General features: G+C 68.7%; 181 protein-coding genes, 2 tRNA genes and 3 pseudogenes (2 of these 186 running past the window's edge). 100 read left to right on the top strand and 86 right to left on the bottom strand.

The features are described 5' to 3' along the window. The 3 genes from ACZ5MC_RS07555 to ACZ5MC_RS07545 form a co-directional block, all read left to right on the top strand. A protein-coding gene (locus tag ACZ5MC_RS07555) for a DHH family phosphoesterase (protein ID WP_306599706.1) crosses the window boundary here: on the top strand, positions 1-720 show its 3' portion. The gene continues 276 nt to the left of window position 1, outside the view; the window shows 720 of its 996 coding nt (coding positions 277-996); its start codon lies off the left edge, out of view; the stop codon is at positions 718-720. A 93-nt stretch (positions 721-813) separates the two neighbouring features. After that, positions 814-1500 (top strand): GTP cyclohydrolase II, encoded by a 687-nt coding sequence (gene ribA / locus ACZ5MC_RS07550; protein ID WP_306599704.1) that lies wholly within the window; start codon positions 814-816, stop codon positions 1498-1500. A gap of 12 nt (positions 1501-1512) precedes the next feature. Then, positions 1513-2553, top strand: coding sequence for a threonine aldolase family protein (locus ACZ5MC_RS07545; RefSeq protein ID WP_306599703.1), 1041 nt, complete (start codon positions 1513-1515; stop codon positions 2551-2553). Between the two features lie 294 nt (positions 2554-2847). On the opposite strand, the gene ACZ5MC_RS07540 is transcribed toward ACZ5MC_RS07545, so the two are convergent. The 4 genes from ACZ5MC_RS07540 to ACZ5MC_RS07525 are packed head-to-tail and all read right to left on the bottom strand — an operon-like array spanning position 2848 to position 7281. Beyond that, positions 2848-3417 carry a hypothetical protein gene (locus ACZ5MC_RS07540; RefSeq protein ID WP_306599702.1) on the bottom strand — a complete coding sequence of 190 codons (570 nt, stop codon included), beginning with the start codon at positions 3415-3417 and terminating at the stop codon, positions 2848-2850. Positions 3418-3420: 3 nt separating this feature from the next. Continuing rightward, positions 3421-4215 (bottom strand): SirB1 family protein, encoded by a 795-nt coding sequence (locus ACZ5MC_RS07535; protein WP_306599701.1) that lies wholly within the window; start codon positions 4213-4215, stop codon positions 3421-3423. Between the two features lies 1 nt (position 4216). Next, positions 4217-4735, bottom strand: coding sequence for a hypothetical protein (locus ACZ5MC_RS07530; RefSeq protein WP_306599700.1), 519 nt, complete (start codon positions 4733-4735; stop codon positions 4217-4219). Continuing rightward, positions 4732-7281, bottom strand: coding sequence for a SpoIIE family protein phosphatase (locus ACZ5MC_RS07525; RefSeq protein WP_306599699.1), 2550 nt, complete (start codon positions 7279-7281; stop codon positions 4732-4734). The genes ACZ5MC_RS07530 and ACZ5MC_RS07525 overlap by 4 nt, the downstream gene beginning before the upstream one ends. A 14-nt stretch (positions 7282-7295) precedes the next feature. Here ACZ5MC_RS07525 and ACZ5MC_RS07520 point away from each other — a divergent pair, with 14 nt between their 5' ends. From ACZ5MC_RS07520 to ACZ5MC_RS07510, 3 genes are read left to right on the top strand one after another with little or no spacing between them, the layout of a single operon-like run. Then, positions 7296-8027 carry an SDR family oxidoreductase gene (locus ACZ5MC_RS07520; protein ID WP_306599698.1) on the top strand — a complete coding sequence of 244 codons (732 nt, stop codon included), beginning with the start codon at positions 7296-7298 and terminating at the stop codon, positions 8025-8027. 17 nt (positions 8028-8044) lie between these two features. After that, positions 8045-8713, top strand: coding sequence for a radical SAM protein (locus ACZ5MC_RS07515; RefSeq protein WP_306599697.1), 669 nt, complete (start codon positions 8045-8047; stop codon positions 8711-8713). A gap of 24 nt (positions 8714-8737) precedes the next feature. Continuing rightward, entirely contained in the window at positions 8738-9919 is a 1182-nt protein-coding gene (locus tag ACZ5MC_RS07510; protein WP_464517420.1) for a C45 family peptidase, read from the top strand. A gap of 1 nt (position 9920) precedes the next feature. Here ACZ5MC_RS07510 and ACZ5MC_RS07505 read toward each other — a convergent pair whose 3' ends face one another. After that, positions 9921-10445, bottom strand: a complete 525-nt coding sequence (locus ACZ5MC_RS07505; protein WP_464517419.1) for a hypothetical protein — start codon at positions 10443-10445, stop codon at positions 9921-9923. A gap of 73 nt (positions 10446-10518) precedes the next feature. Here ACZ5MC_RS07505 and ACZ5MC_RS07500 point away from each other — a divergent pair, with 73 nt between their 5' ends. After that, positions 10519-10962 carry a hypothetical protein gene (locus tag ACZ5MC_RS07500; RefSeq protein ID WP_306599694.1) on the top strand — a complete coding sequence of 148 codons (444 nt, stop codon included), beginning with the start codon at positions 10519-10521 and terminating at the stop codon, positions 10960-10962. On the opposite strand, the gene ACZ5MC_RS07495 is transcribed toward ACZ5MC_RS07500, so the two are convergent. After that, a complete protein-coding gene (locus tag ACZ5MC_RS07495; protein WP_464517418.1) occupies positions 10963-11817 on the bottom strand; it encodes a DUF2911 domain-containing protein in 855 nt (284 codons plus the stop codon). A gap of 64 nt (positions 11818-11881) precedes the next feature. On the opposite strand from ACZ5MC_RS07495, the gene ACZ5MC_RS07490 reads away from it, so the two are divergent. From ACZ5MC_RS07490 to ACZ5MC_RS07475, 4 genes and pseudogenes are all read left to right on the top strand, one after another. Further along, complete coding sequence (locus ACZ5MC_RS07490; RefSeq protein WP_306599692.1) at positions 11882-12478, top strand: protein-L-isoaspartate(D-aspartate) O-methyltransferase; 597 nt, start codon at positions 11882-11884, stop codon at positions 12476-12478. Positions 12479-12643: 165 nt separating this feature from the next. Next, the gene (locus ACZ5MC_RS07485) at positions 12644-15700 is read left to right on the top strand and encodes a DUF3857 domain-containing protein (RefSeq protein WP_464517417.1); all 3057 of its coding nucleotides are present in this window, start codon (positions 12644-12646) and stop codon (positions 15698-15700) included. A 102-nt stretch (positions 15701-15802) separates the two neighbouring features. Continuing rightward, positions 15803-16620, top strand: a pseudogene (locus tag ACZ5MC_RS07480) (helix-turn-helix domain-containing protein). A gap of 184 nt (positions 16621-16804) precedes the next feature. Next, entirely contained in the window at positions 16805-17260 is a 456-nt protein-coding gene (locus tag ACZ5MC_RS07475; RefSeq protein ID WP_464517416.1) for a GxxExxY protein, read from the top strand. A 58-nt stretch (positions 17261-17318) separates the two neighbouring features. Here the strand turns inward: ACZ5MC_RS07475 and ACZ5MC_RS07470 are convergent, their stop codons facing one another. Further along, positions 17319-18257, bottom strand: a complete 939-nt coding sequence (locus ACZ5MC_RS07470) for a D-2-hydroxyacid dehydrogenase (protein WP_306599689.1) — start codon at positions 18255-18257, stop codon at positions 17319-17321. Between the two features lie 2 nt (positions 18258-18259). Beyond that, positions 18260-19144 carry a lipoyl synthase gene (gene lipA, locus ACZ5MC_RS07465; protein ID WP_306599688.1) on the bottom strand — a complete coding sequence of 295 codons (885 nt, stop codon included), beginning with the start codon at positions 19142-19144 and terminating at the stop codon, positions 18260-18262. Positions 19145-19183: 39 nt separating this feature from the next. On the opposite strand from lipA, the gene ACZ5MC_RS07460 reads away from it, so the two are divergent. From ACZ5MC_RS07460 to ACZ5MC_RS07380, 17 genes are all read left to right on the top strand, one after another. Continuing rightward, positions 19184-19948 (top strand): segregation and condensation protein A, encoded by a 765-nt coding sequence (locus ACZ5MC_RS07460; protein WP_306599687.1) that lies wholly within the window; start codon positions 19184-19186, stop codon positions 19946-19948. 4 nt (positions 19949-19952) lie between these two features. After that, entirely contained in the window at positions 19953-20417 is a 465-nt protein-coding gene (locus ACZ5MC_RS07455; RefSeq protein WP_464517415.1) for a hypothetical protein, read from the top strand. Beyond that, positions 20414-20953, top strand: a complete 540-nt coding sequence (locus ACZ5MC_RS07450; RefSeq protein WP_306599685.1) for a hypothetical protein — start codon at positions 20414-20416, stop codon at positions 20951-20953. The genes ACZ5MC_RS07455 and ACZ5MC_RS07450 overlap by 4 nt, the downstream gene beginning before the upstream one ends. After that, positions 20950-22446: a PAS domain-containing sensor histidine kinase gene (locus ACZ5MC_RS07445; protein ID WP_306599684.1), complete on the top strand. Its 1497-nt coding sequence runs from the start codon at positions 20950-20952 to the stop codon at positions 22444-22446. Before ACZ5MC_RS07450 ends, ACZ5MC_RS07445 begins: the two co-directional genes overlap by 4 nt. After that, positions 22439-23788, top strand: a complete 1350-nt coding sequence (locus ACZ5MC_RS07440) for a sigma-54-dependent transcriptional regulator (RefSeq protein ID WP_464517414.1) — start codon at positions 22439-22441, stop codon at positions 23786-23788. Before ACZ5MC_RS07445 ends, ACZ5MC_RS07440 begins: the two co-directional genes overlap by 8 nt. Positions 23789-23963: 175 nt before the next feature. Next, positions 23964-24923, top strand: coding sequence for a hypothetical protein (locus ACZ5MC_RS07435; protein ID WP_306599682.1), 960 nt, complete (start codon positions 23964-23966; stop codon positions 24921-24923). A 29-nt stretch (positions 24924-24952) separates the two neighbouring features. Next, positions 24953-25729, top strand: a complete 777-nt coding sequence (locus ACZ5MC_RS07430) for a hypothetical protein (protein WP_306599681.1) — start codon at positions 24953-24955, stop codon at positions 25727-25729. Positions 25730-25771: 42 nt separating this feature from the next. Beyond that, on the top strand, positions 25772-26548 hold the full coding sequence (locus ACZ5MC_RS07425) for an inorganic diphosphatase (RefSeq protein ID WP_464517413.1): 777 nt from the start codon (positions 25772-25774) through the stop codon (positions 26546-26548). Between the two features lie 58 nt (positions 26549-26606). Further along, on the top strand, positions 26607-27260 hold the full coding sequence (locus ACZ5MC_RS07420) for an adenylate kinase (RefSeq protein WP_464517412.1): 654 nt from the start codon (positions 26607-26609) through the stop codon (positions 27258-27260). A gap of 225 nt (positions 27261-27485) precedes the next feature. Further along, a complete protein-coding gene (locus ACZ5MC_RS07415; protein ID WP_464517411.1) occupies positions 27486-28811 on the top strand; it encodes an OprO/OprP family phosphate-selective porin in 1326 nt (441 codons plus the stop codon). A 99-nt stretch (positions 28812-28910) separates the two neighbouring features. Then, positions 28911-29384: a CYTH domain-containing protein gene (locus ACZ5MC_RS07410; protein ID WP_306599677.1), complete on the top strand. Its 474-nt coding sequence runs from the start codon at positions 28911-28913 to the stop codon at positions 29382-29384. Between the two features lie 50 nt (positions 29385-29434). Continuing rightward, complete coding sequence (locus ACZ5MC_RS07405; protein ID WP_306599676.1) at positions 29435-31000, top strand: SLC13 family permease; 1566 nt, start codon at positions 29435-29437, stop codon at positions 30998-31000. After that, on the top strand, positions 30997-31692 hold the full coding sequence (locus ACZ5MC_RS07400; RefSeq protein ID WP_464517410.1) for a hypothetical protein: 696 nt from the start codon (positions 30997-30999) through the stop codon (positions 31690-31692). The genes ACZ5MC_RS07405 and ACZ5MC_RS07400 overlap by 4 nt, the downstream gene beginning before the upstream one ends. Positions 31693-31727: 35 nt before the next feature. Beyond that, complete coding sequence (locus ACZ5MC_RS07395) at positions 31728-33008, top strand: MgtC/SapB family protein (RefSeq protein ID WP_464517409.1); 1281 nt, start codon at positions 31728-31730, stop codon at positions 33006-33008. A gap of 42 nt (positions 33009-33050) precedes the next feature. After that, positions 33051-33689 carry a hypothetical protein gene (locus tag ACZ5MC_RS07390; protein WP_464517408.1) on the top strand — a complete coding sequence of 213 codons (639 nt, stop codon included), beginning with the start codon at positions 33051-33053 and terminating at the stop codon, positions 33687-33689. A 64-nt stretch (positions 33690-33753) separates the two neighbouring features. Next, complete coding sequence (locus ACZ5MC_RS07385) at positions 33754-35073, top strand: MgtC/SapB family protein (RefSeq protein ID WP_306599672.1); 1320 nt, start codon at positions 33754-33756, stop codon at positions 35071-35073. Positions 35074-35085: 12 nt separating this feature from the next. After that, complete coding sequence (locus tag ACZ5MC_RS07380; protein ID WP_306599671.1) at positions 35086-36672, top strand: methyl-accepting chemotaxis protein; 1587 nt, start codon at positions 35086-35088, stop codon at positions 36670-36672. A 270-nt stretch (positions 36673-36942) separates the two neighbouring features. Here ACZ5MC_RS07380 and uvrC read toward each other — a convergent pair whose 3' ends face one another. Then, complete coding sequence (gene uvrC, locus ACZ5MC_RS07375; RefSeq protein ID WP_306599670.1) at positions 36943-38766, bottom strand: excinuclease ABC subunit UvrC; 1824 nt, start codon at positions 38764-38766, stop codon at positions 36943-36945. Between the two features lie 48 nt (positions 38767-38814). Between uvrC and ACZ5MC_RS07370 the strand changes: the two genes are divergently transcribed. The 4 genes from ACZ5MC_RS07370 (at position 38815) to gatC (ending at position 41422) form a co-directional block, all read left to right on the top strand. Continuing rightward, positions 38815-39174 (top strand): YraN family protein, encoded by a 360-nt coding sequence (locus tag ACZ5MC_RS07370; RefSeq protein WP_306599669.1) that lies wholly within the window; start codon positions 38815-38817, stop codon positions 39172-39174. Positions 39175-39254: 80 nt separating this feature from the next. Beyond that, positions 39255-40085, top strand: a complete 831-nt coding sequence (locus ACZ5MC_RS07365; RefSeq protein WP_464517407.1) for a hypothetical protein — start codon at positions 39255-39257, stop codon at positions 40083-40085. Between the two features lie 33 nt (positions 40086-40118). Continuing rightward, positions 40119-41141 (top strand): tRNA (adenosine(37)-N6)-threonylcarbamoyltransferase complex transferase subunit TsaD, encoded by a 1023-nt coding sequence (gene tsaD, locus ACZ5MC_RS07360; RefSeq protein ID WP_306599667.1) that lies wholly within the window; start codon positions 40119-40121, stop codon positions 41139-41141. A gap of 2 nt (positions 41142-41143) precedes the next feature. Continuing rightward, positions 41144-41422 (top strand): Asp-tRNA(Asn)/Glu-tRNA(Gln) amidotransferase subunit GatC, encoded by a 279-nt coding sequence (gatC, locus tag ACZ5MC_RS07355; RefSeq protein ID WP_306599666.1) that lies wholly within the window; start codon positions 41144-41146, stop codon positions 41420-41422. Between the two features lie 3 nt (positions 41423-41425). Here the strand turns inward: gatC and ACZ5MC_RS07350 are convergent, their stop codons facing one another. Together ACZ5MC_RS07350 and ACZ5MC_RS07345 are read right to left on the bottom strand one after the other, a co-directional pair. Then, positions 41426-45307 (bottom strand): PAS domain S-box protein, encoded by a 3882-nt coding sequence (locus tag ACZ5MC_RS07350; protein ID WP_464517406.1) that lies wholly within the window; start codon positions 45305-45307, stop codon positions 41426-41428. Positions 45308-45430: 123 nt separating this feature from the next. Then, positions 45431-46108, bottom strand: a complete 678-nt coding sequence (locus ACZ5MC_RS07345; RefSeq protein ID WP_464517405.1) for a hypothetical protein — start codon at positions 46106-46108, stop codon at positions 45431-45433. A gap of 50 nt (positions 46109-46158) precedes the next feature. Between ACZ5MC_RS07345 and ACZ5MC_RS07340 the strand changes: the two genes are divergently transcribed. The 3 genes from ACZ5MC_RS07340 to ACZ5MC_RS07330 are packed head-to-tail and all read left to right on the top strand — an operon-like array spanning position 46159 to position 50972. Further along, on the top strand, positions 46159-47286 hold the full coding sequence (locus ACZ5MC_RS07340) for an anhydro-N-acetylmuramic acid kinase (protein WP_306599663.1): 1128 nt from the start codon (positions 46159-46161) through the stop codon (positions 47284-47286). Further along, positions 47283-49259, top strand: a complete 1977-nt coding sequence (locus ACZ5MC_RS07335; RefSeq protein ID WP_306599662.1) for a transglutaminase TgpA family protein — start codon at positions 47283-47285, stop codon at positions 49257-49259. Before ACZ5MC_RS07340 ends, ACZ5MC_RS07335 begins: the two co-directional genes overlap by 4 nt. 30 nt (positions 49260-49289) lie before the next feature. After that, entirely contained in the window at positions 49290-50972 is a 1683-nt protein-coding gene (locus ACZ5MC_RS07330) for a formate--tetrahydrofolate ligase (RefSeq protein WP_306599661.1), read from the top strand. A gap of 519 nt (positions 50973-51491) precedes the next feature. Here ACZ5MC_RS07330 and ACZ5MC_RS07325 read toward each other — a convergent pair. The 7 genes from ACZ5MC_RS07325 to ACZ5MC_RS07295 form a co-directional block, all read right to left on the bottom strand. Further along, the gene (locus tag ACZ5MC_RS07325) at positions 51492-52226 is read right to left on the bottom strand and encodes a zinc ribbon domain-containing protein (protein WP_464517404.1); all 735 of its coding nucleotides are present in this window, start codon (positions 52224-52226) and stop codon (positions 51492-51494) included. A gap of 684 nt (positions 52227-52910) precedes the next feature. Beyond that, complete coding sequence (locus ACZ5MC_RS07320) at positions 52911-54140, bottom strand: EAL domain-containing response regulator (RefSeq protein ID WP_306599660.1); 1230 nt, start codon at positions 54138-54140, stop codon at positions 52911-52913. Positions 54141-54183: 43 nt separating this feature from the next. Further along, positions 54184-54696, bottom strand: coding sequence for a histidine phosphatase family protein (locus tag ACZ5MC_RS07315; protein ID WP_306599659.1), 513 nt, complete (start codon positions 54694-54696; stop codon positions 54184-54186). Next, a complete protein-coding gene (locus ACZ5MC_RS07310; RefSeq protein ID WP_306599658.1) occupies positions 54697-56976 on the bottom strand; it encodes an ATP-dependent helicase in 2280 nt (759 codons plus the stop codon). Positions 56977-57003: 27 nt separating this feature from the next. Then, on the bottom strand, positions 57004-57831 hold the full coding sequence (locus ACZ5MC_RS07305) for a transporter family protein (protein ID WP_464517403.1): 828 nt from the start codon (positions 57829-57831) through the stop codon (positions 57004-57006). A gap of 38 nt (positions 57832-57869) precedes the next feature. Next, positions 57870-62819, bottom strand: a complete 4950-nt coding sequence (locus ACZ5MC_RS07300) for a beta strand repeat-containing protein (RefSeq protein ID WP_464517402.1) — start codon at positions 62817-62819, stop codon at positions 57870-57872. 141 nt (positions 62820-62960) lie between these two features. Further along, positions 62961-63046: transfer RNA gene (locus tag ACZ5MC_RS07295), tRNA-Leu, on the bottom strand. A 170-nt stretch (positions 63047-63216) separates the two neighbouring features. Here ACZ5MC_RS07295 and ACZ5MC_RS07290 point away from each other — a divergent pair. Beyond that, the gene (locus tag ACZ5MC_RS07290; protein ID WP_306599655.1) at positions 63217-65052 is read left to right on the top strand and encodes a DUF4382 domain-containing protein; all 1836 of its coding nucleotides are present in this window, start codon (positions 63217-63219) and stop codon (positions 65050-65052) included. A 12-nt stretch (positions 65053-65064) separates the two neighbouring features. Here ACZ5MC_RS07290 and ACZ5MC_RS07285 read toward each other — a convergent pair whose 3' ends face one another. The 3 genes from ACZ5MC_RS07285 to ACZ5MC_RS07275 all read right to left on the bottom strand — a co-directional run bounded on the left by ACZ5MC_RS07285 (position 65065) and on the right by ACZ5MC_RS07275 (position 73152). Next, complete coding sequence (locus tag ACZ5MC_RS07285) at positions 65065-66282, bottom strand: hypothetical protein (RefSeq protein WP_464517401.1); 1218 nt, start codon at positions 66280-66282, stop codon at positions 65065-65067. Positions 66283-66401: 119 nt separating this feature from the next. Beyond that, positions 66402-67775: an NADP-specific glutamate dehydrogenase gene (gene gdhA / locus ACZ5MC_RS07280; protein WP_306599653.1), complete on the bottom strand. Its 1374-nt coding sequence runs from the start codon at positions 67773-67775 to the stop codon at positions 66402-66404. Between the two features lie 598 nt (positions 67776-68373). Continuing rightward, positions 68374-73152 carry a nucleotidyl transferase family protein gene (locus tag ACZ5MC_RS07275; protein WP_306599652.1) on the bottom strand — a complete coding sequence of 1593 codons (4779 nt, stop codon included), beginning with the start codon at positions 73150-73152 and terminating at the stop codon, positions 68374-68376. A gap of 139 nt (positions 73153-73291) precedes the next feature. On the opposite strand from ACZ5MC_RS07275, the gene ACZ5MC_RS07270 reads away from it, so the two are divergent. Together ACZ5MC_RS07270 and ACZ5MC_RS07265 are read left to right on the top strand one after the other, a co-directional pair. Next, positions 73292-74911, top strand: a complete 1620-nt coding sequence (locus tag ACZ5MC_RS07270; protein ID WP_464517400.1) for a methyl-accepting chemotaxis protein — start codon at positions 73292-73294, stop codon at positions 74909-74911. 54 nt (positions 74912-74965) lie between these two features. Further along, on the top strand, positions 74966-75475 hold the full coding sequence (locus ACZ5MC_RS07265; protein WP_306599650.1) for a nitroreductase family protein: 510 nt from the start codon (positions 74966-74968) through the stop codon (positions 75473-75475). 59 nt (positions 75476-75534) lie between these two features. Here the strand turns inward: ACZ5MC_RS07265 and ACZ5MC_RS07260 are convergent, their stop codons facing one another. Both ACZ5MC_RS07260 and nifJ read right to left on the bottom strand, forming a co-directional pair. Then, entirely contained in the window at positions 75535-76527 is a 993-nt protein-coding gene (locus ACZ5MC_RS07260) for a dihydroorotate dehydrogenase-like protein (protein ID WP_306599649.1), read from the bottom strand. A 104-nt stretch (positions 76528-76631) separates the two neighbouring features. After that, positions 76632-80204: a pyruvate:ferredoxin (flavodoxin) oxidoreductase gene (gene nifJ, locus ACZ5MC_RS07255; RefSeq protein WP_464517399.1), complete on the bottom strand. Its 3573-nt coding sequence runs from the start codon at positions 80202-80204 to the stop codon at positions 76632-76634. Positions 80205-80497: 293 nt separating this feature from the next. Here nifJ and rbr point away from each other — a divergent pair, with 293 nt between their 5' ends. The 3 genes from rbr to ACZ5MC_RS07240 all read left to right on the top strand — a co-directional run bounded on the left by rbr (position 80498) and on the right by ACZ5MC_RS07240 (position 84445). Beyond that, positions 80498-81076, top strand: coding sequence for a rubrerythrin (rbr, locus tag ACZ5MC_RS07250; RefSeq protein WP_306599648.1), 579 nt, complete (start codon positions 80498-80500; stop codon positions 81074-81076). A 273-nt stretch (positions 81077-81349) separates the two neighbouring features. Continuing rightward, positions 81350-82810, top strand: a complete 1461-nt coding sequence (guaB, locus tag ACZ5MC_RS07245) for an IMP dehydrogenase (RefSeq protein ID WP_306599647.1) — start codon at positions 81350-81352, stop codon at positions 82808-82810. A 459-nt stretch (positions 82811-83269) separates the two neighbouring features. Further along, entirely contained in the window at positions 83270-84445 is a 1176-nt protein-coding gene (locus tag ACZ5MC_RS07240; RefSeq protein WP_306599646.1) for an alpha/beta hydrolase-fold protein, read from the top strand. Here the strand turns inward: ACZ5MC_RS07240 and uvrB are convergent. The 4 genes from uvrB to acpP all read right to left on the bottom strand — a co-directional run bounded on the left by uvrB (position 84438) and on the right by acpP (position 88724). Next, positions 84438-86444 carry an excinuclease ABC subunit UvrB gene (gene uvrB / locus ACZ5MC_RS07235; RefSeq protein WP_306599645.1) on the bottom strand — a complete coding sequence of 669 codons (2007 nt, stop codon included), beginning with the start codon at positions 86442-86444 and terminating at the stop codon, positions 84438-84440. The genes ACZ5MC_RS07240 and uvrB overlap by 8 nt on opposite strands. Positions 86445-86479: 35 nt before the next feature. Continuing rightward, positions 86480-87013, bottom strand: a complete 534-nt coding sequence (locus tag ACZ5MC_RS07230) for a hypothetical protein (RefSeq protein ID WP_464517398.1) — start codon at positions 87011-87013, stop codon at positions 86480-86482. Positions 87014-87081: 68 nt separating this feature from the next. Further along, positions 87082-88317: a beta-ketoacyl-ACP synthase II gene (gene fabF, locus ACZ5MC_RS07225; protein WP_373432588.1), complete on the bottom strand. Its 1236-nt coding sequence runs from the start codon at positions 88315-88317 to the stop codon at positions 87082-87084. A 167-nt stretch (positions 88318-88484) separates the two neighbouring features. Next, the gene (acpP, locus tag ACZ5MC_RS07220; RefSeq protein ID WP_243334161.1) at positions 88485-88724 is read right to left on the bottom strand and encodes an acyl carrier protein; all 240 of its coding nucleotides are present in this window, start codon (positions 88722-88724) and stop codon (positions 88485-88487) included. A 69-nt stretch (positions 88725-88793) separates the two neighbouring features. On the opposite strand from acpP, the gene ACZ5MC_RS07215 reads away from it, so the two are divergent. From ACZ5MC_RS07215 to ACZ5MC_RS07205, 3 genes are all read left to right on the top strand, one after another. Continuing rightward, positions 88794-89723, top strand: coding sequence for a tyrosine recombinase (locus ACZ5MC_RS07215; RefSeq protein WP_464517397.1), 930 nt, complete (start codon positions 88794-88796; stop codon positions 89721-89723). Between the two features lie 252 nt (positions 89724-89975). Further along, positions 89976-90413: an arginine repressor gene (locus tag ACZ5MC_RS07210; protein ID WP_306599641.1), complete on the top strand. Its 438-nt coding sequence runs from the start codon at positions 89976-89978 to the stop codon at positions 90411-90413. A gap of 113 nt (positions 90414-90526) precedes the next feature. Beyond that, positions 90527-91606 (top strand): helix-turn-helix transcriptional regulator, encoded by a 1080-nt coding sequence (locus tag ACZ5MC_RS07205; protein ID WP_464517396.1) that lies wholly within the window; start codon positions 90527-90529, stop codon positions 91604-91606. Positions 91607-91762: 156 nt separating this feature from the next. Here ACZ5MC_RS07205 and ACZ5MC_RS07200 read toward each other — a convergent pair whose 3' ends face one another. The 3 genes from ACZ5MC_RS07200 to ACZ5MC_RS07190 are packed head-to-tail and all read right to left on the bottom strand — an operon-like array spanning position 91763 to position 93401. After that, on the bottom strand, positions 91763-92296 hold the full coding sequence (locus ACZ5MC_RS07200; RefSeq protein WP_464517395.1) for a hypothetical protein: 534 nt from the start codon (positions 92294-92296) through the stop codon (positions 91763-91765). Further along, positions 92293-92652: a YbjQ family protein gene (locus tag ACZ5MC_RS07195; RefSeq protein ID WP_306599638.1), complete on the bottom strand. Its 360-nt coding sequence runs from the start codon at positions 92650-92652 to the stop codon at positions 92293-92295. Before ACZ5MC_RS07195 ends, ACZ5MC_RS07200 begins: the two co-directional genes overlap by 4 nt. Before the next feature lie 2 nt (positions 92653-92654). Beyond that, on the bottom strand, positions 92655-93401 hold the full coding sequence (locus ACZ5MC_RS07190; protein ID WP_464517394.1) for a YIP1 family protein: 747 nt from the start codon (positions 93399-93401) through the stop codon (positions 92655-92657). A gap of 132 nt (positions 93402-93533) precedes the next feature. Between ACZ5MC_RS07190 and rocD the strand changes: the two genes are divergently transcribed. After that, positions 93534-94742, top strand: a complete 1209-nt coding sequence (rocD, locus tag ACZ5MC_RS07185) for an ornithine--oxo-acid transaminase (RefSeq protein WP_306599636.1) — start codon at positions 93534-93536, stop codon at positions 94740-94742. Between the two features lie 45 nt (positions 94743-94787). Here the strand turns inward: rocD and ACZ5MC_RS07180 are convergent, their stop codons facing one another. The 6 genes from ACZ5MC_RS07180 to ACZ5MC_RS07155 all read right to left on the bottom strand — a co-directional run bounded on the left by ACZ5MC_RS07180 (position 94788) and on the right by ACZ5MC_RS07155 (position 103569). Further along, positions 94788-95447: a hypothetical protein gene (locus ACZ5MC_RS07180; RefSeq protein ID WP_306599635.1), complete on the bottom strand. Its 660-nt coding sequence runs from the start codon at positions 95445-95447 to the stop codon at positions 94788-94790. An 83-nt stretch (positions 95448-95530) separates the two neighbouring features. Next, positions 95531-100258, bottom strand: coding sequence for a PKD domain-containing protein (locus ACZ5MC_RS07175; RefSeq protein ID WP_464517393.1), 4728 nt, complete (start codon positions 100256-100258; stop codon positions 95531-95533). A 334-nt stretch (positions 100259-100592) separates the two neighbouring features. Next, positions 100593-101360 carry a PKD domain-containing protein gene (locus ACZ5MC_RS07170; RefSeq protein ID WP_306599633.1) on the bottom strand — a complete coding sequence of 256 codons (768 nt, stop codon included), beginning with the start codon at positions 101358-101360 and terminating at the stop codon, positions 100593-100595. Positions 101361-101453: 93 nt separating this feature from the next. Continuing rightward, on the bottom strand, positions 101454-102251 hold the full coding sequence (locus tag ACZ5MC_RS07165; RefSeq protein WP_464517392.1) for an MqnA/MqnD/SBP family protein: 798 nt from the start codon (positions 102249-102251) through the stop codon (positions 101454-101456). Further along, the gene (locus ACZ5MC_RS07160; protein ID WP_306599631.1) at positions 102251-102766 is read right to left on the bottom strand and encodes a tetratricopeptide repeat protein; all 516 of its coding nucleotides are present in this window, start codon (positions 102764-102766) and stop codon (positions 102251-102253) included. The genes ACZ5MC_RS07165 and ACZ5MC_RS07160 overlap by 1 nt, the downstream gene beginning before the upstream one ends. A 50-nt stretch (positions 102767-102816) precedes the next feature. Then, a complete protein-coding gene (locus tag ACZ5MC_RS07155; protein ID WP_306599630.1) occupies positions 102817-103569 on the bottom strand; it encodes a sulfite exporter TauE/SafE family protein in 753 nt (250 codons plus the stop codon). Positions 103570-103631: 62 nt separating this feature from the next. On the opposite strand from ACZ5MC_RS07155, the gene ACZ5MC_RS07150 reads away from it, so the two are divergent. The 8 genes from ACZ5MC_RS07150 to ACZ5MC_RS07115 all read left to right on the top strand — a co-directional run bounded on the left by ACZ5MC_RS07150 (position 103632) and on the right by ACZ5MC_RS07115 (position 111953). Next, positions 103632-105485, top strand: coding sequence for a tetratricopeptide repeat protein (locus tag ACZ5MC_RS07150; RefSeq protein WP_306599629.1), 1854 nt, complete (start codon positions 103632-103634; stop codon positions 105483-105485). Positions 105486-105555: 70 nt separating this feature from the next. Beyond that, positions 105556-106995, top strand: coding sequence for a Fe-S cluster assembly protein SufB (sufB, locus tag ACZ5MC_RS07145; RefSeq protein ID WP_306599628.1), 1440 nt, complete (start codon positions 105556-105558; stop codon positions 106993-106995). A gap of 23 nt (positions 106996-107018) precedes the next feature. Beyond that, a complete protein-coding gene (sufC, locus tag ACZ5MC_RS07140) occupies positions 107019-107780 on the top strand; it encodes a Fe-S cluster assembly ATPase SufC (RefSeq protein ID WP_464517391.1) in 762 nt (253 codons plus the stop codon). Beyond that, on the top strand, positions 107780-109057 hold the full coding sequence (gene sufD / locus ACZ5MC_RS07135; RefSeq protein ID WP_464517390.1) for a Fe-S cluster assembly protein SufD: 1278 nt from the start codon (positions 107780-107782) through the stop codon (positions 109055-109057). Before sufC ends, sufD begins: the two co-directional genes overlap by 1 nt. Next, on the top strand, positions 109054-110289 hold the full coding sequence (locus ACZ5MC_RS07130; protein WP_306599625.1) for a cysteine desulfurase: 1236 nt from the start codon (positions 109054-109056) through the stop codon (positions 110287-110289). Before sufD ends, ACZ5MC_RS07130 begins: the two co-directional genes overlap by 4 nt. Then, a complete protein-coding gene (sufU, locus tag ACZ5MC_RS07125; protein ID WP_306599624.1) occupies positions 110286-110735 on the top strand; it encodes a Fe-S cluster assembly sulfur transfer protein SufU in 450 nt (149 codons plus the stop codon). Before ACZ5MC_RS07130 ends, sufU begins: the two co-directional genes overlap by 4 nt. A gap of 8 nt (positions 110736-110743) precedes the next feature. After that, on the top strand, positions 110744-111295 hold the full coding sequence (locus tag ACZ5MC_RS07120; protein ID WP_306599623.1) for a NifU family protein: 552 nt from the start codon (positions 110744-110746) through the stop codon (positions 111293-111295). 187 nt (positions 111296-111482) lie between these two features. Further along, on the top strand, positions 111483-111953 hold the full coding sequence (locus tag ACZ5MC_RS07115) for an acyl-CoA-like ligand-binding transcription factor (RefSeq protein ID WP_306599622.1): 471 nt from the start codon (positions 111483-111485) through the stop codon (positions 111951-111953). Here the strand turns inward: ACZ5MC_RS07115 and ACZ5MC_RS07110 are convergent. Both ACZ5MC_RS07110 and ACZ5MC_RS07105 read right to left on the bottom strand, forming a co-directional pair. Beyond that, positions 111950-112237 carry a transcriptional regulator gene (locus ACZ5MC_RS07110; protein ID WP_306599621.1) on the bottom strand — a complete coding sequence of 96 codons (288 nt, stop codon included), beginning with the start codon at positions 112235-112237 and terminating at the stop codon, positions 111950-111952. The genes ACZ5MC_RS07115 and ACZ5MC_RS07110 overlap by 4 nt on opposite strands. A gap of 3 nt (positions 112238-112240) precedes the next feature. Continuing rightward, positions 112241-112825, bottom strand: a complete 585-nt coding sequence (locus ACZ5MC_RS07105; RefSeq protein ID WP_306599620.1) for a hypothetical protein — start codon at positions 112823-112825, stop codon at positions 112241-112243. Positions 112826-113169: 344 nt separating this feature from the next. Here ACZ5MC_RS07105 and ACZ5MC_RS07100 point away from each other — a divergent pair, with 344 nt between their 5' ends. Beyond that, positions 113170-114315, top strand: a complete 1146-nt coding sequence (locus ACZ5MC_RS07100) for a hybrid sensor histidine kinase/response regulator (protein WP_306599619.1) — start codon at positions 113170-113172, stop codon at positions 114313-114315. Positions 114316-114339: 24 nt separating this feature from the next. On the opposite strand, the gene ACZ5MC_RS07095 is transcribed toward ACZ5MC_RS07100, so the two are convergent. Then, positions 114340-114900, bottom strand: a complete 561-nt coding sequence (locus tag ACZ5MC_RS07095) for an LOG family protein (protein ID WP_306599618.1) — start codon at positions 114898-114900, stop codon at positions 114340-114342. A 360-nt stretch (positions 114901-115260) separates the two neighbouring features. On the opposite strand from ACZ5MC_RS07095, the gene carA reads away from it, so the two are divergent. The 3 genes from carA to ACZ5MC_RS07080 all read left to right on the top strand — a co-directional run bounded on the left by carA (position 115261) and on the right by ACZ5MC_RS07080 (position 124422). After that, positions 115261-116343 (top strand): glutamine-hydrolyzing carbamoyl-phosphate synthase small subunit, encoded by a 1083-nt coding sequence (carA, locus tag ACZ5MC_RS07090; RefSeq protein WP_464517389.1) that lies wholly within the window; start codon positions 115261-115263, stop codon positions 116341-116343. After that, positions 116336-119554, top strand: coding sequence for a carbamoyl-phosphate synthase large subunit (gene carB, locus ACZ5MC_RS07085; RefSeq protein WP_306599616.1), 3219 nt, complete (start codon positions 116336-116338; stop codon positions 119552-119554). The genes carA and carB overlap by 8 nt, the downstream gene beginning before the upstream one ends. Positions 119555-120543: 989 nt before the next feature. Then, on the top strand, positions 120544-124422 hold the full coding sequence (locus ACZ5MC_RS07080; protein WP_464517388.1) for a hypothetical protein: 3879 nt from the start codon (positions 120544-120546) through the stop codon (positions 124420-124422). A 94-nt stretch (positions 124423-124516) separates the two neighbouring features. On the opposite strand, the gene ACZ5MC_RS07075 is transcribed toward ACZ5MC_RS07080, so the two are convergent. Next, positions 124517-125506 carry a hypothetical protein gene (locus ACZ5MC_RS07075; protein WP_464517387.1) on the bottom strand — a complete coding sequence of 330 codons (990 nt, stop codon included), beginning with the start codon at positions 125504-125506 and terminating at the stop codon, positions 124517-124519. 333 nt (positions 125507-125839) lie between these two features. Between ACZ5MC_RS07075 and dacB the strand changes: the two genes are divergently transcribed. The 3 genes from dacB (at position 125840) to ACZ5MC_RS07060 (ending at position 129812) form a co-directional block, all read left to right on the top strand. Further along, complete coding sequence (gene dacB, locus ACZ5MC_RS07070; RefSeq protein WP_464517386.1) at positions 125840-127237, top strand: D-alanyl-D-alanine carboxypeptidase/D-alanyl-D-alanine endopeptidase; 1398 nt, start codon at positions 125840-125842, stop codon at positions 127235-127237. 42 nt (positions 127238-127279) lie between these two features. Beyond that, a complete protein-coding gene (locus ACZ5MC_RS07065; RefSeq protein WP_306599612.1) occupies positions 127280-127948 on the top strand; it encodes a phosphoribosylanthranilate isomerase in 669 nt (222 codons plus the stop codon). A 106-nt stretch (positions 127949-128054) separates the two neighbouring features. Continuing rightward, complete coding sequence (locus tag ACZ5MC_RS07060; protein ID WP_306599611.1) at positions 128055-129812, top strand: 30S ribosomal protein S1; 1758 nt, start codon at positions 128055-128057, stop codon at positions 129810-129812. 154 nt (positions 129813-129966) lie between these two features. Here ACZ5MC_RS07060 and ACZ5MC_RS07055 read toward each other — a convergent pair whose 3' ends face one another. Next, positions 129967-131319, bottom strand: coding sequence for an OmpA family protein (locus tag ACZ5MC_RS07055; protein ID WP_464517385.1), 1353 nt, complete (start codon positions 131317-131319; stop codon positions 129967-129969). A gap of 189 nt (positions 131320-131508) precedes the next feature. On the opposite strand from ACZ5MC_RS07055, the gene trhA reads away from it, so the two are divergent. The 4 genes and pseudogenes from trhA to ACZ5MC_RS07035 form a co-directional block, all read left to right on the top strand. Beyond that, positions 131509-132159 (top strand): PAQR family membrane homeostasis protein TrhA, encoded by a 651-nt coding sequence (trhA, locus tag ACZ5MC_RS07050; protein ID WP_306599609.1) that lies wholly within the window; start codon positions 131509-131511, stop codon positions 132157-132159. A 3-nt stretch (positions 132160-132162) separates the two neighbouring features. Continuing rightward, positions 132163-132900, top strand: coding sequence for a helix-turn-helix domain-containing protein (locus tag ACZ5MC_RS07045; RefSeq protein WP_306599608.1), 738 nt, complete (start codon positions 132163-132165; stop codon positions 132898-132900). Positions 132901-132923: 23 nt separating this feature from the next. After that, entirely contained in the window at positions 132924-134435 is a 1512-nt protein-coding gene (locus ACZ5MC_RS07040) for a sigma-54-dependent transcriptional regulator (RefSeq protein WP_306599607.1), read from the top strand. A 129-nt stretch (positions 134436-134564) separates the two neighbouring features. After that, positions 134565-135509, top strand: a pseudogene (locus ACZ5MC_RS07035) (IS91 family transposase); the annotation flags it as partial. Between the two features lie 1335 nt (positions 135510-136844). On the opposite strand, the gene ACZ5MC_RS07030 reads toward ACZ5MC_RS07035, so the two are convergent. Next, positions 136845-137561, bottom strand: a complete 717-nt coding sequence (locus tag ACZ5MC_RS07030) for a hypothetical protein (protein ID WP_464517384.1) — start codon at positions 137559-137561, stop codon at positions 136845-136847. Between the two features lie 120 nt (positions 137562-137681). Between ACZ5MC_RS07030 and ACZ5MC_RS07025 the strand changes: the two genes are divergently transcribed. Beyond that, positions 137682-138284, top strand: a complete 603-nt coding sequence (locus ACZ5MC_RS07025) for a hypothetical protein (RefSeq protein ID WP_464517383.1) — start codon at positions 137682-137684, stop codon at positions 138282-138284. Here the strand turns inward: ACZ5MC_RS07025 and ACZ5MC_RS07020 are convergent. The 4 genes from ACZ5MC_RS07020 to ffh form a co-directional block, all read right to left on the bottom strand. Further along, the gene (locus ACZ5MC_RS07020) at positions 138199-138747 is read right to left on the bottom strand and encodes a ribosome maturation factor RimM (protein WP_306599603.1); all 549 of its coding nucleotides are present in this window, start codon (positions 138745-138747) and stop codon (positions 138199-138201) included. The genes ACZ5MC_RS07025 and ACZ5MC_RS07020 overlap by 86 nt on opposite strands. Further along, entirely contained in the window at positions 138747-139034 is a 288-nt protein-coding gene (locus ACZ5MC_RS07015; protein WP_306599602.1) for a KH domain-containing protein, read from the bottom strand. Before ACZ5MC_RS07015 ends, ACZ5MC_RS07020 begins: the two co-directional genes overlap by 1 nt. A gap of 81 nt (positions 139035-139115) precedes the next feature. Then, on the bottom strand, positions 139116-139358 hold the full coding sequence (gene rpsP / locus ACZ5MC_RS07010) for a 30S ribosomal protein S16 (RefSeq protein ID WP_306599601.1): 243 nt from the start codon (positions 139356-139358) through the stop codon (positions 139116-139118). Positions 139359-139392: 34 nt separating this feature from the next. Next, positions 139393-140748 carry a signal recognition particle protein gene (gene ffh / locus ACZ5MC_RS07005; protein WP_306599600.1) on the bottom strand — a complete coding sequence of 452 codons (1356 nt, stop codon included), beginning with the start codon at positions 140746-140748 and terminating at the stop codon, positions 139393-139395. Positions 140749-140879: 131 nt separating this feature from the next. On the opposite strand from ffh, the gene ACZ5MC_RS07000 reads away from it, so the two are divergent. The 8 genes from ACZ5MC_RS07000 (at position 140880) to ACZ5MC_RS06965 (ending at position 149879) form a co-directional block, all read left to right on the top strand. Continuing rightward, positions 140880-142856 (top strand): thioredoxin domain-containing protein, encoded by a 1977-nt coding sequence (locus ACZ5MC_RS07000; protein ID WP_306599599.1) that lies wholly within the window; start codon positions 140880-140882, stop codon positions 142854-142856. A gap of 77 nt (positions 142857-142933) precedes the next feature. Further along, positions 142934-144982: a protein kinase domain-containing protein gene (locus tag ACZ5MC_RS06995; protein WP_464517382.1), complete on the top strand. Its 2049-nt coding sequence runs from the start codon at positions 142934-142936 to the stop codon at positions 144980-144982. A gap of 567 nt (positions 144983-145549) precedes the next feature. Next, positions 145550-145789, top strand: coding sequence for a transposase family protein (locus ACZ5MC_RS06990; RefSeq protein ID WP_464517381.1), 240 nt, complete (start codon positions 145550-145552; stop codon positions 145787-145789). After that, complete coding sequence (locus tag ACZ5MC_RS06985) at positions 145790-146467, top strand: ISL3 family transposase (RefSeq protein WP_464517780.1); 678 nt, start codon at positions 145790-145792, stop codon at positions 146465-146467. 113 nt (positions 146468-146580) lie between these two features. Then, positions 146581-147423 carry a tyrosine-type recombinase/integrase gene (locus ACZ5MC_RS06980; protein WP_306598614.1) on the top strand — a complete coding sequence of 281 codons (843 nt, stop codon included), beginning with the start codon at positions 146581-146583 and terminating at the stop codon, positions 147421-147423. 3 nt (positions 147424-147426) lie between these two features. Then, complete coding sequence (locus ACZ5MC_RS06975) at positions 147427-148551, top strand: IS91 family transposase (protein WP_464516209.1); 1125 nt, start codon at positions 147427-147429, stop codon at positions 148549-148551. 299 nt (positions 148552-148850) lie between these two features. Then, the gene (locus ACZ5MC_RS06970) at positions 148851-149141 is read left to right on the top strand and encodes a transposase (RefSeq protein WP_464517779.1); all 291 of its coding nucleotides are present in this window, start codon (positions 148851-148853) and stop codon (positions 149139-149141) included. 315 nt (positions 149142-149456) lie between these two features. Continuing rightward, complete coding sequence (locus ACZ5MC_RS06965) at positions 149457-149879, top strand: cupin domain-containing protein (RefSeq protein WP_306599597.1); 423 nt, start codon at positions 149457-149459, stop codon at positions 149877-149879. A gap of 562 nt (positions 149880-150441) precedes the next feature. On the opposite strand, the pseudogene ACZ5MC_RS06960 reads toward ACZ5MC_RS06965, so the two are convergent. The 3 genes and pseudogenes from ACZ5MC_RS06960 to ACZ5MC_RS06950 all read right to left on the bottom strand — a co-directional run. After that, positions 150442-151521 (bottom strand): annotated as a pseudogene (locus tag ACZ5MC_RS06960) (IS110 family RNA-guided transposase); the annotation flags it as partial. 349 nt (positions 151522-151870) lie between these two features. Beyond that, positions 151871-153103, bottom strand: a complete 1233-nt coding sequence (locus tag ACZ5MC_RS06955) for a trans-sulfuration enzyme family protein (RefSeq protein ID WP_464517380.1) — start codon at positions 153101-153103, stop codon at positions 151871-151873. 111 nt (positions 153104-153214) lie between these two features. After that, positions 153215-154498, bottom strand: a complete 1284-nt coding sequence (locus tag ACZ5MC_RS06950; protein WP_306599595.1) for an arginine deiminase — start codon at positions 154496-154498, stop codon at positions 153215-153217. Positions 154499-154654: 156 nt separating this feature from the next. On the opposite strand from ACZ5MC_RS06950, the gene ACZ5MC_RS06945 reads away from it, so the two are divergent. Continuing rightward, positions 154655-155236, top strand: coding sequence for a peroxiredoxin (locus tag ACZ5MC_RS06945; protein ID WP_464517379.1), 582 nt, complete (start codon positions 154655-154657; stop codon positions 155234-155236). Positions 155237-155283: 47 nt separating this feature from the next. Here ACZ5MC_RS06945 and ACZ5MC_RS06940 read toward each other — a convergent pair whose 3' ends face one another. Both ACZ5MC_RS06940 and ACZ5MC_RS06935 read right to left on the bottom strand, forming a co-directional pair. Further along, positions 155284-155841, bottom strand: a complete 558-nt coding sequence (locus ACZ5MC_RS06940) for a hypothetical protein (protein WP_306599593.1) — start codon at positions 155839-155841, stop codon at positions 155284-155286. Positions 155842-155857: 16 nt separating this feature from the next. After that, complete coding sequence (locus tag ACZ5MC_RS06935; protein ID WP_464517378.1) at positions 155858-158620, bottom strand: DUF748 domain-containing protein; 2763 nt, start codon at positions 158618-158620, stop codon at positions 155858-155860. Positions 158621-158820: 200 nt separating this feature from the next. Between ACZ5MC_RS06935 and ACZ5MC_RS06930 the strand changes: the two genes are divergently transcribed. Then, complete coding sequence (locus tag ACZ5MC_RS06930; RefSeq protein WP_306599591.1) at positions 158821-160158, top strand: cyclic 2,3-diphosphoglycerate synthase; 1338 nt, start codon at positions 158821-158823, stop codon at positions 160156-160158. Positions 160159-160354: 196 nt separating this feature from the next. Next, positions 160355-160822 (top strand): nuclear transport factor 2 family protein, encoded by a 468-nt coding sequence (locus ACZ5MC_RS06925; RefSeq protein ID WP_464517377.1) that lies wholly within the window; start codon positions 160355-160357, stop codon positions 160820-160822. On the opposite strand, the gene ACZ5MC_RS06920 is transcribed toward ACZ5MC_RS06925, so the two are convergent. Continuing rightward, a complete protein-coding gene (locus ACZ5MC_RS06920; protein ID WP_464517376.1) occupies positions 160812-162056 on the bottom strand; it encodes a porin in 1245 nt (414 codons plus the stop codon). The two genes, ACZ5MC_RS06925 and ACZ5MC_RS06920, sit on opposite strands and share 11 nt — an antisense overlap. Before the next feature lie 191 nt (positions 162057-162247). Between ACZ5MC_RS06920 and ACZ5MC_RS06915 the strand changes: the two genes are divergently transcribed. From ACZ5MC_RS06915 to ACZ5MC_RS06900, 4 genes are all read left to right on the top strand, one after another. Beyond that, on the top strand, positions 162248-163132 hold the full coding sequence (locus ACZ5MC_RS06915) for a LysR family transcriptional regulator (RefSeq protein WP_464517375.1): 885 nt from the start codon (positions 162248-162250) through the stop codon (positions 163130-163132). Positions 163133-163227: 95 nt separating this feature from the next. Continuing rightward, a complete protein-coding gene (locus ACZ5MC_RS06910) occupies positions 163228-164703 on the top strand; it encodes a UbiD family decarboxylase (protein ID WP_306599587.1) in 1476 nt (491 codons plus the stop codon). A 34-nt stretch (positions 164704-164737) separates the two neighbouring features. Continuing rightward, the gene (locus ACZ5MC_RS06905) at positions 164738-165454 is read left to right on the top strand and encodes a DUF554 domain-containing protein (protein ID WP_306599586.1); all 717 of its coding nucleotides are present in this window, start codon (positions 164738-164740) and stop codon (positions 165452-165454) included. A gap of 1 nt (position 165455) precedes the next feature. Further along, a complete protein-coding gene (locus tag ACZ5MC_RS06900; RefSeq protein WP_306599585.1) occupies positions 165456-166025 on the top strand; it encodes a UbiX family flavin prenyltransferase in 570 nt (189 codons plus the stop codon). Positions 166026-166125: 100 nt separating this feature from the next. Here the strand turns inward: ACZ5MC_RS06900 and ACZ5MC_RS06895 are convergent, their stop codons facing one another. From ACZ5MC_RS06895 to ACZ5MC_RS06885, 3 genes are read right to left on the bottom strand one after another with little or no spacing between them, the layout of a single operon-like run. Further along, positions 166126-166602 (bottom strand): N-acetyltransferase family protein, encoded by a 477-nt coding sequence (locus ACZ5MC_RS06895; RefSeq protein ID WP_464517374.1) that lies wholly within the window; start codon positions 166600-166602, stop codon positions 166126-166128. After that, positions 166602-167138 carry a thioredoxin family protein gene (locus ACZ5MC_RS06890; protein ID WP_306602315.1) on the bottom strand — a complete coding sequence of 179 codons (537 nt, stop codon included), beginning with the start codon at positions 167136-167138 and terminating at the stop codon, positions 166602-166604. The genes ACZ5MC_RS06895 and ACZ5MC_RS06890 overlap by 1 nt, the downstream gene beginning before the upstream one ends. Before the next feature lie 42 nt (positions 167139-167180). Then, positions 167181-168899, bottom strand: a complete 1719-nt coding sequence (locus ACZ5MC_RS06885; RefSeq protein WP_464517373.1) for an ATP-binding protein — start codon at positions 168897-168899, stop codon at positions 167181-167183. A gap of 287 nt (positions 168900-169186) precedes the next feature. Between ACZ5MC_RS06885 and ACZ5MC_RS06880 the strand changes: the two genes are divergently transcribed. The 4 genes from ACZ5MC_RS06880 to ACZ5MC_RS06865 are packed head-to-tail and all read left to right on the top strand — an operon-like array spanning position 169187 to position 173170. Next, positions 169187-170308 (top strand): hydrogenase small subunit, encoded by a 1122-nt coding sequence (locus ACZ5MC_RS06880; protein ID WP_464517372.1) that lies wholly within the window; start codon positions 169187-169189, stop codon positions 170306-170308. Further along, positions 170308-172026 carry a nickel-dependent hydrogenase large subunit gene (locus tag ACZ5MC_RS06875; RefSeq protein ID WP_464517371.1) on the top strand — a complete coding sequence of 573 codons (1719 nt, stop codon included), beginning with the start codon at positions 170308-170310 and terminating at the stop codon, positions 172024-172026. The genes ACZ5MC_RS06880 and ACZ5MC_RS06875 overlap by 1 nt, the downstream gene beginning before the upstream one ends. A 12-nt stretch (positions 172027-172038) precedes the next feature. Then, positions 172039-172722 carry a Ni/Fe-hydrogenase, b-type cytochrome subunit gene (cybH, locus tag ACZ5MC_RS06870; RefSeq protein WP_306599580.1) on the top strand — a complete coding sequence of 228 codons (684 nt, stop codon included), beginning with the start codon at positions 172039-172041 and terminating at the stop codon, positions 172720-172722. After that, the gene (locus ACZ5MC_RS06865; RefSeq protein ID WP_464517370.1) at positions 172712-173170 is read left to right on the top strand and encodes a hydrogenase maturation protease; all 459 of its coding nucleotides are present in this window, start codon (positions 172712-172714) and stop codon (positions 173168-173170) included. Before cybH ends, ACZ5MC_RS06865 begins: the two co-directional genes overlap by 11 nt. Here the strand turns inward: ACZ5MC_RS06865 and ACZ5MC_RS06860 are convergent. Then, complete coding sequence (locus ACZ5MC_RS06860) at positions 173163-173981, bottom strand: hypothetical protein (RefSeq protein ID WP_306599578.1); 819 nt, start codon at positions 173979-173981, stop codon at positions 173163-173165. The two genes, ACZ5MC_RS06865 and ACZ5MC_RS06860, sit on opposite strands and share 8 nt — an antisense overlap. Positions 173982-174188: 207 nt before the next feature. Between ACZ5MC_RS06860 and ACZ5MC_RS06855 the strand changes: the two genes are divergently transcribed. Further along, positions 174189-174980 (top strand): sulfite exporter TauE/SafE family protein, encoded by a 792-nt coding sequence (locus ACZ5MC_RS06855; protein ID WP_306599577.1) that lies wholly within the window; start codon positions 174189-174191, stop codon positions 174978-174980. 100 nt (positions 174981-175080) lie between these two features. Here the strand turns inward: ACZ5MC_RS06855 and ACZ5MC_RS06850 are convergent, their stop codons facing one another. Then, complete coding sequence (locus ACZ5MC_RS06850) at positions 175081-176934, bottom strand: hypothetical protein (protein ID WP_306599576.1); 1854 nt, start codon at positions 176932-176934, stop codon at positions 175081-175083. Positions 176935-177003: 69 nt separating this feature from the next. Here ACZ5MC_RS06850 and ACZ5MC_RS06845 point away from each other — a divergent pair, with 69 nt between their 5' ends. Next, entirely contained in the window at positions 177004-178158 is a 1155-nt protein-coding gene (locus ACZ5MC_RS06845) for a hybrid sensor histidine kinase/response regulator (protein ID WP_464517369.1), read from the top strand. Here ACZ5MC_RS06845 and ACZ5MC_RS06840 read toward each other — a convergent pair. Continuing rightward, complete coding sequence (locus ACZ5MC_RS06840; protein WP_464517368.1) at positions 178130-179326, bottom strand: HDOD domain-containing protein; 1197 nt, start codon at positions 179324-179326, stop codon at positions 178130-178132. The two genes, ACZ5MC_RS06845 and ACZ5MC_RS06840, sit on opposite strands and share 29 nt — an antisense overlap. Before the next feature lie 103 nt (positions 179327-179429). Here ACZ5MC_RS06840 and ACZ5MC_RS06835 point away from each other — a divergent pair, with 103 nt between their 5' ends. From ACZ5MC_RS06835 to ACZ5MC_RS06825, 3 genes are read left to right on the top strand one after another with little or no spacing between them, the layout of a single operon-like run. Then, the gene (locus ACZ5MC_RS06835; RefSeq protein ID WP_464517367.1) at positions 179430-181448 is read left to right on the top strand and encodes a PAS domain S-box protein; all 2019 of its coding nucleotides are present in this window, start codon (positions 179430-179432) and stop codon (positions 181446-181448) included. After that, positions 181441-182544, top strand: coding sequence for a response regulator (locus tag ACZ5MC_RS06830; protein WP_464517366.1), 1104 nt, complete (start codon positions 181441-181443; stop codon positions 182542-182544). Before ACZ5MC_RS06835 ends, ACZ5MC_RS06830 begins: the two co-directional genes overlap by 8 nt. Beyond that, positions 182541-183692, top strand: a complete 1152-nt coding sequence (locus ACZ5MC_RS06825) for an HD domain-containing phosphohydrolase (RefSeq protein WP_464517365.1) — start codon at positions 182541-182543, stop codon at positions 183690-183692. The genes ACZ5MC_RS06830 and ACZ5MC_RS06825 overlap by 4 nt, the downstream gene beginning before the upstream one ends. Here ACZ5MC_RS06825 and ACZ5MC_RS06820 read toward each other — a convergent pair. The 11 genes from ACZ5MC_RS06820 to ACZ5MC_RS06770 all read right to left on the bottom strand — a co-directional run bounded on the left by ACZ5MC_RS06820 (position 183678) and on the right by ACZ5MC_RS06770 (position 193443). Continuing rightward, positions 183678-185315, bottom strand: a complete 1638-nt coding sequence (locus ACZ5MC_RS06820) for a PAS domain-containing sensor histidine kinase (RefSeq protein WP_306599570.1) — start codon at positions 185313-185315, stop codon at positions 183678-183680. The two genes, ACZ5MC_RS06825 and ACZ5MC_RS06820, sit on opposite strands and share 15 nt — an antisense overlap. A gap of 209 nt (positions 185316-185524) precedes the next feature. Next, positions 185525-185689, bottom strand: coding sequence for a twin-arginine translocase TatA/TatE family subunit (gene tatA / locus ACZ5MC_RS06815; protein ID WP_306599569.1), 165 nt, complete (start codon positions 185687-185689; stop codon positions 185525-185527). A 105-nt stretch (positions 185690-185794) separates the two neighbouring features. Beyond that, entirely contained in the window at positions 185795-186172 is a 378-nt protein-coding gene (locus tag ACZ5MC_RS06810; RefSeq protein WP_306599568.1) for a cytochrome c3 family protein, read from the bottom strand. A 36-nt stretch (positions 186173-186208) separates the two neighbouring features. Further along, a complete protein-coding gene (locus ACZ5MC_RS06805) occupies positions 186209-187912 on the bottom strand; it encodes an FAD-dependent oxidoreductase (RefSeq protein ID WP_306599567.1) in 1704 nt (567 codons plus the stop codon). A gap of 79 nt (positions 187913-187991) precedes the next feature. After that, positions 187992-188177, bottom strand: coding sequence for a twin-arginine translocase TatA/TatE family subunit (gene tatA / locus ACZ5MC_RS06800; protein ID WP_306599566.1), 186 nt, complete (start codon positions 188175-188177; stop codon positions 187992-187994). Between the two features lie 24 nt (positions 188178-188201). Further along, on the bottom strand, positions 188202-189461 hold the full coding sequence (locus ACZ5MC_RS06795; protein ID WP_464517364.1) for a porin: 1260 nt from the start codon (positions 189459-189461) through the stop codon (positions 188202-188204). A 199-nt stretch (positions 189462-189660) separates the two neighbouring features. Further along, positions 189661-190503 carry a helix-turn-helix transcriptional regulator gene (locus ACZ5MC_RS06790; protein ID WP_306599564.1) on the bottom strand — a complete coding sequence of 281 codons (843 nt, stop codon included), beginning with the start codon at positions 190501-190503 and terminating at the stop codon, positions 189661-189663. 535 nt (positions 190504-191038) lie between these two features. Further along, positions 191039-191115, bottom strand: a tRNA-Pro gene (locus ACZ5MC_RS06785). Positions 191116-191156: 41 nt separating this feature from the next. Beyond that, entirely contained in the window at positions 191157-191552 is a 396-nt protein-coding gene (locus ACZ5MC_RS06780; protein WP_306599563.1) for a DciA family protein, read from the bottom strand. After that, positions 191549-192664, bottom strand: a complete 1116-nt coding sequence (locus ACZ5MC_RS06775; protein WP_306599562.1) for a CaiB/BaiF CoA transferase family protein — start codon at positions 192662-192664, stop codon at positions 191549-191551. Before ACZ5MC_RS06775 ends, ACZ5MC_RS06780 begins: the two co-directional genes overlap by 4 nt. A gap of 5 nt (positions 192665-192669) precedes the next feature. Next, positions 192670-193443: a TIGR00282 family metallophosphoesterase gene (locus tag ACZ5MC_RS06770; protein ID WP_306599561.1), complete on the bottom strand. Its 774-nt coding sequence runs from the start codon at positions 193441-193443 to the stop codon at positions 192670-192672. 176 nt (positions 193444-193619) lie between these two features. On the opposite strand from ACZ5MC_RS06770, the gene ACZ5MC_RS06765 reads away from it, so the two are divergent. Together ACZ5MC_RS06765 and ACZ5MC_RS06760 are read left to right on the top strand one after the other, a co-directional pair. Continuing rightward, positions 193620-195371 (top strand): hypothetical protein, encoded by a 1752-nt coding sequence (locus tag ACZ5MC_RS06765; RefSeq protein WP_306599560.1) that lies wholly within the window; start codon positions 193620-193622, stop codon positions 195369-195371. A gap of 18 nt (positions 195372-195389) precedes the next feature. Next, positions 195390-197510, top strand: coding sequence for a hypothetical protein (locus ACZ5MC_RS06760; RefSeq protein ID WP_306599559.1), 2121 nt, complete (start codon positions 195390-195392; stop codon positions 197508-197510). A 58-nt stretch (positions 197511-197568) separates the two neighbouring features. Here the strand turns inward: ACZ5MC_RS06760 and ACZ5MC_RS06755 are convergent, their stop codons facing one another. Beyond that, on the bottom strand, positions 197569-198105 hold the full coding sequence (locus tag ACZ5MC_RS06755; protein ID WP_306599558.1) for a HutD/Ves family protein: 537 nt from the start codon (positions 198103-198105) through the stop codon (positions 197569-197571). After that, positions 198105-199886 (bottom strand): signal peptide peptidase SppA, encoded by a 1782-nt coding sequence (gene sppA / locus ACZ5MC_RS06750; RefSeq protein WP_306599557.1) that lies wholly within the window; start codon positions 199884-199886, stop codon positions 198105-198107. Before sppA ends, ACZ5MC_RS06755 begins: the two co-directional genes overlap by 1 nt. 131 nt (positions 199887-200017) lie before the next feature. Here sppA and ACZ5MC_RS06745 point away from each other — a divergent pair, with 131 nt between their 5' ends. From ACZ5MC_RS06745 to ACZ5MC_RS06735, 3 genes are read left to right on the top strand one after another with little or no spacing between them, the layout of a single operon-like run. Continuing rightward, on the top strand, positions 200018-200407 hold the full coding sequence (locus tag ACZ5MC_RS06745) for a BrxA/BrxB family bacilliredoxin (protein ID WP_373432587.1): 390 nt from the start codon (positions 200018-200020) through the stop codon (positions 200405-200407). A gap of 34 nt (positions 200408-200441) precedes the next feature. Then, positions 200442-201791, top strand: coding sequence for a DUF4403 family protein (locus ACZ5MC_RS06740; protein ID WP_306599555.1), 1350 nt, complete (start codon positions 200442-200444; stop codon positions 201789-201791). Next, complete coding sequence (locus ACZ5MC_RS06735) at positions 201781-202326, top strand: hypothetical protein (protein WP_306599554.1); 546 nt, start codon at positions 201781-201783, stop codon at positions 202324-202326. Before ACZ5MC_RS06740 ends, ACZ5MC_RS06735 begins: the two co-directional genes overlap by 11 nt. A 219-nt stretch (positions 202327-202545) precedes the next feature. Here the strand turns inward: ACZ5MC_RS06735 and ACZ5MC_RS06730 are convergent, their stop codons facing one another. Further along, positions 202546-204603 (bottom strand): alpha-ketoacid dehydrogenase subunit alpha/beta, encoded by a 2058-nt coding sequence (locus ACZ5MC_RS06730; RefSeq protein ID WP_464517363.1) that lies wholly within the window; start codon positions 204601-204603, stop codon positions 202546-202548. A 50-nt stretch (positions 204604-204653) separates the two neighbouring features. Then, positions 204654-205196, bottom strand: coding sequence for a NifU family protein (locus ACZ5MC_RS06725; protein WP_306599552.1), 543 nt, complete (start codon positions 205194-205196; stop codon positions 204654-204656). Between the two features lie 114 nt (positions 205197-205310). On the opposite strand from ACZ5MC_RS06725, the gene ACZ5MC_RS06720 reads away from it, so the two are divergent. Next, on the top strand, positions 205311-206090 hold the full coding sequence (locus ACZ5MC_RS06720; RefSeq protein WP_306599551.1) for an inositol monophosphatase family protein: 780 nt from the start codon (positions 205311-205313) through the stop codon (positions 206088-206090). Here the strand turns inward: ACZ5MC_RS06720 and ACZ5MC_RS06715 are convergent. From ACZ5MC_RS06715 to ACZ5MC_RS06705, 3 genes are all read right to left on the bottom strand, one after another. Beyond that, entirely contained in the window at positions 206084-207745 is a 1662-nt protein-coding gene (locus ACZ5MC_RS06715) for a glycoside hydrolase family 13 protein (protein WP_306599550.1), read from the bottom strand. The genes ACZ5MC_RS06720 and ACZ5MC_RS06715 overlap by 7 nt on opposite strands. 513 nt (positions 207746-208258) lie before the next feature. Then, positions 208259-210286, bottom strand: a complete 2028-nt coding sequence (locus ACZ5MC_RS06710) for an OPT family oligopeptide transporter (protein ID WP_306599549.1) — start codon at positions 210284-210286, stop codon at positions 208259-208261. 17 nt (positions 210287-210303) lie between these two features. After that, positions 210304-212079 carry a M1 family metallopeptidase gene (locus ACZ5MC_RS06705; protein WP_306599548.1) on the bottom strand — a complete coding sequence of 592 codons (1776 nt, stop codon included), beginning with the start codon at positions 212077-212079 and terminating at the stop codon, positions 210304-210306. A gap of 246 nt (positions 212080-212325) precedes the next feature. Here ACZ5MC_RS06705 and ACZ5MC_RS06700 point away from each other — a divergent pair, with 246 nt between their 5' ends. Beyond that, positions 212326-212805 carry a nuclear transport factor 2 family protein gene (locus ACZ5MC_RS06700; RefSeq protein WP_306599547.1) on the top strand — a complete coding sequence of 160 codons (480 nt, stop codon included), beginning with the start codon at positions 212326-212328 and terminating at the stop codon, positions 212803-212805. A gap of 71 nt (positions 212806-212876) precedes the next feature. Here ACZ5MC_RS06700 and ACZ5MC_RS06695 read toward each other — a convergent pair whose 3' ends face one another. Next, the gene (locus ACZ5MC_RS06695) at positions 212877-215129 is read right to left on the bottom strand and encodes a S41 family peptidase (RefSeq protein WP_464517362.1); all 2253 of its coding nucleotides are present in this window, start codon (positions 215127-215129) and stop codon (positions 212877-212879) included. A gap of 91 nt (positions 215130-215220) precedes the next feature. Then, positions 215221-216852, bottom strand: a complete 1632-nt coding sequence (locus ACZ5MC_RS06690; protein WP_464517361.1) for a dipeptidase — start codon at positions 216850-216852, stop codon at positions 215221-215223. A gap of 122 nt (positions 216853-216974) precedes the next feature. Here ACZ5MC_RS06690 and ACZ5MC_RS06685 point away from each other — a divergent pair, with 122 nt between their 5' ends. Next, positions 216975-217910, top strand: coding sequence for a hypothetical protein (locus ACZ5MC_RS06685; protein WP_306599544.1), 936 nt, complete (start codon positions 216975-216977; stop codon positions 217908-217910). On the opposite strand, the gene ACZ5MC_RS06680 is transcribed toward ACZ5MC_RS06685, so the two are convergent. Both ACZ5MC_RS06680 and ACZ5MC_RS06675 read right to left on the bottom strand, forming a co-directional pair. After that, on the bottom strand, positions 217894-218442 hold the full coding sequence (locus ACZ5MC_RS06680; RefSeq protein WP_464517360.1) for a DUF4136 domain-containing protein: 549 nt from the start codon (positions 218440-218442) through the stop codon (positions 217894-217896). The two genes, ACZ5MC_RS06685 and ACZ5MC_RS06680, sit on opposite strands and share 17 nt — an antisense overlap. Before the next feature lie 57 nt (positions 218443-218499). Next, positions 218500-219831, bottom strand: coding sequence for a M28 family peptidase (locus ACZ5MC_RS06675; protein ID WP_464517359.1), 1332 nt, complete (start codon positions 219829-219831; stop codon positions 218500-218502). 91 nt (positions 219832-219922) lie between these two features. Here ACZ5MC_RS06675 and fabG point away from each other — a divergent pair, with 91 nt between their 5' ends. The 3 genes from fabG (at position 219923) to ACZ5MC_RS06660 (ending at position 225195) form a co-directional block, all read left to right on the top strand. Beyond that, positions 219923-220675 carry a 3-oxoacyl-[acyl-carrier-protein] reductase gene (gene fabG / locus ACZ5MC_RS06670; RefSeq protein ID WP_306599541.1) on the top strand — a complete coding sequence of 251 codons (753 nt, stop codon included), beginning with the start codon at positions 219923-219925 and terminating at the stop codon, positions 220673-220675. Positions 220676-220738: 63 nt separating this feature from the next. Further along, positions 220739-224650: a Pls/PosA family non-ribosomal peptide synthetase gene (locus ACZ5MC_RS06665; protein WP_464517358.1), complete on the top strand. Its 3912-nt coding sequence runs from the start codon at positions 220739-220741 to the stop codon at positions 224648-224650. Further along, positions 224647-225195: a 4'-phosphopantetheinyl transferase family protein gene (locus ACZ5MC_RS06660; RefSeq protein ID WP_464517357.1), complete on the top strand. Its 549-nt coding sequence runs from the start codon at positions 224647-224649 to the stop codon at positions 225193-225195. The genes ACZ5MC_RS06665 and ACZ5MC_RS06660 overlap by 4 nt, the downstream gene beginning before the upstream one ends. Positions 225196-225239: 44 nt before the next feature. On the opposite strand, the gene ACZ5MC_RS06655 is transcribed toward ACZ5MC_RS06660, so the two are convergent. From ACZ5MC_RS06655 to xseA, 6 genes are all read right to left on the bottom strand, one after another. Then, entirely contained in the window at positions 225240-226016 is a 777-nt protein-coding gene (locus tag ACZ5MC_RS06655; protein ID WP_464517356.1) for a GDSL-type esterase/lipase family protein, read from the bottom strand. Between the two features lie 78 nt (positions 226017-226094). Then, positions 226095-227207 carry an ABC transporter permease gene (locus tag ACZ5MC_RS06650; protein WP_464517355.1) on the bottom strand — a complete coding sequence of 371 codons (1113 nt, stop codon included), beginning with the start codon at positions 227205-227207 and terminating at the stop codon, positions 226095-226097. Next, positions 227204-228229 (bottom strand): ABC transporter ATP-binding protein, encoded by a 1026-nt coding sequence (locus ACZ5MC_RS06645; protein ID WP_464517354.1) that lies wholly within the window; start codon positions 228227-228229, stop codon positions 227204-227206. The genes ACZ5MC_RS06650 and ACZ5MC_RS06645 overlap by 4 nt, the downstream gene beginning before the upstream one ends. Beyond that, entirely contained in the window at positions 228226-229248 is a 1023-nt protein-coding gene (locus ACZ5MC_RS06640) for an HlyD family secretion protein (protein ID WP_464517353.1), read from the bottom strand. The genes ACZ5MC_RS06645 and ACZ5MC_RS06640 overlap by 4 nt, the downstream gene beginning before the upstream one ends. Then, on the bottom strand, positions 229245-229928 hold the full coding sequence (locus ACZ5MC_RS06635; RefSeq protein ID WP_464517352.1) for a TetR/AcrR family transcriptional regulator: 684 nt from the start codon (positions 229926-229928) through the stop codon (positions 229245-229247). The genes ACZ5MC_RS06640 and ACZ5MC_RS06635 overlap by 4 nt, the downstream gene beginning before the upstream one ends. 49 nt (positions 229929-229977) lie before the next feature. Beyond that, positions 229978-230686, bottom strand: the 3' portion of a protein-coding gene (gene xseA, locus ACZ5MC_RS06630; RefSeq protein ID WP_464517351.1) for an exodeoxyribonuclease VII large subunit. 602 nt of this gene lie beyond the right edge of the window; only the last 709 of its 1311 coding nucleotides appear in the window; its start codon lies beyond the right edge, outside the window; the stop codon is at positions 229978-229980.

Genomic DNA, 230686 nt, shown 5'->3' with positions numbered 1-230686 from the left:
CCCCACCGCCTGGGTCCCCTGCTCCCCGCCTTCCAGGCCACCTCGGCCGTCACCGCCTGCCTGGACCACCACCTGAAGGACGCCCCCGCGGGGTTCGCTCAGGAGTTCACCGATCCCACGGCCTCCGCCAGCGCCGAACTGGTGTACGACCTGGCGGTGGCCCACATGCCACTCCCCCTGCCCGCTCCCATGGCCGACGCCCTGTACGCCGGCGTCGTGGAGGACACCGGCAACTTCCGTTTCTCCAACGCCACCCCCAAGGTGCACCGCATGGCGGCCCAGCTCATCGAGCAGGGCGTGGCGCCGGCCCGCATCTACCAGAACCTCTACCACCAGGGGCGGCTGCAGAAGCTCCGGCTGACCGGCCGGGCCTTCGACAAGCTGGAGCTCCTGGCCGAGGGCCGCTATGCCCGCATCAGCCTCACCCAGGCCGACCTGGACGCCTGCGGCGCGGACCATGACGACATGGAGACCCTCGTGAACCGCCCCCTGGAGCTGCGGGGCGTGGAGGTGTCCTGCCTTCTATACCAGCTGGCCGACGGGCGCATCAAGGCGAGCCTCCGGTCCAGAGAGCGAGCGAATGTGAACCAGGTCTGCCGCCGCTTCGGCGGAGGCGGCCACCGGCTCGCTTCGGGCGCCAAGCTGGACGGCCCCCTGTCCAAGGCCCAGAATGAGATGGACGCCGCCGTGCTCGCCCAGTTGGAGGCCGACCTCGCCTGATCACTCCCCGGATCGTTTGCACACCGCCCCGATCCCATGTTCATGCCTATTCAACAGCCCCTTTCACGAAACGCAGACCGCGGAATGAAACGCATGGCCCCCAAAGACAGCAGCAGCGCCCCCCACCTGGAACTCGGCCCGGAATCCCCCCTGGAAGTGGTGACGCGCTTCGAGACCGAATCGGTCCCTTTCGTGGCCAAGGCCAACGTCCCTTCCATTTTCGGGAAGTACGTCGTCTACGGCTTCCTGGAGAAGATGACGGGCAAGGAGCACCTGGCCATCGTCTCCGGCGACATCGACGCCCGCAAGCGGGTGAACGTGCGCATCCACAGCGAGTGCTGGACGGGCGACGTGCTGGGCAGCCTCAAGTGCGACTGCCGGGCCCAGCTGGAATCCGCCCTTCGCTACGTGGGCGAGCACGGCGGCATCGTGCTCTACCTGCGCCAGGAGGGCCGCGGCATCGGCCTCCTGAACAAGCTCAAGGCCTACGCGCTCCAGGAGCAGGGCTTCGACACGGTGGAGGCCAACCATGAACTGGGCTTCGCGGACGACCTGCGGACCTATGAATCGGCCGTGGAGATGCTGAAGTTCTTCGGGATCCGGAAGGTGCGGCTGCTCACGAACAACCCCAGGAAGATCGACGCCCTCGAAGGGGCCGGGATCCACGTGCAGCGGGAAGCCCACCAGCTGGCGTCGAATCCCTACAACCTCAAGTACCTGAAGACCAAGGCCAACAAGTCGGGGCACATGCTGGACTTCAAGGAAGATCCGAAGCTGTAGCTGGAGCCCGCCTTGCACGCACCCGACGCCTTCCCCCGCGGTTTCGCCAGCGACAACTTCGCGGGGGTCCACCCCCGGATCATGGACGCCATCCAGGCCTGCAACCACGGCCACGCCATGGCCTACGGGGAGGACGCCGTGACCGCCCGGGCCCGGGCCGCCTTCGACGCGCTCTTAGGGCGGGAGGTGGCCACCCACTTCGTCTTCAACGGCACCGGCGCCAACGTGACGGCGCTCATGGCCTTCGCCAGGCCCTACGGGGCCGTGCTCTGCTCGGACGTGGCGCACCTCTGCAACGACGAGAGCACGGCCCCCGAGCGGTTCCTGGGCATGCGGCTCGTCCCCCTGCGCTCCGTGGACGGGAAGATCGACCCCGGGGCCCTGGCGGAGGCCCTGGGCCGCGCCCACGGCGTGCACGGCGCGGTTCCGGTCGCCCTCACCATCACCCAGCCCACGGAGCTGGGGACGGTCTACACCGTGGCCGAGCTCGCCACCCTGGTGGACCTGGCCCACGCCCACGGCCTGGGCGTGCACGTGGACGGGGCGCGCCTGGGCTGCGCCGTGGCCTCCGCGGGGGTGTCCGCCTGCGAGATGCTGGCGGGCGTGGACGCCCTGAGCTTCGGCGGCACCAAGCAGGGCATGCTGGGCGGGGAGGCCGTCGTCTTCCTCAAGCCCGGCCTGGGTCCCGACTATCCCTACCACCAGAAGCACGCCATGCAGCTGGCCTCCAAGATGCGCTTCACCGCCGCGCAGTTCGAGGCCCTCCTGGAGGACGGCCTCTGGATCGAGAACGGCCGCAGGGCCAATGCCGCGGCCACGGCCCTGGAGGCCGCGGTGAAGGACCTCCCCAGCGTCCAGGTGGCCTTCCCGGTGGAGGCCAACGCCGTCTTCGCCAGGATTCCCGTGCCGATGCTGGCGCCCCTGCAGGCCGAGACCTTCTTCTGGCCCTGGGACGAACGCGCGGGCCTGGTGCGCTGGATGTGCGCGTGGGACTCGATGCCGGAGGACGCGGCATCGTTCGTGGCGGCGATAGGGAGACTGGAAAAAGGATAAAGAGTCTTCGGCAGACCCAGGATGACTGATTTCATCTGTTGCCAACCCTTTATCCCTGCGATTCGTCAGGTTCGGGAGAAAGACCTATCGCCGAGGCGCCGAGGAGCCGAGGATCGCCGAGAAATGCAGTTTCCCTTCTCGGCGATCCTCGGCTCCTCGGCGCCTCGGCGACAGGCATTTTCAGGGGCGGTGCCGATCTTCGCGATCCAGGCCGCGAAAAGACAATGCGACGTCATTCGACACCAGACCAGGCCCGGTCAGGGTCTACCCCCGGATCCGAGAGGAACCCAAAAGTCATTCGTCCCGCCGCGGCAGGATGAGGCTCCTCTGGACCCGTTCCAGGTTCCCGTGCAGGCGCACCAGCTTCCACGCCAGGATCATGGCGTAGCCCAGCCACACCCATAGCAGCCGCGGGTCGCAGGGGGTGCGCTTGAGCGGCTCCAGGCCCAGGTCGATGCGCAGGCCGTACAGGAACCACACCACCACGCCGAACGCGATGAGCAGGTGGCCCCAGCGGATCCAGTAGGGGCGCAGGCACTCCTGGGTCTTCCACTTGAGCAGGAGCCAACGCTCCATCACGGGGGTCTTGGCCTCGGCGAAGTTGAGCGCCACGAGCAGGTCCACCAGGGGGGCGTAGTTGTGCACCTTCAGCTCGGCCAGTTCCTCCTCGCCGTTGACCTTGCGCAGGAAGGCGGAGCGGATCTTGCCGACGCACTCCTCCCAGGGGGCCTCCTCGCGGTGCAGGGCCAGGTGCAGGCGCACCAGTCCCACCCACAGGAGGGCCTGCCACAGCAGCACGCCCCACAGCGACAGGCCCTGCCAGCCGTGGTTGCGCGCCAGTTCCAGAAAGCGGCTCAGATCCATCCCCTAGTCCCTCTGCAGTTTTTCCAGCCACTGGACCAGCTCGGGGTCCCCTTCGGGGCTCAGCCGGATGGCCTCCTGGAGATCGAGCATACCCTGGGACGTCTCGCCCCGCTTGAACCGCACGAAGGCGCGGTCCCGGTACGACGTGCTCTCCCCGGGGTTGAGCAGGACCAGGTGCGTGGCGGTCCAGATGGCCTCGTCCCAGTTGCCGGTGCGCACGAAGCGCACGTGCAGGTTGCGCACGAGGCGGCCCAGGATGGACCGGTTGGGCACGGGGGCCAGCATGGAGGGGTGGAAGACCGCCCGGCCCCCCGTGGACTGCTCCACCAGCCAGGCCGCGTCCTCCTCGCCCACGGTGCGGCCGCCGTTGAAGGGATCGAAGTAGAGGGTGCCCATGTCCAGCTGGATCCCGGTGATGAAGTGGCCCGGCAGCCCCACGCCGATGGCCCGGAAGCCCAGGCGCCGCGCCACCTCCATCCAGAGGACGGAGAGCGTGATGGGCATGCCCCGCTTGCGCTCGAGGACCTTGGGGAGCAGGGCGTTGGCCGGATCGTCGTAGGTCTCCCGGTCGCCCTGGAGGCCCACCTGCTGGAACAGGTAGGTGTTGAGGGCGTCGATGCCCCCGTGGATCGTCCAGGGCAGCGGCATGTGCCCGGCCAGGGTGTCGGCCCAGGCCTCGACCGTCCTCACCACCGGGGTGGCATCCTCCTCCCCCAGCATGGGTCCCACGGCCAGGACGGCGCCCTCCAGGAGGTGGGCGCACTCCGGATCGGACTGGAGGAATTCGTGCAGGGACATGCTACCGGTTCCTCAGCCAGGACCGGAGGACCAGGGCCAGGAGCGCCACCACCGCGCCGCCCCACAGGAAGGGCCGCCACTTGTTCTGCTCGGCCTCGATGCGCTTCTTCTCCTCGGCCTTGCGGTAGTTCTCGGCGAGGGAAAGCTTGCTTTGCGCCTCGCGGGCCTTGTCGATGGCCTCGCGCTCGCTCTTGCGCTGATCGGCCATCTCCTTGCGCACGCCCTGGTCCCCTCCCTCCTGGTCCTGGAGCCGCACCCGCTGGAGGCCGCGGCGGGGATGGACCCGGCGGGAGGAGGGCCGCAGGGTGCCATCCTCGGCGCCCTGGTCGAAGTTGCCCTGGAAGTTGTCCAGGCTCTCGGTGAGGTCCTGCATGTCCTGGCGCAGGCCCATGAGGGTCCCGTGCTGGCGCTCCAGCATGCTGCCCTGCATCCACAGGAGGGCCACCTGGAGGAGCAGGAGGGTGACGACGGCGCCGAGAAGCCAGGAGGGCTGGGGCTTGGGGGTGGGTTCGGTGGTCATGCGGGTTCCCTGGAAAGGATGAAGAGGGTCCGGTCGTCCCGGTTCTGGGACTCGAAGGCCGTGACGTCGTGGAAGACCGCCTCGCAGGCGGCCCTGACCGACCCGGTGCCCCAGATGCGCTGCATCTGCTCCTTGAAGCGGCGCAGCCCGTAGAGCTCGCCACGCTTGTTCATGGCCTCGGTGAGTCCGTCGCTGTACATCACCAGCCACTGGCGGTGCGAGAGCTGGCCCTCGATCACGCTCCAGTTGCCCGGAGCGAAGGGCCGCAGGCCGAGGCCCCGGCCGGTGGATTCGATCTCCCGCGCCTCCGCCGGGGACGCCCCCTCGATGAGCAGGATGGGCGGATGCCCGGCCCGGGCGATGCGGTAGCGGCCCTCGGCGTCCCACTCCAGGATGGACAGGGTGAGGAAGTCCCGAGGGCCCATGAGGCTGCGCATGGTGCGGTCCAGGGCGGGAAGGATGGCCTCGAAGCTCATGCCTTCCTGCTGGGCGGCCATCTTCAGGAGGGCCGTGGCCTGGCTCATGTAGAGGGCCGCGGCCAGCCCCTTGCCGCTCACGTCGCCCACCGCCGCCATCCAGCACCCCGAGGGCCGCCGGCCCACCCACAGCAGGTCCCCGCCGGTCTCCAGGGCCGGGGACAGGCGCAGGGCGGCCTGGAACCCCGGCATGCAGGGGGCCTCGGAGGTGATCAGGCTCTCCTGGATGAGGCGCGCGGTGTTGAGCTCCTGCTCGATGCGGCCCTGGTCCAGCATGCGGCGGTGCAGCACCGCGGTCTCCAGCAGCGCGCCCGCGGCCAGCGCCACCTCCCGCAGCAGCTCCCGGTCCTCGCGGCCGTAGTTCAGTTCGGCGTACTTCCCGCCCAGCAGCAGGGCCGCGTGGGGCTCGTCGTTGACCATGATCAGGGTCAGCACCTGCACTTCCAGGCCGTCCACGTGGGCCCGGAGCACGTCGCCCTGCTCCCGGACCCAGTCCGCCTCGTCGCTGCCCAGGCCCAGCACCAGCTCCCGGTTCTCCCGGGCGTGGCGCACCAGCCCCAGGGGCAGCTCCAGGTGGCAGGGCCTGGCCAGCTCCTCCGCGAAGGGCTCGTCGGGATCCGGGTCGGCCACGGCGGGCAGCAGGAGCCGGCGCTTGTCCACGGGCAGCATGAGCAGGACGTGGGGCTGGTAGGCCTCGCGCACCGAGTCCAGGAGGCCCGCCAGGAGCGCCTCCTCGGAGAACCGCTTCTTGGTCTCGCGCAGGTTGCCCAGGATCACCTCCCGGGTCGTGTTGAGGTCGCGCCGGAACCGGCGCCGCAGGGTGAGCAGGAGCCACCGCAGGAGCCACCCGATGGGCAGGGCCGAGATGCCCACCAGCACGCCCACCCAGGCGGAAGGAATCACCTGGACGCCCTGGGCGAAGACCCAGGCCAGGCCCCCCAGGTAGACGGCCAGGGTCAGGCCCAGGACCGTGAAGTACGACACCCACCGGAGGATCGCCCGGCGCACGTCGAAGAACCCGTGGCGGAAGATGGCGTACGCGAACGACAGCGGCAGGAGCGGCAGGGGCAGGAAGAACACCCAGCTTTCCCGGGCGAAGACCAGGCTCTGCCCCGCGGACCGCTGCAGGAGGGCGAACACCAGGAGGTCGGCGATGATGGCCGTCGTGAAGATGAGGGCCGGGAGCAGGGCCCGGCGCTTGCGCCCTGGCATCCGGAAGGTGCCGATCCAGAAGAGCACGAGGCCCGCGACGGCCACGGTGGGGGTGATCCAGGCCACGAGCCTGCCGACGATGCTGCCGTCCATGTAGCGGAAGGCCTCCTGGAAGAGCTCGGACTTGTCGAAGGTCCGCAGGAAGACCCGCACCGCGTAGAGGGCCCCGCCGCCCAGGGAGAACCCGTACAGCGCCGCCAGGAAGTGGCGGTTGGTGCGCAGCTTGAACGGATGGGGGAACCGCAGGAAGAAGTGGAGCCAGAGGGGGGGCGCCAGGCCGATGGCGAGCCCCGCCACCAGGATCAGGGGCACCAGGAGGCCGGGAGCCACGCTGTCCACGCCCAGGCCCACGGAGACGGTCAGCAGGAGCGACACCACGCCCATGTAGTAGAAGTGCCGGGCGATCTTCCTGGACGGGGAGGAGACCACCACCAGGAGCCCCACGGCCCACGCCGCGAGCCCCGAGAAGAGCGCGATGAGGCCGGTGCGGTCGAACCCCTTCACGAGCCGCACCGGCAGGCGCAGGATCTTCCCTTCCCTCAGGACCGTGTAGATGAGGATCCGGCCTTCGGGCTGGTCGTTGATGTAGCGCTGGGCGGTGGCCAGGTGCTTGGCGTCCACCTTGCGGCCGTGGATGCTGAGCAGCTCGTCCCCGTCCAGGAGCCCGGCCTCCTCGGCCACGCCGTTGGGGAGGATCTCGACGATGACCACCCGCTTGCCCGTGGCCCGCCACGTGCACTGGTCATCCGAGGAGGCGTAGACCCAGTTGCTGAGGTAGAAGCAACCCAGGGCCATCAGCAGCGCGAAGATGCTGGTGAGGATCAGTTTCCATCGGATGGCTCGGAGGCTGTCGGACAAGGTAACCTTAGGACATGAACAAAACCGCGTGGGAAGACCGGACCTGGTGGCTGCTCGTGGGCGGCCGGAGGAGGCTGGGTCGCGAGCTCGCGCAGGCGCTTGCGAAGGGACACAACCTGATACTGACCACCTCCGTCTCCTGGGATCAGGAGGAGGCCTGGATCGCTGAACTTTCCAAACAGACTCAAGTAAGGTGCTTGCTTTGGGATGCCGCAAGTCCTGATCTTGTCCACACGATGATGGCAGATCTGGAGGCCCTGGGGGCGGAAGGCGTGAAGGTAAATTCCTGTGTCGTGGTGGGGGGGACCTTCCCCGAAAGCCCCCTGGGCACCTGGACCCCGGCCAGCCTGGAGGAGACCTGGCGCCTGAACCTGAGCTTCCCCCTTCTGGCGGCCCAGCAGGTGGCGCCGCACATGGCCGACGGGGGGTGCATCCAGTTCCTGCTGGACACGGCCATCCACAGGCCCTTCCTGAAGCGCCTGCCCTACACCGCCGCCAAGTCCGGCGTGGCGGCCCTGGTGCCCGGCCTGGCCCGGGCCCTGGCCCCCCGGGTGCGGGTGGTGGGCCACGCCCTGGGCACGGTCCTGCCCGATGCCCGCGAGGACACCGCGGCCCTGGCCTCCCGCAGCCTCCTCGGCGCCGTGGGCACCCCGGAGGACCTGGTCCGGGCCCTGCGCTACGCCGCCGGGAGCCCCTACCTCACCGGCGAGATCCTCACCCTGGACGGGGGCACCCGCTGGGTATGATGGAGGCAGGAGTACCGGTGCGCTTCAAGATCAATGAAATATTCACATCGATCCAGGGGGAGGGCTCCAGGGCCGGCCGGCCCTGCCTTTTCATCCGGCTCACGGGATGCCCCCTGCGCTGCGTGTACTGCGACACCACCTACGCCTTCTTCGAGGGCAACTTCATGGAACTGGAGGCGATCCTCGCCCAGGTCCGGGAGACCCTCGGCCCCCCCCGGAAGGGGCCCAACGCCCCTTTCGTGGAACTCACCGGCGGCGAGCCCCTGGCCCACCGGGACGCCCCGGTCCTGCTGGAGGCCCTGCTGGGCCTGGGCTACGAGGTGGCCCTGGAGACCGCCGGCAGCCACGACATCCGCCTCGTGGACGAGCGGGTGGTGAAGATCGTGGACCGCAAGACCCCCGGCAGCGGGGAGGTGGACCGCTGGCTGGACTCCAACCTGGACCACCTGGTGCCCGGCCAGGACGAGCTGAAGTTCGTGCTGTGCGATCCGGAGGACTACGCCTGGGCCAAGGCCTGGTGCGAGGAGAAGGGGGTCCTGGACCGCTTCGACGTGCTCTTCAGCCCCGTGTGGGGAAGCCTGGACCCGGCGTGGCTGGCGGAGCGGATCGTCGAGGACGGCCTCCCCGTGCGGTTCCAGCTCCAGCTTCACAAGCTTGTGTGGGGGGCGGAGAAGCGGGGGGTCTAGAATGGGGGATCCCCCGGAGCCCCCATGAACCTCGCAGCGGTCCTCCTCGCCCTCGCGCTGGCCCCGGCCCTGCTGGCCCAGGGCGCCGAACAGTGCACCTCGGCCGTCATCTCCCGGGGGCAGGAGGGGCGGCCCATGCTGTGGAAGAACCGGGACACCGACACCCTCTCCAACAAGGTGGTCTTCCGCCGGGACCTCCCCCACAGCTACCTGGCCCTGGTGGACGCGGACGACGACTCCGGGCGCCACGCCTGGGCCGGGCTCAACGACGCGGGCTTCGCCATCATGAACACCGTGGCCTACAACCTGCCCGGCAGCGACAAGGAGGCCCGGGACGGCGAGGGGGCCATCATGGGCGACGCCCTGCGGCTGTGCCGCACCGTGGCCGATTTCGAGGCCTGGCTGGTGGCCAACAAGGGCCGCGGCCTGGGCAGCCAGGCCAACTTCGGGGTGCTCGACGCCGAGGGGCGGGCCTTCCTGTTCGAGGTGCACAACCACGGCTTCACGAAGATCGACGCCGCCCTGTGCCCGGACCGGCTCCAGGTGAACACCAACTTCGCGCGCTCGGGAAAGCCCGGCAAGGGCGCCGGGTACCTGCGCTTCGACCGGGCCTCCGCCCTCGTCCAGGCCCTGGGGCCGGTGACCGCCCAGGGCATCTTCGCCAAGGTGGCCCGGGACACCGGCAATCCCCTGACGAAACAGCCCTCCGCCGTGGACCTGGCCCCCCTGCCCCGGGCCGGCCAGGGCCTGTGGGTGTCCACCCGGGACTCCATCAACAAGAGCTACACCAGCGCCTCGGTGATCATCGTGGGGCGGCGCCCCGGGGACCCGGGATCGCGGGCCACCTTCTGGATCCTGCCCGGGGAGCCCGTCACGGGCCTGGCCATGCCCCTGTGGGTCGAGGCGGGCAGGTCCCCCGAGCCCCTCTGGAAGGGGGCCGAGGCCCCGCTGTGGGCCGAGACCCGGCGCATCAAGGAGATCGGGCGGCCCTTCCCGGAGGCCGAACGCAAGGAGTACCTCGACCTCGCCAGGCTCCTCAACGCCGAGGGCACCGGGTACCTCCCGCGCCTTCTGGCCGTGGAGGAGGAGATCTTCAAGGCCGCCGCCGCCTTCGAGGCCCGGCCCCGCACGCCGGAGGAACTGGCCGCCTTCCAGGACGCCATGGCGGCCAAGGCGCTTGGGACCCTCAAGCAGGTAGGGCTCTAGCCTACTCCCTCACCCTGCGCCCCATCTGGGTCGCCGCCACCCAGAAGATCGCGGCCGCGGCCGCGGAGAGCCAGAACACCGTGAACGCCAGGGTCGTGCCCTGCCAGAGCGCCGCGAACCCGTGCCGCACCTGGCTGGCCAGGAGGTTGGCCTTGCCGCCCATCATCTCCAGCTGGCGCAGGTAGCTCTTGGAGTCCTCGTCCTCCAGGGCGAAGGGCGCGACGGTGGTGGAAGCGAAGCGGTAGATGACCAGGGCGCTCACGGTGCCCGCGGCCAGGACCGATCCCGCGATGAGGCGGATCCGGTCCATCCTGGGCCCCCGTTCGTCCCGCAGGAAGCCGGGCCGGGGCGGCTCCGTCTCCAGGGCCGCGTCCAGGAACCCCTCCGGCACCTCCCGGCCCCGGGACCGCAGCTCGGCCACGGCCGCCTCCAGGGCCCCGCGCTTGTATTTCCTGTGATGCGCGAGGAGATCCTGGAGCTGGGCGTCGGAGAGGGCGGGGATCCTGGTGAGGAACGAGTCGGACATGGCTTCCATGGTATTTGGCCGGACGCGGATCCGGGGAGTATATTCAGGTGTTCCCCATCCAGGAGGTACCGAAATGCTCGCCTTCGCCCTGGCCGCATCCCTATTCCTCACCGGCGGGGAGGAGCCGGCCAACCCCGTCGCCCCGGTCCCCGCCGCCGCGCTGAGATCCACCTCCGCCATCAAGGGCAAGCTCACGACCTCCTCGGATTTCATGAGCGGCGGCAAGCAGGTCACCCGCGGCCAGAACATCTACGGGGTCAAGCTCCGCCCCCACCAGAGCCTCATGGCCGAGGTGCGAGGCGAACGCGCCAGCCTGTTCCTGATCACGCTCACCGACAAGGTGCAGAAGCCCATCGACCGCCAGGTCACGCGGGTCGGCGGCAAGGTCATCCTCTTCAACCGCAAGAAGGAGAACCTGGACTTCGTGGTGGTGGTCTCCGGCACCGAGTCCATGTCGAACGAGCCCTACGAACTCGTCCTGTACGAACTCGACACCGAAGCGGCCCTGGCGAAATAGCTACTTGGCGGACCACTCCGCCCTGGTCTTGGCCAGGCCGTCCAGGTACTCCTGGGGGGTCTTGGCGGCGGTGGCCAGGTCGATGGCCTTCTGCAGGGTGGCCAGGGCCTCGGCCTTCTTCCCGGCCTTGTGGAGGTACCGGGCCTTGGTGTCCAGGTTGCTGTAGACCTCCTTGGCCTTCAGGGACCGGTCGATCCACTCCATGCCCTTGTCCAGGTGGACGTCGTTGTTCAGGCAGTAGCGGGCCCCCTGCAGGAAGGGGATGTGCTCCTCGGGCCTGGCGCCGGCCAGGGTCTTCTCCAGGTAGGCCCAGTAGAGGCCCGGGGTGTCCAGGGTCACGTCGAAGCCCACGGACAGCTTCTCCCACGCCAGCTCCACACGCAGCGCCTCCAGAGATTTCATATGGATCGAATACTGGAGGTACTCTTCCGGAGCGGCCAGGGACCCGGGCGTCGCCTCCACCCGGAGGGCGTCCTCCGTGGCCTTGTAGTCGTAGGCGCCCCACTGCTTGACGTTCCTGTTGAAGATGAGGGTCCAGGCCTTGGGGCCCGGGATGGCGAAGAAGGCGTAGGAACCCGCCGCCAGGTCCTTCCCTTCGATCTTCACCGGGTCGCTGAAGGTGATGACCGTAGCGTTGTTGGCGCCCGTGCGCCACACCTCGCCGAAGGGCACCAGGCCGCCCCAGATCTTCCGCCCCTTGACGCCGGGACGGGAGTAGTCGATCTTCACGGTGCTGTTTCCCATCGTCTGGGTGACGCTGGCGCCGGGGCTGGGCTGGTAGGGTTTCACCATCGTCTGCTGGGCCGGAAGGCTCAGGACGGCCGCGAAGGCGGCGGAAAGGATGACGGTTCTCATGAGGGCTCCCGAGGAAAAGGCTCCGTCATCATACGCCCAGGATCCCGACCTGGCGCGTCAGGCAATGGTGAAAAACCAGATCGAGGCCCGGGGCGTGGACGACCCCCGGGTGCTGGAGGCCATGGCCACCCTGCCCCGCCACCGCTTCGTGGACGCTTCCCAGGAGGCCGCGGCCTACGAGGACCACCCCCTCCCCATCGGGCGGGGCCAGACCATCTCCCAGCCCTACATCGTGGCCTTCATGGCCGAGGCCCTGGCGCTCTCGGGCACCGAGAAGGTGCTGGAAGTGGGCTGCGGCTGCGGCTACATGGCCGCGGTGCTGGCCAGGCTCTGCCGGAAGGTGTTCGGCATCGAGCTGGAGGCGGACCTTTTGCGCAGGGCCGCCGCGAACCTGGAGGACCTGGGGGTCGCCAACGCCACCGTGCGCTGCGGCGACGGCAAGCTGGGATGGCGGTCGGAGGCGCCCTTCGACGCGATCGTCGTCAGCTGCGCGGCGGACGTCATCCCGCCGGACCTGTGGGAGCAGCTCGCGGAGGGGGGGCGGATGCTGCTGCCGCTGGCGGTGCATCCCACGCACCAGGACCTGGTGCTGGTGCACAAGACCGCCGCGGGGGCGGTCACGAGGAACCTGCTGCCGGTGGTGTTCGTTCCGCTGCGGTGACCGGTCGGACCGGACCGTGCGACAATCGACCTGATTCCCCTTCTCCCATCCCGGCATCGCCAGGTTTTCGGCCCTCGAACCCGTGCCATCCCGCCCGGAGGCCCCATCGGCAGGGAGGGGCTTCCCGCAGCAGGTCCAGGGTCCCCAGCCAGGCGAGGTCAAGCGATGCCCATCAAGTTCCTCCTGTGCGCCGCAGCCTTGGCGTTCCTGTGCCCCTCCCTGCGGGCGCAGACGGAAGGGAGGCCCCAGGCGGAGGCGGCCGTCTTCGACCACAAGAAGACCCGGGTGACCTTCGAACCGGACGGGACCTCCGTCCAGGAGATCTCGGCCGAGGCCCGGGTGCTGAACGAGGGCGGGGTCAAGGCGCTCGCCATCCTCAAGCTCCCCTACCTCACCGGCTCCCAGGCCCTCGACGTGGACGCGGTCCGGGTTCGCAAGGCGGACGGCACGGTGGTCACGACCCCCGATCAGAACATCCAGGACCTGCCCGCCGAGATCTCCCGCACGGCGCCGATGTACAGCGACCTCCACGAGAAGCACGTCCTGGTCAAGGGGCTGGGCGTCGGAGACGTCCTGGAGTTGGCCTACCGCCTGAGGACCATCAGGCCCGAGTTCCCCGGACACTTCTGGTTCCAGTACAGCCCATCCGAGACCGACGCCACCCGGGAGGAGACCCTCGAAGTCCGCGTGCCCCCCGCCGTCGGGCTCAAGGTGAACAGCCCGGCCTGGAATCCGGTGGTGGCGACCCTGGGCGGCTACCGGGTCTACACCTGGACCCGCGTCACGGCTGCGCCGGCGGCCAAGGCGCCGGTCCGCAGGATGGAAGCGCCCCTTCCCGCCGTGCAGCTTTCCAATTTCCAGTCCTGGGAGGAGGTGGGCCGGTGGTTCTGGGACCTCCAGCGTCCGCGCATCGCCCCGACGCCCCGGCTCCAGGCGAAAGCCGCCGAACTCACGCGGGGATTGGCGAGGGACGAGGACAGGATCCGGGCCCTCTACGATTTCGTGGCCCTGAAGTTCCACTACATCTCCATCTCCTTCGGCCTCGGACGGTACCAGCCCCACAGCGCGGACGAGGTGCTCGAAAACGGCTACGGCGACTGCAAGGACAAGCACTGCCTGCTGACGGCCCTGCTCAAGGCCGCGGGCTTCGAGGCCTGGCCGGTGCTCATGGGCGCCGGCGGCCGCCTGGACCCCGGCATGCCTTCGCCGGGCGCCTTCAACCATGTCTTCACCGTCGTCCCCCTGGGGAAGCGCCTCCTCTGGATGGACTCGACCCAGGAGGCGGCCCCGATGGGCTTCCTGAACTTCTTCGAGCGGGACCGGCAGGGGCTGGTGGCGCCCCCGGAAGGGCCGGCCTCGCTGCGCCTCGTCCCGGCCGACGACGCCTTCAGGACCGGCGTCGGGATCCTGACCCGGGGAGCCTACCAGGCCGATGGCACCTTCAAAGGCCATACGGAACAGACCTGCACCGGCGACTTCGACCTGACCATGAGAACCTTCTTCCGGTCCTGCCCACCCGCCCAGTGGAAGGAGATTCTCAAGGCGAACACCGCCATGCCCGGCACCTCCTGGGAGATGGAGAACCTGGTGCCGTCGCCGATCGAGGCCACCGGAGAACCTTTCCATTTCGGCTTCGACCTCACGGTCCGGAGCACCCTCGGGGACAATCCCGACCGCATCATCGTTCCGCCCCTGGGCCGGCTCGAGTCCTTCCAGCTTCCGCCGAGCGACGCGAAGATCCCGCTGGTCCTGGGCTTCCCCGGGGAATACCGCATGAGGGCGGAAATGACCCTTCCCAAGGGCTGGCAGCCCGCCCTGCCCGCGCCCGTTTCGTTGACCTGCCCCGTCGCGGACTTCACCGCCACGGCCACGATGAAGGACGGAACCCTCACCGTGGAGAAGGTGCTGGTGTCGAGGGTGGCCGAAGTCCCGGCCCGGGACATGGACACCTTCCGGGAATTCCTGGCGGGGGTCCGCAGGGAAGGGATGGCCTTCCAGGCGCTCAACGGCAACGGCGCCGCCAGGCCCGCCGGCGCCCGGGCGGAAAACCGGTCGCCGCACGAGATCCAGGGCAGCGTGTTCCTCGACCAGGGCAAGCCGGCGCAGGCCATCGGGGAATTCCAGCAGGCGCTGGCCGCCGACCCGGACAGCGTCATGGGGCACTTCGGCCTGGCCGCCGCCTACGCCCTGAAGCACCAGGGCGCCGAGGCCGTGGCGGAAGGGATGAAGATGCTCCGCCTGGCCCCCCGGGCCATCCAGCCGGCCGAATTCCTGGGGCGGACCTTCTACGCCCAGCTCCTGCCCGGGGAGACGCGGGAATACCTGACCGAGGCCGTGCGGACCATGCCGGAGGCGGTCAAGCTCCGTTTGTTCCTGGGCTGCACGCTCGTCAAGACGGACCGCCGGGTGGAGGGCCTGGAGACCCTCAAGGCCCTCCTGGCCGGGGACCACCCGGACAAGGAAGACCTGAACGAAGCGGCCTACGCCTTGGCCGAGGCGGACCTGGACCTGGACCAGGCCCTGGCGTGGTCCCGGAAGGCCGTCCAGCTCATCGAAGGGGAGTGCGCCGGCCTGACGGTCCTGGACCGGGCCTCCCGGAACAAGCTGCAGACCCTGGCCAATTTCTGGGACACCCTGGGCTGGATCCATTTCCGGCGCGGAGAGCTGACCCCGGCGATCCGGTTCCTGGAGGCCGCCTGGGCCCTCGGCCAGCATTGGGTCCCGGGCGACCACCTCGCCCAGGCGTTCCAGAAGCAGGGCCGGAAGGCGGAGGCGGAGGACCTGTTCCTGATGGCCTCCGTCTGTCCAGGGGCGGAACTGGGGATCATCGGTCCGCACTACCAGGCCCTCACGGGGAGACCCTTGCCGGAGCGGAGGCCGGATGCCGAGCTGAAACGAGTGAAGGCCCGGACCTACCTCCTGCCTTCCAGGGCGAAGGCGGACGGCTACGCGCAGTTCGACCTGAAGCTTTCCGGGAAGGGCTTCGAAGGCGCGAGCTTCGTATACGGGTACGCGGCCCTCAAGGCCGACGCGGACAAACTCGGGCAGCTCGACTTCCGGAAACTGTTCCCGGACGAAGGCCCGCAAAGGATCCTTCTGCGGGGCATCCTCACCACCGGCGGCAAGGCGTCAAGTTTCATCGTCACCCCCCTGGAGGAGGCGCTGCAGACGGCGCGGATCCCAGGCAAGGAGGCAGCCGCCAAAAGGCCGTCCAAGCGGTGAGCCGGGCCCAGGGGCCTGCGTTCGCGAACCCCCTGGTGCAGGCCGCCAGAAATACGTGTAAGGCCAATTCATCTCGTCGCATCCAAGTGGCAGGTGAGAGATTTGGTGCAAGTGGGGCGAGTTGAATTAACTGGGGAGCAATTCAGACGGCTTGAGGAAATGGCGCGGAGCCGGACGTTGTCTGCACGCAGGGTGCTGCGGGCCAAGATCGTTCTTCATCGAGCTTCCGGCGAGTCCTTTCGCGACATCGGCCAGGCTTTGGGCTGCGATCATCGGACCGCTTGGCAATGCCTCAAGCGATGGGAGGAAGCGGGCTTCGAGGGTCTCGAGAGGGAACGCCCAGGTCGAGGCCGGAAGTCTTGGGTGATCGCCTTGAAAGGGCAAGAGGTGCTCCAGAAGACAACGCAGGAACAGCCCGTCAATGCCACGCACTGGAGTCGGGCCTCCATGGCGCAGGCCACCGGGGTGAGCGTAGACGAGAAGAGCCAGATCCAGGCCCTGGACCGGACTCAGCCTGGCCTACCGATGAAGAAAGGTCGCTGCGGCACCATGACGCACGACTGCAAGCGCAATGGCACGACCACCCTCTTTGCGGCCATGACCACGCTGGAGGGTACGATCCGGCGGTCAAAAGCTGGTTGAAAGACCATCCGAGGGTCCACGTTCACGTCACCCCCACCCGTTCATCGTGGTTGAACAGGGTGGAGCGATTTTTTCGGGACATCACGGAGAACCGCATCCGCAGGGGCATAATTAGGTCCGTCCCGGAACTCGAAGCACCGATCCACACCAATATCGCGAGACACAATGCCAATCCGAAACCATTTGTTTGGACAGCGTCCGCGAGTGATATCCTCGCCAAGGTGACCCGAGCGCGGCAGGCCCTGGCGGCCATTCGGACGGCCTCTGCCAAGGGTTGACGGCGAACCTGCCTTTATCTTTCCCTCGGTATCCTCGGCCTCCTCGGCGCCTCGGCGATGGGCTTTTCGAACGGTGCTTCGGCGCAAGTAATCTTTGCGCCGACAGATGCTTGAGAAAGCCATCGCCGAGGCGCCGAGGAGGCCGAGGATACCGAGGAAGGAATTCTGGCCTGAACGTCCCGCCATGGTTGAGCGCACGCCTGACCCGAAGGGGGAGGTCATGGGTCGGCATTGGGGTGAAGATTGGGGCGACAACCATCCCCATCGGGATATCACCGAAGCCATCATTCTCGCTGCCATCAGGGTGCAGATCGTTCTGGGGCCTGGACTCCTGGAATATGCCTGCAAGGCTTGCCTCGCCCATGAACTCAGGTTGGCCGGACACCAGGCCCTTCGCGAGGTTCACCTCGATATCACCTACAAGGGCTTGTGCGTCGAGAATGCCTACATCATGGATCTCGTCGCGGACCACAAAGGGGTCATCGAGGCAAAGGCCATCGCCACGTTTTCGGACGCGGACTTCGCCCAATTGAACAGTTGCCTCCACTTCGCCAACTCCAAAGCGGGCCTGCTGATCCATTTCCATAACTGGCCCCTCAAAGACGGGGGCATCAAGCGACTCGTCAACACCAAGCCCTGACCTGGAACTGGGGTGAAGGTGCTGGACAAGGTGTTACCTGTTCTTCTGGCGGCCTACACTAGTACCCCAGCTTCCGGTCCACCGCGCCTTCGATCGCCAGTCCTTCCGCGAACCTCCGCAGGTTCGGAAGCAGGTCAGGAACCATGGCCCGGGGCGTGGACGGTCCCGAGTGGTGGGGCGTGACCGTCACCTTCGGGTGGCCCCAGAGGGGCGAATCCGCTTCCAGGGGTTCGGAAGGGAAGACATCCAGGACGGCCCGGCCCAGCCGCCCCGCGTCCAGGGCCTCGATCAGGTCGGGGACCACCACCTGCTCGCCCCGGCCCACGTTCACCAGGGTGAGCCCGCCGTGGCCGTGGGCAAGCAGGCGGGCGTCCACGAGGCCCCGGGTTTCCGGGGTCAGGGGGGCGCAGAGGACCAGCAGGCGAGCTGCCGGTAGCAGGTTCGGCAGGTCGGCGGTGCCGTGGAGCGGGAATTCCAGGTCCTCCCGGGGGGTCCGCACGAAGCCCCGCACGTCCAGGCCCAGTTCCCTAAGCGAACGGCCTATCTGGCGGCCGATGCGGCCGAAGCCCACCACCAGGGCGGTGCGGCCGGTGAGGTCCTCGGGGATGAGCCGGGGGTTCCAGGCGCGCGCCGTCTGGGCCTCCCGGCATTCGTCGGGGCGCTGGGCGCCGGCCAGGAGGTGGAAGGCCACGTAGCGGGCCATCCAGAGGCCGAACTGGCCGTCGGCCCGGGTGATGGGTACGCCGGGGGGGATGGAGGGGTCGGCCACCAGATGGTCCACCCCGGCCCCGCTGTTCTGCACCCAGGCCAGCCGGGGCATACGGGCGGCCAGGCCCTCGGGAAGCTTCCACGCGAAGAGGCCCTCGGCCTCCGCCAGCCATTCGGCCTCGCCCGCCTCCCGGGGGTGCCAGCCGCGGATGTCCAGGCGGGGTTCGGCCTCCCGCAGGGCGGGGACCCAGTCCATGTGGCGGTGGTGGATGACGGCCAGTCGTCGCATGCTCATCCCTGGTAGCTGTCCTGCGCGTGGTAGCTGCTGCGCACCAGGGGGCCCGATTCCACCCGCTGGAAGCCCATCTCGAGGCCCTTGCGCCTATACATGTCGAACTCGGCGGGTTCGACGTACCGCGCCAGGGGCAGATGCAGGGGGGAGGGGGGCAGGTACTGGCCCAGGGTGGCGATATCCACGGAGGAGTCCCGCCAGTGGCCCATGAGGTCCAGCACCTCCTCGGGGGTCTCGCCCAGGCCCACCATGATGCCGCTCTTGACGCGCAGGGCGGGGGCGGCGGCGTCCCGGTGGCGGGCGGCGCCGGCCAGGACCCGCAGGCTCTGGGCGTAGTCCGCGTCGGGGCGCACCCGCTTGTACAGGCGCTCCACGGTCTCGACGTTGTGGTTGAGGACCTGGGGGGCGGCCTCCAGCACCGTCGCCAGGCAGGCCTCGCTCCCGCTGAAGTCGGGGATCAGCACCTCCACCCCGCAGCCCGGCACCAGGGTGCGGATCCAGCGGATGGTGGCGGCGAAGTGGGCGGCGCCCCCGTCGGGAAGGTCGTCCCGGTTCACGCTCGTGACCACCGCGAAAGCCAACCCCAATGACGCCACCGCTTCGGCCACGCGCTGGGGCTCGCCGGGGTCCACCTCGCCCGGGCGGCCCTTGCCCACGTTGCAGAAGCCGCAGTGCCGGGTGCACACGTCGCCCAGCAGCATGAAGGTGGCGGTGCGATGGATTCCCCAGCATTCGTGGAGGTTGGGGCACCGGGCCTCCTCGCAGACGGTGACCAGGCGGTTCGACCGCACCAGGGCCTCCACCTCGGCCACCACCTCGGGAGCCGGGACCTTGATCTTCAACCAGTCGGGACGGGGGCCGGGGAGAACGGGGGGACGCGCCATAGGAGTCAATCCTACCGCACTGGGCTACAATGGACTGCCATGACCGACACCCCCCGAGAGCATCCCGCCTTCGAGCCCCCGAAGGGCTTCGAGACGAAGTTCCGCGACCTGGAGCTGCATCTGGCCTCCTTCGACGGCCCCCTGGACCTGCTCCTGCACCTGATCCGGGAGCAGAAGCTGGACATCCTGGACCTGCCCATGGCCTCGGTGACCCGCCAGTACATGGACTACCTGCTCCTCATGGAGGAGCTGAACCTGGAGATCGCCGCGGAGTTCGTGGCCATGGCCGCCCACCTCCTGCAGATCAAGAGCCGCATGATGCTCCCCCGGCCCCCCGCGGACGAGGGCCTGGAGGATCCCCGCGAGGACCTGGTGCAGCGCCTCCTGGACTACCAGCAGGTGAAGGAGGCCGCCAAGGAGCTCTCCAGCCGCGAGACCGAGTGGCAGAAGGTGGTCTTCGCGCCGGGGCTGGACATCCGGGACCACGCACGGGTGGAGGAGGAGCCCATCAAGGCCAACCTCTTCGACCTGCTCGCGGCGTACCGGGACGCCCTCAAGCGGCTCCTGCCGCCCCCGCCGGTGCAGGTGCGCACTCCCCCCAAGACCCTGGACCAGCGCATCGCCGAGGTCACCGCCTTCCTCCTGGACGGGCGGTGGGAGGCCTTCGGCGGGCTCCTGGCCACCGCCGGCTCCCGGGAGGAGCTGGTGCTCACCTTCCTCGCCCTCCTGGAGATGGTCCGCACCGGACGGATCCTCCTGGTGCAGTCGGAAGCCTTCGGCGAAATCCGGGTTCGCGCGGCCTAGCATCGTGACCCGCGAACCCAGCCCCTCCCTCGCAAAGGCCTTCCGCATCGCCTACATCATCGGCCTGTTCATCTGCGTGGCCTGGCCCCTGCTCCTGCAGCTCATGCTGGGCACGGCCATCCGGCCCGGGGCGGCGCCCCCGGACGGCGTGGTGCAGCAGCTGGGCTACACCTTCACGGGGCTGACCTTCGCGTCGGCGTTCTTCGTGACCTGGCGCTGGAGCAAGGTCCGGCGGACCTTCGGGAGCCTGGAGGAGGCCCGGCGCCCCGGAACCGTGATCCGTGAGACCATCCTCTACGCCGCCCTGTTCGAGCTCAGTTCCCTCTACGGAATCGTCTACTACGCCCTTGGGGGGCCGCCGGCCGAGCGCTACGCCCGGTCCTTCATCGCCCTGACCACCGTCATGTTCTTCGTCTTCGTCCCCCGATTCCAGGCCTGGCGGGAAGCCGCCCAGGAGGAGCGCCCATGAGCGAGAATTCCGCCCACGACAAGACCGATCCCGGCATCCCCACGGATCCCGACGCCACGCAGGTCCTGAAGACCGGGGCGCCCAGGCTCCAGGACACCCAGCCCATGCGGATCATCCCGCCCCCCCCGAGGCAGGAGGCCGTCACGACCCAGTCCCTCCCCGTCGTCGCGCCCCTGCCCGAGGCGCGCCAGGCGCCGGCGCGGGCCTCCCGGCCCCTGCTCTGGATCTTCGGCATCCTGGCCGTGGCGATCCTGGGCGGCACCGTGGCCTACTACTTCCTCTATCCGGGCGGGGAGGCCCCGGCCCCGGCGCAGGCCCGGGAGGAGATCCCCGCGGTCCTCGTCCCGTACCTGGACAAGGCCGCCCAGGGCGACTCCGGCGCCATGCGCATGCTGGGGACGATGTACTACAACGGCCTGAACGTCCCCATGGACCGCAAGGAAGGCGTCAAGTGGTACCGGAAGGCCGCGGCCGCCGGGAGCGTGGCGGCCCGCAAGGACCTGGAGCAGCTGGGTCTGGCGGTGGACGAGAAGTGAGCCCCTCCGAGACCCCCCTTGCCAAGCTCCTCGCGGACCAGGCCTACGACGGCCTCTTCCCCAACCTCTACGACTGGATCTACGTGGTGGGGGTCTCCGAGGCCGGGGAGCTCACCTTCGAGACGGTGAACCCGCCCCTGGGCGGGGGCTCGGGGTTCCTGCTCCCGGAGTTCACGGGCAAGACGCCCGCGCAGTGCCTCCCCCCCGAGAGCGCCGAGCTCCTGGTGAACCACTTCAGCCGGGTGCTGGCCGAGGAGCGGCCCCTCCTGTACGAGGAGGAGCACGTGGTGGAGGGCCGGGCCCGGAGCTTCCAGACCACTCTCACCCCGGTGCGGAACAAGTGGTCGCGCATCCACCGCATCGCCGCCGTATCCCGGGACATCACGGCCCTCAAGGAGGCCGAGGCGGCCCTCCACGCCTCCGAGGAGCGGCTCAACCTGGCCCTGGAGGGCACCCAGCAGGGCCTCTGGGACTGGAACCTCGCCAAGGGCGAGGTGTACCGCAGCCCCCGCTGGTTCTCCATGCTGGGGCTCACCCCCGCGGGCGTGCCGCCCACGCTGGAGGGCGGACTCGCCCGGATCCACCCCGAGGACCGCCTCCAGGTGGAAGGGGCCATGAACGCCCATCTGGAGGGGCGGCAGGCCACCTTCCAGGTGGAGTACCGCATCCTGGGCGGGACCACGGACTGGATCTGGGTCTTCGACGCGGGCAAGGTGGTGGCCTGGGACGACCAGGGCCGCCCGGCCCGCATGACGGGCATGTGCACCGACATCACCGAGCGCAGGCGCGCCGAGGAGTCCCTGCGGGCCCTGGTGGGCGGCGTCGTGCACGAGATCCGCAACCCCGTCTACGGCATCTCCATAAACCTGGACGCCATGGAGGCCACCTTCGGGGAGGAGCCGCGCTACATGCCCTTCGTGGCCGCCCTGCGGGAGAGCGCCGAGCGCATCTCCAGCCTCATGAACGACCTCAAGGACTACGGCGAGCCCCGCACGCTCAACCCCGAGCCCTGCCTCCTGAAGGCCCTGCTGGAGGAGGCCGCGCGCAGCTGCGAGTCCCAGGCGGCGCGCCAGCAGGTTGACCTGGGCATCCACCTGGAGAACCCCCACCTGGTGCTGCCGCTGAACGGGCGCCGCATGCACCAGGTCTTCCGGAACCTCATGGAGAACGCCCTCCACCACTCCCCCCCGGGCGGGAAGGTGGCGGTGCGGTGCCGGAGGGACCGCAGGGAGGACCACGAGTGGTGGATCTTCACCGTGGAGGACCAGGGGCCCGGCTTCGCCCCCGACACGCAGGCCCGGGCCTTCGAGCCCTTCTTCACCCGGCGCAAGGGGGGGACGGGCCTGGGCCTTTCCATCGTCAAGCGGGTGGTGGAGGAGCACGGCGGGTCCGTGGAACTGGGCAACCGCACCGGAGGCGGAGCCATCGTGACCGTCAAGCTTCCGGCCCCCCGCAGGGTCGCCACCCTCATGCAGGACCCCGACCATGACTGACCCCAGGATCCTCCTGATCGAGGACGACCCCTCCGTGCGCCACGGCATGGCCGCCTTCCTCCGCGCCAACGACCTCGACGTGCAGGAGGCCGAGAACTGCAAGCAGGCCATGGAGCTCTACCGCAGCGGCAACCCCGACGTGGTCGTGGCCGACTACAGCCTGCCCGACGGCACCTCCCTGGACATCCTCGCCCAGGTCAAGCGCCTGAACGAGAGCACCCCCTTCATCATCCTCACCGCCCACGGCTCCATCGACCTGGCCGTGAGGGCCATCAAGGAGGGGGCGGAGCAGTTCCTCACCAAGCCCGTGGAATCCAAGGCCCTCCTCGTCATCGTGCGCCGCCTGCTCCAGCAGCAGCGCCTGCGCCACCGCCAGGAGGCCGCCAACCGCGACCGGGCCGGGATCATGAATCCCTTCCAGGGGGAGAGCCCGGCCATCCGCAGGCTGGAGGAGCAGGCCCGGCGGATGCTGGAGTGGGACAGCCCCATCCTCATTCTCGGGGAGACCGGCGCCGGCAAGGGCGTCCTGGCGCGGTGGATCCACTTCAACAGCCCGCGCGCCGAAGAGGCCTTCGTGAACCTCAACTGCGCCGGCCTCACCCGGGAGCTGCTGGAGAGCGAGCTCTTCGGGCACGAGCGGGGCGCCTTCACGGGGGCGGTCGCCGCCAAGCAGGGCCTGCTGGAAGTGGGCCACCGGGGCATCGTGTTCCTGGACGAGATCGGCGACATGGACCCCGCCATCCAGCCCAAGCTCCTCAAGGCGCTCGAGGAGAAGACCTTCCGGCGCCTGGGCGACGTGCGGGACCGGGTCGTGGACATCCGCCTCATCGCCAGCACGAACCTCGCCCTGGAGGACATGGTCCGCGCCAAGACCTTCCGGGACGATCTGTACTACCGCATCAGCACCCTCACCCTGCGCATCCCCCCCCTGCGGGAGCGCCCCCAGGACGTCCCCATCCTGGCCGCCACCATCCTGCAGTCCGTCGCCTCGCGCATGGGCCGGATGCCCGTGACCCTGAGCCCCCGGGCGGAAGCCGCCCTGCTGGCCTACCCCTGGCCGGGCAACATCCGGGAGCTGTCCAACGTCCTGGAGCGGGCCATGATCCTCCAGCGGGGGGACCAGATCGAGGCCGCGGACCTGGGCATGGAGGACCGGCTCTCGCCGCCCTCGGACGCCCCCGGGGAGCTGTCCACCCTCAAGGAGATGGAGCGCGCCCACATCGAGCGGGTCCTGCTGCGCACGGCGGGCAACGTCGCCGAAGCCGCCCAGATCCTCGGGCTGGCCAGGCGCACCCTCTACGACCGCCTGAAGATCCTGGGTCTCAGCCTCAACCGCTACTGAGCGGGTCTTCGCACCCCGCCTTGCGGAATTTCGCACACCGGCGCCCTCCTGCGGGGTGGAGCCGCGGTGTGATCTCATCCAGAATCAACAAATAATAACACCGCGGAAACTGGCGCGGGGTTTGCTCCAATAGGGGCATCCCAACGCGTACTCACTCATCCAAGGAGAGACGAACATGATCAGGAACATCGTGGCAGTTCTGCTGGTCGCGGGCACCGTGGCCACCGGAGGCTGGGCGGCCGCACCCGGACAGGCCAAGGCTCTCCATCTGCGCACCATCGAGAAGTATCCCGCACCCAGGCTGGAAAACGTGAACGGGCGGGAGGTGAAGTTCCTCCTCGACCCCGCCAAGCTCAAGGGCTCCCCTGCCGAAGTCTTCGCGACGGTCTGGAACCGGGTCAAGGCCGCAGGCGCCAAGCACGGCTTCAAGGTCACCGAGAAGGGCGACAATCCCCTCAAGATCGAGAACGCCTACAAGGAGTACTTCGACACGCCCGGCCAGGACCTCTGGAAGAAGGGCTACCTGGTGCGCATCACCCAGAAGTTCAAGAAGGGCGTCGCGGAATTCCAGGTGGGTCTCACCATCAAGGCCGTCAATCCCGATGCCAACCTCGCCCTGGCGACGCCCCTGAAGGTCGTGGGCGTGGACAAGGTGAAGGTCGAGGCCGAGGAGAACGCCGGCCCCGGCGCCGGCGGAATGCTGGACGGCTACGTCGAGAAGGGCGCCTCCTTCAGCGTCACCCTGGACAGCCTGGGCAAGCTCACCCTTGGCGATTTCGCCAAGTACATGCCCGAACTGGCCACCCTCGGCATCCCGGCGGACACGAAACTCGTGGGCAACCGGGCCTACTCCGTGCGCGTGAAGCCGGGCTCGGTGGAACTGGCCGGCACCGACGACTGCGGCTTCTCCTTCGAGGGGTGGTCCACGAAGCCCGGCGAGGCCCCCTACCTCTACGACGTCTCCCTCGGCTACGGCGACATCGACTACTACGACAGCCCCGCGCTCCACGAGGCCAGCGAGCAGTTCTACCAGAAGGTCATCCTCGGCGAGCTGGGCGACCTGGCCATGCCCCAGGCCGAGAAATGGGGCGGTTCCAAGGTGCGCAAGCTCATGAACAGGCCCCTCACCCACTGAAGTCCATTCCCACCCCTTTCCGGAGATCCATGACGATGCGAAACCTCTCCCGCAGTTTCACGCTGGGCGCCCTCGCGGCCTGCCTCGCCCTTCCCGGCTTCGCCCAGGCCGGGCCCGACAAGCTCGACGCGCTGTACGGCTACCTGTCCCAGCCCGCCTACATCAAGCACTACGAGGCCGACAAGAACGGCAAGGTGCTCATAAACCCCTACCTCCAGGTGGCCACCAAGGACTACCCCGCCATCCTGGACGCCAAGAACGCCCCGTACAACTGGGTGATCGACGCCGAAGGCCGCGTGGGCATCATCCAGGAAGCCGCCCATCCCCTGGGCCGCACCTACGCCAAGGGCTTCTTCCGCCCCGAGGACCAGTCCAAGCGCAAGCCCGGCACCACCGAGAACTACGGCCACGTCTCCGCCATCGCGGGCGGCCCCAGCCGCATCAGCGGCGAGATCAACTACGACAAGGCCACCAAGAGCTTCACCATCAACAACAAGTCCGGCCGCTACTCCAAGCACAACCCGGACCGCACCCCGGAGCAGATGGCCAACGCGGCCCGGCTGATCCAGGAAGTCGTGGACCCCGGCAAGACCCCCTGGGGCCCCACCTACTACCTGCTCGAATACGCCCCCGAAACCGTCCGCGAGGAGCTCATGAAGAGCCCCAAGCTGGCCTATGACGACCCCGCCAAGAAGAGCCGCCCCCACATCATCCTGGCCGTCGCCGCGGCGTCCGCCCCCGAGGCCGAGAAGCCCAAGACCAAGGCCAAGAAGGCCAAGGCCGCCCACAACGACGATCCGTCATAAGTCTCGCGCCCCATTGGCCCATCGAATAGGAGCTTGGAACACATGAAGACCCTTTTCTCCCCCCGCATCCTCCTCCCCGGGATCCTGCTCTGCCTGGCGGCCTCGGCCACGCCCCTGCCGGCGCTGCAGCCCGCCGACGTCACGGCCCAGGCCCACGTCCTCAAGGGCCGGAAGAACTTCCTCACCGGCTACGACCCCATCAACGTCGACGGCACCATCAACTGCATCGTCGAGATCCCCGCCGGCACCACGGCCAAGTTCGAGACCGACATCAAGACCGGCCTCATCGCCATCGAACAGAAGAACGGGGCCCCCCGGTACGTGCAGTACCTGGGCTACCCCTGCAACTACGGGGCGGTGCCCCGCTCCCTCCTCCTCAAGAGCAAGGGCGGCGACGGGGATCCCATCGACGTGCTGATCCTGGGCCAGTCGGTCCCCACCGGCTCCGTGGTCAAGGCCCGCACCCTGGGCATCCTGGTCCTCACCGACACCGGCGAAGTGGACAACAAGCTGGTGGTGGCCATGGAGGGCTCGCCCTTCTGGAGCTGCAAGAGCATCGCCGACCTGGACGCCAAGTTCCCCGGCGTGACCACCATCCTCCAGACCTGGTTCACGTCCTACAAGGGCAGGGACAAGGAAGGCAAGCTGATGATGGCCTCCACGGGCTTCAAGGAGCGGGCCGAGGCGATCCGCTTCCTGGGCGACGCGATCCTGGACTACGAGAACTCCGTGACCACGGACGCCGACCGGCGCCCCCTGGACAAGGACGGCAATCCCAGCCTGTACCGCTGGCCCGGCGCGAAGAACCTGGGCGAATGACACGACCGGGGGGGGCGCCGCCCCCCCCTTTTTCTCGAACATCAAGGAGGCACAAACCATGCGCATCGTATTGCTGGGTGCGCCCGGCGCCGGCAAGGGCACCGTGGCCAAGCAGCTCACGGCCTACGACGGCTCCGTGCAGATATCGACCGGAGATCTCCTCAGGGCGGCCGTGAAGGCCGGAACCCCCCTCGGCCTTCAGGCCCAGGGCTTCATGCAGCGGGGCGACCTCGTCCCCGACCGCCTCATCATGGGCATGGTCGAGCAGCGCTTCCAGGAACGGCCCGGAGAGGGCTTCATCATGGACGGCTTCCCCCGCACCATCCCCCAGGCCGTGTCGCTGGGCCTGCTCCTCAAGGGCCTGGACCTGCCCCTGCACATGGTGGTGAACCTGGTGGTCCCCGAGGAGGTGATCCTGGATCGCCTCTGCACCCGCCGCACCTGCTCGAACCCGGACTGCAACGCGATCTACAACCTGAAATCGAACCCGCCCGCCCCGGACGGCACCTGCCGCGCGTGCGGATGCAAGGTCATCCAGCGCGAGGACGAGACCCCCGAGGCCATCACCCACCGCCTGGAGGTCTACCGGCAGCAGACCAACCCCCTCGTGGGCCATTACGACCGCACCGGCCTGCTGGTCACGGTGCGGGAGCTGGACACGGCCGCCATCGTGAAGACCATCGTCGGCGCCCTGACCGCGCAGGTGGGCTGAGCCGCCCCGTGCGCATTCCCGCAGGGGTTCTGCGCGGATTTCCGCACGGACGTCCCGGACGGATCCCCCCTCCTCAATACTCAATGCCTGTAAATATTTGGCTTAGCATCAATTTCAAACTTGGCACGCATCTTCCAATTCAGGTCCATTCCCTCTGGGAAACCCTCGTCTTCAACAAAGCCGGCGCGCCCGCGCCCCCCCCATGACCTACCGCTGGAGGTTCACATGAAGTTCTTCGTCACGCCCTTGGCCCTCGCCATCCTGGCGGGCCCCCTCGCCGCCCAGGCTCCCACCGACGCCGACAAGCGCATCGCCGATCTCGAGAAGAAGGTCGAGAAGCTCACCAAACTCGAGGCCAAGAAGTCCGACGAGTCCAAGGATGGCGGCTTCTACGTCAAGTTCGGCGGCCGCTTCCACCTGGACTCGGTCTTCTTCGACGGCAACAAGAACCGCCTGGCCAACGGCACCCAGCTGCGCCGCGGCCGCATCAGCTTCAAGGCCGGCTTCGGCAAGGACTGGGTCGCCGAAGGCGACTACGATTTCGCCGAAGGCGGATCCTCCGTCAAGGACATGTGGATCGGCTACCAGGGCTTCAAGGACACCCTGATCCAGGTGGGCCAGTTCAAGGCGCCCTTCGGCTTCGACACCCTCTCCTCCTCCAACGCCATCTGGTTCACCGAGCGCTCCTACAGCGACATCTGGACCCCCGACCGGCACGTGGGCGTCGCGGTCGCCAAGTGGGGCGAGCGCTGGCAGGCCAAGGCCAACTTCTTCGGCCAGGCCATCGACGACACCAACACCGCCGACACCAACGGCTCCGACCACGGCTGGGGCTATGCCGGCCGGGTCAGCGTGGCCCCCATCCTCGTCAACGAGTCCAAGGCCATCCACTTCGGGGTGGCCATGAACACCCGCACCCCCATCGCCGACTACAGCACCACCACCCTGGTGCCCGTGGCGGGCGAGGCCTATGCCATCGACTTCTCCGGCAGGCCCGAGGCCGGCAAGATCAGCAAGGCCAAGTTCCTGAACGCCAAGATCGCCAACGTCAAGAACTACACCCAGACCGGCGCCGAGTTCGCGGGCGTGTGGAACGCCTTCTCCTGGCAGAGCGAGTACCAGCAGACCAAGGTCAAGCGCCGGGACGCCTTCGGCACCACCGCCGCCGCCCTCGCCGCCAGCGTCGTCGACCACACCTTCTCCACCTACTACGGCCAGGTGTCCTACATCTTCGGCGGCCGGCGCTCCTACAGCGCCCAGGACGGCCTGTTCGGCAAGGTCACCCCCAGCAGCAAGATGGGTGCCCTCGAAGTGGTGGCCCGCTACAGCAAGATGAACCAGGACGACCTCACCGCCATCGACGCCGTCAAGGGCGGCCAGGCCAAGAACATGTCCCTGGGCCTGACCTGGTACACCAACAAGAACATCCGCTGGATGGCCGACTACACCAAGGTCGACAACAACGAGAACGCCAAGCCCAAGGGCGTCTACGGCGGCATCGTCAACGACGACTTCTCCATCACGACCATCCGGCTCCAGGTCAATTTCTAGACCACCGCGCCCTTCCGGATAGGGCCCGCACCCAGGGCCCTTCCGGAAGGACTGTCCGCCGTGAAACACTCCAACCCGCAATTTGAATCAGGAGGCCCCGTGGCCAAGGAAATCGAACGCAAGTACCAGGTGAAGCTCGACGCGTGGGTCCCCCAGGGCGAAGGCATCCACTTCAAGCAGGGCTACCTCAATTCGCAGAAGGAGCGGGTGGTGCGCGTGCGCATCGAAGGCACCCGCGCCAAGCTCACCATCAAGGGCATCACCACCGGCGTGACCCGCTCGGAATTCGAGTATTCCATCCCGGTCGAGGACGCCGCCCTGCTGCTGGACAACCTCTGCGAGCAGCCCCTGATCGACAAGCACCGCCACAAGGAGGTGCACTTCGGCAAGACCTGGGAGATCGACGTCTTCCACGGCCTCAACGAGGGCCTGGTGGTGGCCGAGATCGAGCTGGCCTCCGAGGACGAGGCCATCACCCTCCCCGCCTGGGTGGGCCCCGAAGTCTCCAGCGACCCCCGCTATTTCAACTCCAACCTGCTTAAGAACCCTTACAATACCTGGAACAAGGCGTAATCAACCGCGGGCCGCCCCCAGGGGGGCGGCTCGCCTTTTCAGGCAGAGCGATGGCAGCTGAAGCACCCGCGGCGACTCCCGCCCACTCCCTCCAGGCCCTCCTGGACATGGAGAAGATGGTCCTCTCCTCCAAGACGAGAGAGGCCCAGAGCCCCACCGAGAAATGGATGCGCTACCTGGGATTCCCGGGGGGCATCCTGCTCTTCCTCCTCGTGTACTACCTCCCCGCGGGCGCCGGCCTGAGCGGCGCGGCCCAGACGGGCACGGCCTGCTTCGCGCTGGCCCTGGTGTGGTGGGTGACCGAGCCCTTTCCCACCTACGTCACGTCCCTGATCCTCATGTTCCTGCTCCTGGTCACGCGCACCTCCCCGGCCAAGCCGATCATGGACGTGCTGGGCATGGAAGTGATCTGGCTCAACCTGCTGGCCTTCATCCTCAGCTCCATGCTGGTGAAGACCCGCCTGGCCAAGCGCATGGCGCTGTGGCTCATCGTCAAGTTCGGCCGGAAGGCCTCCTGGGCCCTGCTGGCCTTCGTCATCCTGCAGCTGGCCCTGTCCCCCCTGATCCCGGCCACGGCGGCGCGCTGCGTCATGACCCTGCCCCTGATCATCGTGGTGGGCACCATCTACGGCTCCACCGAGCAGACCCCCAACAACTTCGGCAAGAACCTGCTCCTGCTCAACCTGGCGGGCATCTCGGTGCTCACCTCCGTCACCATGACCGGCTCCTCGGCCAACCTGGTGGCGGTGGCCTTCATCCAGAGCATGACCGGCCACCGGGTCTACTACATGGACTGGATGATCGCCGGGGCTCCCATCGCCATCCTCACCATGCTTATCATGTGGTTCGTGGGGCAGAGGTTCATCTTCCCCATCGCGGCCGGGGACCAGACCCCCAAGGTCGAGGGCGGCCTGGCCCTGGTGGAGGAGCAGCACCGCTCCATGGGCGCGTTCAGCTTCCAGGAGAAGAAGGCCATGGTCATCTTCGGCGTGGTGCTCTTCCTCTGGATGACCGACATCTTCCACATGCGCTGGTTCGGCGTGGAGATCAGCGCGCCCTTCGCGGCCCTGATCGGCGCGGTGCTCGTGCTCTTCCCCCGCTACGGGGTGCTCCAGTGGAGCGAGGCGGACATCCCCTGGCACCTCCTCATCTTCTCCGCGGGCGCCTATGCCGGCGGCCTCGCCCTGGAGGACACCGGGGCGGCGGAATGGGGCGTCAGGACGCTGTTCGGAGGCATGAACCTGAAGTCCATCCCCTTCGGCGCGGCCTTCACCCTCATCACCGGCGTGATGATGTACAGCCACCTGCTCACCACCTCCAAGACGGTGCGCACCATCATCCTCATCCCGATCATCATCACGATGTCCAAGGCCCTGGGCTGGGATCCCGTGTCCATGGCCCTGCCCGCCGCGCTCTGCATCGACTGGGTGGTGGGCCTGCCCATCAGCGGCAAGCCCAACGTGATCCTCTTCTCCACGAACCAGTACACCGTGATGGACAACTTCAAGTTCGGCATGATCACGTGCACGGTGGGCATGGTGCTGCTGGTCATCTCGGCGGCCACCTGGTTCCACTGGCTCGGCATCACGCCTTCCTTCTGGGCGATGCCTAAATGAGCCGGCTCCTGCTTCCCCTCCTCCTCCTGGGCGCCGCCCTTTCAGCGGCCGAGATCCAGTCCTACGCCACCCGGGTGGAACTCTCCCCGGACGGCGCGGGCCGGGCCACCACCACGCTGGTGATCGCCGGCGCGGCGAACGAGACCGTTGAGATCCCCGTGGGCCTCAAGGCCTCCGGGTTCCTCCTCGCGAGCGGCCCGAAGGCACTCGGCCTGGAATCCCGCGGTGCGCTCGTGAAGGTCGTCCTGCCGCCGGAACCTGGCGTCTGGACCTGCTCCTTCACCTACACGGCCACCGGCCTGTTCTCGCCCGAAGCCGTCGCCGAGGGCGAAAAGGCCAAGATGCCCGGCTCCAGCCGGGTCGTGCGCGCCGCCTTCGTCAATACCTACGATGATCCCATCGCCGCCTTCAGCCTCGAGGTGGTCCTGCCCGCCGGCTACCGGTTCCAGGCCATCAAGGAGGCCCTGCCCAAGCCCACCAAGAAGGAAGCGGAACCCCGCGTCCGCCTGGGAAGGGCCGACGGCCGCCAGACGGCGCTCCTGCGGGCCGCCGCCCTCAAGCAGGGCGATTCCACCTCCATGGTCCTGGAGGCGGTGCCTTCCAGCCGGTCCCTCCTGTGGCTCGTCGCGGGTCTGGGGATCGCCCTTCTCTATCTCTACATGTTCAGGGACACGGTCCAGTCCAGGCACTGAGGCCGGCCCTGCCGCCCTTACTTCAAGAGGTCCCATTGCTGCCACCCCAGATCATCCCCTTCCTCCTCACCCTTGCCATGAGCACCCTGATCGGCATCGGCCTGCGGGAGTACTACGAAGGGGAGGGCAAGTACGACACCTTCGGCACCGTCCGCACCTTCATCTTCATCGGCATGCTGGGCTTCGTGGTCTACCGCATCCCGGCCCTGGGACCCTTCGCCTTCCTCATGGGGATGGCGGTCCTGGGTGCCTTCCTGGTGGTCTACTACCGGAACAAGGTCACCCAGCACGGCAGCCCCGGCCTCATCGGGGTGCTCATCGCCATGCTCACCTACAGCATCGGCCCGGTGGCCATCCATGAGCCGCACTGGTTCCTGGCGGCCCTGGGCGTGACGATCCTCCTGGTGCTCCACTCCAAGGGGCGCATCCGCAAGTTCACGGACCGCCTGGAGACGGGCGAGGTGGTCACGGCGTGCAAGTTCCTGGCCATCACCGGGGTCATCCTGCCGCTCATCCCAGCCACGATCCCCGTGGAAGGCTGGGCCGCCAGGGTCTTCACCATCCTGCCGGTCACGCCCAGGCAGATCTGGATGGCCGTGGTGGTCACCACCGCCATCTCCTATGCCGGCTACGTCCTCCAGACCTACCTCTACCCCAAGAAGGGCATGCTGCTCACCGGGATCATCGGTGGGCTCTACTCCAGCACCATGACCACGCTCGTGCTCTCCAAGCGGACCCGGAACCTGCCCGGGGAGGCCCGGGAGACCGCCGCGGCCATCCTCCTCTCCACCCCCACCATGTATCTCCGGATCCTCATCCTGGTGGCGGCCTTCATGCCCGCGGGCGCCCTGCGCCTGACGGTGCCCTTCCTGGCGCTCTCGATCCTTGTGGCCGCCTACGCCTGGTGGGTCCGGGGCGGGCCCGCGCCCGAGGACATCCCGGAGGCCGAGGTCGAGCTCAAGGAACGCAACCCGCTGGAGATCAACGCCGCCCTCCTCTTCGCCCTCATGTTCGTGGTCGTCACCGTGGTCACGAAGTTCGTCCTCATCTACTTCAAGGACCTGGGGCTGCGCATGCTCAGCTTCCTGGTGGGCGCCTCGGACATCGTGCCCTTCATCGTCTCCATCCTCCAGGGCAACCTGGGCATCTCCCAGCCGCAGGTCCTCCAGGCGATCCTGGTGGCCACGGCCAGCAACAACCTCATGAAGGCCGTCTACGCCTACCTCTTCGGCAACCGCCGCGCCGCCACCCTGGTGGCCGCGGGCATGGGCGGCGCCGCCGTCCTCTCCTTCCTCTACGTCGCCGTGGCGTTCTAGCCTCCGGCCCTCCCTTCCGACCTTTCCCAAAGGAGCCACACCATGGCCGATCCCTTCGCCAAGAACACCGCCACCTCCACCGAGGACGCCGCCAAGATCATCCCCCGCGCCGAGTTCCGCGTCTTCGGGCACGGGGTCATCGACCTGGTCAAGGGCAACATCTGGAACGGCAAGACCGTCCTGTTCCAGGCCCGCAAGATGCCCGCGGAGACCTACTTCCTCTCCACCCTCACCAACGAGGCCAACGTCAAGGTGCGCGACGGGCTCCTGGACATCAAGACCAAGGTCGGCGAGACCCCCGAGGGCTACGAGATCTTCCAGCCCCGCGGCAAGTTCCAGTTCCCCGTCAAGCGCGAGGACCTGGCCACCATCCTCTCCCACCTGAAGGTCGACACCGCCCTCGAACAGGAGACCTACACCCTGGACGAGTTCGTCGCCTTCGCCCGCAGGCACCCCGCCCTTTGCCCCGTGAGCGTCGAGAAGATGCGCTACGGCTTCACCATCGAGGGGATCATCTGCGAGTACGCCCAGGTCTGGTTCAACGGCGCCCTGGTGGAATCCGCCTGCGCCGAGAGCGAGAACTACGAGGGCATGAAGAAGGTCGTCGAGGGCATGGGCATCGCCGCCATGGCCAACACCAACTACCTGAAGGCCGCCAAGAAGGTCGTCGGGATGGAGTAGGCTCCGCGGGGCGCGGGGGGGAGACCCTCCGCGCCCCGTCACGTACCGCCGCAAGGAGTCGCCCATGATCCCCCCCCTCGTAGCCTCGTTCCTGCTCACCCTCGCCGCCAGCTTCCTCATCGGGATCGGGCTGCGGGACTACTACGAGGGCGAGAACAAGTTCGACACCTTCGGCACCGTGCGCACCTTCGTGTTCTTCGGCATGCTGGGCTTCCTCCTCTACCAGATGCCCACCGTCGGCCCCTACGTCTTCATCATGGGCCTGGCCGCCATCGTTCCGTTCCTCCTGGTCTACTACAACAACAAGGTCCGCCAGAAGAAGAGCCCCGGCCTGATCGGGGTGCTCATCGCCCTGCTCACCTACACCCTGGGTCCCATCACGCTCCTCCAGCCCCACTGGTACGTGGTGCTGATCGCCGTGTCCATCCTGTTCGTGCTTCACTCCAAGGGCCGGATCCGGAAGTTCACGGACCGCCTGGAGACCGGAGAAGTGGTCACGGCCTGCAAGTTCCTGGCCATCGCCGGCGTCGTGCTGCCGCTGATCCCCGCCGTGGTGCCCCCCACGGGCTACCTGGGCCGGCTCTTCGCGGTGCTGCCGCTCACGCCCCGGCAGGTGTGGATGGCCGTGGTGGTCACCACCACCATCTCCTACCTGGGCTACGTGCTGCAGACCTACCTCTATCCCCGCAGGGGGCTGCTCCTCACGGGCCTGCTGGGCGGCGTGTATTCCAGCACCGTGGCCGTCCTGGTGCTCGCCAAGCGCTCCAGGCAGCACCCGGGCCGGGACCATCAGGCCGCCGCGGCGATCCTCGTGGCGGTGGCGATGATGTACCTGCGGGTCCTGGTCCTGGTGGCCATCTTCCGCACACGGGACGCCATCCGCGTGGCCCCGGCCCTGTTGATCCTGGCCCTGCTGTCGGCCGGGTACGGCCTCTGGCTCAACCGGGACGTGCGCCCGGAGGCCCCGCCCAAGGCCGCCGAGGACGGCACGGAGGCCGCCCCCGCCGTGGAATCCGGCGAGGAGGCTCTCCACCGGAATCCCCTGGAGATCAATTCCGCGCTCTTTTTCGCCTTCATGTTCGTGACGGTCTCCTTCGCCACCAAGTACGCCCTGATCCTTTTCAAGGAGATGGGCCTTCGCGCCATGTCCTTCATCGTGGGCTGCTCGGACATCACGCCCTTCGTGGTCACCGTCCTGCAGGGCAACCTGGGCATCGGCAGCGGGCAGATCCTCCAGGCCATCATCATCGCCACCGCCAGCAACAACCTGTTGAAGGTCTTCTACACGTATCTCTTCGGCACCCGGCGCACCGCCAACCTCGCGGCCTCGGGCATGGCGGGGCTCATCGTCCTCTCCCTTGCCTATGCGCTCCTAGGTCTTTGATCCGGAGGCACCATGGCATTCCTGCGATCCCTCAACCTCCGCGGCCAGTTCCTGTTCCTGCTGGGCACCCAGCTGGCGCTCCTGGCCCTGGTGGCCGTGCTGGGCGCCGCCAGCCTCGAGCGGCTGCGCACGGACCAGGTGGCCCTGGGATCCGGGCTCCCCAAGAGTTCCGTGGCCGCGCGGGTCCTCCACGACTCAGACGTGCTCAGGGTGATCCACGTCTCCCTGGTCGGCGCGGCCCGGAACGCGGACTATCTGGAGAACCGGGTCAAGCGCCTCAAGGAGGTGGAGGCCGATCTCGCCAGGTCCCTGGCCGAGATGGACGCCCTCCCATGGACGGGCCAGGACCGGGAGGACGCCGCCAGGATCACCGCCGGCATGCGGAAGTACATGGAGTCGTTTCCCCCGGTGCTGGAAAGGGCCCGCAAGGCCACCCTCGACGAGCTCCCCACCCTCATCGAGGCCAACACCACCTACCGGAGGGAGGGCTACAACCTCCTCCTCAAGCTCATCGCTCGCCTCCAGACCGACGGCGAGGACCTGGTGCGCAGGGACCTCGCGGGGAGCCGGACCGGTCAGTACCTGATCCTGGCCGGCCTCACCGCCGCCCTCGCCCTGGGCCTCACCTTCACCCGGGTGCTCGGGAACGCCGTTCGCAGGCAGGCCGCGGGCCTGCTCACCGCCATGGAGGCCCTGAGGACCGGGAACCTCGCCACCCGCTGCCCGGAGCCCGGAGGGGGCGAACTGGGGGATACCGGCCGCGCGCTGAACGCCGTCATCGACGACCTCGGGGAGCACATCCGCACGATCTCCGAAGTGAGCCACCGCGTGGCCTCCTCCGCCATGGAGCTGAGCGCCACCGTTTCCGAGGTCAAGGGCGCCACGGACGAGATCGGCGTCTCGTCCAACGAACAGAGGTCGATCATGGAGGCGGGCACCGGCCTGGTCCAGGACATGCGGGCCCTCACCGGCGCCGTCCAGACCGGCACCGCCCGGCTCCAGAACCTGGCCTCGGCCTCGGAGACCGCCGCCGACACGGCCCGAGGCAGCGCCGCGGATTCGGACCGCGCCATGGGGGGCATCCTCGAAAGTTCCCGCAACGTGGGCCGGATCACCACGGTCATCGCCGACATCGCCCGCCAGACCAACCTCCTGAGCCTCAACGCCGCCATCGAGGCCGCCAAGGCCGGCGCCCAGGGCAAGGGCTTCGCCGTCGTCGCCGAGGAGGTGCGCAAGCTCGCCGAGCGCAGCGCCGTGGCCGCCAAGGAGATCACCGCCCTGGTGGCCGAGAGCTCCCAGCGCGTGGACGAGGGCATCCAGGCCGTGGGCCAGGTCAACGAGGGCCTCGGCCGCATCCAGGGCCACATCCAGGAGAACGGCGGCCAGGTGCGGGACATCGCCGCCGCCATGGACCGCCAGGCCACCTCCTCCGAGCGCCTCCTGGACCACCTGGGCTCCATCGGCGCCCTCACCGAGCGCCACGGCTCCGCCACGACGCAGCTGGTGGCCACCATGGGCGAGACCGCGAAGACCGTGGAGGAGCTGGCGGCGCTGGCCTCGGAGCTGCGGCGGCTGACGGAACGGTTCCAGCTGGCGTGATCCTCGTTTGACCGGGTGGGCCGGGCCTTCGGATGATTGCCTCTACCCACCACGCATTGAACCTAGGCTGTGAATTCCATTGAAAAAAATCATCGCCGAGGACGCCGGGGAGCCGAGGTACGCCGAGAGGAAGGTCCATTTCCCTCGGCGAACCTCGGCACCCCGGCGTCCTCGGCGATGGGCATTTTCTTGCCCGACCACAGGTTCTTGCCATTGCGTGATGGGTCGGCGCATTCATCCGAAGGGCCGGCCCACCCACTCACACTAGACCTACGGTTCCTTTGCCGGCACCGCCCGCCACGCCATCACCTTGTTTGCCGCCGCCCGCCCCGCCTTCTCCACCAGGGCCGCCTCCTCCGCCTCGCGAACCGCGGTCACGCTCCCGAAGGCCTGCAGCAGCTTCTTCGCGGTGGCGGCGCCCACGCCGGGGATGGTGGTCAGTTCCGTCTGGATCGTGCGCTTGGCGCGCAGGGCGCGGTGGTAGGTGATGGCGAAGCGGTGGGCCTCGTCGCGGATGCGCTGGAGGAGCTGGAGGACGGGGCTGGTCCTGGGGATGCGCAGGGGCTCGGAGCTGCCGGGGCGGTACACCAGCTCCTCCTTCTTGGCCAGGGAGGCGCGCTCCAGCTGGTCCAGGCCCAGGGCCGAAAGGGCGCTCTCGGCGGCGTGGAGCTGGCCCAGGCCGCCGTCGATGAGGACGAGGTCGGGGAGGTCCTTTCCTTCGGCCTTCAGGCGCTGGTAGCGGCGGCCCACCACCTCGGCCATGTTGGCGAAGTCGTCGTTCTGCTCATTGCTGACCTTGAAGCGGCGGTAGTTCTTGCGGTCGGGCACGCCGTCGGTGAAGACGACGCAGGACGCCACCACTTCGCGGCCCTGCCCGTGGCTGATGTCGAAGCACTCCATGCGCCTGGGCAGGTGGGCCAGGCCCAGGAAGGCCTGCAGGCCCTCCAGCACGGCCTGGTTGAGCCGCGCGGGCTCGAACTTGCGCTCCAGGGCCAGGCGGGCGTTTTCCTGGGCCATGGTCAGGAGGTCCACCTTCTCGCCCCGCTGGGGGACGGCCAGGTGCGGCTTGGCGCCGCGCATGGTGCCCAGCCATTCGCGCAGCAGCTCGGCGTCCTCGGGCTCCACTTCCACCAGGATCCGCGCGGGCACCGGCTCCTCGGTGTAGATGCGCTTGAGCACCTCGGCCAGGACCTGGCCGTCGAAGGCCTCCACGTCCTCCAGCACGTACTCCCGGCGGCCCACCATGCGCCCCTCCCGCATCTCCAGGCGGTGCACGCAGGCCCTGCCGTCCAGCACGGCGCTGCCGAAGTAGTCGGTGTCCTCCTGGTCCACGGTGGCCGCCTTCTGGCGGTTGAACCAGGCGTCCACCTGGTTCAGCGTGTCCCGGTAGTTCGCGGCCTGCTCGAAGGCGCTGTGCTCCGCAGCCCGCCACATGGCCGCCTCCAGGCGGCCCTTGAGCTCGTCCCGCTTGCCCTCCAGGAACAGGCGCGCCTCCTTGGCCTGCTCGCGGTAGGCCTCCTGGGTCACGGCGGCGATGCAGGGGGCGGTGCAGCGGTGCAGCTGGTACTTCATGCAGGCCCGGCCCCGCTTGCCGTCGATGTCGATGTCGCAGTCCCGGATCTGGAAGAAGCGGTAGGCCAGCTCCGCGGTGCGGTAGGCGGTGGACGCCGGGAAGAAGGGGCCGAAGTAGAGCGAGCCGTCCTTCTTCACCTTCCGCGTGACGAACACCTGGGGGAAGGGGTCCTTCCAGGTGAGCTTCACGTAGGGGTAGCTCTTGTCGTCCCGGAGCATGATGTTGTAGGGCGGGCGGTGCTCCCGGATGAGGTTGTTCTCCAGGACCAGGGCCTCCAGCTCCGTCTCGCAGACGATGAACTCCAGGTCCCAGATGCGGCTCACCAGGCGCCGGGTCTTGGCGTCCAGGTGCTTGGCCTGGAAGTAGCTCTTCACGCGGTTGCGGAGGACCTTGGCCTTGCCCACGTAGAGGAGGTTGGCCTCCTTGTCCCGGTAGAGGTAGACGCCGGGGCGCGTGGGCAGGTCCGCCAGCTTGCGCTGGAGAAAGGGGCTGCGGTCGGCGTTCGAGCGGGTGCTGGCCATGGGGAATTCTAGCGGGAACCCCGGCGCCGCGCGGAGCACAGCTCCCCCATGGACGCTTCCCGGGGCCGCGCCGCCCAGCGGTACGGGCGCTGGTGCGAACGCGGCACCCTCTGGCTCCTGTGGCTTCGGGGCTGGGACCCCGTGGCCCGGAACCTGAAGGCCGGCAGGTTCGAGATGGACCTCCTGGTGGCCCGGGCCGACGAATTGCGCCTGGTGGAAGTGAAGGCCCGCGCCCCGGGGGCCTGGGTGGGGGGGGACGCGGCCCTCACCTTCGCCCAGCGCCTCCGCCTCCAGAAGGCCCTCCGGGGCTTCCTGGAGCAGGTGCCCTGGCCCTTCCGGGTGACGTTCCAGCGGGTGAGCTGGTCGGGGTGGCGGTGGCGCTTCCACCCGCCGGAGCGGTGGCGATAAGAAACCTTCATAATCATCCCCGCACCTGAGGATGCACGCGACATTCCGTCATGTGCTTGAAAAACATAGGATTTGAACAAATGACAGGCCGTTCGTTCCTCACGTACCGCAACCTGGGGTTCATCTCCCTGGTCCTGGGCGCCCTCAGCCACGCCCAGGCCCAGGACTCCACCTTCGCCGCCCTGATCAACCAGACCGACCGGAACTTCCACGTCGAACTTGCCGGGTTCGGGCACTTCCAGCATGATCCCTCCACCCAGCAACCGGTCAAGGCCATCCGGAGGGACAGCGCCGAAATGATCGGCCGCAAGGCCAGGACCCCGGCTCCGGTCCTGTACCTGGGCGCAGGGGTTCCAAACGTCAAGAGCACGGTCCTGGGCCCCGGCGAGGCCATCGAATTCACGGGCCGGGCCGGGTTCGACACCATGCAGACGGTGGGCCTGGCCGTCACGGAGGCGTCCGCGGGATCCACCGCGGGGCCGGGAGCCGTGGGGACGTTCGTCTACTGGACCTGGGAAACCGAGGTCCTGCCGCACGGCATGGTGGCCTCCGGCGGCGCCAGGGGAACCAACCCCGGGGGACCGGCGACCTTCTCCTTCGTGAACTACAGCGACGGCCGGATGGTCGGCATCGTATCGGGGCCCCCCAAGCCGGCGGGGCACGGGGTCGGGGTGCCCGAAACCAAGGACCTCCTGCCCGAACCCCAGGGCCTCCTGCCCGAGCCCCAGGGCCACGCGGAACGCAACCTCCCCTTGGGGATGGTGATGGTCCTCCATGGGAAGAACGGGGACCCCGGTTCCTCCACCTCCTCGACCTCGACCTCGACTTCGACCACGACCTCCTCTTCCTCCTCCAGTTCCACCTCCTCGACATCCCAGCCCAACCCTGGCGCCCCCCCGGGCGGGTTTTGAGGATCCCGGGTCCGATTCCGGTACAATCTCGGGATGCTGGTACTCGGACTCGAATCCTCCTGTGACGACTGCTCCGCGGCCGTGGTGCGAGAAACGCCGGAGGGCCCCGTCCTCCTGGCCATGACCCGCAAGAGCCAGGACGAGCTCCACGGCCCCTACGGGGGCGTGGTGCCCGAACTGGCGGCGCGGGAGCACCTCCTGCAGCTGCGGGGGGTGATCGCGGGGTGCCTGGACAAGGCGGGTCTGCCGCTTTCGGCCATGGACCGTATCGCGGTGACCCAGGGGCCGGGTCTCGTGGGGTCCCTGCTCACCACCTTCTCGGCCAGCAAGGCCATGGCCTGGCGGGAGGGCATCCCCTGGGTGGGGGTGCACCACCTCCTGGGCCACCTGAACGCGGCGCGCTTCGCCGTGCCGGACCTGCCCTTCCCCGCCCTGGCGCTCCTGGTGTCCGGCGGGCACACCCACCTCTACCTCGCCCGGGACTGGTCCCACCTGGAGCTCCTCCAGAAGACCCGCGACGACGCGGCGGGGGAGGCCTTCGACAAGACCGCGCGCATGCTGAACCTGGGCTACCCGGGCGGGCCCATCGTGGACACCTGCGCGAAGACCGCCGACCGCGCCGCGGCCCCCTTCACTCCGCCCAAGTTCCGGGACGGCAAGGCCGGCTGGAGCTTCTCCGGCCTCAAGACCGCCGTGAAGATCCGCATCCACGGCGAAGCGGGCCTGGACGCCGCGGGCGTGGACGACCCCCGGGTGCGGGCCCTGTGCCGCACCCTCCAGGAGACCGTGGCGGCCTGGCTCCTGAAGCCCATCCCCGCCTTCCGGGACGAGACCGGGGCCCGCGCCCTCATCGTCTCCGGAGGCGTGGCCTGCAATTCGGAACTCCGGTCCCAGGCCAAGGTCCTGGCGGAAAGGCTGGGCCTGGTGCTGGCCATTCCGGAACCGAGGTTCTGCACGGACAACGGCGCCATGATCGCCGCGGCCGGCGCGATCCTGGAGCCCGCGGCGGACCCCTGGCCCTTCAACGCCGACCCCAACCTGCCGCTGGGGGCCTAGCCATGGAGGTCACCCGCGAGGACGTGCTCCGCTGCGCCGCCCTGACCCGCCTCAGCCTCCGGGAGGAGGAGATCGAGCCGCTGCGCAGGGACATGGCCCAGTTGCTGAGCCACGCCCAGAGCCTGGACGCCCTGGACCTGGACGGGGTGGAGCCCGCCAGCCTGGACCGGCCCCTGCCCCGCCGGGAGGACGTCCCCAGGGAGGGCTTCACCCAGGCCGAGGCGCTGGCCAACGCGCCGGAGTCCTACCGCGGGCTGTTCGTGGTGCCGCGGGTCCTCTGACGGTCACCAGGCGTCGAGGAGGGCCTTGAACTCCGAGAGGCTGAAAGGCTTGCGCAGGCTGCGCACCCCGGGGCGGCCCTCGGCGAGCCGGGCCACGTCCTGGTCGCTGTAGCCGCTGGCCATGACCACCCGCTGGCCGGGGCGCAGCGCCAGGATCCTGGGCAGGGTCTCGGCGCCGGTGAGGCCGGGCATGTTCATGTCCAGGATCACCAGGTCCACCTCCAGGCCCTGTTCCAGCAGGGTCAGCGCCTCCTGGCCGCCGGGGGCCAGGCGCACCTGGTGCCCGAGCACTTCCAGCATGGGTCCCACGGCCTCCCGGATCAGCTCGTCGTCGTCCACCAGGAGGATGGACAGGGGCCGGCCCCCCTTCGGCGCGGCGGCGGCCTGGACCGATTCCGGAAGCGCCTCCAGGATCCTGGAGGCCGGGAACCGGAGCGTGGCCACCGTCCCCAGCCCGGGGCCGCTCCTCAGCTCCAGGGCGCCTCCATGGGCCTTCATGGTGCCGAAGACCATGCTGAGCCCCAGGCCGGTGCCCTTGCCCAGGGGCTTGGTGGTGAAGAAGGGCTCCATGGCTTTCTGAAGGACCTCGGGGGCCATGCCCTCGCCGGTGTCCTCCACGGCGAGGCTCACGCCGCCGCCCGGCTCCCGCCGCGTGCGCAGGGTGAGCGTCCCGCCGCGCTCCATGGCGTCCACGGCGTTGACGCAGAGGTTCATGACGGCGTGGCTGAGGGCGCCGGCGTCCCCCATCACGGCCGGCAGGCCCTCCTCCAGGGCCATGACCGGCTTGACCCGCTTGAGCGTCGTGTGGGCCAGCAGCTGGGTGAGATCGGCCACCAGGGCGTTGAGGTCCAGGGGGCGCTCCTCCTCCAGGCCCTTGCGGGCGAAATAGAGGAGGCTCTTGATGACCCCCCGCCCCCGCAGGCAGGCGGTGACGATGGTGGTCAGGGCGCGGGCCAGGGCCGGGGGCAGCCCGCCGTCCTCGCGGTGGGCCGAGGCCAGGCTGAGGATGGCCCCCAGCACGTTGTTGAGGTCGTGGGCGACGCCGCCGGCAAGGCTCCCCAGGCTTTCCATCTTCTGGCTCTGCTGCAGCTGGGCCTCAAGGCGCTTCTGTTCCTCCGCGGCCAGGCGCTGCTGGGTGATCTCCACGCCGAAGGAGATGGTTCCCGTGATGCGTCCGCCCCTGCGCACCTCGCTGTTCTGCCAGCTGATGACCTTCTCCGTGCCGTCCTTGGCGAGGATGGTGTTCTCGAAGTGCCGGGGTACGCCCCCCCCGGCCAGGAGGTCCCTGAAGACGTCCCACACCTCGGGATACCGCTCCCTGGGCACGAGAACCTCGAACCAGTTGCGGCCCAGCAGCTCCTCCCGGGTGTACCCGGTGATGGCGGTGGCGGCCTCGTTGAGCACCACGACGCGGCCCGTCTCGTCCAGGCACACGACGATGGCGCTGGCGGTCTGGATGAGGTTCTCCGCGAATTCCTCCGCGGTGCGCAGCTGCTCCTCGGCCCGTGCGCGGCGGGCCTCCTCGTCCAGCTTGTCCAGGGCGAAGGCCAGGTCCAGGGCCGTCTCCTCGAGCAGTTCCACCTCCCCGGCCCCGAAGAAGCCCCGGTCCGTGGCCACGACGCCCAGGATGTGGGTGACCACGCCGGCCTGGGCGATGGGGAAGGCCGCGGCGGAGTCCGCCTCGTCCTCCAGGATGCTGGGCCGGCCCTCCCGGACCACCTCGGCCAGGGCGTCCCGCCCTCCTTCCCGCCTGAACCGGCCCAGGCCGGTCTCCCTTCCGCTCCGGCCCGCCACCGTCACTTCGCCCGTGGCGCGGTCCACGACGCCGATCCAGGCGGTGCCCATGCGGCCGAATTCCACCAGGACCGAGCACACGCGCTGGAACAGCCCGGCCCGGTCCCGGGTCCACACCACGGCCTGGCCCACCTGGCCCAGGGCGGCGTACAGCTGGGTGAGGTGGCGGATCTCCCGGGCCTGGGCGTGGCGCTCGGAGATGTCCCGGAGGAAGGAGAGCACGTAGGTTCCGCCGCCCTGGGAGACGACGCGGCTGCTGATCTCCACGGGAAACACCGTGCCGTCCTTGCGCCGGTGCCAGGTCTCCCAGACGCCGGAGCCTTCGGCCTTCAGCCACTCCCACTTGGACTGGAAACCCGCCGCGGCCTCCGGGGCCCTCAGGTCCGCGGCGTTCCGGCCCAGCAGCTCCTCCGCCGTGCAGCCGTAGCTGGCCTGGGCGCGCTCGTTGGCCTCCAGGATCCGCCCATCCGGGTCCAGCAGCAGGATGAGGTCGTTGGCCTCGCGCATCAGGACCTTGGATCGCTCGGCCAGGGCCTTGCGCTCCCGCTCCATGGCCAGCTGCTCCCGGATGCGGATGCCCCCCTGGCGCCGCACCAGGAAGCCCGTGGCCATGGCCAGCAGCAGGACGCTGCCCAGCGTCCCCATGGCCGTGCCCCAGAACCGGGGCCGCAGCTGCTCGACGAGGTCGGCCTCCCGGATCCGCACGGCCAGGGACCAGGGCGCCCGGCGCAGGGGCCTGACCGCGCCGAAGGCCCGGTTGCGCAGGCTCCCGGCGCCGACCGGGAAGTCCTGCCTGCTTCCCCTGGAGGCCGCCTCCAGGAACACGCCCAGCGCGTCGGCGGGAACCGAACCCAGGAGCCCCCTGCCGGGTTCCACCAGGAACGCCTCGCCCCGGGGCCCCATGACCGGCCACTGCGCCAGGAACGGCCCGAAGAATTGCCCGGCGCCCATGGCCAGGTTCACGGCCCCGGCCGGGGTGCCGCCGGCGTCCAGCACCGGGATCCAGAGGCCGAAGCGCCACTCGCCGCCGCCTTCGTCCTGGTGCAGGTCCTCCAGGCACACTTCGCCGGTGTCCAGGGCCTTCTGCAGCGTGCCGGGCGCCGGCCGGAACGGACCGTCCCCGGTCACCACGCGCCCCGCGGGATCGCACAGCGCCACGCAGCGGTAGCCGCACTGCGCGCGCAGGGTGGCCATCCAGGTCCGGATGGCGCCGTCCCCGGGCCCGGGGCCCCGCTGGAGCCTCTGGGCCAGGCTCTCCTGGAGGATGCCGCCCTTCCGGATCACCTCCGCGTCCGCGAGGCGCTCCTCCATCCAGCGGTCCAGGGCCGCGGCCTTCAGGTCCGCCGCCGCCGCCAGCTGGTCCTTGGCGGAGCGCCGGTGGGCCGTCACCTGCCCCCGCATCCACAGGGCCCCCCCCGCCCCGCCCAGGCTGGCCAGGACCATGAAGCTCAGCACGGGCAGGCGCTTCAGCCAGAGGCTGGTGGAGGCGGCCAGTTCCACCCGGTCCAGGTGGAAGAGGGTCATGGGGAAGGTGTCGTTCCCGGCCAGGGCCAGGAGGGCGTGGCCGAGGAAGAAGAGCGTGAGCGCCGCGGGCAGGGAGGTGGCCGAAGCCTCCGTCTCGAACAGCAGCGGCATCCCCGCGGCATAGCCGAACAGGAGCAGGGACCCCGCCACCAGGGGCACCAGGGCCGCCAGGGCCGCTGCCTGCCGGTGCCTCCAGCGCGCGGACCGGTGGCCTGCGGCCGCCGCCAGCGAGAAGCACGCGGCAAGGTACCCGATCCGGGCCAGGAGGGTGTTGCCGGGCGCGCGAAGGACGAGGACGCCGTAGAGGAGCGGCGCCCCCACCGCCAGGCCCGCCGCGATCATGAGCCCGCGCAGGATCAGCCGGCGGCGCCCGCTGCCGGCAAGGAACACGCCGCCGCCAAGGAGCGCCGCGAGCCACCCGGCGGCGGGGGCCATCGGACGCAGGTCCCGGCCGAAGCCGGCCAGGGCGGGAAGCCCGGCATAGTGCCCCGCCAGGGACGCCAGCGCGGTGAGGAGGCAGAGGGAGGCCCAGAACCCGACCTTGTACCTTGAAAGGATTCCGAACACCGCAACTCCATTAAATCCACATAATACATTTTACAGGCAGAGCTGCGGGGTTGTTGAGATTTCGTACAAACCGGGGACGAGCGCCTTCGCAGACGCCTGCCCGTACGAACCCTTGCTATGGGTTCAGAAGTCGCTCCCGCCGGAGTCCCCGCCGCCCGAATCGCCCCAGTCGCCGCCGGAATCCGAGGAGCCGCCCGAGTCGCCCCAGTCGCCCCCCGAGGAGGAGGAACCCCCCGAATCGCCCCAGTCGCCGCCCGAGGAGGAGCCGCCGTCCCCGCTCCAGCCGTCCCGGTCGCGGTCGTGGTGGCCGCCGCCCATCATGCTGCCGATCATCATCCCGGTGAGCAGGCCGCCCATGCCGCCGCCGCCCTGGTTGGGGTAGTAGCCCGGCTGGCCCGGCGCCAGGCCCTGGGGCGCGTCCAGGCCCAGCCGCTGGCGGGCGCCGGGGGGCAGCTCCTCGTCCTTGAGCTCCTGCACGCCGGCGGTGCCTCCGCAGTAGCCGCAGGTCCAGGTCACCTTGCGCAGGCCGTCGTACTGCTGCTTCATCTTGTCGCCCGCGGCGCCGCAGGTGGGGCACTTGGGGTAGGGATTGGCGAAGGTGAAGCCCTCCACGGGCCCGGAGCCCATGGGGCGGTGCGCCGCGCCCAGCTGCTCCTGGCGGTCGCGCCGGCCGCGCATCACGAGCCACACGACGATGCCGATGACCAGGAGCATGACGAAACAGCCCATCCCCCCCCCGCCGGACGATTCGTCCCTCCTGCGAAGGAAGGCGGCCTGTTCCGTGAGCATGAGCGTCTGCATGGCGTACCTCTCGCCCTACAGCTTAACTCCACTGGCATACTGTCCGGGAGATGATCAGCGCCTCCTCCCTCCCGCCGGGCCCCTGGATGGTCCTCGGCCTCATGTCCGGCACCAGCGCGGACGGCGTGGACGCGGTGGTGGCGCGGGTGGACCCGGCCGGATTCAAGGACGGCAGCCCCTTCCTCGACCTCGTGGGGCACCTGCACGAGCCCTACCCGCCCGCCCTGCGGGAGACCGTCATGGCCGCCGCCAACGACAATCTCAGGCCGGGCGCGCTCTGCATCCTCCAGCGGGACCTGGGCGACCATCACGCGCGCGCGGCCTTCCAGCTGTCCCGGTCCCTGGGCGTGAAGCCCCACCTGGCCTCGCTCCACGGCCAGACGGTGCAGCACCACCCGGTGCGCGGGGCGACCCTCCAGCTGGCGGATCCCTACGTGCTGGCGGAGAAGCTCCAGTGTCCGGTCGTCTGGGACCTGCGCCGGCGGGACATGGCCCTGGGCGGCCAGGGAGCGCCCCTGGTGCCCCTCACCGAGCTCTGGCTCCACGGGCGCAGGGAACCCTGGATCGCGCTCAACCTGGGCGGCATCGCCAACGCCACGGTGTGGGACGGCGCGAAGGTGCGGGCCTGGGACCTGGGGCCCGCCATGACGCTCCTGGACCTGGCGGCCACGCTCTGGCTCGGGAAGCCCTACGACCCCGCCGGGGCCTCGGCCTCGGGCTTCGTGGAGGACTCGCTCCTGGAAGCCTGGCTGGCCCATCCCCACTTCCGCATCCCCCCGCCCAAGTCCACGGGGCGCGAGGTCTTCGGCGCGGCCTGGCTGGACTCGGAGCGGCGCTCCCTGGAGCACCTCCCCCTCCCTTCCCGCATGGGCACCCTGGCGGCCTTCACCGCCGAGGCCTGCGCCCGGGAGTTGCGGGCCTGGGCGCCCCCCATGCCCGCGGGCACCCCGATCCTGCTGTCCGGGGGCGGCGCCCTCCACGGCCGCGTGCGCCGGGAACTCGCCGGACGGCTTCCGGGCTTCCGCATCCAGGACGACCTGCAGTTCCCCTCCGGCGCCAGGGAGGCGGTGAGCTGGGCCCTGCTGGGCGCCGCCAGCGCCGCGGGCGTCCCGGGGAACCTCGCCGAGGTCACGGGGGCCTCCCGGCCCGCGATCCTGGGCAGCTGGGTGCCCGGGTGAAGACGGGGAGCTGGCTGGACCACCTCCCCCCATGGATGGCCTGGGGGGCCGTCGCCAGCACCGGCGCCTACAGCCCCGCGGAGATCACCGCCATGGCCGTGCCCCTGGCGGGAGCGGCCCTCGTGGAATGGCGCGGCGGCTCCCTGTACCGCTTCCGGCGCCTGCTGGAGATCGCGGCCCTGGCCGTGTTCCTCGTCCACGTGGCGGCGCGCACCGGGGTGCTGCCCACCGTCGTGAACACCCTCTTCGCCCTCTGCGGCGTACGGCTGTGCCTGCCCCGGGAGGATGCGCAGCGGCGCCAGCTCCTGCTCATGGGCTTCCTCGTGTTCCTCACCACCGCCGTCTCCACCTCCGAGCTGGATTTCCTGGTGTGGGCCCTGGTGTGGGTCTCGGGCAGCGCGCTGTTCCTCATGCAGCTCAACTGGGAGAAGTCCGCCCTCCTGCGCCACGGACCCGTCCACCCGGCGCCCTTCCGAAAGGCTCCTGCCTGGCTGGCGGCGGTCGTCGTCATGGCGGCCGGGTTCTTCGTGGTGCTGCCGCGGCTGCGCATGGGCGTGCGGGGCCTGCCCCTGGGCGTCCATGGGCTCGCGGGGGGACGCGCCGGGCTCAGCGACGTCCTGGACCTCGCGGGCGGGGGGCCCATCCAGGGCGGGGGCGAGGTGGCCCTGCGAATCGTCCCCGGTCCGGGGCAGCCCGGCTTCGAACGGGCCTTCGCGCTCCTGCGGGCCGTGGTCCTGGAGGAGCTGGACGGGCAGCGGTGGGAGGTCTCCGAGGCCACGCCCCGCAATCCCTCGGCCCTGTGGAACGAGGCCGGGCATGGCGGGGCGGCCCTCTCCGCCGAGGCGTTCATCAGCCCCAGCCCGCTGCCCGTCATCCCCCTCCCCTACGGCCGCACCATCCTGTTCCCGCCCGAAGGGGAGCGCCTCCGGGCCGGGCCGGGCGCCTCGGTGCGGTGGTGGTTCCCCATGCGCCGCATCCTGCCCCTCAAGCTCTCGGTCGTGCCCCAGGAAGGCGAGCCGGAGCGGCTCCCCGGCGGGGCCCGGCGCGACTTCCTCACCCGCGCGGGCGGGGACACCGGGAGCGCCCTGCGGTGGAGCCTGGCCACGGCCCCGGGAGACCTCCCCCCGCGCGAGCTGGCGGCGCGGCTCTCCAGCGCCCTGCGCACCTTCCGCTACACCCTGGACAACCCCTCGGGCGGGGCCGCCAACCCCCTGGCGGACTTCCTGGAGCGCACCCGGGCCGGGCACTGCGAGTACTTCGCCTCCGCGCTGGCCGTGATGCTCCGCCGCCGCGGGGTCCCGGCGCGGGTGGTCAACGGCTACCGGCTGGGGACCTGGATCGGGGGGGGCGGCTACTACCTCGTGACCCGGAACGAGGCCCACAGCTGGGTGGAGTACTACGATCCGGACCTGCGGGCCTGGAGGACCGAGGATCCCACCCCGGCCGCGCCGCCTTCGGCCCTGGGCTCGGGTTCGTTCATGTCGGCCATGGCGCGCCTGGCGGACTCCGCGCGTTTCGCCTGGGACCGCAACGTGGTGCGGTTCTCGGACGAGGATCAGGTGGCCGGCCTCGAATGGCTCCAGGCCAAGGTGGGCGGCATGGCACCGGACAGGCTGCGGGAACCCCTGCGCGCCGGGCTCGCCTTCACCGCCGCGGTGGCCGCCCTGGCGGCCCTGGCCTGGGCGGCGCGGGCCCTGCTGCCCCGGGCCCCGGGCGGACCCGGAAGCCCCGGCCGGCTCCCCCAGCTTGGGCCCCTGCTGCGCGCGGCGGGCCGGGAACGGCTCCCGGCCCCGGGCGAGACGGCCCGGGTCTGGCTCTCGCGCCTGGGAGCGCAGCGCCCCGATCGCTCGGCCCACCTGGAGGCCCTGGCGCGGGAGGCCGACGCCGTGGCCTACGGCGGCGGAGAGGCCGGCGCCCTGGCCCGCCTCGCCAGGGAGGAGGCCAAGGCCTGGAGACGGAAGGCGCGGGCATGATAAAATTTTTTCAATCGAGGTAATTTTTTTATGCACAGCCCCGTCCCCGCCGACATCGACATCGCCCGCCACGCCGCCATGCTGCCCATCGGGGAGATCGCCGCGAAGCTCGGCATTCCCGAACCCGACCTGGAGCCCCACGGCCGCACCAAGGCGAAGATCTCCCTGGACCTCTACCGGCGCCTCCGGGGCGGCCCCCAGGGCAGGCTGGTCCTGGTCACCGCCATCACCCCCACCCCCGCGGGCGAGGGGAAGACCACCACCACCATCGGCCTCACCGACGCCCTGGCCCGCCTGGGGAAGAAGGCGATGCTCTGCATCCGCGAGCCCTCCCTGGGCCCCTGCTTCGGCATCAAGGGCGGCGCCGCCGGGGGCGGCTACGCTCAGGTGGTGCCCATGGAGGACATCAACCTGCACTTCACGGGGGACTTCCACGCCATCGGCGTGGCCCACAACCTGCTCTCGGCCGTCATCGACAACCACCTCGTCTCCGGCAACGCCCTGGACATCGACCCCGGGCGGGTCGTGTGGCGGCGGGTGGTGGACATGAACGACCGGGCCCTCCGCCAGATCGTGGTGGGCCTCGGGGGCACGGCCAACGGCGCCCCGCGGGAGACCGGCTACGACATCACCGTGGCCTCCGAGGTCATGGCGGTGTTCTGCCTCTCCGAGTCCCTTCACGAGGTCAAGGAGCGCCTGGGCCGCATGATCGTGGCCTACACCCGGGACCGCAAGCCCGTGCTGGCCTCCCAGCTGAAGGTCCACGGCGCCATGGCCGCCCTCCTCAAGGACGCCGTCAAGCCCAACCTCGTCCAGACCCTGGAGAACAACCCCGCCCTGGTGCACGGAGGCCCCTTCGCCAACATCGCCCACGGCTGCAACAGCCTCATCGCCACCCGGATGGCCATGGGCCTGGCGGATTTCGTCGTCACCGAGGCGGGCTTCGGCGCGGACCTGGGCGCCGAGAAGTTCCTGGACATCATGTGCCGGCAGTCGGGCCTGGTGCCCGACGTCGTGGTGCTGGTGGCCACGGTGCGCGCCCTCAAGATGCACGGCGGCGTGGCCAAGGCCGACCTGGCGCGCCCCGACGCGGGGGCCGTGCGCCGGGGTCTGCCCAACCTCGTCAAGCACCTCGAGAACATCCAGGCCTGGGGCCTGCCCGTGGTGGTGGCCATCAACCACTTCACCGCCGACACCCCCGAGGAGACCGGGGCCATCGAGGAGGCCTGCGCCGCACTGGGCGTGAAGGCCGTGCGCGCCGACCACTGGGCCCGGGGCGGCGAAGGCGCGGTGGACCTGGCCGGGGAGGTCCTGGCCCTCACCCGAGGGCCCCGCCCCGCCCTGGCCTTCACCTACCCCGCGGAGCTCCCCCTCTGGGAGAAGGTCCGCGCCGTGGCCCGCCGGATCTACGGCGCCAAGGACATCAAGGGCGACGCCAAGGTCCAGAAGGCCTTCGCCGACCTGGAGGCCGCGGGTTTCGGCCACCTCCCGGTGTGCCTGGCCAAGACCCAGTACTCCTTCTCCACGGACCCTCTGCTCCGGGGCCGGCCCGAGGGCTTCACCCTCGCCGTGCGGGACGTGCGGGTGTCGGCGGGCGCGGGCTTCGTGGTGGTCCTGACCGGGGACATCATGACGATGCCCGGCCTCCCCAAGGTCCCCGCGGCCGAACTCATCGACATCGACGAGGACGGGAACATCACGGGGCTTTCCTAGGGAGTAGACCCAGCCAAAAAGGGGGGAGGGGCAACGTTCAAGATCAATTCGGCACCTTCTCCAGCTTGGGAGCATGGGAATCAGCGTTGCGCTGCTCGTCCTGCCTGAACTCGGCCTGCAGCCCAATCGTCGTGCAATACCCAGTTCGCCTCACAGGGCGGCCCAAACATTCAAAAGGAGGGGTATCCCCTCGGCCACCCCCATCCATCCGAAAGTGCTGATCTGCAAAAGCCTTTTGGGCTTTTCCTCGGCGATCCTCGGTCCCCTCGGCGCCTTGGCGTTAGGCTTGTTGCCGGGTGCCTCGGCGAGAGTAATCTTTGCGCCGGCATAACTTAGGAAAATTTTAACGCCGAGGCGCCGAGGAAACCGAGGAGCGCCGAGGAAAAGCAAAAATTGCATTAACCCAATTATCATCAGCGTTGGATACCCGGCTGAGGGGATACAGGGAGGGAATGGGCATTCCCTTTTGGGTTATTCCCGATTCAAAGGCAGGCCGGCTTCAAGCTCAGGATCGAATGTTCAAATAACAATGTTTGAAGCAGCTTCCAGCTCGGAGATCGAGGTACCACAACCACCGCAGAAATTGTCGGCAACCACCGTCCCGCACTTAGGGCATTCTTTTACGAGCTTCGTTCCGCAAGAGCTGCAAAACGCAACCCCCGCTGGAGATACCTTGAAACATTTGGGGCAGGTCAGGGCACCGTTAATATCCGCCATGGCCGTCGCAGTTGCCTTTCCTGTCAGGTTTGCCTGGCGAACGCCGTCATCCATAATTCTCAATGCTTCATCAAGGGACATCTTGAACTGAACGGGACTGAACACCCTTTGGATTGCAACAAGACCCGATCCACTACCTTTCACAAGAATTGTTCCAAATCCATGTCCAAACCAACCCAAGACATGGCCCATAAGCGATGATTCCAGTTTGGTACTCTCCACTTGCTTGATACGCATGTCAATATGGCTCGATCTGAGCCAAAACAGCCCTCGCCTCCAGCGTGCGTAAATGCGATGGGACGTTACAATTGCTACCGACATTTTGTATTCGATCAGGGCGCCGAGCATCCATAGAAATCCAGCAAAGCTCAAGTACCCAGGAATTGAGAGTTCACGCGCCTCGGCGGTGGCGGCGAGGATACCTCCCAGACATAGAACACTGGCGGGTGCAAGAAAGATGGCCCAATGAGGCGATGTCTGAAAAATGAGATGCTCACCTTGGCTTAGGGGAATTCGACTCAGGGTGGGTTCCGCCATCGGGTCTACACCTTTCAATTGTGGTTATGCAGGAGGAAGAAAAGAAACAAGAGTCCTTACCCGAACAGGAACCAGGATGCTCCAAAGCGGTCGGTAGATCATGGACCCTGCTCCGACCAAGGAAGGCAGGTTGTTGTCGGGATATGGGGGCCGCCATGTGATCGGATCCGATCCGCCTAACATTGTATTCTGGAAAACAATGGATTCCAGCATTTTTAAAACCAACCCATTCGCTTTGAGTTCCAGATGCCTTCATTTCAGTCAAAGCCAATACACCCTTTATTGCCCAAGATCAATCTGCCCAGCCAATGCGATTGATTATTTGATTTTTGATGAATTTATAATCAACAAACATGCAAATAAGAAGCAATCCTAAATTGCATTCCCGGCGTTTCAAAGGTCGGTGGTCGTCAGTGACTGGAGCAGGTTTCAGTCAGAACCGCGTTATTTCAACCAGGAATGGCCGAATCCGGCAGAGAAGAACCCTTCCTATGACCCCTTCCGCCAAGCAAGGGGTTTGCCAGGCTAGGTTGGCCCCCGCAGTTCCCGTTTTGCCCAGGTCGGCCGGAAGATACCAAGGAGGCCTGCCATATCACCTCCACCTCGGAGCTCCCCCTCTGGGAGGCGGTCCGCACCTTGGCATGCCGGATCTACGGCGCCAGGAACATCACGGGGCTTTACTGACTACTTCAGGTGGGACCTACCCGCCAGGACCCAGTCCTTGAGCTGCGCCCCCGGCATGGGCCGGCCCAGGAAGTAGCCCTGGCCCCGGTCGCAGCCCAGGGCCTTGAGCGCGTCCCACGTCTCCTGGGTCTCGATGCCCTCGGCCACCGAGGTGAGGTGCAGGTCCTTGGCCATCTGGAGCATGTTCCTCGCGAGGATGGTGTGGCGCTCGGAGCCGGGGAGGCCGCGGGTGATGGACTGGTCGATCTTGAGCTCGGTGAAGGGAATCCGCTCGAGCTGCTCGAAGGTGGCGAAGCCGGTGCCGAAGTCGTCGATGCTCAGGCCGAAGCCTCGCATGCGCAGGCGGTTCAGGTTGGCGAGGGTGTGGCCCAGGTTCGAAACCGAGGCCGATTCGGTCATCTCGAAGACCAGGAACCTGGGTGGCATGTCCAGGTCCGAAACCTTCTCCATGAGGCGGTCCGCGAAGGCGGGCTCGCTCAGGGACTGGGCGGAAAGGTTCACGGCGACTTCCAGCTTGAGGCCGCGGGCGTTCCATCCCTGCCATTGCCTCGCCACGAATTCAAGCACGTGGAGGGTGAGCCCGGACATGAGCTCCGTGTCCGTCTCCGCCTGGGTCAGGAAGGCGCCTGGGCCCAGCAGCCCGGACTGCGGGTGGCGCCACCGGAGGAGCGCCTCCACGCCCTTCAGGTGCGCTCCCTGGAAGGTCAGCTGGGGCTGGAAGAAGCAGAGGAATTCGCCGTCCCGGAGTCCCTTGCGGATCTCGTCCAGGCCGATGGCGCCCTGGACGGCCGGCACCGGCGCGGACCGGCCCAGGAAGGGCGGGCCCGAAAGGACCTTCAGCAGGTCCTCGCGGAAGACGGGCTTCTGCACGAAGCCCGCCACCGACAGGCCGAAGGTCACGGCCATGAGGCGGACGGAGCGCAGGATGTTCTGCTCCTGGGAGCTGACGATGACCAGCTCGGGACGGTAGCCCCGGGAGGCCATTTCCCCGATGAAGGCCACGCCGTCCATGACCGGCATCTCCAGGTCGGTGAGGATCAGGTCGATGAGCGGCTCCCGCTCCAGCTGGGCCAGGGCCTCCAGCCCGTTGGCGGCCTCGAGGGGGGCGGCTCCCCCGAGCTCCCGGATCAGGCCGGCCAGGTGGACCCGCTGGGTGGCGCTGTCCTCCACGACCATGACCCGTCGCCCAGCGAAGGGGGAAGACACGGACGCCGGAAGGAGGTCGGGCACGCGAAGGTCCTCTGGAAGTGGACGGGGAAGGGAATCCGTCCAACTATAACCCACGGGACCAGGGCCGTGCGACCGACTTCTGCGTGCGCTCCTCGAGGGTCACCGGACCGGGCCCGCCTGGAACGGTGAGGACCCAGAGGCGGTCATAGGCCCGCACTTCGGGGAAGAAGCCACGGAACCCCAGGGCCCCCGCCAGGGTGGCCAGGGTATCGGAATGGCCGCAGATGACTACGGTCCGGCCCTTCCAGTTCTCCAGGACCTCCTGGCCCACCGCGGCCTCCTCGCCCCGGGCGCGGATCTCCGCCTTGAGCCCGAGCCTGTCGGCAAGGGGCGCCACGGTCTGCTGGGTGCGCCAAACCTCCGTGGCGAAGATCGCCGCGGGCTTGAAGGCGGCGAGTTCGTCCACCAGGTCCCCGGCGCGGCGGAGCCCCCGGGAGGACAGGTGCGCGTTGGAGGACCTGGCGCCCTTTTCGGCATGGTGGATCAGCACCACGACGGTGTCCTGCCCCATGAGGGCGAAGGTCGCCAGGACCGCAAGAATCAGCGGCTTGAACATCTACGGCTCCCTTTCCAGCATCCCGAACCGCGCGACGATGCGCTTCTCGCCCTCCTGGAACCGGATGGTGTAGGTCAGCATGTCGCCGCTGCCCGAGGCTGCGGTGATGACCCCCCGGCCGAACCGGGGGCTCAGCACCCGGGTGCCCTTGGGCCAGCTCCCCGCGGGAGGGTGGGGCGGCTCCTCGGGCGGGGCCCCGTCTTCGGCCTCCGGCGCGGGCGGCTCCGGAAGACGCGCCTGGCTGAAGAAGCTGCGGATGCGCCCCAGCTCCGAGGCCACGCTGCTGCCGCCGCCCGAGGCGGGGCGCTGGGACGGGAAGTTGCCCTGGCCGGACCGGTACAGCTCCGTGCCCCACCGGATGGGCGTCTCCAGGCCCTCCTCGGGCAGTTCGCGCAGGAAGCGGCTGGGCATGCCCAGCATCTCCTGGCCCATGGCCCGGCGCCGGCGCGCGGCGGTGAGGTAGAGCTTGGTCTGGGCGCGGGTGATGGCCACGTAGAAGAGCCGGCGCTCCTCCTCCAGGCCGTCCTCGGCCTCGCGGGCGTTGCGGTTGGGAAAGACGTCCTCCTCGAGGCCCACGAGGAACACGACCGGGAATTCCAGCCCCTTGGCGCAGTGGATGGTCATGAGGGACAGCAGCGAGGCCTCCTCCAGCTCGTCGGAATCCGACGCCAGGGTCACCCGGTCCAGGAACTCCGCCAGGCGCAGCCCCAGGGTCTCGGCCTCGGCCGCGGCGGAGACGAATTCCTCCAGGTTGCGCAGGCGGGTCTCGGCCTCCAGGGTGGCCTCCTCCTCCAGCATCTGCACGTAGCCTGATTCCACCAGGACCCAGCGCACGAGGCCCGAGAGGCTCAGGGAATTCGCCTCGTCCGCGGCCCGCCGGAAGAGGTCCACGTACCGCCCCAGCTCCCGCTGGGCGCGGCCCTTGAGCTCCCCGGAGCGCAGGAGGGCCACGGTGGCCTGGAGCGCGGTGCCGCCGTCGGGAATGGCGGCCTCGATGCGGGCCAGGGTCGTGGCGCCCACGCCCCGGGTGGGGGAATTCACCGAGCGCCGGAAGCTCACGAGGTCGAAGGGATTGCAGACCAGCCGCAGGTAGGCCAGCAGGTCCTTGACCTCCTGGCGCTCGTAGAACTTCACGCCGCCCACGAGCTTGTAAGGCATGTTCTGGGCCCGCAGGGCCTCCTCCAGCTGCCGGGACTGCCAGTTGGCGCGGTAGAGCACCGCCATGCGGGCGTTGGGGAAGCGGTGGCGCTCCTGCCGGATGCGGTCCACCACGTACTCGGCCTCCAGCCGCCCCTCGTCCAGGAGCTTGAAGGTGATGCGCTCCCCCAGGCCCAGGTCCGTCCAGAGGGTCTTGCCCAGGCGCTGGGTGTTGTTGGCGATGACGGTGCTGGCGGCGTCCAGGATCAGCTGGGTGGACCGGTAGTTCTGCTCCAGCTTGATCTGCACGGCGTTGGGGAAGTCGGCCTGGAAATCGAGGATGTTCTTGATGTCGGCCCCGCGCCATTTATAGATGCTCTGGTCTTCGTCCCCGACGACGCAGAGGTTCCGGTGCTGCCTCGCCAGGTGCTGGACCATCAGGTACTGGGCCCTGTTCGTGTCCTGGTACTCGTCCACCAGGATGTAGCGGAACCGCTCGGCATAAATCGTCTGGACGGCCGGGTCCCGCAGGAACCGTTCCGTGTGCAGCAGGAGATCGTCGAAATCGCAGGCCTTGTGGCTCTTCAGGCCGTTCTGGTAGCCCCGGTAGGCCTCCAGCACCTTCCGGGTCCACGGGTCCATCGCCTCGTCCATGGCCTCCTCGGGGAGCAGGCACCGGTTCTTGAAGTCGGAGATCACCTCCAGGACCTTCTTGGGGTGGAACTGCTTCTCGGGGAGCTTCAGGTCCGCCAGCACCTGCTTGACGAGGCTCCGCTGGTCGGAGGGGTCGAAGATCACGAAGTCGCGGCCCACGGGCGTGCGGTCCCCCTCGCGGCGGAGGATGCGGGTGCAGAAGCTGTGGAAGGTGCTCACCCAGAGCTGCTCGGCGGGCACGTGGACCATGCGCTGCACGCGCTCGGCCATCTCGCCCGCGGCCTTGTTGGTGAACGTCATGGCCAGGATGGAGGCGGGGCGCACCCCCACCTCCTCGATGAGCCAGGCGATGCGCCGCGTGATCACGGTGGTCTTCCCCGAACCGGCCCCGGCCAGGATCAGGAGGGGGCCGTCCACGTGGGTGACGGCCTCCTTCTGGGGGTCGTTGAGGTTGCGGAGCAGGGGATGGTCGGGGGGATACTCGGGCATCCCACGAGTCTAGCAACGAATGGGGTCCTACTTGCGGGGGGTCCACATGGGGGCCTCGAAGCTCAGGTAGAAGAACACGGACTTGTCCCCCTTGCTGGGCCCCACGCCGATGGGGAAGGCCAGCCCCGGCACGATCTGGAGGCCGCTCTTGAAATTGAGGGCGAAGCGCACGCCGGGACTGATGAAAAAGGCGTCCGTCCTGCCCTTGAGTCCGGGTCCGGCCACGGTCTCCCCGCTGGAGAACGCGAATTCCAGCATGGCGTTGGCGTTGGGGTGGGCGAGCCAGATGAAGCTCTGGCCCATGGTCCAGGTGGTGATGTCGGCCTTGTCACCCGCGGCGTTCTTCGCGCCGGGAGTCCAGGTGGCGCCCAGGTTCCAGTGGGTGACCAGGGACCTGGCGAGCACCACGCTCACGGGCAGGAGGACCTGGTAGCCGATGGCCCCGTTGCCGCGCAGCTGCCGCTGGTCGCCGGTGGGCAGCACCAGGGAGAAGCGCGGGGCCACGGCCACCGGCGCGTCCCCGTCCCCGAGGAGCTGGTACCGGTAGTTGAGGAGCACGTCCCCCAGGGCGCTGCGCCCGTCGGGGGAGTCCTGGATCCGCTGGTACGGCAGGGTGTAGCTCAGCTGGTGGGTGATCTCCGGGACCGGCCACTCCTGGGTGAAGGTGTAGAGCCAGTCCTTCGTCACCCGGTTCCGGCTGAAGGTGCTGATGTGCTGGACCACGCCGGCTTCCTGGTTGTAGGCCTCCTCCACCAGGAACGAGTTGTCCTGGATGGGTTTTGGAGGCTCCTCCGCACGGGCGCCGACGGCAGCGGCCAGGGAGAGCCCCAGGATCCAGGAAACCGGAAATTTCATTCAAACCCCCAGGCAATCGAAACCCCTAGATTCTATCCCTAGAACTGGGAGGCGGCGAAGCCGATCCAGATCTTGACCGGATCATTAGGGTCCAGGATGTTCACGGTCTCGTCCGCTCCGAAGCGGAGCCGCCAGGTGGCCGAGTCGATCAGCAGGCCGAGGCTGGGCGCGCCCGAGGCCTTCACCACCTGGTTGTAGGGATCGTCCCCGTGGTCCATGTAGAGGTCCTCGCTCATGAAGTACATCAGCTCGTGGCCGGTGACCCAGACGGGCTGGACGGGGATGTTCACCACCCGCAGGGCCGAATGCACGAAGCCCGTGCTGCCGTGGCACCCCGCCGTCCAGTGGCGCAGCCCGTAGCCCGGGTTGTTGAGGTCGGTGGTGCCGTAGACGATGGCGGAGATGGGCGACCAGCCGCGGTACTGCCATACGGCGGCGTCGTTGCCGAACGTGTCCCCGCCGAAGAAGTGGGTCATGTTCTGGCGCATCCAGTCCAGGGTGCCGCCGATGGTGGCGAGCCGCGTGGAGCCCAGGATCCCGGCCTCGCGGAGCCAGCGGAAGGTCCACCTGGGATCCGCGAAGGAGGTGCGGGGGCGGTTGTTGGCCCGGAGGGAGGGCACCCAGGCGCTCTCGTAGGTGCCCATCCAGTAGACGTTCGTGTTGGGCGGCGTGAGCCAGGCCATGGTGGCGCTGTCGAAGATCCAGGCCAGGTTGGGCGCGGGGTAGTCCTTGACGCTCCAGGGGACCTGACGGGAGGTCTCCAGCAGGAGGGAGAAGGCCACGTGGGCCGTGTAGAGCTTCCACATGTAGGCGGGCGAGACCTGCTCGAAGGTGGTGCTGAGGTCGTTGGCCACGGAGGGGTGGAGGTTCACGGGCTGGTCCGTGAGGCCGGGCCCCCCCGGGACCATCGTCACGGCCGGCATGCCCTGGGAGTACCAGGCGGCGGCGTCCAGGTAGGCCTGCTCGAGATCCGCCTTCTGGCCGGGGCTCCAGGCGGCCCAGGCGATCTTGGAGGTGTCGTCGGGGGCGAGGTAGTAGTTGGCCGGATCCGCGCTCTTGAACTGCCACTTGATGGCCGCGGCCACGTCGGGGTTGGCCGTGAGCCAGGCGGTGAGGTCATGGAGCAGCGAGAGCGTGGCGGGGGTGCTTGCTGTGGTGTTGCCGAACGTGTCGCTCACCGAGACGGTGTAGATCGTCCCGTCATCCGCGGCCTGGAAGGCCGGGGGCGCGTAGGTGCCGGCGCCCGCGCCCCCGATGGCGGTGCCGTTGCGGTACCACTGGTAGGAGAGCGGCCCGGTCCCCGAGGCGGTGACGCCCAGGGAGGGGAGATCGCCGGGCGACAGGATCTGCCCGGCGGGCTGGACCGTGATGATGGGCGCGCCCACGGCCACCGACAGGGTGACGGAGGCGCTGCCGGTGCCGCCCGAATTGGCCGCGCTGACGGTGTACGCCTGGGAGGATGCCGTGGCCGTGGGGGTGCCCGAGATCCGGCCGGTGGCGGGGTCGAGGGCCAGGCCGGCAGGGAGCGGCGGGCTGATGCTCCAGGACGTGGAGCTCCCGCCCGTGTTCACGGGGGCCAGGGCGGCGATCGGGGCGTTCAGCTGGAAGTCGTGCGCCCACGCCGGGTAGGAGAAGGCCGGGGCCGCGTCGTTGACCGTGAGGATCAGGGTCGCCTGGCAGGAACCGTAGCTGTTGGTTCCGCGCACGACGTACGAGGTGGCCACGTTGGCGGACTGGGGCGTCCCGCTGATCACGCCCGTGGACGGGTCGAGCGCGAGACCCGCGGGGAGGGCCGGCGCGACGGTGTACGACGTGATCGGCCCGCCCCCGTTGGCGGGACTGTCGGGGGTGATGGCCGCGTTCCGGGTGAAGACCGCCGGATTGACCCCGTAGGCCAGGTTGACCGGGGGACCCGAGCTCACGGTCACGGTGGCGGAGGTGGAGCCGTAGGCGCTGGTCGCCGTGAGCCGGTAGGTGGTGGAGCCCGTGGGCGGCACGACGGACACCGAGGTCCCGGCGACGGCGCCCACGCCGTGATCGATGCTGTAGCTGGCGGCGTCCGTGGCGGCCCAGGAGAGGGTGGTGGCCTGCCCCGGCGCCAGGTCCACGGGGCTGGCGGTGAAGGAGGTGATGGCCGGCGGCGGGATGACCGTGAAGGTCACCGAGGCCGTGGAGGTCCCCACCGCGTTGACGGCGGTGAGCGTGTAGGTGGTGGTGACCATCGGGTACGTCTGGGCCATGCTCGTCGTGATGGCGACCGGGCCCACGCCGTTGTCGATGCTTGCGCTGGTGGTGAAGGCCATGGCGTTCCAGGCCATGTTGGCCTGCTGCCCTCGGCCGATGGTGGACGCGAGCGCATGGAAGTTGTTGATGACCGGGAGGCGCGAGAAGTTCGCCGTGACCGTCATGTTCGCGGTGACGTTGCCGAGGATGAGGGGGTTGGCGGAGGTCGTCGCGAAGCCGCCGGTCCCGGTCCAGTTGAGGAAGGCGTAGCCCGCGGCCGGGACGGCGGTGACGGCGCTGGCGCTCCCCCCCGAGGCGATGGCCTGGCTCGTGGATCCGGTCAGGGACCCGTTGGAGCCCGCGGCGAACTGGACCACGAACAGCGTCGTGAAGTTGGCCGTGATGGCCAGGTCGGACGTCACGTTCGCGACCGTCAGGGGATTGGCCGCGGTGGAGGCGAAGCCGCCCGGGCCCGTCCAGTTCAGGAAGGAGTAGCCCCCGCCCGGGATGGCGGTCACCGCCGTGGCGCTGCCGCCGTAGGCCACGGTCTGGGAGGTGCTGCCGCCCAGGGACCCGCCGGTGCCGGCGGCGAACGTGGCCGTGAAGGTCCGGATGGCGAAGGAGGCGGTGACGGAGAGGTTCCCCGCCACCGCGGCATCGGTGCGCGGGTTGGCCACGGAACCGTCGCTCCACTGCACGAAGGCGTAGCCGGTGGCGGGCACGGCCGTGACGGCGGAGCCGGAGGACCCCTGGTCCACGGTCTGGGACGCGGAGCCCGAGATGGAGCCGTTGGCTCCGGCGGCATAGGCCAGGGTCCAGGTGTCGACGGCGAACCCGGCCGACACGGCGAGGTTGCCGGCCACCGCGGCGTCGGTGCGGGGATTGGCGGCGGAGCCGTCGCTCCACTGGGTGAAGTGGAAGCCCGGGGCCGGCACCGCCGTGACGGCGGAGCCCGAGGCGCCGTGGTTGACGGTCTGGGAGGCGGCGCCGGCGAGCGAGCCGTTGGCCCCCGCCGCGTAGGCCAGCGAATAGGCGTTGATGACGAATGAGGCCGTGACCGAGACGTCACCGGCCACCGCGGAGTCGGTCCGGGGGTTGGCCGCGGACCCGTCGCTCCACTGGGCGAAGTGCCAACCCGTGGCCGGCACCGCCGTCACGGGGGTTCCGCTGGCGCCGTAGGCGACCGTCTGGGCCGGGACGCCGGAGAGGCTCCCGTTGGCGCCGGCCGCATAGGCGAGAGCATAGGCGTTTATGCCGAATCCAGCCGTCACCGTGAGGTTCCCGGCCACGGCCGCATCCGTCCGGGGGTTGGCCGCGGACCCGTCGCTCCACTGGGTGAAGTGCCAGCCCGCGGCCGGCACCGCCGTCACGGCCGAGCAGGTCCCGCCGGGCGCCACCGTCTGGGTCCCGGCGCCGAGGATGGAACCGCCGGCTCCCGCCAGATAGGTGACCTGGCAGTCCACCCCGACGGCCGCCGTGGCCGTGACGGCGTCCCCGGCCGGGTTGGTCACCGTGAGGGTGAAGGTCGTCGCCGCCGCGAGGCCGCCCGTGGGGACCGGCGCGCCGCTGGCGACGGCGCCCACGCCGTGGTCGATGCTGCCCGAGCCGCCGGAGAAGACGGGGGTGAGGGTGGTGGCGGTGCCGGCCACGACGCGCGGGACCGCCGAGGTGAAGGACGCGACCGCCGCGGGGGGGACCACGGTGACCGCCAGGGACCGGGTGACGGGGCCTCCGAGGCCGGTGGCCGACAGGGTGTAGGTGGTGGTGGCCGAAGGGGTCACCGGGTAGCCGGTGCCGCTGGCCACGGCGCCCACGCCCGGGTCGATGGCCGCGGAGGCGGCGTTCACGAAGCCGGGGGTGAGGACGGTTCCGGCGCCTGCGGTGATCGTGGACGGGGAGGCGGCGAAGGAGGTGATCGCCACGCCGGGTCCCACGGCCACCGTGGCCAGGGCCGTGGCGGCGTCGCCGGCCGCGTTGGTGACGGTGAGGCGGAAGTCCGTGGTGGCCGCCAGGGCCCCGGTGGCCAGGGTGCCGCCGCTGGGCAGGGCGCCGAGGCCGTGGTCGACGGTCCCGGTCCCTCCGGCGTAGACCGCCGACAGCTGGCCCGCGCCCCCCGGCAGGACGGCGCCGGGGACCGCCGTGAAGGCGGCGATGGCGGGGGCCGCCACCACCGTGACCGTCACCGCCGAGGTGACCGTGCCGCCCGCGCCCTGCACGGAGAGCGTGTAGGTGGTGGTGGCGGCGGGCGCCACGGTGACGGGCGTGCCCGAGGTCACGGCGCCCACGCCCTGGTCGATGGCGGCTCCGGTGGCCGCCGTGAACACGGGCGTGAGGGTCGTGGCCGCGCCCGCGGTGAGGATGCTCCTGGCCGCCGTGAAACTGGCGATGCCCGCGGGGGGGACCACGGTGACGGTGGCGGCGGCGGTGGATGTGCCGGAGGCGTTGGCGGCCGTGAGGGTGTACACGGTGGTGGAGGCGGGGCTGACGGTTGCGGAGGTGCCCGGGACGGCGCCCACGCCGTGATCGATGATCACCGAGGTGGCCCCGCTCACGGTCCAGGAGAGGGTGGAGGCCTGCCCGGGCACGACCGTCGCCGGGCTGGGAACGAAGGAGCCGATGGCGGGGACCGCGGGCGCCGCCGGAGCGGTCGTTCCTCCGCCACCTCCCCCGCCGCCGCATGCGAGGGCCAGGGCCAGGAGGAGGCAGAGCCCTCCGTTCCGGAAGTATCCAGACAGGTTGCCCCCAGAACCGTGGTGGTTTTCCATTCCGAGTCTCCGGAGCACCGAGCGGGCAAAAGCCCGCTGAGGAACCTATCGGTGGCACGGCCGGAAAAGTTGATCTAATTCTCCTCTTTGCAAGGACTCGTCCGGAGGTCCCTCCCGCGTTGCCGGTTCCAGCCGCGGGCATGGTGCCCCCACCCGGGGTCGAACCGGGATTCCATTGCTGGAGGGCGATTTTAAGTCGCCAGCGTCTGCCATTCCGCCATGGGGGCCCTGCTTGGGTTCCAGTCTACCGGGGCGGGCGGGGTCCGGACCATCCCGCACGCTGCACCCGGGGGAAAAATCCGTTCCGTACCCTTTACCGTGCCTTCTCCAGGAGTCATCCTTTGGCACTGTCCACTCTGGAACATGGATGTTCCCCCTTCTTCCAGTGGAGTATCCGATGAACGTTTCCCGTTCCTTCCGATCCGGGGTCCTCCTGACCGCCCTGGCGGCACTCGGCATCCTGGCCGCGTGCGGCGGCACCGCCAGCGGGACCCGGCCCGCCCACGCCGCGGGCACCGGCAGCCTGAACCTCGCGGTCACCGACGCCCCCTCCGATTCCTGGCAGCAGGTGTCGGTGGTGCTCAAGACCGCGAGCCTGCGCAACCAGGCCGACCAGGCCTGGACCCAGGTGTGGGCCGCGGACCCGGCCAACCCCGCCTCGGGCATGGTGAACCTCGTGGATCTCGCCAGCGTGGCCGAGCTCCTGGGCAAGGTCCCCGTGGCCGCGGGCACCTACGACCGGCTCCAGCTCACCATCGACACCACGCCCGCCTCCATGATCCTCGTGGACGACGGCGGGACCGCCATTCCCGCCGCCGACATCACCGTCATCGACCCCTCCGGCAAGGGCCAGATCAACGTGGTCATCGACCCGTCCCTGACGGTGGCCGCGGGGGCCACGGCCAGCCTGCAGGCCGACTTCGACCTCGCCCATCCCCTCTCCATCGTCCAGGAGACCATCGGCGGCGTGCAGAAGGTCATCCTCAACCTCCAGGTGCGCCACAAGGCCCTGCCCGCGAACATCCAGGACCTGCAGTTCGCCCGCAAGCTGGGGAAGGTGACCGCCGCCACCGCCACCGGGTTCACCCTCACCGACGCCCGGGGCGCCTCCTTCACCTACGGGGTGGACGCCGGCACCATCTACCTGGACGCCGACGCCAAGGCCGCCGGCACCCTGGCGGGCCTCAAGGCCGGCGCCTACGCGCTGGTGGCCTCGAACCTCAACGCCGACGGGAGCCTCTACGCCCGGCGCGTGTGGTACGCCGCCGACGCGGCCACCCTCCCCGCGAGAACCCCCGAGGGCCTCGTGCGCCGCGTCGACCTCGCCGGCAGCTCCTTCACCGTGTTCACGAAGAACGTCGCCGCCAGCACCCTGCGGGAGCGCTGGCTGGGCCAGACCGTGAAGGTGGATGCAGGCACGGTGTGGACCTTCCACAGCACCGTGGCCATGGGCACGGGCACCGCCCCCCTCCGGAACATCTGGCGCGGGGTCCGCGTGGACGTGCAGCTGGACAGCGCCGGCACCACGGCCACGGCGGTCAACGTCAACAACGCCCATGACGAGGGCTTCGTCACCTCCGCCACCGCCACGGGACTCACCTTCGGGTGGCCCGCCCTGACCCACCTGCCCATGGCCGGCGGCATCGTGAACGGCCCGGACGACCCCGGCGCCCGCACCTGGGCCTACGAACAGGGCACCGCCAGCCCCTTCAGCTGGTGGTACTTCGGCCTTCCGTCAGGCGCCAGCAGCGTGGTGCAGGACCTGGTGGACACCCTCGCCGCCGCCAATGCCGCCAGGCTCCCCGCGGCCGGATACGCCAACCTCGCCTGGGACACGGTCTCCGGCTCCTGGCAGGTCCACCAGCTGATCCTGGCGCCCGAACGGCTCCCCGTTGCCGTCATCACCAAGGCCTACTCCGACGGCCCCGCGGCCGGTTCCGGAACCCTGGGCATCAGCTACCAGACGCCCTTCGCCGGGCCCGCCTTCTCCCCCATGACGGTGACCCTGGACTTCACCGGGGATCTCCAGACCGTGGTGGAGTCCGTGACCTGGAACGGCGCCACCCGCCTGTTCACGTTCCAGGCCCCGGTGGACCACGCCCAGTGGGCCACCCTTCTGGCGCCCCCCGCCGCCGGCTCCTACGGAGGCGCCCGCATCTGGGTGCGCCCCGTGAAGAACGGCACCGCCTTCGACTGGCACGCGTACACCGTGGAGGTGTTCACCATCAACTAGCGCCCGGCGGCGCTAGAAGGCGATCCCCAGGCCCGACATCCGGTTCCGCAGCAGCAGGTGGAGGTCCTCCAGCTGCCCGCGGACCTCCGGGGCGATGCGCCTTCGCGTGGGCGAAAGGCCCCATCGGAGCCTGCAGGGCGCGCCGAAGTAGACGCCGTCCACGAAGCTGCTGGCCAGCACCTCCTTGCCCGCGAGGAGCTCGGGGAGCGTGAGCACGATGGAGGAGAGGGCCGGCCCGATGTACGGGAGGAAGCCCAGGTCCCGCACCCGGTAGTTGCCGGTGCGCGCCGTGCGGGTCATGGCCTCGCAGAGGGCCGGGTCCGGTGCGGCGGGGTCGTCGAAGACCAGCACCTCGGCGGAATGGGGTCCGTAGGGCACGCCCGTGCGGGCCACGCGCTCCCGCTGGCCCACGGCCGCGGCCTCGGCCATGGCCCGGCCCCACATCACGCCCAGGGCCAGGCCTCCCAGGCGCTCCGGGGCGAGCCCCGTGCCCAGCCAGGCCCCACCGGGGGCGTTGCTGTCGTGGAACGCGGTCTGGGCCAGGACCTCCACGGGGTCGGAGACCATCAGGAAAAGGCCCGCGTAGCCCTCCGCGTTGGCCGCGTCCAGGGCCCCCTGCAGGCAGGCCCGGTTGGGCTGGAACTGGGGAAGGCGCACGTCCCCCGGGGTGCCCAGAGGGGGCACCGCGCTGGCCGCGGCGAACAGGAACGCGTCGCAGTGCCGCATCATCTCCGGAAGGCCCGCGGCCTCGACCCGGGGCAGCGGGGAGTTCCCCCTCCAGCTGGCCACGGAGCCCAGCTCCTGAACCATGCGCTCGAGGTTGCCGGCATCGCAGTCGTGGAGCAGGAGGGTGCCGATGCGGGTGTGGGCGGTGGCCGCGGCCGAAAGCGCGGAGGCGGCGAGGCCCCCCACCCGGCCCAGCCCCGAGATGCCCACGGTGAAGTCGCGCACCCTGGGCGGCCTGGCCAGGGCCCGCAGGTACCGGTCCACGCCGGGCGCCTCCCGGAGGTAGGTCCAGTCCCGCCCATGCCCTTTCCAGAGGATGCCGGCACCCCCGCCGGGGGGGACCCGCCCCTGGGCGATCCAGGGTTCCCGCCGGGGGTCGCCGGCCACCGGCGCCAGGACGATCTCCGGTGCCGGGGCGGACCGCCTGCGCACGGTCCATCCCAGACGCTCCGCGGTGGCCGGATCATCCGCCAGCGCCACGCGTTCGTTCCCGAAGAGCTTCATGTCCCGCTCCCGCAGCCATGTTTCTGTGATTTTGCCGATGAGCATAGCACAGGCCGGGAAGCGTCAGGATGGCCGGCGGAAACGAGACGTCCCCGCCGGCCAGCTTGTTCGCTAAAAGCCTAGACGAGGCCCTGGTCGATCATGGAGTTGGCCACCTTGATGAAGCCGCCGATATTGGCGCCGAGCACATAGTTGCCGGGGTCGCCGTACTCCCTGGCGGTGTCGACGCAGGTCTTGTGGATGCCCTTCATGATGTTGTGGAGCCTGGCGTCCACCTCCTGGGTGCTCCAGTTGGAGAAGCAGGCGTTCTGCGCCATCTCCAGGCCGGAGGTGGCCACGCCGCCGGCATTGGCGGCCTTGCCGGGCCCGTAGAGGATCTTGTGCTTGAGGAACACCTCGACGGCGTCGGGGGTGCTCGGCATGTTGGCGCCCTCGGAGACCACGAAGCAGCCGTGGTCCACGAGCATCTGGGCCTCTTCCTTGTTCAGCTCGTTCTGGGTGGCGCTGGGGAAGGCCACGTCGCACTTCACGAACCAGGGGCGCATGCCTTCGAAGTACTCGCACTTGAACTTGTCGGCGTACTCCTGGATGCGGCCGCGGCGGTTGTTCTTGAGGTCGAGGACGTAGGCCAGCTTGTCGGCGTCGATGCCGTTCTTGTCCACGATCGTGCCGTTGCTGTCGGAAAGGGTGATGACCTTGCCGCCGAACTGGTTCACCTTCTGGATGGTGTACTGGGCCACGTTGCCCGAGCCCGACACGGCGCAGATCTTGCCCTTCAGGCTGTCGCCGCGGGTATTGAGCATCTCCTCCGCGAAATAGGTGGCGCCGTAGCCGGTGGCTTCCGGCCGGATCAGGGAGCCGCCCCACGCCAGGCCCTTGCCGGTGAGCACGCCCTCCCAGGAGTGGGTGAGCTTCTTGTATTCGCCGAAGAGGTAGCCGATCTCGCGCCCGCCCACGCCGATGTCGCCCGCGGGCACGTCGATGTTGGCGCCGATGTGATGGAAGAGCTCCTTCATGAAGGCCTGGCAGAAGCGCATGACCTCCCAGTCCGACTTGCCCTTGGGATCGAAGTCCGACCCGCCCTTGGCGCCGCCCATGGGCACCGTGGTGAGGCTGTTCTTGAGGATCTGCTCGAAGCCCAGGAACTTCAGGATGCCCAGGTTCACCGACGGATGCAGGCGAAGGCCTCCCTTGTAGGGCCCGATGGCGTTGTTGAACTCCACCCGGTAGGCCTTGTTGACCTGGATCTCGCCCTTGTCGTCCTGCCAGGTGACGCGGAACTGGATGATGCGGTCCGGCTCGGTGATGCGCTCGAGGATCCGGTGGCTGAGGTATTCGGGGTGCCGTTCCAGGCAGGGCACCAGGGTTTCCACGACCTCCTTCACCGCCTGGTGGAACTCGTTCTCTCCAGGGTTCTTGGCGATGAGCCTGTCGAAGAAGATCTGGACGTACTGGCTGACACTGGAGACGGGCAGTGTGAGTGAGAAGGTCATAAATGACTCCTTGGAGTTGCCCCGGGGGGGGTGGTTGGATTACAGGGGGGAAGGTACGGCTCTGCGGGCCCCGGTCCGGGGCTGGACAAACACCTCCCAGGAGGCTGGATCCAATGGAGGCCTGCCTCTGGGAACACTTTGTGAACCTCAGCGTTCTCGGCCCCAATTATCAGAAGGTACCTTTTTGGGTCAATAACTATTTGGGCCCTTCCTAAATCCTGTGACATTCATCACGAAGCCCCCTGAATGCATTAAATGATTCATCCCTATTGGTCCGGGCGGACGGAGGGTCCGATTCATCGATTATTTGCTCGATCGCCTATTTGGTTGACGGACCGTCAAAGTGGCTCCGGATTCCGGGAGGCCGGACACAGGCTTGGCGGGGGAACTGCGGAGGGGGGATTTTCGGCGGTTTTACGAACAGGAAACGATTCACCGGCCCGCCATGCATCGAACGTGCGCGGGACCGGCGTTGGGCAAAAAGAATTCAACGCGGAGGTCGCGCCACCGCCTTCCCTGCCCCACCGGATATGTCGTCCGGGCGACCGTCAGGAGCCTTGAATCCAGGCGCCGCCGCGCGGGACCCTCGCGGGGCCCGTCACCGTCTTCCCCATCCCGCCCGATGGTCCTTGTGGGCGTCCGGAAGGAGCCGCGCCAGGGCCTCGAGGTCCTGGCTGATGAACTCGCTGGGAGCGCAGTCCCGGGGCGGCACGAAGCCCCTCGGGAAGGGCGGGCACCGGGGGTGGCGCACCACGGCGGCCAGGTCGGCCAGGCTCAGGAGGCGGCCTTCGTGGGCGCGGAAGGCGTCCTCCAGGACCTGGAAGAGGAGGGCGGACTGCTCCAGGGCCAGCCGGGAGAAGTCCAGGGCCTCCTCGGAGCTGAGGCCGAGGGGGTGCGGGTTGTGGTAGGGGAGGCAGTCGTTCAGGCTCGGCGTGAGCGACAGGCCCATGGAGCGGCGGTCCCGGATGGTCCAGCCGCCCACGAAGGGGATCACGGCGCTTTCGCGCACGACGCCGCGCCAGTGGGGCACCACCAGGCCGGTGCGGTGGGGCACGCCGGCCATGTGCAGGGCGGCGTTCACGGAGGCGCTGGTGGCGCCCACGAAGACCTCCCGCAGCCGGATCTTCACCTTCCGGCAGGCCTCCTGGATCCGGATCACCTGGTCGGCGCTGTCCAGGAAGGGGACCAGGAGGATGGCGTTGCGGCCCAGTTCCCGCGCGGTGGTCAGCTGGCGCTCCAGGCTGGGGCTTCCGTAGGAGGGGCCCACGCCGGCCTCGTAGCCCTGCCCGGTGAGGTAGCGCTCGATGTCCAGGGAGAGGGTGGGGACGTTGCCGATGGTGTCCCGGGAGAACTGCCGCCCCAGGCCCAGGGCCACCCAGCCGGGGCCCTCCTTGGCGAGCCGCTCCTGGGTCCAGGCCGAAAGCTGGCGCTTGATCTCCTTCTCGTGGATGTGCAGGAGGCCGCTGCCGGGCATGCGCTCGGCGAAGAACCCGGCCAGGGACCTGCGGAGCTTCAGGATGACCTCCTCCACCGGCTCCGCGCCCAGGTAGGGGTGCTGGAGGAGCTGCTCCAGGTCGTGGATCATCACCAGGGGCCGGGTGAGCTCGATGCCGGCCCAGCGCAACCCGCGCGCGCCGCCGGCGTGGTCCCCCAGCCAGCCCGCGCCGTGGTGGCGCAGGAGCTTCCAGAGCCGCTCCCCGCCCTGCTCCGGCACGCCGATGAGGGCGAAGAGGAGGCCCTCGCTGAACCACTGGCCGATGATGCGGGAGAGGAGCTGGTCCAGGTCCACCAGGGAAGTGTCCCCGGGGCTGCAGCCCACGGCTTCCACCAGGGCTCCCGAACCCATCAGCCGGCCTCCCGCCAGCCCCGCCAGGGATTCGTCCTCCAGGGCCACGGGCAGGGCCGCGGCGGTGCCGGCCACCCAGGTGATGGCCGCCAGGTCCTCCCCGGTCTCCCGCGACTGCAGGACGGCGGTGCGGGGCTTGTGGCCCGTCCAGCGCGTCACCGCGCGCACCGTGTCCAGCTGCGCCAGCGGCACCAGGCCCGTGGGCAGCCCCCTTCCCTCCCGGGCGAAGCGCAGCTTCCACTGGGACTCGAAGATCTCCTCCTTGCGGGCGGGGTAGTTGACGTAGAGCCGGCGCTCCAGGAGGGTCCGGGCCACGAGCGGGTCGCAGTACAGGTCCAGCTCCCCGCGCCGGTCGAAGGCCTCGCGCAGGGAGGTGCTGGAGACCGTCTTCATGCGGGCGCCCACCTGGAAGACCTGCACCCCGGCCGTGAACTGCTCCAGCATGCCCTCCCAGCGCCTTGAGTTGGCCTCCTCGCGGGTGATCAGGAGGTGCGGGATGGCCCAGATGGGCGATGCCGGCCTGCGGTAGGCCGAGGCCCCCTCCAGCACGTCGGTGCCCACGATCAGGTGCAGGGGGCGCCGGCCGAGCTTGGCCTGGAGCTCCACCAGGCTCTCCGTGTTGGCGATGTTCACGGGCGGATCGAAGGGGAAGATGTAGGCCCCGGGGATGGTCGACAGGGCCATCCAGGCGAGCTCGTCCCGGACGTACCGGGGCTGGGCGTGCTTGCGCCAGGAGAAGTCGTCCACCTGGACGAACACCTCCTCGCAATGGGCCAGCGCCTTGTGCACCATCTCCCCGTGGGCGGAGGTGAAGGGGTCGAAGGTCCCCGGCAGGAAGCCCACCCGGGGGGCGCGGGGAAAGGCCACGGGACAGGCCGCAAGGGCCTTGTCCAGGCTCGACAGGGCCTCCGCGGCCAGGAAGAACCGGGCCCGCTCCCCCGGGAGGTGCTTGACCAGGGTCAGCACCTTCTTGGTGACGTGGGCGAGGATGGGGGCCAGGCGGGGATCGGGCGCCTCGCGCAGCCAGTCCAGGAGCACCGCCACGTGGGCGTAGCCTTCGTGGGCCACCGAGACCCGGCTGTCGGCCAGGGCCCCCAGGAGGAGCCCCGCCAGGCGGAGGATGCGGCCCATCGCTTCCAGGGGCAGGGCCAGGATGAGCCAGGTCGAGGCCTGGACCAGGAGCTGCTGGAGGCCCTCCGCTCCCCTGCGCGCGTCCAGGGCCATGTCGTCCAGGAGCTCGTCCAGCTCCTGGGCGGGGAGGCTCGCCAGGAGCGGGCCCAGGAACCGGGGGAGGTACCGCGTCACCCCTTCCCCGTCCAGCTGGAGGGAGCGCAGCAGCTCGATGGCGAGGTCGTTGCGCTGGGTGTCGGTGAGCAGCGGGATGAGGCCCACCAGGCAGCGCCCGGCGTGGAAGCGGGTGCCCTCCACGCGGCTCACCTTGAGCAGGTTGGCCAGGTGGAAGCCCACCTCGCCCACGAGCCGGGAGTCGAAGTCCGGGCCCGACACCAGGGAGACCAGGAAGTCGCAGGCGACCTTCTTCTCCACCCAGCCGGTCTGGCCCTTGAGGTTGCGCAGCATCACCTCGCGGATGGGGCTGCGGCCCTTGCCGCGCATCTCCCGGCAGCGGTCGGCCAGGACAGCGCGCCCCGACAGGGCCGCGCAGCGCTCCAGCAGGAAGAGCTCGGCCACGGTGGCCGTGGGTCTCGCGTAGGCGCCCAGGGCGTCCACGCAGTGCCCCACCTCCTCCAGGAGGGCGGGCTCCTGCTGGCCGAAGTTCGCCAGCACGTGGAGCACGCGCCACGCCATGAGGCGCACGTTGGCCACCTCGTGGAAGCCCCAGGTGCGGATGAGCTTGGGGAGCCTCAGGCGGCCCGCGGGGTCCATCTCCCGGGCCAGCAGCTCGAAGGATTCGCAGGTGTACAGCGCCGACAGGGGACGGCGGTCCGCGGCCCGGCCCAGGAGGCGCTCCACCACCTGGGGCAGGGCCTCCGCGGCCAGCTTCGGATTGGCGCGGCTGAAGAACCGGCGAAGGAAGATGGGGACGCCGTAGAGGATCTGCTCCTCGGGGCCCATGTCCTCGGCGGCCTCCTTCGGGGCCAGGTCCAGCAGGTCCAGCACGGCGATCACGTGGGGCATCACCCAGGGGCGCTCCTCCAGGGCGGCGCCCACGGGCAGGTCCTTGCGCCACTCCACCTCCCCGAGGGCGAGGAGGTCGGCCATGCGGCACGCGGCCTGGTAGCGGATGTCGTCGTCGGGGTGGCTGAGCAGCTCCCGGAAGAAGTCCAGGGCCAGGGCCTTCTGCTCCTCGGAGAAGGCCGGGGCGTAGTCGCCCACGATGCCCACGTACGTGCGCAGGTCCCGCCAGCCGTTGAAGCTCCGGGCCTCCTCCAGGAGCCGGCGCAGGGCCGGGAGATCGCGCAGCCGCTCCATCACGCCGATGTTGTGGGCCGTGGCCACGAGCCGCGCGGTGGACGGCACCTGGCCGCCGGCGGCCAGGGCCACGGTGTCGGGGCGCTGATTCCCCGCCATGAGGGCGACGATGTCCAGGCCGGGGGGGAGCCAGGGCCGGCGGCGCCGGGACACCTCGAACCCCGGGGGGTCCAGTTCCACGCCCAGGCTCAGGGCGTAGTCCTCCATGTCGCGGAGCTTGCGGTACACGGCCTGGTAGCGCAGGCGCTTTTCCGCGTCCACGTCCTCGAGCTTGTCCAGGATGGTGTCGAAGGCCTCCTTGAGGGAGATGACCTCCATGCGCCATTTCCCGTCCGGCCCCTTGACGTCCTTGACCCTGAAGTCGCAGTAGATGAGCACCTGGGTCTCGATGGGCAGGCGGATGAGCTCCAGGTCCCAGCAGGAGTGGTTGGTGGCGATGTGGCCCAGGCCGCCCAGGTCCCGGGAGGCGTAGTACTGGTGGGTGTAGTAGTAGTGGAGGCGCGGGATGCGCTTGGCCTCGTCGCCCACGCAGCCGAACTTGCCCACGTCGTGGCCGATGGCGCCGCCGTGCAGGAGGGGCAGGTCCACGGGGATGGACTTCGCCAGCTGCCGCCCGATCCACAGGGCCAGGCCGGTGACGCCCAGCACGTGGTCCTGGATGGAGAAGCCCCGCCAGAACTGGGCCATGGCCATGGCCACCAGGAACCCCTCCTCTTCCAGGTGACCCAGGAGCCGCCGGTACTGCTCCCCGGAAGGCCACGGGGCCTGTTCGGCTTCCGCCAGGGCCTGGAAGGGCAGCCGCGCGGAGAGGCTGGACGGCGCCGGCAGCCGGAGCCGGGCCGCGTCGGCCAGCGGGAAGAACGCGTCCGCCACGCCCAGGATCCGGCCCTCGCCCGTGCCGAAGCGCTGGGGGTAGAGCCTCCGGCGGGCCTCGGCCTGCATGGCCTCGCGCCAGGCGTCCAGGGTCTCGGGCACGTCCTCCCGGGCGATCTCCAGGGCCAGCCTCAGGGCCTCGTCCAGAGGCGCCTCCGCGGCCCCGGCCCGTGCGAGGGACGCGGGGGCCACGGTCCAGCCGTGACGCAAGAGGACAGCATCGAACACCCGACCCCCCCAGGTTTCTGATCAGAGGCTAATTCGAACCTCCGGAGGGGCCCTTGTCAAGCATTCCCGGGCAAGCCGCGGGGGGCGCACCTATACTCTTCAGCGGGATCCGACCCCCAGGGTTCATCCGGGAGGCGACATGGCTTCAGGCGTTCTGCGGAACCTCAAGGTCAAGGCCAAGCTCCAGGTCCTGGTGGCCACCCTCCTCGCCATGGGCATCGGCCTCTGGCTCTCGGGCTTCCTCGCGCTCAACCGCGTCGTGACCCAGTCCGGGAACGCCCTGGCGGCCACCTCCCGCGCCACCCTGGCCGGGGATCTGGCCCGGGACGCCCAGGCGCAGTTCAAGGGCCAGGTCCAGGAGTTCAAGGACATCCTCCTGCGGGGCCACGATCCCGAGCTGCTGGCCCGGTACCGGGGCAACTTCGAGAAACAGGAGGCCGAGGTCCGGGCCAGCCTCACCCGCCTGGAGGGGCTCCTCCCCCCCCTCGGCCTGGACCCCGCCCTGGCCGCGAGGTCCCTGAAGGAGCACGCGCGCCTGGGCGAGGCCTACCGGGCCGGCCTCGCAAGGTTCCAGCCGGCGGTGCCCGGGTCCTACCGCACCGTGGACCAGTCCCTGCGGGGCATCGACCGCCCCATGGGCGCGGCCCTGGGCGAGCTGGCCCGGTCGATCATCGCCGATGGCGAGGAGGTGCGCGCCCGCAGCACCGCGGACATGAAGCGCCTGAGTTCCGCCATCCTCACCGTGCAGGTGGTCCTCCTGATCGCGGGCGTGGCGCTGGCCCTGGGCCTCGTCCGGACCCACGTGCGCCAGATCACCGGCCCCCTGAAGGACGTTTCCGAGGGCATCCGGCGCATGGCCGGCAACGATTTCCGCTCGGGAGTGCTGGTGTCGGGCAGGGACGAGTTCGGGACCATGGCCGCGGACTTCAACGGCCTAGTCCGGCTCTTCCAGCAGCACTTCGGGGGCCTGCGGGAGACCAGCGCCCGGGTCGCCTCGGGCTCCACCGAACTGTCGGCCACGGCGGGGGAGATGGCCCGTGCCTCCGGGGAGATCGCGCAGTTCGCCGAGACCCAGCGCCTCACGGGGGAGCGCACCTCCGCCGCGGTCATGGAGTTCGCCGCCTCCGTCCACCAGGTGGCCCGGAACGTCCAGGTCAACGCCCAGGCCACGGACGCCATGGTGGCGGCCGTGGAGGAGGGGGTGGCCCAGGGCCGGGAGACCGGGGAGGCCATGGCGGCCATCCGCCAGTCGAATCAGCAGATGGTCCAGGCCGTCCGGGTCATCCAGGACCTGGCCCGCCAGACCAACCTCCTGTCCCTGAACGCGGCCATCGAGGCCGCCAAGGCCGGCGCCCACGGCCGGGGGTTCTCCGTGGTGGCCGAGGAGGTGCGCAAGCTCGCCGAGCACAGCGCCAGCGCGGCCCGGGAGATCGCCGGCCTCATCGGGCAGGCCGAGGAGGCCATGGCCCGCGGCGTCAACACGGTGGAGCGCACCGAAGCCACGCTCCGGTCCCTTCGGGAGAGCATCCAGGCCGTCGCCTCCGTGGGCCGGGAGATCGGCATGGCCACCGAGGAGCAGGGGCGGGCCTCCGACGACGTGGCCCGCCAGGTGGAGGAGGCGGCCCGGGCCACGGAGCGCAGCGCCGCCGCGTCCCTCGAGCTGGCCCAGACCGTGGAGGAGGTGAACCGCACCGCGGAATTCCTGGCCAAGGTCGCCGACGAGGTGGCCCAGGCCATCGCGAGCTTCAAGATCGACTGAAAATCCCGGGCCGGAGGCGTATGATGGTCTTCCCTCCCCACCTCTGGAGTTCTGATGGACGCCTTAGAAGCCCTCAACACCCGACGCAGCATCCGCGCCTTCACGCCCCGGCCCGTGAGCCTGGACATCGTGCGGGAACTGATCCGGGCGGCCATGCACGCTCCCAGCGCCGGCAACGAACAGCCCTGGCATTTCCTGATCATCACGGACCGGGAGATCCTGGACAAGATCCCCGACTTCCACCCCTACGCCGGCATGCTCAGCGAGTCCCCCGTCTCGGTGCTGGTCTGCGGCGACCCCCGCCAGGAGAAGCACCCCGGCATGTGGGTCCAGGACTGCGCCGCCGCCACCCAGAACCTGCTCCTGGCCGCCCATGCCAAGGGCCTGGGCGCCGTGTGGGTGGGCGTCCATCCCCGCGAGGACCGCATCGAGCCCCTGCGCAAGCTCATCGACCTGCCCGAGGTGGTGATCCCCTTCGCGCTGATCCCCATCGGCCATCCCGCGGAATCCCCCGAATCGGAGGACAGGTACCGCCCGGAACTGATCCACCTGAACAAGTGGTAGCAATCCAGGCAAAGGAAAAGGGCCGGCGATGCCGGCCCTTTTCCTGTTCCGGGTGAAGGCTAGGCCTTCCAGCCCGCCAGCACGCGCATGTAGTTGGCGCGTTCGAAAGCCTGGGGGTTGGGGCACTTCATGAGGCTCAGCGATCCCCGCATCTGCTCCAGGGACTCGTACTCGTGCTCTTCCATCCACGCGGCGAGGCCGTCGCGGACTTCCGTGATGCGCTCGGGGCCGTGCTTGAGGGTGGCCGAGACCATCTGGATGCCCGTCGCGCCGGCCATGGTGGCCTTCACGGCGTCTTCCGCGGTGTGCACGCCGCCGGTGACGGCCATGGGCATGCTGATGTGGCTGTAGAGCAGGGCCAGCCAGCGCAGGCGCATGCGCAGCGTGGAACTGGAGGAGAGCTGCAGGGCGGGGACGACCTCCAGGTTCTCGATGTCCAGGTCGGGCTGGTAGAAGCGGTTGAAGAGCACCAGGGCGTCGACGCCGGTCCCTTCCAGCACCTTGGCGAAGTGGGCCAGGCTGGAGAAGAAGGGCGAGAGCTTGACGGCCACGGGGATCTTCACGCTGCTCTTGACGGTGCGGACGATCTCGAGCGTGCGCTTCTCGACCATGTCGGCGGTCTCGAAGGGGTTGGTGGCGAGGTAGTAGATGTTGAGCTCGAGGGCGTCGGCGCCGGCCTGCTCCATCTTGCGGGCGTAGTCCAGCCAGCCGGAGTTGGTGATGCCGTTCAGCGAGCCGATGACGGGGACCTTCACGGCCGCCTTGACGCGCCGGAGCTGGTTGAGGTAGCTCTCGGGGCCCAGGGTCATCTCGTCGACGCTGGGGAAGTAGGAGGTGGCCTCCGCGAAGGAGTTCGCGTGGCCGTCCAGGTCGTAGAGGGTGCCGGACTCCTCGCGGGTGATCTGCTCCTCGAACAGCGAGGGCAGCGTGATCGCGGCGGCGCCGGCGTCCTCCAGCCTCCGCACGGCGTCCAGGTCCGCCCCGAGGGGGGACGCGCCGGCCATGATGGGGTGGTCCAGCTGCAAGCCAAGGTAGGTGGTCTTCATGTTCATGCCGAACCTCGAGAAGAAACGTGCTTCAGATTAGATCACCGGCCGTCCAGGGCCGTCACCGGAAATAATCGGTGACGGCCGGGGACGGCCGGTGCAACCAGGTTCTAGTCCACCACCGTCTTGACCGGCATGGTCAGGTTGGCGAGGTTCTCATACGTGGCATAGCGGTTGGTGACTTCGCGCTGGGCCATGGCGAGCAGGTGCTTGAAGTGCTCGGGGTTCTGCTGCTGGACCATGCGGAAGCGGGTCTCGTTCAGGATGTAGGTGGCCAGGTCGATCTTGGGGGCCGGGCTGTCCATCTGGAGCGGGCCCTGGCCCTCGGCGACGCGCCGGGGGTCGAAGCGGAACAGCGGCCAGTGGCCGGAGTCCACGGCCAGCTTCTGCTGCTCGCAGCCCTGGACCAGGTCGAACCCGTGGGCGATGCAGTGGCTGTAGGCGATGATCAGGGACGGACCATCGTAGCTCTCGGCCTCGACGAAGGCCTTGGCGACCTGCATGTCCTTGGCGCCCATGGCCACCTTGGCCACGTAGACGTTGCCGTAGCTCATGGCGATCATGCCCAGGTCCTTCTTGGGGAGGGACTTGCCGGCCATGGCGAACTTCGCGGAAGCGCCGATGGGGGTGGACTTGGAGGCCTGGCCGCCGGTGTTGGAGTACACCTCGGTGTCGAGCACCAGGATGTTGACGTTGCGGCCGGAGGCCAGCACGTGGTCGAGACCGCCGTAGCCGATGTCATACGCCCAGCCGTCGCCGCCGACGATCCAGACCGCCTTCTTGACCAGGTAGTCGGCCAGGATGGCGAGGCGCTTGGCTTCGGGCGTGGCGATGGAGGCCAGCTTGTCCTTGAGGATGGCGACCCGCTCGCGCTGGGCCTTGATGCCGGCCTCGGTGGACATGTCGGCGGCCACGATGCCGGCCACCAGTTCGTCGCCGATGGAGCCGGCGAGGCGGTGGAGCATCTCGAGGGCCTGCTGGTTGTGCTTGTCCAGGGCCAGGCGGTAGCCCAGGCCGAACTCCGCGTTGTCCTCGAACAGGCTGTTGGCCCAGGCGGGACCGCGGCCGTCCTTGTTGACGGTGTAGGGCGTGGTGGGCAGGTTGCCGCCGTAGATGGAGGAGCAGCCCGTGGCGTTGGCGATCATGGCGCGGTCGCCGAACATCTGGGTCATGAGCTTGATGTAGGGCGTCTCGCCGCAGCCGGCGCAGGCGCCGCTGAACTCGAACAGGGGCTCCATGAACTGGCTGCCCTTGACGTCGTACTTCAGGTTGGTGCGGTCGGGCTCGGGCAGGTCAAGGAAGAACTTGAAGTTCGCGGCCTCGGCCTCGCGCAGGGGAACCTGCGGGGTCATGTCGATGGCCTTGTGCTTGGGATTGCTCTTGTCCTTGGCGGGGCAGACCGCGACGCAGATGCCGCAGCCGGTGCAGTCCTCGGGGGCCACCTGGATGGTGTACTTGGAGCCCTTGAAGTCCGCGCCCTTGTAGTCCACCGACTTGAAGGTCTCAGGCGCGCCCGAGAGGCAGCTGGGCTCGTAGACCTTGGGGCGGATGGCGGCGTGGGGGCAGATCAGCGCGCACTTGTTGCACTGGATGCAGATCTTCTCGTCCCACACGGGGATGTCCAGGGCGATGTTGCGCTTTTCCCACTTGGTGGTGCCGGAGGGCCAGGTGCCGTCCACGGGGAAGGCGGAAACCGGGAGCAGGTCGCCGTTGCCCTGCATCATGATGGCCGTGACGCGCTGGACGAAGTCCGGAGCCTCGGCGCTGACGGTGGGGGGCATGACGCGGATGGCGGAGACTTCGGCGGGGACGTTGACCTGGTGCAGGTTGACCAGGGTGGTGTCCACGGCCTCGAAGTTCTTCTTGACCACGGCCTCGCCCTTCTTGCCGTAGGTCTTCTTGATGGCCTTCTTGATCTGGGCGATGGCCTCCTCGCGGGGCAGCACGCCGGAGATGGCGAAGAAGCAGGTCTGCATGATGGTGTTGATGCGCACGCCCATGCCCGTGGCCTTGGCCACCTCGAAGGCGTCGATGACGTAGAACTTCAGCTTCTTGCTGACGATGGCCGTCTGGACTTCCTTGGGCAGGGAGTCCCAGACCTCGTCCTTGCTGAACGGGGTGTTCAGCAGGAAGGTCGCGCCGGGCTCGGCCGCGGTGAGCATGTCGTACTTGTCCAGGAAGGACGTGTTGTGGCAGGCGATGAAGTTGGCCTTGCGGATCAGGTAGGCGCTGCGGATGGGCTTGGGGCCGAAGCGCAGGTGGCTGATGGTGATGGCGCCGGCCTTCTTGGAGTCGTAGACGAAGTAGCCCTGGCCGTAGTTGGGGGTCTCCTCGGCGATGATCTTGATGGAGTTCTTGTTGGCGCCCACGGTGCCGTCGGAACCCAGGCCGTAGAACATGGCGCGCTTGACGCCCTCGGGCTCGATGTCGAAGTCCAGGTCCATGGGCAGGCTGCTCATGGTGACGTCGTCGATGATGCCCACGGTGAAGTGGTTCTTGGGGTTGGCCTTGGCCAGCTCGTCGTAGACGGCCTTGATGCAGGCGGGGTTGAACTCCTTGGAGGAGAGGCCGTAGCGGCCGCCCACGACCTTGGGGGCCGTGGCGAACTGGGTGAGGCCCTCTTCGGCGGCTTCGCGCAGGGCGGTGACCACGTCCAGGTAGAGGGGATCGCCGATGGCGCCGGGTTCCTTGCAGCGGTCCAGGACGGCGATGGTCTTGACGGTCTTGGGCAGCGCGTGGACGAAGTCCTTGATGGAGAAGGGCCTGAACAGGCGGACCTGGAGGACGCCGATCTTCTCGCCCTTGGCCAGCGCCCAGTCCACGTACTCCGTGGCGGTGTCGCCGCCGGAGCCCATGATGATCATGACGCGCTCGGCCTCGGGGTGGCCGTAGTAGTCGAAGAGGTGGTACTTGCGGCCGGTCAGCGCGCCGAAGGCGTCCATCTCCTGCTGCACGATGGCGGGGGTGGCGTTGTAGAAGCCGTTGCAGGCCTCGCGGGCCTGGAAGAAGGTGTCGGGGTTCTGGGCCGTGCCGCGGACCACCGGCTTGTCGGGGGTGAGGCAGCGGCTGCGGTAGTCCTCGACCATGCCGTCGGTGACCATGCTCCGGAGATCGTCGTCGTTCAGCATCTCGATCTTGGAGACTTCGTGGGAGGTGCGGAACCCGTCGAAGAAGTGCACGAAGGGCACGCGGCTCTTCAGGGTGGCGGCCTGGGAGATCAGGGCGAAGTCGTGGGCCTGCTGGACCGAGTCGGAGCTCAGCATGGCGAAGCCGGTCTGCCGGCAGGCCATGACGTCGGCGTGGTCGCCGAAGATGGACAGGGCGTGGGCGGCCAGGGTGCGGGCCGTCACGTGGAGCACGAACGGCGTGAGCTCGCCCGCGATCTTGTACATGTTGGGGATGAAGAGCAGGAGGCCCTGGGAGGCCGTGAAGCTCGTGGTGAGGGCGCCGGCCTGCATGGCGCCGTGCACCGCGCCGGCGGCTCCGCCTTCGGACTGCATCTCGACCACGGCGGGAACCGTGTTCCAGATGTTCTTCCTGCCCGCGGCGCTCCACTCGTCCGACCACTCGCCCATGTTGGAAGAGGGGGTGATGGGGTAGATCGCGATCACTTCATTCAAGCGATGCGCAACGGATGCTGTCGCCTCGTTACCGTCTACGGTAACCATGCGTCGTTCGGCCATGGCCTTCCTCCTACGTGTGTCGTTAAGACTTGTCCGACGTGGATATGGGACTCTTGGAGAAGCAGGGCCTTGTGGGCCAGGACATACCGCTTCGCACAAAGGTGAGTTTATTCTTCAAATTGGCCATAATCAAGAGCGGTGGGTCTTTTTTGGGGCGGGTGTGTCGCAGGTTACACCCCCTGGCCGTTCGCCAAGAGGCTAGACTCGAGGCACCGCCTATCAACCCACAGGCCTCAGGACGGAAAGCAATGGGTCTTTCATTCCTTTTGGGCCGCAACTGACCGAGGGTCACCATGGAATTCAAGGACAGCAGGACCGCCAAAAACCTCCTCAAGGCCTTCGCCGGGGAGAGCCAGGCCCGCAACCGCTATACCTTCGCCGCCCGCATCGCCCGCACCGAGGGCCTGGAGCACGTGGCCGCCGTCTTCGAGGAGACCGCCCGCAACGAACAGGAGCACGCCCGCCTGTTCTACGCCCATCTGGCCAAGCTCGCCCCCTCGGCCCTCGAGATCACCGCGTCCTATCCCGCCGTCGCCGGCGACACCGCTGCCCAGCTCCGGGCCGCCGTCAGCGGCGAGAACGAGGAATGGTCCGCCCTCTACCCCGAGTTCGCCCGCATCGCCAAGGAGGAGGGCTTCAACGACGTGGCCCGCACCTTCGAATGGATCTCCAAGGTGGAGAAGGAGCACGAGGACCGGTTCCAGCGCCTTCTCGACCACGTGGTCAACGGCACAGTCTTCCAGCGCGGCGAGAAGATCTACTGGCGCTGCATGGAATGCGGGCACATCCACGAGGGCCTGGCCGCTCCCAAGGCCTGCCCCGTCTGCATGAAACCCCAGGGCTGGTTCGAACCCGTGGGCGAGAAGTTCTAAGGGACTTCTCTACTCGGCGAACCTCGGCCCCTCGGCTGCCTCGGCGATGCATTTCTTTCTTAAGACCTTGCGGCGCATCGCTTAAATGCGCCGCAAGGTCTTGAAACAGAATGCATCGCCGAGGCAGCCGAGGGGCCGAGGTTCGCCGAGATGAATGAAAGCGATTTTTTTTCAGGGGGTCTCCCGTTTTTTTCTGAGACCACGGTCACGGCCATTCCATGCGATCCTTTCTTGCAAGGTTCCGCTGCCGCGAACTCCAGAAGAGAGGCCCCCATGCTCACCTTGCCCCTTGTCCAGGCGCTGACGTTCGACGATGTGCTCCTGGTTCCCGGACACTCCACCGTCCACCCCAACCAGGTGGACCTCAGCTCCACCCTGGTCGCCGGGGTGAAGCTGGGGATCCCCCTCCTGTCCGCCGCCATGGACACCGTCACCGAGGGGCGGCTGGCCATCTCGCTGGCCCAGCAGGGCGGCATCGGGATCATCCACAAGAACCTCTCCATCGAACGCCAGGCGGAGGAGGTCGACAAGGTCAAGCGCAGTGAGAGCGGCATGATCACCGACCCCATCGTGATCCGCCCCGACGCCCCCATCCGGGAGGCCGAGGCCATGATGGCCAAGTACCGCATCTCAGGCGTGCCCGTGGTGGAGAACGGCAAGCTGGTGGGCATCCTCACCAACCGGGACCTGCGCTTCGAGACCCGCTGGGAGCTCCCGGTGCGCGAGGTCATGACCAAGGACCGCCTGGTGACCGTGCCCGTGGGCACCACGCTCATGGAGGCCCGGGCCATCCTCCAGAAGCACCGCATCGAAAAGCTCCTGGTGGTGGACGATCAGGGAGCCCTGCGCGGGCTCATCACCGTCAAGGACATCCAGAAGTCCACCGAGTACCCCAACTCCTGCAAGGACCCCCAGGGCCGGCTGCGCGTGGGCGCGGCGGTGGGCGTGGGGCCCGACCTGCTGAACCGGGCCAAGGCCCTGGTGGCGGCCCGGGTGGACGTCCTGTGCCTGGACAGCAGCCACGGCCACAGCGAAGGCGTCCTCGCCGCCCTGCGCATGCTGCGCCAGGCCCTGCCCGACACCCCGGTCATCGCCGGCAACGTGGCCACCTACCAGGGCGCCCGGGACCTGTGCGAAGCCGGCGCGTCCGCCGTCAAGGTCGGCATCGGCCCCGGCTCCATCTGCACCACCCGCATCGTCACCGGGGCGGGCATGCCCCAGATCACCGCCATCCTGGAGGCCTCCCGGGCCTGCCGCGAGTTCGGCGTGCCCTGCATCGCCGACGGCGGCATCAAGTTCTCCGGCGACGTGGCCAAGGCCCTGGCCGCCGGCGCCGACAGCGTCATGATCGGCAGCCTCTTCGCGGGCACCGACGAGGCTCCCGGCGAAACGATCTTCTACAGCGGCCGCACCTACAAGTCCTACCGCGGCATGGGCAGCATGGGCGCCATGAAGGCCGGTTCCAAGGACCGCTACTTCCAGGACGGCAAGGACGACGCCAAGCTGGTGCCCGAGGGCATCGAGGGCCAGGTGCCCTACAAGGGCCGCATGAACGACCTGGTGGGCCAGCTCATCGGCGGGCTGCGGGCGGGCATGGGGCTGGTGGGGGCCGGGACCATTCCGGAGTTCCACGACAAGGCCACCTTCGTGCAGATCAGCAGCGCGGGGCTCAGGGAGAGCCACGCGCACGACGTCATGATCACGAAGGAAGCGCCGAACTACCGCATGGACTGAGGTTTGTCTTCAATCCGAGGAAAAGGCCGCAAAGGCCGGGGTCGGCTTGACCGATCCCATCCCCTTCCATCCCCGTGTATCCCCGTGTCTCTCCGGCTGATTCCTGCCGGGGTGGGTCCGGGCGAGTGGCCATGGCCCTGCCCCCAAGTTTCGGCGGCAACCAAACGTTGACTTGGCCGGGGATGCACGGGGATGGAACCGGATGACCGCCCTGACCGGGGTGGCTCCCTTGGGACTTGAACTGGATTCACGCCCTGGACCCCGGTGCTTCGTCTCAGGTGGACGGCCGGCCGGCCACGGGAAAATGCGCCTCCACCCCACGACGGGGCGGATGGCCCCTGATCCCGGTTAGGACCGGCCGGGAGCGCTACCTTTACGGTGATCCCCAAATCCCGTTCCGCATCCAGCCTCACCCACCCATGCCCTGCGTCCTGATCCACGAGGAAGGGAGCTGCCACCATGCGTTTCCAGCGCCTGCTTCACGTCGCGATCGCCGTTCTCCTCCTGGCGGGCACCGGCCCTCTGCGTGCGCAGGAGGACAGCATCACGATCGGGACCCGGGCCAGGATCCATTCCGCCATCCTGAAGGAAGACCGGACCCTCCTGATCTCCCTGCCCCCGGACTACGCCGACCGGCGGATCCGCTGCCCCGTGATCTACCTCCTGGACGGCAGCGCCCTTTTCCTGCAAACGGTGGCGGACGCCAGGTTCCTGGCAAGCCAGGGCATGGCCCCCGCAATGATCGTCGTGGCCATCGAGAACACCGACCGCACCCGCGACCTCACGCCCCCCTCCAGCAAGGAGAAGGAGAAATTCCCCACCAGCGGTGGCGCGGACCGGTTCCGGGAATTCCTGGTCAAGGAACTCCGACCGTACCTGGAGAGCACCTACAGGACGGAGCCCTATTCCATCCTGATCGGATGGTCATTCGGGGGCTTGTTCGCGGTCCACACCCTGATGGAGGAGCCGGAAGCCTTCGGCGCCTACCTGGCCATCAGCCCGAGCCTGTGGTGGGACAGCGAAGCGGAAGGCGCCAAGGCCGAGCGCGGTTTCGCGCCAGGTGCCGGATTCCGGAAGTTCCTCTACCTGACCCATGGCCGGGAGAACAACGGAATCCCCAAGTCCGTCCAGGCCTTCACCACCATCCTGGGCTTGAAGGCCCCCGCCCTTCTTCGATGGAAATTCGACTACATGTCCCGCGACAACCACCAGTCGACGCCCTCCCGGGCCATCTACGACGGGCTCGAGAACCTGTTCGACGGCTGGGCCCTGTCGGAGGATCGCATTCCCGGGGTGGCCGAAATGGAGAGGCAATTCGGCCGTCTGACCGAAGCCTTCGGTTTCCCTTGCCGGCCAAGTGAAGGGAGGCTCAACCGCAGAGCCTACGCTGCCCTCCAGCGGAAGAAAACGGACGAAGCCATCTCCCTCTTTCAGTACATCATCCGGCTGTATCCTGAATCCCCGAACGCCTACGATTCCCTCGCCGAGGCTTACCAGGCCGCGGGGGAACCCGCCTTGGCCCTGGAGAACAGCCAATCGGCATGCCGCCTGGGGGAGAAATACGCCGATCCGAACCTGCCCGTTTTCCTCGGCCGCCTTGAGAGCGTCCGGAAGATGCAGACACCCTCTAACTGACCAGCCGCTCCCTCCTCGCTTTCAGGATCCGGTCCCGCAGCTTGGCCGCCTCCTCGAACTCCATCTTGCCGGCGAAGGCCTTCATCTTCGTCTCCAGCTTGGCCACCTCCCGCTCGAACTCCTTGTCGGTGAGGTAGAGCAGCGGCTCCTCCGCGGCCCGGTCCTCCTTGGGGACGTTGATGAACTCCCGGGCCAGGGCCTCGCCCATGACGTCGTCCAGGAGGCGCTTGGTGGTCTCGGGGGTGATGCCGTGCAGGGCGTTGTGGTCCAGCTGCTTCTGGCGGCGGCGCCCGGTCTCGCCGATGGCCCTCTCCATGGAATCGGTCATGCGGTCGCCGTAGAGGATGGCCTTCCCGCTGACGTTGCGGGCGGCGCGGCCGATGGTCTGGATGAGGCTCCGCGCGCTGCGCAGGTAGCCCTCCTTGTCCGCGTCCAGGATGGCCACGAGGCTCACCTCGGGGAGATCCAGGCCCTCCCGCAGGAGGTTGATGCCGATGAGCACGTCGAACACGCCCCGGCGGAGGTTCTTCAGGAGCTCCACCCGCTCCAGGGTGTCGATCTCGCTGTGGAGGTACTCGGCCTTGATGCCCAGCTCCTGGTAGTAGGACGTGAGCTGCTCCGCCAGCTTCTTGGTGAGCACGGTGACCAGCACCCGCTCGTCCCTGGCCACCACCTTGCGGATCTCCTCCAGGAGGTCGTCCACCTGGGTGCCCACGGGGCGCACCTCCACCAGGGGATCCACCAGGCCCGTGGGACGCACCACCTGCTCCACCACCACGCCGCCCGACTGCGCGAGCTCGTAGTCGCCGGGGGTGGCGCTCACGAAGACCAGCTGCCTGACGCGGGCCTCGAACTCCTCGAAGCGCAGGGGCCGGTTGTCCAGGGCCGCGGGGAGCCGGAAGCCGTAGTCCACCAGGGTGCGCTTGCGGGACTGGTCCCCCAGGAACATGCCGTGGAGCTGGCCGGTGGCGACGTGGCTCTCGTCCATGAACAGGACGAAGTCCTCGGGGAAGTAGTCCAGGAGCGTGTGGGGCGGCTCGCCGGGGCTGCGCCCGTCCAGGAACCGGGAATAGTTCTCGATGCCCGAGCAGTAGCCCATCTCCTTCATCATCTCGATGTCGTAGATGGTGCGCTGGTGCAGGCGCTGGAGCTCCACGATGCGGCCCTCGGACCGGAAGAACGCCTCCCGCTCCTCCAGTTCCGCCTTGATCTCGCGGATGGCCTGGAGCAGCTTGTCCTCGGGCGTGACGTAGTGGCTCTTGGGCCAGATGGTCAGCTCGTCCAGGGTCTCGAGCACCACGCCCCGCAGGGGGTCGATGCGGCTGAGCCGCTCGATCTCGTCGCCGAAGAGCTCGATGCGGTAGGCGGTGTCCTCGTACGCGGGGTACACCTCCACCACGTCCCCCCGCACCCGGAACACGCCCGGCTCGAAGGCCATCTGGTTCCTGGCGTACTGGATGGCCACCAGGTCGCGCAGGAGCATGGCCCGGTCGCGGGTGCCGCCCCGGCGCAGCGTCACCGAGAGGTTCATGTAGCTGCTCGGGTCGCCCAGGCCGTAGATGCAGGACACCGAGGCCACCACGATGGTGTCCCGCCGCTCCAGCAGGTTGCGGGTGGCCGAGAGCCGCAGCTTCTCCAGCTCCTCGTTGATCTTGGCGTCCTTGTCGATGAACAGGTCCCGCTCGGGGACGTAGGCCTCGGGCTGGTAGTAGTCGTAGTAGCTGACGAAGTACTCCACCGCGTTCTCGGGGAAGAACTGCTTGAACTCCGAGAACAGCTGGGCCGCCAGGGTCTTGTTGGGCGCGAAGATCAGCGCCGGCCGCTGCAGCCGGGCGATGGTGGAGGCCATGGTGTAGGTCTTGCCGCTGCCCGTGACGCCCAGGAGGGTGGACCAGCGGTCCCCGGCCTCGATGCCGCGCACGAGCTGCTCGATGGCCTCCGGCTGGTCGCCGGCGGGCTCATAGGGCGCATGGAGCTTGAAGGGTTTCGCGGCGGCCATGCCCCATTCTACACGGGGCGAACAATTGGCGAACGCTACTTGCCCTTTTTCTTCACCGCGGGATCGATGGCGCCGGCCGGGAGGGGGAGCTTCATGCGCTCAGCAGTCTCCTTGCTGACGTATACGGGATCCTTGGCGCCCGGCCCCGCGGTGAGCACCGCGCCCAGCTGCAGCAGGCCCTGGGACAAGCCCACCGTGGGGACGTCCCGGCCCGAGGCGCGGTAGATCATCCGGGCGGTGAGGCGGCCCTTGGCGCCCAGCAGGGGGTCGCCCTCGACGATGAAGATGAACCCGGGGTTCCGGCTCATGGCGCTGGCCAGGGTCTTGTTGTAGTCCTTCTCCTCCCGCAGGTCGACGATCAGCAGGGAGATGTTGCGGGCCTTGGCGGTGTCGGCCAGGTCGATGAGCTCGAACTGGCTGGCGTCCTTGTCGCAGATGGCCATGGCCACCTGGCGCTCGGGCCAGATCTCCTTGACCACGTCGAAGAGGTGGTCGTAGTCGCCCGCCCGGAGGGGGGCGCAGAGGATGGCCGCAGCCGCAAGGAGCCTACCGGTGGACAGGTGGAACATGGGCCCCCCTCAACGTGTGGTTTCACCTTGATGGGATCAAATTCCTTCAAATCGCCGGCATTGGCAAGCTAAATTTTCCGCAGGACGAGGCAGCCGTTGGTGCCGCCGAACCCGAAGTTGTTGTTCAGGACGTATTCGCCGTCGAAGGTGCCGGCGACGTTGGCCGTCACGTCCAGGTCGCAGTCGGGGTCCTGGTCCACCACGTTGATGGTGGGCGGGATCTTCCCGGTGCCGGCCACGAGGGCCGCCACGATGGTCTCCAACCCGCCCGCCGCGCCCAGGAGATGGCCGGTCATGGACTTGGTGGAGCTCACCTTGAGCCTGGCGACGTGGGCTCCGAAGACGCCCTTGAGGGCGGAGCACTCGATGCGGTCGCCGGCGGGGGTCGAGGTGCCGTGGGCATTCGCGTACCCCACCTGCTCCGGGGCGATGCCGGCGTCCTTGATGGCCGCGGCCATGACGCGCCGGGGCCCGTCGCCGTCTTCGCTGGGGCTGGTGATGTGGTGGGCGTCCCCGCTCATGCCGTACCCGCAGACCTCGGCGTAGATCTTCGCGCCCCGGGCCTTGGCCAGCTCGTACTCCTCGAGCACCACCACGCCCGCGCCCTCGGCCATGACGAAGCCGTCCCGGCCCTTGTCGAAGGGACGGCTGGCCTCGGTGGGGGCCTCGTTGCGGGTGGAGAGGGCGCGCATGGCGCCGAAGCCGCCCACGCCCAGCGGGTTGATGACCGAGTCGCTGCCGCCGGCGATCATGCGGTCGGCATAGCCGAACATGATCTGGCGGGCCGCATCGCCGATGGCGTGGGTGCCCGTGGCGCAGGCGGTGGCCATGGCCGCGTTCGGGCCCTGGAGGCCGTACTTGATGCTCACGAAGCCGGAGGCCAGGTTGATGATGAGGCTGGGGATGAAGAAGGGGCTCGTGCGCCGGGGTCCCCGGTAGCCGTTGGCCTCCTCCCAGATGGTGGAGAGGCCTCCGATGCCCGAGCCGATGGAGATGCCGAACAGCTCCCGCTCGGCCTTGCTCAGCTCGCCCAGTCCCGAGTCGTTCATGGCCTCCTGGGAGGCGGCCATGGCGTACTGGATGAACAGATCCATCTTCTTCTGTTCCTTGCGGTCGATGTACAGGTCGGCGTTGAAGTTCTTCACCTCGCCCGCGATCTTGCACGCGTAGTCGGTGACGTCGAACTTCGTGATCGTCCCGATGCCGCTCCGGCCGGCCAGGAGGTTCTCCCAGGTTTCGGCGACGGTGTTGCCGCAGGGGTTGACGGTCCCCATGCCCGTGATGACGACGCGCCTGCGCTGAATGGTGGTCATGGCCTCACCTCAGATGACAAGGATGCCACAGGCATGGGTCCGGCAACCTCTCCGTTTCACTGGAAACGGGAGGGCTCGGACGTCTGCCTGAAATTTTCTAACGGCGAGCGCCGCAGGACTTTTCGTTCTGCGGCGCCGGGATGGTTCCCAAGGAATGTTCAGGCCTTGGCATTCTTCTCGATGTACGAGATGGCATCGCCAACCGTACGGATCTTCTCCTGCTCGCTTTCGGGGATCTCGATCCCGAAGGCTTCTTCGATGGCCATGATGATCTCAACCGTATCCAAGCTGTCGGCGCCGAGATCGTCAACGAAGTGACTGTTCTCGGAAATGGAATCCTCGGGCTTGGCAAGCTGCTCGGCGATGATCGCAATGACCTTTTTGCGGATTTCAGCCATGGTCTCTCCTTAGAACCTGACGAGGCTAGCATGGCTTTTCCGGAATGCCAAGCGGCTAGACTGGATGGCATGCCGCGACCCGTCCAGAATCCCGTCCCCGAAAGGGGCTGGCCCCTAGGGTGGAGCACCTCCCTGCGCGAGTTCGAGGTCTTCCTCGCCGTCGAGCGCGGGCTCTCCCGCCACACGGTTTCGGGCTACCTCTCCGACCTCCAGCACCTGGCCCTGTGGGCCACCGGGGCCGGCCTGCCGCCCTCGGACCTGGACCGGGACCGGGTCACGGCGTTCCTGGTGTCACAGCAGTCCACAGGCAAGGCGGCACGGAGCATCGCGCGCCTCTCCTCGGCGCTCCGCCAGTTCCTGGGTTTCATGCGCATGGAGGGCGAAGGCGCCGCGGGCCCCGAGTCCGTGGTGCGCCCGCCGCGCCCTCCCCGCATCCTGCCCAGGACCCTTTCCGAAACCCAGGTGGAGGCCCTCCTGGGCGCGCCCGACCTGAACGCGCCTCTGGGCGTGCGGGACCGGGCGTGGATCGAGCTGCTCTACGCCTCGGGCCTCCGGGTCTCCGAGCTGGCGGGCCTTTCCGGCCTCACGGTGTTCCTGGACGAGGGCTTCCTCAAGGTGATGGGCAAGGGCCGGAAGGAGCGCCTGATCCCCTTCGGCGAGAGCGCCGAGCACTGGGTGCGCCGGTGGCTGGCCCTGCGCCCCTCCTTCAGGCCCCAGGACGACACCCTGTTCGTGGGAAGGCGGGGGGAACCCCTCACCCGGCAGCAGTTCTGGCGCCTCCTGAAGGCCTACGCGGTCCGGGCGGGCATCCGCCAGGAGGCCGTGAGCCCCCATGTGCTGCGCCACGCCTTCGCCACCCACCTCCTGGACCATGGCGCCGATCTGAGGGCCGTGCAGTCGATGCTCGGCCATGCGGACATCTCCACCACCCAGATCTACACCCACGTGCACCAGACCCGGCTCAGGGCGCTGTACGACCGGATGCACCCAAGATCATAAATGTTAATTAATGCATCGTAAATTTTAATGAATTCGATTAATTCAATATTTTAGTTATATTTGGCCAAACCATACCCATGAGGCGGAATCGGGCATGTCCCCGAAAATGCTGTTGATTCGGTTCGATTTCAATTCCTGCATTTCGGAATGGACCCTTCGTGCATAATGAATCCAAGATCTGTTCATATTTCAGCCCTGAAATGGACGGATTGGGTTGGGGCAAGCCCCATCACTTCCGTTTGAGGACCCGCAGTGATCGAATCCGGAAAACGAATCATTGATCAAGTCATCCTCCGGCTTCTGGCCGAACATGCGGTGCCCGATCAGGCGACCCTTCTGGACCTGCTGGCCAGGGACGGCTACGCCCTCACCCAGGGGACCCTGTCCCGGCGCCTGGCCCGGCTTTCCATCCGCAAGCGGGGAGGCCGCTACCAGCGGGTCCCCAGCGCCGCCCAGCCCCCCCCGCCCTACGCCTTCGTCCCGTCCGCACCCAATCTCCTCGTGCTCCAGACCCACCAGGGTCTCGGCCAGGCCCTCGCCCTGCGGGTGGACCGCACCACCGTCAGGGGCGTGGCGGGCACCGTGGCGGGCGAAGACGCCCTGTTCATCGCCATCCACGGCGATTCCTCCCTGGAGGAAGTGCAGAAGGAGGTCGAGCAGGTGCTCGGCCCACCCCGGGCGCGCATCTAAAGAGAGCCTTCTATTTCCAAAACACCCTCAAGGAGGGCGTCGGCAAAAGGGGAGGTTAGGCAGGTGGACGAAGCCGCGGCTTCCCGCCATGATGGGATCTGGAGAATCCACTGATGGCCCCACGAAAATCCACGAAGGTTGCCGCCGCCCCTGAAGCTGGAACGCCTGAGGCGGCCCCCGAAGCAAAGACGGCCAAGCCCCGGACCCGGAAAGCCGCAGCCCCCGTCGTAGCCGCCCCGCCTGCCGCCCCCGCCCCGAAAGCGGCGCGCAAGCCCAGGGCCGTCGCGCCGACGGCCCCCGCCGCCGTGCCCGAACCCACCCTCGAGGCGTCCGTTCCCGCCGTCGCCGCGCCCGTGCCCGCCGTCCTGCCCGCGGCCCCCGCGGGAGACCCCCTCACCGCCCCGGCCCGGGCCGTGCTGCAGGCCATCCAGGACGGGGCCGCCGTGGAGCTGCTCTTTGTCGACGCCGAGACCAATCCGCCCCGCACCTTCGAACCCCGCCAGCTGATCTTCGACACCTTCGCCAGGGAATGGTACGTCTGGGGCTGGGACCGCCGGTACAACGCCGAGCGCCACCACCGGCTGGACCTCATCGCCCAGGTGGGTCCCGTCGAGGGCATGGGCCGCGCGGCCCAGGGCCCCTACAAGGAAGGCACCGCCGCGAACCTCATCGGCGGCTGGCTTGGCGGCGAGCCCATCCGCGTGAAGGCCGTGCTGCTCAAGCAGTGGATCTTCGCCGTGCGCCAGGCCCCCGCCCCCTTCCCCGAATTCGTCATCGAGGAACTGGAGGAAGGCAAGGCCCAGGTCACCTTCGTCGGCACGGATCTGCGGGCCATCGCCCGCTGGGCCATGCAGTTCGGGGACGGAATCCAGGTGATCGAGCCGCAGCGGCTCCAGGACCGCATCAAGCAGGTGGGCATCGCCTGGGCCGGCAAACCCGCCCCGGCCCCCGCGCCCGCCGCCGACCGCCCCGCCTCCGACCGCCCCCGCCGGGACCACGGCCACAAGGAGCACCGCTCCGAGCACCGGTCCGAACGGGAAAACCGGGAGCCCCGGGAAGCCAGGGAGACGCGCGAACCCCGGGATTCCGCCCCGGAACCCCGCCGCAAGCCCGAGCCCTCCCGCCACGTGCCCGAGGCCCCCAAGCCCACGGTCAAGGCCGGCAAGATCGAGATCCGCATCGACCGTCTCTGATTCTTCTCTCGGCGAACCTCGGCCCCACGGCCGCCTCGGCGATACCTTCTGTTTCTAGACTCGACGGCGCGCTGAAGCGTTGCGCCGCGGGATCCCGGACAAGGAAGGCATCGCCGAGGCAGCCGAGGGGCTGAGGATCGCCGAGAGAAAACGGGTTCAGTACCAGCGGCCAGTCATTCGTCTGAAGGCCTTCTCCCGGCGGGCGATAGGCCGAAAGCCGGAACAGACGGTCGGCCCTGCCAACTCGGGGCAGGCGTTGCATGCCTGCCGATCCGGGCCCCGGTGCCGGTAGTGCCGCCAGAAGGCGAAAAAGCCCGCAAGCACGGCCAGGGCCACCCCCCAGCCGGCCGGCCCGGAACGCAGGCCCCGCACCGCCAGGAAGGTCCCCAGGGCCGCCGGCAGGAAGCGCGACAACCACTTGGAGGGCCGCCCGCGCGTCAGCAGCAGGAGCAGGACGCCCCAGGAAGCCATCAGGGCCCAAAGCGAACCGGAAGGTGCGAGCAGGCCCGCACCGGTCCCCGCCACGAACCCCATTCCCGTCAGAAGGCAGCCCTTGCAGACCCGCATGCGCCCCAACGCCACCACCTCGCCGCGGTAGGCGGCGCACAGGGGGTGGTGGGCGAAGCGGTGGAACCGGTGGGCGCGCCGGCTGAACCGGTCGATGCGGCGGGCCAGGTCCCGGTCGATCACGCGCCGGGCGGCTTGGGACGCAGGACCACGGCGGTGCCGTAGGCCACGATCTCGTTGGTGTTCTGCATGAGGTCCCCGGAATCGAAGCGGAACCCGAGGATGGCGTTGGCGCCCATCTGGCGCGAGTGCAATTCCAGGCGGTTCATGGCCTCGTTGCGCGATTCCCCGGCCAGTTCGGTCAGCATGGTGATCTCGCCGCCGAACACCTGCTGGCATCCCGCGCAGGCCGTCCCCACGATGCTGCGGGAGCGCACGGTGATGCCCCAGCAGGGACCGATGATCCGCTCGATCTCCGTGCCGGGGGGCGGCTCGAAGGTGGTGAGGATGGGCATCTGGTGGATGGAGATGGTGGCCATGGCTAGCGCGCTCCCAGGACAGGCAGGGCGATCATCAGGAGCGCCGCGATGACGGCGCAGATGGCGGCCCCGGACGCCTTCAGGCGCATGGTGTGCCTGGTGGCGATGAAGATGAGGAAGATGGAGGCGAAGGTGAAGAGGTCGAGCGCGTTGAAGAGGGCGTGGAGCTTGACGCTGTCGGGGGCCAGGTAGAAGCCCAGGGACGTGGGGGAGAGGGCGTCGGGCTTGGCGCCGCCGATGGTCTTCAGGGAGCAGATGATCCCCAGAAGGATGGCCTTGGGGGCGCCGACCAGGCCGGCGACGACCGTGGCGGAGAAGGCCTGCCGGTAGCTGGGCTTGCGGCCCTCGTGGCTCCAGGAACCCACGATCCAGTAGACCAGGGCCAGGATGAGGCTGACGACCGCCAGGCCCAGCAGCCCGCCCAGCACGCTGAAGGGAAGGATCATCTTGGTCTGCATGGAGATGATGTTGTCGATGGACTCGGCGGGGATCTTGGGATTGGCCTCGAGCATGGGACGGAGCATGGCGTCCACGTCCACCCGGCGGGCCCACAGGACCGCGACCACGGTGTTGAGGAGCGTCAGGAGGGCCAGCGCGCCTCCCCACACCGGCGTGGCCTCCAGCCGCCTGAACAGGGCCTCGGGCTCGGTGAACACCCCCACGAGCTGCTCCAGGAGGCCCGGGGCCTTCACGGGTTGCGGAGCGGCCTCGCTGCCATAGAGGCTTTCGGACGGATTGGATTCATTCATGGCTGGCCTCGTTCGGGGTTGTTGGTAAATTTTCGCAGCATCGGCGCCGCTTTCAATGTCAAATTCCCGCTCCTCCCCCTCGAGGAACGATGGCCACGCTCGCCGCACACAACTGGGAACGGAGACGAGACCATGAAGGTTGATCCAGGGCTGGGCCGTCATCTACTTGAGCAGGAGGAGCGGTACGGGACCCCCGGACCCCGTTCCCTTGAGCAGGTGTTCCTGCGCGCCGACGGCGCCTACCTGTGGGATCTCCAGGGGAACCGCTTCATGGATTTCCTCGGGGGGGACGGCGCGGTCAGCCAGGGCCACAACCACACCCGCATCGCCGCCGCCATGGTGGAGCAGTGCCTCCGGCTCTCCCTGGTGACCCAGGCGGTGCGCCACGCGCGGCTGGCCCCCTTCCTCGAGAAGCTCTGCACCGTGACGGGGTTCGGGGCCGCCCTGCCCATGAACACCGGCGCCGAGGCCGTGGAGGTGGCCATCAAGGCCGCCCGGCGCTGGGCCTACCGGGTCAAGGGCATTCCGCCGGGCAAGGCCGAGATCCTCGTGTTCACGGGCAACGACCACGGGCAGACCACGACCCTGGCGGGACTGTCCTGCGACCCGGACGCCGCCGGGGACTTCGGCCCCTTCGGCCCGGGGTTCCACATGGTGGCCTACGGCGACCTGAACGCGGCAGGGGCGGCGGTGGGGCCCTGCACCTGCGCCATCCTGGTGGAGCCCATCCAGGGCCGGGCCGGGCTCCGGATCCCCCCCCGGGGCTACCTGCGGGGCCTGCGGGAACTCTGCGATCGCCACGGGCTCCTGCTGCTGCTGGACGAGGTGCGGTCCGGCCTGGGGCGCACCGGCAAACTGTTCGCCTTCGAACACGAGGGCATCCGCCCCGACGGGGCCGTCCTGGGCAAGGCGCTGACCGGAGGCTTCTATCCGGCCAGCGCCTTCCTGGCCTCCAGGGAGGTCATGGACCTGTTCACCCCCGGTTCCCACCGGTCCACCTTCGCAGGCAACCCCTTGGCCTGCGCCGTGGCCTCCGCCGCCCTGGACGTGCTGGCCGAGGAGCGCCTTGCGGACCGGTCCGCCGAGCTGGGTGCCTACTTCCTCGCACGCCTGCGGGCCATGGAGAACCCCCGCGTGCAGGAGGCGCGGGGCCTGGGCCTCTGGGTGGGGCTGGAGCTGCGGGGCCCCGAGGCCGTCCGGATCTGCGAGGCCCTGGCCCACGAGGGGCTCCTGTGCCAGGCGGTGTGTGATACGGTCATCGTCCTCGTACCGCCCCTGGTGATCACCCGCGAGCAGCTGGACTGGGCCCTGGAGAAGCTGGAGCGGGTCCTGGGCAGGTAAAAGGAAAGCGGGCCCGGAGGCCCGCTTCCAGTGCGTACGGACGGACTAGAAGTGCAGGCCCAGGTAGAAGGAGCCCGCGACCTGGGGCGCCATGGCGCGCAGGGTGCGGTTGTCCATGCTGCTGAGGGCCTGGAGCTGGGTCTGGGTGGTCTTCACGGGGGTGCCGGCCACATCGACGCCCACGTAGGGACGGAGGGAGCCCATGCGCCAGGTGCCATCCAGGCTCAGGCGGACCCAGGGGCGCAGGTAGGTGTTCGAGGCATCCACGCGGCCGGTGATGACGCCGTTCTGGAAGATGGCGCCCTGGGCGGAAAGGGCTTCGCCCCTGCCCTCCAGGTGGAAGCCCAGGGAGACGCTGGAGCCCAGGGGCATGAGGTAGCCCGCGCCCAGGGACCAGTAGCTGTGGGTGATCTTGATGTCGGTGAGATCCACGGCGCCGGTGTTGAGCGCCATCTGGGAGGAGGAGTCCAGCTTCCCGCCCACTTCGTAGTACCAGTTGCGGGCGGAGGCGATCTCGCCCATGAAGCGGATCCCCACCCCGATGGAGCGGTCCGCCTGGTCCTTGGTGCCCGCCTGCACGGTGATGGAGGTGGGCCGGATCAGTTCCCCGAAGACCTGGATCCGGGCGTCCAGGGCCTGGACCGGCGTCTGGGCGAAGAGGGATCCTGCGGAAAGTGCTGCGACCAGGACTGTTGTGATCTTCACGAGTCCTCCTTAAGAGTTGGGAACCAGGGGGGGCGAACAAGGGGGAAGCGTCGGGGATCCGACGCTTCCCAAGGGGGATGCAATCAGGGTGCCACGGGGGTGGCGGGGCCATTGGTGACCACGATGTCCCAGTGGTAGTTGAAGGGGATCTTGTAGGCGTAGCTGAGATCCTTGCCATCGCTGGCCTTGATGTGGACGTTGCCGGTTGCCGTCTTGATGGCCTCGATCCACTCCGTCCGGTTGAGGGCGCGGGGAACCAGCTTGCCCCCGGCGTTGTTGGCTGTGATCGCCTTGAGGGCGTATACCCGCAGGGTGGCGGAGCCGGAGGGCCGGAGTTCGAAGGGGACGTCGAACCAGCAGTAGCCTGGGGCGACGGTGGTCATCAACGTCGTCTTGGCCACCGGGTCGGTATAGATCTGGCCGCTGGTCATGGTGACCCGGGCGTCGGTGAGGATGGGGAGCGTGTCCGGGTTGGGGGTGGTGGTGCCGCTGAAGACCGGATAGCCGCTGGACGGATTGCCGGCAACGGTCTGGGCCGGGAAGCTGCCTGGCAACATGAAGTGCTGAGTTGATTGGTCGGTTGCCAGTTCCACGACCCAGAAATCGGGGGCGACCGGGGCGCCGAGGCTGTCCTTGGTGGCATTGAACCAGGTGACCCGGTAGCCGCCGAGGCTGGGCGTATCCGTGACCAGGGGGTTGGGAATCTTGAGGCTGCCGTCGGCGTTCCGGCCGCGCTTGTCGACCATGGTGTCCTGGGGCGGGACGAAGCCGAACCTGGCCGTGGCGTCGCCGGAGGCGACCCCGGTGAGGCCGGTGGGCGGCTGCAGGGTGGTGCCGTCGGCCAGCCAGGTGCGGGCGATGGTGCAGCCCGAGACGCTGTTGTAGTAGGGCGTGAACGCGGTCCAGAAGAAGCGGCCGACGCCGTTGGGACTGGGCACCAGCCCGTTCTCCGCCGCCGGGAAGGAGGCATCGAAGGTGCCCTGGCCCGTGGCGTTGAGGTTGAAGGCGCTGTTCCGGGGGGTGATGCCCGCGTGGCTCGGCCAGGTGGTGGCCGAGGTGTAGCGGAAGCCCGGGAAGACCGCCAGATTCCCGTTCAGGGAGTTCTGCCAGTCCAGGGCGGCGGCGTTCAGGGTGACCGGCCACTGCCAGACCCTGGACCAGAGGTATTCGGAGTAGGAGAAGACGCTCCGGATGGGATTGAGCGGCCGGGTGGAAGGGGTGATCACCTGGCGGTTGACGTCGTTGGCGTCGTAGGGAATGAGGAGGTCGGCCAGACCGCCCGAGAAGGCCGAGGCACCCTGAGAGTCGTACACCGCGGCGTTGAAGAAGGCGGGAACGGCGCCTGCCACGGGCAGCGGGGACAGGCTCACCGTGTCCGAGCTCCAGCCGGCCACATCCAGGTCATAGGGGTCCGTGGACGCGCCGGGGGCGCGGAAGGCCTGGAACTCCGAAGCCTTGTAGGTATTGGGGACGGCCGAGTCACCCTGATAGGTGGGGTAGTCGAGGTTGAAGCCCAGGTTGGCCGAGGTGCCGGCGCTGGTGGTTTCCACCGTGGGGATCGTCTTGAGCATCAGGGGCCATTCCGCGAAGATCTGGAAGGCCTGGATGCCCGAGAAGGTGGCCGCCATGTTGTCTTTCTCTTCCCAGACGGGAGCGGTCCAGGGCACGGAGGGACGGAACAGCCAGCGGTCCGTCGGGATCCCGCCGGGCAGGGCGGTCGTTCCCTGCAGCTTGCGCAGGGAGGCGACGGCCGTCTCGGCCGCGAAGCCCTGGGCGGTCACGATGTTCAGGACCGGGTTCCAGGGGGCGACGGCAGCCGCGGGATTCTCGAAGCCGAAGGAGGAGACCGTGGTGGTGGAATCCAGGGTCGCGCCCAGGGTCGGATCCATGAACGCGCCGCTGGGGGCGTTGGGGATGCGCATGAAGTAGGACCGGCTGTCGGGGATCGCCGGATTCGTCCAGGAGGGGATGTCGATCCAGAAGGGCAGGTCCGAGCGGACCGGCACCGAGATGGTCGCGTTGATGCCCTGGGAATCGGCCACCGCATAGCTGTAGGTGATGCCGTCCTGGAAGATCTGGATGGTGGCGCCCAGGCCGTTGGCGGCGGTGGTGACCTTCGGCAGGGGCGTGACCGCCTGGCCGGTATCGTCCTTGATCTGGCGGTAGAGGAAGTTCAGGGTGAACAGCTGGGTGTTGATGCCGTCCACAACCACCCACTTGCGCGTCTTCTTGGGGACCACCAGGCTGGAGCGGCCGACCTTCGCGCAGCTGTTGGCCGGGTCCTGCACGTCGGTGGTGTCGGTCACCGTGAGGTCCACGCGGTAGGCGATGATCTTGCCGGCCTCGCCGGGGAAGGAGACCTCGCCGGGGCTGGCGACGCCGCTGGCGCTGGGCACGCCGCCCGGGAACGTCCAGGCGTAGGTGAGGGCTCCACCGGAGGTGGGGGCCACGCCGGTGCCGGCGAAGAGGAGCTTGCCGCCGGCGGGGATGTAGACGACGTCGGGATCGGAGTCGCCCGCGGGAATGACGGGGACGCCCTTGCCGCCGTCCAGGATCGTCTTGGGATCCGGGGGCGGGGTCCCCGAGGCCTGGGGGGAGGAGATGGAAGCCGTGGGAAGCGCGTTCAGGGACACCGTGACCGTGAACGACACCTGGGTGGCGGCGGCGTTCGAACTGCGGTTGTCGGTGCCGTTGATGGTGACCGTGGCATTCCCGGAGAACGCATCCGGGTAGATGTGGCTCAGGGTCACCACCGATCCGCCCGAGGCGCTGGTGCTGGTGGTGGTGGTTCCGGTGACGACCCTGGGCTGGCAGGCGGAGTCGGGTCCGCCCCAGTCGACGGTGTAGGAGACCGGATCGTTGTCCTGGTCGGAAACGGCGAAGACGAGGTTGACGGCCTTGGAGGTCAGGGCCGAGGTGATCGGCGCCGCCGGGGTGCTGATGGTGAACCCGGGCTTGTGGTTCGCGCCCAGGGTCTTGATGGTCATGACCGGGCCGCTGGCGGGGACGCCGACGATGCCCAGGCTGTCCGTTGCGAAGGCCGAGGGGGTGGAGGTCCGGGTGCCGGTGGCCGCCGCGCCGGGGTACTGCACCGTGGCGGCGTAGGCGCCCCCGCCCGTGCTGACGAGGCTGGTGACCGTCGCCCCGGCGTCGTTGGGCTGGAAGGTGATGAGGTTGGCGGGAATGGGATCGGTCGCGCCGCCGGCGCCGGCCCTCGGGTTGGTCACGGTGAAGGTGAACACCTGGCTCACGGTCCCGTTCAGGTCCACGTTGAGGGTGGTGGCGCCCGGCGTGGTGAAGGCGACCACGGGCAGGGGTGTGTTGACCACCTGGAAGGCCACGGAGGGGCTGAAGTCGCCCACGCCGCCGTTGGCGTCGATGGCCCGGACCCGCACGGGGATGGTCCCGGTGACGGTGGTGGGGAAGGTGTGGTTGACGGTGGTGGTGCGGGTCGTGCCGGTGGGGCTCGCGTCGGGGGCCGAGGTCACGGTGTTGCCGTCGCCGAAGTCCCAGACGAACTGCTGGATGGTGTCCGAGGTGTTCGGGTCCGTGGCGGAGGCGGTGAAGGCGTACACCTTGTTCTGGAGCAGGCCGGAAGCCGCGGGGGTGGTGATCCTGGAGACCGGGGGCAGGTTGGCCTGGACCGTGATGGGAATGGCGACCGTGGTGACGCCGCCCTTGCCGTCGTCGGCCGTCACGGAGGCGTTGGAGATGCCCTGGGCCGTCCAGGCGTGGGTCGCGGTGGCGCCGGTGACCTTGGCGGTCCCGTCGCCGAAATCCCAGGTGATGGTCGGCGTGTCGGCGTTGGCGTCGGTCACGCCGGCGGTGAAGGTGATGGGCTGGTAGGCGAAGGGGTTGCCGGTGGGGTTCTGGGTGTAGGCGAGGACGGGCGGGGCGTTGGCCAGGATGTTCAGGACCAGGGAGATGGACTTGTTCCCGCCCGGGATCCCGTTGTCGGCCTTGAAGGCCATCGTGTAGATGCCGGCGGCCGCGTAGGTGTGGGTCTGGGTCAGGGAGGTGGTGCTGGAGACGTCCCCGACCGCGCCGGTGTCGCCAAAGGTCCAGCTGTAGGTCAGGGAGGCGTTCTGGGGATCCACCGCCGTGGCGGTGAACGTGATCGGGACGTTCTGCCAGGTCGAATTGGCGGCGCCTGGGACGGGAATGTCGGCCGACGCGACCAGGGAGATGATCGGCGCCTGCGCGACGCTGAGGGTGGTGTTGACGGTCATGGCCGGCAGGGTCACGAGATCGCTGAGCAGGACGCCCGTGGTGTCCTGCACCGAGACGGTCGGCGAGAAGGTGCGGCTGTCGGTGGTGGCGGCCGCCGGGAACGTGGCGGTGGCGGTCCATTCGTTGGTGGTGCCGGGCTTGGCCGTTACCACAGGGCTGCTGCCGGTCGCCAGGGGGTCGTTGGTCTTGAAGGTGATGCCGGCGGCGTTGTAGGTGAGCCCGCTGGCGGGGTCGAGGTCGATGGTGAAGTCGAAGGTGTAGAGAACGTTGCTGCCGACCTGGGTCTGCAGGGTGCTGGGCGCGGCCGGCGCGACCGGGCTGACCGTGAAGGGGTTGGAGGCCTGGGTGACGGTGAAGGTGGTGGCGACGGCGGTCCCGGCGAGGCCGTGGCTGTCGGTGGGCGTCACCGTCACCGTGAGGGCGTTGGACGCCGACCGGAACGCGTGCTGGGCGGTGAACGGCGCGGCGGTCACGGTCTGGACCGGCGTGCCGTCCCCGAAATTCCAGATGCAGCTGGCGACGGAATCGCCCAGGTCGGGATCCGTCGTGCTGGTGGTAAAGGTGTATATCTTATATTCCACGAGGGTGTTGGTCGTGGCATTGACAACGGGGGCCGTGGCCGACGGCGCCGAATTCACCGCAACTTTGTTGCTGGGACTGTTACCACCTCCGCCGCATGCGCAAAGCAGCGCCAAGCAGGTGGCAGAAAGGATGATCCCGGAGTTGCGCAATGTGAATCTCATGGATGCCCCTTCGCATTGAAGCCGAAGAAAAGAACCAGCAATTACCCAAATTAGTACAGAAAGATCGGCCGATATGATGGCTCCGATCATACAATCAACCCCATCCAGGGGCCATTTATTTCCATGACTCTATGAAAATAGATGCCCGGAAGGCCTGGGCTTCACGATTTGCCTAGGGACGGGCCACCGTCTGGATCGTTACCGGGGGAAAGAGCACCGGAACGCTCTGGATATTCAGACTGTCCTTGATCTTCAAGGAAGGCGTCGCCGTGTAGACGGCGCCGGCGCCCCCGGAGGCGGGGTAGGCCATGGCGATGGACCAGGGCACGGCCCCGTCCAGGGTGCCCATGATCTTGACCACGGGCACCGCGGTGGCCAGCGGACTGCCCGGCGTGAACAGGAAATCCTCGTTGGGCACCGTCCCCATCCCGTTGTAGGTGACACGGAACTGGAAGATGACGGTGGTGCTGGTGCCCTGGCCGGCCTGCACGCTGATGGCGGCGGCGGGGGTGACGGGGATGACGGTGAAGGGATTGGCTGAAGGCGCCACCACGAAGGTCGTGGCGGAGGCGGGGCCGTTCAGGCCATGGGTGTCCCGGGCGGTGACCGTCACCTTCACCGCCGCGGACGCGGCCAGGAAGGCGTGCTGCACCGAGAAGGGCGAGGTGGTGACCGCCTCCGGGAGGGAGCCGTCCCCGAAGTCCCAGGTGCAGCTCACGACCTGGTCGTAGAGATCCGGATCCGTGGCGCCGGTCGTGAATAGGTATGTTTTATATTGAGACAGGTTGGTGTCGTTCGTGCTCGCCTTCGGCGGCGTCACGGCGGGGGGCGAGTTGATGGAGAGCCGCTCCCTGGGGCTGTTCCAGCCGCCCATGGTGCAGCCGCAGAGCAGGATCGGACCAAGCCCGGTGAGCACGAAGCAGCGCAGCATGGGTTTCATGGTCTCCCCTTCGGCATGATGTCCACCTTACCGCTTTGAAAACCTGATTTACCAGAACCAAGGTGCCGCAATGCCCCGGGAGCCGCCTTCGCCTCAGCCCTGGATCCACTCTGCGGAAAGGCCCAGGAGGCGGTCCACCGCCGCCCGTCCCCGGGGCCCGGGATCCACGGTGAAGTCGTTCACCCAGGCCCGGACGTAGCGTCCGATCATCTCGGTGTCCATGCCCCGCCCGAAGGACTGGGAATAGGCCACCGCCTCGTCGTGCCGCTCCCGCGCCAACTCGACGCTGCGGCGCATGAGGTTCGCGAAGCGCGCCTTCACGTCCTCGGGGAGGTCCTTGCGGATGGCGTTGCCGCCCATGGGAAGGGGCAGGCCGCAGTCGGCCTTCCACCAGGCGCCCAGGTCCTCCACGAGGTGCAGCCCCCGGTCCCGGAACATCAACTGGCTCTCGTGGATGAGCAGGCCCGCCTCGAAGGCGCCCTCGGCTACCGACTCCATGATCCGGTCGAAGGGGACCAGCTCGACCTTCAGGCCCGGCATCCACCGGCGCATGGCCAGGTAGGCGCTGGTCCGCAGGCCCGGGATGGCCACCGTGACGCCGGCCAGGTCCGCGGGGGCCATGGGCTTCCGGGAGATCACCACGGGACCCGTGCCCTCCTGGATGCTTGAGCCGGCGGTGAGCAGCTGGTAGGTGGACGCCAGCTCGGGGTAGGCGCCGAAGCTGATGGCGGTCACCTCGTACGGCGCCCCCAGGGCCTCGGCGTTGAGCGTCTCGATGTCCTTGCGCACGAAGCGGAAGTCGAAGCCCTCGGTGTCCATCCACCCCAGGGCCAGGGGCGCCATCATGTACGCGTCGTCGGAATCGGGACTGTGGGCGATCGTGAAGGGCATCAACGGGCTCCGTGAAGGGGTGCGTGGAGCGACGCGAGCTTTTCCTTCACTCGCTCCACGGCCTTCACGGCCAGGGCGTATCCGGGGTTCTCCTGCACGGCGCTGCGGTAATGATCCAGGGCCTGCTCCAGTTTGTCCAGGGCCTCGTACACGCGGCCCAGGTTGTAGTGCGGGTAGCAGTAGCTTTCGTAGCGCTTGGCCTTGAGGGCCATGTGGAGCCAGGGGATGGTGTCCTCGTACTGGCCCAGTTCCAGGTAGTAGGCGCCGATGTCGTTGTAGGGGTTGCCGTACTCGGGGTCCAGGTCGATGGCCCGGTGGCAGTCGGCGATGGCGGCGTCGAAGTCCTTCTGGAAGGAGCGGGCCCACCCGCGGTACGTGTAGGCCTCGGGCGTCCGGTGCAGGTCCAGGGACTTGGTGTACAGCTCGATGGCCCGGTCCACCTCGCCACGCATGTGGTGCTGGTAGGCCTTGCTGACCAGTTCCATCGCCTCTTGCTTCTTGTCGTCGGTGCTCATGGAGGGCCTCGAGGGAACCCCATCATAGGACAATTCCGGCAGATGGGAGCCTAAGCTTGAAGGCGGAGGAGACTGACCGCCTGCCACAGGATATACCCGCCCATCGCCCCCACCAGCACCCCCCCCACCCGGAGGAGGCCGGTCCGCCAGGACTGGCGAAGCCGCGTCGCGGCCAGGCCGAGCCCCAGGAGAATGGGAAGGTTTCCCAGACCGAAGCAGACCATTCCGGCCGCCCCCATGCGCCAGGATCCGGCGTCCAGGGCCCGCAGGAGCATCATGTAGACCAGCCCGCAGGGGATGAAGCCCCAGGCCAGCCCCAGGAGGTAGGGGGCCCCCCCCCACTTGAGGCCCCGGGCCAGGAAGCTCTGGAGGGGCCGGGGCATGGGGAATTCCATGAGGCTGTCGGCGCGCCGGCCCAGGGCCATGAACAGCCCCAGGAGGAGCATCAGGAACCCGATGCCCAGCTTGACCCACACCTGCCAGGGCCAGGCCTGGGCGGCGATGAGGGCCTGGCCGTCGGGGCGGCAGCAGGCGTGCATGTCCTGCACGGTCTGGAGCCTCGCGAATCCGCCCAGGAAGCCGATGGCGGCCCCCAGGACCGCGTAGGTGCTCACCCGGCCCGCCTGGAACATCAGGTGGCGGGGCCACATGCGGCCCCCCTCCCTGGCCTGGGCCAGGCCGAACGAGGCCACGATGGGCCCGCACATGCCCGCGCAGTGGCCCACGGAGCCCAGGAGCCCGGCGATCCACATGATCACGAGCCAGGGCAGGGCGTGGGACTGGTTGAGCCAGGTCTCGAGCACTTTTCACCTCTGCCGGGATTCTACCGGGCAAGGCCCGACCCGGGTACGGCTATCCTTGTAGGATGACGAACGAGATCCCTGGAACCTTCTGCCAGAACTGTTTCACCTGGAACCCGGGAGAAAGGGAGATCTGCCGCAAGTGCGGCACCAGGCTCCTGATCGTCGCCGGGGACCAGACCTGGGAGGAGACCGAGGAGATGGAGGCCGAGGACGACCTCGACGAGCATCTCCTCGAGCGCATCACCGGCCTGGAGGAGACCCTGCGCCGGGTGGAGACCTACCTCGAGACCGTCTCCGACCAGATGGGCCGCCTGGAGCGCAGCGAGGTGATGCTGCGCAACGGCCTCATGTCCCTGGTGCAGGAGATGGAGCACAAGGGCCAGCTCGACGGCCGCGCCTTCTCCTCCCGGTGGGAGCAGCTGGTGGAGGAGAACCTGCAGCTCATCAGCGCGCGCGAGCTCTTCACCCGCTACCGCGCCCGGATACTCCCCATCGCCAAGCCCAAGGCCGCCTCGCAGCTCAAGCGGGCCCTCCTGGAGACCTCGGCCCTGCTGGACAACGGCCAGCTGCCCGAGGCCGCCACGCGCCTGGGCGAGGCCCTGGCGCTGGACCCGCGCAACTACGAGCTGGTGTTCACCGTGGCCGCCCTCAAGGAGGTGGCCCAGGTGTGGGACGAGGCCGAGCAGCTGGCGCGGCGCGTGGTGCAGCTCAGCCCCCGCCACTTCGAGGGCTGGATGCTCCTGGCCAAGGTGCTCCAGGACGACCCCGCGCGGGCCGACGCGGCCATCGAGACCCTGCGCATCGCCTCCGACCTGCGCCCCGACGAGGCCGGCCCCAAGATCCAGCTGGCCGAACTCCTCCTGGAGGAGGAGGACCTGCAGGGCGCGCTCGAGAGCTCGCAGGAGGCCGTGAACCTCCAGCGGGACGGGGAGACCCTGTGCCTGCTGGCCGAGGCCCTCCTGGCCCGGGGCGAGGCCCCCAAGGCCATCCCGCTCCTCAAGGAGGCCTCAGGCTACCTCCCCGGGGACCTGCGGGTCCGCGAGCTCCTGGCCGAGGGCTACATCCTCGCCGACGAGCGTCCCAAGGCCTTCTCCATCCTCGCCGAGCTGCTGCGCCAGCACCCCGGCGATCCCCAGCTCCTCCTGCTCCTGGACGCCGAGAACGCCGCCCAGCTCCGCAGCGCCAGGGGCGGCAAGGCCGAGGCCCGCTACCTGCTGGACGACGCCGAGGACTGGCTCTCCGAGGGCAACCTCGCCGAGGCCGAGGGCGTCCTCAAGAAGGCCCGGCGCAAGGACAGGAGCGAGCGCCTGGAGTGGCTGGAGCTGAACCTGGCCTACCAGAAGGACCCCAAGGCCCACCTGGGCAAGGCCGTCCTCTTCGCCGGCAGCCCCCGCCATCCGCGCCTGTGCTTCCAGGCCCTGCGCCTGGCCCTGGACTCGCTCATGGACCGCAACGACGAGAAGGGCCTCAACCAGGCCCTGGACGTGTTCTTCAACGCCCACCCCAAGAGCAGCGGCGCCTGGGAGGCGGCCATCATCCGCCAGGCCCACCGGCTCATGAACGCGAAGATCACCGAAGCCGACCTCGCCGAGGTGCGCCGGCTCCAGGCCAACCCCCTGCCCGGCCAGGAGGCCCGGGCCCGCACCCTGCTGGGCCAGTATCTCCTGGAGCTCAAGCATCCCCGGGAGGTCGTCCAGCTCGTGGACCCGGTCCTTGCAAGCGAGCCGACGATGATCAATCATTTCCAGTTGGGGATGGCCCTGGCGGCCCTCAGGGAGAAGGAAGAGGCCCTGGCGGTGCTGCGGGACGGCCTGGACTCGGACCCGGGGGATCTGCCCGAGAGCCAGACCACCCTGCTCCGGTCCCGGATGGAAGGAATGATTCATGACCTAGAGCAGCCGGCCGGTCATCTGTGATCGCGGTCAAAGGGTCCGTGACAAAGTTGACAAGTCTAGTCATGATTATTCGGGAAGGTTGGGTCCGGCCATGAGCACGTCACTGCAGCAGGTCACAGGTCAGGAATACAAGTACGGGTTCGTCACGGACATCGAGTCCGACAGCGTGCCCCCGGGGCTTGATGAGGATGTCATCAGGTTCATCTCCGCCAAGAAGGGCGAACCCGATTGGCTGCTTGAATTCCGCCTCAAGGCCTACCGCCACTGGCTCACCCTGACCGAGCCGGAGTGGGCCAACGTCCACTACGAGAAGCCCGACGTACGGAAGATCGTCTTCTACTCCGCCCCCAAGCCCCGGGAGGCCAAGTACCAGAGCATGGACGAGGTGGATCCCGAGCTCCTGCGCACCTTCGAGAAGCTGGGCGTGCCCATCAACGAACAGAAGGCCCTGGCCGGCGTGGCCGTGGACGTGGTGTTCGACAGCGTGAGCGTCACGACGACCTACAAGGCCCGGCTGGCCGAAGAGGGCATCATCTTCTGCAGCTTCAGCGAGGCGGTGCGCGAGCACCCCGAGCTGGTCCGGAAGTACCTGGGCTCGGTCGTGCCCACCTCGGACAACTACTACGCCGCCCTCAACTCGGCGGTCTTCACCGACGGCTCCTTCTGCTTCATCCCCAAGGGCGTCACCTGCCCCATGGACCTCTCCACCTACTTCCGGATCAACAACAAGGAATCCGGACAGTTCGAGAGGACCCTCATCGTGGCCGAGGAGGGCGCCTCCGTCAGCTACCTGGAGGGCTGCACCGCCCCGCAGTTCGACGTGAACCAGCTGCACGCCGCGGTGGTCGAGCTGGTGGCCCTGGACGACGCGAGCATCAAGTACAGCACCGTGCAGAACTGGTACGCCGGCGACAAGGACGGCGTGGGCGGCATCTTCAACTTCGTCACCAAGCGCGGCCTCTGCAAGGGCCGCAACGCCAAGATCAGCTGGACCCAGGTGGAGACGGGCTCCGCCATCACCTGGAAGTACCCCAGCTGCGTGCTCCTGGGCGAGAACAGCGTGGGCGAGTTCTACTCCGTGGCGCTGACCAACCACCGGCAGCAGGCCGACACGGGCACCAAGATGATCCACCTGGGCCGCAACACCAAGTCCACCATCATTTCCAAGGGCATCTCGGCCGGGTTCTCCAGCAACAGCTACCGGGGCCTCGTGAAGGTCCACCCCAAGGCCGAGGGCGCCCGGAACTTCAGCCAGTGCGATTCCATGCTCATCGGCAGCCACTGCTCGGCCAACACCTTCCCCTACATCGAAGTGCAGAACGTCTCGGCCAAGGTCGAGCACGAGGCCACCACGTCGAAGATCGGCGAGGAGCAGCTCTTCTACTTCCAGCAGCGGGGCATCCCTCCCGAGGACGCCATCTCCATGATCATCAACGGCTTCTGCAAGGACGTGTTCCGGGAGCTGCCCATGGAGTTCGCCGTGGAGGCCACCCGCCTCCTGGGCCTCAAGCTCGAAGGGAGCGTCGGCTGATGAACACCCATTCGGAGACAAGCATGCTTTCCATCCGCAACCTCACCGCCCGCATCGGCGAAAACGACGTCCTCAGGGGCATCAACCTGGAGATCAAGGCCGGCGAGGTGCACGCCATCATGGGTCCCAACGGCAGCGGCAAGTCCACCCTGGGCAAGGTCCTGGCCGGCCATCCCGCCTACGAGGTCACCGGCGGCGAGGTGCTGTTCCAGGGGAGGAACCTCTTCGACCTGGCCGCCGACGAGCGCGCCCGGGCCGGCATCTTCCTGGGCTTCCAGCACCCCATCGAGGTGCCCGGCGTCTCCAACGCCTCCTTCCTGCGCCTGGCCTACAACAAGAAGGCCGAGGCCAACGGCCGGGAGGAGCTGGACCCCCTGGAATTCGACGATTACATCCAGGAGCGCATCAAGCTCGTGAAGATGGACCCCTCCTTCCTGGACCGCAGCCTCAACGAGGGCTTCTCCGGCGGCGAGAAGAAGCGCAACGAGATCCTCCAGATGTGCGTGCTGGAGCCCGTGCTGGCCATCCTGGACGAGCTGGACTCGGGCCTGGACATCGACGCCCTGCGGGTGCTGGGCGAGGCCGTCACGGCCCTGCAGGGCCCCGACCGCGCCCAGCTCATCATCACCCACTTCCCCCGCATCCTGGAGACCATCCACCCCACCCAGGTGCACGTGCTCTCCGGCGGCAGGATCGTGCGCACCGGCGGCAGGGAGCTCGCCGACGAGCTCGAGGAGCGGGGCTACGACTGGCTCAAGGAAGAAGCCCCCGCGGGGAGGGCGTGATGGTGGCACTGGACGCCGTGCCCCTTCTCGAGGGCATCCTCTCCCGGCTCCGGCCCTCGGGCTGGGAGGCCCTGCGCGCCAAGGCCGAGGCGGCCCTGGAGGGCAGGGAGCTCCCCGCCACGCGCCAGGAGGACTGGAAGTACACCGACCTGGCCCCCATGCGCGACCTGGAGTTCGCCCCCGGCGCCGCCCTGGACGCCGACATCACCCACGTCATCCTCCCGGAGGCCCGCGGCTCGCGCCTGGTCTTCGTCAACGGCCACTACGCCCCCCACGCCAGCAACGTCACCAACCTGCCCGCGGGCGTGCGGTTCCTGAACCTCTCCTGCGCCACGGAAATGGCCCGGGACCTGGGGACCCTCTCCGGATCGGACTTCTTCGCGGACCTCAACCTGGCCCGGTTCCAGGACGGCGCCCTGGTCATCGTGCCCAAGGGCGTCCAGGTGGAGGCCCCCCTCCACGTGGTGTTCGTGAACCGCCAGGAGGGCGCCGTGCCCACCTTCGCCCTGCCCCGCCTGCTGGTGGTGGTGGAGCGCGGGGCCTCGGCCGTCCTGGTGGAGGAGCACCTGGGGACGGGCACCTACCTCACCAGCGGGGTCGCCGAGGTGATCGTCCGCGAGGACGGGCGCCTCATCCACGAGCGCATCCAGCGGGAATCCGACCTGGCCTTCCACTTCTCACACCTGGCGGCCCGGGTCGAGCGCGGCGGGAACTACGCCTGCCGCACCATCAGCTTCGGCGGGCGCCTCTCCCGGTCCACGCCCCACGTGGTCATGGCCGCCGAGGGCGCCGAGCTCAGCCTGGACGGCCTGGCCCTCCTGGGCGGCTCCCAGCTCTCGGACACCCACTCCTTCGTGGACCACACGGTCCCCCACTGCACCACCCGCCAGTCCCACAAGGTCATCGCCGACGACGCCTCCCGCGCCGTGTTCAACGGCCGGATCTTCGTGCGCCCCGGCGCCCAGGGCACCGACGCCCAGCAGCAGTGCCGCGGCCTCCTGCTGTCCCCCAAGGCCCGCATCGACACCAAGCCCGAGCTGGAGATCTTCGCCGACGACGTGAAGTGCGCCCACGGCGCGGCCATCGGGCAGCTGGACCCCGAGGGCCTCTTCTACCTGCAGAGCCGGGGCATGGACCCCGCCCTGGCCCGCAACGTCCTCACCTACGCCTTCGCGGCCGACCTCCTGGCCCGCATCCCCGTCACGAGCCTGCGGCGCCAGCTGAGGCAGACCGTGCTGGCCCGCACCCAGTCCGGCACCCTCGAGGCCCTGTCATGAGCACCGCCACCGCCCCCCTGGACATCCAGAAGATCCGCGCGGACTTCCCCACGCTCACCACGCCCTTCCACGGCAAGCCCGTGGTGTACCTGGACAGCGCCGTGTCCAGCCTCACCCCCCTGCCCGTCATCGAGCGCATGGCCCACTACCAGTCCTTCGAGCACACCAACGTGCACCGGGGCGTCTCCACCCTCAGCCAGGAGGCCACGGACCGCTTCGAGGAGGCCCGGGAGAAGGTGCGCGCCCTGATCAACGCGCCCAGCGTCAAGCAGATCATCTGGACCCGCGGCACAACCGAGAGCATCAACCTGGTGGCCCAGACCTTCGGCCGCCAGAACGTCCACGAGGGCGACGAGATCCTCCTGTCGGCCATGGAGCACCACTCCGACATCGTCCCCTGGCAGCTGCTGGCCGAGGACCGCGGCGCGAAAATCCGCGTCATCCCCATGAACGACGCCGGCGAGCTCATCCTGGACGGCCTGGACGACCTCATCACGGAGCGCACGAAAATCGTGGGCGTCACCCACGTCTCCAACGTCCTGGGCACCATCAACCCCGTCAAGGAGATCATCCGGCGGGCCCACGCCAAGGGCGTGCCCGTGCTGGTGGACGGCGCCCAGGGGGTGCCGCACCTCAAGGTGGACGTCGTGGACCTGGACGCCGACTTCTACGTGTTCAGCGGCCACAAGCTCTCCGGGCCCACCGGCATCGGCGTCCTCTACGGCAGGAAGAGCCTGCTGGAGGCCATGCCACCCTGGCACGGCGGCGGCAGCATGATCCTCTCGGTCACCTGGGAGGGCACCACCTTCGCGGCCATCCCCGGCAAGTTCGAGGCGGGCACCCCCCCCATCGCCCAGGCCATCGGGCTGGGCGCGGCCATCGACTACGTGCAGGCCATCGGCCTGGACCGCATCGCCGCCCACGAGCACGACCTGCTCCTCTACGCCACCGAGCGCCTCAAGGCCATTCCCGGCCTGCGCATCATCGGCGAGGCCAGGGAGAAGGCCTCGGTCCTGTCCTTCGTCCTGGAGGGCATCCACCCCCACGACATCGGCTCCATCCTGGACCACGCCGGCGTGGTCGTGCGCGCCGGCCACCACTGCGCCCAGCCCGTCATGACCCGGTTCGGCATCCCCGCCACCACCCGTGCTTCGTTCGCCTATTTCAACACGCGGGCCGACGTGGACGCCCTGGTCTCTGGCATCCTGAACGTCCAGGAGATCTTCCAGTGAGCGACCCCCGGGAGCTGTACCAGCAGGTGATCATCGAGCACAACAAGAAGCCCCGCAACTTCGGGGACCTCGAGCCCTGCACCCACCACGCCCACGGCCTGAACCCCCTGTGCGGGGACGACATCGTCCTCAAGCTCGTGGTGGAGGACGGCCTCGTGCAGGACATCCGCTTCACCGGCCACGGCTGCGCCATCTCCAAGGCCTCCAGCAGCCTCATGACCGTCAACGTCAAGGGCAAGCCCGTGGCCGACGCCGAGGTCCTGGTGGAGCAGTTCCGCGCCATGATCCGCGGCGCCCTCGACACCGCCACCGACCCCAACGTCCTGGGCCGCCTCAGCCTCTTCCAGGGCGTGCGGGACCTGCCCAGCCGGGTGAAGTGCGCCGTGCTGCCCTGGGCCACGCTGCACAGCGCGCTCCACGGCGAAGACATCGTCAGCACCGAATAGGACGCCCCATGCCGAAGATCGCCGAAATCGAGTACACCCCCAATCCCAACGCCGTGAAGTTCCAGCTGAAGGAGCCCGTCACCGTGGGCTTCCCCAAGGCCTTCCGGGACGCGGAGATGGCCGAGCACGACGAGCTGGCGCGGGGCCTCTTCGCCATCGGCCACGTGGTGTCGGTCTTCATGCAGGACAAGTTCATCACGGTCACCAAGGACGACGGCATCGGCTGGACCGAACTCCTGCCCAAGCTGGCCCCCCCCATCCGCCAGGCCCCGTCGGCGGCCGGCTCCACCCAGGAGGCCCCCCACTGGGACCGCCCCGAGGTGGACGAGAACGACCCCCTCATCCAGCAGATCCGCAAGGTCCTCGCCGCCAGCATCCTCCCCGCCCTGGCCGCCGACGGCGGCGGCCTGGACATCGTCGGCCGCCACGAGAAGCAGGTGATGATCCGCTACCTGGGCGCCTGCGGGTCGTGCCCGTCGGGACTTACGGGCACGCTCATGGCCATCGAGGGCATCCTGCGCAAGGAAGTGGACCCGGAGATCGTCGTCATCACCGTTTGAACCGGTTCTCGACGCCGGTATCCAGGGGAGCCTGCGGCGAGCTGGAGGAGGCCTCCAGCGGGGCGAGGAGGGTGGATATTCCTTCTCATCCTTTCGATTCCCTCGCCCCTTCCCGTACACTGACCCCATGACGGCAGGCAGGCGTGAGCGCCAACTACAGAAACAGCGAGAGATCCTGGACCGGACCTTGGCCGCCCTGGACTCGGGCGGTCCTGCGGACGTACGTTCCCAGGCCGACCTGGAGGCCATCATCTTCCATGACCACGCCGACCTGGTCCGGGGCCTGGCCGAGGTGCTGGACCGCTCGGGCCTCGTGGAGGCCTTCCAGGCCCTGGCCCGGCACCTGGAGGAGGACGGCGGGCCCTGGCTGCGCCGCCTGGAGCGCATCGAGGCCGACCCCGCCCTGCGCGCCCGCCGCGCCGAACTCGACCGCGACTACCTGGAGGTCCTGTCGGGCCACTTCCGCCGCTGGGGCGCCGCGGGCCCCCAGGGCGAGCGGATCTCCGACCTGGAGGCCGCCCTCGCCCTGGCCGCCCTGCAGGGCGCCCAGCGGCTATGGGTCAAGGGCCGGGGCCGGCCCGTCCTGCCGGTGCTGGTGGACGAGGCCCTGGCCGTGCTGTGGCCTGCCCTCTACGCCCATGCCCGGCGGCACGGCTAGCCCAGGATCTCCCGCAGCGCCTTGACGTGCTCCTGGAACGCCTCCCGCCCCGCGCCGGTGAGCGACAGGTAGGTGCGCGGCTTGCGGTCCACGAAGGTCTTCTCCTGGGCCAGGAACCCGGCCTCCTCCAGCTTGAGCAGGTGGGCCCCCAGGTTGCCGTCGGAAAGCTTGAGCAGGTTCCGGAGGTAGGTGAAGTCGACTTTCGCGTCGGCATCGAGGGCCGCCAGGGCGGCCACGATGCGCAGCCGCGCCGTCTGGTGGATGATCTCGTTCAGCCCGGCCATGGCCTACCTCCAGCGGAGCTTGATGTAGAGCCCGGGCAGGAAGAGGCCGCCCCCGCCGAACACGGCCATCCACAGGAGGAAGCCCCGGAAGTCCAGGAAGGCCCGGCCCGCCAGGGCCGCCACGCTCACCACCAGGCCGATGGCGGCGAGCAGCCCGCTGCGCACCCAGATCCCCATGAGCACGTAGGCCATCATGAGCACGGTGACGATCACGGCGAGCTGGTCCGCGCCGTTCCTCAGGGGCAGCAGCATGCCCAGGGCCATGGCGTAGACCATGACCGTCAGCCAGAACAGGGCCACCTGGGCCATGAGCCTGCGGGTCTGGGCGCTCCGGACGTTGCCCTGGCGGTGGTCCCGGAGGCCCAGCCCCAGGGTGGCCACCATGCCCAGGCTCCCCAGCACCATCCAGATCCGGCTGGTGTGGGCGGGGGACAGGTGGGACAGGGTGAACGCGACGATCCAGAGGGCCCCCCAGAGGAGGAGGTTGTCGCCCATCTGGCTGCCGGCCACGGCCCGGCGGGTGTGGCGGGCCACCATCTCGATGTCGGCCAGGGCTTCGCGCGCCTGGTCCGGGGTGAGGTCAGGCATGGCGGCACCTCCGCAGTCGGGCGAGCGAAAGGCAGGTTGGATTCATGGGTCGCCTCCTTGAAATTGGGTTAAGAGAACTCTGCATTACAGAGTACTCTTTGCTTGGCATTCGTCAATCCCCTCCTGACAGATATTTCTCCATTTGCAGTTCCCGGCGCCCCAGCTTCTGATTCCTGGTCCGAGAACCCGGGGGGGGATGGGCCGTGGACCGACGTGCCGGACGCATGATGGCTAGGCATAGCCTCCGAAGCGGCGGACAATACGGAAACGCCGACACCACCCCATAAGCTCAAATTATTAATTCATTTACAGTTCCCCCAGCCGGACTTGTGAAGGAACGCCCCGTGCAGCCCGCAGACCCCGACAGCCACCCCCACGTGAGGGCCGACGAGGGCGCCGAGATCCTCGTCGTCGAGGACGCTCCCGTCACGATGGAATTCCTCAGGTTCATCCTCGCCGAGAGCCGCTACCGCGTGCGGGCCGCCACGACCGTGGAGGAGGGCCTCGCGGCGCTCCGGGAGCGGCTTCCCGACCTGCTGGTTCTGGACCTCCTCCTGCCGGACGCCCATGGCCTGGAGATCTGCCGGCAGCTGAGGGCGGACCCCCAGGGGGACGACATCCCCATCCTCATCGTCACCGTGGACGATTCGCCCCGGAACCACGGGGACGCGGTTCGCGCGGGGGCCGACGACTTCCTGCGCAAGCCGATCCTGCCCCCCGAGCTCCTGACCCGGGTGCGCAGCCTCCTGCGCCTGCGGCGCCTGCGCATCCAGCTCCGGCAGGAGAAGGAGGCCGTCCTGCAGATGCAGGTCCAGCACGAGGAGATGGTCCAGTTCATCCTGCACGACGTGAAGAACCTGCTGGCGGGCCTCCTCGCCAGCGTCGAGATCTTCGAGCACGACGCCTCCCCGGACCACTGGGAGAAGCACCAGCGCCGCATCGGTTCCTGCACCCGGAGCCTGCACGGCCTGGTGGACAACTTCCTGGACATTTCCCTGTCCCGCCGGGACCGCCCGGTCCTGCGCACCGAGGCCATCCTCGTGGCCCGCTGGCTCCCGCGGGTCGTGAGCGAGTTCGGGAATTTCGGCACCCGGCGCCCCCAGGTCTTCGAGGTGAAGGCCGACGGCCCGGGCACGATCCAGGCCGACCCGCACCTGGTGCGGCGCGTGCTCTTCAACCTGCTGGAGAACGCCGCCCGCCACGCGCCGGGCGAGGCGATCCAGGTGCGGGCGGCCCTCGACGCCCGGGCCGGCCAGTGCCGGATTTCGGTGGAGGACCAGGGGCCGGGCGTGCCGGACCCCTTGAAGGAGCAGATCTTCGACCGGCTCTTCAAGGCCGGGGAGGACGCCGGGACGGGAGGCGGCAAGGGCCTCGGCCTGGCCTTCTGCAGGCACGTGGCCGAGCTGCACGGGGGGCGCATCTGGGTCGAGGACAACCAGCCCCGGGGCAGCCGGTTCGTGCTGGAGCTACCGAGGAGCCTGTCCACGTAACAGGAGGCCTCGCGGGGCCTCCTGTTACGTGGACAGGCTCCTGGGGGCTAGCCGATCCAGGAGCCGGTCCGGGTCCGCCTCGCAGGGCAGTCCGGCGAGACCGTCCCCGTGGAGGAAGCCGTGGGCCTCCACCTGGCCCAGGAAGGCCAGCAGGCCGTCCCAGAAGCCGTCGCTGTTGAGGAGCCCCACGGGCTTGGCGTGGATGCCCAGCTGGGCCCAGGTCAGCACCTCGAACAGCTCGTCGAGGGTGCCGAACCCCCCGGGCAGGGCCAGGAATCCGCCCGAGAGCTGGACCATGCGGGCCTTCCGGGAGTGCATGTCCTCGGTGATGATCAGCTCCGTCAGGCCGCGGTGGGCCTTCTCACGGGCCACCAGGGCCCGGGGCATGACCCCCACCGCCCTGCCCCCGCCCTGGAGCACCGCGTCGGCCAGGGCCCCCATGAGGCCGCAATGGGCGCCTCCGTAGACGAGACCCGTGCCCCGCCGGGCCATGGCCTGCCCCAGGGCCACCGCCGCCGCCAGGTGATGGGGGTTGGTGCCGGAATGGGAGCCGGCGAAGACGCAGAGGGTGCCAGGGTTGTCCATGGCTTCCATGCTCTCGTACGGCCGCGCGCATTGCATCCAAACGAATGAACAAGCGAGCACAAAAGGGATGAATGAAAATTATTGTCTAAACCAAAAAACTATTTAATCATTTGCAGACCCGAAAAGCCGAAACCCGGAATCCGCCGAAGCGAACCCAAGATTGCCTTATTTATCAACTGCTTGGATCCGGCCACGCGCTTGGGGCCATCCAGGTCCGTTCAGGAAAGAAGCCACTATTATCGCCCGAAAAACCATACATATTCAAGTCTGTTTATCCAGAGGCGTTCGCACTAATCTCGACGGAATGCCGGAACGAAGGGGTCATGAGATCCCGGCCCCAAGGCAGCGTGAGGAGACCCCATGCTCGCGCACCTGATCCTGAAAGACGGTGAGTGCTTCAGAGGCGACGCCCCCCTTGGCCGGGGCGGGAGCGGCGAGGTGGTGTTCACCACCGCCATGGCCGGCTACCAGGAGATCCTCACGGACCCCAGCTTCGCGGGGCAGATGGTCTGCATGACCTTCCCCGAGCAGGGGATCTACGGCGTCCATGGCGACCTCAACGAGGCCCCGCGGCCCTGGGCGGCGGGGTTCATCTGCCGGCGCCTGACCCTCCAGCCCGACCACGCGCGGGCCGAGGGCGACCTGGGCAGCTGGCTCAAGCGCCACCGGATCCCCGTGATCACCGAGGTGGACACCCGCGCCCTCACCCAGCACGTGCGGGACCGGGGCGCCCAGCCCGGCCTCATCTGGACCGAGACGGACGGTTCCCTCGCTGCGGGGGTGGCCGCGGCCTCCCACCTGCCGGACATGTCCGGCCAGGCCCTGGCGGGCGAGGTGAGCTGCACGGACCGCTACGAGCTCCTGCGGGAGGGCGCGAAGTTCCGGGTGGCGGTCCTGGACGGCGGCATCAAGGCCTCCATCCTCACCCGGCTCGCCGCCTCGGGGCTCGACCTGGAGGTCTTCCCCTGGGACGCCCCGGCCTCCGAGCTGACCGCGGCCCGCTTCAGCGGGCTTTTTCTTAGCAACGGCCCCGGCGACCCCGCGGCGCTGCCCGGCATGCGCAAGGAGGTGGAGGCCTGCATCGGCCGGCTCCCGATCTTCGGCATCTGCCTGGGGCACCAGCTCCTGGGCCAGGCCTTCGGGGGCAGCACCTTCAAGCTGAAGTTCGGCCACCGCGGCGCGAACCAGCCGGTGCTGGACCTGGCCACCCGCCGCGTCGAGATCACCGCCCAGAACCACGGGTTCGCCGTCGACGAGGCGACCCTGCCTCCCGAGATCGAGGTGACCCACCGCCACCTCTCGGACGACACCGTGGAGGGGTTCCGGCACCGCACGCTCCCCATCTTCAGCATCCAGCACCACCCGGAGGCCTCCCCCGGACCCCACGACGCGCGCGGGGCCTTCGGCAGGTTCGTCCGCATGATGGAGGACCACCATGCCTAGGAACCCCGAGATCACTTCAGTCCTGGTGCTTGGCGCCGGCCCCATCCAGATCGGCCAGGCCTGCGAGTTCGACTATTCCGGCACCCAGGCCCTGAAGGCCCTGCGCGAGGAGGGGGTGCGCACCATCCTCCTGAACTCCAACCCGGCCAGCATCATGACCGATCCCCAGCGGGCCGACGCCACCTACCTGGAACCCCTGAACCTGGCGGTGCTGGAGAAGGTCATCGAGCGGGAGCGCCCCGCGGCGCTCCTGCCCACCGTGGGGGGCCAGACGGCGCTCAACCTGGCCATGGAGGCCCACAAGGCCGGCATCCTGGAGCGCTACGGCGTGCGCCTCATCGGCGCCCAGCCCGCGGCCATCGACCGCGGCGAGGACCGGGAGCAGTTCAAGGCCCTCATGGACGAACTGGGCCTGGAGACCTGCCGGGGCGGCTTCGCCCACAGCATGGAGGAGGCCCGCGCCATCTCGAAGATGACCGGCTTCCCCGCGATCCTGCGCCCCTCCTTCACCCTGGGCGGCTCCGGCGGGGGCATCGCCTACAACGTGGAGGACTTCGAGGCCATCGCCCAGCGGGGCCTGGACCTCAGCCCCATCCACCAGGTCCTGGTGGAGGAGAGCATCCTGGGCTGGAAGGAATTCGAGCTGGAGGTGGTGCGGGACCTGGACGACAACGTGGAGATCATCTGCGGCATCGAGAACCTGGACCCCATGGGCATCCACACCGGCGACAGCATCACCGTCGCCCCCATCCTCACCCTCACGGACCCCGAGTACCAGCGCATGCGCGAGGCCGCCAAGGCCGTCATCCGCGGCGTGGGCGTGGAGACCGGCGGCAGCAACATCCAGTTCGCCCTGGATCCCGCCTCGGGCCGCATGATCGTCATCGAGATGAACCCCCGGGTATCCCGCTCCTCGGCCCTGGCCAGCAAGGCGACGGGCTTCCCCATCGCCTGGGTGGCCACCAAGCTGGCCCTGGGCTACCGCCTGTGGGAGCTGCCCAACGTCATCACCGCGCGCACCAAGGCGGCCTTCGAGCCGGTGCTGGACTACGTGGTGGTCAAGGTCCCCCGCTTCACCTTCGAGAAGTTCCCCGAGACCGAACCGGTGTTGGGCATCCAGATGAAGAGCGTGGGCGAGACCATGGCCATCGGCCGCAGCTTCCAGGAGGCCCTGCAGAAGGCCCTGCGCAGCCTGGAGGAGGGCCACCTGGGCCTCGCGGGCGCCCTCGACGGGAAGCTCGACCTCTCGCGGCTCAAGGAGCACCTCCTGACGCCGGGCCCCCAGCGGATCTTCTGGATCTACCAGGCCCTGCGCGCGGGCCACTCCGTCGAGGAGCTGCACCGCCTCACCTGCATCTCGGCCTGGTTCCTGCGGGAGATGGAGGAGATCGTGGTGCTGGAGGGGCGCCTGCGGGGCTTCCCCCTGGAGCGGCTCCCCCGCGAGCTGCTGGAGAAGGGCAAGCGCGCCGGGTTCACCGATTCCCAGATCGCCGCCTTCTGCGGGGCCACCGAGGCCGGCGTGGGCGCCCTGCGGGCGTCCATGGGCCTGCGCCACGCCGTCAAGCGCATCGACACCTGCTCGGGCGAGTTCCAGGCGGAGACGCCCTACCTCTACCAGACCTGGGAGGAGCGCAGCGAGGCCCCGCCCACGGACCGCCCCAAGGCCATCGTCCTGGGCAGCGGCCCCAACCGCATCGGCCAGGGCGTGGAGTTCGACTGCTGCTGCGTGCAGGCGGTGGAGGCCATCCGCGCCAAGGGGGTGGAGGCCATCCTCGTCAACTGCAACCCCGAGACCGTGAGCACGGACTTCGACATCTCCGACCGCCTCTACTTCGAACCCCTGGTCTTCGAGGACGTGAAGGCCGTGGTGGACCGGGAGGGCGCGGGCGGACATCTGCTGGGCGTCTTCACCCAGTTCGGCGGCCAGACCCCGCTCAAGCTCGCCCAGAAGCTGGAGGCCGCGGGCGTGCCGCTCCTGGGCACGGCCCACAAGGCCATCTTCGACGCCGAGGACCGGAACCGCTTCGGCGAGGTGCTCCGCAAGCTGGACATCCCGGCCGCGCCCTGGGGCATGGCCTCCAACCCCGCCCAGGCGCTCGCCGTGGCCGAGAAGCTCCACTACCCCGTCATGGTGCGGCCCAGCTTCGTGCTGGGCGGCCGGGCCATGGCCATCGTCTTCGACGACGCGGGCCTGGAGAAGTACATGCGCGAGGCCACCCTGGTGAGCGAGGACCGTCCCGTGCTCATCGACCGCTACCTGGAGAACGCCCAGGAGCTGGACGTGGACCTGGTGTGCGACGGCGGGACCGCCGTCATCGCCGGCGTCATGGCCCACATCGAGGAGGCCGGGGTGCACTCAGGCGACTCGTACGCCGTCTTCCCCCCGCTGGGCGTGCCCGAGGCGACCCTGGAGACCGTGAAGGCCATGAGCCGCGCCCTGGCCTTCGAGCTGGGGGTGCGCGGCCTCCTGAACCTCCAGTGGGCCATCAAGGACGGCCTCCCCTACTGCCTGGAGGCCAACCCCCGGGCCAGCCGCACCGTGCCCTTCATCTCCAAGGCCACCGGCGTCAACTGGGCCGGCGTGGCCGCGCGGATCGGGCTGGGCGAGACCCTGCGCGAGCAGGGCGTGCAGGACGGCCAGGCCCTGGCCGTGGCCGTCAAGGGCGTGGTCTTCCCCTTCGCCAAGTTCCCGGGCGTGGACCCGGTCCTGGGCCCCGAGATGCGCTCCACGGGCGAAGTGATGGGCGTGGGCGCCACCTTCGGCGAGGCCTACGCCAAGGCCCTCCAGGCCGCCAACATGGTCCTGCCCCTGTCCGGCACCGTCTTCCTCAGCGTCAGCGACCAGGACAAGCCCCAGCTCCCCGAGCTGGTCCGGCGCCTGGCGAGCCTGGGCTTCGGCCTGTGCGCCACGGACGGCACCGCCCGCGCCCTGGAGGCCGCCGGGTACCGGGTGCGCCGCATCCACAAGGTGAACGAGGGCCGCCCCAACGCCGTGGACCTCCTGAAGAACGGCGAGATCCAGTGGGTGGTCAACACCCCCCACGGCAAGAACGCCTTCGTGGACGAGGACACCATCCGTCGCCAGTCCCTGCGCCTGAAGATCCCCTGCGTCACCAACATGAGCGCCGCCCTGGCCGCGTGCGAGGCGGTGGAGACGCTGCGGGGCGAGGTGCGGGTGCGCAACCTGCAGGAGCTGGGAACCCGGATCTAGACCGGCCGGGTCGGCTGGCGTTCCGACCCCTTGCCCGCGACCCGCCATGCAAGGGCTAATGGCTGTCATTTCATAAGAAAACAGTCAAACGCAGCGGCGCGGAGGATTCGCCATCGGTCCGAGGGAAGGGCGTTGGGCGATGTCCTGCAAACCCCGGCCAGGGCCTGCTCCATGGCCTGGCGACGACCGATCGGCTCCCCAAACGCGGCGAACAAGGCCAACCCGCCCCATGGGGAAACCGGTTTCCGGGTCAGGCCGATTTCAACCTCCTGGCCCCCGGCCGCGGTAAGCTTCGGCTGCACCCTTGGGTCCGCCATCCGATCCTCCCTGCGTTCTCGACAAACCCAAGGAAATCAGGCGTTCCAAATGGCGCGATTGCCAATTCAAGGCCCTGCTGCCGAATCCGGGATTAGGTACCTGAATTTCTGGCGGCCTACCCGGGTTCCACCGTGGCGCTCGGATGGCGGCAGGTCCGGTTTCCTCCAGGACGCCCGGGTTCGTTGCCGCCGGCGGGGCCGGCGCCAACGGAAGGAGTCCGGCCGGGAGCGTTGGGGTCATGGCGCCACCTTTGAACTCCGCTAAGGGGTGAGCCGGGGTTGAAGCCTGGCCCAAGGTTCCGACCCACCCGATCTCAAGAATCGGCAAGCACCACAATTCTAAGTTTTATACAAGTGCAGGCCCCGGTGCCCGCCCTGGCGCCGCGTCACCAGCTTGGCCGGTCCGGAGCTTCAATCCGTGGATTCCATTTATATATTTATTTAATGTTTTGAATATTCCGACCTGAAACACAATCCGATTACCTTAATTCTAAGTGTTAAAAAATAAAATATTTAAAAGTCAAACATCGTGAAATCGATCGTGCCGAAGTTACTAAAATGTTTGCATTATATTAACTATAAATTAAAATGATCCAGTTGGAGACCCCACCTATGGCCCTTCCCGAACCCATCCACCCTCAACCCACACCCGCCCCCTCCCCGGGAGTGGCCGTGCACCTGATCACGGCCGCAGCGGCGTCCTTCCTCCTGATCCTGGCCCCGGCCTGCACCAGGCGGTCCGGCTCCGGCGGGTCCGTTCCCACCCCCACGGAACCGGCGGCGCCGAAGATCGCCAGCTTCCAGGCGGACAAGTCGATCATCACGAAAGGCGACTCGGCGATCCTGACGTTCGCGTTCGAGGGGGGAACCGCCACCCTCGATCCGAACCTCGGCCCCGTGACCAGCGGCGGAAGCCTGACGGTTTCGCCGGACCAGGACACCGACTACACCCTCACCGTCAAGGGCGCCGACAACGCCGCGGTGCACCGGGTCGTCACCGTGAAGGTGGCGCAGGCGCCCGCGGCCCCCGAGATCCAGGCGCCGGCCCAGGTGGCGACGTTCCAGACCGGCATGGTGGCCACGGTCCCCTTCGAGGCGGGCAGTACCTATAAGTGGAGCATCAGCAACGGCTCCATCACCTCCGGCCAGAACGAGAACACCGTCACCTTCGATGCGGGCGCCACCGGAGACCTGGTGCTGACCTGCGTCGTCTCCAACGCCGCCGGCAAGGAGGCCAAGGCCAGCACCTTCACGGTCGCCGTCAGGGTCTCCACCATCACCGACTTCAAGGCGTCGCCGGCCCGGATCACCGCCGGCAGGCCCACGTCCCTGATGGCCACCTTCACCGGCGGCACGGGCCTCATCGAGCCCGGCGGCCTGCCCATCACCAGCGGCACGGCGGTGGTGGTCACCCCCGCTGGGGACACCACCTACACCTTGACCGTCCACAGCGGAACCACCCCCCTGGTGTCGTCCCAGACGCTGGTGAAGGTCCTGCCGGCCCTGGCCGCCACCCCCATCACCGTTTCGGGCGCTGTCCAGGCGGGCATTTCGGGCTACCAGGCTAGGGTGGCTCCCCAGGCCGGCTGCACCTACCGGTGGAGGATCGGCAATGGCACCCTCACCGCAGGCGACGGCACCGACACCGTCACCTTCACCGCCGGCGTCGCCGGACCGCTGACCCTGGACTGCACGATCACCAACCCGGCCGGCGATTCCATCGATGCTCCTTCACTGGCCTTGACGGTCCAAAGCGCCCCCGCCCCCGGCGCGCTGGCCGTGTCGCTGCTCCGGCCGGCCTTCCCCGCCTACGGGGGCGGACTCCGGGCGGAGGTGAACCCTGAGCCCGGGGCCACGTATGCCTGGACGCTCTCGGACGGCACCATCGACCTGGGCGCGGGCACGAACGCGATCGTCTTCACCGCCGGCGGTCCGGCACCCGCCACGCTTCGCTGCGCCATGACCCTGGCGGACGGCTCCACCCGCGAAGGTTCGGTGGGCTTCACCCCCACCTACCCGGTCATCGACCAGTTCGCACCCAACCAGAGCGTGGTCACGGCGGGGCGGAACGCCACCCTCAACTTCACCTTCAGTGGCGGCACCGGAACCCTCTCGCCGGGCAACCTCGCCGTCACCAGTCCCGGCAGCGTCCAGGTGGCTCCCGGCACCTACACCCTGACGGTCCTGGACGCCGCCGGCAATGTGGACCGGGCGGAGCGGACGATCTCCACCGTCCCCATGCCCACCATCACCCGATTCACCACCAGCCACCCCATCCTCGGCCCCGGCCGGGAGGCCGACCTCACCGCCGTCTTCGACGCCGGTCCGGGCGGCACGGCCCAGGTGGAAACCCTCGGCGCGGTCACCAGCGGCCAGCCGATCAGCACGGGCCCCCTGCAGAACGGCCGGCGCTTCGCCCTCCGGGTGACCAACGCCGGGGGCGACAGCATCACCCGCGACGTGACGGTGCGCGTGGCGGCCCTCGAACTGGTGGCCGGCTTCCCCTCCGGGTACGGCAATGGTGACGGCGCGGCCCGCTTCGCGCGGTTCAGGAACCCTCGCGGGCTCGCCATGGACGCCGCTGGGAACAACTACGTGGCGGATACGCTGAACCATACGATCCGAAAGGTGGCCGCCGACGGCACGGTGACCACCGTGGCTGGGAATCCCGGCGTCCCCGGCAGCGCGGACGGCCAAGGGCGTGAGGCCCGGTTCAACACCCCGGTGGGACTGGCCCTGGACGCCAGCGGCAACATCTATGTGGCGGACTTCGGCAATGCCACCATCCGCAAGGTCGCCGTGGACGGGACCGTATCCACCCTCGCGGGCGTGCCTGGAACCCAGGGTTCCACGGACGGCACCAACGGTGACGTCCTCTTCAGGGAGCCCTACGGCATCGCGGTGAGTCCGGATGGCACCCAGGTGTTCGTCTCGGACAGAAGCAGCCGAACCATCCGGGCCTTCAATCCCGGCATGGCCCCCCTGGTGACGATGACGATCGCGGGCCAGGATGGCGTCCCTGCATTCATGGACGGGCCAGGCGCCACCGCGCGTTTCCGGCAACCGGGAGGCCTGGCCCTGGGGGGAAACGGCAGCCTCTACGTGACGGATACGACCTCCAGCGTCATTCGCAAATTGACGCCGCAGGCGGACGGCACCTATTTCGTCTCCACCGTCGCGGGCCGGGATCTGGCCAGAACCCTCAACGGCGTCACGGACGGTGACGGCCTCACGGTCGCGACGTTCACGAATCCCATCCAGATTGCCGTGGATTCCGCAAACAACCTCTACGTGACGGATCTCGCGCACAAGAGTGTCCGCAAGCTCACCCAGACCCCCAACGGGTACCTCGTCTCCACTCTGGCCGGCGACACCTCGGCCATGGGGACCCTGGATGGCCATCCCTTGACCCAGGCCCGGTTCACCCAGCCAGGGGGCCTGGCGGTGGACGCGACCGGAACGGTATTCCTTGCGGATGGCCAAGCCGGCGTCAACGGCCCCTTCGGGAACGCCATCCGGGCGATTCCCGCGGCCTCCAATACGTATACCGTCGCCGGCACCCTTCCCTCGGCAGGTGCGGTGAACGGCGTGGGGACTGGCGCCAAATTCAGGGAACCCAGGGGCTCCGTGTCCGACGCCGCCGGCGTCGCCTACGTGTGCGACACCCAGAACCACGCCATTCGCAGGATCTCGCCGGACGGCACCGTCACCCTCCTTGCCGGGAACGGCACCCCTGGGGCCGTTGACGCGACCGGCACCGGAGCCCGGTTCAACCAGCCCTATGCCATCGCCATCGATTCCGCGGGGGTCCTGTTCGTCGCTGACATGATGAACCATGCCATCCGCAGGGTCGCGCAGGACGGCGTCGTGACCACGGTGGCGGGGGATGTGACACAGCCGGGCGGGTTTGCCGATGGCCTGGGAACCGCGGCGCGCTTCAACCGCCCTTCGGGCATCGCCGTGGATGGAGCCGGCAACCTCTACGTGGCCGATCGCGACAACCACGTGATCAGGAAGATCGACCCGACCGGGCAGGTGACCACCTTGGCCGGCGACCCCCTGCGGGCTGATTCCCTGGACGGGCCGGCCGGGCAGGGCACCCTCACCGCGCCCTTCGGAATCGCCCTGGATGGTGCCGGAAGCCTGCTCGTTTCGGATTTCGGTTCCCACACCATCCGGAAGGTGAACCTCGCGACCGGCGCGCTGAGCACGCTGGCCGGGGACGCGGGCGCACCCGGGTTCCCGACGGACCCTGGGTACGTCGACGCGAACGGCTCCTTGGCCCGCTTCAACAAGCCGGCCTCCCTGGCGGTCGACTCCGACGGGAACGCCTATGTCGCGGACTTCGACAATGAGGCCCTCCGCATGATCGCGCCGGACGGGACGGTCACCACGGTCCTGGGCTTTGCGGGGTTCCCGAGGATGCGGGGGGTCGCCCCCGGCCCCCTGCCGACGGCCTTCGCCGACCCCCAGGGCGTTTCCGTCGACCCGGCCACGGGCAACCTCCTCGTCTCCACCCCGGACGCCATCATGAAGGTCGCCTTCCGGTAGCGGGGCGCCCCGGACCTTCCGGTCCATTCCCGACACCTACCCGCCAGGGCCGCGAATTCCTTCACGGCCCTGGCGGTTCCGCGGAAGGCCCGCCTCACCAGGAATAGGCGAGGCCCGTCAGCAGCACGTCCGTATCCCGGTCGTTGAGCGTGATGGTGCGGTTCCATTGCAGGCGCAGGCCCAGGTGCGGTCCCAGGCTCCGTCCCGCCAGCATGGAGATGCGCCCGCTGGAGCGGATGTTCACGGTATCCGGGGGTTCGGACTTTCCCCGGTCGGGGAAGGTGCGGGAGAGGTAGGGTCCGATGCCCACGCTCAGCATCCAGTCCCGGTTGGCGCTCCGGGTGGACAGCCAGGCCTGCACCGACAGACCGTCCCGCCTGGCGGCGTCGATGCCCCCTTCGTCGCAGTAGGTCACCGAGAAGTCCACATTCCGGGCCAGCCGCCTGCGGTATTCCACCGCGAAGGATTGCAGGAATTCGGTCGTCTCGCTTTCCATGCTGTTGAGGATGGTTCGGCCGAACAGGAAGACCAGCTCATTGGCCGGGTCCTCACGGGGGGCCGGGGAGGCGGAAGGGCGGACCGACGGATGCCCGCCGAACCGGGTGCTCACCCCCACCAGGGAACCCTGGGTCTGGGGCCCGGGGGCGCCCAGGACGCGGTTCAGCTGCACGAACCCCTCCCAGGCGCCGCCCGCGAAGGGATACTGGGCCCGGAGGCTCAGCAGGGTCCGCAGGCCGTGGTCGTTCTGGTACCCGCCGCCGTCCTGGCCGGGCGTGGTGTCGAAGTTGCGGTAGATGCCCAGGCCGGCTCCCAGCCGCAGGCTGTTCCGCTCCATTCGATGGAAGCGCCAGACCTGGACGGAGGCCCCGTCCCGGTGGTGGCCATCCAGGTGCCCTTCATTGAGCCACGTGAAGCTCGCCGACCAGGCTCCCGCCAAAGGATGGAGGTACTGGAACTGCCACGTGTAGGTCGCCTCCCGCGCCCCGATGACATGCAGCCTGCCGAGGGCCGCGCTCACCTCCTGGCCGCGGACGTGGGACCCGCCCACGGCGGCCAGGAGCACGAGGAGAAGGAGAGGACGCATGGGGGTTCCGAAGGCGGGTCCGGGGAGATCCGCAGCCCCGGGGTCAAGGCGGGGCAAGCGGGACCCTTGGGGGTGGAGCGTCCACGAACGGGTTATTCGTTCGTTTGATCAACGCAAATTGAATTTAGCATGAAAAGCCCAGGAAGGCCCGAAGGGGATCTGGCAATGAGATGTTGATCACGCGGGATGGAGGCGGCGCCTCCCACTTCCAGCTCCAGGAAAGCCCCTTGTGATCGATCGACCAATTCAATCACGGTCACCGGGATCCCCTCTGTCCCGGCGCGCGGCGCCGGCCCCGGCGTGGGCGCCGCCCTGGCCGTCTATGATGGAGGCATGCCGATCCTCCGCCTCCTGCTGGTCCTTCTCCTCGCCCCGGCGGCCTTCGCCCAGCCCCTGGCCACCCGGCTCCAGGCCCACCTCCAGGCGCCGCGCTTCGAAGCGTCCAGGTGGGGCGTCTCGGTGGTATCGCTGGACACGGGGCGCACGGTCTTCGAGCAGGACGCCGGCAAATACTTCGTGCCGGCCAGCAACGCCAAGCTGTTCACCTGCGCCATGGCGCTTTGCAGGCTGGGGCCGGAGCGGCGGATCCGCACGTCGGTGCTGGCCGGGGGCCGCCCCGGGCCGGACGGGGTCCTCCAGGGCGACCTGGTCCTCTTCGGCCGCGGCGATCCCATGCTCCTGGCCCGGTGGCACGGGTATCCCGGCACGCCGGACCCCTTCGAGGCCCTCGCGGCCCAGGTGGCCGCGGCCGGGGTGCGGGTGGTGCGGGGGGACGTGGTGGGCGACGACAGCTTCTTCCGCACCCGGCCCTTCGGGTCGGGCTGGGAGAGCGGGGACCGGGACTACGCCTTCGGGGCCGACGTGTCGGCCCTCACCGTGCACGACAACATGGTGGACCTGCGGATCTACCCGGGAGCCGGCGGGGGGCCCTGCCACCTCTTCCCGATCCCCGGCCTGGGGCTCCTGCCCCTGCGCAACCTCACCGCCACCGGCGCGGGGCCCGGCCTCCGGGCCCTCTGGGAAGGGGAGGAGCTGGTCGTCACCGGCAGCCTCGCCGCCGGCGCCGCCCCGGCCTCCCTCGCCGTCCCGGTGCGGCGCCCCGCCCTCTTCGCGGCCGGGCTCCTGCGCCGGGCCCTGGAGCGCCACGGCGTGCGGATCACGGGCGGCGCCGCCGCGCGGACCGCGCCTGCCCCGGTGGAGCTGGCCTTCGTGGAATCCCCCGCCGTCCGCGACCTGGTGAAGGCCACCCTCAAGGACTCGGTCAACCTCTACGCCCAGCTCCTCCTGCTCCAGGCGGGGGGATCCGAGGAGGCGGGCCTGGCGACCCTGGCGGACTTCCTGAAGGAGGCCGGGATTCCGGCCGGGGACGTCCTGCTCGAGGAGGGGGCCGGGCTTTCCCGCAAGGACCTGGTGAAGCCCCGGGCCCTGACGGCCCTCCTGAAATTCATGGCCGCCCGCCCCGAGGGCCCGGCCTTCGCGGACGCCCTGCCCCTGGCGGCGGTGGACGGCACCCTGCGCAGCCGCATGGGGGATTCCCCCGCCGCGGCCAACGTCCGGGCCAAGACGGGCACCCTGCGCAACACCCATTCCCTGGCCGGCTACGTGACCACCGCGGCCGGGGAGCGCCTTGCGTTCTCCCTCATCCTCAACAACCATGTGTCCCCCGCCCCGGCCGCGGACCTGGACGCCGCCGCCGTGCTCCTGGCGGAGCAGGCGGCGCGCGTGCAGTGAGGCCGCGAAGGCGGTAGAGTGGGAAATCCCACCGGTCCTCCCTTGCGCCTCCCCCATCTGCCCTTCGTGAAGATCTGCTGCATCTCGAGCCTCGAGGAGGCGCGGCTGGCCATCGCCTGCGGGGCCTCGGCCCTGGGCCTGGTCTCGGCCATGCCCAGCGGGCCGGGGATCATCGGCGACGGCCTCATCGCCGAGATCGCGGCGGCGGTGCCGCCGCCCATCGCCACCTTCCTCCTCACCTCCCGCCAGGACGCCGACGGGATCCTCCGCCAGCACCGGCTCTGCCGCACCACCACGATCCAGCTGGTGGACGAGGTGCCCCGGGCCGACCTGAGGAAGATCCGGCAGGAGCTGCCCGGGGTCCGCCTCGTCCAGGTGGTCCACGTGACCGGGGAGGCCTCCCTGGCCGAGGCCCGGTCCCTGGAGGGCCTGGTGGACGCCCTGCTGCTGGATTCGGGGAACCCGGCCCTGGCGGTCAAGGAACTGGGGGGCACCGGGCGCACCCACGACTGGGGGCTGAGCCGGGCCATCGTGGAGGCCACCACGCTGCCGGTATTCCTGGCCGGGGGCCTGAACCCGGGCAACGTGGCCCAGGCCGTGGCCGTGGTGCGCCCCTACGGCCTGGACCTGTGCAGCGGGGTCCGCCGGAGCGGCAAGCTCAATGCCACCAAGCTGGAGATGTTCTTCGCCGCCCTCCGGGCCGGGGCCTGAATTTCCCTGCCGAATCTTGGAATTCCGCGATAACCTACCTGTTCTGCCGGACGCATGTGCCGGGATTCCAGCCCTCCAGGAGGGGGCTACTATTAGAGGTGGACGAATGTCCCAACTTTCAACACTCATCAAGGGCAAAGGCTCCAAGCAGATGGGCCGCATCACGGTGCTGGACGCGACCATGCTGGAGGACGAGACGCCTGACAGCCAGGAGTTCCTCGACGCCCTTCAGGGTGAGACCCGCGCGCTCCGCGAGGAAGAAGTGGTCCGCGGCATGGTCGTGGAGATCCGTGGCAAGGATGTCATCATCGACATCGGCTACAAGGGCTCGGGCACGGTCAACATCGATGAGTTCAACAATCCCGACGGCACCGTCGGCGTCGCCGTCGGCGACGTGGTCGAAGTGCTCCTCGAGCACCTCGAGGACCAGAACGGCAACGTCCGCCTCTCCCGCGAACGCGCGGAGAAGATGAAGATCTGGGACGAGGTGGAGAAGGCGTTCCGCGCCAACCTCACCGTCCATGGCGTCGTTCTCGAGAAGGTCAAGGGCGGCCTGGCCGTGGACATCGGCATCCGGGCGTTCCTCCCCGGCTCGCAGGTGGACACCAAGCCCGTGCGCAACCTGGACCCCTACCTCGGCAAGTCCTTCGACATGAAGGTCATCAAGGTGAACCGCCGCCGGGGCAACATCGTCCTGAGCCGCAAGCTCTTCCTCGAGACCATCAACGCGAACATGAAGGAAGAGACCCTGGCCGGCCTGGAAGAGGGCAAGCTGGTGGAAGGCACCGTCAAGAACATCACCGAGTACGGGGCCTTCGTGGACCTGGGCGGCGTGGACGGCCTGCTGCACATCACCGACATGAGCTGGGGCCGCCTGAACCACCCCTCCGAGATGTTCCAGGTGGGCGACAAGGTCGAGGTCGCCATCCTCAAGTACGACAAGGAGACCGAGCGCGTCAGCCTGGGCTACAAGCAGAAGTTCGCTGATCCCTGGCTCACCGTCGAGGACCGCTACCCCGTCAACGCCACGGTCAAGGGCAAGGTCGTCTCCATCACCGACTACGGCGCATTCGTCGAGCTCGAGCCCGGCGTCGAAGGCCTGGTGCACGTCTCCGAGATGAGCTGGACCAAGAAGGTCAAGTCCGCCAAGGGCATGGTCAACCTCGGCGACATGGTCGAGGCCCAGATCCTGCAGGTGGATCCCGAGAGCCGCCGCATCAGCCTCGGCATGAAGCAGATCACCCCCAACCCCTGGATGGAAGTGGCCGAGAAGTACAACATCGGCCAGATCGTCACCGGCCTGGTGCGCAACATCACCGAGTTCGGCGCCTTCGTCGAGCTGGAAGAGGGCATCGACGGCCTGATCCACGTGTCCGACTTCAGCTGGACCAAGAAGATCAAGCACCCCGGCGAGATCGTGAAGAAGGGCGACAGCGTCACCGCCAAGGTCCTCAGCCTGGATCCCCTGAACCAGCGCATGAGCCTGGGCGTCAAGCAGATGGAGCCCAACGTCTGGGAGATCTTCTTCGAAGGCCACCACGTGGGCGACACCATCGTCGGCCGCATCGCGCGCCTCACCGACTTCGGGGCCTTCGTGGACCTGGGCGAGGGCATCGAGGGCCTGGTGCACGTCTCCGAGCTCAGCCGCAAGCGGGTCGAGGAGATCACCAAGGAATTCGCCGCCGGCCAGGAACTGACGATGAAGATCGTCAAGCTGGATCCCACCGAGCACCGCATCGGCCTCTCCGTGAAGCAGTACGAGATGGACGCGGAGCGCGGCGAGATCGAGACCGCCAAGAACCTGCAGCCGTTCAAGAAGGCCACCCTTGCTGACGCGTTCAAGAACGTGGAGCGCGAGGACTAGGCAACCGTTCGCCCTGTCGGTGGAGTCTGAGCCGCAGGCGAAGAGGAAGGCCACCCTGGCCGACGCGTTCAAGAACGTCGAGCGCGAGGACTAGGCAGCCGCACCAGGGAAAGGGCCCCGCAACTCCGGTTGCGGGGCCTTTTCACGTACCGGGTCACAACCCGATCGGGTCCCCGCTGACGACCAGCTCCACCCGGCGGTTGCGCATCCGGCCCTCGCGGGTCTCGTTGGGCGCCACGGGACGGGAGGCGGCGAGCCCCTCGGCCTGGAGGCTGCCCGCGGCGAGGCCCTGGCCCGCCAGGAACCTCCGCACCGCCTCGGCCCGCTGGCGGGATAGGCGGGCGTTCAGGGCGGGCCTCCCGGTGGCGTCGGTGTGGCCCAGGGCGCGGATCTTCAGGCCCGGACGGGTCAGGAGGATGCCGGCGATCTTGGCCAGGTTCACCCGGGCGGGCGCCGACAGGCGGCTGCTTCCGGAGGGAAAGGCCACGTCCGTGAGGGTGGCCATGAGGCCCTCCTCCGTTTCGCGGGTCTGGAGCAGGCGGTTGAGCTGCTCGATGAGCCGGCGGCGCACCTCCAGCTGGGCCTGGGTGACCTCCCGCTCCTTTCCGCGGGCCGCGCTGGCCGCCGCGGCCCGGGCCGCGTCGGCGGTGGCGCGGGCGGCATCGGCCTGGACCCGGGCCGCGTCGGCCTGGGCGCGGGCGGATTCCAGGCTGGCCCGCAGTTCCTCGGCGGTCTCCCGTTCCCGGGCCAGGAGGAGGGCCTCCTTCTGCCGGCCGGCGACGATGCGGGCGTCCTCCGCCTGCAGCACCGCCCGCCGCGCGGCCAGGACGGCCTCCTTCCCCCCCAGGTGCTTTTCCGCCTCCATGCGGCCGAGCTCCCCCAGGGCCGCGCGGTACTCCGCGGGGGCGAAGGCCTCGGCCTGCTCGGCCTCGGCGAGCCGCACGGCATTGCGGGCCTGGAAGACGTAGGGCGAGGCCGTGGGGTCCCGGGGGGCGGGGGTGCCGGGCTCCAGGCCGTGGCCGGTGCCGGGGCCGAGGGGGGCCTCCACCGCCTCCAAGGCCGGCCGCGCGCCGCGCACCGGCTGGTTCTCCAGGACCAGGGCGTCGCTCACCCGGGTCACGGCGAAGTGGGGCTCGGCGGTGACGATGAGCCCGAAGGACGGGAAGGGGGTGATGGCCACCACGTGGGCCTTCCCGCGCACCGCCGCGACCTCCCCCAGGTTCACGGTCCGGCCCTGGGGCGAGACGGCCCAGAGCACGTAGGTGAGGTAGCCGGGGCCGAACCGGCTGGCGGGCTCCAGGCCCTCGAAATGGGCGTGGACCCGCATCCGGCCCCCCTCCCCGCGCACGATCGCCTGGCCGGAGGCGCCGGGGGACAGGGCCGTTCCGCGGAAGCCGATGAGGGTGGATCCCTCCACGAACGGATAATGAAAAGCTTGGGTGGACGCCGGATGCAAGGGGGCGAACGCACACAGGACCAGCAGGGGCCAGGGAATGGCTCGAGGCATCGTGCTCCTCCAGGGGGGTGGGTCCGCACAGGACACGGACTGCATCCTATGTGGGGCGGAGGGGCCGGAGGATTCACCCCGGGCCGAATCCGTTCCGGAATGAAATTTCCATCCAGTCGTGGCCCGCCCGCTGGAACAATGGTGGGAAGCCCCCGCGGACCCATGCCATCATTCGAACGAGGATCTCCCATGCAAGCCCATCCCGAAGCCCAAGGCCCCGCCGCGGAATTCGCCAACAGCCTCACCCACGGTCTCGGCGCGGTCCTGGGCGTGGCGGCCCTGGTGGTCATGGTGGTGCAGGCCAGCCTCCACGGTTCGGCCCGGGACATCGTCGGCGCCTCCATCTTCGGAGCCTCGCTGGTGCTGCTCTATTCCATGAGCACCCTCTACCACGCCTTCCGCGGCCCGCGGGTGAAGTTCGTCTTCAAGGTCCTGGACCACAACTCCATCTTCGTGCTCATCGCGGGCACCTACACCCCCTTCTGCCTGCGCACGCTGCCGGCGGGGTGGGGCTGGAGCATCTTCGGGGTGATCTGGGGCCTGGCGGTGCTGGGCATCGTCTTCAAGAGCATCTTCATCCGCCGTCTCTCCTGGCTGAGCCTGGCGGTGTACCTGGGCATGGGCTGGATCGTCGTGATCGCGGCCAAGCCCCTGGCCCAGCACCTGCCCCCGGGAGGCCTCTTCTGGCTGGGCGCGGGCGGGCTCTTCTACACGCTGGGCACCGTCTTCTACGCGTGGAAGAGCATGAAGTTCCATCACGCCGTCTGGCACCTCTTCGTGCTCGGGGGCAGCGCCTGCCACGTGGCCTCGGTGCTGTTCTTCGTCATCCCGCGGGCCTAGCCCATGGCGGGCCTGGAGGGACTGCCTGGCTACGGGAGGTGGGGAGCCTCCCTGGACGTGCTCCTGGGCCATCCGGGGCCGCTGTGGGTCTACGGCGAGGCCGGCTGCGGCCTGAGCACCCTGGGGGCCTGGCTGGCCCGGGGCCGCGGCGCCCCCTTCCAGGACGACGCCGAGGGCCTGGACCCGGCCGCGCTGGGCGCCTGGATCGAAGCGCACCCCGCCGGCGTACTGGCCTCCCATCTGCCCCCCGAGGATCCGGCGGTGGCGCGGGCCGCCTCCCGCTGCCTCCCGTTCCGGCTTCCCAGTCTCGAGGAGGAGGAGGGCGATCTGGAGCGAACCTTCTGGATCATGGCCCGGGAGGAGGGCGTCACCGGCCCCCTGCCGCCGCTCCTCACCGCCCTGCCCTGCCCCGGCAACCTGCGCGGGCTGCGGAACCGGCTGGTGCGGTGGAAGCTCCTGGGCCAGCTGCCCGACGACGCCACCCCGCGCCTGCCCCTGGCCGACACCGAGGACCTCGCCGCCAACCTCCACGTGCTGGAGCGGCTCCTGCTCCACCGCGCCCTGCGGCGCAGCTACGGCAACCGGGTGGAGGCCGCGAAGCGCCTGGGCGTGAGCCGCAGGCACCTGTACCTCCTCATCGCGCGCCACGGGGACCCGGTGCGGGGCGAGGCTCCCACGGCGGAAGGCCCCAAAAGGCTCCTGCGCGGACAAAACTCCAACATCCTGGATCCACACCGATAAACTGAATGGAGACAGGGCGGACCATGGCGAATCCTCTGAGAGTTCTGGTGGTGGATGACGATCCCGGCATGCGGGATGGCATGGCCTTGAGCCTCAAGCGCGCCGGCTTCGTCACGGAACAGGCGCGGTCCGGCGAGGACGCCCTGCGCATGACCCGGCCCGGCGCCTTCGACGCCGTGGTCACCGACCTGCGCATGACCGGCATGGACGGCCTCCAGCTCACCGCGCGGCTCAAGGCCCTGGACACGGGCCTCCCGGTGCTCCTGGTGACGGCCTTCGGCAGCCTGGACACGGCCCGGGAGGCCATGCGCCTGGGGGCCTTCGACTACCTCTCCAAGCCCTTCAGCCCCGACGAGCTGGTCCAGGCCGTGCGCAAGGCCATCCGCAGCGACGACCGCCTCAAGGCCGAGATCCCCGCCGAGGCCCCCGTGATCCTGACCCAGGACCCGGCCCTGGCCGAGACCCTGGCCCTGGCCCGGCGCGCCGCCGACAGCAAGGCCACCATCCTCATCCAGGCCGAGAGCGGCACCGGCAAGGAGCTCCTGGCCAAGCTCATCCACACCTCCAGCCCCCGGCGCAAGGCGGCCTTCGTGGCCATCAACTGCGCGGCCATCCCCGAGAACCTCCTGGAATCCGAGCTCTTCGGGTTCGAGAAGGGGGCCTTCACCGGCGCCACCAGCGCCAAGCCGGGCCGCTTCGAGCAGGCCGACGGCGGCACCCTGGTGCTGGACGAGATCGGCGAACTGCCCCTGGCCCTCCAGGGCAAGCTCCTGCGGGCCATCCAGGAGCGCACCGTCGATCGCCTGGGCGGAAACCGCCCCATCGCCGTGGACGTCCGCCTCATCGCCCTCACCAACCGCGACCTGGCCACGGAAGTGAAGGAAGGCCGGTTCCGGGAGGACCTCTACTACCGCCTCAACGTCATCCCCCTGCGCCTGCCCCCCCTTCGGGAGCGCACCGCCGACCTGGAGCTCCTGGCCCTGCACTTCGCCGAGCGCTACGCCCGGGAGAACGACCGCCCCACCCCGCGCCTCTCCCCCAGCTTCCGGGAGGCCCTCACCCGCCACCCCTGGCCCGGCAACATCCGCGAGCTGGAGAACGCCGTGCAGCGCTGCGTGGTGCTGAACCCCGGCGACCTCCTCACCCACAAGGACCTCGCCTGGCTCCTGGACCCCGCCCAGCTGGAAGGCCTGCCCGAGGACCCCCCCGAGCCGCCCCGGGAATCCCCCTTCCTGCGCCCCCTGGAGGAGGCCCTGCCCGCCCCCCCCGCCGCCTCCGGCGACCTGCGCATCGCCGACCCCGCCGAGCCCCTGAAGGGCGTGCCCCTGGGCACCCTGGTGGCCCTGCCCCTGGGCATCCCCCTGCCCGAGCTGGAGCGGTTCTGGCTGCTGTCCACGCTCTCGGCCCTGGAGGGAAACCGCACCCACTGCTCCCAGAAGCTGGACATCGCCTTGCGCACCGTGCGGAACAAGATCAACGAATACCGGGACGCCGGCTACGACATCCCGCTCAGCGGGCACGGCCGGGAAGACTAGGCGGCTCCGAGGAAATTCTGGGCCACGACCCATCCGATGCCAGCCAGGAATCGGTGCGGAGGTGGGTGGACGTCCTCCGGCAGCAGGCGATCGGTGCCTCCCGGCTGGCCCTCCACAACTCCGCCCTAAATTGCCTATAACTCCTGCCGCGACCGGCACTGCCCCAAGTGCCAGGCCCTGGCCCAGGAACGCTGGCTCGACAAGGAGACCCAGCGCCTTCTGGACGTGCCCCACTACCACCTGGTGTTCGCCCTCCCGGCGGAATTGCGGTTCCTGGCCCGGCAGTACCCGGCCAAGTTCTACGGCGCCCTATTTCGGGCCGCGACCCGGACCCTTCTGAAGCTGTTCCGGACCCGCCTGAAGGCCACCCCGGGCCTGCTGCTGGTGCTTCACACCTGGACCCGGGAGTTGACCTTCCACCCCCACCTCCCCGTACGGGTCACCGCCGGGGGCCTCGCCCTCGACGGCGGAAGCTTCATCCCCAGTGGAAAGAGGTACCTGTTCCCGGTGGCCATGATGGGTGAGGTGTTCCGGGCCAAGATGCTCAACGCCCTGGGCAGGCTACAGGAGAAGGGCGCCTTCCCGGAGGTTCCGAAGGAACTTTACGCCACCCGGATGGCCGCGGTCAGCGACCTGGACTGGGGCGTCCACGCCAAGAAGCCATTCGCGCACTCCAGCCACGTGGCCGGCTACCTGGCCCGGTATACCCACCGGGTCGGCATCGCCAACTCCCGGCTCCTGGACGTCACCGAGGACCGGGTGACGTTCGCCACCAAGAACGGCAAGACCGCCACGGTCCACCCCGTGGAATTCCTCGGGCGCCTGGTTCAGCACGTCCTTCCCCCGGGCTTCCACAAGATCCGTCATGCCGGCCTCTACGGCTCCCTCCAGGCTGGCGGCCTTCTGGAGAAGGCCAGGGCCATCGTCGGTACCTGCAAGAAGCCCCGGAAGGACCCGTCTGATCTGGAACGTCTGGAGCGCGAATCCCAGATCTACCCCGTTTGCGGTGGCGCCCTCCGCCGGACACCCCTGCCCGCCGCCGTCCCCGCACCGCCCGGGGACGATCCATGCTGACCGTCCCTGCAACGCCCGTGACGTCAGTTCCCGGCCTGCCCGATTGGGGTAGGTGGACCAGGGTCTTTCCGCATCTCAGCCTACCGCCGGGAACAGTGATCCCGAAGGGCGAAGCTCGGGTCCAGGGACCGATCCGGGCCTGTCCAAGAACGTAAGATCGGGCTGCGCGTCATCGCGCCGGCACAGGTGTGCGTTCGTGTTCCTGCGAGCCCGATTTACTAACTATTCTGATACTTGCCGTCGAACTCGGCTGAGCAGAAAGCCTCCACGGACTTCAAGGCGCCTTGAAGGTCCTGCCCTTCTCCGGACCACCCGGGAAGGTTAGCGGCTGCAATTAATACCATCATCCCAAACGACGCGGCCGCCAGGTTTGGGATAAAGGACCGGAATTGGGGAAGGAAAGTTGTCCGACGCCGGATCAGGGGTGATTCGCAGGGCGGTTATCTTGAATTCTTGTGGATCAGCTCATTCATTTTGGCAGAACAAGACGGATAACATAATTTAAAAAAATTAAATACAATGAAGCCAAACATGTAGAACAGGCCCAAAAGCGTTACGATCTCAAACACGAACCGCTGGAATAGAGTCAAATCATGAATACAATTGCCAATACCAAGGAAATTATTAATGGGTTGCTTAAGAGCAACACAAGGCAAAATAATTGCGATTCGTATAATATTGATATTATTCATTTTAACCATTCACCACCTCTGTTCAATTTGCCATGAATTTGACTTCGCTTAGCAGCTATCACCCGAATCAGATCCCGTATAAAATGAGTCATTAAGCGAAAAAATCAGGACAAAGGTGTTTAATGATACGATAAACAAATAAAAATAAAATATGCATAATTCCGAGAAGCACCATGGATGCAACTGCAAGGCTTGGGAAAAATCCAAGATTATCAATGCAATTGTTTATACCAGTTAATTTATAAAAAGGTTTTTGCAGACACAATGACACAAGAATTATTATAGCCTGGGTCCATTTTATTCTTTTGTGTTTCATTGCTAGTTCTTTCAACATAATTGGCCCTAAAGGCACCTAATACCGAATTTCAGGAAGAGCTCCAGCGCAGTTTATATCTGAATAATTTTGGATTGCTCTGTAATTTGCTTACCAGTTATATTTAATCGTGCTCAACGTTTTCTGCAATTTAATACCCTCTGTGACTCCTGTATAACTCAATGCTCCAACACCAGCAATAATTGCGCCGCCTGCAGCCCCAACACCTCCAATGGGAGGCCCCCCGATGCCAAGCCCAAGAACGGCGCTGCTGGCGTTGTGGACGGCCTGGGCCCTGGTGTGCAACGTGAGGCCCGGGGTGGCGCGCATTTAGCGGGTGATCGCCGCCTTCAGGCGGGCCTGCTCGAGGCGGTAATGGCCCATCAGGTTCGCGGCCAGCGCCAGGTCGTGGGAGGCCACGGTGGCGAGGCGCGCGTTCAGGGCCGGAACATCGTAGGTGCCGTCGGGGAGCATGGGATTCAGGGCGGCGATCAGGGCCGTGGCCTCCTGGAAGGTCAGGCCTTCCGTGGCCAGGGTCCTGGCGGCGGGGGCCGGAGTGGCGGGCGCCTTGGCCGGGCTGGCGGAAGGGGTGGCGGGGAGAGTGGTGGTGCTGGAACTGGAGGAGCCCGTACTGCTGCTGGAACGGACGGAGGCCTGGGGCGCCTTCATCCAGCCCAGGGCGACCAGCGTCGCGCCCAGGTCCTGCCAGCCCGGAAAGCCGTTTTCCGCGAGCCTGGGCTGAATGACCGCATGGTAGCTGAAAGCCACCTGGCTGCCTGGATAACTCAAGGCGTCGGGGTGCACCGCCGCCATGCTGCCGACCACCTGGACCAGGCATTCCTGGGCCCTGGCCTGGGCACCGACAGGCACCGGTCCCTTCCGGGCAGCCTGCAGGGTCGCCAGGCCCTGGGCGAGTGCCTCCTCCTGCAGCTTGTCGAGCCACGCCTGGGCCCTGAGATCGGCCTCGACGTCGTAGCCGGGCGGGTTGGTCGCGAGCAGGGGCTGGACCACCAGAAGGGCGGGGACAAGAATCAGGCGCAGATTCATTAATTCTCCATCCCGATCGTCGGGCTGTCTTTCATGTGCCCTCAACCCCTACGGCCGTTCCAGCCATTGACAGACATTTTTATATATTTAATTTATATATTGGAGTTCTGGAATCCCCCTTTGAGCCACCCCCTTTCCCCCCTCCTGGCCGGCTTCCTGGCCCTGGTCCCCTCCCACGGTCCGGAGCGCCTGGCCAGGACTTATGTTCATTTCTCCAACGATTCCCGGGGGCCCTGGACGGTGGGGGTGGACCGGAGGACCGGCCTGAAGGGGAGGCTCCGGATCATGGACTTCGACGGGAAACGGCAGGCCTGGAAGACGGCCGGGAACCTGGAACCGGGCCGTGAGATGGTCCTGCCTCCGGGCCGGGGCCTCCACCTTGCGCCCTGCCCGCCCGCCTACATGGGGTTCCTCAAGACCGGAGAGGACTTCACCGGCCGGCTCTACCTCAAGGACAGCCAGGGCCGGAGGATCCTCCTGGACGTGGCCCGCCCGGCCAGGGAGGGCGCCCCGCCGGTCTTCAGCTTCGTGCTGCCCGCTTGCAGTTCGAAGGTCGAGGGGGTCCTGGCCTACGCCTACGGCGACGGCGACCTCGAAGGCTATGCCGTGGCCCGAATCCGCATCGTCTCGGAGACGGTCAGTCCAGATCCAGGTCCAGCAGCCCCGGAGGGGGATCCAGTTCCAGGCGCCGGCCGGCCAGGTCCACCTGCCACCAGGCCTTGATGTAGGGCACGTCCCGCTGGCCGGTGCGGCCGGGGCGCAGGTCCTTGAGGACCACCATGTCGTACCCCATGGGCGTGGGGTCCAGGCGCAGCACCTCGCCCACCAGGGCGCCGTGCACGTAGACCTGGCAGCCGGCCCACTCGTGGCGGAAGGTCTCGCCCTCGGGCAGGATGATGGCCTCGTCGGGGGCCCAGATGGCCCAGCCCTTGAAGGGCTCGGCGGCGGTGCGGTCGGGGATGCCCTCGAAGGCGACGCAGGCGCGGTCCTGGTGGAAGCGGAAGGTGCGCACCTTGGCGGGTCGCGCGGGGGGCGGCGCTTCGCCGGCGCCCTCCAGGTCCAGGCTCGGGGGGGCCAGCACGAGGCCGGCCATGCCGTCCAGCTTCTCCGGCTCGTCCATGAGCTCGTGCAGCAGGAACTCGCCCTTGAGGCCCTGCACCTTGGCGAGGTGGCCCAGGAGGAACATTACTGGTCGCCCAGGGGCGCTTCGGCCTCGGGCCTGGCGGGGCGCTCGTCGCCGTCGAACAGCTCGAGGTTCACCGTAAGGCCGGCCTTCTCGCCGGCGACCTTCGCGAGGGTGCGCAGGGAGGTGATCATGCGCCCGCCCTTGCCGATGATCCGGCCGCGGTCCCGGGCCTCGGCGTAGATGAGGACGTCCAGCTTGCGCCCGCCCTCCTTCACGTCCACCCGCAGCGCTTCGGGGTGGTCGAGGATGGGTGTCAGGACATCGGTAACAAACGCTTCAAAGTTCATGGAAGCTCCGCCGGGCGGCCGTGGCCAACCGGCCTTCAAGGCCAGATTCGCCGGCCCGGATGCCGGGCCGGCGTGTCGAGCTTACAGGATGGAATTCTTCTTGAAGAGTTCCAGGACGGTCTTGGAGGGCTGGGCGCCCTTGGCGATCCAGGCCTTGGCCTTCTCGGCGTCGATGCGCACGGTCTCGCCGTTCTGCGCGATGGGGTTCACGAAGCCCAGGACTTCGATGGCGCGGCCGGTGGGGATGCGGTCGTTCTCGGACACGACGATGTGGTAGAAGGGCCGCTTCTTGGCGCCGTTGCGGGCGAGACGGATGGAAAGCATCGGGACTCCTTGGGTGTTGAAAGAAAATTGCGGGTTAGAGTGAGAAGGGCGGTTTCTGCATGCCCTGCATGGCCTGCATCCGCTTCATGAAACCGGGGTTGTTCATCTGGGACATCATCTTCTTCATCTGCAGGTACTGCTTGAGAAGCTGATTGACTTCATGGACGGGGCGGCCGCAGCCCGCGGCGATGCGGCGCTTGCGCTTGGCGTCCAGGAGATTGTGGTTCTGCCGCTCCCGCGGCGTCATGGAATTGAGGATGGCCTCCAGGTGCTTGATCCGCTTGTCCGTGGCCACGGACTCGATCTGCTCCTTCATCTTCCCGAGCCCCGGCAGCATGCCGATGATCTTCTGCATGGAGCCCATCTTCTGGATCTGCTGGAACTGGCTGCGCATGTCGTCGAGCGTGAACTGGTTCTTGACGAGGCGCTGCGCCATGCGCTCGGCGTCCTTCTCGTCGATGGTGTCCTTGGCGTGCTCGATGAGGGTGAGCACGTCGCCCATGCCGAGGATGCGCTGGGCCATGCGGTCGGGGTGGAAGCGCTCGAAGTCGTCCAGCTTCTCGCCCGAGCCCACGAACTTGATGGCGGTGCCGGTGATGTGCCGGATGCTGAAGGCCGCGCCGCCGCGGGTGTCGCCGTCGGCCTTGGTGAGGATGACGCCGGTCGTGGCCAGCTTCTCGTGGAAGGCCCCGGCGGAGCGAACGGCGTCCTGCCCGGTCATGGCGTCGGCCACGAAGAGGATCTCGGTAGGGGAACAGGCGCCCTTGATGGCCGCCAGTTCGTTCATGAGAGTCTCGTCCAGATGCAGGCGGCCGGCCGTATCCAGGATCACCACGTCCCAGCCCTTGAGGGCGGCTTCCTGCACGGCCGCCTTGCAGATGGCCACCGGCTCCATGGATTCGGTGCGGAAGCTGGGCACGCCCGCGTCCCTGGCCACCACGTGCAGCTGCTCGATGGCGGCGGGGCGGTACACGTCCGCGGGCACCAGCAGGGGGGAGTAACCGTTCTTCTTCAGATACTTGGCGAGCTTGCCGCAGGTGGTCGTCTTGCCGGAGCCCTGGAGGCCCACCATCATCACCACGGTGGGCGGCTTCGGGGCCATGTCGAGGGGCCGCTCGGGAGCCTGGCCGCCCATGATGGCGGTGAGCTCCTGGTAGACGATGTCGATGAACTGCTGGGCCGGGTTGAGGCCGTTCAGGACCTCGACGCCCAGGGCCTTCTCCTTGACCCGCTGCAGGAAGGCCTTGGCCACCTGCACGTGCACGTCCGCTTCCAGGAGCGCCATGCGCACGTCCCGGAGGGCCTCCTCGATGTTCTTCTCGGACAGCCGGCTCTGCCCCCGGAGGGACTTCATCGCGCGGCTGAGTTTATCGGACAGGGTTTCGAACATGGGTCCCAGAGACAGGCAGAGCCATCCCAGAGTGGGATGAACCCATGATCTTAGCGCCAAAGCGGCTGGGACTCAACGGAAAGGCTTGGAACTCACGATCCGTGCCAGAATGTCGACTTCCGGAGTCGACTATGGCCAACCGTCTCGCCCAGTCCACCAGCCCCTACCTTCTCCAGCATGCCCACAATCCCGTGGAATGGAACCCCTGGGATGCCGAAAGCCTGGAGCGGGCCCGCCTGGAGGACAAGCCGATCTTCCTCAGCATCGGCTACAGCGCCTGCCACTGGTGCCACGTGATGGAGCGGGAATCCTTCGAGGACCCGGCGGTGGCCGCGGAGCTCAACGCCCACTTCATCCCCATCAAGGTGGACCGGGAGGAGCGCCCCGACCTGGACGACCTCTACATGGGCGCGGTCCAGGCCATCACGGGCCGCGGCGGCTGGCCCATGAGCGTCTGGCTCACGCCGGACCTCAGGCCCTTCTACGGAGGGACCTACTACCCCCCCGCGCCCCGCCACGGCCTCCCGGCCTTCCTGCAGCTCCTCGAGAGCATCCGCCGCGCCTGGGCGGACCAGCGCCCCGACCTCGAGGGCGACGCCGCGAGCCTCCTGGCCGCCCTGGACCGCGATCCGCCCCCGGCCCGGGCCCTCCCGACCCTGGCCCCGGTGCGCAAGGCCATGGAGACCATGGAGCGCAGCTTCGACCCGCGGTGGGGCGGCTTCGGCCCGGCCCCCAAGTTCCCCCAGCCCACCGGCCTGGAGCTGCTCCTGCGCCACGGGTCCGCGGCGGACCGGGCCCGGGCCCTCAAGACCCTGGACGCCATGGCCGAAGGCGGGATCTTCGACCACCTGGGGGGCGGCTTCGCCCGCTACAGCGTGGACGAGAAGTGGCTGGTGCCCCACTTCGAGAAGATGCTCTACGACAACGCGCTGCTGGCGCCGTGCTACCTGGAGGCCTTCCAGCTCACCGGCGAGCCCCGCCACCGCGAGACCGCCAGGGCCACCCTGGACTACCTGCTCCGGGACCTGCGGGACCCCGCGGGCGGCTTCCACTCCAGCGAGGACGCCGACAGCGAAGGGGAGGAGGGCCGCTTCTACGTGTTCACCCCCGCCGAGATCGAAGGCGTCCTGGGCGCGGACGCCGGACGTTTCTGCGAGGCCTACGGCGTCACCGCCCAGGGCTGCTTCGAACACGGAACCAGCGTCCTCCACCGCTTCGAGGCCCGGGGCGCGGCCGTCGAGGAGGGGCTTCGGGCCCGGGTCCTGGCCTTCCGGAACGCCCGGGTGCGCCCCGGCAAGGACGACAAGGTGCTTGCGGCCTGGAACGGCCTGGCCCTCGGCGCCTTCGCCCGGGGCTTCCAGGTGCTGGGCGAGGCGAGGTACCTGGAGGCGGCCGGCGCCCTGGCGGATTTCCTGCGGACCGAGCTGTGGCGGGACGGGAGCCTCCTGCGCACCTGGCGCCGCGGCCGGGGGCACACGCCGGCCTTCCTGGAGGACTACGGGGCCGTGGCCTGCGGGCTGGTGGACCTGTACGAGGCCGGATTCGACGCCCGGCACCTGCGGTGGGCCTTCGACCTGGGGGAGATCCTCCTGGAGCGGTTCCAGGACCCGGAAGGGGGCTTCTACGCGAGCATCGCCCGTCCGGACCTGCTGGTGCGCCAGAAACCCTTCCAGGACGGCGCCGTGCCCTCGGGGAACACCCTGGCCGCGCGGGCCCTCCTGGCCCTGGGCCGGCACTTCGGGCACGCCCCCTTCACCGTCGCCGCCGAGGGCGCCCTGCGGGCCGCGGCGCCCCTGCTGGAGCGGGCCCCTTCGGCCGTGACGGGCATGGCGGGCGTCCTGGCCTCGGCCCTGGCTCCGGGACCGGAGGTCGTCATCGCCGGGGATCCGGGGGACCCGCGCGTCCGGGCCCTGGTGGACCGGGCCCACCGGGCCCTGCGGGTGGGAGGGGTCCTCTCCCTGGTGGAGGCCGACCCCGCCCTGCCCCTCCACCAGGACCGCCGGGTCGCCGAGCCGTCCGTATTTCTCTGCCGGGGCGGCGTCTGCGAGGCCCCGCTCACGGATCCGGACCGCCTGGCCGATAGCCTCGCGGGCGTGTTGACAAACTAATGAACCATCCTTATTTTTGATCCGGCGGCCGATACATGATCCATTTGGTCATCTAAAGGCCGACCCGGGAGTCGGCCATGGCCCAACCCAGTTCAAGGCCCGACTGGTTCGAGAAGGGAAGGAAGGACGGACGCTACGTGCTGGGTCCCCTCCTGGGCCACGGCGGCATGGGGGACGTGGTCGAGGCCTGGGACACCATCCTGGGGCGCGTGGTGGCCCTCAAGATCCTCAACCACGCCGAGCCCGCGGCCATGGTGCGCTTCATGCACGAAGCCCAGCTCCAGGCCAAGCTCGAGCACCCCAACATCTGCCGGATCTATGACATCGAGGCCCACGAGGGCGTGCCCCGCATCGCCATGCAGCTGGTGCGGGGCCCCACGCTGGAGGACGCCACCAACGACCTGGAGCTGGAGGAGATCGTGGCCCTCATCGCCCAGGTGGCCGAGACCCTGGAGGATGCCCACCGCCACGGGCTCATCCACCGGGACATCAAGCCCGGCAACGTCCTCCTGGAGCCCCTGCCGGCCGGGGGCTGGAAGCCCATCCTCTGCGACTTCGGCCTGGCCCTGCAGGTCGACGCCTCCGTGCTCACCCTTCCCAACGCCCTCACCGGGACGCCCGCCTACATGGCTCCCGAGCAGGTGCGGGGGGACCGCCGGCACATCGGGCCCGCGACGGACGTCTACGCCCTGGGCGGCACCCTCTACTTCCTTCTGGTGGGCCGGCCCCCCTGCGTCAGCACCGTCACCCAGGAAATGCTGAAGGTGAAGAAGGAGCGGCGGTTCCCCACCCCCCGGGCCCTGGAGCCGTCCATCCCCGAGGCGCTGGAGGCCATCCTCCTGCGCTGCCTCGCCCCGGCCCCGGCAGAGCGGTACCCGACCATGGAGGCCCTGGCCGCCGACCTGTGGGGGTTCCTGGGCCGGGCCCCGCGGCGCGCCGCCGGGAAATGGCGGAGCCTGGCCGCCACCGCCGCGGCCCTGGGGCTGGTGGCGGGGCTGGGAGGCCTTGCCTGGCACCGGGCCGCTGCCCAGGAACGCTCGGCGGAGCGGTTTAACCGCGCGGCCCAGGAAGCGAGCAATCTCATGGCCGGCCTCCGCTACGAGCAGGAGCAGCCGCTCCACGACACCCGGAGCGCCCTCGCGCGCATCCGGGCCGTCAGGGACGCCGCCACGGCGCCCGCCGACGACCCCGCCTGGGCCCTGGTGCGGGGGACCGCGGACTACTGCCTGGACAACCTTCCCGCCGCCCACGCCGAACTGGAGAAGGCCTTGGCAAGGGGACCGGCCCTTCCCGGCACCGCCTACCTCCTGGGCCTCGTCTGCGCGCGCCAGTGGCTCGACCTGGAGCAGGAGCCCGCCCAGCGGGGGCAGGCCGCCGCGGCGGACCTGCGCGCGCAGGCCCAGGCGTGGTTCCAGAAGGCCAAGGGCCTGAGCCGGGACCGGGAGGCGTTCGCCCAGGCGCTCCTCGCCCTCATGGCCCATGACCTCCCGGGCGCCCTGGCCCATTGCCGTGCTGCCGAGCAGGCCAACCCCTGGCTTCGCGACGCGGGCGCCCTGGGCTCCCACTGCCTGGCCCGTCTGGCCCGCACCTACCTTGCGGGCGGGGATGACGCCGCCGCCGGCAGCGCCTACCGCGAGGCCCTCCGGTGGGCCGAGGACGGCGCCCGCCAGGCCCAGAGCGACGGCGGACTCCGCCATGCCGCCCTGGTCGCCGCCATGGGGCTGGCCGAGCTGGACCGGGCCCGGGGCCAGCTCACCCGGGAGACGGTCCAGGCGCTCGTCGCGCGCGCGGACGAGAGCCTCCTCATCAATCCGGACGGCGGGACCGCCCAGGCGGACTGGATTTCCGTGCAGTGCCTGGTCGCCCGGCAACAGGCCGATGCGGGCCTCGATCCCAAGCCCACGCTGGACCGGGCCCTGGCCTTCTACTGGACCCGGACCCAGGATCCCCGTCCCCCGGCCCTGACCGCCGCCCAGCGGATGCTGAACGGATTGACAACCGAACGTGACCGGGCCCGGAGCCGGCCGGTCCTGCCCAGGGCCGTCAAGGCCTCCGGCCTGCCCATGGATGGGCACCCGGACATTCTTCGCCCGCACGCCAAGCAACGAGACGTCCCAGCAGCCTGAGAAGGCAGAAAACACCGCCTTGTTTCCGGTCCCCAGGGGCCTAGATTGGGTGCAGGGTAGAAAAAAGTCGCTCTTCCCTTACACCTGAGGCCGTCTAAGAACGAGCCCCTTCCCCAGTGACGGCGTTCCGGAAACCGCCCGCTGGCGAGACCCCAAAGCACCCTCTTCAGGGTGCTTTTTTTGGGTTCTTCACGGATTTGAGGGGTGGCGCCGACCCACACTCACTTTAGCTTGGTGCTGACGAGGAGGCCGGGTCCGGTCGATAGGGGCCGTTCTGAGCCCGTCATCCAGGTAAGTTGAAACGAAAAGCTTATCGCCGAGGCGCCGAGGGGCCGAGGTTCGCCGAGAAAAGATCTTCTTTTTATTCCTCGGCGATCCTCGGCTCCTCGGCGCCTCGGCGATAGGCCCTTCGATCGAGATTGCCGGATTCATCGGGTAACAGGTCGGCAGCAGTGGACTTCAGGCATCTTGGAGTTGTCGAGAAACCAGGATGAGAGGAGGCCGCTGCTGCCTACCAAGGAGCTTATTGCCCGTTTGGGCGGATGGAAAGGGCATCGCGTCGGAACCGTGGAAAGGTTCGAACCGGGGGAGAAGGGTACCCGCGCCCAGGTCTGGATCGAGTTGCTCGGCTTCGGTGTCCACCCTCGGACCTGCAGCGGCTGCCAGCGCAAGGTTTCAGCGGTGCACGACTGGTCCCAGCGAGAGATCCGGGACCTGCCCGTGTTCGACGCGGATACCGTGTTGGTGGTCTGGCGTGCCCGGGTGGCCTGCCCTGCCTGCGGACCCAAGCTGGAGGCCCTGGACTGACTGGAACCCTATGCACGGGTCACCAACCGCATGGCCGAGAGTGTGGCCCGCATGTGCAAGGTCATGCCCATCAAGCGGGTTGCCGAGCATTATGGCCTCCACTGGGGCACAGTGAAGGACATCGACAAGGCCTATCTGGAGCGCACGCTGGAGCCAGCCAGACCAGGCAAGGTCCGGCTGCTCATGATGGACGAGTTCGCCCTCCATAAGGGGCAGAGCTACGCCACGGTGTTCGCCGATACCGAAACCCGCCAAGTGCTTTGGGTGGGCAAAGGCCGGGGCAAGGCGGATATCAGGCCCTTCTTCGAATGGCTCGGCAAGCGGCGGTGCCGCAAGATCGCGGCGGTGGCCATGGACATGTCCCCCACTTTCGAAGCGGAAGTCCGCCAACACTGCCCCAATGCCGAGATCGTCCTGGACCAGTTCCATGTCCTGGCCAATTTCGGAAAGCAGGTGCTCGACCGAATCCGGGTCAACGAGGCCAATCGGTGCCGGGACGACAAGGCCGCCCGCGAACTCATCAAGGGGGCCAAGTGGCTCCTGCTGGGCAACTGGGAGAACCTGCCCAACCGGGAGAGCAAGACCAGGCTCAACGCGCTCCTGGAGGCGAACCAAGCCCTCATGACGGCCTACGTCATGAAGGACGCCCTTGAACGAAGCCGCTTCGCGGCAGGGTGAAAAACGCCCGTCCAGTCCGGTCGCTCACCGGGGGACTTGCGGAAGTATATAAAAGCAGGCTCCTTGGTTATGGCGGTGTGTCAGCACCGTCCCCATAACCAAGGAGGAACTGCATGCGTGCAGATAGTGTATCTCTGTCCAGATTTTCCGGCGATCTCCGAATGGCGGGCCGGGCGGAAAGAACCATCGAGTTGTATGTCGCTTCGGCCCGGCGTTTCGAGGAGTTCCTCGGCCAGGACCTGCCGGATGCGAGCCAGGAGGCGATTCGGCGCTGGGTTGACCATCTCCGCGGCCAGGCGGTCGGGGCGTCCCGGCTTGGGCAGCATTACTCGGCCCTGAAATTTCTCTATTCAAGGACACTGGGCCAGCCGGAGAAGGTGGCCTGGATCACCATCCCCAAGGCCAAGGCGCACCTGCCCTCGATCCTCGGCCGGCCTGAGATCCAGCGGCTCCTGGACGGGTTCACGACCGCCAAGTACCGCATGTTCTTCACCCTGATCTATGCCACCGGCTTGCGTATCAATGAGGCCAGCCTGCTGGAAACCCGTGATATTGATGCCATGCAGAAGGTCATCCATGTCCGCCATGGCAAGGGTGGCAAGGAGCGGATGGTGCCCATGGACGGCAAGCTCTACGGGTTGCTGCGGACCTACTACAAGCACGAGCAGCCGCCGAAACCCTGGTTGTTCGCCTCCAAGTTGGGCAACCCCATCTGCCCTGAGACGGCGCGCCGGGCCCTGTTGTGCGCGGCAGCCGCCTCCGGCATCGGCAAGATCGTGGGTCCGCACATGCTCCGCCACGCCTTCGCCACCCATCTGCTGGAGAACGGGGAGGACCTGCGCCGGATCCAGGTTGTCCTGGGCCACGGCAGCATCCGGTCCACTCAGATCTACACCCAGGTCGCACCAAGCCAGGTTGCTGCCATCCGCAGCCCGTTGGAAGACCTGCCGGATTGAGGCGTGGGGCCCCGGCCCCGGTTCGACATCGGCGAGATCGTCCGCAGGCACCGCCCCGCCCTGGAGGCCAGGCATCACCTTGCCCCGGGACAGAAGAAGGTGCTGACCGCGATCAGTCGTTGCCGCACCGCCGCCCTCGGCGGCCACAAGCTGGTCTGCGAGCACGGCGACTATGAGCGGATCGCCTACAACTCCTGCCGGGACCGGCACTGCCCGAAGTGCCAGGCCCTGGCCCAGGAGAAGTGGATCGCCGCGCGCAGTCGACGGATCCTGGCCATTGGCCACTTCCACGTGGTGTTCACCCTGCCGGCTGAACTGCGGGCTCTGGCCCGGCTCCACCCGGCCGAGGTCTACCAAGCCATGCTGCGCGCCGTGGCCGATACGCTTCTGGAGCTGGGCAGGACCCGCAAGGGCCTGACCTTTGGCCTGACTCTGATCCTGCATACCTGGACCCGGGAACTGGCCTTCCACCCCCATGTCCACGCGCTGGTCAGCACCGGCGGCCTGAGCCTGGATGGCGGCCGTTTCATCCGGCTCAAGCACCGCTACCTGTTTCCCCTGAAGATGCTGGGCGACGTGTTCCGCGGCAAGGTCCTGGCCGCCCTGGGGGCCGCCCGGGATGGGGGCAAGTTCCCGGAACGTACCGTGGCCGCCTACGCCCAGTTGATCGCACAGGTGAAAGAGAAGCGCTGGATCGCCTACGTCAAGAAGCCGTTCCGCAAGTCCGGCCACGTGCTCCATTACCTCGGGCGCTATACCCACCGGGTGGGCATCGCCAATTCCCGGTTGGTGGATGTCACGGACGACCAGGTGACCTTTCGCACCAAGCACGGCCTCACCGCGACCCTGGAGCCGCCGGAATTCCTCCACCGCCTGGTCCAGCACGTCCTCCCCCCGGGCTTCCGAAAAATCCGCCACGCCGGCCTCTACGCCGCCGCCCAGCCCGGAGGTCTGTTGGACCAGGCCCGGCAGGCCCTGGGCGAGACCAAGGTCAAGGCAACTCCATCCCCGGTGACATGGCTGGAGCAAGAGATGCGCGCCTGCCCTGTCTGCGGCGGCATGCTCCACCGGGTCCGCCTGGATCCCACCGCCCCCCGGGCACCTCCCGAAGTTGACGCCCCATGCTGACCGTCCCCACAACGACCAGGCTTTCTCGCGCCGCAACCTGCCACCACGGTGGGCTGGAGAGGGTCTGCTCATGGACAGGAGCGGAACCATCGCGGCCAGAACAGAGCGTGAAATCGAAGGTCAGGGAGACGATGGCCAAGGCGTTTCCACCATCCTCAGGCGGCCTGCCAAGCTCGATTTGCCCATAGCAGCCCAGTCGCGCCGGCCCCTGCCGCTCCGGGCTTGTTCAAGACCGTAAATCGGGTTGCGCGTCATCGCACCGACCCAGCCGAAGGCCTGGGTTCCGCGAACCCGATTTACTGACTATTAAGGCCCTGTGGGGCTTTAAGCGAGAGGGCTGGGCCCGGAAGGCCTGGGAGAACTGGCTGGCCATGGCCACCTCAAGCGGCCTGCCGCCTTTGGTACGTTTTGCGAAAAACCTGGCCAAGCGGATCGAGGACATCCTCTCGCACTGCCGGTGGCACCTGAACACCAGCATCCTGGAGGAGATCAACAACAAGATCAAGGTCCTGAAGCGGATCGCCTATGGGTACCGGGATGAGGCCTACTTCTTCCTCAAGATCCGTGCGGCCTTCCCCGGAAATCCGTGAAGAACCTTTTTTTCGGTGGAGGCCCGGGCGCGCAGCGCAACCACGCGAGATTCCTGGGAACCCCCGGCCACCCGGACGCTTATCGCGTTTTCATCAGCCACGGATCCTTGCCTGTTCGCCCAATTGAACGCCGAGCTGCCAGAAGGTGTGAACCAGGGCATTCGGATCATCTTTCCGCCGGATCCTACCCATCCCGCCCAGGGGCATTGCCCCATAATCGGATGGCGTCTCCGGGGTGGTGGCGAAAGCGGTCGCCTTGCCGGAAGCGTGAAGGGAATGGGCGCGATCCAGACGAAATAGCCAGGGAGGTCGACCATGCTGAAGTTCCAGATCCCCATGCTTGTAACCCTGCTGGCGATCCCGCATCTCAATGCGCAAGGGGGTCCCATGGCAAGCCCGGGAGCCGTCCAGAGGAGGAATCTGCTCGAGGCGGCCCTCGCACCCCCGAAAGCCGTCGGGAGCGTCAGCGTCCAGGACGTGACGATGGCGACCGGGCAGAAGGCGCCCCTTCACCTGCACCCATGCCCCGTCATCGGGGTTGTGATCGAAGGTCGCATCGCCTACCAGATCGAGGGTGAGCCGACGACGTTCCTCAAGGCCGGGGACGCCTTTTATGAACCTGCGGGCGTTCATGTGGCACGCTTCGACAACGTCGGGGACACCCCTGCCAGATTCGTCGCGGCCTACCTCCTGGAGGAGCCGGGGCAGCCGACGGTCAAGATCGTGCAGAACCCCTAGGAGCCTGTCTACGTAACAGGAGGCCCCGCGATGATGGCACCGGGGCTAGCAAATCAAGGAAGGCGAGGAAAGCCGCAGCGGGACTGCGGTTGACGAGCCTGACGCAGAGTTGCTGGCCCCGCTGCCATCACCCGAAGGGCGGTGCCCAGAAGCGCGCTTATCGTGTGCAAGTCCCTTGAAGGATTGACCTAATCCTCCTGCGGGCCTTGCGCTCGATAATCGCGCTTCTGGGCGCCGTCGCGGGGCCTCCTATTGCGCAGACAGGCTCCTGATATGTATTGGCCTGTCAAGGGTGCCAGACCTCTTTAGTTTGACAGTGCATGGGGAGCAGAACGGACGGCATTCCGCCGGTTGATCAGTCTGATATTCGCGGGTTGGTTACCGGCATGACAACCGATTCGTCGGGGAGCTTCCTTGCTCTAGAGTTGAGGGTCATTCCATCGCTGGACGCCTACATAGGAGCACCGAGGGTTCTCCCACCGTTGCCCGTTCTGCTGCCGATGCACTGCGACTCTGTATTCGCCCCCGGTGACGCGGGATCGGGACCGGGGAAGGCCTGACCGATGGCCCAGATGAAGCCCGCCAGTTCCCTGGCAATGGCTGTGCAGACTTTGACCTTGAGCTTGCCCTTGCTCTCCAGGAGGCGATAGCGGCCGCAGAGCCGCACCTGGGCCTTCCAGGCGATTTCCTGGATTCTTTCCGGGGCCCGCTTCGCCTTCTGCTGGAGGTGTGCTGTCTTCCGGGCGGGATGGTGATAGGTCCAGGCCGCCTCCACCAGGACTCGGCGGACGTGCCCATTCCCGGTCTTGGTGATGCCGCCGCGGGAGTGCTTGGCTCCACTTGAGTGTTCACTTGGGACCAGGCCCAGAAACGCCATCAACTGAGGGGCGGTCCTGAACCGATGCAGGTCGCCAATCTCCGCCATGGTGGTTGTCGCCGCGATCCGGCTGATCCCGCGCAGGGCCATCAGCCCTTCGATCACCGCCGCGAATCCAGAAGCAGTGCCGGCGGCTTCAAGTTGCTCCTCTAATGCCTCCACCCTCCGGCTCAGCATCTGGAGCGTATCCAGATAGTCCTGGAACACGACCTGCTGGACCGGCTGGTCGAATTTCACGTCTTCCAGCCACCGGAAGTGCATTCGGCTCCACTTCTTCTCATGCTCGTAGATTCTGCCGTGGCGCAGGAGAAAGGCCTGCAGGCGCTGTTTGGCCTGGCGTTCCAGGTGCTTCAGGTCCTCCCGGCCTCGGGTCAGATCCCTCAGGGCCTCCTGGGTTTCATCTGGGACCCAGACCGCCGTCAGCTCGCCGGCCCTGAGCAGCCGGGCCAGGGTCTGACTATCCCGTCGATCCGTCTTGACCCGATCTCCAGGTTTTTTGGGAATCAGGGACGGCGCCACCACCTGGTTGGCTACCCCCATTCCCAGGAGTTGGCGATGAAGGACATAGCCACAGGGCCCTGCCTCGTAACAGCACAACAGCGACGCTTCTCCCTTGCGAAGCTGCCGAATCAGCTTCGTGACTGCTTCGGGGTTGTTCCGGAACTCCCCCACGTAGCGGACCTCGCCTCCAGAGGCTTCCGCCACGGAGACGGCGATCGTCTCCTTATGGACATCCATCCCGACGAATTTGCTATAGACTGGCATGGCCTGCCCTCCTCAATAACGGCTCTGAGCCGGTGGGTTGTTTGGCGCACCGAGCTTAATCCGCGTTGCTTGAGATAGGGCAGGCCCTTTTCGGGAAAACCGGAGGCCTTGCCGAAGCTCCATCCGGGTACCACCCTTGGGGCAGCCGGGCGGAGGATAAGGCTCCGCAGGGATGCGACCTGAGCGCCGTCCCGGGCCCGGAAAATGGGCGGGCCGGAGAACCTCCGGCCCTTTGCCTATTTTTTGGGCGGCATGCGAAAAATCCCGGGGGCACGGGGGCAGAGCCCCCGGATGCCTATGTCACCGAGCCCCTCATCGGATGCGAGGCCAATACATGATGTCTAGAGGGTCAGATGGTCCCCAGGGCCTGGGCGAGGTCGGCGATGAGGTCCTGGGCGTCCTCCAGGCCCACGGACATGCGCACCATGTTGTCGGTGATGCCGGCCTGGGCCTTCTCCTCCGGGGTCATGTCGGAGTGGGTCATGGAGGCGGGGTGCTCGATGAGGCTCTCGATGCCCCCGAGGCTCACGGCCAGCTTCATGTGCCGCACGGCGTCCAGCACCCTGAAGGCCTCGGTTTCGCCGCCCTTGACGCAGAAGGCGATGATGCTCCCGGTGCCGGTGCACTGGTCCTTCCAGAGGGCCGTCTGGGCCTCGCCCATGGCCGGGCTGCCGGGGTAGGCCACGCACTGGACCTTGGGGTGGGTGCGCAGGAAGTCCACGATGCGCAGGGCGCTGGCCTGCTGCTGCTCCATGCGCAGCTGGAGCGTGCCCAGGGAGCGCTGGATGAGCCAGGCCGTGTCCGGGTCGGAGTTGGAGCCCAGGATGGTGCGCATGACCTTGATCTGGCCCACCAGGGCGGCGCTGCCCATGGCCACGCCCGCCACCAGGTCGGAGTGCCCGCCCAGGAACTTCGTGGCGGAGTAGAGGATCACGTCGGCGCCCAGTTCGAGCGGCTTGCTGAAGATGGGTCCCATGAAGGTGTTGTCCACCACGACCAGGATCTTGTGGTCCTCGCGGGAATAGGCGGCGGCCAGCTCCGAGGCGCCCCGGATGTCCGAAAGCATCATCGTGGGGTTGGCGGGGGACTCGATGTAGATGACCTTGACGGTGGGATCGGTCTTGACTAGGCGCTCCAGCTCCTCGCGGGGGGTCCCGGCGGGGAACGGGATCGTCCGGATGTTGAACTGGGGGAGCACCCGGCGGAAGAAGTACTCGGTGCCGCCGTACACCGGATCCGAGAAGAGCAGCGTGTCGCCGGGCTTCAGGAAGGCCAGGCAGGTGCTGGAGATGGCGCCCATGCCCGAGGAGAACAGGGCGGCGGCCTCGGCGCCGTCCCACACAACGACCTTGTCCTCCAGGATCTCGCTGTTGGGGTTGTTCACGCGGGTGTAGATGAGGGCCGGGCTCTCCCCGGCCTTGGGACAGTCGAGGCCGTAGGCGATCTCGAAGGCCCGCTTGCCCTCGGCGGCGGTCTTGAAGATGAACGTGGAGGTGCGGAACACCGGAGGCACCGCGGCGCCCTCGGAGCGCTGGGGGTCGTATCCGTGGGAGAAGATGCGGGTCTGCGGCTTGACGGTCATGGGGGCTCCGGATCCTTGGCAGGATGATTATGAGTCCCTGGGATCCGAATCCATGGTGTCGGAGGTCACACCTTGGGCCGGGAGCCTGTCTACGTAACAGGATTCAGGCTCCTAGCCCCTCGCCAGCGGCATGGTCATGCACCGCGGCCCCCCACGGGCCCGGCTCAGCTCGGCGCTCTCGAGCATCACGGCCCACTTGCCGCCGTCCAGAAGATCGATGGACGGGTCGGCGATGAGGTCCCGGGCCATGAGGATCCGGTAGCCGGCCTTGGCGAGTTCGCCGGCGGTGGCGTGGTTGCGGCTGTACATGACGATCACGCCCGGGGCCAGGCAGAAGGCGTTGGCGCCGTCGGTCCACTGCTCCCGCTGCTGCATGATGTAGTTGTCCCCGCCGCAGCGGATGGGTTCGAGGTCGATGCCCACGCCCTTCAGGGCCCGCAGGAGGTTGGCCTCCACGGAGGTCTGCAGGGTCTTGTGGCGCAGGTCGAACTTCACGACGTTGAGCAGCTCGCGGCTGTGGTCCGTGAAGAAGGGCGGGTAGATCAGGCACTCGCCTTCGCTGACCCGGGTGAAGATGGTGTCGAGGTGCATGGCGCTGCGCACCTTGGGCATGAGCACCATGAGCAGGGTGTCGAAGGAGAGGTCCTGCCGGCGCAGGTTCTCGGCCAGCATGTGGATGGCGTCGGCGGAAGTTCGCTCGCTGCAGCCCACGGCCAGCACCTTGTCGGAGAGCACCAGGGTGTCCCCGCCCTCCAGGCTCTGGGGCATGCGGATCTCGCCCTTGAGAAGCGGCGTGAGCTGGTCGAAGAGCCGGTCCGCCTCCTGGAGGTGGCACAGCCGCGGGTGGTGGCGGAAGACGTAGCTGAGGATCAGCGGCTCGCGCTCCCGGGCCCAGGTGGCCATGAAGTTGATGTTGTACCCGCGGCCCACCACCGCGGCGGGATCCCGCATGAACAGGAGGTTCGGGATGGGGCGCACGGTGTAGTCGAAGCGCTTCTGCCAGTGGGTGTGGCTCAGGGTGTCGTCCCAGGGGATGCCGGTGATCACGGCCCGGGCCACGTCCGCGGGAGCCATGGCCCGCAGCAGGTTCGCGGACTCGTCGGGCATGTCCACCAGGCGCCGGAAGTCCTCGATGAAGGCCAGCTTCACCCCTTCGGAATCGAGCGACTCCACGAAGAGGTCCTGGATGTCCAGCACCTCGTCGGCCACCCGGGCCAGCACCTTCCGGAACACCCCGTGCTCGGCCCGGGCGAGGTCCCCGTAGAGGATGTCGTCGAAGAGCAGCTCCTCCATCATGTCCGGAACCATCATGTCCACTTCGGGGCCGGGGTTGTGCACGACCACCTGCTTCAGGCGGCCGATCTCGGAAAATATCGATAACTGGATTGCGGGCATGACGTCCTCAAAAAGGGCACAAAAGTTGAAGATAAGCTTATCCGAAAAAGCGATTTACCGAAAGTTTACCAAACTGGTCACAATTCCCTTGCCTCGCCTGCGGGCCCCATCGTAGCCTGGAAACTCACTGGAAATCGTTCCCCCACAGGAGGCCACATGGCTGCTTTCGTAACTCAACCCGCACCCGACTTCAAGGCCACCGCCCTCGTGAACGGCGAGTTCAAGGAAGTCACCCTCAGCCAGTACAAGGGCAGGAAGGTCGTCCTGTTCTTCTACCCCCTGGACTTCACCTTCGTCTGCCCCACCGAGATCCTGGCCTTCTCCGACGCCGTCAAGGAGTTCGAGGCCCGCGACACCCAGGTGCTGGGCGTGAGCGTCGACTCCCACTTCAGCCACTGGGCCTGGGCGAACACCGAGATCAGGAACGGCGGCATCAAGGGCGTCAGCTTCCCGCTGGTCTCCGACCTGTCCAAGTCCATCGCGGCGGACTACAACGTCCTGCTCCCCGGCGGCATCGCCCTGCGCGGCCTGTTCCTCGTGGACGAGGCGGGCATCCTGCGCCACATCACCGTCAACGACCTGCCCCTGGGCCGCAACGTGGAGGAGGTCCTCCGCGTGGTGGACGCCCTGGACTTCCACACCAGGAACGGCGAGGTCTGCCCCGCCAACTGGAAGAAGGGCGACAAGGCCATGAAGCCCACCCAGGAAGGCCTGCGCGAGTACGCGGCCAACCACTAGCCTGCCGGATCGCGCGAAACGGGGCCCTGCGGGGCCCCTTTTCGCGTCTACAGGATGTTCACCGAGAACCCCACGTAGGGGCACCGGGCCCGGCGGTCCCACCCGATCCGGCCCGTGAGCATCCCCACGTAGAGGGCGAACCGCTCCTTGTATTGGATGCCCGCCTCCGCCCGGACCGCCAGCTTGAGAAGGCCCGTGGAGCCGTTGTAGGTGCCCCTGTTGCCCAGGCCGGTGGCTTGGTCGTACGTCCCTTCGGATCCCATCCGCCATTTCTGGAGGACCACCCCCGCGGAGATCGTGGGATGGAAGGCCGAATCGGGGGCCAGCGTCAGGAGGCCGTCCGCGCCCAGGCCATAGTTGTTCATCGCGACGCGGCCGCCATCGGCGGGGAAGGAATCCCCATCCAGGCGCACGCGCAGACGCATGGCCTCCTTCCCCACGAGGACGGCGAAGCCGCCGCCGGCGCCGGTACGGGAAAAGCCGATGTCCTTCAGGCTTTTGCCAGGCTGCGTGGCCCGGCCGTTGAGCTGGTACTGGATGCCGTCGCCGGCGGCCAGGGGCCAGGCGCAGAGGACGGCCAGGGAGATCGTGAGCAGCTTGTCCAAGCATCCCTCCGGGGGTTCACTTCAGTTCGAAATAGACACGGCTTCCGCCTTCCTTCCGGGCCCGTTCCCCACCGTCGACGATGAAGACCCGGTCCTCGGACACCTTTCCCGAGCCCAGGAGGCGGTCCCGGACGGCCTGGACGCGACGGCGGGCCAACAGCCGAAGGGCAGCGGCGTCCACATCGACCCGGGCAAGGAGCCGGGCTTCCATGTCGGCCGGGGCGGGTTCGGGAGCGACCTTGGCCTCCTTGGGGTCCTTGGGCGGGGGGAATGCCTGGAGGTAGGCGGCGCGCAGGAATTTCGGCCGCTCACCGGGCCCCAGGGGCTGGCCCTTGAGGCGCGCCAGGGAGGCCTCCAGCTCCGCGAGCTTCAGGGCGGGCACATCGACCTCGCCCGCGGTGCCCTCCATCTCCAGGCGCAGGCCGGGGCGCTCGAAGAGGCCCTTCTCGAGGGTCTCCAGGACCTTGGCCCCCTGGGCGTCGACGGCGTCCCCCCCGGGCGGGAAGGGCAGGAGGCTGAGGTCCGCGTCCCCGCCCCCGAAGGCCTTGCCGATCAGCGCGAAGGGCGAAGTGGCGATCTTGGCGAAGACGTTGATGACGGCGCGCCAGATGACCCGGCCCAGCTTGAAGTCGGGGGAGGCCAGGTCCCCGCGCACTGGCACGTCCAGGTCGATGACGCCGTGGCGGTCCCGCAGCAGGGCCAGGCCCAGCTTCACCGGCACGTGCACGGCCTCGGGGCTCTCCACCGCCCCGCCCAGGGTGAACTGGTCCATGCGGATCCGGTTCTCGCCCTCGAGCTTGCGGTCCTGCACGAGGTACTTCATGTCCAGTTCCAGCTTGCCCTTCTCGATGCCGTAGCCCACGTAGCGGCCCGAGTAGGGACTCAGGGGCGACAGGTCCATGCCGCCCATGACCAGGGCCACGTCGGTGTAGGCGGCCTGGGACAGGAGGTTCACGGTGCCCTTGGCGGTGAAGGGCGCGGCGCCGTCCACCAGCGCCTTCAGCTCCATGGAGGCCCGGGACCCGGGGTCCGAGGAGAGCCGGCCCACCTGGCCGTCGATGTGGTCCAGGGAGAGGGCCACCACCGGCTGCAGGCTCCGGTCCAGGAACGTGAAGGAGCCCCCCTTGAACCGGAAGGCGCCGATCTCGGCCTTCACCGGGGCGCCGGGCGCGGACTTCTCCGCGGGCTTTTCCGCCGGCACCGCCGGGGCCGCGGCGGTGCGCACGAACCTGAAGGCGGGCCGGTCCCAGTCGACGGATGCCAGGGACACGGCCATGGGGCTCGAGGCGGCCCTGATTCCGGCCACGCGCAGGGCTTCCCAGGCCACCTCGGCGTTGCCCGCGACCGCCTTGAAGCCGTCCACACGGGCCTGCCCCCGGAAGGCGTACCTCGCGGCGGGAAGGTCGAAGTCCGCGTGCCCGGCCAGCCCCAGGCGCCCGGAGGCGAGGGTGGCGTCCGGCGCCGCATAGCCGTCCAGGGGCGCCAGGTCCAGGTCGTCCACCTTGAGCTCCAGGGCCCCGGCGGACTTCAGCGGCGCCGCGGTGCCCGCGGCATGGACGCGTCCCCTGCCGTTCCACCGCAGATCCAGGTCCACGTCGCAGAGCCTGGCCGGATCCATGCTGAATTTCCTGACGGTGAGGGCCAGCTGGTCGAGGGTCAGGTCCACGGGGCGTCTGGGCACCAGGTCCCGGAAGGCGACGGACTGGTTCTCCACGCGGAGTTCGTCCAGGTCGAAGGTGAAGGGTTCGGCCTTCTTCGGCTTGGCGGGCACGCGTGGCGTGGCCATGCGCATGAGGTTGATGCTGCCCGAGGCGTTTCGCTCCACCTTGAGCCGGCTGTTGCGCACGGCGAGGGAGGCCACGTGGAATTTGGATTCCAGGAGGTCCGCCTCCAGGCCCTTGACCCGCACCTCGGCCAGGTCGACGGCGGAGCCGGGCGCGCCGGTCTCGCCCAGGGAGAGGTTGTCCAGGCCCGCCTCGCCCTTGTGGAGGCGCACGGCGTGGCTGCCTTCGCCCCACCGGAACTCGTAGTCGGCCTTCACGTCCAGCGTGCCGGACATCAGCTCGACGTCCATCCTGTCACGGTAGTACGGGGCGTACTTGGGCAGGTGGAGGCCCCCCACGAAGAAGCTTCCCTGGCTGCGCAGGGGCTCCACGAAGAAGTGGCCCCGCCACCCGAAGGTCTCGCCCCGCTCGGTGCGCCCCGTGAAGGCGTACGGGTTGTTGTTGTCGGGCTTCAGGCGGAAGCCGTCCAGGTCGAGGCTCAGGGGGCCCAGGACCGTGGTGAAGGCGGGGGTGGTGGAGCGGTCCGCGAAGTCCACCCGGGCGTGCACCACGGTGAGCTTGCGGATGCGGATGTCCGGGAGGGGCCCCGCGGGCCTGGGGGGCTCGGGTGAGGCCACCAGCAGGTCCTGGAAGGTGGGGTTGCCTTCCCTGTCCAGCACCACCTGCGCGTGGAAGCCCTCCAGGCGGATCTCCTGGAAGACCGGGGCCAGCCGGAACAGGGTGGCGGCGCCCAGGTTGACGTAGAGCCGGTCCCAGCCCAGCAGGGCCGAGCCGTCCTTGTCCTTCACCAGGAAGCCCTCCAGCGTGACGGAGAGGGCGAAGGGGTTGACACGCACCCGGGCCACCGTAACTTCCCGGTGGAGCATGGGCGCCAGCCGCTTCGGAAGCTGAGCCCGGATCAGGGCCGGTGCGAGGAGGAACCCGGCCGCCGCATAGAGAACGACCAGGAGAGCGAGGGCTTGGACCCACCGCCGTCCCAGGACCTGACGGAGCAATGTTGATGCATTCATGTGGAAAGACTAGCACTTTTCCGGCCCCGGAAATCCTCCTGATCCGGTCATGTATACCAAAAGTCACGATGCATGTGACAAACCGGTTTAAAGGGCTAACATTGCCGCATAACCATGGTCCCGAGACCATGACTACCCATTTCGGGTGTGTCGGTAATTCGGTCGACCCACAAAGGGAGAATTGAATGTCCACCCCGCGTCGTGTCGTCATCCTGGGAGCCGCAGGCCGCGACTTCCACAACTTCAACACCGTGTATCGCGACAACCCCGACTACCAGGTCGTCGCCTTCACCGCCACCCAGATCCCCGGGATCGACGAGCGGATCTACCCCGCCGTCCTGGCCGGGAAGCTCTATCCCGCCGGCATCCCCATCGTCCCCGAGCAGGAGCTGGAACAGATCGTCAAGCGCGACAAGCCCGACGTGGCCGTGTTCTCCTACTCCGACGTGACCCACGAGTACGTCGGCCACATGGCCAGCCGCTGCATCGCGCTGGGCCTGGACTTCGAGCTGCTGGGCGCCGACAAGACCATGATCAAGTCCAAGGTCCCCGTCATCGCCATCACCGCCGTGCGCACCGGCGCCGGCAAGAGCCAGACCACCCGCTACATCTCCAACATCCTCAAGGGCCTGGGCAAGAAGGTCGTGGCCATCCGCCACCCCATGCCCTACGGAGACCTCGCCAAGCAGGCCTGCCAGCGCTTCGCCACCTACAGCGATCTTGACCTGCACGAATGCACGATCGAGGAGCGGGAGGAGTACGAGCCCCATATCGACAACGGCTTCATCATCTACTCCGGCGTCGACTACGAGCAGATCATCCGCAGCGCCGAGAAGGAAGCCGACGTGATCCTGTGGGACGGCGGCAACAACGACCTGCCCTTCTACGCCTCGGACCTGCACATCGTCATCGCCGATCCCCTGCGCGCGGGCCACGAGTCCATCTACCACCCCGGCGAGGCCAACTTCCGCATGGCCCACGTCATCGTCATCAACAAGTGCGACTCCGCGAAGGAAGAGGACATCAAGTCCATCGAAGCCGCCGCGGCCCGCCTCAATCCCAAGGCCGTGGTCATCCGCGCCAACTCGCCCGTCACCTGCGAGAAGCCCGAGCTGGTCAAGGGCAGGAAGGCCCTCATCATCGAGGACGGCCCGACCCTCACCCACGGCTCCATGAGCTACGGCGCCGGCGTCGTCGCCGCCAAGGCCGTGGGCGTCGGCACCATCGTGGACCCCACCCCCTACGCCGTGAAGTCCATCGCCGCCACCTACGCCAAGTATCCCAACGCCAGGGGCATCCTCCCCGCCATGGGCTACGGGGCCGAGCAGGTCGCCGACCTCGAGCGGACCATCGAAGCCACCCCCTGCGACGTGGTCATCTCCGCCACGCCCATCGACATCACCCGCGTCCTGAAGGTCTCCAAGCCGATGGTGCGCGTGGCCTATCAGCTGGCCGAAGTGACCCCCGGACAGCTGGCCGTGCAGGTCAAGGCGGCGGTGGAAGCGGCCGTGGCCGCACACTGACACGAATGAACATGAAAAGAACGGGCACCTTCGGGTGCCCGTTTTTTTTTCTCCGCGTTGTTCGGGAAATGGACAAGTGCACCGGCCGGTTGTTCACAATCGATTTGACCCGTGCGCCTGCTTCTGAAATAAGCACGGGCTAATAAGCACTTTAGATATTGGAACAAGACCTGCATTACCGGACCAGGAGCTTCCCATGACCGATTCCTCCATCCGTGACCAGGTGCAGTGGCTCGTCGACCGCGCCCGCATCAGCGACCTGCTGTTCAGCTTCGCGTCCTGCCTGGACGCGAAGGACTACGAAGGCTATGCGGCCAACTTCGCGGAGGGCGGCTACGTGGAGCTTCCCGACCCCACCACCGGCGGCACGTTCCGCATGCCCAGGGAGCGCATGCCCGAGCTGATGCCCCACGGCCTCGCCAGGTATTCGGGCACCCACCACATCAGCACCAACCACCAGATCACGGTCGACGGCGACACCGCGGCATCCCGCTCCTGCCTCCAGGCCGTCCACGTGGGCGCCACGCCCTTCGAGCACTGGGACGGCGGCGGCTGGTACGACAGCACGTACCGCCGCACGCCCCAGGGCTGGAAGTTCGTGAGCGTCAAGCTGGGCATCCTCTGGCTGACCGGGACGCCCGAACGGATGGAACCTAGAACGTGATGAGCAGGCCCAGGCCCATGCCCGTGGTGTTCGCGCCCGGGGCGACGGTACCCACCGGCGGGAACTCGGCGAGGGTGCCGGAGCGGCCGTTGGTCATGCCGTAGTACGACGCGAACAGGTCCACGTTCTTGGCGATGGCGTAGGAATAGCCCGCGCTCCACTGGGTCCCTTCCAGCCCGTCCGTGGAGGCGGCGGCGCCGCCGTTGCGCTGGGCGGAACCGGCGCTGCCGCGGCCGAAAGCCGCCCACACCTGGTGCCTGCCGAGCTGCTGCTGGACCAGGGTGTACCAGTTGGTGCGCCTGTACTGGCGGAGGGCGCCGGCGGCGGTGTCGTCGGTGTCGTACGTGAGCTGCTCCACCACCGCGGAGACCTTGGTGCCGGTGCTGAAGGCGTAGGAAGCCACCAGTTCCTGCCCGGTGTCGGAAGAGGCCTTGTTCGTCAGGGTGGCGCCCGCGTTGCCGCCCAGCTGGGACAGGCCGAAGTAGTCGTTGTGCCGCTCGAACCCGTAGCTGACCTTCACGGGGCCCTGGGCATAGGTCACGAGGCCGGAAAGGATCGTGGGACTCACGGAGGGCGCGGCGGCGGTGGCGACGGTCTTCCCCTCGTCCACGGAGACGCCCACGCGGGCGGAGAAGCCGTTCCACACGGGGGACCAGTACTGGATGCTGTTGCCTTGCCGGCGGTTGAAGGCGGCATCGGCCTTGCCGTTGACGCGGCCGCTCTGGGTCGTGGTGCCGGGCACGTTGAAGCCGGGGTTGGCGGTGAGCGCGTTGTCGAAGGGGCTCAGGCCGCGCAGGGGGCCCACGGCCAGGAGGGGGAACTTGTAGGGCGTGTCCCAGTTGCCGTAGAACGCGGTGCCCCAGCTGCCCTTGAGGCCCACGGCGGAGTTGCGGCCCGCCAGGGTGTTGGGGGCGTCGCCGTCGGGGCTGATGGCGTTCTCGATCTGCCAGAACACCTGGAGGTCGTCGGCCACCTTCCACGCGCCCCGGAAGCCCAGGTTGGAGGTGCCGGAGGTGATGCGCAGGCGGGAGGGAAGGTCGATGCCCGTGTAGGCCGAACCCGGAACCTGGCTTGCGCCGCCCAGGGCGGGCGTGAGGCCCGCGGGCGTGGCGCCCGTGGTCCTCACGCTCTCCAGGAAGGGGAGGAGCGTGGCGTAGATCTGCACGTCGGCGGCCTGGGCGCAGGCGCCGATGGACGCCAGCGCGAGCAGGGACAGGGTTGGGTTGCGGCGCATGGGGGCGCTCCTCGGAAAGTGGGTGGACGTTTCCCCCGGCGGTACAGGCCGCGGCACGGGGACATTCGGAGATCGGGGCGCTTGCCCCGGAAGGAAAAAAATGGGTCACTATGGGAATACGCCCAGTCGGGGATGCGCCCTAATACCGTTTCGCACTGGGGACCATTGCAAGCCGATATGAGGGAAGCCCCATGGACACCAAGCGGCTCACGTACTACTGCACCATCGTCGAGCAGGGCCAGATCAGCCGCGCCGCGCGGCTCCTCAACATGTCCCAGCCCCCGCTGAGCCAGCGCCTCAAGGAACTGGAGGACGAGCTCGGCGTCCAGCTCATCATCCGCGAGGGCCACGCCTGGCAGGTGACGGAGTCCGGACGGATGCTCTACGAGCGGGCCCGGCAGGTCCTGGACCAGCTGGGCGACATCCCCTCCGAAGTCAAGAACGTGGCCGACGGGCTCTCGGGGACGATCCGCATCGGCACCTCCAGCGTGTGCGCGTCCCACTTCCTCAAGCTGCTGCCCGGGTTCAACGCGCGCTTTCCCAGGCTGAAGTTCAGCCTGCTCATCTCCGACAGCTCGGACCTGGCGACCCACGTGGAATCCAGGGAGCTGGACTTCGCGATCCTGCTCCTGCCCGTGCCGAGGGAAGGCAACACGGTGCGCCTGCTTCCCACGGGCAACCTCTGCGTGGTCATGCCGGCGGGGCTGGCACCCGCGGGCCTGCCCGCGCGGATCGGCGTCGAGCACCTGGCCGGGATCCCGCTGATCTGCATGCGGCGCTGGACCGGCGGAGGCACCTTCGAATTCCTGCTGAAGGCCTTCCAGGAGAAGGATATCGAACCCCGCATCATCCTGGATTCACCGGATGTGCGGACCCTGCTGGGCTGCCTTCTGCGGGGTCTGCAGGCCGCCGCCATCATCCCCGCCTCGGAGATCCCCGGGACGCTCGGGGACCGCTTCGAGATCCACCCCCTGGACCTGCCGGGCCTGACCCTGCACCCCGCGCTCATCCACCGCACGGACCGGTACCTGTCGCAGGCCATCCGCGACGTCATCGAGGCGATCGTGGCCGGGTAGCTCCATATCGAAGGACAATGGACCGCAGTTGGAAACGGTATTATCCGCGGGAAATCGTCTGCGGTCTGATGGGGAATCCTAAAAGGAGGACCCAGATGTCGCCAATAGAAACCGCCGTCACCGTCCACGATCTCCGCTCGGCCATCGAGCTCCTGGAGCAGCACGAGGGGCAGCTGCACCAGACCGACGTGGAAGTGGACCCCATCGCCGAGCTCTCCGGCGTCTACCGCTACATCGGCGCGGGCGGCACCGTCATGCGCCCCACCAAGCTCGGCCCCGCGATGCTCTTCAACAACATCAAGGGCTTTCCCGGCTCCCGCGTCTCCATCGGCATGCTCGCCGACCGCAGGCGCGTGGCCCTGCTCCTGGGCACGACCGTGGAGAAGGTGGGTTCCATCCTCTGCGACGCGCTCAACGCCCCCATCGTTCCCAAGGTCGTCAAGGCCGGCAGCGCCGTGTGCCAGGAAGTGGTCCACAAGGCCTCCGAACCCGGCTTCGACATCCGGACCCTCATCCCCGCCCCCACCAATACCCCCGAGGACGCCGGCCCCTTCATCACCATGGGCCTGTGCTACGGCAAGGATCCCGAGAACGGCCAGGAGGACGTGACCATCCACCGCCTCTGCATCCAGGGCAAGGACGAGATCTCCATGATGTTCGTCCCCGGCCGCCACCTGGACGCCTTCCGCATCAAGGCCGAGAAGGCCGGCCAGCCCCAGCCCATCTCCATCAGCATCGGCCTGGACCCCGCAGTGTACGTCGCCGCGTGCTTCGAGGCCCCCTCCACGCCCCTGGGCTTCAACGAGCTGGGCATCGCCGGCGCGCTGCGGGGCAAGGCCGTGGAAGTGGTCGAGTGCCTCACGGTGGACGCCAAGGCCATCGCCCACGCCGAGATCGTCATCGAGGGCTTCCTCCAGCCCGACGTGCGCGTCGTGGAGGACCAGAACAGCCACACCGGCAAGGCGATGCCCGAGTTCCCCGGCTACAACGGCCCCGCGCACCCGAGCCTGCCCGTCATCAAGGTCACGGCCGTCACCCACCGCGTCAATCCCATCATGCAGACCACCATCGGTCCCTCCGAGGAGCACGTGAACCTCGCGGGCATCCCCACCGAGGCCTCCATCAAGATGATGGTCGGCAAGGCCCTTCCCGGCTTCCTGCAGAACGTCTACGCGCACCCCTCGGGCGGCGGCAAGTACCTCGCCATCCTCCAGGTGAAGAAGGCCGTGCCCTTCGACGAGGGCCGCCAGCGCCAGGCCGCGCTCCTGGCCTTCTCGTCCTTCTCCGAGCTCAAGCACGTGATCCTCGTGGACGAGGACGTGGACCCCTTCGACACCAACGACGTGCTGTGGGCCATGACCACCCGCTTCCAGGCCGATGCCGACGTCATCGCCATCCCCGGCGTGCGCTGCCACCCCCTGGACCCCTCTCAGACCCCCGAGATGAGCCCCTCCATCCGCGGCAAGGGCATCACCACCAAGGCCATCTTCGACTGCACCGTCCCCTTCGAGCTCAAGGCGAGGTTCCAGCGCGCCCAGTTCATGGAAGTCGACTACAAGCGCTTCCTCTAGGCCGACCCGCAACCCACCTTCTTCCGGAGCACATATGATCGGTCCTTTCGTCAACGGCGCGTCCGTGGTCCTCGGCAGCCTCACCGGCGCCTCCATGGGCAACAAGATCAGCGAGAACCTGCGCACCAAGATGCCCCTGGTCTTCGGGGTGTCCTCCATGGGCCTGGGCATCGCCATGATCGTCAAGGTCAAGTTCCTCCCCGCGGTGATCCTGGCCCTCCTGGTGGGCACCGCCATCGGCGAGCTCCTCCACCTGGAGGACTACATCATGAAGCTCGCCAGCAAGACCCGCGGCTTCATCGACAAGTTCGCCAAGCCCGCCGAGGGCATCACCCACGAGGAGTTCCTCGGCAAGTTCGTGGCCATCCTGGTGCTCTTCTGCGCCAGCGGCACCGGCATCTTCGGGGCCATGAACGAGGGCATGACCGGGGACACCTCCCTGCTCATGGTGAAGTCCTTCCTGGACCTCTTCACCGCGGCCATCTTCGCCACGGCCCTGGGCTATTCCGTGGCCACCCTGGCGATCCCGCAGTTCGTCATCCAGGGCAGCCTCTTCCTGCTCGCCACCAAGATCCTGCCCATGACCACGCCCTTCATGATCGCGGACTTCTCCGCCTGCGGCGGCCTCATCATGGTCGCCACGGGCTTCCGCATCGCGGGCATCAAGCCCTTCTCGGTGGCGAACATGCTCCCGGCGCTCTTCATCGCCATGCCCATCAGCGCCCTGTGGGTGCGGTTCATGGTGCACTAGGATGACCGGTCCCAAGCGCCTCGTGGTGGGCATCAGCGGCGCCAGCTGCGCGAACCTGGCCATCCGGCTCCTGCACGCGATGCGGGAGCAGGATGGCTGGGAGACCGACCTGGTCACCACCGACGGCGCCCGCCGCACCCTGGAGCACGAGCTCCACCTGCCCCAGAGGGAGCTGGAGGCGCTGGCCACCCGCACCCACGACGTGAGGAACATCGGCGCCACCATCGCCAGCGGCACCTACCGCACCGAAGGCATGGTGGTCATCCCCTGCAGCATGAAGACGGTGGCCGGCATCGCCCACGGCTATTCCGAGAACCTCCTCCTGCGCGCCGCCGACGTGACCCTCAAGGAGCGCCGCAAGCTGGTTCTCATGGCCCGGGAGACGCCTCTCAGCGTCATCCACCTGAAGAACATGCTCGAACTGGCGAAGATGGGCGTCGTGATCATGCCGCCCGTCCTCACCTCCTACCACGGTCCCGCGTCCGTTGAGGACATGGAGGACCACCTGGTGGGCAAGGTGATGGCGGAGTTCGGCATGGAATACGCCCATTTCCGGAGATGGAAGGGCTGAACCGCCCTCCCTGCCTTCCTTGGCGGTCCTCGGCCCCTCGGCCACCTCGGCGATGCATTCCGCCGAGGTGGCCGAGGGGCCGAGGATCGCCGAGGAAGGGCTATTCCCTGGCCAGTCTTTCCAGTGCCTCGCCCTCGACCCGGCAGTGCAGCCATTCCCGCATCACCTTGGCTCCCTGGCGCTCGTAGAAGTCGATGGAGGGCTGGTTCCAGTCCAGGACGGCCCACATGTAGCGCGTGCAGCCCTTCTCGAGGGCGATGGCGGCGAGGCGCTTCAGGAGGGCCTTGCCGATCCCGTGGCCACGGAACCCGGGCCTCACGAAGAGGTCCTCCAGGTAGAGCGAAGGCTTCCCCTCCCAGGTGCTGAAGTTGTAGAACCACAGGGCGAAGCCGGCGGGGCGGCCCTCCCACTCGGCCAGGATCACCCAGGCGTAGGGGTGCTCCCCGAAGATCGCCCCGCGCATGTCGGCATCCGTGGCCACGGCCTTCTCGGGGGCCTTCTCGTACAGGGCCAGCTCCCGCACGTAGGCGAGGATGAGGGGGATGTCCCCGGGGGCGGCGGGACGCAGGGTGAGCATCACTTCACCGGCTTCGCGGCGTCCAGTTCGGCCGCGAGGATCTCCATCTCGGCCTGGGTCAGGCCGGGGGCGCCGTCCTTGAGCAGCGAGACGAAGGCCTGGATCTCCGCGGGGCTGCCGGGATAGCCGATGTTCTCGGCGGGGCCGCCGGCGATGGGGCGGATGGAGGTGGAGCGCGGCGCGCCCTTGCCGTCCAGCACCAGGTAGAAGGGGATCCCGGTCTTCACGCCGCCGGTCCAGGTGGCGTACAGCTCGGCGGCGCCGGGGTTGTCCAGCTCCTTCTTCGGTCCCCGCTCCTGGATGGTCAGCCACTGGGTGACGAAGTGGCGGTCCATGACCGCCTTCACCGCGGGGCGGGCCAGTACGGCCTCCAGGCGCCGGCACCAGCCGCACCAGGAGGCGTGGAAGGCCACCAGGACCGTCCGGCCCGCGGCCGCGGCCTGGGCCTCCTTGAGGAGCTCCTGGGCGGGGCGGGCCTGCGCGTGGAGGAGGGGGCTGGCCGCCAGGGCCACGAGAACGGCTGGGAGCAGGGGCATGCGGGGCACGGGGAGGTCCTTTCGAGGCTTCCCGATTCTAGCCTATCCGGCGGTGCGCGCGTCCAGGTGCGCCTGGAGGTCCCGGATGCCGAAGGGCTTGCCCAGCAGCGAGACGCCGGTGTGGGAGGCCACCAGGTCCAGGGCGTTCTGGTCCACCCTCCCCGTGACCAGGAGGACCGGGACGTCCGGCTCGATGAGGCGGAGACGCGGCAGGGTGGCCCCCCCGTCCAGTCCGGGCATGTTCATGTCCAGGAGCACCACGTCCGGGCGCAGGCCGGCTTCGAGCGTGGCAAGGGCCGCCTCGCCCCCTTCCGCGAGGGCGCAGGCGTGGCCCAGGGCCTCAAGGAGCGCCTCCAGGGACTCCCGCACCAGCTCGTCGTCGTCCACCACGAGCACCTTCAGGGGCCGCCGGGAGGGCCCGAGGGCCCCTGCCGCCGGCGCTCCGGGGAGGGCGGTCTCCAGGCCCGGAAGGCGCAGGCGCACCTGGGTGCCTCGTCCCGGCCGGCTCTGGATGTCCAGGCTCCCCTTGTGGGCCGCGAGGGTCGCGAAGGCGATGGAAAGGCCCAGCCCCGTGCCCTGCCCTTGGGGCTTGGTTGTGAAGAAGGGATCCATGGCCCGCGCCACGACGTCCGGAGGCATCCCGGTCCCCGTGTCGGCCACTTCGAGGATCACGGTCCCCTCCGGGCCGTTGAAGGTGCGGATCAGCAGGGAACCCCCGCCGGGCATGGCGTCCACGGCGTTGAGGCAGATGTTCATCAGGGCCAGCCCCAGGGCCGCCGGGTCCCCCCGGACCTGGCGGATGCCGTCGCCCAGATCGGTCTCGAGGATCACCCGCCGGAGGGTGGTCCTCTCCAGCAGTGCGATCTGCTCCCGGGCCAGGGCGTTCAGGTCCACGTCCCGCTCCTCCGGCACGCCCTTCCGGGCGAACCCCAGGAGGCCCTTGACCATGCTTCCGCCGCGTTCGCAGGCGAGGCGGATCGTCCCCATGTCCCGCGCCTGGTCCGAGCCCGGCAGCGCCCTGTGCTCGTACACCGAGGCCAGGCCCAGGATCGCGCCCAGGACGTTGTTCATGTCGTGGGCGATGCCTCCCGCGAGGCTGCCGAGGCTCTCCATCTTCTGCGCCTGGAACAGCCGGGCCCGGGACTCCGCCAGTTCCGCCTCGGCCCTCCGGCTGTCCTCCAGGGCCTGGCGCAGCCTCGCCTGCTCCCGCTCCAGCCCGCCCAGGACGTACCCGAGCATCAGGGAGCACACGAGGAGGGAGATGGCATAGCCCGTGGTGAGGTCCAGGAGCCGTCCGGAAGGCCAGCGGAAGGGGTAGGCCAGGTCCGGCCAGGCCCGCTCCGCCAGGAGCAGGGCCGTGACGTTGGCCACCAGCAGGGCGATGCCGGCATACCGGAAACGCCCCCTGAAGAACAGGACCAGTCCCAGCCCGGCCTCGAAGAAATGGAGCCCGACGCTGCCCTGGGAGCCGCCGTTGGGGAACCACAGCAGGTCGAGGCACGCCACGTAGGAGAACAGCATGGTCTTCTTAAGGTAGCGGCCCTGCCGCGCCTCCCAGTAGATGGCCAGGGACACCACGCCGAAGCACAGGCTCACCGCGTCCACCCACGGACCGAGGTCCTGGAAGAGGTCCAGGGGGATGACCACGAAGATCGAGACCAGGGCCGCGAGGAGGCAGAGCCCCTGGAAGAAGCGCTGCTCAAGGCCCAGGGTGCGGTCCGGGAGCAGGCGCTCTTTGAGGGACTCGAGGCGGGGGATCATCGGACGCCTTTCCGGCTGTCGGATCTTGATTGGGTTTATATGCCCAATCTTGATCTTCTCCCTGCGCGGAGGGGAAGGGGCGAGGGCGCGGAATTCCCCGGGACCTTCCGGCGGCACAGGGCCAGATTTGAATTAAATATAACAAATATTTGTGTTAACTAATTCACACCAAATGCGTGCTCTTTGTGTTGACTTCGCCACAGGTCGCACTACCATTCCTCGAGTTTCCACTTCTAATTGAATGATTTATAAGACCGGGTCTCAATCTCAACACCAGAGGAGGCTGCATGTCTGTTTCACGGGAATCCCTGTGGGAGACCATGAAGGAGAAGGGCTATAGCCGCCGGGAGTTCATGGAGTTCTGCGGATTCGCGGCCGTGGCGGCGGGACTGGGCACGCAGGCCACCGCGGCGGTGGCGGCCACCTTCGAGAAGAAGGGCCGGCCTCCGGTGGTGTGGCTCCACTTCCAGGAGTGCACCTGCTGCAGCGAGTCCTTCATCCGCGGCTCCCACCCGGTGGTGGCCGACGTGCTCCTGGACGCCATCTCCCTCGACTACACCCAGACCCTCCAGGCCGCCGCGGGCGCCGCGGCCGAGAAGTGCCTGCACGACACCATGAAGAACTATGCGGGCAAGTACATCCTTCTGGTGGAGGGCTCGGTGCCCACCGGCGCGGACGGGGCCTACTGCTGCATCGCCGGCGAGAGCGCCGAGGAGATCCTCAGGAAGGCCGCCCGGGACGCCGCGGCCATCATCGCCTGGGGCAACTGCGCCTCTTTCGGCTGCGTCCAGGCCGCAAAGCCCAACCCCACGAACGCCACGGCCATCTCCAGGCTGGTCGGAAAGCCCGTGATCAACGTCCCGGGATGCCCCCCGATCGCCGACGTCATGGCCGCGGTGGTGACCCACATCCTCATGTTCGGGCGCGGGCCCGAGCTGGACGCCCTGGGCCGCCCCAAGGAGTTCTACGGGCGCCGGGTGCACGACACCTGCTACCGCCGCCCCTACTATGACGCCGGACTCTTCGTGGACGCCTGGGACGACGAGGGCGCGCGCAAGGGCTACTGCCTGTTCCGCATGGGCTGCCGGGGTCCGGTGACCTACAACGCGTGCTCGGTGACCAGGTGGAACGGGGGCGTCAGCTACCCGATCCAGTCCGGCCACGGCTGCATCGGCTGCTCGGAGAACGGGTTCTGGGACAACGGCCCCTTCTACCGGCACCTGCCCAGCACGCCGGGCTTCGGCATCGAATCCACCGCCGACACCATCGGCCTGGGGCTGGGCATCGGCGTCGCGGTGGGGGTCGCGGCCCACGCCGTCACCACCAACATCCGGAAGCGCCCCCTCATCGCCGAGACGGTGAAGGAATCCTCTCCCGCGGGCCAGACTGAAGACGAAGGGGCCAAGTGATGAGCAAGCGCATCGTCATCGATCCTGTCACCCGCATCGAGGGCCACCTCCGCATCGAGGCGGTGGTGGAGAACGGCGTCGTCAAGGACGCCTTCAGCGCCGGCACCATGGTCCGGGGCATCGAGAAGATCCTCAAGGGCCGCGATCCCCGCGACGCCTGGGCCTTCACCGAGCGGGTCTGCGGCGTATGCACCACGGTCCACGCCCTGGCCAGCTGCCGGAGCGTCGAGGACGCCCTGGGCATCGAGGTTCCCAGGAACGCCGAGCTGGTGCGCAACCTCATGTTCTGCGCCCAGTTCGTCCAGGACCACGTGGTCCACTTCTACCACCTGCACGCGCTGGACTGGGTGGACGTGGTGAGCATGCTCAAGGCCGATCCCGTCGCGGCCTCGAAGATCGCACAGTCCCTGTCCGCCTGGCCCAGGTCCAACCCCGGCCACTTCGCCGCGGTGCAGACGCGCCTGAAGAAGTACGTGGAGAGCGGCCAGCTGGGGATCTTCGCCAACGGCTACTGGGGCCACAAGGCCTACAAGCTCCCGCCGGAAGTGAACCTCATCGCCGTGTCCCACTACCTGGACGCCCTCGAATGGCAGAAGGAGATTGTCAAGATCCACGCCATCTTCGGCGGCAAGAACCCCCACCCCAACTACCTGGTGGGCGGCGTCCCCTGCTCGTTCAACATCGACGAGGTCAACGCCATCAACACCGAACGCCTCAATCACGTGGCCAGCCTCATCAAGGACGCCATCACCTTCGTGGAACAGGTGTACGTGCCCGACCTCCTGGCCATCGCCGGCTTCTACAAGGACTGGGCCGCCATCGGCGGAGGGCTGGAGAACTACCTGGCCTACGGCGACCTGCCCACCCGGGGCATCCGGGACGTGGGCTCCTACCTGCTGCCCCGCGGCGCCATCCTGGGCCGCAACCTCAACGAGGTCCATGAGGTCAACGGCAAGGACGAGAAGGAGATCAGGGAATACATCTCCCACTCCTGGTACAAGTACGGCGGCGGCGACGAGATCGGCCTGCATCCCTTCAGGGGCGAGACCGAGTTCAACTACACCGGGCCCAAGCCGCCCTACGACCAGCTCAACGTCGAAGGGAAGTACTCCTGGCTGAAGACCCCGCGGTGGAAGGAGCACCCCATGGAAGTGGGTCCCCTGGCCCGCATGCTGGTGGCCTACGCCAAGGGGAACACGGACGTGAAGGAGCTGGTGGGCGTCGTGCTCGGCAAGCTCGACGTGCCCGTCACCGCCCTCTTCTCCACCCTGGGCCGCACCGCGGCGCGGGGCGTGGAGACCCAGATCGTGGCCCACTGGATGAAGGGCTTCTTCGACGAGCTGGTGGCCAACATCAGGAACGGCGAGGTGCGAACCCACACCCGCTACCACTGGGATCCCGACACCTGGCCCGCCGCGGCCGAGGGCGTCGGCCTCACCGAGGCGCCCCGCGGCGCCCTGGCCCACTGGATCAGCATCAAGGACAAGGCCATCGACAACTACCAGCTGGTCGTTCCCAGCACCTGGAACGCCTCCCCCCGCGACACCAAGGGGCAGCGGTCCTCCTACGAGGCCTCCCTCATCGGGACGCCCGTGGCCAACGTGGACCAGCCGGTGGAGATCCTCCGGACGATCCATTCCTTCGATCCCTGCCTGGCCTGCGCCGTGCACCTTTACGACCCCAGCGGCAAGCAGATCCACCAGGTGCAGTTCAACTGAGCGGAGGGGGACATGCACGCCACCAACGCCACCTACAAGCGGGTGTACGTGTGGGAGCTGCCCGTGAGGGCCTTCCACTGGATCAACGGTTTCGCCGTGACGGCCCTGGCCGTCACGGGCTACTTCATCGGCAACCCCATCCACGTGGGGTTCGCCCAGGAGGCCTCGGGCCAGTACTGGTTCGGCACCCTGCGCTTCGTGCACTTCGCCGCCGGCTACGTCTTCCTCATCAACTTCCTGGCCCGCATCTACTGGGGCTTCGTGGGCAACCGGTACGCCGACTGGCGGCAGTTCATCCCCACCTCCAGGAAGAACCTCGACGAGATCGTGGACGTGCTCAAGGTGGACGTCTTCCAGACCAAGCTCAAGGGGCCCGTCCACGTGGGGCACAACCGCCTGGCGGGGACCATCTACTTCGCCACCTTCTTCGCCTTCCTGTTCCAGGTGGCCACGGGGTTCGGGCTGTATGCCCCCATGAGCCGCTCCATCGTCGGAAAGGCCTTCGCCTGGGTCGTGCCCTTCATGGGCGGCGACCAGAACACGCGCCAGTGGCACCACGCCATGCTCTGGTTCTACGTGCTCTTCACCCTGGTGCACGTGTACCTGGTCTTCTACCACGACTACATCGAGGGGCGGGGCACCACCTCCTCCATGGTGGGCGGCTGGAAGTTCGAGAAGGACAACCGTGACGCCTGACCGGATCCTGGTGCTGGGCATCGGCAACACGCTCCTCGGCGACGAGGGGGCCGGGGTCCACGTGGTGCGCAGGCTCATGGAGGCCCCCGCCCCGCCCGGCGTCGAGTTCCTGGACGGGGGAACCGGCAGCCTGGTGCTGCTCGAGCCCATGCAGGACGCGCGCCGCATCATCCTCGTCGACGCCACCGCCGACGGCGGGCCCCCCGGCACCCTGCGGCGCCTGGCCCCGAAGTTCGCCAGCGACTTCCCCCCCAGCCTGGCCGCGCACGACATCGGCCTGAAGGACCTGCTGGACAGCTTCTACCTCATGGACCTGGGGGAGCCCGACGTGGTGCTCTTCACCCTCAGCATCGCCCTGCCCCAGGACATGACCGTGGACCTGAGCCCCGCCCTGGCGGAGGCCGTGCCCGGGGCGGCGGCGGCGGTGCTGGCCGAACTCGCTACCTAGGCGCCCAGAAGGCCGGGTCGCTGGCGATGGTGCTGGGCCCCGCGAAGGTGAGCTTCGGGTTGAAGGAGAAGATCTGGTTCTCCACGAACTGCACGCTGTCCCCGAAGACCTTGGAGAGGGCCTTGCGGCCGTCCTCCCCCATGACCTCCAGGAACGCCTTGTCGGCCGCGTCCGCGAGGTCCATGTCGCCCAGGGACTTCATGGGGCGCAGGATCACGAAGGTGGGCGAGGGCTGGCCCGCGACCACCTCGTAGGTGGCGAAGGAGAACGGATACCTGCTCTTGGCATACCCTTCCAGGGCCACCTTGAGGCCGTCCTCGAAGGGCCTGTTCTGGCCCTGCTTGACGCGGAAGGTGCGCACGCGCATGTACCGCATCTTGCCGATCTCCACGTCGGGTCCGAAGCTCAGGTCCTTGCGGCGGGCCCCCACGAAGGTGCGGGCGCCGCTGAGCAGCTCCCCGTCCTGTTCGGCGATCCTGGCGATCTCCTTCTTGAGGTCGGGGTTGGCGTCGAACTCGTTCTGGGCGCCGCCCCATTTCGCGAAGGAGCCGTAACCGGCGAGGAACCAGGCTTCCGAAGGGCCGGTCAAGGCCTCCATGCCCAGGTAATAGTTGGTCGATTTGCCTTTGATCATGGCTTGGGTCCAGGCGGCCTCGGTGGCTTCGTGGGCCGCTCCCTTCCCGGGCTTGACCTCCTCCCGGATGAATACCATCACCGGGGGCGGCGGCTGGGGGCCCGACTGAGCCATCAGCGCGGGTGCGATGAGAAGAGCGAACGTGGGGACATGCGCAGAGAGGGAACGAAGGTTCATGGTTGCCCACCTCCAGAGGGCGGGGTCGATCGTAGCCGCGGATGGAGATCATCCATAGAAAATTAATGTTGTAACATGAAAGTTTATTCGTTTTTTTCCATATGATTCCAACGTATCACGAGGTCTTGACAGCGCCCCATCCCGGATCGCCCCTTGAGCTCCCGCCCCACCCTGGATTACGGCGCCGACTGCCTCTAGTCTCATGGGATGACCCATCTCTGGCGTGAACTTACCGTTCTGGCCGCGGCCTTCGCCGCGGGCACCATCAATTCCATCGCGGGAGGAGGCACGCTCATCTCCTTCCCCGCCCTGCTGGGCATCGGCCTCACGGGGCAGCAGGCCAACGTCACCAGCACCCTGGCCCTGTGGCCCGGGTCCATCGGCGGGTTCGTGGGCCACCGGGAGGACCTGAAGGGGACCCGGCGCTTCGCCCTGCGCCTGGTGCCCCCGTCGCTGGGCGGCGCCGCGCTGGGCGCGTGGCTCATGCTGGCGACCCCCGCCAAGACCTTCGACCTGCTCATCCCCTGGCTGATCCTCACCGCCACCCTCCTGATGGCCGCCAACGACTCCATCTCCAAGGCCCTCGGGCACGTGCACGGCGGCGAGCGGAGCCGGACCTGGTGGATGGGCGCCATCTTCTTCCAGTTCCTGGTGGGCATCTACGGGGGCTTCTTCGGCGCGGGCATCGGCATCCTCATGCTCGCGGCCCTGAGCCTGCTGGGCCTCACGGACATCCACCAGATGAACGGCCTCAAGAACTTCCTGGCCCTGTCCATCAACGGCGTGGCCATCCTGCTGTTCCTGGGCGCGGAAGTCTTCTTCCACGGCCGCAACGTGGTGTGGGGCACCGCCGGCCTCATGGCGATCGCGGCCATGGGCGGAGGGTTCTTCGGATCCCACATGGCCCACCGGGTGGGGCGGAAGACCGTGCGCGCCATCGTCGTGGGGGTGGGGTTCATCCTGACGGCATGGTACTTCTACAAGATCCACGGCATTTGAAGCACATGAGTTGAAGTAGGGCCCGTTGGGGTTCGGGAATCATCCCCTTTCATTTCCCGGCGAACCTCGGCCCGCCGAGGAGAAGAAGGAACGGGTTCCCTTAGCGCGGGGGGCCCAGGAACGTCCACGGGTCCTTCAGGAACTCCCGGCCCAGCCAGCTCAGTTCATGGAAGCCCGTCACCCCGCGGGCCCTCATGGCCGTCTTCAGGGCCAGGTGGAACGACACCCCGAAATTGCACACCCCGATGATGACGATGCTGAGGAGCCCCCAGGCGATGTCCCCCCAGCGCGGCACGTCCTCCACGGCGCAGAGGGCCAGGGACGCGGCGTTGAGGGTCACGTGGCGAACCTCCACGGGCAGGCCCGCGAAGGCGAAGGCCACGGGGAGGAAGCCCAGGAGGAGGCCCAGGGCCACGTAGCCCGCCACGCCGCTGAAGTGGTGCTCCACCTGCCTGCCCAGGGCCTCGGCCCGGGCGGGGCCCAGCCAGAGACGGAGGCGGCGGTGCGTCGCCACGGCCTCGGGCAGGCGGCGGAATGCGCTCCAGTTGGCGGCCCAGCCCGCGGCCAGGCTGGACATCCAGAGGAGGACCCCGGTGAGCATGGCGAAGGGGATGGTCCAGGAGCGGAAGGGGTGGAGTCCGTGGAGGCTGTGGGCGGCGGTGGCCGGATCCACGAAGGGCCGGCCCAGGGCCCAGCGCCACGCCAGGGCCAGGGCGAGGGTCGCGGGGATCGCCACCAGGACGTTGCCGGCGGTGGCCATGACCTGGCTGCGGGTGATCCCGGCCACGAGGTCCTTGAGGCCGGCCCGGGAGCGGCTGTCCTCCAGGGCGCCGGCGAGGCTCGCGGCGGTCATGGCGGGCTGCTTGGAAGCGAGGGTCAGGCCCAGGAACTGCATGGCCACGAAGCTGAGGGTGTAGTTGGCGGCGAAGCCCAGGCCGCCCACCAGGGGCGCCAGGGCGGCCGCGGCCAGGGCGTACTTGAAGAGCGCGGTGAAGGCCGTCAGCGCGCCGCCCCCGGCCGCGGACCAGAACGTGCTCGCCCACTCCCCGCGGGACTCGGCGATGTAGTGCTCTCCGGTGCGCCCGGTGTGCTCCACGACCTTCCGGGCCATGAGCCTGACGCTGCCCTTGACCAGCGTGCCCAGGCGCCGGCCCCGGGCCTTGCTCCGGATCAGCTCGGCGGCGAACGCCCGGCCGCCGAGCCTGCCCTGGATGACGTCCACCAGCTTGCCGCAGCGCTCCAGGTAGGCCTCCAGGAGATCCAGGCGGTACACCAGCTCCGAGCTGGTCCCGTGGGTCTCGAGGTGCTCCAGGGCCCTGGCCATGCGCGCGCGGCAGTCCTCCAGGAGCGCGGCCCATCCCGGATCCCCGCCCACGCGCAGGGCCGCGGCGGCCTCGGGGAGCCTGGCGAAGGGCGAGTCCAGTTCGCGTTCCTGGGGGCCCAGGCCCAGCAGGTCGCGGGCCAGGCCCAGGGCCGCGGCCCGGTAGGCCAGGAGCTGGACGGCGTCCCAGCGGGCCTCGGCAGGCACGGACAGGAGCCCGTCCCAGAGGCCGTCCCCCTCCGGCAGGGCCTCGACCCAGTCCCCGTCGGCCTCGTCGAGCTCCAGGCGGTGAAGGAGCGCGGAGAGGTCATTCTCGGGATCCAGGCTGGGCACGAACCGGTCGACCAGGAGCTCCACCGCCTCGCGGAGGAAGGAACCATGGGTGGGCAGGCCCGCATCGGCCAGGAGGCCGACAGCGCTGGTATGGCTCCAGACCGCCTGGATTCGGGCCTTCCACTCAGGGCCCGAGGGGCGGAGTTCGAGGTGTTCCTGGAGCTCCTGCAGCCGGCGGAACCGGGCGGAGGTGAGGCCGCCTTCCGGGTCCCCGTCCATCACCCACCTCAGCAGCCCCTCGAACCAGGCCTCGTCGGGGACGGGAGCGGCGAGCACCTTCGTCAGGAGTATCGAGGCCATCAATCATCCTCTCTGGGCGCGCCCTTCATGGCCGTTCATGACATGATGTGGGACGCTTCGGAGAATACCATGCCGCCGGAATGGGGTTCGCGGGAAACCATCCTCGTGGTGGACGATGACCGGGCCGTCAGCGCCGCCCTCAAGCGCCAGCTGGGCCGCGGCGGCTACATCGTCCACTGCGTCGGGGACGGTGCCGCCGCGCTGGCCTTCGCGCAGGGCGGCACGGTCGATCTGGTCATCCTGGACCTCGTCATGCCGGGCATGAGCGGCATCGAGACCTGCCGGGCCCTGCGGCTCCTGCCGGGATGGGGCGAGATCCCCGTCCTGGTCCTCACGGGCTCCTACGACGAGAAGCTCTATGCCGAGGCCCTGGACTGCGGCGCCGACGACTTCCTCACCAAGCCCGTTCGCACGGAGGAACTGCAGCTGCGCGTGAAGTCCCTCATCCGCATCCGGGGGCTGATGACGGACCTGCGCACCAGCGTGGCCACCATCGGGGCGCAGAACGAGATCATCCTCCGGACCCGCGAGGAGCGGGAGAGGCTCCAGGCCTTCCTCCTCCACGACCTCAAGAACCCCATCGCCGGAATCCTCCTGCAGGCGGAGATGATGGTCACCCAGGAGACCCGGCCCGCCGCGGCCTGGACCCGGGTCCTCACGGGCGCCGAGCACCTCCTGCGGCTGGTCACCTCCTGGATGGACCACATCAAGGCCGAGCACACCGGGATCCGGCCCTCCCTCGCCGAGGTGCCGCTCCGGCCCTTCCTGGAGGGGATCCTGGCCCGCCACGACCTCTGGCTGAAGGTGCGGAAGATCCACGGCGTGGTCGAGGTGGAGGACACGGATCTCCACCACCCCATGGACCCGGTCCTCATGGACCGGGTGCTGGGCAACCTCCTGGACAACTGCCTGCGCTACTCCCCCGACGGCGGAACCCTCCTCCTGGGCGCCGGGCGCCACGAGGGCGACGGGCTCCACCTGTACGTGTCCGACCAGGGCCCCGGGGTTCCCGAGGCGATGCGCGAGGGGATGTTCGACCTCTACGTCCAGCTGGAGACCTCCGCCTCCCACGCCCACAACCGCCACAACCGCGGCCTGGGCCTGGCCTTCTGCAAGGCGGCGGTCGACTCCCACGGGGGCCGCATCTGGGTGGACGACAATCCCGGCGGCGGCAGCCGCTTCAACATCGTGCTCCCTATTCCTCGCCCAGCCGGTCCAGGATGAGCTTCCAGGCCTCGTACCTGGGTCCCACGGCATCCTCGAGGGTTCCCGGGTCCCAGACCCTCTGGACGCCGAACACCTTGCAGTCGCCGACGGCCGTGGAGAGCGTCTCGGCCGCGTGGACGACGCGTTCGGGCGTCATCCCGATGGACGGGCGCGGGCAGTGATGGTGGGCCACGGCCTCCACGACGGCTCCGGGCAGACCCCATAGACCCAGGAGGTGCGCCCCCGCTTCGCCGTGGTGGACTCCCAGCACCTCCATTTCCGCATCGAGGATCTCCATGGAGCTCGTGGCGAGGAGCCCGGCGATCCGGTGGTACTCGGAGGGGAACCCCGAAGCCAGCAGGAGCAGGCCGACGTCGTGGAGGAGGCCCCCCGTGAAGCAGTCCGCCTCCAGTTCACGGCCCAGGCCCTCCAGCCTGGCGATCTCCCGGGAGGCCGCGGCCAGCTGGAGGCTGTGCTGCCAGAGGTGGGCGCCGTTGAAGGCCTGCGGCAGCGCGCGCACCTGACTGAAGATTCCGTGGACCAGGGCCAGCGACTTGAGGGTGTCGACCCCCAGGAAGGACACCGCCTCGGCCGGGTCCGAGACCCGCTGGCGCAGGCCGAAATAGGCGGAATTGACCAGCTTGAGGATGTTGCCGGTCATCCCCGGGTCCTTCTGCACCACCCTGCCCAGGTCCTCCACGGTCGTGGCCTCGATGGCCAGGAGGGCCAGGATCTCCTGGTAGGCGGCAGGCAGGACCGGGAGGTGGGCGATCCCGCCGAGGACCCGGCGGATCTCCTCGCTGCGCAGGCGGCCTCCGATCTCGCTGGCGGCCTGGATCACGGTGCGCAGGATGCCGGGGTCGCAGGGCTTGGAGATGAACTGGTGGGCCGCGCCTTCCACCTGGAGGATCAGGTCGGAATCCGCCTGGCCCGAGAGCAACAGCCGGATCGTGCCCGGATGGAGCCGCATGACGCGGTTGAGGAATTCGGCTCCATTCATGCCCGGCATGCGCATGTCCGCGACCACCACGTCGAAGGGGGACCGGGCCAGTTCCTCCAGGCCCTCGGCGCCGCTGGTGACGAAGACCATGTCCCACTCGGCCCGCATGTTCCGCAGGAGCCGCTGGAGCCCCTGCAATACGAGCGGTTCATCATCAACAAACAGTATCCGGGTCCTGACGGCCATGGCTGCTTCGCGATCCTCTCTACCTTATCGTGCGGATTTCCTTGGCCCTGAATTTCATTCCCGGGCGGAAGTGGACGATACCATCTAGCAGGTCCCGCCCAAGATGCCCGAAACCCCCCTGGAAGCGCCCCAGCCCCGAACCCTCCTGATCATCGAGGACGACCCTCTGTTTTCGGGCACCCTGGCCGACCTCGCCGCGGCGGGGCTGCCGGGGACGGCCGCCTCCAGCGCCGCGACCCTCGGGGAGGGCCTGCGGAGGCTCCGGGGCGGCGGCATCGACCTGGTGGTCCTGGGCGCAGGCCTGGGTGGCGGTCCGGGCCTTCCCGCCCTGGACATGATCTGGCGGGACGGCGGGGACCTCGCCATCGTCCTCGTGGCGAAGGACGGCGCCGACACGATGGCCCGCCTCGCCATCCGGAGGGGTGCCGAGGACTTCCTGGCTCCGCCGGACCTCTCACCCGGGCGCTTGGCCCACTGCCTCCTCAGCGCCTTCGAACGCAACGCGCGCAAGCGGGAATCGGAGCAGCGCCTGCGCGAGAACGAGGAGATGTTCCGGGTGATCTCCGAGAACGCCGGCGACCTGGTGGCCCTGCTGGACCAGAGTGGCCGGCGGCTCTTCCAGAACTTCGCCCATGCCCGGACCCTGGGCTTCACCATGGAGGAACTCAACGAGTTCCCCCCCATGTTCCTGTTCCATCCCGAGGACCGGGACCGGCTCCAGGCCGAGCTGGCCGCGCTGTTCCAGGGCGGGCGCGAGGACACCACCGAGTTCCGCCTGCTCCACAAGGACGGAACGTGGCGCCATTTCGAGGGCCGGGCGGCGATCGTGCGCGGCAGGACCGCCTCCGGGGACCTGGCCATCATCGTCTCCCGGGACATCACGGCACGGGTGAAGGCGGACACGGAGCTGCTGAAGGCCCACGCCATCAAGAACCTCATCCTCGAGAACTCCACCCTGGGCATCGCCTTCGTGCGCGACCGCGTCTTCGAATGGGTCAACTCCCGGCTGGCGGAGATCCTGGGGCGGCCCCTGGCCCAGCTCCTGGGCGCCCCCACCCGGATCCTCTACCCCGACGGCGCCTCCTACGACGAGATGGCCCGCTCCACCTACGACGCCATGCAGCGCGGGGAGCGCGCCGACGTCACCTGGCAGCTCCTGCGGGGCGACGGCTCCCTGTTCTGGTGCCGGATGATCGGGAGGCCCCTGAACCCCGCCATACCCCACGAAGGGTCGGTGTGGCTGATGGAGGACACCACCGAGAACCGAAAGATCGAACAGGCGCGCCTCTCCCTGGAAGTCCAGCTGCGCCACGCGCAGAAGCTGGAGGCCATCGGCCAGCTGGCGGCGGGCATCGCCCACGAGATCAACACGCCCACCCAGTACATCGGCGACAACACCAAGTTCCTCGCCGAGGCCTTCCAGGACCTGCTCAGGGTGGTGGAAGGGCTGGAGGAGGCCCTCCCGGAGCCTGCGGGTCCCCTGGCTCGGATCCTGGAGGAGGTGGACCTGCCCTACCTCAAGGAGGAGATCCCCAGGGCCATCGAACAGTCCGCGGAAGGCATCGCCCGGGTCACCCGGATCGTCAAGGCCATGAAGGACTTCTCCCACCCCGGCAGCGAGGAACCGGTGGATGTGGACCTCAACCGCTCCATCGAGAGCACCATCACCGTCTCCCGCAACGAATGGAAGTACGTGGCCAACCTCGTCCTGGAGCTGGATCCCAACCTCCCGCCGGTGCTCTGCTATCCCAACGAGATCAACCAGGCCGTCCTCAACCTCGTGGTCAACGCGGCCCACGCCATCAGCGACGCGCAGAGCGCCGATCCCGAGACCAAGGGGACCATCACCGTCTCCACCGCCCTGGACGCGGGCATGGCCGAGATCCGGGTGCGGGACACCGGCACGGGCATCCCCGAACACGTGAGGCCGAGGATCTTCGATCCCTTCTTCACCACCAAGGAGGTCGGGAGGGGCACCGGCCAGGGCCTGGCCATCGTCCACACCGTGATCGTGGAGCGCCACAAGGGCACCGTGGCCTTCGAGACGGAGACCGGGTCGGGGTCCGTGTTCATCCTGCGGGTACCCGTCACCCGGGACCGGGAAGGGGGGCGCCTTGGCTAGGCTTCGCATCCTGCTGGTGGACGACCAGCAGCTGATCCTGCTGGGCCTCGAGCGCATGCTGCGCCGCATGCGCAACCTCTGGGAGGTCGTCGTCGCGGAGTCCGGCCGCAAGGCCCGGGAGCTCCTGGAGGTCCAGCCCTTCGACGTGCTGGTCACGGACCTCAACATGCCGGGCTACAGCGGCGTGCAGCTCATGGAATGGAGCCTGGAGCACCGGCCGGAGATGGTCCGCATCGTGCTCTCGGGGCACCAGGACACCGCCATGCTCCACGGCGCGGCGCGGTACGCCCACCGCTTCCTCACCAAGCCCAGCGAGCCGGGCCTCCTGCTGGCGGCCCTCGTCCAGGTGTCCGAGGTCAAGGACCTCGGACAGGGCGAGATGGACCTGCTTCCGGTGGTGGCCGGCATGGGCCAGCTGCCGGGAAGCCCCGTGACCTCCCACCGGGTCCGCGCGTTCCTGGACGATCCCGCCGCCCAGCCTGTGGCCCTGAGGGGCCTGGTCTGCCGGGATCCCGGACTGGCCGCCAAGGCCCTGAAGCTGGTCAATTCGGCCTTCTACGGACCGCCCAGGCCCACGGTGGACCCCTGGGAGGCCGTGCAGCTCCTGGGCCGGGAGGAGCTGGCGGATCTCGTAATGGGTCCCGCGGCCCCCGAGGCTGAGGCCCGGCTCAGGCCCCTGCGCGAGGCCCACCTCCGCATCGCCCGGCTCGCCCTCGCCATCGCGCGGGCGGAGGGGGCCCCGGAGCCGGTCCAGGATCTCGCCTACGCCGGGGGCCTCCTTTCGGCCGCGGGCCCCATGATCCTGGCCCTGGCCCGGCCCGGGACGGAGGACCGGGACGAACGCCGGGTCTTCGGCGCCGAAGCCCCCGAGGTCTCCAGGCTCTACCTGACCCTCATGGGCCTTCCGGCCCCCCTGCTGGACCTCGTCGGCAACCTGCGCTCCCCGTCCAGGGCCCGGCTCGCCGATCCCCTGGCCATGGCGGCGGTGCACGTGGCGGCGGGCCTCCAGGACGGCGAGTTCCTCGCCGGAGCAGGCCTCCAGGACCGCGTCCCCGCCTGGCTCACCCTCGAACCCGCAGAAAAGGACACCCCATGAGCCCCAAGGTCCTCCTGGTCGATGACGACCCCAACATCCTGGCCGCCTACACCCGGACGCTGCGCAAGCGCTTCCAGTTCGACACCGCCCAGGGCGGCGACGAGGCCCTGGCCTGCATGCGCGACAACGACCCCTACGGGGTGATCCTCTCCGACATGCGCATGCCCGGCATGGACGGCATCCAGTTCCTCTCCCGGGCCAAGGAGCTGTCCCCGGATTCCGTGCGCATCATGCTCACCGGCAACGCCGACCAGAACACGGCCATCGAGGCCGTCAACCAGGGGAACATCTTCCGCTTCCTCACCAAGCCCTGCGACCCGGACACCCTGGCCCTCTCGCTGGAGGCCGGACTCAAGCAGTACCAGCTGGTGACCGCCGAGCGGGAGCTGGTGGAGGGCACCCTCAAGGGCAGCCTCGCCCTCCTGGTGGACCTGCTCTCGATCGCCGACCCCGTGGCCTTCGCGCGGTCCCAGCACCTGGCCCCCCTGGCCCAGAGGATCGCCAAGGTCCTGGAGCTGGAGTCCACCTGGGTGGTGACGGTCGCGTCCATGCTCAGCCAGATCGGCGCGCTCACCGTCCCCCCCTCCGTCATGGCCAAGGTGCGCTCCGGCGGCCTGATCACCACCCACGAGCGCGAGACCGTCACCCGCCTCCCGGAGATCAGCTCGGGCCTCATCCGCCACATCCCGCGCATGGAGGAGGTCGCCCAGGCCATCCTCTTCATGAACAAGAACTACAACGGCTCCGGGTTCCCCCTCATCCACGTCCGGGAGGACGAGATCCCCCTGGGCGGCCGCATCCTGAAGGTCGCCTCGGACTTCCTCGACCTGGAGGAGAAGCGGGGCAACGCTCAGTCCGCGCTGGCCGAGATGAGCCAGACCTCCCTCTTCTACGACCCGAAAGTCCTCCAGGCCCTGGCCCGGACCCTGGAGATGCCCGACGAGGCGCTGGCCGAGGACAAGGACCTGCCCCACCTCGCCACCCACGACACCGTCCAGCCCGGACAGGTCCTCGTGGAAGGCGTCGAGACGAGGGAGGGGATCCTGGTCTATCCCCCCCTCACCCGCGTCGGGGAGAGCCACCTGGAGCGCCTGAAGAACTTCGCCCGGCTCGTGGGCCTGAAGGAGCCCTTCCTAGTCCTTGGCTGAAAGGGGCAGGCGCACCGTGAAGGTGGTGCCCTTCCCTTCCTCGGACTCGAAGCCCACCGTCCCTCCGTGCTTGGCCGCGACGGAGTGGACGATGGCCAGCCCCTGGCCGGTGCCCTTGCCCACGGCCTTGGTGGTGAAGAAGGGGAGGAACACCTGGTCCCGGATCAGCTTCGGGATGCCCGTGCCGGTGTCCTCCACCTGGAGCACCGCCCAGTCGCCTTCCTGGAACGTGCGCACCCGGATCGCGCCCTTGCCTCCCGAGCCGCCCAGGGCCGCCTCGATGGCGTGGGCCGCGTTGATGATCAGGTTCAGGATCATCTGGTTCACCTCGCCGGGGTAGCAGGTGATCTTCGGCAGGTCCGGGGCGAGGTCGGTCTCCAGGACGGCGACGTACTTCCACTCGTTGCGGGCCACGATGCAGGTGGTCTCGACGCACTGGTTGAAGTCCACCGCCACCCGCCCCGCCACGCCCGGGTGGCTGAAGATCTTCATGGCCTTGACGATGCTCGACACCCGCGTGAGGCCCTCCAGGGACTGCTGGATGGCCCGGGGGACCTCGCCCAGGAGGTAGTCCAGGTCCTCCCGCTGGATCAGTTCGCGGATGCCCGCGGCCCGGGCAGCCAGGGCCGCGTCCTTGGCCGCCGCGTCCAGGAGTCCCCCCTGCTCCCTGAGGATCTCGGCGAGGCTGTTGAAGGCCTCCTCCAGGAACCGGACGTTGTCGCTGATGTACTGGGTGGGGGTGTTGATCTCGTGGGCGATGCCCGCCGCCAGCTGGCCCACGGCCTCCAGCTTCTGGGCCTGGCGAAGCTGGACCTCCATGGAGGCCCGCTCCAGCTCGGCCTGCTTGCGGCTGGTGACGTCGCGGGAGATGAGCAGCACCGTCTCGCTGCTGGCCGAGGCCGTCTCCACCACCGCCGCCCGGCCCTCGAAGATGCTCCAGGTGCCGTTCCGGTGGAGGATGCGGTATTCGAAAAAGGGACTGAGCCCCGACTTGAAGGCGTCCCGGATGTGCTTGAGGTAGCCGGCGGCGTCCCCGGGGTGGATGAGCTCCTCCAGCCGCAGCGCCTTCCACTCGGGCTCCGAGTAGCCCAGGACCTTCGGGTGGGAATGGCTCGTGAAGACCACCTTCCCGTCGGTGTCCAGCACCGAGATGAGGTCCAGGGCGTGCTCGGTGGTCGCCTTGAACAGGGTCTCGGCCCTGCGCAGGCGCTGCATGACCACCATGCGTTCGGTGAGGTCGGTGTGGTGGAAGGCCACCATGCCCCCCGAGCGCACCGCAAGGACCCCGAACCACTGGGTGGCGTCCCCCTTGAGGGGAAATTCCAGGCGCAGGCGGGGCACCTTGCCCTTGAGCACGGCCAGGAGGCCCAGGGCCACGATGGAGAGGTTGCCGTCGGCCGACCCCGTCACCTTCTGCACCGCCGCGCCGTAGTCGTTCCCCGGGCCCAGGCCGGCCACGAAGGGGTTGGCCCCCTCGTAGGCGGTCCAGGAGCGGTTGACGACGGTGATCACCCCGGCGGGATCCACCAGGGCGGACCAGGAATCGAGGGAATCCAGCAGCGCCTCCAGCGCGCCGGGAACGGCGTTGCCAGGGGTTTCAGGAAGGCCGGGCCGGGTATCCATGAGCCATTGTCAGGCCGGACAAGGTTCCGGTCCATGCCGCTTCGCCGGATTTCAAGCATCCCCTGGCACGGGATCCGGCCAAAAAGGGAGCAACCGGATGGTTGCCCCCCTTTCCGCGGGACGGACATTTTTTAGCACAATTTGCTATATTTTTCGGGGCAAAATCCCCAAAAGCAGCCGCCGGATCGGCGGCGGCGGTCATCCAGGCCCTACTTTCCGTCGCCGGCGGGGGCGGTCAGCTCGCGGCTGGCCTTCTTGAACTCCTGGATGCCGCGGCCCAGGGACTTGCCGAGCTCCGGCAGCTTGGAGGGCCCGAAGAAGATCAGCACCGCGACTCCGATCAGGAGGATTTCAGTGATTCCGAGGTTACCCATGATGGTCTCCGGGGTCCGAGCCCAGGGCGCGGATCTGTTGAAGGAATGGAAGGTGGGACCGCGGCCGCCCGGAGGTTTGCGGGCGGCCGCGGCGAAGGGTGCGGGTCAGGGCACCTGGAAGTTGAAGGCGTGGCAGGGAAGGCAGAGGTTTTCCGAGGCCGCGTGCTCGTGGTGGCAGCGGTTGCAGTCGGCCTCGGTGCCCAGGTGCCGGTTCTCGTGGGGGTTGTTCGGCTTGACGTCGGCCGTGCGGGCCGCAAGGTCCTTGGTCTCCCCATGGCAGGTGAGGCACTGCTTCTTGGGAACCACGGCCTTCTTGCCGGTCTTGCCGTGGCACTGGGCGCAGGTGATCCCCTTGTCGGCATGTTTGGACATGCGGTCCGCCTTTCCCTGGGGCGCCGCGGCGGCGGCACTGGCCGCGCCCATCAGCACCAGGAGCGCCGCGAGGGGCGCCGCAGCCCATTGTCTAGCAGTGATGCGGTTCATATCTTCTCCGATCGGATGGGTGGTTGGCGGGGGGGCCTAGAGCTTCGCGACGTGCCTTCCGGTGAGGTACCCGAAGGTGTAGCAACGGCCCAGCGACAGTCCGAAGACGGTGAGCGGATAATCCACGCCCCCGTAGAACCCGCCACCGAGGTTGCCCACCAGGAACAGGCCCTTGATGGGCCTGCCGTCGGCGTCCAGGGCCTGGTGGTTCTCGTCCACCAGCATGCCGGAGCAGATGGCCGAGAGGCGGACACGGCGGTGGATGCCGTAGAAGGGAGCCTTGAGAACGGGGACGAGGCGGTCGGAGGGCTTGCCGAAATCGCTGTCCTTGCCCGAGGCGACCAGCTCGTTGTAGCGCTTGACGGTGGCCGCCAGCGTCGCGGGGTCCGCCTCGATCTTGCGCGCCAGGTCCTCGATCGTGTCGGCCACGTGGGTGTTCACCTGGGAGGCGAACACGCCCTTCTTGGCGCCGGGATCATCGGGCATGTAGTGCTTCAGGCCTTCGGGGGGGACCAGCTTGCCGGGCCATTTCGCGGCCTGGGTCATGTAGTCCGCGTCGAAGATCTGGGAGTAGTGGCCGGCGTTCCCCGGGTCCTTCAGGTAGTTGTTCATGAGCGACATCTCCACGGTCTCGTTCACGAACCGGCGGCCCTTGCGGTCCACGGCCAGGAAGGGCATGTCGCACATGGAGGCCGGGCCGGCGTCGAAGTCGTGGAGCATCTTGGTGTGGCCGATGGGCTCGAAGACCCCGCCCGCCCAGTAGGCCAGGACGAAACCATCGCCGTTCCTGTCCAGCTGCTTGCGCCCCAGGTGCTTCACGTCCGGGATGAAGTAGTCGGACATGGCCTTGTTGTTCTGGTAGTCGCCCGTGGCCAGGATCACGCCCTTGGTGGCGAGGAACTTGACGTACTGCCCGTCGGGGTCCTTGGCGATCACGCCCAGGATTTCGCCCGCCTTGTTCTGGACCAGCTGGACGGCCGGCATGTTGTAGAAGAACCGGACGCCCGCCTTCTCGGCGGTCTTCGCGAGGGCGCGCATGCCGTCGCCCGTGGTGTAGGGCTTGGGTCCGAAGAAGGACGTCACGTACCCCATGCCGTAGCCGTTGACCTTCAGGATTGCGCGCTGGGCGCCGCTTCCCTGGTCCACCACCGGGGACCCGCCCTGGCGGGCGCGGTCGACGACCCACTTGACCGCTTCGCCGGAGTGGTAGGCCCACTGCCGAACGAGCTTGGGATTGCAGCGGTGGTTGCTGTCGGCGATGAGCCGCGCCACCAGGGCCTCAACGCCGGCCTTCTCGCTCGTGGCAAGGTCGACGCCGGCCCCGGTATTGCCCTGGGACAGGGCGAAGGGGGCCTTCTGGATCACGGCGACCTTGGCCCCGTTCTCGGCGGCGGAGAGCGCCGCCGGAACCCCGGAGGCGCCGGCGCCGACCACAACCACATCGAAGGTCAGGGTCCGCTTGATCTCCCGGTCGTGGATGGGCCTCGGCTTGGGGAGGAAGGACAGGGTGGCGCCGCCGTCGGCGCTCTTGCCGAAGGCCGCGTCCGGGCCCGGGTTCGGGGTCTTGGCCGCCCGGGCCCCGGCCGCCAGGGCCGGGGCGCCCGACAGCCCGAAAAGGCCGGCCGCGGCCGCACCGCCCGCAGCGCGGGCCAGGAAACTGCGCCGTGACAGGCCGCTCTCGAGCACCTGCTGCGTATAGGGATCGGGTTCCTTGTCTTCCTTGAGGTGGTCCTGACTCATGTCTCATACCTCCTGAGTGGATGGATTCATGGATGGAGCGACGGGACGGCCCCGGAAGGCCGCCCCATCGATGCGTTGCCTACCTGGCCTTCTCCCTGGACGCGTCCAGGCCGCCGGCGGGCGCCGAGAGTTCCCGGCCGGCCTTCTTGAATTCCTGGATGCTCTTGCCCAGGGACTTCCCCAGCTCAGGGAGGCGCGAGGGCCCGAAGAGGAGCAGCAGGCCTCCCCCGATCAGAAGGATTTCCGTGATTCCAAGATTGCCCATGGGACGCTCCTCCGGGGGGTCGAACTAGAAGGTGTAAAGGATGCCGACGCCGAAGCCGGTGGTGGAGGCGCCGGGAGCCACCTTCCCCACGGGGGGGAACAGGGCGTAGCTGGCGGAGCGCTCGTTGTTCATGCCGTAGGCGGAGGCATAGAGGTCGACCGTCTTGGCGAGGCTGCGGACGTAGCCCACGCTCCACTGGGTGCCGCCCAGGCCGTTGGTGGTGGCGGGGCCGCCGCCCCGGACGGTGACGCTGCCCGCCCCGGCCTTGCCGTAGGATCCGAACACCTGGTTCATGCCCCAGCGCTGCTGGACCAGGAGGTACCAGGCATCGCGCTGGTAGTGGTCCACCTTGCCGGTCACGGTCTCGTCCGTGTCGTAGGTGAGGCGCTCGACGATGGCGGAGACCTTGGTGCCCGTGCTGAAGGCGTAGGCCGCCACCAGCTCGTGGCCCACGTCCTTGGAACCGGCGTTGGTGGCCGTCGCGCCCGCGCTGCCGCCCATCTGGGCCAGGCCGAAGTAGTTCTTGTGCTCCTCGAAGCCGTAGGTGACGTTGAAGGCGCCCTTCCTGTAGCTCAGCGAGGCCGACCACAGGTCCGGGCTCACCGAAGGGGCCGTGGCGGTGGCCGCCGACTTGCCCTCGTTCACGGAATAGGCGATCCGCCCGGAGAACCCGTTCATGTCAGGGGTCCAGTACTGGACGCTGTTGCCCTGGCGGCGGTTGAAGGCCGCGTCGGCCGCGGTGTTCACCCGGCCGCCCTGGGTGGTGGTCCCGGGCACGTTGAAGCCGGGGTTCGCCGTCAGGGCGTTGTCGAAGGGGTTCAGGCCGCGCAGGGGGCCCACGAACAGGAGGGGGGCCTTGTAGGGAGTGTCCCAGTTGCCGAAGAACACGCGGCCCCAGTTGCCCTCCAGGCCCAGGCAGCTGTTGCGGCTGGTCAGGCTGTTGGGGGCATCCCCGTCGGGGCTGACGGCGCTTTCGATCTGCCAGATGACCTTCAGGTCGCCGCCGATGCGGTAGCTGCCCCTGAAGCCCAGGTTGGAGGTGCCCGAGGTGAGGCGGTTGCGCCCGGGCACGTTGCCCAGGTCCCCGGTGTAGGCCGTGGCCGCGACCTGGGTGGCGCCGCCGGTGGCGGGGGAAAGGCCGGGCGCGGTGGCCCCGCTGGTCTTGATCTGGTCCAGCAGGGGCAGGAAGGTGCCATAGATCTGGACCTCGCTGGCCTGCGCGGAAGCCTGGAAAGGCAGCGCGCAGGCGCCGGCCAAGGCGAAGAGAAGGGACTTGGATTTCAAGACAGGCCTCCGGTTAGTTGCCTATTGGCAGCAGTTGTGAGAGTGGTTGAGTTGACTACCTACGGGTCCTTAATTTCTCGGGACTAGGCAAGCGTAAATCCATTCGATCTTTTTTTCTTGGTACCCAGACGCCCAATATTGGTAGATTCCGGACTGGACCGTCCCGCATGGGGCGGTCGCGCGAAAGGGAAGACCCCTGTCAGTCCTTGCCGGGGTTGCCGTCCCGGGCCAGGCTGCGCGCCTTCCGGAAGCTGGTGGGGGTTTCGCCGGTGGCCTTGCGGAAGGTCTTCGTGAAGTTGGACTGGTCCTCCCAGCCCAGTTCCGCGGCGATCTGCTGGATGCTCAGGTCCGAGTGGACCAGAAGGCGCTTGGCCTCCAGCATGCAGCGCTCGATGACGATGAGCTGCGGCGTCTTGCCCAGCACCAGCCTGCAGGCCGCATTGAGCCGCCTGGGGGTGCAGCGCAGGCGCTGGGCGTAGAACCCCACCTCCTTCCCGGTCCGGTAGTGCCCGTCCAGTTCCTGCAGGAACGCGTGGAAGAGCTTGAATTCGCCGGTGAGGTGGGCCTGGGTCTGCGTGGCCTGCGCGTGGATGCGCGGCTGGAGGAGGTGCAGGAATGCCGACATCAGATGGCGCAGCACGGGCCGCGATTCGGCGGTCCCGGACTTCGAGATGTTCCACATGAGCCGCGCCAGGGTCCCGATCTGGCGGCTGAGGGCGTCCCCCGGCAGGGGCAGGTTGGGCGAGGCGAGGAAGTCGGAGAACACCCAGGAGGCGTCCTGGTCCAGGAACTCCTCGCCGAAGTCGATCATCCAGCCTTCGTCCTGGGCGTCGGGCATGTAGAAGTGCTTCTTCCCCTTGGCGACCAGCATCACCCAGGGTCCGAGGATCCGGGTTTCCACCCCGTCCACCAGGTGGGTGCCGGATCCCCTGAGGATGAGGATGACCTGGTGGTGGGGATGGCAGTGGGGCTCCGGCAGCCCCTTCTTCCAGTTCACGTGGCTACGCTCGTCGAGGAGCCAGACCTTGAAAACGGTTTCCATGGCCAAGAGTTTAGAGGATGGTTTCGCCAATTGGCCGATAATTATTGGGATGTCGGAAGTCCGAATTTTTCCCCCCGACGAAAAGGGGAGCCACCGGATGGTTGCTCCCCTTTTGATCTAAGTGGTCGGGGCGAGAAGATTCGAACTTCGGTTCGCTGCCGCTCACCCGCGGCACTGGCTGCGCACGGGAATCCGGCTTCGCCGGACCGGCGGTCACGCAGGGCGTGACCGCCTTTCCCTACCTGCGCGCCATTGCCGATCGGAAGTCCGAATCTTTCCCCCGACGAAAAGGGGAGCAACCGGATGGTTGCTCCCCTTTTGATCTAAGTGGTCGGGGCGAGAAGATTCGAACTTCGGTTCGCTGCCGCTCACCCCGCGGCACTGGCTGCGCACGGGAATCCGGCTTCGCCGGACCGGCGGTCACGCAGGGCGTGACCGCCTTTCCCTACCTGCGCGCCATTGCCGATCGGAAGTCCGAATCTTTCCCCCGACGAAAAGGGGAGCAACCGGATGGTTGCTCCCCTTTTGATCTAAGTGGTCGGGGCGAGAAGATTCGAACTTCCGACCTCTCGGTCCCGAACCGAGCGCTCTACCAGGCTGAGCCACGCCCCGACGAAGCATCGATCTTAACCTGAACCCGCCCTCCGGGTCCATCACCCTTTGTGCCGGGCCCTCAAAAGCTCAAGGACGGCCTTGAAGGCGTCGGGCTCCCGGCGCGCCGGCGCTGGTTTATCGGCCTCGGGCGGGTCGCAGGGGACGATCTCCATGGCGCGCATGTCGAGTTTCCACATGCGCCGCAGGCGCTCCTGGACCTGGGGCCAGACGGCCTCGACGGACTTCCGGAGGCTGGGGATGATCTGCGGCTGCCAGCAGCCCACCACCAGGGTGCCCCGGCTCACGCGCAGGAGCCGTGTGTGCTTGACCAGGGCGGGGCCCACCACCAGGAGCCAGCCGTGGCGCAGGCGGGCCTCGACGCGGGCCTGGGGATCCGCGGGGAGGCCGGAGGCGGCCCGCAGGGGGACGAGGTCCCGGGATCCGGGGCGCCTCATTCCGGAAGCCGGGGCGGAGGGATCCGGGACCGGGCCCGCAGGTCGTTGAAGAGCACGGGGGAGGCCAGCATGGGGATCATGCGGCCCCCGGCCTCGTCGTAGAGGGTCGTGACGAGGTGGTGCAGGTTCCCGGCCTCGCGGAAGAGGACGTCGTCCACGGTGCGCACCCGGCTGGCCGGGATGGCGTGGTGGTCGCAGAAGGTCGTGGCGGCCTCCACCGTGGACCTGCGGAAATGCGCCTCCAGGATCGGCAGGAGCCGCCCGCGGTCCGTGACGCGGCCCCGGTTGGAGCGCCACCCGGGCTCCCGCTCCAGGTCGATGCCGGCCCACATGGCCAGAAGTTCGAACTGGCGGTCGCTGCCGCAGCCCAGGGCGATGTTTCCGTCGCTGCACGCGAAGGTCTGGTAGGGGACGATGTGGGGGTGCCCGTTGCCCATGCGCCGGGGGGCCTCCCCGGTCATGAGGGTCTCGGCGGCCACGTTCACCAGGGAGGCCAGGGCGGCTTCCATCAGGGGCACCTCCACGTGGATCGCCTCGCCGGTGCGCTCCCGGTGGAGCATGGCGGCCTGGATCCCGTTGGCGAGGTAGAGGCCCGCGATGACGTCCACCACGGCCACGCCGGTCTTCATGGGGGCGCCGGGGGCCTCGCCGGTGATGGACATGAGGCCGCTCTCGGCCTGCAGGACGAAGTCGTAGCCGGGGCGCCTCGCCGCGGGCACGTCCGAGGCGAAGCCGCGCACCGAGGCCACGATGAGCTTGGGATACCGGTCGTGGATCTGCTCCCAGGTGAGGCCCAGGGCCTCCGCGGAATCCGGGAGGAAGTTCTCCACCAGCACGTCGGCGGTGGTCATCAGCTCGGCCAGGATGGCCTTGCAGCCCTCGTCCTCCAGGTCCATGGCCAGGCTCCGCTTGCCGCGGTTGGCGCAGCGGAAGTAGGCGCTCTCGCCCGTGCCCGCCTCGAAGGGCGGGCCCCAGCCCCGGGTGGGGTCCCCCGAGGGGGGCTCGATCTTCAGGACCTCGGCGCCGAAGTCCGCCAGCAGCTGCGTGGCGAACGGTCCCGCCAGGATGCGGGAGAAATCCAGGATCTTGTAGTGGGAGAGGAGGTGTGACACGGGGCTCAGGGGAGAGTCTTGAGGATACGCTGGATCGACTGCGCTTTCCGCCCTTCCGTGACGACCAGCACACCGTGGAGCTGGGGATCCCCCTCCGCCACCTCCCACTTGTCCCCCTTGGCCTTGAGGAAACGGCTGAGGCTGGACTCCTTCGTCATCCCGATGACGCCCGCGTAGGGGCCCGTCATGCCCACGTCGGTGACGTAGGCGGTGCCCCCGGGCAGGACCTTGGCGTCCAGGGTGGGCACGTGGGTGTGGGTGCCCAGCACCGCCGCGACCCGGCCGTCCAGGTACCAGCCCATGGCCTGGGCCTCGCTGGTGGCCTCGGCGTGCATGTCCACGATGACGATGTCGGCCCGCTCCCGGGCCAGGATGGCGTCCGCGCAGCGGAAGGGATCGTCGCACACGGGCATGTGGACCCGGCCCATGAGGTTGACGACCAGGATCTCCTGGCCTCCGGGGGTGTGCAGCTTGACGTACCCGTTGCCCGGGGTCCCGGGGGGGTAGTTGGCGGGCCTCAGGAGCCGCGATTCCACCTGGAAATAGGGGACGATGTCCTTGACGTCGAAGGCGTGGTTCCCGGTGGTGATGACGTTCACCCCCAGCTCCTCGAACCACTGGCGGGCGATGCGCTCGGTGATCCCGTGCCCGTGGGCGGCGTTCTCCCCGTTGACCACGATGAAATCCAGGGCGAGCTCGCGCTGGAGCGCGGGCAGATGCGCCTCCACCAGCCGCCGGCCGGCCTCACCCACCACATCTCCCAGGACGAGAATCCTCATCCGAAAACCTTAACAGGCGGCCCTCCCTAGGACTTTTCCAAAAATTTTCAACTTTTTCAGGCACCGGACTGTCCATGGCGGCACCAGAGAGGGAACATCCCCCTGCCGGTCCGCCCGGGCCGATCCTGCTAGGCTTAGACTTTTAAGAGTGCCGCATGCCCTTCCCCTTGAGATCCTTGATCATTTCATCCTTCCTGGCCTTCACCTGGCCCCTGGCGGCCCTCGCCGCTGAACCTCCGGCCACCATGGGGATGAACGAGATCCGCACCGGCATGAAGGGCGTGGGCCGCACCGTCTGGCAGGGCGGGAAGATCGAGACCTTCGAGTTCGAGGTCCTGGGCCTCCAGAAGAACTTCGCGCCGGGCCGGAGCCTCATCCTGGTGCGCGCCAGCGGGGGCCCCCTGGCCAACACCGGGATCCTCGCGGGCATGAGCGGCTCCCCCTGCTACATCGGCGGCAGGCTCATCGGGGCCCTCTCCATCGGCTTCGCCTTCGAGAAGGAGCCCATCGGCGGCATCACCCCCATCGGGGAGATGCTGGACGGCCTCAAGGATCTGTCGGAGGCCCCCTCCACCCGCACCCCCCTGATCCTGCCCCGGATGGAGCCGCCCAAGGTCCTCAAGTCGGCCCTCCTGGGGCACATGGTGCCCATCGGCGAGATCCTGGGCACCACCGAGGCCCCCGAGGGCGGCCAGCTGCTGCCGATCCCCGTGTTCGGGGCCTCCACCGCCCCCGAGCTGCAGTCGCTCTGGGCGGGGCTGCCGCTCCGGCCCATGGGCGCCATGGCGGCCGGGACCGGCACCGGCGAGGCCAGCCCCCTGGAGCCCGGCGGCATGGTGGCGGTGAACCTGGTGCAGGGGGACCTGGAGATGTCCGCCTCCGGCACCATCACCTACGTCTCGGGCCGGAAGGTCCTCTGCTTCGGCCACCAGCTCTTCAACCTGGGCGCGGTGGACCTGCCCCTGTGGTCGGCCTCGGTGGCCGTGTGCGTGCCCAACTACAACAGCTCGTTCAAGCTCTCCCAGTCCGTGGCCCCCGTGGGCGCCCTGCGCCTGGACCGCAGCATGGGCATCGCCGCGGTCCTGGGCGCCGAGCCCCGGATGGTCCCCATGCGCGTGGGCCTGAACCTGGGCGGCAAGCGCACCCTCAACTTCAAGTTCGAGCTCATGGACCACCCGGTGGTCACGCCCAACCTGGCCGCCATGGTGCTGGGCCAGACCATCTCCACCTACGTGCGGGGCGCCGGCTTCCAGAGCCTCTCCCTGCAGGGCAACATCAAGCTCGCCGGCCACCCGGCCATCGAGATCGAGAACATGGTGGCCGACCTCAACGCCAACCGCATGGCCATGTATCTGGGCGGCATCCTCCAGATCCTCACCATGAACCCCTGGGAGCGCCCGGTGGTCGAGGGCATCAGCCTCACCGTCAAGGCCGAGGAGCGTCTCGACCTCACGGCCATCAGCGGCGTGCGCACCCTGAAGGCCCGGGTGAAGCGGGGCCAGACCCTGCCGGTGTACGTGGTGCTGCAGAACATCCAGGGCACCAAGGAGACCACCACCATGAACCTCTTCGTGCCGCCCTCGGCCCGGCCCGGCAAGGCCACCCTGCTGGTGGGCGACGGGTTCAGCCTCATCAACGCGGACCCCGACGAGAGGGCCATCGACATCGCGGGCCTGGGCGACCTGGTGCGCATGCTCAACGGCGGCATGCGGAACAACCACGCCTATGCGCTCCTGGTGCAGACCCAGCCCGGCGCCGGGTTGCGGGGCGCGCGCATCGAGGGCGTGCCCCCGACCATCACCGCCATGCTGGGGGCCGACGGCGACCTGAACGCCAACCGCCTCCAGCGCCAGATCATCAGCCGCGGCGTCCTGCCCCTCGAGTCCGAGGTGCGGGGCCTCATCAGCATGGAACTTGAAGTCGAATAGGCGCACGTGGAGACCATGATGAAGAACCTCACCACCGTACTGGGCTCGATCCTCCTCGCCTCGGCGGGCATCGCCTCGGCCCAGCAACCCTCGGCCACGTTCGCCTCGTTCAACGACTGGCTCACCTCCGACGCCAAGGGCGTGCGAATCGGCGCGGACGGCAAGCTCCGGCTCGCCCCCGGCCTCCGCCGCGTGGGCACGCTCCCCGAGGGCATCGTGTGGGCGGCGGTGTCCGACGGGGCCGCGGGCGCCTACCTCAGCGCGGGCAACGAGGGCAAGCTCTTCCACTACACCGCCGGCCAGGTGAAGCCCCTGGCCCAGGTGAAGGGCGGCATCGTCTTCGCCATGGCCCGCCTGGGCCAGGACCTCATCGTCGCGCCCAGCGGCGAGGCCAAGCTCTTCCGGGTGACGCCGGGCGGCGAGGTGAAGCCCTTCGCGGACATCGAGGCGCGCCTCGTGTGGGCCATGGCCGTGGACGGCACCGAGCTGGTGCTGGCCGGGGGCGGCGAGAAGGGCGCGGCCCTGGTGCTGGCGCGCGAGGGCCACAGCCGCAAATTGGCCGAGCTCCCCGAGGAGACGGCCTTCACCGCCCTGGCGCCGGACGGCAAGGGCGGCTACTACCTGGGCTCCCACGGCCGGGGCCTGGTGCTCCACTACACCGGGGTCCGCACCGGGGACCGCATGGAGACCCTCATGGCCACGGGCTTCGAGGAAGTGCGCGCCCTGGTGGTGAACGAAGGCGAGGTGTTTGCCGGGGCCACCAACGGGATCTCCAGCAAGTTCGCCGCCGGCAGCCTCGAGCGCCGGGAGGGCTACCTGGCCGAGACCGGCACCACGACCAGGTCGGCCGTCATCCGCCTGGACAAGGACCGGGTGCCCCAGACCCTCTGGCAGAGCGCCCAGAACCAGATCTTCGCCCTGACCGCCTGGAACGGCCAGCTCCTGGTGGGCACCGGCAACCGCTCCCGGCTCTTCGCGCTGCCGCTTTCCGGGCGGGCCCGGGGCGAGTCCCCCTTCAGCGTCCTCCAGGACCTGGGCGCCGCCCAGGCCACGGCCTTCCTGCGCGCCGGGTCCGACCTGATGGTGGTGGCCTCCAACCCCGCCGAACTGCACATCCTCAACGAGAGCCAGGCCACGGAGGGCACCATCGAGAGCAAGGTGCTCAAGGCCTCGCCCCTGGCCGACTGGGGCCGGGCCTACGTGGAGGCCGAGACGCCCCAGGGCACCACCGTGGACTTCCAGTTCCGCACCGGGTCCACCGAGACCCCCGACGGCACCTGGTCCCCCTGGACCCCGCCGCTACTCAGCGGCGAGCGCCCCCACCTGGCGCCGGCCCGCTTCGCCCAGTTCCGCCTCAAGCTCGCCAGCTCCCGGGGCGGCGCCACGCCCACCGTGGAGGGCGTGCGCATGCATTGGGCCAACCGGAACCTGGCGCCCATGTGGGAGTCCGCGGAGATCATGCCCCCGGGCCTGGTCATCACGCGCACCGCGCCCCCCGACGACATCGGCATCGAGCGGGTGCCCCTGGAGACCCAGAAGCTCATCCCCGCCCTGGGCTACGCCGGAAGCGAGAAGCGCAGCTTCCGCCGGGGCGCCCAGGCCTTCGTCTTCCACGTCTCCGACCCCAACGGCGACCAGCTGGAGTTCGGCCTCCGCCTCCTGCCCGAGACCGGCGCCCCCATCGAGCTGGAGCGGGCCTGGAAGGAGCGGTTCTTCACGTTCGACACCCTCGGGGTCCCGGACGGCAGGTACCGCCTGGAGATCACCGCCTCGGACGCCCCCAGCCAGCCCCTCAATTCGGCCCTGGCGTCCGTCCTGCGCACCGCGCCCTTCCTCATCGACCACACGCCGCCCGTGATCAGCGACCTCACCGCCACGCCCGAGGGCGAGGGCGTGCGGGTGCGCTTCAGCGCGAAGGACCAGACCTCCGTGCTCAAGGACGCCGCCATCTCCGCCGACGGCGACGGCTGGGTCCAGGTGGCCCCCGAGACCCGGGTCTTCGACACCAAGGAGGCCACCTTCGACGTGCTGGTGCCCCGCGCCCGCATCAAGGGCAGCCGCGTGATGGTGAAGGTGGCCGATCTGTCCAACAACGAGCAGACGGCCAGCGTGGCGATCGGGGAAGTCCGGAAGAAGTAGCGGCTGGACAGGGTCAAGCCCCTTACAGGAGAAGCGCTTCCTTGAAAGGGAATACGAATCAGGCCAGTTCCACCACCGCCAGCACGCCCCGGCCCAGGACCTCCGCCCCGCCCTGCAGCTCCAGCAGGTCCCAGGGCCCCAGCGCCTGCCCCGCGATCTCGACCGCGCCCTCCAGGCACACCACCACCAGCACCGGCGCCACGGGCAGCGCCGCGGGCGCCGTGACGACGCCGAGCCGGTGCCGGGCCCGGCCCCTCGCGGACATGACGTTGAAGTCGCGGCAGGGCCCGTCCAGGAGGCGGCCCGTGGTGGCCCAGTCCCCGGAGAAGGTCACCGGCCGCAGGGGTCCCTCCAGCTTCTGGAGGCCGTGCCCGCCGTGGTCCAGCTCCAGGCTGCCCGACAGCAGCATCAGGCTCCGGTCCACCCCGGGGAAGGCGGAGAAGGGCCCGGACGCGGGCACGTCGGCCATGCTGATGCGCCACAGGAAGCCCTCCGCCAGCGTGGCGCCCGGGGGATGGATGAGGAGCTCCGTGGTGGAGCCCCCTCCGTCCTTCCAGGGCATCACGCGGTAGTCGGCGGGGCCCAGCCTGCGCATCACCGGATGGTGAGGTCGTACGGCATGCGGGCGTAGATGCCGCGGGGGTCGCTGAAGGCCTCCAGGCCGCTGATGACGTGCTGGACCTGCCCCTGGAGCGTGTCGGCCGAGCTGCGCGTGAACTGGCGCTTGCCGCCGCTCAGGGCCTTGAGGAGCTTCTCCACGGCGGTCCTGGGCTCGGAGGGACCCTCCAGCCGGTAGTCGGACTCGATCTTCGCCTTCTTCGCGGCGTAGGACACGGCGTCCTGCAGGCTCCCGATCTCGTCCACGAGGCCGATCCGGATCGCGGAGGACCCGGACCACACGCGGCCCTGGGCGATCTCCTGCACCTGGTCGCGGGTGAGCTTGCGGCTCTCGGCGACCTTGGTGACGAACAGGTCGTAGATCCAGTCCACCATGACCTGGGCCCGCGCCAGCTCGGCGTCGCTCTTGGGACGCGAGATGGTGAGGGAGTTGGCCAGCTTCGCGGTCTGGACGCCGTCCCAGGTGATGCCGTGCTCGTTGGCCAGGGACTTCACGTTGGGCAGCAGGCCGAAGACGCCGATGGAGCCGGTGATGGTGGTGGGCTCGGCGAAGATGCGGTCCGCATAGGTGGAGATCCAGTAGCCGCCCGAAGCCGCCAGGTGGCCCATGGACACGATGACGGGCTTGTCCTTGCGGGCCAGCACCAGCTCGCGCTGGATGAGCTCGGAGGCCGGGGCGCTGCCGCCCGGGCTGTTCACGCGCAGGACGATGGCCTTGACGCGCTTGTCCAGGCGCAGGCGCCGGAGCTCGTTGCTCAGCGATTCCCCGCCGATGCTGCCGGTGGTGCCGAAGCCGTCCACGATGGAGCCTTCCGCGAACACCAGGGCGATGCGGTTCGAGCCGGTGGCCTCGGGGAGGGTCTTGGCGTAGGTGGCCATGTCGATCTGTGGGAAATCACGGTCGCTGGCCTTCTTGCCCGCGACCTCCTTGAGCTCGTCCAGCACCTGGTCGTTGGCCAGGAGCTTGTCCACCAGGCCCGCCTTGAGGGCCTCGGGGGAGGTGAGGGTGCCCTGCTCGTCGGCGATGGCCTGGAGCTGGTCGGGGGTGAGCTTGCGGTCCGCGGCCACGGCCGACTTCCACTCGGTCCACAGGTCGCCCATGAGGACCTGCAGCTCCTCCCGGGCGGGATCGCTGAGCTTCTCCAGGACGTAGGGCTCGACGGCGCTCTTGTACTTGCCCACCCGGGTGACCTGCACGTCCACGCCGTACTTCTTGAAGGCCTTGCCGTAGAAGGTGATCTCCGAGGCATAGCCCGTGGCGTCCAGCACCCCCAGCGGGTTCATGTAGACCTTGCCCACGCCGGCGCAGAGGTACAGTTCCCGCTTGGTCCAATACTGGTTGTAGGCGATCACGGGCTTGCCGGAGACCTTCCTGAATCGCAGGATGGCCTCCCTCAGTTCCTTGAGGGCGGCGGGGCCGGAACCGACGCCCTCGGGACGCACGATGCCGGTGATGTAGAGGGCGCTGAGGCCGGCGTCATGGGACGCACGGTCGAGGGCCTGGACGAGCACATGGAGGGGGATGCCCTCCGCCTGGCCGCCACCCGCGGCCTTCTGCAGGAGCTCCGCAGGTCCCGGTTCGGGGTAGGAATCCGTGAAGTTGGTGTTCAGGTCCAGGATGAGCACGGCCTTGGCGGGGACAACGGGCTTGGTGGGCCCCATGGACGCGGCGATGATCACCAGGAGCACCAGCCCGCCCCCCACGAAGAGGGACAAGGCCACCAGCGACGCCAACAGCGACTTGAAAAAGTCTTTCATGAATCTACCCCCGGTCCGTTTCCACCATGGTAATGCCCCCACACGCCCGTTTGATACCTCTTTGGCAATGGTGACAAAACAGGTAAACTATCGGAGAACGAGGAGACCCCGTGGCAAACTACCCCGAGTACATGGTCGCTCCCATGAGGGAGGAACTGAGTCAGGCCGGCTTCCAGCACCTCATGACCCCCGCCGAGGTGGACGAGGCCCTCCAGCGCCCCGGCACCACCCTGCTCATCGTGAATTCCGTATGCGGCTGCGCCGCGGCCGGGGCCCGCCCGGGCGTCGTCAAGGCCCTGCGCGAGAAGGGGCTCCGGTTCGACCATCTGGTCACCGTGTTCGCCGGCATGGAGACCGAGGCCACCCAGCGGGCCCGCGAGTATTTCGAGGGCGCCCCGCCCAGCTCCCCCCAGGCCGCGATCCTCCGGGACGGGCGGCTGGTCCACCTCATGGGCCGCATGTCCTTCCTGGACCGCACGCCGGACATGATCGCCGAGGAGCTCTGCGCGTCCATTTCGTGACCGCTGACCGTTCGCCCGTGCTTACCATGGTTCCATGCGCATGTGGCGACTCCTGGCCCTGATCCCCTTCTGCCTCCACGGGCAGGAGCTTCCGCCCCCGTCCACCCTGGCGGCCCCCATCCGGGTGGACCTGGCCCCCATGTTCGCCGCCGCGGAGCGGACGACCCCCGTGACGCCGCAGGGGGTGGAGACCTGGACCAACCTGCCCGGGGTCGCCCAGGGGAGCCCCGCCTACCGGTTCAACCTCTACCGGGAGCCGCTGTACTTCGTCCTGAAGGGCAACCGGGTCTTCATGCACACGACGGTGAACTACTGGTTCGAGGTGGGTCTGCGCATGGGCACCTACGTCAGGGGCATGGGTTCCTGCGGGCTGCCGCCGGAGACCTTCCGCAAGGCCCGGCTGGGCATCCAGGCCGAGGTGGCCCTCACACCGGACTGGGGCCTCGACCTCAAGCTCACGCCCGAGGAACCCCTGCGCATCGACGGCTGCCAGATAACGTACCTGGGCTACGACATCACCGACAAGGTGCTGGCGGGCATGAAGGAGAACCTCGCCAAGGCCACCCAGGCCCTCCAGGGGCAGCTCCAGGAGGCCACCCGGCTCCGGCCCCGGGCCGAGGCGGCGTGGCTCCAGGCCCAGCAGCCCGTGGAGCTCGCCCCGGGGGTGTTCCTCATGCTCAACCCCGAGCGCGTGCGCCTCAGCCCCTGGTCCAGCCTGGGCAAGGTGCTCACCCTCACGCCCGAGATCCAGATCCGGCCGACGGTGTGCCTGGGGGAGCGCCCCCAGCGCGTCCCCCGGCCCCTGCCCCCCCTGGACCTCTCGCCCCAGCCCATCGCGCCGGGCTTCAGCCTCCAGATCGACGCGGACCTGAGCTTCGAGCACGCCTCGCGCCAGCTCACCCAGCAGCTCGGCGCCCAGCCCCTGGAGACCGACAAGGGCCGGTTCGAGGTCACCCGCGCCGCCGTGCGCGGCAAGGACGGCTGGGCCTACCTGGACCTGGACATCAAGGGGAAGATCACGGGACGGCTGACCCTCAAGGGCCGCCCCGTCTTCAACGAGATCCTGGGCACCCTCCACCTGGAGGACCTGGATTACACGCTCGAGACGAAGAGCTGGATCACCAGCTTCGGGGAATGGATCTACCGCGGCACCCTGCGCAAGACCCTCGCCGAGAAGTGCAGCTTCTTCCTGGACAAGAGCCTCAAGGACCTGAAGGAGCGCACGCAGCAGGGCCTCAACCGCCCCCTCACGCCCCAGGTGGCCCTCACCGGCGTGGTGGACGCATTCCGGGTGGGCAGGGTGGAGGTGCTGGAGGACCGCTTCAAGGTGGTGGCCCGCATGGAAGGCATGGTGCAGATCGGGGTCACTCCCGATGCGCGCTGAGGAGGCCAGGGAACTCGCCCTGCGGGTCCTGGCGCGGATCCGGGCGCTGGCGGTCCCTGCGGGCTCCCGGCTCTGGAACCGGATCCGGGGGTTCCTGGACGAAGTGGGCCAGGGGCTCGCCGCCCACCGGTTCCGCAGCACGGTGGCCCTCCTGATCCTCGCGACGGCACTGCTGGCCGGAGCCCGTGCCCTGCCGGTGGTCTACGGGCACTATGCCCTGCGCCATGCCGCGGGGATCGCGGCCCGGCAGTCCCGCATCAAGGGCGAGGAGGGCGCGCGGGCATCGCTGCGCCGCCGCGCCTTCGACCTGGGCCTCACGGAGGCGGCCCTGGATGCCGACAGCTTCAAGCTGGAAACCGGCCTCACCGAGGAGGGGCCCGTGTGCACCGTCTCGTACGATTTCACCCACCAGGTGGATGTCTACGGCGTCTTCACGCTGCCCGTGCGCTTCCGGGGCAAGGTCACCGGCATCCAGGTGGATCCCCTCCCCAACCCCCTGGCCGTGGACGGGGACGAGAAGGAGCCGCGTCGATGAGTTTGATTTATACATTATGTGACTAGCCTGGGGCGTTCCAGCGGACCGGCAGGAGACGCCCATGCCCCGAAACCTTCCCATTCTCCCGCGGCGCCTTCGCCAAGGGGCTGGTCCGGTCCGCGGCGGCGGGGGGGTCCTAATCAACGGCGACTGGGAGGTTATCAGCCGCTTCGTGAAGTTCGTGAACGACGGCCGGGCCGAGGATCCTGTCCTGAAAACCTAGAAGTCCAGCACCTTGCGCATCCCGGCCAGCACCTTCTCGGTGTTGGGCAGGATGGCCCGCTCCAGGATGCGGTTGAAGCCCACGGGGGTGAAGGCGGATCCCACGCGGCCCACGGGCGCGTCCAGCCACGGGAAGCACGTCTCGGAGACCTGCGCGGCCACCTCGCCGCCGAATCCGCCGAAGACCTTGTCCTCGTGCACCACGATGGCGCGGTGGGTCTTCCTGACGCTGGCGAAGATGGTCTCGGTGTCCAGGGGGCTGAGGCTGCGAAGGTCGATCACCTCCACGCTGCGGCCCTCGGCCTCCAGCTTGTGCGCGGCCTCCAGGGCGAAGTGCACGGGGGTGCCGTAGGCGAGCACCGTGAGGTCCGTGCCTTCCCTGCGCACCCGCGCCTTGCCGAAGGGCACGGCGAAGTCGGCGGGGATGTGGGCCTTGCTCTGGGCGGCGTTGTAGAGGAACTTGGGCTCCAGGAACAGGCTCACGCCCCGGCTCCGGATGCAGGTGCGCAGCAGGCCCGCGGCGTCGTCGGCGAAGGCCGGCACCACCACGCGGATGCCCGGGATGGTGGTGAGGAAGCCCTCGATGTTCTGGCTGTGGTAGAGGCCGCCGCCGATGTAGCCGCCCGAGGCCAGGCGGATGGTGATGTTGGGAACCTGCTTGCCCATGCTGCGCCAGGACTCGTGGGAGATCTCGATGAGCTGCTCGGTGGCGGGCCAGAAGTAGTCGGCGAACTCGGCGCCCTCCACGACCACGCGGATCTTGTCGTCCAGCCGGGAGAAGCCGTTGGCGGTGCCGGTGATGAAGTCCTCGGCGATGGGCCCGTTGAAGACGCGCTTGCGTCCGAACTCCTGCTGCATCCCCTTGGTGATGTTGAAGATGCCGCCCTTCTCCTTGTTGGCCACGTCCTGGCCCCAGATGTAGGTGTCGGGGTTGGCCCGGAACTCCTCCTTCAGGGTCTGGTTGATGGCGTGGAGCATGGTCTCCTTGGCGCCGTCCTCGTCGTGGGTCCCGTCCGGGAACAGCGGCGTCACCCAGGGCTCGGGCACCAGGTGCTCGAAGATGGCCGCGGGATCGGGATCCTTGGAGGTGATGGCGGTGTCGGAAGCCGCGTTGTAGATCTCCATGTTGGCCTTCTCGATCCCGGCCAGGTCCTCCTCGGCCACGCCGTGCTCGAGGCAGTAGCGCCGGAAGCGCGGGAGCGGGTCCTGGGCCCTGGCGGCGGCCAGCTCCTCCGGGGACCGGTAGAGCTCGTGCTTGTCGCTGTTGGAGTGGCTGCCGATGCGCACGCAGTCGGCCTGGATGATGGCCGCGCCCGCGCCGGACTTGGCGTAGGCCACGGCTTCGTCCAGGGCGCGCATGGAGTCGATGGGGTCCTTGCCGTCGCATTTGAGGATCAGCAGGTTGGGGAAGCCGCTGAAGTTGTCGCACACGAACTCGTTGGCGGTCTGGTCGGACTTGGGCACGGAGATGCCGTAGCCGTTGTCCTGGAACACGAAGACCACCGGCAGCTTCTCGAGGCTGGCGCCGTTGATGGCCTCGTACACGTAGCCCTCGGAGACGCTGGACTCGCCCTGGCTGCTGAACACCACGGCGTCCCGGCCGTAGGTCTTGACGGCCCTGGCCAGGCCCACGGCGTGCTGGGTGTGGTTGCCGGTGCAGCTGGAGACGTTCTGGATGTGGATCTCGGGCTTGCCGAAGTGGTTGGACATGTGGCGCCCGCCGCTGGCGGGGTCGCCGGCCTTGGAGATGCCGTTGAGGATGATCTCCAGGGGCGTCAGGCCCCCGGCGAGGCAGGTGAGCAGGTCGCGGTAGTAGGGGAACAGGTAGTCCTGCCCGGCCCGGAACGTGAGGCCCAGGGCCAGCTGGATGCCGTCGTGGCCCGCGCAGGGGGCGTGGTAGGACCAGCCGATGGCCTGCTTCAGGTAGTTGGGCGCCTTGTCGTCCAGGACCCGCCCCATGTGCATGGTGCGGTACCACCCCTTCAGGGTCTGGGCGTCCGGGCCCTCTGCCACCTGGGCCCCGGGGCCCGCATTGTTCGCCTTCGTCTCGATCATCGCCGGTCCTCGTTCAGACTACACTCGGTCCATCGGCCGCTGACGGCCGTTCAATAACTAATGACCCGGATCTGGGGGTCCACTTCGTCCTGCAGGAGGCCCTCGATGAAGCGCAGGGTCCCCCCGCCGGAGCTGGGGCAGGAGCCGCAGGCTCCGTGGTAGCTGATCTGCAGGGTGTTCTCCTCGAACGAGAGCACTTCCACCCCGCCGCCGTCGCCGGCGAGGCCGGGCCGGATGCGCTCGTCCAGGATCTTGTTGATGCGCGCCAGCTTCTCGTCGTCGGCCAGCGAACTGCCCGGGGCCGGCGCGTTGCCGTCCACGGCCTCCATCTCCAGGTCCTCGATGGCCTCGCAGATGGGGTCGATGAGGCCGCTCCATTCGTCGTCCGGGGCCTTGTTCACGGTGACGAAGCGGTCCATGTAGAAGACCGAGGTGATGCGGCCCAGGGCGAAGAGGCTGGAGGCGAGGGGATCCCCCACCGCGGCCCCGAAATCCCGGAAGGAGCGCGTCCCCGACCGGAGAATGGGCCGCTGCACGATGAACTTGAGCGCATCGGGATTGGGAGTGGGTTCGATGTTGACGACCTTGGGCATACGGTAACCTCGCCACTGACTTGAATAGTTTACTAGAAATGTCGGGATTATCCAGTCCAAACTGTGGGAAAGCCCCAGGAGAAGTGCGGGCAATCTGAAAGATGGAGAATCCCAATGCTCGAAGCCGAACGTGAAGCCTGCATAGCTGCTGCCCAGGCGGGTGGAAGAATCCTCCTGACCTATTTCCGCAAGTTGGATCCACGCACCATTTCCGAAAAATCGAAGAACGACCTGGTGAGCGAAGCCGATCGGGCAAGCGAGGCCGCCATCCAGAAACTTCTGGCCGATCGTTTCCCCGCTTATGGCTTCCTGGGCGAGGAAACCGGGGCCACCGGTCCCGTGGAAGGCCGCGTCTGGATCGCCGATCCCCTGGACGGCACCCTCAACTTCATCCAGGGGTTCCCCCACTGGTGCGTCTCCGTGGCCCTGTGGGATCCCCAGGGGCCCCTGGCGGGCTGCATCTACGATCCCCTGCGGGAGGACCTCTTCGTGGCCGTGCGGGGCGGGGGCGCCACCTGGAACGGACAGCCCATGGCCGTCTCCGGTCAGCCCGGCCTGACGGGGGCCTTCCTGGCCACCGGCTTCGCCTGGCAGCTGGGCGACCGCTTCGAGCTCTTCGCCCGCACCCTGCCGGCCATCTTCCACCGCGCCAAGGCCATCCGCCGCGGCGGTTCCGCGGCCCTGGACCTGGCCCACACGGCCTGCGGCATCTACGACGGCTACTACGAGATGGGCCTGCGCAAGTGGGACTTCGCCGCCGGCGTGCTCCTGCTGCAGGAGGCCGGGGGATGCGTCACCGACTGGCGGGGAGGCGACGCCTGGGTGGAGACGGGCGACGTGGTGACCGGCAACCCCCAGGTCCAGGAGGAGCTTCTGGAAGCCCTGCGTCACTGAACCGCCGCAGGCCTCCCCAGGGTCGCCACCAGGGCGCAATAGGGCCCCAGCGTCGCGGGCAGGCCCTTGGCCGGGACGCGGCCCGTGGCCAGGAGCACCTGCGCCGGTCCGCCCAGGCCGAGGTCCAGCCTGCGCTCCCGGCCCGAGAGGTTCACGGCCACGAGGATCGTCTCCTCCTCGACCACCCGGAGGTAGGCGAGGATGTCGGGGTCGTCCGGGGCCAGGGGCCGGTAGGCGCCGTCCAGGAGGGCCTTCCTCGACCTGCGCAGGGCCAGGAGCGCGCGATGCCAGTTCAGCACGGAGCCGGGGTCCCGGCGCTCGGTGGCCACGTTGTGGGAGCGGGCCCCGGGAGGCACCGGGAGCCAGGGCCGGCCGGTGGTGAAGCCCGCGGCCTCGGTGGCGTCCCACTGCATGGGGGTGCGCTCCCCGTCCCGCCTCTTGGCGCCGGGCCAGCCCGCGCGGCCCATGGGGTCCATCACGTCCTCCCGGCGCGTGGGGTCGGTGTTGACCATGCCCAGCTCGTCGCCGTAGTAGAGGATGGGGGTGCCCCGCAGCGTGAGGAGCAGCGTCCCCAGGGCCTTGGCGATGGCGTCGTCGTGGACCTTGTCGCCGTAGCGGCTCACGGCCCGCGCCAGGTCGTGGTTCCCCAGCACCCACACGGGCCAGAACCCCGTGGCCTCCGTGGCCGCGATGCGCCTGCGGAAGTCCGGGGCGGACAGCTTCTCCGCCATGGCCAGCATGTGGCCCGTGGGCATCTGGAGCTGGTCCCGGCCGTCGCCGTAGTAGCCCCGGAGCTCCTCGGTCGACTCGGTGTAGGTCTCGCCGATGAGCACCGCGCCGAAGGGGTCCGCCTCCCGGCGCAGGGCACGCATGAGCCCGCGGCCCTCCTCCAGCTTGTAGTTGTGCACGTTGCGCATGTTCGGGTCGCCGAAGGCGTTGCGGCCCGGCAGGAGGGGGTTGTCCGGGAGGGCGGGATCCTCGTAGACGGTGTCCAGGGCGTCCAGCCGGAACCCGGCCGCGCCGCGCCGGTACCACCACCGGGTCACGTCCAGCATCTCGTCCCGCACGGCCGGGTTCCGCCAGTTCAGGTCGGGCTGCGAGCCGTAGAAGAAGTGGTAGTACCACTGCCCCGTGACCGGGTCCAGCGTCCAGGCCGGCCCCCCGAACAGCGACACCCAGTTGCAGGGCGGCGCCGCCCCCTTGCCGTCCCGCCACACATACCAGTCCCGCCGCCGGGCGCTGCGCGAGGACCTGGAGTCCTTGAACCAGGGGTGCTGGTCCGAGGTGTGGTTGAGCACCAGGTCCAGCACCACCCGGATCCCCCGCCGGCGCCCCTCGGCCACGAGCCGGTCGAAGTCCCCGAGCGTGCCGAAGCGCGGATCGATGTCCCGGTAGTCCGACACGTCGTAGCCGAAGTCCACCTGCGGCGACGGGAAGACCGGCGTGAGCCACACCGCGTCCACGCCCAGGTCCTGGAGGTAGTCCAGGCGGGCCGTGATTCCGGGGAGGTCGCCCACGCCGTCGCCCTTGGTGTCCTGGAAGCTGCGGGGGTAGATCTCGTAGAAGACCGCATGGCGCCACCATTCGGCGGGCGCCTGGGCCCCGAGGGACAGGCAGAGGAAGGCGTAGAGGACGGCGCGGGGGATGCGGAGCATGGGCGTCTCGGAAAAGGAGTCTGAAAAGGGGTCGGGCTGAAGGGCATCCAGCTTAACCCCGATCCGGTTTCCGACGAACCCGGGAATTCGCTAACCATATGCATAAACAATGAATATATATCAATCTGGACAGACTCTGGAGGGTGTTCTGTTGGAGGACCCCGTTGAAGGCTTTTCTCCTTGAACCTCCACGAGCCCTCAGCGCCGCGTTCAATCCTTTTCCCAACCCACCGGCGTCATCAAATAAGCGGACGGCATGCACCCGGAAAAAGCCTAAACGCGGAGGCGCGGAGAACGCGCAGAGGCTCGCTGAGGAAAATAGGAAAGGCACTATAGGCTGTCGGCAAACCCGGGACTTCCTGGACACAGGATTTAGGGGCCAGGTCAAGGCAAGAAGATCCCCATCCATCCCCTAAATCCGATTCATCCATGTTCCAGCAGGGATGAATCGGATTGACGGGAAAGGGCAGGATAAGTCCTGGCAAGTCCTTTCCTTGGGTTTGCCTACAGGGCCTATTCTTCGGCCGGTTTCGCGGCGCGGCTGTAGATCACCACGAAGACGCAGAGCGCCGTCATGGCCGCGATGGCCAGCCATTCGCCCAGGGCCCCTTCCACCGAGGCCACGCTGAGGATGGGGAAGCCGTCGGGCCACTTGATCTTGAAGGCGCTGGCGATCACGCCCACGATGCCGCCGCCGGCCATGAGGCCGCTGGCCACCAGGATGCCCCGGTTCTCCCGGGCCTTCACGACGGCGTCCGTGTCGCCGGACCCCTTGCGGTTCACGACCCAGCTGATCAGGCCGCCCAGGAAGAGCGGGGTGTTCACCTCGATGGGAAGGTACATGCCCAGCGCGAAGCCCAGGGCCGGCAGCTCCACCATGCGCAGGACGAGGCTGAGCACCACGCCGAGGGAGAACAGGAACCAGCGCAGGGGCATGGCCGTGGTGCCGAAGATGCCGTCCAGGATCTCGCGCATGGCGCTGGCCTGGGGCGCGGGCACGGCGGCGGTGCCGAAGCCCTGCTTGCTCATGATCCACATCGCCAGGCCCGTGAACAGGGCGGCCACGAAGGTGCCCAGGAACTTCAGCCACATCTGCCGGGCGGGGGTGGCGCCGATCCAGTGGCCGATCTTCAGGTCCGTGGCGAAGGCGCCGCTGGCGGACAGGGCCGTGCACACGACGCCGCCCACCATCAGGGTGATGAACATGCCCACCCCGCCGCCGAAGCCCAGCTTGAGCATCACGAGGCCCGTGATGATGAGGGTGAGCATGGTCATGCCGCTGATGGGGTTGGTGCCGATGGTGGCGATGGCGCGGGCGGCCACGGGCGCGAAGAGGAACGCGATGACCATGACCACGACGGTGCCGACGAAGGCGGCGAAGAAGGCCCCCTTCATGCCCACGCCGAAGGAGAAGAAGAGGAAGGAGCACAGGCAGAAGATGAGCAGGCCCACTCCCACGAAGGAATTGGGCAGGGTGCGCGCGGGCCGCGGCACGTGGCTGGAGACCTCCACCTTCTCGGTGCTGCGCAGGCCGGCGATGTTCTTGCCGATGGACCTGATCATGGCGGGCATGCCGGCCAGGACGCCCATGATGCCCGCGCCCGCGATGGCGCCGATGCCCATGATGCGGACGTAGTTCTTGAAGATCATCTCAGGGGCCATCTGGGCGATGGGCATCGTCCCCGGCGGCAGGACCCCGGGCACGTGCTGGCCGATGGCGTGGATCATGGGCACCAGCACGAAGGTGGAGAGGATGCTGCCGGCGGCGATGACGGCCGAGTAGCGCAGGCCGATGATGTAGCCGATGGACATGGTGGCCGCGCTGTTGAGCATGTTGAAGGCCATGAACTGCTCGCGCAGCTTGGCGCCCACGTAGGCGTGCCGGAGGGTGATGGTCTCGGACATGGCCCGGAACAGCGAGGAGGCGCCGTCGTAGAGCATGCCCAGCGCGGCGGACCCGGCCAGGATCTTGGCCTGGTTGCCCACGCTCTCGCCGCTGGCGAGGATCTCCGCGGTGGCGGTGGCCTCGGGCCAGGGGAACACGCCGTGGTTGTCCACCATGAAGTTGTGGCGCAGGGGGATGAGGAACAGGATGCCCAGGCACCCGCCCAGGAAGGAGACGATGACCACCTGCCACAGCTGCGGGTAGGGCACGTTGGAGCCCGGGACGCCCGCGAGCATGTAGAGGGCGGGAATGGTGAACACCGCGCCCGCCACCACGTGGCCGGAGTTGGCGCCGATGCTGGTGATGATCACGTTCTCCAGGATCGTGCTGCGGCGCAGGTAGAACCGGGAGATGCCGATGGCCAGGATGCTGATGGGGATGGCCGCCTCGATGCCCTGCCCCACCCGCAGCGCCAGGTAGGCCGCGGCCATGGAGAAGATCGCGCAGAAGAGCATCCCGTACATCACGCTCCGGGTGGTGACCTCCAGTACGCCGTCCTGGGGCACCAGCGGGACGTAGTCCTCCCCGGGTTCCAGGACGCGCCGGTAGTTCTCCGGCAGCCCCTTGATGGGCGTCGATTCGGTGGCATCGGACATCGGTTCTCCTTGGAAGGTCAGGCGGGATGCTTGTCGAGGACGCCCTGGACGACCCGGCGCGAAAGGCCGTGGTAGCCCTTGGAGGCCTGGGCGAAGATCTCCCTGGCCAGGGCGCGCGTGGCGGGGGTGGCGCCCAGCGCGGAGTAGAGGGGCCGGAGGTACTTCATGCGGCCCACCCGGAGGAGCACCTCCCGGATGCGGGGGAAGGCCGGCTCGTAGCCGGAACCGGCGGCGATCGTCAGCCACTCCACCAGGATCTCGTAGTTGCCCCGGCCGGTGAGGCCCAGGGTCCCGTCCAGCCAGGCGCAGTCGGCCTGGGGGAGGGCGCGGGGGAGGTTCTGGAGGTAGACCAGCAGCTCGGTGGGGCTCCAGGCGTCCATGACCGCCTTCTCCGGCCGGGCGCAGGCCTTGCCCAGGGCTTCCAGCGCCTCCAGGGCCGCGGAACGGAACACGGGGGCGTTGGCGGGCATGCCGGGCCGGTGGAGCCACGCGTCGGCGTCCACCCTGGCCAGGAGCCCCGGGTGGACCTCCTCGGCGAAGGCGCAGAACATCTCGGTGGTGATGGAGGTGAAGCGGAAGCGCCTCATGTAGGCCAGCACGAAGGCGTCCATGGCGGGCCGGCCGAGGTCGGCCTCCAGCAGCGCCACCAGGCGCGCGCCCTTCTCGTAGGGGATGCTGGAGAAGGCGTCGTCGGGGTCCACGCCCTCGAGGTGGGTGCGGAGCACGGTGAGTTCGGGCTGGTCCTTGAACCGCGCGAGGGATTCGTCCAGGGCCTTCTGGCCGATGGCCCAGCCCATGGCGGCGGCTTCGGGCCCGCGGATGGCCTCGAGGATGCGGCGCTCGGCCCAGACGGTGAAGCCCTCGTTGAGCCAGAAGTGCTCGGCGGTGGCGTTGGTGACGAGGTTCCCCGTCCAGCTGTGGGCCAGCTCATGGGCCACCACGTCCACCAGGGAGCGGTCCCCGGCCAGGAGCGTGGGGGTGAGGAAGGTCATCCGGGGGTTCTCCATCCCGCCGTAGGGGAAGGAGGGGGGCAGCACGAGCATGTCGTAGCGGTCCCAGTCGTAGGGCCCGAAGAGCCCCTCGGCGCGCACGATCATGTCCTCCACGCCGGCGAATTCCCAGGCGGCCTTCTCGATCGTGGCGGGTTCCGCCCACACCCGGGCGCGCCGGCTCAGGTCGCGGCTCTCCAGCTCGCCCACGGCCAGGGCCAGGAGGTAGGGGGGGATGGGCTGGGGCATGGAGAAGCGGAAGACGCGCGTGCCGGGCACCTCGCCGGCGCCGTCCCAGGCGGGCCCGGCGGACATGACCGCGGAAAGGCCCTCGGGCACGACCACTTCGGCGTCATAGCTGACCCGGGCGTAGGCCGAGTCCTGGCAGGGCACGAGGGTGCGGGCGTGGATCGCCTGGCACTGGCTGAAGAGGAAGGGGTGCCTGCCGCCCTCGGTCTGGGCCGGCTCCAGCCACTGGAGGCCGATGGCCTCGGGGCTCGTCTCGTAGGCGAGGACCACCGCCCCGGTGCCCGGTGGAAGCTCCAGGCGAAGGCGGCGCCCCAGGATGGGGTCCTCCGCGCCCAGCTCGAAGGGCACGTCCTGGTCCAGGGCCGGCACCCAGGCCCGGAAGACGGTCAGCCCCTTGGTGTCCAGGTCCAGGGTCCCCCCGGCGGGGGCCTTGAACACCAGCGTGGCCTCGCCGTTCAGGACGCGGCGGTCGAAGTCCACCAGGAAGCGCAGGTGCCAACGGTCCGTGCGGGGCTGGCGGTCGTCGTAGTACGAATGGGGATCGAGGCGGGGCATGGACGTTCCTCGTGGAAGGGCTGGAGTTGGATTTTCGCGAGGGCGATCGGAAGTTCCAAGGGGTCCGGTCATTATCCACCGGGGACGGCGGCTTGTGGATCACATTTCGAGGTAGCAGGGGAGCCTGCCCCCGGGTGGGTGAGGCCGTTTTCTCCAGATGCGGTCCCTGGGGTTGGGGCGGTTCACGGATTTCCAGTTAGGATGCTTCCAAATCCCGCATGAACCCACCTGGCATGGAGGTCGGAATTGAGAACCTGGCAACCGTCATCAAGAATTTCATTCGCCGCCCTGGCGATGCTGAGCCTGATTCCCGCCCAGATTTCATGCCGCCATGGGGTTTCGCCGTCGGACCCGCTCTCGGTAGCAGCATTATTGAAGCAACAAGCGGATCGCTGGGACCAGGACATCATTCTGAAGAACCGGCCCGCCATTTCCGACAACATGAGTGAAGACTTCCGGCACATCAGCAACAAAGGTGTCATTTCAGATAAGACGGCATTCCTCCAAGGGATCGTCTCCGCCGACCTGGTCATCAATCCCTACACCGTTGAAGACCTGGATATTCGAATCTATGGAACCTGCGCTTTGATTTGCGGAAGGACCAATATGACAGGCTCCTACAAGGGTTCCCCTTTCCGATCCCACTACCGGTATGTCGATACCTATGTTCTGAAAGACGGGCGCTGGAAGGTGTGCAATGTCCAGATCACCGCGATGCCGGACTAGGGTGCGGTACCAGTCGGGGTTGTAGCCCGGGGGTGATGCAGAGCGGCATGGGTTTGGCGATTTCGAGGTGGTCAGGGGGCCACGAGGGCCAGTCCCTTCTCCAGCACCTCGTCCCGGCCCGCTGCGAGCCCTTCCGGGGTGGGCCGCACGGGAACCGTGGGCAGGATGCCCACCCCGTGGTGGCGGGTGCCGTCGTGCTTGAGGACCTTCATGCCGGTGAAGGCCAGGTGGTAGCCGCCCGGGAGGGTGAGGCCGCAGATGTTGCCGTTGGTGCCGGCGGTGGGGGCGCCCACGATCTCGCCCAGCCTGTAGGCCTCCACGATGCCCAGGCAGGACTCCGCGTAACTGATGGCCCCACCCCCGGTGAGGAAGACCACCTTGCCCTTTATGCGGGGGGTCTTGGGCTCCAGGTCCCACCGGCCGCCGGTGTCCCAGGCCCAGGCCTCGCCGTCGGGGAGGGTGACGACGGGCTTGTTCCACCGGGCGCTGGTGAGGGGCTTGTCCGTGAGGTGCTGGAGGAAGCCCGGGCGCACCTTCGGGTAGCCGCGCAGGTCGAAGATCACGCCCCTGGCCGCGGCCAGGCTGGGCAGGGCGGCCTGGAATTCCGGGTCCGTGGCCCGGTCCAGGTCCACGTACCAGATGCCGGGACGCAGCTCGCCCACCTTGGGGGGCAACGGGCCCGCGGGGAGGTTCCAGGGGCTCGCGTCACGGGGGAGCGAGGCCTCCCCGGCCACGCCTCCGGCCGTGACGTAGGTGATCCGGGCGGGCTGGCCGTGGGGCCCGGCCAGGAACTCCCGGCTCACCTGGCGGTCCAGCCAGCCGTTGGAGGCCGACGAGATCTCCTCGGCGAGGAGCTTGATGCGCCTGCCGGCGGGCTCCCCGTCCACGGTGAGGATCCGGCTCCCGGCGGGGACGGCCTTGGCGCCCTCCCCCACGGCCTTCACCACGGGCCAGCCGTCGATCATCTCCAGCGCCAGGGCGGGGCAGGCCTGGTCCCTTCCGGGTCCCTCGACATGGATGTGTCCGTCCTGGAGGGCCGCGGTGAGCCGGCGCAGGGTGCGGGTGAAGGCCCCGGCGTCCGGATCCAGCGCCGCCGCGGACAGGGCACGCGGCAGCTCGGCGTCCCAGGAGCCTCCGGCCACGTCGAAGTAGGGGTAGAAGTGGCGGAACACGCCCCACGCCAGGGCCACGTCCCCCAGCCGCGTGCCGCGGTCGTTGCCGTCGCCCGCGCCCATCGTGGGTTCGGGCATGCGGGCCCTGGGAACGGCGGTGACCGGGCCCCGGAAGGTGGCCCCGCCGGCGTCCGCGTAGCACACCATGGGAAGCATGAGGCGGACCCCGGCGCCCAGGGCCAGGACCCGGCCCCGCGCCGGGTCCTCCCAGCCCTGGGCCTTCGCCTGGGCCAGGGGCAGGTAGTGCCGTTCGCTGTGGTAGACGCCGTGGCCCGCGCCCTGGCCGAACCCCGTGTGGACCCACCGCACCGCCTGGGTGGCCCCGGAGGGGGCCCTCACCGGCGCGGGCGCGGCGCCGGGGGGCAGGAAGCGCGCCGTGGGGGCCCAGGGACCGAAGAACTTCTGGAGGCGCGAGGCCAGGTCCGTGGCGGACGTCGCGCCCTCCGCGGCGCGCGCTCCCAGGATGGCGATCCGCTCCCAGTCCGCGGAGGCGGCCGCGTCGGAGGGGTGGAAGAACCGGATGTAGCCGAAGGCCCGGGTGAAGGCCGCCAGGTTCGCCAGGCCCCGCTCCGTGAGGGCCCGGGCGGGCTGGGCAGGTACCACCGGCGTGTCGCCCAGGACCTCCAGGGTGAAGGGCGCCACCCGGAGGACGCCGCGGCCGCCCACGAAGAAGGCGCCGAGGTTGACGGTCTTCGCGTTCGGGGCCACGTCGCCCACGATCGTCCCCTCCGTCCACGCGGTGGCGGTCACGGCCCTGTCCTGCATGTTGTCGAAGAACCCCATGGAGCCGTCCTCCCGGTCCACCCGAAGCCAGGCCTGCCCCGCGCCCCCCGTCCCCGGGTCCACCTTCATCCGGGTGCGCAGCCGGATCCGCTTGCCCCGGAAGGGCCCCGCGTCCACCACCTGCATCAGGTTGCCGAAGGCCCCGGAGCCCGTCTCCCGGCGGATCGCCACGCACCGCCCCCCGGGGAGGGCCGGGTCCTCCTCGATCCCGGCATGGAAGCCCGCGTCGGCGCCGGATTTGGGAAAGAACCACCCCTTGGGGATCTCGCCGGGGGCGCCTTCGAGGAAGGCGGGATTGAGCAGCGCCGGCTGCGGCGCCTGGGCCAGTGCCGGCACGGAAAGAGCGAGACCGAGCAGGGTCAGCTTCATGGGTTCTCCCGGTGGGATGGAACCATCCTACCCCCAAGGTGTGAAAAAGAAGGGGCCGGTTTCCCGGCCCCCTCCCTTATTTGCCTGCCGCTCAGTGTCCCGTCTTCTCCTCGGGGATCCGGATGGCGTCGCCCTTCTCCCGGACGATGGTGCGGTACCAGTCGGGGTTGTAGGCCGGGTGGGTCACCTCGCCCTTGGCGTCCCGCACGTTGCCGTCCAGGTACTTCCAGATGAGCATCTCGCCCAGCTTGCGCCAGCGGGCGGTGACCAGGTCGCCCTGGCGGCAGGAGTAGTCGGTGAGGAAGGCCTTGGCCAGTTCGGGAGACTGCTGGTAGAGGGCCTTGGCGTGGGCCTCCACCTCGGGCTGGTGGGCCAGGAAGCCGCCCTCGAGCTCGCGCTGGACCTTCTGCACGTCGACGATCATCTCGTCGTAGCGGCTGTAGGCGTAGTTGGCCACGAAGTTGAAGGTCCAGAAGGCGCTGTCCCAGCTGAACTCGTTCCAGGACCCGGTGCCCTCGGCGAAGCTCCTGGGCACGGCCTTGATGGCGCAGTACATGGGCACGTAGACGGTGGAGTAGGTGTCGTCCATGCCGAACCACAGCACGCCGCCGATGGCGTCGGGCAGCCAGGACCGGGACTGGCTCACGTAGGACCAGCCGGTCTGCTGGGTGGAGATGGCGCGCTCGTGCAGGTACTGCTTGCCGTCCACCTTCCACTCCATGGGCCGCCAGCGGTAGGGGGTGTGGTAGGGGCCCGCGCCCACGTCCTTGGTCATGTCCAGCTCGGTGCCCTCGTAGTGGTCCCGCATGAGCTCCATGACGTCGCGCACGCCCAGCTTGTGGTCGGGGGTGATGCACAGGGGCATGGGCCTGGCGCCGGGGGTGCCCTTGGCGATGTCGATGGGGATCTTGAGGGAGGGGGCGGCGCGGTTGAAGACGCTCCACACCCGCGCCTCGCAGAAGCGCAGGGCGCCGAAGTCGGCGGGGGCGTACACGTCGGTGAAGCTGAAGTCCTTGTCCTCGCCCTTGAAGTAGCCCTTGTCCCGGGCGAAGGAGATGACGTCCTTGGAATAGAGGCAGGTCCTGGGGTCGTTCAGGGGAAAGCGGCTGATGCGGGCGTGGTTGGCGTGGGCCGAGATCGTGCCGTCGGGAACCTTCACGGCCACCCACACGGCGCCCTTCTGGCCCTTGCCCTTGCCGATGATCTCGAAGATCCAGGCCTCGTTGGGGTCGCCCACGGAGATGGACTCCCCCTCGCTGGCGTAGCCGTACTGGGCCACCAGGTCGCCCATGACCTGCACGGCCTCCCGGGCCGTCTTCGAGCGTTCCAGGGCGATGTACATCAGGCTGCCGTAGTCCACGACGCCCGCGGGCACCTGCAGCTCCTGGCGGCCGCCGAAGGTCGTCTCGCCGATGACCACCTGGAACTCGTTCATGTTGCCCACGCGGCTGTAGGTGACGGGGGCCTCCTTGATGCGGCCCAGGAACTTGCCCGTGTCCCACTCCACGATGTCCCGCTGCTCGGTGGGGAGGTGCTGGGCGCCGGCCTTGAAGTACAGCTCGCCGTAGAGGGTGTGGCTGTCGGCGGCGTACGTGATCATGGTGGAGCCGTCCTTGCTGGCCCCCTTGGTGACCAGGATGTTGGTGCAGGCCGCCAGGGGCTGTGCGAGGCTGGAGACCAGGACCACCGAAGCGGCCGTCAGGGTTCGGAACAGGGACTTCATGGGCGTCCTTTCGGTTGGGAACAAGCCCCCATCATATCAATGCCGCATCACAAAGCGAGGCATGTCCTCCGGCTTGTTGAAACCATCACACCCCTGCTAGCACTGAAGTTCCAGGAGCGCCCATGATCCCTTTCCCCCCCGCCCAGGTCCAGGAGGCCCCCGCCCCCCGGGAGGCGGCCTTCGCCGGATTCAACGGGCTCCCCCTGAAGGGGAGCGTCCTGCCGGCCGAAGGCCCCTGGTTCGCGGTGCTGGTGGGCGATTCGGGCCCCCTGGACCGGGACTGGAGCCAGCCCCGGCTGCCCGCCCACACGGGCCGGGCCCTGGCGGAGTGGCTCCAGGGCCAGGGGGTGGGTTCCCTGCGATTCGACAAGCGCATCGCCCTCAGCCGGGACCCCAAGCTGAACGCCTCCCTGGACGCCCAGTCCGGAGACATCGAGGCCGCCGTGGCCGCCGCCCGGGCCCTGCCCGAGGCCCGGAACCGGCGGATCCTGCTGGTGGGCCATGGGGAAGGCGCCCTCCTGAGCCTCCTGGTGGCCCGGCAAGCCGATGCCCTGCTCCTCCTGGCCATGCCGAGCCTGCCCATGGGCAAGGCCCTCGCCGAACAGATCGCCCTCCAATTGCCCGCCAGCCAGGCCGCGCCCAACCGCGCCTACCTCCAGGCCGTCTTCCAGGCCATCCGCACCGGCCGCCCCACCCCGGCTCCCGGCCCCGACGTCCTGCCCGCCCTGGCCCAGCTGGCCAAGGGCCTCATGGCCCCTGAAACCCTTTCCTTTGTCAGAGATACCCTTGACCTGGACCCCTGGACCATGGCCGCTCGTGTGGCGGTTCCCGTGGCGGTGGCCTGGGGCGGGAAGGATGTCCAGACCTGGAAGCCGGCCCAGATCCCCGCCCCCTACAAGGGGACGGTGCTCGAAGTGCCCGACGCGAACCACGCCTTCCGCCTTGAGCCCCGTCCCCGGGCCGAGCTGGACGGCGCCAGCGCCCTGGAGGGCTACCGGGACGACAGGCCACTGGCCGACCTGTCCCCCATCTCGGCCTGGATCAGGAGTTTGAAGTAGGGGGGAAGCGCTTCAGCAGCTTCTTCACGGCGTCCGTGACGGCGGCATCGGCTTCCTCGGGGGTCTCGGATCCGTCCAGGACCTCCCCGGCAGCCGCCTTCCAGACCAGCTGCTGGGTCTTGAAGTCTTTGATTTCCAATACGATGGACGTGATCTGGCCGGACGGCCGGGCCGTCAGGGGAGCTGCGAGGCCCAGCCCCAGGCCCACGGGCCCGCCCATGCCCAGGCCGATGCTGAAGGCGCCCCGGGACCGCCCGCGGGCGGTGAGGACGGGGTAGTAGGTGACCAGGAACTCGGGATCGGCCGTGGTCTCGCGCTTGAAGCCGCGCAGGGCCAGTTCGGCCTCCACGGCCCGCCGCACCCGGTTGTCCAGGAGGGGGTTCGCCGGGGCGGCCTTGGGGGCGGCGGCGTACCAGTCGTAGGCGTGATAGGCCTGGTAGTTGGCCTTGACGTCGTAGTCGAAGTGAAGCTCGGGGCCCGCGCACCCCAGGGACAGGGCCAGGATCGCGAGGCAGGGAAGGAGGACGCGCATGGTATCCCTTTCGTTGAGCCTTTGACCAGGCGAGCGGGGCCCGGGTTGAACGTTGATTCACTGCGCCCGGGAAGGCGCGACGGGCAGGGATTCGTTGCCGTCCCGGTCCCGGGTGGCCACGGCGAAAAAGTAGTTGTCCGTGCCCACGCCGGGCAGGACCGTGCTGTTCCCGATGGGCACGGGCATGCCTTCCTGCCAGACCACGCCGTCGGCGTTGCGCCGGTAGACCACGATGGAGGCCACGCGGGGGTCGGTGACGGGGGCCCAGCTCAGCCGGGCGTCGTTCGTCGCCGCGCCGGAGAGGACGACGTCCCGCGGGGCCTCGGGAGCCAGGGCCAGTCCGTGGAAGGCGCCCACCAGCTCGCGGGTGATCTTGGCGCAGTAGCCCGGGTCGAAAAAGGCCGGGGAGTCCCCGTAGGTGCGCCCGCCCTCGATGCGGGGGTTCTGGTGCTGGCGGTCGAAGTTCTCCTGGGTCTCGGTGACCCGGGCCGCGGGGAACCCTTCCCGGTTGAAGGCGAGATGGTCGCCGCCCCGGCCCACCCGGTCCCGCCTCAGCATCACCTTCATCTCCAGCTGGTCCGCGAAGCGCTCCCCGAACCGTTTGAGGTACCGCGCGAACTCCCGGCTCGGGGAGTCGTTCTCGCCGCCCAGGGACTCCCGGGCCTGCTTCTGGGCCTCGGTCTCCGCGGTGGGCACGCCCTCGGAGAAGACGCGGACGGTGGTGTTGATCTTGGCGCCGCCGGGACCGGAGGTGTTGCCCACGGTGTCCGCGGCCAGCATGGCGATGACGTTGACGCCCTCGGCCTTGAGCCGTTTCGCCAGGTGGGCCGCGCCCAGCAGGCCCTGCTCCTCGCCGGCGGTGGCCACGAAGTAGATGTTGATGGCGGTGCGGTCGGTGGCCATGACGTAGGCCATCTCCAGGGTCAGCGCCACGCCGCTGGCGTTGTCCACGGCCCCGGGAGCGTCGGTCTCGGCGTCCATGACGTCCGAGGCGCGGCTGTCGTAGTGGCCGCACACCACCAGGGCGTCCTTCACCCGGGAGGGATCCAGGGCCGGCAACAGGACCCCGACGTTGACCATCTCCGTGGCCTTGGGGACCCGGGGCCCGGGCTCCTGGACGAAGCGGTCCTCGAAGGGGATGAGGCGGGAGCCCGGCAGCATGGCGAGGTTCCGGGTCTCGCCGATGAGCCAGTTCCGGGCCGCGACGATGCCATGGGCCTCGGTGGAGCTCTTCGAGAGGGAATGCCGGGTGCCGAAGGCCGCCAGCCGTTCCACGGTCCGGCGCAGGCGGGCCGACTCCACGTGGCCCGCCATGTCCTTGGCCGTGGGGGGGGTCGGGACCTGGGCGCCCAGGGCCAGGGCGAGGGGCAGATACAGGGCGAGGCGCATGGGGGCTCCGGGTGTCCCTCCCATCCTACGCCTTCTGAGCAAAGGCCGGTCCCGGGTGCTAGACTTTCCAACTATCGTTTACGGAGTCCCCATGTTCGAACTCAAAGGCAAGATCGCCCTCATCACCGGCGCCAGCCAGGGCATCGGCGAGACCATCGCCCGGAATCTGGCCCGCCAGGGCGCCTTCGCCGTGTGCGCCAGCCTGCCCTCCACCGAGGAGGACCTCAAGCAGGTCGTCGCCGGCATCCAGGCCCAGGGCGGCCAGGCCGACTACGTCCTCCTGGACATGCGGGACGGGGAGAGCATCCGCGCCGCCGTCGCCACCGTCCTCGAGCGCCACGGCGCCCTCCACATCCTGGTGAACAACGCCGGCATCACCAAGGACAAGCTGATGATCCAGATGAAGGAGGAGGAGTTCGAGCTGGTGCTCGACATCAACCTCAAGGGCTCCTGGCTGGCCACCCAGGCCGTGGCCAAGGCGATGATGAAGCAGCGCTGGGGCCGGATCATCAACATCGTCTCCGTGGTGGGCCAGATGGGCAACGCCGGCCAGAGCAACTACGTGGCCTCCAAGGCGGGCCTGATCGGCCTCACCAAGACCGTGGCCCGGGAGTTCGCGAGCCGCAACATCACCTGCAACGCCGTGGCCCCCGGCTACATCGCCACCGCCATGACCGACAAGCTCCCCGAGGACGTGAAGGCCGAGTTCAACCGCCAGATCCCCCTGGGCCGCATGGGCACCCCCGCCGACATCGCGAACGCCGTCTCCTTCCTGGCTTCCGACGAGGCGGAGTACATGACCGGCCAGGTGCTCAGCGTGAACGGCGGCATGTTGATGCCCTAGCCTAAACGCCCGGAGGGTTCGCCGGGTCACTCCAGGGACGCCCCCCAGCCCCCGAGGTCCGCTGTGCCAACCCCCCAGATGCCAGCCGCCCCGGATCTCGTGAGGGACGAGCTGCTCCCGGAACTCTTCGAAGCCACCGCGGACCGGTGGGGGGATCGCACGGCCGTGGAGTTCGAGGGCCGCAGCCTCTCCTACCGGGAGCTGGACGCCCGGGCCAACCGCCTCGCCCGCCTCCTCATGGAGCGGGGGGCGGGGCCCGGGACCTACGTGGCCCTCCTCCTGCCCCGGGGAGCCGAGGCCCTCACCGCCCTGCTGGCCGTTCTCAAGGCGGGGGCTGCCTACGTGCCCCTGGACCCGGACTATCCCCCCGACCGCGTGCGGGCCATCCTCCTGGATTCCGGGGCCCGCCTCCTGGTGACCTCCATGGGCCCCGCCGCCCAGATCGCCGAAGGGCCCTGGACGCCGGTCCTCCTGGAGGAGGAGGCCGGGGCCCTGGCGGCGCTGCCCTCCACCCGGCCCCCCCGGAGGGCGCGGCCCTCCGATCCCTGCTACGCCATCTTCACCAGCGGGTCCACGGGCCGCCCCAAGGGTGTGGCCGTGGCGCACCGCGCCGTGTGCAACCTGGTGCGCGCCGAAGGCCGGATCTTCGGGGTGACCGCCGAGGACCGGGTCTTCCAGGGCTTCTCCCTGGCCTTCGACGCCTCGGTGGAGGAGGTCTGGCTGGCCTGGCACGCGGGCGCGGCCCTGGTGGCCGCGGGCGCCGCGGTGGTCAAGAGCGGCCCCGCCCTCCCCTCCTGGCTGAGGGAGCGGGGCGTCACGGTGGTCTCCACCGTCCCCACCCTCCTGGGCACCTTCGACGAGGATGTGCCTTCCCTTCGGCTCCTCATCCTGGGCGGCGAGGCCTGCCCCCGGGACCTGGTGCGGCGCTGGGCGACCTCGCGGCGCATGGTGAACACCTACGGACCCACGGAGGCCTGCGTCATCGCCACCTGGACCGATCTGTCCCCGGACCGGCCCGTCACCATCGGCAAGGCCATCCCCAACATGCGGACCTACGTCCTGGACGGGGAGCTGGGCCCCGCGGACGAAGGGGAGCTGTGCCTCTCGGGCATCGGCCTGGCCATCGGCTACCTGGGCCTGCCGGACCTCACCGCGGAGCGCTTCCCGCCCAACCCCTATGCGGACGGCCCCGGCACGGAGCGCCTCTACCGCACCGGCGACAGGGTGCGCCTGGACGCCAACGGCGACCTGGTGTTCCTGGGACGCTTCGACGACCAGGTCAAGCTCCGCGGCTTCCGGGTGGAACTGGGCGAGATCGAGGCCGCCCTGCGCGCCGCGCCCGGCGTGCTGGCGGCGGCCGCGGCGGTGCTGGGCGGGGACGGGCCCGACCAGCTCGTGGGCTACGTGGTCCCGGGCCCGGCCGACGAGGACGGGCTCCGGGCCGCCCTGCGCAGGACCCTCCCCCCCTACATGATCCCGGCCCGCATCCTCGCCCTGGAGGCCCTGCCCACCCTGCCCAGCGGCAAGCTCGACCGCAAGGCCCTGCCGGCGCCCCCGCCCCGGGCCGCCGCCGCCCGGGCACCGGAGGCCCCCGGCTCGAGCCGGGAGCGGGCCCTGGCCGAAGCCTGGGGCCGGCTCTTCCAGCTGGACGCGGTGGGCCTGGACCAGGACTTCTTCACGGACCTGGGGGGCCACTCCCTGCTGGCGGCCGTCATGGTCTCCGAGCTGCGCAGGGCCGGCGACTTCCTGGGGCTCTCCGTGCCCGACGTGTACGCCTTCCCCACGGTGCGCCTCCTGGCGAGGGAAATGGACGCCCGCAGCCCCGGACCCCAGGCGCCGGCGGCCGTGACCGCCCCGAGGCCCCGCTTCGCAAGGTGGCTCTGCCAGGGGGCCCAGGCCGCCGGGCTCTACCCCCTCCTGGGCTACTTCGGACTCCAGTGGCTGGCTCCCTACCTCACCTACAGCTGGCTCATCGACCACGACCACGACCGGGGCCCGGCCCTGGCCGCGGCCACCGGGGTCATCCTGCTCCTGAACCCCGCCATGTTCCTCCTGTCCATCGCCGCCAAGTGGCTCCTCCTGGGCCGGGTGCGGGCGGGAACCCACCCGCTCTGGGGCGCCTACCACCTGCGCTGGTGGCTGGCGACCCGCATCCAGGCCGCGACCCCCACGGGCTACCTGGTGGGCACGCCGTGGATGCGCGCCTACCTGCGCCTCATGGGGGCCCGGGTGGGCCGGCACACCCACTTCGCCACGGACTGCGTCCGGGGCTTCGACCTCCTCGAGGTGGGCTCGGACACCTGCATCGGCGTGGAGGCCCGGCTGGAAGCCTACGTCATCGAGGACGGCGCCCTGCGCCTGGGCCCCATCAAGGTCGGCTCCCGCTGCTGCGTGGGCGCCCGGGCCGTGCTGGCCCCGGGCACGGTCATGGAGGACGGCTCGGAGCTGGGCGACCTGAGCATGCTCCCCGAAGGCGGCCGCATCCCCGCCGACCGGCACTGGGTGGGCTCCCCCGCCCTGCCCCTGCCGGGGCCCGACCGCGCCGGCCTGGCCCCGTCCCGGCCGGGGCGCCCCCGCATCCTGGCCATGGCGGTGGCCCAGGGCCTGGCGGCCTTCATGGTGCCGGTGGTCTTCCTGTGCTCCATCCTTCCCGGCATGATGCTCCTGAACGAGCTGTGGGTCGACATCCCCGGGTACTTCGGCTACCTGTGGGCGGTCCCCCTGGCGGCCATCTCCTACGTGCTGCTCCTGGCCCTGATCATCATCGGCGTCAAGCGCCTGGTCATCGGCAGGGTGCGGGCCGGCACCTACGACCTCACCTCCGCCTACTACCTCCGGAAGTGGTTCGTCGACCAGCTGATGGAAGTCTCCCTGGACCTGCTGGGACCCCTCTACGCCACCCTCTACCTCAACCCCTGGTTCAGGGCCCTGGGCGCGAGGATCGGCCGGCGCGCCGAGATCTCCACCGCCGGCGCGGCCACGCCGGACCTCCTGGACATCGGGGAGGAGACCTTCATTGCCGACGCCGCCTCCCTGGGCACGCCCCGCTACGACCTGGGCCGCGTCACCCTGGCGCCGACCCGGGTGGGCCGGCGCGCCTTCGTGGGCAACAGTTCCGCCGTGCCCGGGGGCACGGCGCTGGGCGACCTCGCCCTGGTGGGCGTCCTGTCCGTGCCGCCCCTGGACCCCGCCGAGGCCGCGCGGGTCGACGCCTCCTGGCTGGGCTCCCCCGCCATCTACCTCCCCAGGCGCCACCACGCCGAGGGATTCGGCGACGACCGGACCTTCACCCCCGGCCGGAAGCTGGTGGCCCTGCGCCTCTGCATCGAGTTCTTCCGGGTGACCCTGCCCGCCATGGCCTATGCCCTCCTCACCTGCCTGATGCTCACCACGCTGACCCTCCTGGAGGAGGGCTTCGGCATCGCGGCCGCGATCCTCCTCTTCCCGTTCCTGTACTTCGCCGCAGGCGTGGCGGCGTGCGCGTTCGCCGTGGGCATGAAATGGCTCCTCATCGGCCGCTACCGCCCCTGCGAGAAACCCCTCTGGTGCGACTTCGTGTGGCGCACCGAGCTGGTGTCGGCGCTCCACGAGAACCTGGCCGCCTCCTGGCTGCTGAACCTCTGCCAGGGCACCGCCCTTCTGCCCCTCTATTTCCGCCTCCTGGGCGCCCGCATCGGCCGGGGCGTGCACATGGAGAGCATCTGGATGACGGAGTTCGACCTGGTGCGCATCGGCGACGGCGCCTGCCTGGGCCCGGACTGCACCATCCAGACCCACCTCTTCGAGGACCGGGTCATGAAGATGTCCACCATCGACCTGGGCGCGGGCTGTTCCGTGGGCACCGACGCCGTGGTCCTCTACGGCACCCGCATGGAGCCCGGCTCGCACCTGGGGGATCTCTCCCTTCTGATGAAGGGCGAGGTCCTGCCCGCGGGCAGCCGCTGGCACGGCAGCCCCGCGCGGAGGGTCGGGTGAGGCCCGCCTTCGCGTGCACCCCCGCCTTTTCCGAGGCCGCCGCCCTGCCCGGGCTCGCCCGGGAGCTGGGTCTGGCCGTCCCCGCGGCCTTCTCCGGCCACGACGCCCACGGCCGGCCCCGGGCCGAGGCCGGCGGGGTCCCGGTGCAGGTCAGCCTCGGCCGCTGCGGCGCGGTGGCCGCCGTGGCCCTGCGGCTCACGGGGCGGGTGGGGGTGGACCTGGTGGATCCCCGCTCCGGGATCCCCACCCGGGGCCTCCTGGATCTCGCGTCCCCCGGGGAGCGGGCCTGGCTGGAAAGCGTGCCCGAGGCGTCCAGGCGCCGGCGGCTCTTCCAGGTGTGGGCCTGCCGGGAGGCGCTCCTGAAGGCCCTGGGCATGGGCCTCTCCCTGGATCCCGGGGCGGTGGAGCTGGAGCCCGACGGGGAGGGCCTCAGGCCGTCCCGGGTCCTGGGGTGTCCTTCGCCTCCGGAGGGCTGGCACGTGCACGTGTCGGACGGAGGGGGGCTGGCGGAAGGGCTGATCCTTGCCCTCGCGTGGGGAGACTGACTTCGCCGGCGCGTGGATGCACCGGCCGCCGGCGCCCTGTCCCCTCAGCGGGCCAGGGCCCTGCGCAGGGCGGCTTCCACCAGGGGCGCCACGACGGCGTAGCCCGCGGCGTTCGGGTGGAGCCCGTCGTCGGCCAGGGCGCGCTTGAGCTGGCCGCGGCCGTCCACGGTGGCCGCATGGAGATCCGCCAGCTCCAGGCGCTTGTGCTCGCAGTGGGACCGGATCCACCGGTCCAGGGCCTGGATGCGGTCCAGGGGCCGCGTGACGAAGTAGTCCCGGGAGGCCTCGGTGTCGTTGTGGACGGGCAGGACGGTGCAAAGGACGGGGCGGATCCCGTTGGCCACGGCCAGGTCGGCCATGGAGGCGAGATTGGCCTCGATGTCCTCGAGGGCGATGGGACCCGTGTTTCCGGCGATGTCGTTGGTCCCCGCGAGGATGACGACCGCACGGGGGTGCAGGGCCACCACGTCCTGGCGAAAGCGCAGGAGCATCTGGCCCGTGGTCTGTCCGCTGATGCCGCGGTTCACGTAGGGCCGCCCTGGAAAGCTCGCCGCCAGGTCCCATATGTCCGTGATGGAGTCGCCCAGGAACACCACGCGGTCCTCCCCGGGGCGGGGCGCCTTGAGCCTGGCGTTGGCGTCCCGGTAGCGCGCCAGCTGGCCCCAGTCATCCATCAGCTCGGCCTGGATGGACCTGCGCCATTCCTGGAGGTGGCGTCTGGCCGTGGCCAGGGTCCCGGCGGGGTCCGGGGGAGGCGCCTGGCCGGAGAGGGAGGGGGCCGCGAGGGCGGCCAGGCACGTGAGGGTACGCCAGTTCGGCATGGGGACTCCGGGCAGGGGCGTTGGCGGTGTCATCGTGAGGGTGGTTCGAGGTCTTCACGCTGATCCGTGAGGAACCGGCTAGAGGGTCCGCTTGAAGAGCCGGGTCGCGAGCACCAGCGCCAGCGTTCCGATGAGGCCCAGGTAGGCCAGGTCCGGCGCCAGCGCCGCGAAGCCCGCGTCCTTCAGGAGCACGGCCTTGAACCCGTGCACCGCGTAGGTGAAGGGATCCACCCTGGCGATGGCCCGCAGCCAGGCGGGGAAGGCCGCGATGGGGTAGATGGCGCCGCTGGGGAAGTAGAGGAGCGTGTTCAGGATGCCGAACATCGCCCGGGGCACCAGGGGGTCCTCCACCCGCACCATCAGGAGGAACATCAGGGCGTTGAAGGCGAAGGACGTCGCCACGATCATCAACAGCAGCTGCAGCAGGAGCGTCGGGTGGAAGATGACGTCCATCCCCGCGATGAGGCTGCCCAGGATGGTCAGCACGAACCCCGCCAGGATCGCCTTGATCGCCCCCGAGGCCACCAGGCCCAGGACCAGTTCCAGCTTGGTGATCGGCGTGACCAGGAAGCCCTCGTGCACGCCCCGGGCCTTGTCGTCGATGTAGAGCATGCCGCCGCCGATCATGACGGAGACGAACATGGCCAGGGTGATCGAGCCCGGGAGCAGGTATTTCATGTACTCGACAAAGGGATACAGCTCCACGATGCGAAGCGCCACGGAGTTCACCACCCGCTGGTCCACCCTGGGACGGTTCAGCGATTCGGTCAGGGCCTGCATCTCCGCGGTGAGGCTCCCGCTGAGGAACTGGTCGGAGTTGTCCACCACGAACCCGATGGCGGGGTTCTCCCCGTTGAGCACCCTGCGCGAATACTGCGGGGGGATGACCACGGCCGCGTCCAGGCGCCCGGAGCGCACGTCCTCCTGGGCCCGCTTGTCGCTGTCGTAGGGGATGGTGCGGAAGGTGCGGATGTTGGCGGCCACGGAATCGAAGGCCTCGTGGACCCGCAGGGCCTGGGGGCCGCCGTCGTAGTCCACCACGCCCACCCGGGCGTCGGTGATCTTGCCGCCGAAGGCGTTGCCGAGGATCACCAGCTGGATGAGGGGGAACACCATGGCGGTGAGCATGAGCGAGGGGGAGCGGAAGAACTTGCGCAGCTCCCGTTCGACGATGGCGAGCAGGCGCGTCATGGCTGCATCCCCGGCCTGGGCGGCAGGAAGGCCGTGTAGGTCTTGACCTGGGTGTCCCGCAGCTGGCGGCCCGTGTAGTGCACGAAGACGTCGTCCAGGGTGGTGTTCTGCACCGTGAGGGTGCGGATGGCGATGCCGCTGCGCACGGCCAGCTCCACCAGCTCGGTGGTGGTGCGGGAGCCGTTGGTGGTGAGCACCCGGAACATCCCGGCGCCCTCGGCCTGGACGCTGGTGACCTCCCCGAGGGCGCCCAGCCGGGCCTCCCAGTCCTCCGGCGGATCCTGGAACTGGGCCTCGATCACGTTGTTCCCGGGCACGCTCTGCTTGAGCTTCGCCGGCGTGTCCAGGGCCACGAGCCTTCCGTGGTCCACGATGGCGATGCGGTCGCAGAGGCGGTCCGCCTCGTCCATGTAGTGGGTGGTGATGAGGATGGTGAGCTGCTTGCGGGTCTTGAGCTTGTTGAGCATCTCCCACACCGCCACCCGGGACACGGGGTCGAGGCCGGTGGTGGGCTCGTCGAGGAAGAAGATGCGGGGGTTGTGCACCAGGCCGCGGGCGATCTCCAGGCGCCGGCGCATGCCTCCGGAAAGCGTCTTGGTCTCGGCGTCCCGCCACTTCACCAGGTCCACCGCCTCCAGGAGCTCCTCGATGTTGGCGCGCCGCTCGGCCCGGGGCACGTTGTAGAGCTTGGCGTAGATGGAGAGGTTCTCCTCCACGGTCAGGTTGATGTCGCTGGTGAGGGCCTGGGGGATGACGCCCATGCAGTGCCGCGCGGCGTCGGCCTCCCCGGCCACGTCGTGGCCCTCGATCCAGGCGCGGCCCGAGGTGATGGGGATGAGGGTCGTCATCATGCGGATGAGGGTGCTCTTCCCGGCCCCGTTGGGGCCCAGGAGCCCGAAGGTCTCGCCGGGGCGCACGTCCAGGCTGATGCCCCTGACGGCCTCGAAGTCGCCGAAGCGCTTGACGACGTTCTCCACCCGGATCGCCGCCCCGGACAGGTCCTTGTCGGGATTCGGCTTCACCGGCGCACCAGCCTGGCCTTGGGCACCAGCACCTCGGCGGTCATGCCGGGCACGTAGCGCTCCCCGGGGTTGGGAATGAGGAGCTTGATGCGGATGGTCTTGATGTCGCGCTTGCGCCGGCTCACGTCCCGCTGGGTGGCGAAGTCGCCCTCGGCGGCCTTCAGGAGCACGGTCCCCTGCACCAGGGCCCCGCCCGGCATGCGCACCTTCAGGGCGTCCCCCAGCTGCACGGCGTCGGCCTCGGTCTCGGCCACGGCCGCGTAGACCCAGGTCTGACCCAGGTCCACGATGGTCACGATGGGCGCGCCCGCGGCGACCACTTCGCCCTGCCGGGCCGCCCAGATCCCCACCTTCCCGGACACGGGGGCCACGATGCGGGTGTAGCCCAGGCGCGCCCCGGCCAGGGAATCCTGGGCGCGGGCGGAGGCCGCGTTCTCCGCGGCCGCCACCGCCTGGCGGGTGCGGGCCTGGGCGGCCGCGAGGGCGGCCTCGGCGGCCGCGGCCTGGTCCCGGGCCGAGTTCTCCCGGGCCTGGGCGGCCTTGAGGGCCTGCACGGCGGAATCCCGGTCCTGCGCGCTGAGGATCCCCTGGCCGGCCAGGGCCACGGTGCGCCGGGTCAGGTTCTCCTGGTTCTCGCGGATGGCCGCAGCCTCGGCGAGGCTGGCGGCGGCGGCGCTGCGCGAGGCGCGGGCGCTGGCCACGGCCTGGTCCGTATCCCCCCGGGTGCTCTCGGCCGTGGCCTTCATGGCGCCGTACTGGGCCTCGGAGGCGCCCTTGGCCGCGGCCAGCTCGCCCGGGTCGAGGAGGGCGACGAGGTCGCCGGCCTTGACGTCCTGGCCCTCGGTGACGGCCAGCTTCTCGATGCGGCCCAGGATCTGGGCGCTGACCACCACCTGGTTGGCGTCCACGGTGCCCATGAGCGCCAGGTCCGGGGAGTGGTCGGTGGTGGCGTAGAAGTAGCCCAGGGCCACCAGGAGGAGCGCTCCCAGGAGCGCGAAGATGCGGTAGCGGGGATTCACGGCTGTTCACCTCGAGGTTCGGACAGGATCCGGGCGGCAGCGATGCGGCCCTGGGAGGGTTCGGAGAAGAGGACGCTCGCGGCGAAGTCCAGCAGCGCTTCCCGCTGCCGGGCCAGCCGCGCCGGGTCCCGCGGGTCCTCCCCGGTGATCTCCCGGTAGATGGGCGCGGAAATGAAGTAGAACGTGTTCGCCCCCGTGAGGGAGACGAGGACGGGCTCCGGGTCCAGGGGCCGCAGCTCGCCGCTGCGGGCGCCCTCGTCCAGCACCGCTGTCAGGGCGGCATGCAGGGGCCGGAAGGCGATGTCGACGATGCGCGAGATCCGGGTGGCCTGGCCCGACCGGGCCCGCATCATCTCGTGCCCCAGGAGCCGCGTGAAGGCCCCCGCCGAAGCCAGGTGGTCGAAGTGGGCCAGGAAGTGCCGCAGCAGCCGCTCCCCCGGGGTCCCCGGCCCCTGGAGGTTCCTGAGGAAGCTCTCCACCAGCCCGGTGAAGACCTCGTCCAGCACGGCGCCGTAGAGTCCTTCCTTGGTTCCAAAATAATAGTGGATCAAGGCCTTGTTCACGCCGGCGGCCTTGGCGATGGCCTCGGTGCGGGCCCCGGCCTCCCCTTCCCGGGCGAATTCCGCCATGGCGGCCTTCAGGATGGCGCTGCGGGTGGCATCGGTACGGGGGGCGGACATGGGTTAACCAAAAAGTTAAACCATATGGTTAAACCATCCGATCAAGTTGTCAAGGGCCAGGGTCCAGTTCCGCCCCCCGCACCCCGTCCTGCCACTGCAGCTCCACCTGGGCCTTCGGCCCGGCCTGGGCGGCGCGGGTGACGACCCGCCCCCGGGCATCCTTGACCAGCACGAAGCCCCGCTCCAGGGGCCCCCGGGGGTCCATGGGCCCGAGGCGGGCGCCCAGGACCTCCAGGCGGTGGGCGCGCCGGCGCAGGCCGCCGTCGGCGGCGGGGGCGAGGCGCTGGCGCAGGAGGTCCAGGCGGGCCCCGGCCTTGTCCAGGCGCCGCTGGGGATGGGCCAGGTGGAGGCGCTGGACCAGGGCCTGGAACCGGGGGAAGGCGCCGGTTCCGGCCAGCTGGAGGCGGTGGTGGAGGGCCGCGAGGCGTTCCACGGCGCGCTGGAGGCGATCCGGAACCGCATGCATGCCCCGGCTGTCCGAGAGGAGGTTCAGGGTGCTCTCCAGGCCCCGCAGGCGCCAGGCCATGCGCGCCACCAGGGCCTCGGTGCGTCGGCGCAGCTCGCTGGCCAGCGCCGCGCGGTCGGGAGTTGCCAATTCCGCGGCCTGGCTGGGCGTGGCGGCGCGGCGGTCCGCGGCCAGGTCCACCAGGGTGGTGTCGATCTCGTGCCCCACGCCGGTGACGATGGGCAGCCGGCACGCGGCCACGGCCTTCACCAGGTCCGGGTCGTTGAAGGACCAAAGGTCCTCCAGGCTGCCG

It is taken from the genome of Mesoterricola sp. JemC181 (assembly GCF_055384585.1).
This window is presented reverse-complemented; position numbering and strand designations above follow the sequence as displayed.

Excerpts from the sequence above, each read along its gene's own strand:
- ribA (WP_306599704.1), top strand. The coding sequence starts at position 814 with ATGGCCCCCAAAGACAGCAGCAGCGCCCCCCACCTGGAACTCGGCCCG.
- ACZ5MC_RS07540 (WP_306599702.1), bottom strand. The coding sequence starts at position 3,417 with ATGGATCTGAGCCGCTTTCTGGAACTGGCGCGCAACCACGGCTGGCAG.
- ACZ5MC_RS07535 (WP_306599701.1), bottom strand. The coding sequence starts at position 4,215 with ATGTCCCTGCACGAATTCCTCCAGTCCGATCCGGAGTGCGCCCACCTC.
- ACZ5MC_RS07530 (WP_306599700.1), bottom strand. The coding sequence starts at position 4,735 with ATGACCACCGAACCCACCCCCAAGCCCCAGCCCTCCTGGCTTCTCGGC.
- ACZ5MC_RS07520 (WP_306599698.1), top strand. The coding sequence starts at position 7,296 with ATGAACAAAACCGCGTGGGAAGACCGGACCTGGTGGCTGCTCGTGGGC.
- ACZ5MC_RS07510 (WP_464517420.1), top strand. The coding sequence starts at position 8,738 with ATGAACCTCGCAGCGGTCCTCCTCGCCCTCGCGCTGGCCCCGGCCCTG.
- ACZ5MC_RS07505 (WP_464517419.1), bottom strand. The coding sequence starts at position 10,445 with ATGTCCGACTCGTTCCTCACCAGGATCCCCGCCCTCTCCGACGCCCAG.
- ACZ5MC_RS07500 (WP_306599694.1), top strand. The coding sequence starts at position 10,519 with ATGCTCGCCTTCGCCCTGGCCGCATCCCTATTCCTCACCGGCGGGGAG.
- ACZ5MC_RS07495 (WP_464517418.1), bottom strand. The coding sequence starts at position 11,817 with ATGAGAACCGTCATCCTTTCCGCCGCCTTCGCGGCCGTCCTGAGCCTT.
- ACZ5MC_RS07490 (WP_306599692.1), top strand. The coding sequence starts at position 11,882 with ATGGTGAAAAACCAGATCGAGGCCCGGGGCGTGGACGACCCCCGGGTG.
- ACZ5MC_RS07485 (WP_464517417.1), top strand. The coding sequence starts at position 12,644 with ATGCCCATCAAGTTCCTCCTGTGCGCCGCAGCCTTGGCGTTCCTGTGC.
- ACZ5MC_RS07475 (WP_464517416.1), top strand. The coding sequence starts at position 16,805 with ATGGTTGAGCGCACGCCTGACCCGAAGGGGGAGGTCATGGGTCGGCAT.
- ACZ5MC_RS07470 (WP_306599689.1), bottom strand. The coding sequence starts at position 18,257 with ATGCGACGACTGGCCGTCATCCACCACCGCCACATGGACTGGGTCCCC.
- lipA (WP_306599688.1), bottom strand. The coding sequence starts at position 19,144 with ATGGCGCGTCCCCCCGTTCTCCCCGGCCCCCGTCCCGACTGGTTGAAG.
- ACZ5MC_RS07460 (WP_306599687.1), top strand. The coding sequence starts at position 19,184 with ATGACCGACACCCCCCGAGAGCATCCCGCCTTCGAGCCCCCGAAGGGC.
- ACZ5MC_RS07450 (WP_306599685.1), top strand. The coding sequence starts at position 20,414 with ATGAGCGAGAATTCCGCCCACGACAAGACCGATCCCGGCATCCCCACG.
- ACZ5MC_RS07440 (WP_464517414.1), top strand. The coding sequence starts at position 22,439 with ATGACTGACCCCAGGATCCTCCTGATCGAGGACGACCCCTCCGTGCGC.
- ACZ5MC_RS07435 (WP_306599682.1), top strand. The coding sequence starts at position 23,964 with ATGATCAGGAACATCGTGGCAGTTCTGCTGGTCGCGGGCACCGTGGCC.
- ACZ5MC_RS07430 (WP_306599681.1), top strand. The coding sequence starts at position 24,953 with ATGACGATGCGAAACCTCTCCCGCAGTTTCACGCTGGGCGCCCTCGCG.
- ACZ5MC_RS07425 (WP_464517413.1), top strand. The coding sequence starts at position 25,772 with ATGAAGACCCTTTTCTCCCCCCGCATCCTCCTCCCCGGGATCCTGCTC.
- ACZ5MC_RS07420 (WP_464517412.1), top strand. The coding sequence starts at position 26,607 with ATGCGCATCGTATTGCTGGGTGCGCCCGGCGCCGGCAAGGGCACCGTG.
- ACZ5MC_RS07415 (WP_464517411.1), top strand. The coding sequence starts at position 27,486 with ATGAAGTTCTTCGTCACGCCCTTGGCCCTCGCCATCCTGGCGGGCCCC.
- ACZ5MC_RS07405 (WP_306599676.1), top strand. The coding sequence starts at position 29,435 with ATGGCAGCTGAAGCACCCGCGGCGACTCCCGCCCACTCCCTCCAGGCC.
- ACZ5MC_RS07400 (WP_464517410.1), top strand. The coding sequence starts at position 30,997 with ATGAGCCGGCTCCTGCTTCCCCTCCTCCTCCTGGGCGCCGCCCTTTCA.
- ACZ5MC_RS07390 (WP_464517408.1), top strand. The coding sequence starts at position 33,051 with ATGGCCGATCCCTTCGCCAAGAACACCGCCACCTCCACCGAGGACGCC.
- ACZ5MC_RS07385 (WP_306599672.1), top strand. The coding sequence starts at position 33,754 with ATGATCCCCCCCCTCGTAGCCTCGTTCCTGCTCACCCTCGCCGCCAGC.
- ACZ5MC_RS07380 (WP_306599671.1), top strand. The coding sequence starts at position 35,086 with ATGGCATTCCTGCGATCCCTCAACCTCCGCGGCCAGTTCCTGTTCCTG.
- uvrC (WP_306599670.1), bottom strand. The coding sequence starts at position 38,766 with ATGGCCAGCACCCGCTCGAACGCCGACCGCAGCCCCTTTCTCCAGCGC.
- ACZ5MC_RS07370 (WP_306599669.1), top strand. The coding sequence starts at position 38,815 with ATGGACGCTTCCCGGGGCCGCGCCGCCCAGCGGTACGGGCGCTGGTGC.
- ACZ5MC_RS07365 (WP_464517407.1), top strand. The coding sequence starts at position 39,255 with ATGACAGGCCGTTCGTTCCTCACGTACCGCAACCTGGGGTTCATCTCC.
- tsaD (WP_306599667.1), top strand. The coding sequence starts at position 40,119 with ATGCTGGTACTCGGACTCGAATCCTCCTGTGACGACTGCTCCGCGGCC.
- gatC (WP_306599666.1), top strand. The coding sequence starts at position 41,144 with ATGGAGGTCACCCGCGAGGACGTGCTCCGCTGCGCCGCCCTGACCCGC.
- ACZ5MC_RS07345 (WP_464517405.1), bottom strand. The coding sequence starts at position 46,108 with ATGCAGACGCTCATGCTCACGGAACAGGCCGCCTTCCTTCGCAGGAGG.
- ACZ5MC_RS07340 (WP_306599663.1), top strand. The coding sequence starts at position 46,159 with ATGATCAGCGCCTCCTCCCTCCCGCCGGGCCCCTGGATGGTCCTCGGC.
- ACZ5MC_RS07330 (WP_306599661.1), top strand. The coding sequence starts at position 49,290 with ATGCACAGCCCCGTCCCCGCCGACATCGACATCGCCCGCCACGCCGCC.
- ACZ5MC_RS07325 (WP_464517404.1), bottom strand. The coding sequence starts at position 52,226 with ATGGCGGAACCCACCCTGAGTCGAATTCCCCTAAGCCAAGGTGAGCAT.
- ACZ5MC_RS07315 (WP_306599659.1), bottom strand. The coding sequence starts at position 54,696 with ATGTTCAAGCCGCTGATTCTTGCGGTCCTGGCGACCTTCGCCCTCATG.
- ACZ5MC_RS07310 (WP_306599658.1), bottom strand. The coding sequence starts at position 56,976 with ATGCCCGAGTATCCCCCCGACCATCCCCTGCTCCGCAACCTCAACGAC.
- ACZ5MC_RS07305 (WP_464517403.1), bottom strand. The coding sequence starts at position 57,831 with ATGAAATTTCCGGTTTCCTGGATCCTGGGGCTCTCCCTGGCCGCTGCC.
- ACZ5MC_RS07300 (WP_464517402.1), bottom strand. The coding sequence starts at position 62,819 with ATGGAAAACCACCACGGTTCTGGGGGCAACCTGTCTGGATACTTCCGG.
- ACZ5MC_RS07290 (WP_306599655.1), top strand. The coding sequence starts at position 63,217 with ATGAACGTTTCCCGTTCCTTCCGATCCGGGGTCCTCCTGACCGCCCTG.
- ACZ5MC_RS07285 (WP_464517401.1), bottom strand. The coding sequence starts at position 66,282 with ATGAAGCTCTTCGGGAACGAACGCGTGGCGCTGGCGGATGATCCGGCC.
- gdhA (WP_306599653.1), bottom strand. The coding sequence starts at position 67,775 with ATGACCTTCTCACTCACACTGCCCGTCTCCAGTGTCAGCCAGTACGTC.
- ACZ5MC_RS07270 (WP_464517400.1), top strand. The coding sequence starts at position 73,292 with ATGGCTTCAGGCGTTCTGCGGAACCTCAAGGTCAAGGCCAAGCTCCAG.
- ACZ5MC_RS07265 (WP_306599650.1), top strand. The coding sequence starts at position 74,966 with ATGGACGCCTTAGAAGCCCTCAACACCCGACGCAGCATCCGCGCCTTC.
- ACZ5MC_RS07260 (WP_306599649.1), bottom strand. The coding sequence starts at position 76,527 with ATGAACATGAAGACCACCTACCTTGGCTTGCAGCTGGACCACCCCATC.
- nifJ (WP_464517399.1), bottom strand. The coding sequence starts at position 80,204 with ATGGCCGAACGACGCATGGTTACCGTAGACGGTAACGAGGCGACAGCA.
- rbr (WP_306599648.1), top strand. The coding sequence starts at position 80,498 with ATGGAATTCAAGGACAGCAGGACCGCCAAAAACCTCCTCAAGGCCTTC.
- guaB (WP_306599647.1), top strand. The coding sequence starts at position 81,350 with ATGCTCACCTTGCCCCTTGTCCAGGCGCTGACGTTCGACGATGTGCTC.
- ACZ5MC_RS07240 (WP_306599646.1), top strand. The coding sequence starts at position 83,270 with ATGCGTTTCCAGCGCCTGCTTCACGTCGCGATCGCCGTTCTCCTCCTG.
- uvrB (WP_306599645.1), bottom strand. The coding sequence starts at position 86,444 with ATGGCCGCCGCGAAACCCTTCAAGCTCCATGCGCCCTATGAGCCCGCC.
- ACZ5MC_RS07230 (WP_464517398.1), bottom strand. The coding sequence starts at position 87,013 with ATGTTCCACCTGTCCACCGGTAGGCTCCTTGCGGCTGCGGCCATCCTC.
- acpP (WP_243334161.1), bottom strand. The coding sequence starts at position 88,724 with ATGGCTGAAATCCGCAAAAAGGTCATTGCGATCATCGCCGAGCAGCTT.
- ACZ5MC_RS07215 (WP_464517397.1), top strand. The coding sequence starts at position 88,794 with ATGCCGCGACCCGTCCAGAATCCCGTCCCCGAAAGGGGCTGGCCCCTA.
- ACZ5MC_RS07205 (WP_464517396.1), top strand. The coding sequence starts at position 90,527 with ATGGCCCCACGAAAATCCACGAAGGTTGCCGCCGCCCCTGAAGCTGGA.
- ACZ5MC_RS07195 (WP_306599638.1), bottom strand. The coding sequence starts at position 92,652 with ATGGCCACCATCTCCATCCACCAGATGCCCATCCTCACCACCTTCGAG.
- ACZ5MC_RS07190 (WP_464517394.1), bottom strand. The coding sequence starts at position 93,401 with ATGAATGAATCCAATCCGTCCGAAAGCCTCTATGGCAGCGAGGCCGCT.
- rocD (WP_306599636.1), top strand. The coding sequence starts at position 93,534 with ATGAAGGTTGATCCAGGGCTGGGCCGTCATCTACTTGAGCAGGAGGAG.
- ACZ5MC_RS07170 (WP_306599633.1), bottom strand. The coding sequence starts at position 101,360 with ATGAAACCCATGCTGCGCTGCTTCGTGCTCACCGGGCTTGGTCCGATC.
- ACZ5MC_RS07165 (WP_464517392.1), bottom strand. The coding sequence starts at position 102,251 with ATGCCCTTCACGATCGCCCACAGTCCCGATTCCGACGACGCGTACATG.
- ACZ5MC_RS07160 (WP_306599631.1), bottom strand. The coding sequence starts at position 102,766 with ATGAGCACCGACGACAAGAAGCAAGAGGCGATGGAACTGGTCAGCAAG.
- ACZ5MC_RS07150 (WP_306599629.1), top strand. The coding sequence starts at position 103,632 with ATGACGAACGAGATCCCTGGAACCTTCTGCCAGAACTGTTTCACCTGG.
- sufB (WP_306599628.1), top strand. The coding sequence starts at position 105,556 with ATGAGCACGTCACTGCAGCAGGTCACAGGTCAGGAATACAAGTACGGG.
- sufC (WP_464517391.1), top strand. The coding sequence starts at position 107,019 with ATGCTTTCCATCCGCAACCTCACCGCCCGCATCGGCGAAAACGACGTC.
- sufD (WP_464517390.1), top strand. The coding sequence starts at position 107,780 with ATGGTGGCACTGGACGCCGTGCCCCTTCTCGAGGGCATCCTCTCCCGG.
- ACZ5MC_RS07130 (WP_306599625.1), top strand. The coding sequence starts at position 109,054 with ATGAGCACCGCCACCGCCCCCCTGGACATCCAGAAGATCCGCGCGGAC.
- ACZ5MC_RS07120 (WP_306599623.1), top strand. The coding sequence starts at position 110,744 with ATGCCGAAGATCGCCGAAATCGAGTACACCCCCAATCCCAACGCCGTG.
- ACZ5MC_RS07110 (WP_306599621.1), bottom strand. The coding sequence starts at position 112,237 with ATGGCCGGGCTGAACGAGATCATCCACCAGACGGCGCGGCTGCGCATC.
- ACZ5MC_RS07105 (WP_306599620.1), bottom strand. The coding sequence starts at position 112,825 with ATGCCTGACCTCACCCCGGACCAGGCGCGCGAAGCCCTGGCCGACATC.
- ACZ5MC_RS07095 (WP_306599618.1), bottom strand. The coding sequence starts at position 114,900 with ATGGACAACCCTGGCACCCTCTGCGTCTTCGCCGGCTCCCATTCCGGC.
- carA (WP_464517389.1), top strand. The coding sequence starts at position 115,261 with ATGCTCGCGCACCTGATCCTGAAAGACGGTGAGTGCTTCAGAGGCGAC.
- carB (WP_306599616.1), top strand. The coding sequence starts at position 116,336 with ATGCCTAGGAACCCCGAGATCACTTCAGTCCTGGTGCTTGGCGCCGGC.
- ACZ5MC_RS07075 (WP_464517387.1), bottom strand. The coding sequence starts at position 125,506 with ATGCGTCCTCTCCTTCTCCTCGTGCTCCTGGCCGCCGTGGGCGGGTCC.
- dacB (WP_464517386.1), top strand. The coding sequence starts at position 125,840 with ATGCCGATCCTCCGCCTCCTGCTGGTCCTTCTCCTCGCCCCGGCGGCC.
- ACZ5MC_RS07060 (WP_306599611.1), top strand. The coding sequence starts at position 128,055 with ATGTCCCAACTTTCAACACTCATCAAGGGCAAAGGCTCCAAGCAGATG.
- ACZ5MC_RS07055 (WP_464517385.1), bottom strand. The coding sequence starts at position 131,319 with ATGCCTCGAGCCATTCCCTGGCCCCTGCTGGTCCTGTGTGCGTTCGCC.
- trhA (WP_306599609.1), top strand. The coding sequence starts at position 131,509 with ATGCAAGCCCATCCCGAAGCCCAAGGCCCCGCCGCGGAATTCGCCAAC.
- ACZ5MC_RS07045 (WP_306599608.1), top strand. The coding sequence starts at position 132,163 with ATGGCGGGCCTGGAGGGACTGCCTGGCTACGGGAGGTGGGGAGCCTCC.
- ACZ5MC_RS07040 (WP_306599607.1), top strand. The coding sequence starts at position 132,924 with ATGGCGAATCCTCTGAGAGTTCTGGTGGTGGATGACGATCCCGGCATG.
- ACZ5MC_RS07030 (WP_464517384.1), bottom strand. The coding sequence starts at position 137,561 with ATGAATCTGCGCCTGATTCTTGTCCCCGCCCTTCTGGTGGTCCAGCCC.
- ACZ5MC_RS07020 (WP_306599603.1), bottom strand. The coding sequence starts at position 138,747 with ATGTTCCTCCTGGGCCACCTCGCCAAGGTGCAGGGCCTCAAGGGCGAG.
- ACZ5MC_RS07015 (WP_306599602.1), bottom strand. The coding sequence starts at position 139,034 with ATGAACTTTGAAGCGTTTGTTACCGATGTCCTGACACCCATCCTCGAC.
- rpsP (WP_306599601.1), bottom strand. The coding sequence starts at position 139,358 with ATGCTTTCCATCCGTCTCGCCCGCAACGGCGCCAAGAAGCGGCCCTTC.
- ffh (WP_306599600.1), bottom strand. The coding sequence starts at position 140,748 with ATGTTCGAAACCCTGTCCGATAAACTCAGCCGCGCGATGAAGTCCCTC.
- ACZ5MC_RS07000 (WP_306599599.1), top strand. The coding sequence starts at position 140,880 with ATGGCCAACCGTCTCGCCCAGTCCACCAGCCCCTACCTTCTCCAGCAT.
- ACZ5MC_RS06995 (WP_464517382.1), top strand. The coding sequence starts at position 142,934 with ATGGCCCAACCCAGTTCAAGGCCCGACTGGTTCGAGAAGGGAAGGAAG.
- ACZ5MC_RS06980 (WP_306598614.1), top strand. The coding sequence starts at position 146,581 with ATGCGTGCAGATAGTGTATCTCTGTCCAGATTTTCCGGCGATCTCCGA.
- ACZ5MC_RS06965 (WP_306599597.1), top strand. The coding sequence starts at position 149,457 with ATGCTGAAGTTCCAGATCCCCATGCTTGTAACCCTGCTGGCGATCCCG.
- ACZ5MC_RS06955 (WP_464517380.1), bottom strand. The coding sequence starts at position 153,103 with ATGACCGTCAAGCCGCAGACCCGCATCTTCTCCCACGGATACGACCCC.
- ACZ5MC_RS06950 (WP_306599595.1), bottom strand. The coding sequence starts at position 154,498 with ATGCCCGCAATCCAGTTATCGATATTTTCCGAGATCGGCCGCCTGAAG.
- ACZ5MC_RS06945 (WP_464517379.1), top strand. The coding sequence starts at position 154,655 with ATGGCTGCTTTCGTAACTCAACCCGCACCCGACTTCAAGGCCACCGCC.
- ACZ5MC_RS06930 (WP_306599591.1), top strand. The coding sequence starts at position 158,821 with ATGTCCACCCCGCGTCGTGTCGTCATCCTGGGAGCCGCAGGCCGCGAC.
- ACZ5MC_RS06925 (WP_464517377.1), top strand. The coding sequence starts at position 160,355 with ATGACCGATTCCTCCATCCGTGACCAGGTGCAGTGGCTCGTCGACCGC.
- ACZ5MC_RS06920 (WP_464517376.1), bottom strand. The coding sequence starts at position 162,056 with ATGCGCCGCAACCCAACCCTGTCCCTGCTCGCGCTGGCGTCCATCGGC.
- ACZ5MC_RS06915 (WP_464517375.1), top strand. The coding sequence starts at position 162,248 with ATGGACACCAAGCGGCTCACGTACTACTGCACCATCGTCGAGCAGGGC.
- ACZ5MC_RS06910 (WP_306599587.1), top strand. The coding sequence starts at position 163,228 with ATGTCGCCAATAGAAACCGCCGTCACCGTCCACGATCTCCGCTCGGCC.
- ACZ5MC_RS06905 (WP_306599586.1), top strand. The coding sequence starts at position 164,738 with ATGATCGGTCCTTTCGTCAACGGCGCGTCCGTGGTCCTCGGCAGCCTC.
- ACZ5MC_RS06900 (WP_306599585.1), top strand. The coding sequence starts at position 165,456 with ATGACCGGTCCCAAGCGCCTCGTGGTGGGCATCAGCGGCGCCAGCTGC.
- ACZ5MC_RS06895 (WP_464517374.1), bottom strand. The coding sequence starts at position 166,602 with ATGCTCACCCTGCGTCCCGCCGCCCCCGGGGACATCCCCCTCATCCTC.
- ACZ5MC_RS06890 (WP_306602315.1), bottom strand. The coding sequence starts at position 167,138 with ATGCCCCTGCTCCCAGCCGTTCTCGTGGCCCTGGCGGCCAGCCCCCTC.
- ACZ5MC_RS06885 (WP_464517373.1), bottom strand. The coding sequence starts at position 168,899 with ATGATCCCCCGCCTCGAGTCCCTCAAAGAGCGCCTGCTCCCGGACCGC.
- ACZ5MC_RS06880 (WP_464517372.1), top strand. The coding sequence starts at position 169,187 with ATGTCTGTTTCACGGGAATCCCTGTGGGAGACCATGAAGGAGAAGGGC.
- ACZ5MC_RS06875 (WP_464517371.1), top strand. The coding sequence starts at position 170,308 with ATGAGCAAGCGCATCGTCATCGATCCTGTCACCCGCATCGAGGGCCAC.
- cybH (WP_306599580.1), top strand. The coding sequence starts at position 172,039 with ATGCACGCCACCAACGCCACCTACAAGCGGGTGTACGTGTGGGAGCTG.
- ACZ5MC_RS06860 (WP_306599578.1), bottom strand. The coding sequence starts at position 173,981 with ATGAACCTTCGTTCCCTCTCTGCGCATGTCCCCACGTTCGCTCTTCTC.
- ACZ5MC_RS06855 (WP_306599577.1), top strand. The coding sequence starts at position 174,189 with ATGACCCATCTCTGGCGTGAACTTACCGTTCTGGCCGCGGCCTTCGCC.
- ACZ5MC_RS06850 (WP_306599576.1), bottom strand. The coding sequence starts at position 176,934 with ATGGCCTCGATACTCCTGACGAAGGTGCTCGCCGCTCCCGTCCCCGAC.
- ACZ5MC_RS06845 (WP_464517369.1), top strand. The coding sequence starts at position 177,004 with ATGCCGCCGGAATGGGGTTCGCGGGAAACCATCCTCGTGGTGGACGAT.
- ACZ5MC_RS06840 (WP_464517368.1), bottom strand. The coding sequence starts at position 179,326 with ATGGCCGTCAGGACCCGGATACTGTTTGTTGATGATGAACCGCTCGTA.
- ACZ5MC_RS06835 (WP_464517367.1), top strand. The coding sequence starts at position 179,430 with ATGCCCGAAACCCCCCTGGAAGCGCCCCAGCCCCGAACCCTCCTGATC.
- ACZ5MC_RS06825 (WP_464517365.1), top strand. The coding sequence starts at position 182,541 with ATGAGCCCCAAGGTCCTCCTGGTCGATGACGACCCCAACATCCTGGCC.
- ACZ5MC_RS06820 (WP_306599570.1), bottom strand. The coding sequence starts at position 185,315 with ATGGATACCCGGCCCGGCCTTCCTGAAACCCCTGGCAACGCCGTTCCC.
- tatA (WP_306599569.1), bottom strand. The coding sequence starts at position 185,689 with ATGGGTAACCTCGGAATCACTGAAATCCTCCTGATCGGAGTCGCGGTG.
- ACZ5MC_RS06810 (WP_306599568.1), bottom strand. The coding sequence starts at position 186,172 with ATGAACCGCATCACTGCTAGACAATGGGCTGCGGCGCCCCTCGCGGCG.
- ACZ5MC_RS06805 (WP_306599567.1), bottom strand. The coding sequence starts at position 187,912 with ATGAGTCAGGACCACCTCAAGGAAGACAAGGAACCCGATCCCTATACG.
- tatA (WP_306599566.1), bottom strand. The coding sequence starts at position 188,177 with ATGGGCAATCTTGGAATCACGGAAATCCTTCTGATCGGGGGAGGCCTG.
- ACZ5MC_RS06790 (WP_306599564.1), bottom strand. The coding sequence starts at position 190,503 with ATGGAAACCGTTTTCAAGGTCTGGCTCCTCGACGAGCGTAGCCACGTG.
- ACZ5MC_RS06780 (WP_306599563.1), bottom strand. The coding sequence starts at position 191,552 with ATGAGGCGCCCCGGATCCCGGGACCTCGTCCCCCTGCGGGCCGCCTCC.
- ACZ5MC_RS06770 (WP_306599561.1), bottom strand. The coding sequence starts at position 193,443 with ATGAGGATTCTCGTCCTGGGAGATGTGGTGGGTGAGGCCGGCCGGCGG.
- ACZ5MC_RS06760 (WP_306599559.1), top strand. The coding sequence starts at position 195,390 with ATGAAGAACCTCACCACCGTACTGGGCTCGATCCTCCTCGCCTCGGCG.
- ACZ5MC_RS06755 (WP_306599558.1), bottom strand. The coding sequence starts at position 198,105 with ATGCGCAGGCTGGGCCCCGCCGACTACCGCGTGATGCCCTGGAAGGAC.
- sppA (WP_306599557.1), bottom strand. The coding sequence starts at position 199,886 with ATGAAAGACTTTTTCAAGTCGCTGTTGGCGTCGCTGGTGGCCTTGTCC.
- ACZ5MC_RS06745 (WP_373432587.1), top strand. The coding sequence starts at position 200,018 with ATGGTCGCTCCCATGAGGGAGGAACTGAGTCAGGCCGGCTTCCAGCAC.
- ACZ5MC_RS06740 (WP_306599555.1), top strand. The coding sequence starts at position 200,442 with ATGCGCATGTGGCGACTCCTGGCCCTGATCCCCTTCTGCCTCCACGGG.
- ACZ5MC_RS06735 (WP_306599554.1), top strand. The coding sequence starts at position 201,781 with ATGCGCGCTGAGGAGGCCAGGGAACTCGCCCTGCGGGTCCTGGCGCGG.
- ACZ5MC_RS06730 (WP_464517363.1), bottom strand. The coding sequence starts at position 204,603 with ATGATCGAGACGAAGGCGAACAATGCGGGCCCCGGGGCCCAGGTGGCA.
- ACZ5MC_RS06725 (WP_306599552.1), bottom strand. The coding sequence starts at position 205,196 with ATGCCCAAGGTCGTCAACATCGAACCCACTCCCAATCCCGATGCGCTC.
- ACZ5MC_RS06720 (WP_306599551.1), top strand. The coding sequence starts at position 205,311 with ATGCTCGAAGCCGAACGTGAAGCCTGCATAGCTGCTGCCCAGGCGGGT.
- ACZ5MC_RS06715 (WP_306599550.1), bottom strand. The coding sequence starts at position 207,745 with ATGCTCCGCATCCCCCGCGCCGTCCTCTACGCCTTCCTCTGCCTGTCC.
- ACZ5MC_RS06710 (WP_306599549.1), bottom strand. The coding sequence starts at position 210,286 with ATGTCCGATGCCACCGAATCGACGCCCATCAAGGGGCTGCCGGAGAAC.
- ACZ5MC_RS06705 (WP_306599548.1), bottom strand. The coding sequence starts at position 212,079 with ATGCCCCGCCTCGATCCCCATTCGTACTACGACGACCGCCAGCCCCGC.
- ACZ5MC_RS06695 (WP_464517362.1), bottom strand. The coding sequence starts at position 215,129 with ATGAAGCTGACCCTGCTCGGTCTCGCTCTTTCCGTGCCGGCACTGGCC.
- ACZ5MC_RS06690 (WP_464517361.1), bottom strand. The coding sequence starts at position 216,852 with ATGAAGTCCCTGTTCCGAACCCTGACGGCCGCTTCGGTGGTCCTGGTC.
- ACZ5MC_RS06685 (WP_306599544.1), top strand. The coding sequence starts at position 216,975 with ATGATCCCTTTCCCCCCCGCCCAGGTCCAGGAGGCCCCCGCCCCCCGG.
- ACZ5MC_RS06680 (WP_464517360.1), bottom strand. The coding sequence starts at position 218,442 with ATGCGCGTCCTCCTTCCCTGCCTCGCGATCCTGGCCCTGTCCCTGGGG.
- ACZ5MC_RS06675 (WP_464517359.1), bottom strand. The coding sequence starts at position 219,831 with ATGCGCCTCGCCCTGTATCTGCCCCTCGCCCTGGCCCTGGGCGCCCAG.
- fabG (WP_306599541.1), top strand. The coding sequence starts at position 219,923 with ATGTTCGAACTCAAAGGCAAGATCGCCCTCATCACCGGCGCCAGCCAG.
- ACZ5MC_RS06655 (WP_464517356.1), bottom strand. The coding sequence starts at position 226,016 with ATGCCGAACTGGCGTACCCTCACGTGCCTGGCCGCCCTCGCGGCCCCC.
- ACZ5MC_RS06650 (WP_464517355.1), bottom strand. The coding sequence starts at position 227,207 with ATGACGCGCCTGCTCGCCATCGTCGAACGGGAGCTGCGCAAGTTCTTC.
- ACZ5MC_RS06635 (WP_464517352.1), bottom strand. The coding sequence starts at position 229,928 with ATGTCCGCCCCCCGTACCGATGCCACCCGCAGCGCCATCCTGAAGGCC.